Source organism: Stieleria neptunia (assembly GCF_007754155.1).
Lineage (GTDB): Bacteria > Planctomycetota > Planctomycetia > Pirellulales > Pirellulaceae > Stieleria > Stieleria neptunia.
The window spans coordinates 4,497,790-4,728,475 of sequence record NZ_CP037423.1 but is presented as its reverse complement, the minus strand read 5'-3'; the positions used below and the strand labels follow the sequence as shown (position 1 = coordinate 4,728,475).

Here is a 230,686-nt window from a genome sequence, read left to right as displayed (position 1 = left end):
TGTTCACAAGACGGAACGACTCTTGTCGCGATCGACTCAAACAGCAAAGCGTACGTCTGGGATCTCCAAACCAACGCCAAGCAGAAGGAGTTCCCACTCTCGTTGCGGCGTCCGATCGGTTCCCTGCATCTCAGTCACACGGGAGGGCATCTGATGATCGCGTCACCCTCCAGATTGTCAATTTATGATACGGCGACCGGCAAAAAAAAGCCGCTGCAAGTCAATGGCAGGGACATCCAGATGCGTTTTGCCGACAACAAGACCGACGTGGTCGGCAGTTGGATCCCCAACGGCGCCGAGAATGATGGGGCTGTGCGTGTCTTTGTCAATCAGAGCCTAGAATCGATTCTCGCCGACGGACTGCGAAAACCGACACGTGAAGAACCCGATGCGGAGTACATCCTTCCGGCCGGTGACAGGAACCTGGCCGTCAAGTCGCCCTTCCACTCGGCAAGAATCCTTGATGGCTTGTCGTCTCGCCTGGCGTTGCACCCGCGGTTTGATCGGAAAGGCTCGATGGTGCTCGCGCCCACCGACAAAGCCTGCTTGTTACGATGGGACCTTTCGACACCGCCAGCGGACGAGAACCATTTTCGGCTTCCGCCGCCCAATGTCGTTCCCCCGAAATAGGCGTCGTGATCGATTCCCAAGCCCATGAATGACAAACAGAACCACCCTGCAAAGGAAGCAACCGGCCAGCCGTCGTCCGCGGGCGACCGTCGCCTGGAAGAACTCGCCCCCCTTGTCGACGGCATCGATCGGGAGCAGTTCTTTCGCCAGTGGATGGACAGCGACCTTTCCCGTGCTCCCAACCACCCGGCGTCACTGCAAAATCAAGAGGATGTTGGGATCGAACCGGCTGAGACTGCAATTGAGGAAACGATCGATCCACTCGCCATCCCTCCACAAGAGTCGTCGACGGTGGTGCTTTCCGTCGCCATCGACGAAACCGTCCAGCACCGCGAACTGCTGGTCCCGGGACAATACGTGGTTGGCACCGACCAAAGTACGGACATCCAGTTGCCAAGTGATGCCCGGGCTGCGGGTCGTTGTGGCTGTTTGATCTTGGAGCGGGGGTTGGCATTGTTTGTTCGGTATCGCGAGTCGGTGACAAGTTTGCCCGATTCATTGGTCCTTTTGGGCGAAGGCAAGTCGCTGCGATTCGGCGATTGTGAGATGAAGATCCGCCTTGCCCGGGATACCGCCTTTGATGCAACCCTTGATCAGCCACCGCCACCCCGACCGAGTCTCGAATCACCAAACGCATCCGACGTGTTCGCGATTCGCGGTTATCAGATCGCGGAAAGAATCGGCGCAGGCGGCAATGGCACGGTTTACCGAGCCAAACAACTGGGCACCAACCGCACGGTTGCCGTCAAGACACTGTTGCCCGAACTCGTTTACCGGGAACGCTCGCGTCAGCTTTTTTATCGCGAAGCCTCGATAGCGTCGCAACTTGATCATCCACAAATTGTCAGCTGCCTCGGATTTGGGATCGAGAAAGACACTCCCTATATCGTAATGGAATATGTTTCATCCATTCCCATTCAACAGGTTCTCGATGAAACCGCCGATTCCCGTCGTGTGCGACTGTCGCTGGGGCTGGCAATCAAGATGCTTGCAGCATTGGAGTACGCGCATCACCGCGAGATCGTCCACCGAGACATCAAACCATCCAATCTGCTGGCATACAAATTGAAGGAGCGTTTGCACATCAAACTCGCCGATTTCGGGCTCGCAAAATGCTACTCCACCGCCGGCTACTCGGGGATCACGGGATCCAAAGACGTCTGTGGGACACTTCCTTACATGTCACCCGAGCAGCTTTGCGGATCACGCGATGTCGGACCAACGTCGGACCTCTATTCCGTGATCGTTTGTCTGTATGAGTTTCTCTGCGGACAGCTTCCACATCCGGCGACATCGGCCGCAGAGTTGATTCAGTTGAAGCTTGAAACGGTCCCCAGGTCGATCCAATCGTTGAATCCCTCCGTCGGTTTCGAACTGTCAAATCTGATAGAGAGAGGACTTTCGAGAGACCCCAAAAAACGGATTCAAACCGCGGGCGAACTCTCGCAAGCGCTCCATGCGATTCGCACGGGGACGTGAACAGTCGATGCACCGCCCGGGCGTCTACGGCGTCCCCGTCCCCGCATCGGACTCGTTGCCAAGTTCGGTGTACAACCAAGCGCGCGCGTGCCGCCAATCGTTTTGGACGGTGACCCGAGTGACGCCTAGCTCGGATGCCATCTCGTCGCCCGACAGGCCTCCGAAAAACTTGAGTTCCACCACCCTCGCAGCCCGCGGATTTTGTCGGCTCAATTTGTCGAGTGCATCATTGAGATCCAGGATGTCGATTTGGTCTTTCTGATCCGCCTGGTCGATCGACATCGAAACGCCACGCCCCTCCGCTCCACCCCGCTTTTTCGCCTTGCGGCGACGCGCGTAATCGACCAACAACCGCCTGATAATCGTTGCCCCCGCTGCGACCACTTGCGAGCGGTTTTCCGGATCCACGTTCTTCTGTTCCAGCAGTCGTAGATACGCGTCATTGACGAGAAGCGTCGGCTGCAACGAATGCCCCGGCGTCTCATTTCGTAACGCCTTTTCCGCAATTCTGTGCAATTGGTCGTAGATCGACCGACGCCATTCCGGCGCCTGTGCTCGAGAAGAATCCGTCATGAAGTTGGCTCATCGAGGAAACACTCTGGGGCCGCGTATTGGACCAAGTCATCGGAGTATATCGTGCTCCACCGTCTGTTGCGAACGCATCTCCGTTTCAGCCCCCAATGGTCGCTGGAGTGAAATGGTTTCCCCGTGGCGATCCGCCATTGCTAGAAGCCTTCGAATCTTCAAATCCAATCGCGGCCAATTCACCGCGGGCGCGCAAGATCGTCAGTTGACTCCGCGAGAACACCAGGGCATCACGCCCTTATCGAACCGACGTGATTGGAAAATTTCTCTCAATCACTTTTGACAATACGGCGAACATTCCCGCCAAGAATCATGAACGACCACTTCGACAAACACAGGCACGAATCCCAATGAGAACAAACACAATTTTTATCAACGCCACCATCTGGCTTCTGCCAACTTGCATTTCCGTGGCACAGACGCCCTCCGCAATCGAGTACCTTCCCATCGAGCGATTCGACTCAGACTCACCGAAGTTGAATCAGATTGAGCGGATCAGTTTTTCTTCGGATGGGAATTTCGTTCTCTTGTCCGACAAAGACTTTCCCCACTGGAACGGGGGCTACCTTTATCACCTCCCCAAAGACAAATACTGTGAAATTGATTCGGAGTCTGGAATTGCTCTACGGCAGCAACCTGGAAAGCGTTCGTTTCCTCAGCGCAATGGAAGTGGTCCAAACGATGCGTTTTTGACCCCCAAGAAGAAACACAGTGAATTCTTTGGATTCTTACCGCTTCCGCCGGCAAGGAGTGGTAGCTATCGGATGCTTGGTGTGAATCAAAGTGGATTGATTCTGTATTCATATCTCATCCAATCACAATCCAAAATCATGTACGCTCTGGGATTCGACGGAAAAATGGAGCAAATCGTTCGTCTTCAACTCGAGAGCAAGAAGAGGTTGTCTCATCTCAATCAACGGATTCAATTTCTGCAATTGAGTGGTCACCAGGCATCGTTTTCTGTAGAGCGAGTGGACCCGAAAGCAGATCGCTATTTCTGTGTCGTGAACTTGAAGAGTCAGCAGGTTCACGTCCTGAAAACGGTGAACGGACCGTTGAGCAGTGGCGGAAGCGGGGCAGACTTAGAAAGATCGATGGTCCCAGGGAGAACGACCCCGATCGCAGTCTTCGCCTATGCGGACGGTTGCCTCCTGGTCCGAAAAGACGCACCAGACGTCGTCGTTCCGTTTCCAGCAGAATGGGATGGAACGATAGCGGTACGCGACTGGTGCTTCGTCAACGAGGACCGCTGGCTGATGGTCGTTGCGGAATCACTTGAAGATCTCGCTGTGGAATTGAGGCTCTTTGACGCGAACACGGGGGCAGAAATTTGTAGTGAAACGATTGAATCACCGGATGGGGAACGGATTGGAATGTGTATACTCCAGAACGCCAGCAACGTGCCTCGACGTGTGTGCGTTCGCGCGACCGCATCAGGAAATGTGTTTGCGATCAATACGTCGATCGGCCCATATTTTTATGCGGTGACCGAAACAGGTCTTGCATGCACGGCCAATCCGATCACGAACTCCCAACTCGACGTCCTCCACCGAGCGAAACAATGGAACTTGTCGCCCAGTGGCGAAGCGATCGCCGCCGTGATCAGAGACAAAGAGAAGGAATTCCGTGCCGCGATGATCAAAACCTCGTATTTTTTGAAACGCTAGATTGAAACATCTCTGGGCTTTGGTTTCAAAGGCATTCTCTACCAACTCTCACCGCCGCAGTGACGCGCAATGACGTTACGGCCGAGACCTTCTTCGACCGTTGGTTGGTCATAGCAGCAGCGGCTTGGCAGATTCGCCTTGCCGCGTTTATCGATCGTGGGAACCGTCGCTGCGATGTAGCTGGAGAAATTGGTGTCTCGCGCAAGCCATTCAAACAAGCGACGAAGCTTTGTGACGCGTTCACGAACGATGCGGATCCCACTGGCTGCACCATTGATTAAATCAACCTCGTTTTGCAGGTGGCCAACATAATCAGCGGCGGTTGTGTCGCTAATTTGGTCGTTGGCTGTGATCGATTGCGTTTGACACCAGGTGACGAAGTAGTCGAGTTGCTGCTTGGTGATGTTGACGACGCGTTGTTTGTGGCCCGATCGTTGCAGGTATTCGATGTAGCTTTGGACCAGAGCTGGTAATGTCGAAGCCATCGGGGGTGACCATGTGTTGGTGCGTTGCGATCGCGCGGACGCTTGGGGGAAGATCCATGTCGGCGGGGTCGTGTGGGCTTGGCGATCCGACCGGCTCGGCGAAAGCCAAAAAACGTACGGGAGAGTGAGTGGTCGCTTCGGAGGCGTTGGTGTCTAGGCTTTAGCCGATTCTGTCCGGTCGTGCGAGCGCCGAAGGCGTCGTGGAGAGGCGCCTGAAGGCTGGACACCAACGGTTTGGATCCATAGCCGTGACTGCCGGGGAGCCTGTCGGAGATTCGCAGAGGGCTTTGGCCGAACAGACAAGCTGTCGGTTGACGGTTTACCGAGCGTCTCGTTCCCGGCTTACCTCGCTTGGGCAAGGACGCGGTCACTCTCGCCCCTCTTGATATAGAACTCGGCTTCCTGCCTCGTCTGCCTTTATCGGGCTCCGTCTTCGGCGTCGGCTCCGCTCGGTCGATCCCTCCCTCACTCCGGTCGCCGAACGATGGCCCGCTCCTTCACTCCACCACCATCATCACTCCATCACTCCTTGTCTCCCCCTCTCCTTGTCTCCCCCTCTGCCTTCCCGCTTCCATGCCATCGTTCTCCGACTAACGTTCTTTCCCATGCCCACGTCCAACGCCTGTCGCAGCGCGGTCAAGTCGTTCTGCATGGCCAAGCAGCCATTGGTTGCGGCGGAAGCGAGGTCGGTCCTGTGTTTGAGTCAATCAACCGCCACTGAAAAGAAAACGTCGATAATTCGCTTTGCTCAAGCATCAACGAGGTTTGACCCATTAGATTTCTCCGAAATGGCCAAGCCTCCTTCAGCAGCGACGGAAGTTGGCCCGGTCGTGTGGTCAAGTCAAACGTCCGCCGCTGAAGAAAACGCCGCCTCGCGGCGGCCTTGAATCGCGATCAATCGCTACGCTCACTCATCAAAAAGATCTGACCCATTTGTTTCGTTCGGCCAGGCGGTCCAGTTTACTGACTCAGTCATCTAAGAGGCTGCCCACTTTGGCTGCCCCTCCGATTGCTCCATTTTTCTCGTTAACATGATCATTTCCTCCTGTACCCATCGGCTCAGGCGTTGCACGAATTGTAATTTGGAGACTTGATGCTCCAAAAGAGTCGAACAGCTTTTCGAGTTGTCGCAACGGCAAACCCAATTTCTCGATGTCTTCTCGAGTAACAGGTTTCGGCCTAAATCCTTTGCGGTGAGCTGGTAAAACAAGAAACTGGATGCTTGATTTCAGATCGACGATCCGTGCAAGTGCCCCTGTCTGCTCGCAAAAAAACACCGTTCCGTTTTGCGGACGAGTCGCCCTCAATCGCTTAAACAATTCGTCGAACTCCGGGACAATGTCTGAATGCTCGGATGACAAAACCGCGTGCGTGAGTGAGTCCGGCTCACTTGGCTGCGCTTGCACCGAACTGCTCGCAACGAGCATGCTGATCATCGCCATAACGGCACAAGACAACCAGATACAACACGCATCACATCGGTATCGCATGGATCACCTACTCTTCCTTCGCTTTATTGAATCGGGGTCTTCGCAGATCGTTCGTGGGTCGATTATCAATGGGCAGGGAATGCCTGCGTCCCGGAGTTTCCGGCACGCCCGTGAAGTGCAATGATCACCGTCAATTGCAAAGACGTTGTACATCCACTCTTCTTCAAAGTCCTTTGCAATGCCATACAATACCTTCTCTATGGTTTCTGGACAAACTCTGTACATGTACGCTGCATCGCATCTCTTCTTCATTCGGTCAAACTGAAAAAATGGTTTTCCTGGGGCAGTGTCCACTGGGTTTTTGCTCGTCGGATGGAAACCAACACACTGCTGTGGCGGCGTCCTTGAAATCCTAAACTTCTTTCGTACTTCCTTCGGAACATCTTTACAGTTCCAGCACACTGCCGCGTGCCCGGTTGAGGGAAACTGAGGATTGCCTTCCAGAAACTCTCGCAGAAGATCACGCTCCCAATTTGGATTCCCGCATTCGACGCATACTGCAACAAAGCACTTGTGCTCGTCAGGGCACGAACGCCCTGCCGGATCTTTCGGACCAAGGTTTTTCTTCTCATTTTCCCCGTCTCTCTGTAAGCCATAGGGATCTCGCAACCGCAACGGTGTGGACCGCACATATTCGTACAACAGATACCCATCCTCGTTAAATCCAATCGGATCCCTGGAGCAGAACCTTCCCGCGATCGCGTTATACATGCGGGCGCGGTAGTGGTAGAGATCGAGGACGTCGTCGTACTCCCGTCCGGTGTAGGTGTAGCGGTTGTCCTCGGCGGTTGAGGTTCTCGCGGTGCCGCTGGAGTCGAAGATCGACAGTCCGCCATACGCATCATACGCGTACCGCGCCTTGATCGTGCCCGACGAATCGGTCAGTGCGTTGATGCTGTACGGTTGGGTGCCGTGAGAGTGCCGCACGGGGTTGGCGGATGGCGCGTCGCTTTTCTGGCGGGGCGAGCAGCGGCTTGCAAGGGGCAAGATGCAACTATGATCAAGTTTTAAAGTTGTAGCCACACTTTCCCAAGAGCCGCGCGGACGCGCGTGAGCGCCCCGTCCATCGCAGAGGGGCGGTGAGAGCATGGTCATGACACGCCGCCGATTCGCAGAATCGATGCGAAAGTGAACGCGTCAAACACCCCGATCACGAAGCTGGCGTTGCAGGTCCTTTTCCAGCGTTGCCAACTGATCTAGCGAGAGCTTTTCAACGGAAGTCTGCCCTTGGTCCAGAAGCTCGTAGAGGATTGCAATCCGGCCTCGGGCTTCGCCAACAGCTTCACCCTCTGCTTTGCCTTCTGCTTTGCCTTCTTGCCTTGCCTGTTCGACCGCGTACTGCATTCTGGCGCGTTCATCACGCTGTGCTTTCAGGCGTAGTTCGTACTGGCTTCGTTGTTGCGGCGTTCGTTGGATCATCTCGAGAACCTCGGCAGCTTCGCTAAAGGCGGGGGATTGGAATCGCCGTTCGATTTCCTGAGCCGACATCGTTTCGGCGCGACAGAAAAAATGGCACCACGCGTCCACGGGATCCGTGATCACTCGATTATCGCTCGGAACCGTGTACTTTGGCAACTCAAGAAGGTGAATTTGTAGACCGTCGGTCAGTTTCAGGCTGCCGTCGCGACTCCGTAGCCGGAAATCGCTGTGAATTAGTGAGGATTGGCGGAACAGGATCGCGTCGAGGACGCAGATGCTGATCGCCGGATGCAGCAGCGTGTAGTCGTCACCTTCGCTGATCTGGCCAACGTAAAGAGAGGCGGTGTAGTAGGCCAGTCGCTGAGATAGCCCCGCGGGGAGCGTGGTTTGCATTTCGATGTCGTACAACCGGCCGGACGAATCGCGTGCCGCTACGTCCAGAATCGACAATTTGTCGATATCGTCGTCTTTGCCAAGGATCGGATTGAGAATCTCGACCTCCGTAATCTGAATTTCATCGCCGAGGATCGCGTTGAGGAAGTGCAGTGTAATCGCCGGATGCTCAGGGCTGCCGAGTAGCAACTTAAAAACATAGTCGACGGTGGGGTCGATACCGATGGCCATAAGCTGATCATTGGATTGGCACGGGAAACAGAAGCTGACTCGCGATCAGTCTACCGCCGTGATGGTTTGGCTGTCGATGTGTGGGACTGAGTCGCCGAGGGCCCCGCCGATGCACTGCAACGACGGGGCGTGGTACGGATAGCCCAGGTGGGAGATTTATCGCTTCCCAGTTAGCCTTCGCTATCGGACCGGTTGTCGGGATCGCGATCTTTGACGCCCCGAGGGGTTTTGTCGTGGACTTCGCGGAGGCGTTTGATCGACACGTGCGTGTAGATCTGCGTCGTGTTGAGCTGCTCGTGGCCGAGCAGCGTTTGGATCGAGCGCAGGTCCGCGCCGCCTTCGAGCATCAACGTCGCTGTGGTGTGGCGGATCATGTGGCAACTGCCGGGCTTCGTGATGCCCGCCGCGGTGAAGTAGCTTCTGACGAGTTGGCTGAGTGTGACCTGATGGAACGCGTTGCCGCGGGACGTCAGGAAAATCACGTCGGTGTCTTCATCAAGTAATGCGGGGTGACCATCGCGAAGGTATTTCATCAGCTATTCAAGGGCTCGCTTGGCTTTGTAAAGGCCGGCGGCAACGAGCACGTCACGGACTTCACGGCCGCGCTTGATGCGGCGTTGTGGGATCTGCTTGCCAAGTGTTCGGTCGGCGAATCCGATTTGTTGCTCGGTTGCTTGTTCGTTGGTCAGGTGCAGTTCGTCGTTGACGTACGCCATGGCTCGCTCGCTTTCGTTCAAGCATGTCGCGTAGAACTTGGCGATGGCCTTGATCGGGTTATCGAGGATCGCGTTGAGGAAGTCATCGTTCATCGTGTTGGCTCCGTTGGATGCGCGCAGACCGGTGGCGTGGTCGTTGCTTGGTGGTTTGGAAAGATCGCGGGGAGAGGCATCGGCGGTTACCGAGCGGGTCCGCGGAAGCTGCGCACCTGTCGGCTGTCGTCGGCGGTCGAGAGCCTTGAAGGTGCAGGGGCGAAACGTGGATCAACGCCTCACGGATCGGCCGGCCCTCCATGACGCGACAGCTTCCGCTCACTGTCAAGCGACGGAATCAGCCAACCGCCGCGAAAGTAGAAAACCACTTCGGGATCAATCGTTAAAGTCAACGCACTTGGTGTTAACGATCGCACGTGAGTGTTTTTTGTCTCTCGCCTTCTCTCGGCCTGATCGCCGGAGGGTCACCGGTGACGGCGTCAGTCCGGCTCGGCGAAAGCCAAAAAACGTATTGGGAGAGTGTGGCGTCGGCTTGGTCGTTGAAGGCGGTGTTGACCGAGCCGGTGTGGCCCGTGACTGCCGGGGAGCCTGTCGGTGATTTGCAAAGGGCTTTGGCCGAACAGACAAGCTGTCGGATGACGGTTTACTGAGTGGCTCGTTCCCGGCTTACGTCGCTGTCGCTCGTCGCGGTCACTTCCGCCCTTCTTGATAAGGAACTCGGCCTCCTGCCTCGTCTGTCTTTATCGGGCTCCGCCCTCGGCGTCGGTGCTGCTCGCTCGCGCCCGGCGCTACCCTCATCCTTCGGTCGCTGTCACCACCTCCGCGGGCCGTCGGTTCCGCTCGGTCGATCCCTCCCTCACTCCGGTCGGCGAACGATGGCCCGCTCGGTCTTCCCAACTTCCAACTCTTCTCTTTCAACTTGGAACCTGGAACTTGAAACATGGAACCGCTCCCCCGCTTCCTGCCATCGTTCTCCGACTGACATCCTGTCCCCGACGGGTTTCAGTCGACGGGCATCCTACCCGCCGTGCCTTCGGCGTTCTTTGATGCTCGAGATCTGCGTGGTCGGCCAACCGTCAGGATTAGACGGCCATGCATTGCGGCGGAAGTTGGCTCGGTCCTGTGATCACATCAATCGTCCGCCGCTGCATTTGCGGGGTTCAACCCCCGCCCCCTTTGATGCGTCCGTAGTCGTTAGGTTGCCTATCCTGCCAATTCGGCTCCTGACCCTTTTTCTTAGTCCGGCATCGTGGTAACAGTTTAGTCCTCTTGGAACTGCTATTGGTCGATTTTGGGGCGGCGGGATAAATTGGTGGCAATCGAGGATTGCCGCGAAATGTCTATTCCAATCTATCCCAACCACGAGCACGCTTGCCCCAATGTAGGGAATTGCCCGCATCTTGGTGGCGCCTCGGTGATTTCTGTTGCGATGGTAGCTAATCAAAGCGAGGACACCCGAGAATCATCGCTTCGCCAGATTCGATTGCTCGAAAAGCGTAACAGCGAATTGCTCAGCGACGTCGTCAGCCTCCAAGAGCAACTGGAACGCGTCAAACTTGAATTGAAGATTGAGCGGCAGAACAAGTTTGCAACCAATGAGCAGTCTGACGACGATGCGAAACCGGAATTGCAAGAGGCCAACCAAGATGATTCGGGTCGCAAAGCTAAACGCGGCGCCCCGGTAGGTCATCCAGGATGGTTTCGAAAGACTCCCCAAGAGTACGATTGGGACATTGATGTCAAGGCTCCTCGAGTCTGCCCCTGCTGCGCGAGTCGCCAAGTCATTTTGTTGGATGCCGATCCATTGGAGCACCTGCAGGAAGATATTGTTGATGGACAGTTCCGCGTCGTGCTCTATCGTCATGTGGTCGCCAAATGCATCGCCTGTGATACGCTTGTGCAAAAAGCTGGTCCGGGAGAGGTTCTGGGAAGTCGCATAGGACCAGGGTTGCGCAGCAAGGCGATCTATCTCCGCAATGTCATTGGCATTACCTACCGCAAGGTCCCACGAGCGATTGAAGAGTTATTTGGAATCACGTTCACAGCGGCAGCACTGATCGGTTTCGAAAAGGCTCTTGCGAAGCTTGCCGAACCGGTTGTCGACGATATCGCCAAGAAGCTTGCCAGCACTGACGGGCCAGTCTATGCGGATGAAACCTACTGGACCTTAGACGGCGATCGCGCCTACTTTTGGGTACACGGCAACGAACAGTTCATCCATTTCACTTTTGAAACGACGCGTGCGGGGTTCGTTTCACGCGACGTTCTTGGCCCTGACTTTTGCGGCACTTTGGTAACGGACTGCTACGGTGGCTACAATGCTCAGGTCGCTGGCGCGAAGCAAAAATGTTTGGCACATCTTGCTCGAACCTCGCGTGATTGGCAAAAGCTCGTTGCTCCGGTATCAGCCGACTATCAGTTCTTCGAAGATGTCAAGCAATTCGTCCAACGCGGTACTCGCCTCCACCGCCGACGAAAAGCCGGTAAGCTAAAAGGAGCTGCACTTGAGTCTGAGATCTTGTGGCTGCGAAACGAATTGGAACGCCTTTCGTTGACTGATGTCGAAGACGAAAAAGCGATCCAACTTCAAGGGCGAATTCTTCGTCACCTCTCAGAGTGGTTGGTGTTCATCGACGATCCACGAGTTTCGCCGACGAACAACCTTGCAGAACGTGCTATTCGCCCACTAGTCGTGTTGCGCAAGATCTGCTTCGGCAGCCGAAGTCGGGAAGGTGGTGAGCGGATGGCAGATCTGATGAGCGTTGCAGAGACAGCGCGGCGTCATGGGCACCGTGCCAGCGACATCTACTACGGTCTTTTCACGCGACCTCCGGACGAAGTACTGCGTTCGCTTTATGCACCGGCGTAGCGGCTACGCCGGTGCAGGCGATCGTGTCGCCTCTTCATAGGAAGAGACAAGCTGCGACTCCGGAAGAAGCAGCGAGCGAAATTCTCAGCCGAGCGACTCACCTGTAGTCACGTTCGCTGGACGATTCCGGTGAAACGACGTTGAATGCTGCGCTGATGGTAAACCAATCGGCACGCCCCATGACAGACTGCGGGGAGAGCTGAATCCAATCCTTCGGCGATGCGCAGTTCGAGCGATGGTCCGACACCACCGTCCCCCAGGTCATTCAACTAAACTGTTACGCATCGTGCCGAAAGACGGCGGGCATCCTGCCCGCCGGGCAGGTTAATCGGAAAGGTAATGGCCCCCTTTGGCTTGGTCACTGACGGAAAATTGCTGAGCGCGTCAACTCAGACAGGTTTTATCTCTGCTCCTATCCACATTACCTTCACACACCTATCCTCTCGCACGATAACGGCAAAGATTGTGTAGTCCCTGCCCTCTCGAAAACGAAACAAGTGGAATTCACAGTCCACAAAAGCGGACGGAGAAGAATCGTCGAGTTCGGCTAACATTTTCGCCCAGCCGTTAAACACTTCTGGATTGGCTGGTGTCACGACCTTATCCACAAGAATCATATAATATGGATTCGCTCCAAGTAAGTCGCCGGTAGTGAGCGAGTCGACTAAATGCCTTTCCAGTGGGTCCTCAAGGCTTTCGCGTTCTTCCTCTTTCTCTTCGAACGCACGGATTTGCATTCGTAGTTTCGCTTGGAGCACGAAATGCGACATTGCTAAAGCAACCATAAGGATTGCAACCACCACGGTTTTGATAGAGAATCGCATGATTCAGTTGACTGCATGGGTCATAGGCTTCCATTTCCGTAACGAACGTCACAGTACTTTGCTTTGCATATGCTGCGAAGAACCCAATTCCTTAATCCGGGAAAAGCTCGATCGCACCTCGCGTAGCATGCTTCTAGATCCGATAGCCCAGGTGAAATGACTGGTGGCTTGTTTCCTCCGGAATCCGGGGCATAGAGGTCTTTGGGGTCCTGGGGTGAGTTGTTGCAGTAAAAGCTATTGCCTACGGGGTTGATGTTTTCTGGGTAGGTATAAACATCAGAACCGCCTCCCAAGCACTCGGCCAACCGTTCGCCGTAATCCCCTCGTCCCACCTGACAAGCAATGATTTCGACCTTGCAACCGGGCTTATAAGAAGGGTGCGACAAGATTTTTGCGCACATTTCATTTACCGGGATGGGAATAAATGCGGGTCCGCCTTTTCCGTCTGGCGTCCAATTTGGATTTGGTTTTTTGGGTGAAAACTCACTTACATCATCCAGGTGGCAGCCACCGTGGCATACGATCCTGAACCACCCAGGTTTGTCAGCTACGTGAAATCCCGGCAACTTACTCTTCTCATTTCGTGGATCTCCTTCCGGTGGAAAGAACCTGATTTGCAATCCACTGGGGTCAGCGGCGTTGGTTGGCATCCCACCAACATACATGTACAGGCTCCACTGGCCACCTTCGAACCCAATCGGATCACGACTCAAAAACCGTCCCGCAATCGAATCGTACATGCGGGCGCGGTAGTGGTAGAGGTCAAGAACATCGTCGTACTCGCGACCGGTGTAGGTGTACCGGTTGCCTTCGGCGGTTGTCGTACGTGCCGTGCCACTGGCGTCGAAGATCGACAGTCCACCATACGCATCATACGCGTACCGTTCCTTGATCGTCCCGCTCGAATCGGTCAGCGCGTTGACACTGTACTGTTGGGTGCCGTGATAGCGAGAGGCGAACTTGATAGACCACCTGTCGCTTTCAGTGCATGATTTGTCGGGCAAGCAGGTTGGTTGACGAAGCGTTTTGCAGCTACGGATTCGTTTTGAATCAACGCACGACTTAACGCCTCCCGCGCGGCGGCGCGCGAGACGGCGTTGAAGGGGGCGACGACGGGATGATGGCTTGCAGAGCATCCCGCCATTGTAACTGATGGACAGGCTATTCGGTGTCGCTTTGCGGCGGTCGGTCCTTGGCGCCCGGATGCGTTTTGTCGTGGACTTCACGCAGGCGTTTGATCGACACGTGCGTGTAGATCTGCGTCGTGTTGAGTTGCTCGTGACCCAAGAGCGTTTGGATCGAGCGCAGGTCCGCGCCGCCTTCGAGCATCAACGTCGCCGTCGTGTGGCGGAGCATGTGGCAACTGCCGGGTTTCGTGATGCCCGCCGCGGTCAAGTAGCTTCTGACGAGTTGGCTGAGTGTGACCGGATGGAACGCGTTGCCACGGGACGTCAGGAAGATCACGTCGGTGTCTTCGTCGAGTAATGCCGGGCGACCATCGTGAAGATATTTCATCAGCCATCCAAGGGCTCGCTTGCCGGTCGGCACCACGCGATCCTTGCGGCCTTTGCCTTGACGGATCATGGCAAGTCCGGATTCGTGGTTGATGTCGTCGAGTTTCAGCGCGATCAACTCGGCGCGTCGCATGCCGGTGGCATAAAAGAGTTCCAACATCGCGCGGTCGCGAAGACCCGTCGCGGTTGTGAGATCGACGGAGCTCAACAGCGTTTCGATTTCGTCGATCGTCAGGTGCGATGATGGGAGACGCTGTTCTTCCTTGGGCAGTTCGATGCCGGTTGATGGATCGCTGTTGATCCAACCCTGTTCGGTCAGCCATGCGAGCCAGTGACCAACCGTTGAGAGGTAGGAAGCTTGAGTACAGAACTTGAGCGACTTGCCGGTGCGTTCGTTGCGGTAGTGATAGAGCCAACGCCGATAGGCTGCGAGTGACTCGGGCGTGATCTCGGTGACGGACTCGATGCCGCGTTCGGAAGACCACGTGATGAACTTGTTCAAGACGTAGTCGCGGCGCGAGATGGTCGTTGCCGACCAGTTGTTCATCTTAAGGTTGTTGAAGTAACGAGTTAGCAGGACGGTGGGAGTAGGAAGGTTTGACATGGATTTGCATCCTGGGGTTGTGATCAGCGCGTACCGGTAGCCGGGCGTGCTCGATCAGGGTGAAGGCGGCCGGGTGAACGTCACTCGGCCGAAGAAGACGGCATCACCGATCACGGCGATGCAGCTATGGCAAGACTTTCAATGAGGGGGCCTTGCGAGGTTTGAAGGCGAAGTTTTCGCTTTCGTTTTGAATGTCGTTGGCTGGCAACGACTTGTGTGAATTACTGAGCATCACAAACGATGCTCATGACATGCTCACCCAATGCACATCCCATGCTCGGGCTTGCCGATCTGATGCTCGCAGTCAGCTATCGCATGCTCGCAGTTTTGGTCGTAATTGTTGTATACAGAGTGTTTGCATGAGGGGGGGCTTGCGACGTTTTCGGGTTCGGTTGGGGTGAATCGTGGCTAGCTGCTTGACTGGAAACGACTTGCGTCAATCGAATGCCACCAGAAGGTCCACGGAAGCACGCCGTCAGCTTTGCCGCAGGCCCCGGAAGCTTCGCGTCCTAGGCCGGAAGCTTTTGGTCGTAGCAGCAATGGCTTGGCAGATTCGCCTTCCCGCGTTTATCGATTGTGGGAACCGTCGCTGCGATGTCACTGGAGAAATTGGTGTCTCGCGCAAGCCATTCAAACAAGCGACGAAGCTTTGTGACGCGTTCACGAACGATGCGGATCCCAATCGCTGCACCATTGATTAAGTCAACTTCGTTTTGCAGGTGGCCAACATAGTCAGCGGCGGTTGTGTCGCTGATTTGGTCGTTGGTTGTGATCGATTGCGTTTGACACCAGGTGACGAAGTAGTCGAGTTGCTGCCTGGTGATGTTGACGATGCGTCGTTTGTGGCCCGATCGTTGCAGGTATGCGATGTAGCTTTGGACCAGGGCTGGTAACGTCGAAGCCATCGGGGGTGACCTTGTGTTGGTGCGTTGCGATTGCGCAGACGCCGTGGAGAAGATCCATGCCGGCGGGGTCGCGTGGGCTTGGCGATCCGGCCGGCTGCGCTGCGTGTCTCTCGGTTGTCACTGATGGCGGCGGCCTTGATCGGTGGCGATGGCGATCAAGTTCAATGAGCCCGAGAGCGTGGACCACCTCGATGACCCGACAGCTCCGCCTGGTTGTCAACAGAGCAATTCGCCAACCGCCGCAAAAGTAGAAAACCGCTTCGGTATCAATCGTTAAAGTCAACGCACTTGGTGTTAACGATCGCACGTGCGCGTTTTTCGCCTCTCGCCTTCTCTCGGACTGCCACCGAACGGTCACGGGTGACGGCGTCAGTCCGGCTCGGCGAAAGCCAAAAAACATTGGGGAAGAAAGAGGCGCCCGGCTTGATCTGGCTGTCGTTAGTCAGCCTTGGCGGTTCCGCGCCGAGGTGGGCCTGTCGGAAAGGCAAACGGCTTTGGCCGAACAGATAAGCTGTCGGATGATGGTTTACCGAGTGTCTCGTTCCCGGCTTACCTCGCTTGGGCTCGGACGCGGTCTCTTGCGCGATCCAATAGGCGAATTTACTCATTGGACTCGAGTTTCTTCAGTCGCGATCGAATAGCGTTTGGCTGACGCTGAAAGATCACCGCCAGTTCGTCGATCGTCTTACCATCACGATGTTTTTCGCTGAGGTGAAGATCTTCCTCCTTGGTCCAAGCTGTATAGGCATTCGGGTAACGCTCGCGTATCTGATTTACTCGATCTTCGTAACTCGATTGTTCGACTGCGTCGCTGAGCGCACGCACGTCATGGTAGATCGCGCCAGCTGCCCGAACGATCGTATCGAGGAATTGTGGAAGAGACGACTCGTAAACGACGATCGACTCCACTTTAGAGTTCATTGACGGGTTCCTCTGAATGCAAAGATATTTCTTTTCACCGACGCCCTCGCGAACTTCAACCAAGTACTCGTTCGCCCCGATGGTTATTGAATCAGAGAAGTATCTCGCCGGTTTCATTGCTGAATTTGGTCACGCGTGTTCGGCGACAATTGGTTCTCCGCTTTAGCGACAACTAGTATTCCCGATTACGAATCCGATTTTTATTGAGAGGCCTTTGCTGACCGTCCAGCTGACTTCGTTTTCTTGGCTGTTTCCACGCGATAGCTTGGCACGTTCAACTCGATGATCACGCTGTGGTGAACCAAGCGATCGATCGCCGCCGCCGTCGTCATCGCATCTTTGAAGATCTGGTCCCACTTGCTGAACGCCAAGTTGCTCGTCAACAGAACACTCCCTCTCTCGTAACGTTCCGCCAGCAGCGTGAACAGCACCTCCATCTCTTCTCGATTCTGCTGCACGTAACCCAGGTCGTCGATCATCAGGCCCTCGAAACGAGACAGTTGCTTGATGTACTTCTGCAGGCGAAGATCCCGCTTTGCGATCAGCAACTGTTGCACCAGCAAGCTGCACGTTGTCAGAAGCATGCTCCGGCCTTGCTGGACGAGTTGATTCGCCAAGGCACAAAGCGCGTGACTCTTCCCCGCACCGGGCTGACCGAAAATCAGTACGTTCTCCCGACGATCCAAGAACGATCCCTCCCGAAGACTCTCCAGTTGTCGTGTCACTGACAATGGCAAGCGATCGAAGTTGAACGTCTCCCATGTCTTGCCCAGCGGAAGACGTGAGTTGGTCATTAGACGCTTGATCCGACTCTCGTTGCGGGCCTGGCATTCCAGTTCCGCCAGTTCCGATAAGTATTGAACATGGCTGAGATCCTCCGCGGCTGCTCGGTCGGCCGTCGCTTGAAACTGGTCGCGAAACATCGGCAGACGCAAGCTGCGAAACTGCTCCTTCAGCCGCTCCTCGGTCCGTTCGTTGCTCGTCCTCGTGGGCGGGGTCTTGGGAGGCTGCCGTATCGACGATTCGGTCTTTTTCGATTGGGGCTTTCGTGTGGTTGATTGATTCATCGTTTGGACTCTCCTTGTCAAACGTGTCAAATAATTCGTCATAGTCTTTCAAGTTCGGTGCTTTGACATCGATGTCGGTCACCGGCTTGATCTCGATCGCTTCACTCACCATCAGCCGAACCTGATCGACATCGATGGATTGTCCCGATTGGATTTGATGACGCAGTGCATTCTGCACCGCATCTTGGCTTTCTCTAGCCGCTAATTGCAGGATCTCAAGATACTTCCTCACCGCCACCTTCTCGCTGTGAGCGTCGCATAGCATGTCATAGGCGATTCGGAAGTGACTCGTCGGGAACATGTCCTGACGGTATTTGTAGTTTTCGAATGCTCCCGGTTTGCGAACCAATGAATCGATCACGTGCCGGTAGTTGATGGCCGATCCGCCGACGCCAGTAAGTCGTGGCATCCGTTGCACGTGGATGCCGTGATGCGTCACATCGATCCACTCGGCACCGATCCGCACATCGACTTTTTGACCGATCAATCGGCTAGGAACCGAATAGATGTTTTTCTTGACATTAATCGTGCTGCTACTGCCGACGATGATGCCTTGTTGGTTGTCATCGGTATCAAGCTTACTATCGGGAAGTGGTCGCAAATGCGAGCGTTCAATTTCAAATCGATTTAAGCGCGCATCATTAGCGCGAACGATCAGGGATCGAACGAAATGCATGTAGTCTTCACGACTGGCGAAGTCGCGACTACCGCGAAGTAGCAATGCTTGGTCGACTCGATTCTTGAGATGACCGTTGGATGACTCAACGTCGCCGTTTTCGTTCGCACAGCGAACGTTGATTCGCTCTGACTTGGTGCCATAGTGATCCATCAACGCTCCATAGCGAGCAGTGAGTTCTTTCTTTGAAGAGTGATTGTTGATCGCAGCGCTAAGGCTATCAGTGCGGTGACGCTCGGGCACTCCGCCGAATTCCCAAAACGCATTTTGAATGTAAGCGCCCGAGGAAACCATTCTTGGCGCGTGGCGTAGGCTGGTGGGTTTTCACTCACGTAACCAGGAGGTTTCCATGGTTCGCTTGCCAGACCCCGCCGTTCGCCAACGTTGGTCGCGGCTGATCCAACTTCACGAACAGTCCGATCTTGCGGTCTCCGAATTTTGCGATTTGCACGGAGTCTCCACCGCATCGTTTTATCGATGGCGACAAAGGCTGCAGGGCGACGCCGATCAGAGCGACGCGTTTCTTGCCGTGCAGATCGAGCAGCCGCGTCCCCAAATCGGCGGCACCACTGTCCGCTTTCCCTGTGGCACGCAGATCGAGCTTGCTTCCTGCGATGCCAACAGCCTGATGATCATCGTCGACCGGTTGGCACCACAACCAAGCGAGTTGCAGCAATGATCGCGCTACCAACCACTGGCGGCATTTTTCTCTACGCCAAGCCGACCGACATGCGAAAGAGTTTCTCGGGCCTGGCTGGCATCGTGCGAAACGAGCTAGGCAAAACGCCAAATGACGGAAGCTTGTTCCTGTTTATCAATCGACGCCAGGACAAACTCAAAGCACTCTATTGGGACCGCGATGGAATGGCGGTGTGGTACAAAAGTCTGGAGCAAGGCACCTTTGAAAGAATCAGGCAAGATGGCGAGGCGAGCGTCAAGCTCGACGCAGCCGACTTGGCGATGCTGCTTGGTGGAATCTCAATCGAAAATGCCAAGAGACGTAAACGGCTCAAGGCAGCGTAAGCTGCCGCGGAAGCAGTGACGACGGACCACACTTGGGAGCAAGTTTTCTTCGGCGAAGAAAACTTGCTTTTTTTCTTGCCCAGACGGTGATTTGCTATTGCGCGATTTCGAGAAGCTTTTAGTCTTCTGTACATGGACAAGCTCAAGCAACTTCAACGCGAAATCGAAGCCCTGCGTGCGAAAAACAGCACGCTTGAGTCCGTCAATGAATCGCTTGCTGCCACCAATGCGTCACTCACCAACAAAGTCGATTCACTCGCTGTAAACAACCAATCGCTTGCTACCACCAACGAGTCTCTCGTCCAAGACGCCAAGTCACTCGCTGCGGCCAAAGAGGACCTTGAATCGAAGAACGAGGACTTACGAAAGCAACTCTCCAAAAAGCAAGACGAACTCGACGCTTTGATCCGTCGCATCTTTGGCCGCCAGAGCGAACGCTTTGAAGACGACGACCAGCTGAAGTTCGAATTCGCCAGTCAAGCAGAAATCGACGACGCTCGTGAAGGCATCAAGCAGGCGATCGAAGAAAATGATCGAGCCGGCAAACGCAACAAGCCGCCCAAGCGACGCAAGCGTGAAGAGCGTTTTCCCGACAGCCTGCCGCGCAAGGAAGTGATTGTCGACTTAAGCGACGAAGAAAAAGAAGGCTTGGTGCGGATCGGAGAAGACGTGGTCGAATCGGCACACTTCACCCGGGGTGCGGCCTATATCATTCGAAAGATCTTCCCCAAGTACGTTCACCCGGAGGATCCCCGCGCCGGTATTTTGCAGGCCCCACGCCCCGCGGCGCTGATTCAAGGCGATCGCTACGACACCTCATTCGCTGCCTCGGTCATTGCCAATCGACTTGGCTACCATCTGCCGATCTATCGTCAAGAGGACATGTTCGCCGAGTGCGGCCTTTACCTTTCACGCAGTACGCTACTAAACCTTCAAGAAGCTGCCGAACGCGTGCTCCGGCCGTTCGTGCAGTGGCTTGCTGACTTGGTTCGCACCGACAGCTGCATCGGAAGTGACGACACGTCGATCCGCTTACTGTTGCCGCAAGACATTCCCGAAGCACGCGAGGACGATCCGAAGGGTCGGCGTGCTGCGGAAGTTTTTGCAGCAGCCAAGTCGAAAGGGCTCAAAAGCATCACGGCAAAGATGTGGGCCTACCGAGGCGTTCATATTCCAATCAACGTGTTTGACTTTACGGTCAGTCGTCACCGTGATGGGCCGGACCAATTTTTAGTCGATAGCGAGTATACGGGAACTCTATTGGGAGACTGCTACGGAGCGAACACGGGGATTTACATACGATCAAACGGATTGATCGTTCATGCCGCTTGCGCGGCCCATGCGCGTCGGAAGGTGGAAGCTGCGCTAGACAATCACGCGGAGCATGCAAAGCATTTACTTGGATTGTTTCGATTGATTTATGATGTCGAAGACGAAGCTCGAGAGTTGTCGCCAGCAGAACGCTTGACACTTCGCCAAAAGCAATCGGCTCCCCTTTGGGGCCAGATGCGCGAGTACCTCCAGATGAAGATGATGGACGTGCTGAGTAGTGACAAGATCAGCGATGCGCGAAGTTACATCTTGAATCAATGGCAAGGACTGACGGCTCACCTTGAAGACGGGGAAATCCCGATCGACAACAACTCATGCGAGCAGCTGATGAAGCAAGTAGCACTGGGTCGCAAGAACTGGCTTTTTCTTGGCAGTCTTGCATCGGGTTATCGTACGGCGACATTGATGACGGTCGTCAGCAGCGCGATACGAAACGACCTGGATGTGGCGGCGTACTTGGAAGACGTACTCGACCAGCTTCTCGCAGGCAGTCGCGACTATGCCGCGCTGCGTCCTGACGCATGGGGGACAGCGCATCCGGAGTCGATCCGGGCCCACCGGCAAAAGGAGCGTGAAGCTGACAACATCCGTCGAGAGCGAGATCGGCTTCGCCGCCGCCTCGCCCGCCTGGATCAGTAGCTGGCACTGCAAGGCAGCATTCAGGACTGTCTTTCGATAAAAGAAAACTGACGTAGAACACACCTCGCGCGTCACGAGGGAGTCACGCGCCTGCTAAGCTCGCGTTGGGCCCTATGAGATCAAGACGCTTGTCCCGGCGGATCGCGGATCATCTACGGCCAGTGGATCCGAGAATCGGGCGATAGCTCTTTCCCTGAAACATGGCCACGGCGTCGCCCCGTTGGCCCACCTAACCCATGGTGCTCCTGGGCGCTTACTTTTGAATCCCCTCGCTGAGCGCTTCGAAAGATTCGGAGAAACACAGAGAGACCGACTCGACGTTGGAATACGTCAGGACACAATGAAAGAGCATGTGTTCAAACGAAACGCCCGCGATGGTCACGTTCAGTGTGTTCATGACGGTGAAGTCACTCGCAGCAACCCGAGCCGGATGATGGACCTGCGGGAAGATCACTGCTTTGTCTGGACCTTCTGTACTGCGCCACAATCGGACTCGACGTTCGAAGGTTCGTCGAGTGGAGTCTGGGTAGACGCCTGGATAGCGGTCTTGCAGCCACTGGAAAAGGGTCTTGGCCTGCAGTCGCGGTTCGGCCTCAAGCCTGATCTGCACCTCGTTCCAGACATCGGCGAATGGATCGATGCGAGTCCGGTAATCTCGCGGCTTCTTCCGCTGAGAGGGGAGCCGATTGTCGTTTCGATAATGTCTTGCCGTTTTCTCATCCATCTCAGTCATCCTTGACGATGCGGCCAGTGACTTGCCAGATGCTAGCAAACGCCGCAGTTCTTTAACCTTTCCGTCCGTGACCATCGCAATCTCCGTGAAAACAAGGAGCGCATTGCCTCAACAATTCGGATACCGAACGATGGTGGTTGCCTCAACAGAAAGATACCCAAATCGTAGGTGGCGCCATGGAAATGCAAGCAAAAGCTGCACTGATTGACTCGATTCGTTCGCGATACTACGGCGCACGGAAACGAGACAAGTCGCGGATACTCGATGAATTTGTTGCGATTACCGGACACCAACGTAAGTACGCGCTGCGAATTCTCGCTGAACGCCAAAACACCACCCCAGAGCGTTGTGAAGTCGTGGGCCGCAAAATATACGACTGCGCGGTCAAGGAGGTGCTTGTAACGCTCTGGGAATCTTCCGATCGCCTATGCGGCAAACGCCTCAAAGCGATTCTTCCCGAGTTGCTGAAGTCGATGGAGTCGCACGGTCACATGAATCTTGATGATTCTCTCAAGACGCGGGTGTTGTCGGCAAGTGCTTCAACCATAGACCGACTGCTTCGTCCTATACGTGAGGAAGCGACTGGAAAGAAACGCGTTCGCCCAAAGAAAAAGGTCCGCGCTGCAGTTGCCGTCAAGACCTTTTCCGAATGGGATGATGTCGCCCCTGGGAGTCTCGAAGTAGATTTTGTTGCTCACTGCGGAGGGAATCTATCCGGCCCATTCATACACAGTTTGGTTGCTACAGACGTTGCGTCTGGATGGACGGAATGCATCCCGATTCTGATTCGCGAGCAGTCTCTCGTCGTCGAATCTTTGGAATTGCTGCGGAACAGATTTCCGTTTCCAGTCCTGGGAATAAACACTGACAATGACAGTTCGTTCATCAACGAATCAGTCATCAAATTCTGCGATTCCCAAAGTATCACATTTACTCGATCACGGCCCTATCGAAAAAACGATCAGGCATGGATCGAGCAGAAGAACGGTTCTATCGTTCGCAAACACCTCGGCTATCAGCGATTCTCGGGACCGATCGCATGCCAAACCATCGCACATCTTTTCGATAGTGTTCGTTGGTACGTGAACATGTTTCAGCCATCCTTCAAGCTCTTAAGCAAGACTCGTGACGGCGCCAGGGTAAGCAAGAAGTTTCACTCACCTCAAACGCCATGTGAACGGCTACTTAGTGACTCGCGAGTATCATCCGAATCGAAAGAGTATTTGCGACGCAACCGTCTTGAACAGGACCCGCTAGAACTACTACACGCAATCCGACAATCGCAAGCTGCGCTGGATTCGCTGTCGACGGAGGATTCGCTCTCCCAGGAGCAGCAGATTGATCTCGAAGAATTTCTTTCACAGTTACCGGAGCTATGGAAGAAAGGCGAGGCCCGACCAACTCATCAGCCGAAGCCGATGCGAACGCGAGATTATCGAACGCGTCCAGACCCCTTTGAAGGAGACTGGACGACGATTCTTGGATGGCTTGAAAAATCCCCAGACGCAACTGCGTCGTCGTTACTCGAAAGGCTCATCGAACGATCGCCCGACAAATACAACGGCGGTCAACTACGAACGCTTCAACGTCGCGTGAGTCAGTGGCGGAATATCATGGCAAGGAAATTAGTGACGGGCACCACGGCGACCTAAGTGTCTTGCTCGCCTATGAAAAATGTAACCGCTGGCATAGGGCGGCTTCGCTACGCTCAGCAGCCCTATGCCAGCATTCTTTCTAGTCCTTCCATTTGGGTATCCTTCTCGGCTGAGGCAACACGGCCGGGAAAACCAATCGCCGCTAGACACACGCGTGAACTGAATGTCTGAATGTTCCATAGGAGACGATGCATCAGTTTACACCGCATCAGGTCTCCATTGTCTCGCCGTGATGATGAGACTCGGTTCGAGAGCGGCCGAGTGGCTTGGCGGATCAGTGCCGGGGGAGCCTGTCGGTGATCCGCAGAGGGCTTTGGCCGAACAGACAAGCTGTCGGATGATGGTTTACCGAGTGGCTCGTTCCCGGCTTACCTCGCTTAGGCTCGGACGCGGTCACTTTCGCCCTTCTTGATAAGGAGCTCGGCCTCCTGCCTCGCACTGTTCTGATCGGGCTCCGCCCTCGGCGTCGGTGCTGCTCGCTATCGCTCGGCGCTACCCTCATCCTTCGGTCGCTGTCACCACCTCCGCGGGCCGTCGGCTCCGCTCGGTCGATCCCTCCCTCACTCCGGTCGGCGAACGATGGCACGCTACCTCACTCCACAACCATCATCACTCTACCACTCCTTGTCTCCCCCTCTCCTTGTCTCCCTCTCTGCCTTCCCGCTTCCTGCCATCGTTGTCCGACTGACATCCTGTCCCCGACGGGTTTCAGTCGACGGGCATCCTACCCGCCGTGCCTTCGGCGTTCTTTGGGCGTCCGGATAAGCGGTCGGTCTTGCGGCAAGACTAAGCGGCCTCCCATTGCGGCGGAAGGAGACGCGGTTGTGTGTTCACGTCAATCGTCCGCCGCTGATTTGCGGGAATCCACCCCCGTCCGTTTTGATTGTTCTGACCTTTTGCTAAATCATGCCCTTCGGCTTACATTTGCGGCTGATCCACCAATCTCAGCTAGCAATTCTCCAACCTAAACGCTCGTCCGACGCATTTTGAAAGGACGGGTTTGGAACCGTCTGGCAATATCTAAAAAACTGGGGACACGATTCTAGCAGATTCCTTCATCTCCTCGAAGTTACCCATTAACGCAAATCTCCCAGATGGCAACTTCCTTAAGAATAGCAGGTACTCAAAATCTAGGATGGCGACCCAATCGACCCCGCGGAATTTCTGCTTGCCCACACGAAATTCGACCATGGCTGAATGACGTCTGCCCTTGGTTGCTCCCAGATCTTTCATCGCAAAGTTTTCGAGGATCAGAGGACCTTCTGGAACAACTCCTTTGAGAACCAGCGAGGGGCTGAATCTATAGGCGTCTACCGTAATATGCTCTTCTAAGTGGCTAGGTACAGCCAGCAAACTTCTCTTGTTTGTCTCGATCCGGCCATTGCATTTGGCAATAACAACGATGTCAGCTTGACGCATCAGAGCATCGAAGTCTCCAGCCCCGACGGGTGCATTCCCATTTAGTTGACGTTTTTGCTAGCAACCCGTCGGGGGCTTGGCTGCTGTTTCTGGATCCGGTGTTGACGGTATCTTGGGCGATTCAAGGATGATTTTCCACTCGCCTAGCAAGGATGCCGACGACAATGCAAGGACTAGACATGGGGCAAGAGAATGGTGAGCGGATTGAGTCGGCTGAAGAAATGCTCGCGCTCTTTTACGCTCAGTTGGTTCCCAAAGTTACGCTCTGGAAACAACGGATCTCAGATCATCCCGAGCAACTCGCAACGCTGGAAAGAACCATCCATGATGCCTTTGCCCGCGGTGCGGACATGGTCGTCGCCGGGCTGATCTCCGCGACCATGATCGAAAAAGGTTTTGAAAAAGCATGCCAATCGAGTCGGGTCAACTTCTCAAGACCGCTTCAGAAAGGGCGCGAGACTAGGGTCGCCGTTCGATTGCTCGGCGGCATGCTGTTCTGGGCCACAGCGCTCTACTGTGCCCCTAAGAAAAAGTTGCTTGGTCGAGACGATTCGCCCCGCGTCGGCTTGCATGTTTCGCTTGCTCAATTCGGGTTCGGCAAAGGCGTCTCGCCCGCGCTGGAGAGTCGCGTGGCACGCCAAGTGGCATTGTGTCCTTCGATCGAAGTGGCTCACCGAGAACTGGTTCGCGATGGTATCACACTTGATATCAAGGCGGTCAAACGGATCGCCTATCAATCTGGCGACGGCTTATTGCGCCTACGACGGCATCGGCTCAAACTGTTTCGGCAGGGCAAGTTGGCGAGCACCGGTGAATTGGCCGGGAAACGAGTGTCGGTGCAAATTGATGGCGGAAGAATGAAAATACGCGGCAAAATGCTACCTGCATCGACTTCCAATGCGTCAAGCGATGATGTCGCTCAGGGGCAAGCTGACTCGCCCGGACGCTCGGCAAAGAAACCTGCACGCTCGTTTGAAGCGGACTGGCGGGAGCCTAAACTGATGACGATTTTTGTTCACGACGAGCAGGGGCGGATGGTGAAGGAGCATGAAGCGACGATCGATGGCACCCTGACTGGGCCCGACGCGATCGCCGAATTGGTTGCGATGCATCTGCATCGGCTCGGAGCCGCGGAGGCACATAGCGTGACGTTCGTCGCCGATGGCGCCCCCTGGATTTGGGATCGTATTGATCGCATCATTCAATATGCGGGACTCACGAGCGTCGTCACGCATCAGGTCTTGGACTGCTGCCATGCGGTGCATCACGTTTCCAAAGCGCTTGCTTCGCTTGGGCTCGACGCAGACGTCCGCCAGGGGCTTTATCGTCAGTACCGAACGCTGCTGCGAAACGGTCAATGGCGGCGAGTGGTTGATGAGCTCGCCGGCCTAGAACGCGTCGGAAAATCGGCCACAGAACTGGAAACAGAAATCCATTACCTTTGCCGACATGGTGAAGCGGGTCGGTTGAGTTACCCTGCCTATCGTCGCAGCGGAATCCCTTGTGGTAGCGGGGCGATCGAAAGCAGCATTCGCCGCGTGATCAATTTGCGTCTAAAGAGCAATGCAATGTTTTGGAAAAGCGAAAACGCGGAGCAGATGCTTCAAGTTCGCGCTCATCTGATTCCTAATCGTTGGGATGAATCAATCGGCGAGCTGGCCGAATTCCGTCGCACCCAGGCAAGCGACAGTTGGCACTGGGAGCCTCGTCCAATGAGCTGCAAAGTTGAAGCCACTGACCAACAACTCCTTTCGGCCGACGATTAACGTGATTTTTGCGTCAACTAAATGGGAATGCACCCGCCCCGACTGCTTCTGGACGCAGGAGAATGAACATTAACAGAATCAAAGCGGAGCGTAACACAGGCACCTCCTTACAAGCTTTCTGGATCAATCTTTATTGTGTCAAAGCTGCCATCACCTTGGCCGAGAGTCATCATCACTGAGTTCTCGTCTCCGCAACAATCCCAATGCAGCCCAGCCGATGAGCTAACAGATCCAAGGCTGCTTTCCCAACCTGCAGGGGCATCTGCATATCCATTGTTTACCCGCATTTCTCCACTCGGAAGCTCTGGACAGATAGAAATTAATCCACTGGGCGACGGATTGCGCCACGCTCTCTCTAAGCTACCGTCGGGATCCCGGACTGCACGTGTTTCTCCACGGAAAAGTATAACGCCCTTGTCGCCACATCCGCCTGGCATCAATAACCCAGACTCCCACGAGTCGCCGAACGGATTGGGCCCCGCTATCCCTGGTGCGTTTTGAACGCGAGGAGCTCCCTCATTAGCCGCGGAAATCACCCCAAAGATTTCATACCACTCACAAGCGTGGACCTCGGCGACACCTGGCTTGCAGCACTTTTTGTCGGTGCCTTCGCACTTGCGTTGAATTATCGAAAACTGAATGTGTTGAACAATGAATATTTGGCGTCCACGCCCACTTTCAGCTTCATCGACATTGACTCCTATCTTATTCGTGCCGGAAAACGTTCCGCAACTACCGATTCCAGTGACATTGGCCGTCAACGATACACGCACACGACCGCCCGGGTCCGTAGTTGATAGCGTGTCTGAAAATTCATAAAGAGAGCTATGGTCAAAATACCCAATTGGATCACGACATAAGAACCGACCCGTTTCAGCACAATATATTCGAGCACGGTAGTGATACAGTCCGAGCTTGCCGTCCCGCTCGCGGCCCGTATATGTGTACCGATTGCCTTCCGTCGTCGCAGTACGACTACTTCCGCTGCCATCGAAGATCGACAAATTGCCGTACGCGTCATAAGCGTAGCGTTCTTTGATCGTCCCGCTCGAATCGGTCAGCGCGGTGATGGAGTACTGTTGGGTGCGATGGTAGTAATGCTTGGGATTCGTAGCAAACACGCCAAGTTTCGTGGGGATTTGTGGCGATTGCCGGTTGGGCGATGGGGCGATCTGCAGTTAATGGAACTGCAGGCAATTTGTCTGCAATCCCCTGCAGCTAGCGCGAACGTGGATGTCGATTTGCGGTGCGATCAGGGGTGTGCCTCTCCGTTTCACACTCCGTGATCGCGTCGGCGACGACTGAATCGCACGTTTACTCGAAATCGTAGACCGCGAAGATACTCACGCTGAATCGTAACCCATCGAGGGTTGCGGCAGTCACATCGGATTGCGAATCCTCCGTGGCGTCCGCATCTGTATCGCCATACGACGCGTAGTATTCCGATCCCATGTAGGCGGACCTTGAATAGGTGGTGGAACTTGTGCTTTCGTTGGGCCACAACGTCTTGAGTTTGCCCAACTTGACCTCCAGTGCTTCGGCCGTCACTTGGGCGGATGTCTTCGCCTTTGCGATCGCGGACTTCAATCCGTCCCGACGCTGATCAGGACTCAACTTGCCTACAAATTGAATGCGGGCTTCGCCGGAGTCACCCTCCTCCATATACATATACGTTTCGTCGCCCATCGCTTGACTCGCCTCCAGCTTCTCAAGTGATTCTTCGTCCAAATCCGGTGCGTTGTTGTCACCCTGGAAATCGCGCTTCGAAATTTGGTCTCGCAATCCTTGCGGCAACAAGGACAGGGCTTCCGGATCCGTGGTCGGCAATGGCCAATCGACTCGTAGTGATGCCGTCGCCGTATAGACGGTTGGGACTTCGCCCAAATCAGGTACAACTTGCCCCATTTGACGTTGCATCATTCGCATGTATTGCTGTTGTTCCGAATTGTTGCTGCCGCCTGTTGAAAGTTGAGTCGATGTGAATTGAACCGACTCGCTGTTCGCGTTCATTTCGCCCAATTCTTTTCGCACACGCTGCTTGTGTGCTGCCAGCGAGCGAACCGCCGATTTGGGGTCTTTTCCCTGAGCTTTGACGGACATCGTCAGCCGCAGCGCCGATGGCTCGACCGTCACCGTTGCGGTGCCTCGGGCAACGATGCCTTCGGGGACGGACCCCGACTGAGCCAGAGTCGGTGTCGGCGACATCAGCCAAAACGCCAGCAGGGTTCCCGCACAGAACGCGATGTCCAGCGATCGGTGGGCACTTGGATTGTTACGATTCATAAACTTCTCCCAATTTGTTGTAGTATGAAAACGAGGTCAAAAAGAAAAGATGCCGTCGGAATCTTGCAGGTGTACTTTGATGATTTTCTTGACGCGATCGTCCCGTAATGATGACAGTGCGAAATGAACAGCATCCCGGTCGCTCCATTCCAAATCTCGGGCACATCGATCATAGATTTCAATTGCATCATCATCCGTGCGGCCCGCTTTGGCCAAAACAAGCGTCATGAAAACGAGCGGCTTTTCGAGTGTACCGAGTCGGTCCAGCAGCGGGGCGGGCGCAGACTCATTTCCGAGCAAGATGAGAAGGGTCTCGGCGATGGCCGCAGACGTCGCGTTCTCACTTTTGCTCAGTCGCGTTAACGCTTCCTTTGGAAGCGGTCTGTTGATCAATTGAATCGGTTGCAGTCCGGACCAATGATAGACCGACGGGACAGCGATCGTTTGGGAAATCAATTCGTGATTGACATTTTGGGATGCCAGGCGATGCAGTGCGGTTTCGGCAACCCATTGGTTCGGATTGTCCAGCAAGACCAACGCACGATCGACCGACAAGGATGATGCGTCACTGAGCGCCAGAACCGTCGCCACACGCAAGAACGATTCGTTCTCGGGAGGTTGCCGGAGGACGGCCAAAGCCTCCGCAGTGGCATGCCTTCGGCTGACGTTTGCGAGCGCCGCAAGCAGGATGGCCTGATGCTGCGGCGACTTTGCCGACTTGTAACGCTCGATCAGCCATCGCACCGAATCTGCCTGGTGAGGATAAAGGCCGACGACCTTGCGTTTTGCCAGGCCTCCTGCAACGTCGATGGATAACCGTTCGTCGGTCAAGGATTCCGAATCCTGATCAGCGATGCCCCCGGTAAGTGCACGAACAAGGTACTGGACGAATCGAGACGACGCTTCCTTGGAAAGATCAGACGACTGGCGGAGTTCTGCATCAATCTCCTTCGCAATGTCCAACGATTCCGTGAGAGTGGCCGCATCCCAATCCTTGTCCAACGATTTACCCGCTTCATCAGATTTCAAGTCAGAGAGTTGACTCCGCACCCATTTCATCCGTGCTTCCGGCGACAGCCAGGACATCCATTGATGTTCGCTCAACTGGCCTGGGGCAACGCCGGAAGGTGTTTCCAGGACTCGATCTGCCGCCGAGTCATCTCCGGAAACCATCAACGCGACGGCCGCCAAGCGACGTTCGGTTGGATCATCAGAATCGAGCATCTCAGCCAGAATAGGCTCGCAATTTCGTACCCAAGTCGGTCGCGTCAGACTCGCATCACGATTCTGCCACCGATCGAGCCAGTACGATACGCTTCCGAGTCGGCTCGAATCGAGCTTGGCAAGGTCGTTCGAGTTATCCTCGGCTTCTCGCGGTTGTCGTTCCGGGGCAGGGGGCGCGTCACCAAAAAAGGAATCGGTGAAATCGAAAGAAGGTGCCTCTTCGGAACCCAAATCGGTTGCAGTGGGGTCACCGGCATTCTCGTCGGGTTGCTTTGATCCGAAGAAGCTGCCGATCTGGTCGAGCGGGTCGTCCTCGTTATCGTCGCGTTCGCGGGAATCGTCGTCACGTCCTGCCGCCCGATCGTTCTGGTCGACGGTTTTGGCATCCGTTTCCGGCGCTTCGGGGATGAAGACTTGCGGGATCGGCCGGATCAGCGCGATCGAATCAATCGCTCGCCCTTCGTTGGTCGAGAACGCCAGCCGCCACTGTTTGAGTTCATCCCCAACACTCTGTTCTCGAAACTCTTCCATACACGGAATAAAGGCCCGAATCGCCGCCAATCGGACGTCAATGCTGTCTGATTTCATCAGATCATCCAACCGATAACGGAGCGTCGTCGGTGAAACTTCGGTCATCAACAACGCGGCGTCGGCAAGTCGGCTTGGATCGTCTCCGTCAAGCCACTGCGTACTCAAATTGACCAACGGAGTCAGCAGCTGTCCGCGTTCGTAGCCTTCCACGGATTCAAGGATGTCTCGACCGCGTTCCAGATCAGAGAGCAAGAACTGTGCGACGGCATCCGCAGTCCGCTTGCTGACCACTTTCGGGACAAGATACTGTGCCTTGTTCGCCACAAAAGTATCGGGATCGTTGGTGTGTTCCAGTACCGCATCGGCAACGGGTTCACTGACCACAGAACCTCCGGCATCAAGGTCCATCAGATAACTGTTTTCACTGACGAATTCATCCACGGCATCCAAGGCAGCCGCCCGGACTCGCCAGCGTTCGTCATCGATCAACTGTGCGAGTGCGTCGCTCGCCTCGACACGGCTGGCCAACTTACCCAGGATCTTGGTCGCATAGATGAGCAGATCCTCATCGGACTCAGATTCCAAATACTCGACGAGCCGCTTGGTGATTTCATCGTCGGGGTCTTCGGCGAACTGCCGGAGCACGGCTGTCCGAACGCTGGGGCTCTCATCATCGAGCAATCTCTGCATTCGGTCGCCCGACATCAGCGCACCGATCCGGTGCAGAGCCGAGACGGCCAGTTCTCTGACCAACGGATCCCGGTCCTCGGACAATTCGTCGATCAGCGGCTGGTCCTGCGAAGTCACATCGGCGAGAAGTTTTTCGGCGGCCGAAAAGTGTGTGGGACGATCCAGTTTCGAAAGCGATTCGATCAATCCGGCATTGGCGAGCCGAGTCGACGGGCCGGCCAGGACGCTGTATCGAACCCGGCGCAAACGTTGTCGTTGGTCATCCGTCAACGACTCGGCCGTTGACTCGATGCGTTTGGCTTCGTCCGCCGCATGATCGCCGATCACGATCGCTCGCTGGATCAACTCGTGATGACGAACTTCCGGTGCGGAGAGAAGTTCACGCAGGATGTCGCCGATCTGTCGGCGGTCATTCGCGGTTTCGCTAGCGTCAGGCTTCAGCGCCGCGGACTCCGCGGGCAACCGACGCAGCCATTGGACCAAGGGCGGCAACGATTCCGAATTGATGGATTCCGGGATCCACGGATCCATCGCGCCGACCGGCGCGTGCCAGTTCGCCAGGATCTCCAATGCGGTCAATTGAGCGGCCAGTTTCCCCGCACGAAGTTGATCGACGACGGCGCCCGCGGTAAGACTTCTGTGATCGGATAGACGTTTGGCAGCGGCGGCTCGGACCGAAGCGGAACGCCAACCCAAAAGCTCGGTTAGCTCATCGATCTCGCTTGCATCGGGCGCACCCGACGCAAACAGCACCGATTGCAGAACGGGGTCAGCATTCTGATAGTGGTCTTCAAGCCAGGCTTCCAATTCGGCCAATGGCATGTATCCCGCACGCGACGCCACACTGGCGCCCGATCCGTCCAGGACCCGCAGCGAGGGCAGTGCGCCGACTTGAAAGTGTTGGGCGATCTCCGGGTTCAAATCAACATCGACGAAGGCCAACACCCAGCGGTTTAAGATGGGACTCGCTTCCGGCGTCGTCAGCTCATTTTCGAGCCGTTGACACCACCCGCACCACTCGGCACCAAAAACGACCAGCAAGGGTCGCTGTTCAAGCAGCGCCAATCGCTTGCCTTCTTCGAACGTGTTGACCGGTTCGATTCGATCTCCCGCATGTCGCGGATGATCGTTCTCTGATTGGCGGTCCACTGCCATGCCGGGCGATTCTGAAGCGACCGAACGCGACGGATCAGAGTCATCGGTTTGTGTCGGTGAATCATCTTCCGCGGGCGAATCGGGTTGAGATTGCTTTGGCGGATCGGGGTTCGACTGGTTTGAACCGAAAAAATTGTCCAACAGATCGACGGTATCTCGTTCGACGTCTGCCGGCGATTCGACTGGGGGATCATCCGCTCGCCCGGTACTTCCCGGCCCGAAGCCTGTCAGCAACCCGAACATCGCGACAAAAAGCAGAGGCATCGTTCGCTCGATCACAATTCGACCTCAGACAGATTAGAGTCGTTGCCAGGCAGGTCCGCGCCGACACCATGGACGATCTTGCTCCAATAGGAATCGTATTGAAACAACGGGCTATTCTCGCGATCGTGACAGCGCACGCACTGCTGTGCGGCAACCCAGGGAGTCTTGACTTTGGGGTTGTTGACATGTTCATGCGATGGACCGTGGCAGTTCTCGCAACCGACATGGACGTGATCCGGAGAGGAGGCGACGTTTTGAAAGCCCGCTTCGATTCCGTAGCCGGTGGTATGACATTGCTGGCAGGATGGATCAAACTGGGCCGACTTGGCCACGAGAACATCCCAAGCATGAGCATGACGAGACCGATGCCAAACCGAATCATCCGGCGGGTGGCAGGTGGCACAGCGATTTGACCCGGCAATGGCAAAACCCTCGCGATGGCTTGTTAGGCTGGATACCAAACCGGTTTCGTCCGCGGGAAAATCCAGAACCGACAACCTCTTGTAGTAGGCATTCAGATTGGCGACTTGCGCTGCACTTTCATCCATTTCGCTGGACACTTCGATCAATCGCGAATCACCGGTACGATAGGATTGTGCATCGCTAGAAGCGTCGATCACCAATTCGCCGACATACTTTCCCTTGTTCGTTGCCGACATGACGACCACCTCGCCGATCTCATTGGGACTCATCGATTGGCCCGTCGGTCCGCCGAGCACGGCGTGGACTTCGGGAAGTGCTGCAGCCAGCGATTGAAGCTGGCCCTGATCCATGTACGCCAACACAATTCGAACGTCTGTTTCAACTTGATCGAGAGCAGCGACGACTGCAGACACCGGGTCTTGAACCGACCAGGCATCGTTGTGGATCAGTTGAGGATCGATCACGCCGACGATCCCCACGCGACAACCGCCGACTTCTTCCACGAGGATACGAGTTGGGGTCCAGCTTCCATCCTTGGTTGACAGGTTCGTCGAGAGCCACGGTGTGCCCGTCGATTCGGCCAGCCGTTGCAGGACATCGGGCCCGAGATCTGTTTCGGTCTTGCCAAGGTTATGGGCACGCAGATCCATCAACATCATCCCCCGGAGGATCGATTCGAGTTTGACCTGATGGTATTCGGAGGTGCCACTTGCACTGCCCCCGACGTCGACATAGATCGTGGGACGCTGTTCGCGTTGGGTGTCGATCAGTGTTTGCCTGCGGGCGAGACCTCCGGATTGGTTCGACGCGCAACCGCAGGGAGTGATCCAGCCCGCCGTGTCGCCGCTGAAGATCAACCCGAACGATGTCGGTTGTTGCCGATGACAACCACCGAACATCAAGGTCAAGCAGAGGAAACTTCCTCCGGTGCCAATCAACGAATGAACGAGCTTTGAATGGGACGTCATACTTATTGCAGCAAGCTGTAAATGACAATGTTCACGTTCACTTGCTCGGCATTGGTGATTTCATTTCCTCCGCAACAGCAACATCCTTGAGCGTTCGACGTGTCGTTCAAGCCGTCTTGCGAGTACAGGACCCCCAGTCGGGAACCGAAATGGATCCCTTCAAGCGGCCGCGGCGTGCCGTGTTTGGCTTTCAGGTCAGCGATGTCATAGGCGGTGTGAAAGATCAAATGATCCATCGGCAGGACGGCCATCTCTTGCCCCGGAAAGACCTTGACCATTTCGCGTCGAAACGATCGATTCCACTCGGGGGACGAACAACCGGCAGACGCCAACAGAAAACCGCCGCGTTGAACGAAGCGGCTGAGGTGATCACGTTCTTCGGGCAACAGATCGAATTCGCCTTCGCCGGTCATAATCACCATCGGGAAATTGTAGATTTCATCCGAGGACAGCTTCACGGAGTGAAGTCGGCGAGTGGTACTGATCGAAGAATCGCTCTCCGCTTTGCGCAGAAAGTTATCCGCGAAACACTCGCTGGTCTTCGTGCCGGCATAGATCAGATTTGCGACTTGAACAATGCTTTCCGGCTCACCGCCTTTTGAGTCTGGATCGGCAACGACATTAGACGGCGGATTCGAGCCTTGCTTTGCATTCGTCTCCTCCGCGTGCGAAGTCGCAGCGAGTGCGACAACGACCAGACCGCAACCCAAACGTTGCATTTGTTCCAACCACCACTGATGGATACACATGATTCACTCTCCCAATTGCTCGGCGAGTTGTCGAAAGTATTCGGAAACCTTATCCCGGTATTTACCGGGGATCGCTTGATCGGCTTGTCCGCCACCGGCGTCATGGGGCGGCTGATCGATCTGATTGGATTGTCCGCCGCCGGGTGAACCGGACCTGATCGAGGCAATCCCACCGGAGGCGCGGTCGCCACGTCCTTGGCGAGGGCTGGTCGCGGAGGTTGGCATCGCCCCGTACATTCCAACGTTGTTGGGTCCGGGCTGACGCATGGAGTATCCGCCACCGGCACCCCAACCGAGTCCCATCCCCGGTGAACCACCCGGCCGCATACCACTTGCCCCCGGTTTCATGCCCATCATGGACAAGATCTGTTCGATCGAATTCCCCAAGCTTGCTCCGCCGGCCCCCGGATTGAACGCCATTTGACAGTTCTGACAGGCTTGATCGCCCATGCCTTTGCATTGGGACAAAAAACTCTCCAAGATATCGGCCGCTGATTTGGCATCGTCGTATGCGTCGGCAAACTGATTTTCCAATAGGCCTTGCTGCGCGGACAACATCTCCGATTCAGCCTGGCTTTCGCGGATCCCGTCGACAAACTCTTCCGCAGTCCGCCGCAGCTTTTCCAAGCTCGGTTCGTCGGGAAGGGCTTTGGCGTGTGCCTCGATATCGTCCAACAACTGGTCAAGCGCTCGACGAAGCTGCTGTTGTTGTGTTTCCAATTCGGCGACGCGACCTTGTTCCGGATCGGTCTCGGAATTCAGCGAATTCAATCGTCGAGCCAAGTCACGCTGTTGGCGGACGAGTTGCTCGAATCGTTGCTGGTCCACGATCAGCGGCATGATTTGCTGCAACTGTTGAAGCGGCTCGACCGCGTTTTGCTGAAGGTCTTGCCGTTGGGAAGCGACTTGTTCGCCCAGCCGCCGCAGCATTTCTTGTTGTTCGCTCGATAGATCTTGTTGGGATTGTGGATCAGCAGCGGTGGCGTTTTCCAGCTGCTTGGAAAGCTGCTGAATTTGTTTGGCTTGCGCGGCAAGCTTCTCGGTCAACTCGCGATCGACGTCAATCGGCATCGGATGTTGACTGAACTTTTCCATCGCTTCGGCGGCCTCGTCCGCGGCTTGTTTCGCGGCGGCCAATTTCTCGTGTAGCCTTTCCCTGGATTCGGCCGAACCGTCTTCTGCGGCGCGCTTTGCAGCTTCATCGACCGCGCGGAGGGCCTCGGCAAGGTGTTCCAATTGGCGTTGCGCCGCCGCGTACTTGGCCTGCAAGCTTTCGACGCCCTTCTGACGAATTCTCAATTCGTCCAGTTCTACCTGCGAAATGATCCGCACGACCGTTACCGGTGATTCAGCGCCTTTCGCACCGTTCGGGTCGTTGTCTTCGATCCTTGCGAACAACTGTATTTCGTCGCCGGAACTTAAGCCGTACTGATCCAGCGGAAGATCCCAGCGGACGCGTTGTTGGCGGGTGCCATCGGTTTCCAGTTCCATTTTGCTGGCCGGCGATCCGTTGAGCGACCGATAGAGCCACATTCGGGCGATCCCGTAGTCATCGGCGCCTTCGATCGTCACCGGCAGCTTGATGTTCGGGGTCGCAAGAGAGATGGGCCTGGGGGAGGTGATGCGAACGACGGGATGCCCATCTTTGAGAATGCCGATACTTCCGCTGATCGATTCCCGCGATGTGATTCCGTCGATGTCCGTCACGGACAGCGTGAATTGACCGGGTCGGGTCAACCGCATGGATCCGTAGACGGTTGACGACGCGGCTTCTGCTTGGCGGCTGACGAATCGACTCGCATCCTCTGTATCGGGCCAAAGCTGGATTGTCTCACGAGTCTCGTCACGATATTGCAAATCAATACGGCCTGACGCCAGGGGGCGATTGCTGGCGAGTCGCCACATGACTTCCGTATCCGGCAAACCCTCGATGCCATGATCGGGAATCGGCCCTTCATAGGTTCCGTACCGCGTGTATTCCGGCGGAGTGATGCGCACCGTCGGTGGCAATAATTGCGGCAACAAGATCACCTTCAATTCGTGCTGGGTCGACCGTGAACGTCCACTCATCGCAAACACGATCAGTGGTTCCGTCACGTTACTGAGCATCGCTTGCCAGTGCGTTTCTGATTGGGTGTCGGGGGAATTCGCGGTCGGCAACATGGGCAACACGCTTTCCTCACCTTTCAGCGTCCGAATCACCAACTGCATCCGTTCAACCCTGGCCCCGGTACTTGTCGCACGGATCAACGTACTGTCTCCGTAGGTGACAGAGTCGCGATCCAATTGCAATTCAATCATCACCCCCGTATACGGTGGTACGTCGGAGGTTGGGGACAGCAGACGCGTCACTTGAGTTTTGGCGATCGCGGGAACGATCATCGCAACCAACAAGACAACGCTCAGCATCGAAAACAAAATAACAGATGGGCGGCGTAGTGAATCGAAGCGAAAGACATCACCGGTCGAAAAGGACGCGGCGAGTTGGCGCGACCGGTCGACCGCGAGTGACGCCATCCCAAGCGTCAACGAATCTTTCGAAGGCCACGGTCGTGCCTCCAATTGCAGACCGACCAAGACCTCGCCCCCGGTGTCTTTTTCCGCATCGATACACCGCGCGATCGCATCGTCGTTGAAATGAATCAATCGGACCAGCAGTGCCGCGGCAGTGACCAGGATCGCGACCTGCGGCGCAATGCGGGACACCCACCAACGAATCCCGTCGGGCAAGGCCCAGACGAGATCAATCCACATCGCCGCGATCCAGATCACGACGATGGTTGCCAATGACCAGAGGACCATCCGCGTTGACGCCAGGAACAACCAACGCTTGCGGTACGGTCGCAGCACCGATGATACACTTGATCGGATCGAGTGATCGGAATTTGGAATCGACGACATAGTGTTGCTGTGTGGTTGAGGTGCCGTTTTCGTTAGGTCAGCCCGGAGCGCCGGCGGATCATCCAGGTCGTGATCCAGGTGCCGAGAATTCCGATCAATGCGAGCGGATGGTCCCATACCATCGTTCGCTGCACTCGACTCGTTTCATTGGTGCGAAGACGCTGTTCGTAGCGACTGACCAAGGTCGCAAGTTGATCCGGGGCCACGACTTCACCTCCGCTTTCCCGCGCAATCGCACGCATGAGATCGGGACGGGCGTCGACTTCCAGGCTTTCAAACCACGGATCACGGACTTCGATCGACGTTTCGGCGACCACTTGGTCATCCCCGCCACGAACCACGTGAGCGGAATGAATCCCAACGGGCAAATTGCCGAAATCGACTCGAAAAGAATCCTCCTGAAGCCCGGACACAGTAGGGTGAAAGCGTTTCGGTAGCTGATCCTCTGCGGATTCCAGCAAGACGCTGAACTCCTGGGCATCCCCCGATACCGCTCGTTCACCTGAACTGCGAATCAAGAGCGACGCAGTGACCCGATTGCCGGCCAGGAACGTCGCCCGATCGGGACGAATCGCAATCGCCTGGCCCGGCAAAAAGTCATGCGACGAAATGATCCAAGCGATCAATGACTGCCAGAGCGACCAATACACGGTGTCCTTGTCGGCGTGCTCGGGCGGCAAGAACGCCCATCGCCACATCCCAGCCCCTTCCACCACAATCGTATGGCCGCTGCCATAACGCTGATAGGTAACCACGGGGACCGTCTCACCACCGCCATCGGCCACACTTTGGATCAACACTTGCGGCAGACCTTGCCGCGAACGAGGAACCGCGGACGACGACAGCGACGGCAAGTTGGACAGAGGTTCGCGTCCTTCCGAAACCAAGGGGTCAAACATGGCCGTATCCAGCCCGTGCTGTGTCACACGCGTGCGAAACCGTGTCTCCCCTTGCCCCACCCAGCGGACCGGCAAGATTTCGGCAAGTCGCGAGGCGATTTCATTACTGGGCGCGCCGCGAGCGCAAACCAAACACCCTCCCACGCGGGAAATCCACTGCCTCAGATTCTCGATTCCTTGCGGCGTTAGAAATCGATCTGCGTCACGCCCCAACAGCACCATTCGGTAGTCTTCCAGGATCTCCATCTTCTCCAGCGGTGAAACCAGCTCCGTATGGATTTGCCAGGCGGGCGCCGTCGGATCACGCGTGGTCTGGTCGGCTCCGCCCTGTTGCTCGGCGCCATCACTCCGGTGGGTCATTCGTCGCTGCAAGAACCGCTCGTTGCCGAGTTTGACGATCGAAGTCAAACTGACCATCGGATCCCCGCTGAGGTTACGACATAAGAACTTGGTGTCCCAGTAGGGCTTGCCTTCGAGCAGCAAGATGTTGATCGGCAGATCCAACCGCTGCACGAGGACCGTTGTTTCGTTGTCCGATGTCGTGGCTTCGCCCGGTACGCCCTCGGCGACGAAACGAAATCGCTGTAACGACTTCTGCGGACCACCGGGGATGGTGAATCGGATTTGTTGATTCGATTGATCGCCAAGCTGGACCGTCTGTTCGTCGACAACTTTTGAATCAGTCAACAACTGAATTCGAGTCGAATGCCCTGACAATCCCACCTGCCCGAGTTGCACGTTCAAAATCAAGTCTTGGTCGGAGAACGCAATCATTCGCGGTGATCGCGACGCCAGCGATAGATTGGTCAGTCCCACTCGACTGCCCAGCGTGACGGTGTAGATCGGTGTGGCGAGCGCGTTCGCCTCCTTGGCCCGAGACATCACACTTTGAGCCGAACCCGCGTTATGTGCGCCGTCACTGAGCAACACGATCGCGTGACCGAGCGGTGAGCCTTTACGAATCACTGCCCCCAGCGCGGAACTCAAATCGGTCAGATGGCCATGTGAGATGCCGCCGCGGCCGGCCTGCCCGGCGTCGGGAATGGGCAACGGCCGCACTTCGTCGGTGTAGAACACCTGCTTGGTCACTTCGACATCTTCGTTTTCCGAAGTCACCAATTCGGCAAGTTCCAATCCTCGCTGCCACCGGGACTGCGAACTCTCACCGCTGACATCTTTGACCGTCATGCTGGCGGTTCCGTCCATTAACACCGTCAGCCTCGGCTTGCCCGATGGTCGCGGAACGGGTCGGACGTAGACGGGATTCAGCGTCACCAGCAACGGCAGCAACAAACCGACCATCATCAGTAGCACGATCGCCGAACGACGTGATCCTGTGACAGACCAATCGCGGCGCGATACATAGAAGACGATCGCGGCGGCAGACAGTGCGGCCAACGCCCACCACAGCCCCATCGGAATGCGCGGTTCAATCGTCCACACGATCAAGCACCTCAATGTTATCGATCATTCGCTTCGTCCCATAGGTTTCCTCGCGAGACCGGTCTTGGTCGGTCCAGTATTGATCGGTGATCGATTCGATGACGGTTGGCGGCGTGTTCATCAGACCCGGAATCCTCGTAACACGGTGACCTCGGCGATCAAACCCATCAGACAGGCCACGATCAGCCATGTCCACCATCGATCGTCTTCTGTTTCTTCGCTCGTTGGCGTGCTGTACGCAACCCGACGCCCCTGGCCGACGCGATCTTTCAAAACGGTTTCGTCAAGCGCTTGCAGGTCGGACTCCAAGGCCGGCGCTGCCATGGCCACCGCCATGATCGTTTGCATCCCCTGTTGGACTTCATAGACGCCGGGGCCGATCGGATCTTCCCAAGCCCAAACAAAACCGCCACTTTTAGACGATTCATCTTCGCTGGATCCGGTGGTCTGCAGCTTTCCATATTCGTCCGCTGCCGGTGTGGTTTCCGTCGCCGGCCTGATCACAAGCGATTCTACCTCTTGTACCGTCGGCGGTAGCAGGCGAACAAAGGGATCTCCGCAGTCGACCGAACCGGTGCCCATTCCGCCGCGCAGCAGCCCCCCGACGAGCTCGCCCAGGATCGGGACAAACGTTGCCTGGAACGGCCAATTTGATGTTCCCAAATCCGCGTTCAAGACGCCGATCTTGCCCGCGTCGGCCGATGTGACATACAGCAGTGCGGATGAATCGCTAAGCTCTGCGAGCACTTGATCGCTTAGCCCTTCGCCCAAATTCGTGGTCGGCAGCCCACCACTGAAACGAACCGGACGCAGTGCCGATTCGACGGCGCCGCCCAGCGTGCGGAACGGCTCACGTCGAGCGGAGACTCGGCTGATAAAGAGGTCTTTTCGTGAACGCGACGCGGATTCGGACATCAGCCGAACGGGTGGCTGAAACCCCGATCCCAACGATTCGCTCAACCGTTTCAAATTCATCGCGTCGGCGAGTTCACTGGTCACATACAACAGGCCCCGACCGCGCCGGACGTTCGCCGCCAGGAAGCTGATCCCATCGTCGTCGAGCGTCCCCGGATGGTCGATCACGAACAAGTCCGCGACGGGCCACCGATTCGAATGAATTCGCATCGGATCGATCCTGGTGACCGCCGTCCCACCATCCGCCCGCGCAAGCGTCACGTTCAATGCCTGCTGCAGATACCAACTGCTGGACGGAACCGCCAGTTCCGATTGTCTGGAAAGCAGCACAACACCTGGCGTGTCGCGAACTTCGACCGTCAACGGTCGTGAATCGTCGGCCGACAACACGTCCAGATTGGACACCAGCGACACGTCTCCATTGATCCACCCCGCCTCGTCCATCGTCAACGATTGTGAAAGCGTTCGCATCCCGCGCGCCGGTACGTTTGCAACCAATCGTTGCTGCCAACGGTCCAGATTGACGTGGCAGACAATCTCCTTGTCATGATCGCTGTAGTTGGCCACTTCGACTTCGAGTTGTGCCGGTTGCCCGATGATCGGCTGCTGGGCGAAACGCACGTCGGTGATCGCAAGATTGTCGGCAACCGTTGACGTGACCGCGTGGAACTGCACATCGGTTTCTTCCGGCAGTCCGTCCAAGGAGGCGGTTCCCCAGTTGCTCCGTTGGAAATCACTGATGATGACCAGTTCACGTTTTTCGGCTTTGGCATCCGATAGGATTCGCGCGGCAAGCTGCAGCCCTGCGTTGGCGTCGGCTTGTTCCGGTCGCACCACGGCCTCCTCAACCGCACCCCGCAGTGATAACAGGTTGGGTGAGATCTGGTCAAAGACGGTCCTTGGTTTTGCACCGGCAAACACCACGGCCGCTTGGAGCCCGCGGGTTCCGTCCAGGAATTCGATCGCGGCGGAACGCCCCTGGGCGAATCGCTGAGCCCCCGCGTTGCCCGCCGCCATACTTTGACTGACGTCCAACACGATCACCCGTGCCGTTTCCCCCTTTGCCGTCCTCGACACCGCCGGGCCGTCATCGAGTGTGGGCCGGGCAAATGTCGCGGCCAACAAACAAATCGCAGCGATTCGCATCAATAGAATCAACCAGTCACGCAGCCGATTCCGTGCGCGACGCTGTTGAATCACTTCGCTCAGCAATCGAATCGTCGACAACGGGTACTCGATCGGCACAGGCCGTGTCAAAAAATGAACGACAACCGGAGCACCAACCGCCAAGACGCCGATCGCGATCGCCCATGGATTCAAGAATCCCATCGTTGGAAGCTCCCCTTCTATGCTCCACGAACCACCAGGAACGATCGCAAGACTTCCAGGTAACTCTCGTTGGTCGAGACCCGATAGTAGTCGCTACCGGAACTGGACAATACATTGCGTATCATCACGGCAAGTGCCTCAAATCGCTGTTGATAGGCGTGACGCACTTCGGATAGTTGGCAACTCACGACGCCATCTCCCTCCAAACCCGCGAAACGGAACGCGTTTCCATCCGGAAGATTTTGTTCGTCGGGATGAATCAAGTGAATCGTGATCACTTCCCAGCCACGGGCACGAAACGTCCGGATTCTCGAAACGACTTCGTCGATCGAATCGACCAGAAAATCACTCAAAATCACCAGCACGCCTCCCCGCGGGGATCGTTTCAAAACATCCTCTAGCCCCTGCCCCAGTTGCGTTGTTCCCGCGGCTTCCAGTTGCTCGATCGTGTGATGCATCAACTGGCGAGATTGGGTCGACGAACTGGGCGCGATGTATTCGGTCAGCTGTTCTCCGATCACGGCCAGCCCGACCGCGTCGCGATTGAACACGATCAGATGTGAGAGTGCGGTCGCAAAGTATTGCATCCACTCCAGTTTTGCGCCGGCGGTCTGATTGCCGGCACCCTGGGCCATCGAACCACTCACATCCAGCACGAGCGTGCAATTGAGATCCGTTTCATCCTGAAAGATCTTCAAATAGGCGCGCCCCATCCGCCCCATCGCTTTCCAATCGATCCGGCGCACGTCGTCACCGGGCGCGTACTCGCGATAGTCCACAAACTCGCCCGCCCCGCCACGCCGACGAGAACGATGTCGCCCGCTAAAATTCCCTTCGACCGCCCTCCGCGGTGAGAAACGCATCCGCTCCAAACCGGCGAGCGACGAGGCTTCGAAGAAGCGACTGACATACGGTGTTGTTTGCGACGCAGATGAACTAAACAAGACGCATTCCAAGATGACGTGTGGCGGACGCTACCGATTCAAGATCGAATCGACGAGCGAATCGACACTGAAATTGTCACCGATCGCACGGTGGTTCATGATGATGCGATGCCGAAGGATCGGCAGCGCCACGGCCTCGATGTCCGCAGGAATCGGGCTCGTCCGGCCTTCCAAAAGCGCCCGCGCCTTCGCTGCCAACACCAAATTCTGACTGCCACGCGGCCCAGCCCCGAAGGCCACGTAGTTCGAAACCGTCTCGGGTGCCGTCTCCGAATCCGGACGCGAACGTATCGTCAGATCAACTGCCAGGTCCACGACGGCCTCGGGGACCGGGACCGCACGAACCGTTCGACGCAACTTCAAAAATGCATCGCCCGGCAAACGGCTTTCTGGTATCTCCACCGGTTCGGCCGTCGTTTTATAGACGATCTCTTTCTCTTGCTCTCGGGTCGGGTATCCGATGTGGATTTCCATCATGAACCGGTCAAGCTGGGCCTCGGGAAGCGGATAGGTCCCCTCTTGCTCGATCGGGTTCTGGGTCGCAAGCACCAGGAAAGGCTCTTCCAACGGATAGGTTTGACCGCCTACGGTGACATGCCGTTCGGCCATCGCTTCCAGCAGCGCCGATTGCGTTTTCGGGGCCGCCCGATTGATCTCGTCCGCCAGCACCAGATTGGCAAACACCGGACCGTGACGAAATTGCATTTCGGTGATCCCGCTGGACGCCTCCCGCGCAAGGAGCTCGTAGCCGGTGATGTCACTGGGCATCAGGTCGGGCGTGAATTGAATCCGTGAAAAACGCCAGTGAAACGCGTTGGCCAACGTTTTCACCATCAGCGTTTTTGCAAGACCGGGCGCGCCGACCAATAAGGCATGGGATCCCGTCAGTGCGCAAATTAGCAACTGATCGAGTACCGCATCTTGTCCGACAATGGTTTGTTTTAATTGTTGTCGAACGCTTTGTACTTGTTCCAGAAATATTTCTGTCACCTGTTGCGCGTCGGCAGTTTCGAGTGAACTATTCAACCGAGCCCCCGCCTAATTGAAAATGTAAGAAAGCTTGTAAAGAGACAATGATGAGAACTATGAATCGGTCCGCCATCGATACGAACCGGTTCACAACCGGGCTCACAATAAAGGATCCCAGGGCGCCAGTCCACCAAAACAATAAAAAATAGTTTTACCGTTTTGCTGACAGCGATTTGCTCTTTGCCAACAACGACAGAAGAAACGCGTCAGTCGCTGAAGACATCGTCCGGGCCGAGAGCAGTGCCATCGCGACTTCTTTACTGTTCACCACAGCAGACAACGGCCGCAAATGATTGAGCGTCGCAAAACTCTCGCGAGGCAAAAACCGTTGCTCTGGGAAAAGGATCTCGGCTCGCTCGTGCCGCGCCGTGATGCGTTTGAGTTGTCGCTGCTGCATGCGCAACGACTCCAGAGTCGCCCTTGTTTTAGAGTACTCAGGGAGTGGATTCGACACGAAGAAGATCGGCACCCCAATTTCATCAACGTAGTCAAGCAATTCGTCAAACGCCACTTCCTGGCTTTCGGGCATGGTCAAGTCGAGGTCCCTCGGCTGCTCGGTCTCGTCCTTGTTGACTTCCTGCAAAAAACCATCCTGATCCGAAACCTCTGCGACAAGTTCGTTGTGAGATCCGAATAAACCGCGAGGCAAACTGAGATTCCGCTGATGCCCCGAAACGAAAAATAGCCGACCCTGTGCTGCGTTGCGGAATCTCTGGCTCGGCAACAGTCGGAATTGCGGACTGTCTCGCAACTCTGCTGCGACCGCTTGCCCATCTGAAGCCGCAAGCCAGAGGAACATCGATCGGCGAAACTGCCACTCGGCTAGATCGGCAGCCGTGTAGCGAAGGTCATGTGGGGCATAGTGATAAACAATCACCCGGGGGCGACCGTGCGAACGGATGTACCTTTCGAGCATCGCTTTCTGTCCGTCCGCCCCAATCAGACTGATGGAGCACAAGTTGAAGACGCTCGTGCCGACGTGATCAGACATGACTCGCGGATCGAGCCCCATCAATCCGGAACTGTCGCCCAGCAAGAGCACGTCCGGTGCCGTACCGGTCGTATTCGCAGCTTGCAGCTTGATTTCCATGATCGTCTCCACGACAGTTGGAGGTCGATCGTCGGGCAAGAAGATCCCGTTGGCGTCAATCGGAGTGTCAACGAAAGAGAGCGTTGCCTCGATGACCGCAACCAACACGATGGCCAGTAGAAGTCCGTACGGAACCCGCTTTCCATTCGCAGCGTGAGTTTCAGGATCAGAACTGGAAATAGATGAACTCATGACGTTCCGGTGATCCGAGTAAGACGATGCCGTAAAAGAGCGCGACGTAAAATGCGACACGGGTTGTCAGCCGCCATCGAATCCACGGTTCATTATCGCCTCTCTTGAACTGGTAACACTGAAACAGAATCAGAGGAATGCCGAACAGAACCAATCGGAAGACCAGATTCGGGTCGATGCTCAACAGACTCCAATGCCAAACCTCTGAAATGCTTTTCAACAACTTCAAAATCGACGACAACGATTCTGCCCGAAAGATCAGCCACCCCAGACAGGTCAAGTGAAAGAACGCCAGAGCTGACAACCAAAATCCGACACCACTCGCATTCGGCTCCCGCAACTGAGGTCTGCGCGCCCTTTGCTGTTTCTCGCGAGCGTCATGAATGATGGCAAAAATCCCGAGCAAAACGCCGTGATAGAGACCCCAGATTACAAAATTCCAACTCGCCCCATGCCAGAGCCCGGCCAGGAACATGGTGATAACGAGATTCCGTATCACTCGGAATCGCCCCCCGCGGCTTCCTCCCAGCGGAATGTACAGATAATCCCGAATCCAAGTTGAGAGGCTGATATGCCATCGCCGCCAAAAGTCGCTGGGGTTGGTGGCGAAATAGGGCAGGTTGAAGTTCTCGCAAAGCTCAAAACCGATCATCCTCGCCACGCCGCGGGCGATGTCGGTGTAGCCAGAAAAATCGCAGTAAATTTGGATCGCAAATGCATAAGTTGCCAACACGACGGCGAGGCCGTTGCTTTCGCCGCCATTGCCGTAGACCGATTCGATGAACGGTGCCAGGTTGTCTGCGATCACCATCTTTTTAAAGAACCCGACCAAGGCGAGTTGGCAACCAGAACTGATCCGTTCCCAATTGAACGTCCTGGGCACTTGGATTTGAGGCAGCAGACTCGTCGCTCGCTCGATCGGTCCCGCCACCAGTTGTGGAAAGAAGCTCACGTACAAAAGGAAATCGAGAAACCGATCTGCAGAGGGCATCTTCCGACGATAAACGTCGATGGTGTAACTAAGCGTTTGGAATGTGTAGAACGAGATTCCGATCGGCAGCACAAGCCGAAGCAGCGGCGGCCGCATCTCAATCCCCAGCGTCGAAAGCACCTCGCTGAATGAATCAATGAAGAAGTCAAAATACTTGAAGACCGCAAGCGTCCCCAGATTCACAACCAAGCTGATGATCAGCACATCCGATCGTCTTTCTTCGGAAACCCGGCCATCAAGCAACCTTCCGCAAACAAAGTCAACGACAGAGGAAAAGACGAGAAGCCCAAGAAATCGCCAGTCCCACCAACCGTAAAAGACGTACGAGGCGAGCAGCAGACAAGGATTGACCCAACGAAACGGAAGACGCCAACACGCAAGCCAGACGCAAGCGAACAACAGGAGAAACGGATAGCTGATAAAGCTCATGTGAAGCTGTCGTGGCAAGAGCAGAAGGAACTCAAGACCGCGTGAAACCAGAGTCGCCGAAAGCCGCCATGACGTCGATGATTAAACCGATAACACAGGAAGGCGAAGTGATGAGGGGTAAAACAACGGAGACGTTGGTGTTTAGCCTTGAGGCGATTCCCGGTCGCTGCGATGCAGCGACAGCGGGCGGCTAAAGCCTGCACACCAACACTGATGCCCGTGCCATTCACTCCTCGCCCCTTTTTAAGTCCCCTGTCGCTTTCTCCCGATCGCCCTGCTCCATCATTCTGCCCCGAATCATTCTGCCATCTCTCCCCTGCCCTCTCCGAGATCGATCCACTCGCTCCGCTCAGTTTTTCCTTCGTCCGCTGCTGATCAAGGCATCTTCGAGGGTTTCGTCGTGGGAGAGGACTTCTTCGGTCGTTTGCGGATCGGCTTTGCGACAGGTTTCGGTCAAGATCTCCGCGAGATCGTCGAGCGGGTCTTCCCAGGTTTCGACCGTCGTGTTCTCCGGTGGCACGTTGGCCATCTCGTCCAGGAACAAAATCATTCTCAGGCAATGACGTAACAGGATGCCTTCTTCTTTCTGCAGCTTCTTCGTCGTGACGTATTTATTGAAGTCGCCGTCGTAATTGAGCAGTTCGCCGACGATCCAAACCGGTCGTACGCGGACGCCCTGCACCGTGGGGTAATCATTCTGGAACAGGCGATGAATCTTTTCGCCGATCGTCAGCGGCCAGACTCGCGGCTCTTCGAACATCACGCGGCCGAATCCGCGATCCTGGACATCCTCGTCTTCGTCTTCGCCCCGCGCACCAAGCTCTTCCGGAGTCGCCAAGCCGAGCTTGAGCAACTGGGGATCGAGCCGCGTGGTGGCCAATGTTCCCGGCGGCATGTCTTCGATCCGCGGCATGCGCGTGAACCTTGCGACGGTGCCGGGAACTTCCAACACACTCTCAAACGACGCGATCCGTTCTTCGGGATCCGCGGTTGCCAGCAAGTCGGCCAAGTAAACGCCGAACAACGGGTTGATGCTGCGCAGATGAACCAAACGATCCAGATGCTTCGTCGGCGTCGCAACCTGCGGACGATAAGCGTCCAGGTCGTATCGCTTCACCCGTGGCTCATCGTGCTCGGCACCCTCATCCGTCTCCACCGGTTGGGCCACCGACTCTGGCGCCTCGTCGCGCATTTGATCCAACAACTCGCCGAACAATCCGCCCGTGCTGGATTTCGGTTCCGCTGCCTTGGTCTTCTCGCCGGCAACCTTCTTCGCCACCGGCGGTTTGGATTGGAGATCACTGGCGGACGCGGGAACGGGCTTGGGGTCGAGCTGCAAATAGTCGGCCTGCCACATCGTGATCAGCATTCGGTTCAATTCCCGTTGCCCCTCTTCGATTTTCTTGGGCGTCAACAAACGTTTAGAGACCAGTTCGCGGAGCGGCGCCACACTGGAATCCTTTCCCAGCATGTAGGCCAGCAAACGCCATGGCAATTGTCCGCGGCTGGAAAGGTCTGCCGAATCGGCCTCTTGCAGTTGGATGAATTGTTGTTCGGTCCAGTAGGTCTCACCGGTTCGCCGCTTGGGCATTTTCTTCTTCAGCTGCTTTTTGGCTTTCAGCAGCCCCGGATCTTTGGTGTCCTCGGGAATCGAATCAAATTTTTCCCGCCACTTGTTCAGTTTGACGTCGTCCTCGTGGGCCAAGGCATAAACGAAACCTCGATCGTCGAATTGCGGTCGTCCGGCACGGCCAAAGATCTGTTGTGCCGAAGCCGTTTCGACCAGTTTGCGTTTATCCTTGGGCCCCTTCAACAAACTTGGCAACACCACACTGCGTGCGGGCAAATTAATTCCCGCGGCAAGCGTTTCGGTGCAAACACACATCGCCAACAATTTGCGTTGAAACAGCTCCTCGACCATTCGCCGGTAGCGTGGCATGACGCCGGCATGGTGCACTCCGACGCCGCGCATCAGAATCTGCTTCAGCTTCGGTCCCGCACCGTCCGCCATGTCGGCCGCGTTCAGGTAGTCGGCCAGTTCGGCTTGACGCTCTTTGTCGATCAGACTTTTTCCCTTGAGCATCTCGGCCACGGTCCAGCACTGCGAGCGAGAAAAGCAAAACACCAGCGATGGCGTGCGGCGGATTTCGTCATCCCCGGCGGCAATTTTTTCGGCAAAGTCATTCAAGATCTCATCGCCGATCCACTCATACTGCAGCGGCACCTTGCGTTCATCTCCGGTGACCAGCTGCAATCGGCGGTTGTGGGCGCGCGAAAGCCAGGACGTGAATTCCAGCGAGTTGCCGACTGTCGCACTCAACAACATGGTGCGAATGTGGGCGGGCAACAACGCCAACGTCAGCTCCCACACGATGCCGCGTTCGGGATCGTTGAACGAATGAAACTCATCCATCACCACCGACGTGACGTCCGAAAAATCAAAGGCCTCGGGATTGAGCAACCGGTTGAGCAGAATTTCGGCGACGACGACCAGCACCGGCGCATCCCCGTTGACGCGTCGATTGCCCGTGACCAGCCCCACGCTGTCGGCGGGAAACCCCCAGCGCACCGCACTCTCTCGCAATTCATCCAGTTTCTGATCGGTCAACGCGATCAGGGGCGTGGTGTAATACATCCGCCGACCGGTCCGCAGGGCCTCGTACACCGCCGCTTCGGCGATCATGGTCTTGCCCGTTCCGGTCGGAGCGCAGATCAACACGCCCTGGTCGCCGCGATCGGGATCGCCGGCAAAGTACGCCAGCATCGCTTCTTCCTGAACCGGGTAGGGCTCGTAAGGAAGTAGCGAAAAGTACTCGGTGGCAAGCGTATCCCGATCCAGATCGGGATCAACGGTGATCTGTTTTGCTGCCGCCGAAGGATCTACGGCGGCCGGTTCTTCGTGGTTCATGCCCATGTTGTAGCATGGCGGGGCACCGCATTGACACGGGGCGAACAGAGATTGCCCCGTCGCTCAATCGTTTTTCAACGTCATTGTGCCGACGTACAACCAGTCGGTGAACGATTCATGGACGTGTTGGTTGTAATAGGTGATCGGATGAGCCGTCGAGGACGCGAAAACCTGCTGCATCGCATCCCAAAGTGGCGTGTGTCGATCATAGGACCACAACGCAAAGGATCCTTGCTCTGTCAAATGCGCCGCAGCCCTTCTTAGACCGTCAACTTGATAAAACGAATCGTGCTTCTTCGCCAGTTGGTCTTCGGGCGAGTGATCGACATCAATCAAGATCACGTCGAACCGTCGCTGCGTCGGTTCGGCGAGCAAGAACTCGAAAATGTCACCCTGGGAGACGTTCAAACGATTCGAGTCGTTCAGCTCCTCGGCCAGCGGGGTCATTTCGTCACGCAACCAGCCGATGACTTGCGGCAGGTACTCGATCACTTCGACATGCTCCACGCGTTCGAAAGCCAACGCGGCATGGGCGGTGTACCCAAGCCCCAGCCCACCGACCAGCACGCGCAACCCGCTTCCCGTAGCCTGCTCCAACGGAATCGTCGCCAATGCCCGTTCGGAATCGGTGTGCAAGCTACTCATCAGAAACTCATGATTCAGCGTCACTTCGGTGACCCACTGCCGTGGCTCGGACAAGGTCTTGCGCCGCCTCAGGCAAAGTGGTCCGAGGGGAGTCTCTTCATAGGCCAGAATTTTGAGGTCGATCATCGTTTCCTGCGGTTGGATGGGGAGCATTGCGCCCACCCAGACCAACAATTTGCGCGGCGGCGTCCAACGAGTTTAACGCGCCGACCGGAACAGGAAGCCCGTCAATCGCTCAAACCCTTTCCGGTAGTGGATCTTGTCAAAGCTCCTACGCAGAGGGCTCTTTCACGGTCGAGCGGAAAAGGGGTCAGGTACCAAAAACCTGTCGATGCTGAAATGACAGGCTGGAAGCCTATCCCACTTCAAGAGATCCGACACTTCTATTCCGCTCGTTGCTAAGTTCAAAAGTTGACGAATCACTAGGGCAAGACGGGATCGAGTGCGGCACGTTGGGGTGCCGGCCACAGGAGGACTTTTCCGTCTCTGGCGGCGGTCATGACCAGATCTCCGTCGCCGGTGCAGTCGATCGCCGTGACACCCTGGGTGTGGCGACGCAGGGCCAGCACTTCGCGGCCGAAGATCAATTCGGAATCCGCCGACAAGTCGTCTTCGAGAACTTCTAAACGCGGATCCCACACCCGCGCGGACTTGTCGCGTGATGCCGTCAGCACTCGTACTTGGCCGGAACCGTCGTTTAAGACGGCAATCGATTCGATTCGATCGGCGTGGCCGCGCATCACCCGCGGCTTGACGTCCGTGTCTGCCATTGAATCAATCAACCAGGCGGTCTTGTCCGAAGCACCGACCGCCAAATATCGACCATCGCTCGAAAATGCCACACAGGTCGGCGCCAGCCCCTCGGGCAGTCGCCAGCGGAACGTCGCAGCGGAACCGTCGATTGGGTGTAGCTGGATCGAACCATCGGCGCCGGCGAGCATCAACCGCCCGCCATCGGGCGAAAACTGCAGCTGCTTGATTTCGGCTTCGTCGATCCCGAACTCGCGTTCCAAGCGGAAACCCGATTGGCGATCTTTCCAAATCCAAAGTCGCGCGGCAGCTTCTGCGCCACACGTTGCAATTCGATAACCGAGTTCGTCCATACGGCTTGAAACATCCAGCCCCGTTATCGCGCCGGCGTGCGGGTTTTCCAGCTTGTCGATCGCCTCGCCCGAATCGGTCTGCCACAGTCGCACGCTTCGGCTGGCCGTGGCGGCGATCTTTCCATCGGGAAAGAAACAGGCATCGACCACCGAGGCGTGGGGACGATAGCTTTTCACGTGTGCCATCGCGTCGATCGACCAACGAAAGGCGGCTTCGCCATTGAGCGTGATCAACTGGTCGCTGAGCGACAACAACCCCGTCTCGGGTGCTCCGATCGCGGCCGGCAAATCAAAGGCCTTGTTTTTTTGACTGGCCAGATCGATCAATATCACGCGGCCGCCGCGTCCGTCTTTGGTTTGACGACAGACCACGACCTGATTTCCCCGATTTCCGAAGCGTGCCGACGTCAGACGCGCGCTATCACCGGCGGCCTGGCCGTCGGCATCGAGTGGCGCTGCGACCCGATCGAGCCGACGGCTGTCTTGCGTTGCCAGATCCCACCACGTGGCCGTCGTGACGAAGCGGTTGTTTGCGGTTTGCGCGGTGATCGTGATCGCCTGGTCCCCGCGCGGTGACAACGAGAGGGCGGTCACAAAACCGTCATGATCCAACCGGCGCCGCGGTTGCCGCGACTGCAAATCAATTTCCGTCAATTGCCCGTTGTCGCTGGCCACCCACAGCGATTGGTCGTCCGGCGAAATCGCCAGATCGTTGATTCGGTACCCTCGCAACAGATCGATCGGCGGACCGATCGGTTGACCCGTCGTCGCGTCCCACTGCAAACAACGCCCCCCGCGATCTCCCGTTGCCGCGAATTCACCATCACTGGACAACGCAAACGCGGTCACCGCTTGATCGCCGGCGGTCAAACGATGCACGATTTTGGGTGCTCCGTTTCGCCGATCCACATCCCACAACAATGCCTTGGCATCCGGTCGACTGGAACCGGACAACAGCCGGCGACCGTCCTGGGAAAGTGCAAAAGCGTTGTTGAGCCCCGTCCCCTGCAACACACCGAGCTGAGTCCCCGAGTCGACATCCCAAATCCGGATCGTCGCATCCGCACTGCCGACGAACAAACGTTTTCCCGACGCATCCAGCCGCGCCGACATCGCCAAAAACTCGGTCCCTTCGTTCAATTCGCCCGCCGCAGCTTCGTTGGTGTTGATCCGCGCGAGCTCGCGGAACATCAATCCCGTTCGGTCCAGCCCCAGGATCCGAGCGGTGTGGTCGCGGCTGGCTGAAATCACGCGAGAGCCGGAACGATCGAGCCGCGCGGCCAGGATTTCGTCACCGTGTAGCCGCGTGCCGTTTAACTGCGCGCCGTGTAACTGCGTGCCGTGTTCTGGGGTCGTGCGAATCTGGGTCGCGGGCCCTTGCGTCTCATCGGTCGCGTCGTCCACGTCCTGCGAAACCGATTCGGGTGTCGAGCGATCCCAAACCCGAACGGTTCCGTCGGCCGATCCCGACACAATGGCTGCGTCCCCCAGTCCCACGGCGTTTGCTCGGATTGCCAACGCGCGGACCCATCCGCCATGGCCACGCAGGGTGTACCGCAGCGATTGATCGGCAACCATCCACGCGGCGATCGTGTAGTCATCCGATCCGGTCAACAGCGTTTGGTCGACATCATCGAACCGCATCACGGCGATCGCGTCCGGATGCGCTTTCCAGCTCGCGACGATCGCATCTCCGTCGGATCGCGCCGCTGTTTGTGTTGGCGTTTGTGTTGGCGTGGCTGGCTGTCCAGCGACCGACGGTTCGGGTGACTCGGGATTGTCGCTGATGGAATCGATCGCCCGTTGGAGCGCGGCGTCAAAATCGGTGGGCCGCAGTTGCCGGGGACGCCACAAAAACACGTTGCCGCGTGTGTCTCCGGATGCGGCCAGTTGCCCATCACTCGACAGCGCCAACGCAATGGCCGGGAAGGAATGACCGGAAAACTCTCCGATTCGTGCAAACCGGTCGGACTGGATCTGCCACGCGACGACGCGTCCCGCTTTCCCATCGCTGACCGCAGCAATGATGGTCGGCGGATCACCGCTGTCGGATTGACGCGATGCCAGCGAAACAACCGGCGCGATATGCCAGCCGCGCGAGACTCGTCGCTCGTTGCCGGGATCCCACAGTGCGACCGTGCGATCGGAGGACGCGGACAACAACCGTCCGTCGGCCAGAAATTCCAGATCGTTGACGGTCGCGGAATGTCCGTCCAGCACGTGCAGGGTCCGCCCCGTCATCGGGTCGACAATCAAGACAGTCCCCCGTTGCGTCCCGATCGCACACCATTGGCCATCGATGGCGATGTCCGCGCACGTCGCGAACAGATCATCACGCGTCCAAATCGGTCCCGATGCATCGCCGATCTTGGCGCGATGCACCGTGCCATCGTTGCAAACCACGACTCCGGACCGACCGTCCGCTGCCATGGCAAGATCGCTGACTCCGGAATCGAATCGGAACGACGATCGCGATTGGTTGGCCAAGTGCCACAAGTAACGCCATTCCCAGGCCGGTGACTGGTCGCGTCGGGCAGCCCGAATCGACGTCAAGATCAATCGTGCATCGTCAAATTCATTGCCGTCCACGCGGGCTTTGGCCAAACCGATTTGAGACAGGTACGATTCATACCGCGCCCTTTCCAGTGCCACCAACGCAGCTTTTTCGCTCCGCTCGGCCTTCAGCTTCTGTCGAAGCGCATCGTCGGCATTTTGCTTGGCGATCAGTTCTTGATCCTTGGCTTTCTGTTCATTCTCCTCGGCCAAAATCCGCGCGTCTTTTGCATCCCGTTCGTTGTCTTCCGCGATTTTCTTCTGAAGCTCGACCTTGGCCTTCTCCCGCTCCACTTCGACCAGCCGATTGGCCGCCAGCTGCTCGGATTCCTCCGCCCGATCCCGCTGCTCCGTCGCGAGCCGAGATTGTTGCTCGGCTACCTGCTGTTGGGTTTCGGCAAGTTCACGCTGCTCGTTCGCTTCATTGCGTTTCTGATTGATCACGTACAACGCGATGCTTCCGCCGACCAGAATGAACAGCAAACTGGCGGTGACAAGCCGGCGCATCAGTCGCAAACGAACCAAACGTTGTTCGCGTTGGTGCAACCCCGCGTTCAATTTTTCGATCAGCGGCAGGTGTTTCGACTCGTTGGGATTGAGCAATGACAATCCCAGGTCGTAGTCGCCGTTTTCGTAGGCGGCTGCGGCGTGATCGATCCGACATCGATCCAAGCCTTCCATGGCGGCTTGATTGCCATCCCAAAGCGCAAGGGCCTGTTCAAAACCGTGACCGGCGCGTGAAAAGGACTCGTAACGCAACGTTTCTTGGGCCCGTTGATATTCCTGCTGGGCCGCCGTCGAGATCGCGATGCTTTCAGAGTGGGATCGATACGACCGGATCGCTTGCTGGAACGCTTGCACGCTCTCGTAGCGCTGCTTGGGGTCGGTCGCCATCGCCCGCAACGCGATCTCCAACAACTCGCCGCCATGCTGCGTCGATGCGTCTTGGATCTCGTTCGCCGCGACTTTGCGGATGCACTGACTGACGTTATCGGCCCGATGCGGTGGAACGCCGGTGATGATGTAAAACAACGTCGCACCGAGCAGATAAATATCGCTGTGCGGGCCGATCGCCTCGACCGGACCGAGCGCCATCTCCGGCGCCATGAAAGCCGGTGTCCCGCCCAAGCCGGCGGTGAAGGTGATCGAGTCGCGTTTCTCGAATTCGGGTTTGGCGATCGCCAGCCCCCAGTCCATCACCAACACTTCGCCAAAATCCCCGAGCATGATGTTTTCGGGTTTGATGTCGCGGTGGATCACGCCGCGCGTGTGCGCGAACGCGATCGCGTCACAGACCTTCAACAAGATTTCCAGATTTTCGTCGCGTGATCGTTCTTCGATCGTCTTCAGCCAAGGCTGACCGACGACACGTTTCATGGCGTAGAACAACGTGTTGTCGGCCGCCACGGCGATGTCGTGAATGGGAACGATGTTGGGGTGATCCAGGTCACCCGTGACGACCGCCTCGGACAAGAATTGCTGACGCCGCTCGTGTTCGACGTCCTTCAAGCGACCGGATTGGCGGAGCGATTGACGTTTGGCCTTGGGCAGCGGCTTGATCACCTTGACCGCAATCATCCGATCCAGCGAGGCCTGTCGCGCCACGTAGACATTCCCCATGCCACCGCGACCGAGCAATCGAATCAAACGATAGTCCGACGGCGAATCGGGGTCGCGGGTCGGGATGGCAAGGTCACGCTCGCGAATCTGCAGTTTCGATTCGGTGATGGACCGTTCCACCGCGGGACGCAACTGGGACGGTTCGGCCTTGTTCTGCTTGCTGGCCCCGATCGCGGCGGATCCCCAGAATGCCGCATCCTCCTTGCTCAGTTCTCGCGGATTGATCGTCTGGGAAATGTCGCGGCTGTGCATCACCGACGGCGGGACTTCGTCAACGGTCTCTTCATTCAGATCGCTGGCGGTCTGATTGGCCGCAGAGCCGCCGGCGAAAACACGCGTGGCTTCGGTGTTTGATGATGGAACATCGGTCGTCGTCTGATCCGACGGCTCGGCCCACTGCAAGGTTTCGTCGATGGCGTCGCCCTTGGTCTCGTCGATGGACGCCCCCCTTTGGTCGACGTCATCCAGCGTATCCTCTTGGTCGTCGTTGCGGTCTTCGGCACTCATCGCTCGCTCGCCTCCAGAGCGTCAGCCGCGTTCATCGATTCCACACGCGCTCGAAATCGCCCCGCTACCGAGAACCGGCCGATTCGAGGGGTGTCCCACGTCTCCGGGCCACGAATGTCTTCGCTACGATCGAATCGCATCGGTGGTGGAGCCCAATGGGACGATTGATCGAGCCGCGGGTCCGCCTCGGTCGAATCGCCAGCTTCGGGATCGCCAGCGTCTTGATCGCCCAATCCCTCATCCGGTTGGACGGGAATCAGTCGCAGGGCGCCTCCGTCGGGCGCATCACCCGGCAGAACCGGCTTTCCGTTCCTCAGGTCCACGCTCAAGATCGAACGCACGTTGCCGTCGCCGAGCACGTACTGGATCTCGTAGCGTCCATCGGGCAAGGACTGGAACAGTTTTTTTAGTTGATCACCGCTGATGATGTCGTCCGGCAAGCGTGTCGGTGGCACCAAGTCGTCGCCTTCGGGGTCAGGCGACAGCACACGAATTTGAAAGTACTCTTCGCGGGCGGTCGTCGTCGACGCGACCACTTCGGTCGTTTCCAACGCCCCGCCCAAGACCACGACCGTGGATTCCGTGCTGACAAAGACGGGAGTCTGTTCGATCACCGGAATCACATCCCGGACGGGAAAGAACGCCACCGGAATCGACAACGATGGAATGATGAAACGGGCGGATCCGTTTTCCAAGATCGGCGTCACGGAATCATCCTCGGTTAGCGGATTGTCGGTCGACGAAATCAATTCTCCCTCGACCCGCTGGACCGCACTGTCTGCCTGTTGGATCGTTGCCCCCGTCACCACGATCGACTCGTGGTGGCGAACCGAAAACCGCACTTCCAAGGGATCGGTCGCGGATGTTCGACCGTTGAATCGGGCATCCAGGATGTCGGGTTCCAAGTACAAGTGTTCGACTTGCAACGGTGGTGCATCGCCGCTCAATGCATCAATTTGTTGAAAGCGCTGCGTCGCGGCGCCCCAATCGATGTTGATCGTTAATCCCCGTTCGCCGGGATTGCCGATGTCGACGGTCAACACGCCGGTCGCATCGTTGACCGCCGCCTGCTCCAGTCGATTTGTTGCGATCGTGGTGGCATCATAAAACGCGGTGTCGGTTACCCCGTCATCGGGTCGCGTGGCAAACCGACGCGCGACCCCCACACCGTCACCGGTTTCGATCTGAAAGTCTTGCCCCAACACAATCTGCGGGGCATCGATCATCACTGCCCCCGCGACACTTTGTTGGGCTTGGATCTGGACCGAATCGTCCAACCGAATCAACTCGCCGGCCTGCAGTCGAATGCGGCCGTTGGCACCGCCGGCGATGAGTTCGACATCGCCGCGCCGCGAGTTCAGGTCGTCTATCAGGAACGAATCGAACACGGTGATCGACTCCGCCGCGCGGACTCGGATTTCGCCGTTGACCGTCGCGACCGTTTCGCCGTCGTCCTGCCGGTCGGACGACGCCAATCGGATCGAATCGACTTCATCGATTTGCACGTCACCGCGGCCGATTCCCAAGACGCTCAATTCCAATTCATTGACGTTGGTGACCAACCGAACCGCCTCCGCGGCGTCATCGGTCGCGTTGCCGCTCTCGATGCGAAGATCGTCCGCGACCAACAACGAGTCCGCCCCGAAGGACAGCACGTCGTCGCCGGCCACCAATTCGACATCGGTCACCTGCCCGGCCGACTGAGCGGTGTCGGTCACGATGGATCGGACCAGGATGTCGCTGTCGGCCGCCGTGGCAACCAGACGCACATCCCGGTGCTGGTCCGCGTCCTGGCCGCTGGCATTCTGTGACCGGACTCGATCCGCCACGATCTTCCCGACGGCGACGATTTCGATGTTCCCATCGACCGTCAGCACGTCGACCAACTCGATCGCCGAGCCCTCGCTGATTTGCAACCCGCCGGACTGTCGGACGAAGGCAACCAGCGCTCCGATTTCCGTCTCGATCGCGTCTGCGTCACCGATTCCTCTGGCAACATCGATTCGCACCTGCCCCGACTCGGCGACCAGATCCACGGCCTGGTCACCCGCATCGATCAACGCTCCGAACGATGACTCGATCGAAATGGCTTGTCCGTTGTGGGCCGAGCGAATCGACGAGACGAAGACGTTGCCCGGCGTCTGAACCATCACGGGGCCGGCCCCGGCATCGATCAGCGAGCCGTCTTGCAAGGCAACCGTGCTGTCTGGCAAACCGATGGCATTGCCGCCGGACAGGTGAATGGTTCCGTCCAAGGAAGTCAAACTGCCGGTCGGCGCGACAACCAGGTTTCGCCGCGATGCGATCGTGACGTCACCCGACTCGCTGACCACGCCGCCACGGATCGTGATGTCCGACTGGCCGCCCAGGTTTTGCAGCACGATCTTGCCGGTGCCTCCGGCCGACAGGGCGGTCGGCGACACGTCGGACAAGACATCCATCGACGCGGTTTCCGTCCAGATGGTGACGTCACCGTTTGCATTGCCGACGTCGATGATCGACAAGCGATCGTCGCCTCGATGGCGGATCAGGATTTCTTCGCCGACACCGCCTCCGGTCCAGACGCGCGACAGATTGACGGTCCGATCCGCCAGAACGTCCATTCGGATTGTCCCCTGGTCCGTGATCGCCTGTAGATCGGAAACGCCGGTCACGGTGATTGTGTCACTGGCACCGATACCCGAGCGGGCCCCCAGACCGATCTCGCGTCCGATCAGGTCAACGGTTGAATCCAGATCGGCGTCGTCGATCGTGACCGCATCGATCTCAATCCGCCCGTCGCCGGCATCGACCAAGCCGATCGGCAAGGTCCCGGTGGACGCTGGAAATCCAGCGAGTTCAAAACTGTTCACAAAGATCGATCCGCCGGTCCCCGAGGTGCTGGCGGAAAACGATTGCAGCGCCGCAACGTGAATGGGAACGGCAGCCGAACCGATCGAGGCCATCGTTCCGGGCATGTTGGATTGTCCCGGATACGCGCCCCCCGCCGTGATCTCCACCAGATCGCCACCCGCGTTGACGCTCGCCCCTCCCGCGTCGGCGACGACATTTCCGGCGGCGATCAGCTTGACCAAACCATTCGTCGTCGCGGCCGATTCCAGCACCAAGTCCCCGGCCACCTGAACATCGATCGTGTCCGCGGCGGAGACGAACAACCGCAGATCATCCGCCGAATCGCGCACCGTCACGCCCTGATCGGCCGCAACATGCACGTCGTCGATCGTGTTATTCGTCGACCCCAAGTTCAACTGCCCGGTCGACGAAGCCGTGACCTGCATCGCATCAATCTGCGATCCGATCGCTTGCCCGACCGAGCCGATGCGGCCTAGTCCATCGTCGCTTCCCAGGACCAGGGTGCCGTTGGGCGTGGAGATGTCTCCCAATAAGTAATCGCCACCATGCAGCGACACCGCGACATCGGCGGCGGTGCTGCGGAGCGTCCCGAGCGACAAATCACTCTGCGACGCGGCCGAGTCCACGACGATTCGACCGGTGCCGGCATCGAGGGTCGAGCGCACCAGGAGCGCGTCGCCGGCATTGACCCGAATGTCGCCGCCGCCGATCAACGTCAAATCGCCATCGATCGTCACCGATTCGGCGTCCAGCAGAAACGTGTCGGCGACACCGAGCATCCCGACCTCGACGTCAGCATTCCAATTTAATTCATCGTCACCCTGTCCACCGACCACGGTCGGCACCGCTTCAAAGTCCTGTCCGAAACCGGCAAACGACAACCGATCGTTTCCATCGCGTCCATCGATGAAAAGACTGTCGGTCGGGTTCTCAAAACGCAATTCGCCGGTTCGGCCACCGCTGGCCAGTTGCCACTGCGTCATCGCCGGGTCTGGATCGGCGACCACGTCCAGTTGATCTGCCGCGCGAGTCAACTGTGCGGACAGCACCGCCGACGGCAACTGCAGATCGACCCGACCAACGCCGAGCATGTTGATGTCGTACGCCGGCGCAAGCGATGGATCGTGTTGGACGGTTAAACCAACTTCATCGGCGCTGTGATAGACGAAATCAAATTGATCGGGAGAATCGACCGTGCTGCGATCGCTGTCAAAGATCGTCACCGACGCGTCGCCGAAGACTTGCGTGGCGTCAAAAACGATGTCCACATCGAAGTGCAACGGATTCGCACCGGCATCGACGAAACCATCGACGTCGATCAACAATTCCGCCTGCTCGGCCGTCGCATCCAAAACAAGCATGCCGCCGTTGAGACCGGCGATCGGCCGAACGGTCGGATCAGCCATCTGGGCGTCGGCCAGTGAATCGCCGCTACGGATTTCCAAATCAACGCCCGCTCGTGAAACGATGGTGACCTTTCCGGCCGGCTGCAAACGATCCCCCGCGGTCACGATCGCGACGTCGTTTCCATCGCCACCGAAATACGTGATGAACGCCGGCACCGCAGCAGCACCGGGACCAAACCGAGTCAACACACGGGCGCCGTCGAACAATTCACGGGGTGTCGCCAGCGGTTGACCGTCCTCGTCGACGTTCGAAACGAACCGCCCGGTCACCGGACCGTCGGAGTCGTTTTGGAGGATCAATAACTCGGTATCGCCGGGCAAGGTGACGGCGATGTCCAACTGCAACAAGGCCCCGACCAGATCAATCGGTTGGCCGTCGATGGCGACCGAATCCAACGATTGGCCCACGGTCGATCCGTCCACATCCACCTGGTACGTCGCGTCGGCACTCAGGCTTAACGCACCGAATCGCAATTGACCGGTGGACGAGCCGCTGGTGAATTCGTTCGGCGCGAGCGCGCCTCCGTTGAGCGTCACGGCTCCGCGAATCTCGCCGCTGCCGGCAAGCACGGCACCGTCGCGGACTTCAACCGCCGCGGCCGCATCGATGCTCCCGTCCACCCGCAAGGTTCCTTCAACCACCATCAGATCCGTGCTGGATGCGTTCTCGGCCAGCAAGACAAGTTCGCCGTCACCATGTTTTTCGATTGCCGTCTGGCCTTGGGAGTCGATCATCACCGCGTCCAGTTCCACCACGCGGGTTGTCTGGACCGAAACCGCATCATCAAAACGAACGTTCATCGCCTGCAGTTCCGTGTCGGCTGCAAAGGTGACGTCGTTCTGGAAGGTCACCGAACCGGTTGCCGAGATTTGACGCGGGGTCGTTGCGGCACCAACGATTTGAATCCCATCGTCGGCGGCAAAACTGATTCCGTTCCAATCGGTCAGATCAGCGTCCACGGTGACGGCCCCCACGGCATCAACGGAAAGCTGATCTCCGCCTTGGAATTCACCACGGATCGTGACGGAATCGCCAGACGACAACATCACGCTGTCGTTGGGGCCGAGGGTGCGGTGATTTCCATCGAGCGTCAAATGCTGGGCCGCGTTCAATTCGGTCATCGTCTGTTCGAACACAACGTCGCCGGAACGAATGCCTACGGTTCCCGCGGTCACGTCGCCTTGCACGTTGACTTGATCGCGAACATCGATCGACAAGGTGTCCTGGATCGTGACGTCGCCGGCGAAAGAGGTCTCGGTGGCGCTGACCACGCGAACGTCTTCGATCCAATCGCCCGCGGACGCATCCATTTGCCCGATGCGAATCAACGAATCCGAATTGGGATCCAATTCAAAGAACAGATCCAAGTCGCTCGACGACGCGCTGACGGTCGCGTCTTGCCAGAGCACCTCAGCAGAATCGCCGATCAGACGAACGCTGCCGTCTAGCGTCACGGTTCCGTGCACTTCAAACGCCCCAGACCCCAGGTCGATCTGCGTCAAACCGGTGGGCAATGCCGCTCCCAGGACCACGCCTCCGGTCAGGGCGACCGTTCGGTCGGCGAACTGGATCGACGTACCGCTGGGCGTCAACTCGATCGCCTCGCCAACGATGTTGATTTCCGTCGGGGGTGATGGCGACGTAACGGGCTGGAACCCGAGCACGGTTCGGTCTTCCCCATCGGCGTCGATCACATCCAAATTGATTCCGTCGGGCAATTCGATCTGCAACAGATCGTCCCCGCCGCCCAAATCGATCGTCACCTGACCGTTGGTGATCTGAGAAACCGCCAACGGATCGGTCTCATTACCGGTCGCGCCGCCGTGATGGCCTGCGATCGGAATCACCGCGCCGAAGGCATCGGTCAGTTGAATGGAATCGCCGCCCCCAACGGTTTCGAAGTGAACTTCATCGTCGGCCAAATCGCCAAAGATCAACAGTCCGCTGGCGGCCGAGAGTTCTGCCGTCGCGTTGAGAACGATTCGTGGTTCCAAGAGGGTGAGGCGAGGCGTCACCCACCGAGGCTGCCCAGCCGACGCCAGCGGACGTACGCGGGCAACGGAGCGCCTGTCGATGAAGGCGCGCAGCCAGCCCCCGATCCGACGACCGGCCCCATCGTCATTTTTCGCCCCACGGCCAAGCATGATAAATCCCCTCTTAGGGCTTGAATCGAAGTCGCCCCAATGAGGCTTGATGAGAACCACGACGTCACACTGCACAAACCAGTCAAGGCCGACAGACCAGGAAAACCCCAAGCATCATGACGCCGGATGGGGGCGCCAAATCAAATCTGTTAAATGGGCGAAAATCTTCCGGCCGTAACGATTTTACTGGGAATCCTCGCTCATGGCAGTCGAAAACTCAGTGGGAGTGGCTTGTTCTCCATCGCCGACCCACCGCAATCTGTCCATGAACGCACCGACTCTCTCCGTGATCGCCGCGCTGACGATCGGCTCCAGCCTATTGGGACAAGCTCCCGCGGATCCGCTGCGACTTTCTCCGGTCCAGCTCGACGACGTCAGCCGCCCCGCTTCGCCAGGCGATTCGCCCGCGGTGCCGCGTCCCACCCCCGAAGCATTCGGACAGCCCAAAAACGAGTCCGAACCGGTCCCACCCCCCGACGAACGCAAACGCGACGTCGCGGCAATGCAACTTGCTCGATTGGACAAACCGCTTTCGCAAATTCAGCTATCCGGATTGGCATCACCACCTCAGGTTTCACAACCGGGTTTCACGCCGCCGCAGGTCGTGTGGATGACCGCCGGCGGCGATGGTCCGGACTACCCGCTCGATTCCGTGACGACCTACACACGACGACGCCTGTATTTCGAAGACGCGCCGCTGGAACGTTGCGGCCAAACCGAATGGATTTTTTCCGACGGGATCATGACCAATTTGCATTCGGGAGCAAAGTTTCTGATCGATACCGCTCTGCTGCCGTACCGCTTGATCCGACAGCGGCCCGACGAATTAGTCGGCGCGGTGGCCGAATGAACCATGGAAGTGGTCTTGGCGAGCCGGCCTTGACTTTGATAAGTCCCAATGCCCGACGGTCTTGCCGTCACGAAACATTCCCGTTGAAGTCTTGGTTTTGGAAACGGAATGCCGCACCAACCAATCATCGAACCTGACATGACACACCTTCGTCGCCTGCGCCCCTTCTCCTGCGGCGCCATCGCCGCAGTCCTCTGCGTGCTGGCGTGTGGGTGTCACGACGGGCCGCTCTACGGTCTGAAACGGGTCAATCCGTACTTCACGATGCGCGAATGGAAACGGGACCGAGAACTCGGCGTCACCGACCACCAGCGGCGGCAAGAGTTGCAAACGCTCGCCAGTCAGATCGGCGACATGAACACGCGAGAACAAGCGAAATGGGCAACCCACCTGGATCGCATCATCGAAAACGATCCCAGCCCCGAAATGCGGCGGCTTTCGATTCTCGCCGCCAGCAATTTGAAGACGCCCGGGGCGATCGAACTGATTGAACGCGGACTCGACGACGAAAGTCTGAAGGTTCAAATGGAAGCCTGCCGCTCATTGGGAAAACGGCGTGAACCCGAAGCCGCCCAGTTGCTCGCGTCCACACTCGGTACGACTCCCGAGGCCGACGTGAAGAATTCGGCGATCGCCGCACTCGGCAAGCACAAGGGCAACATCCCTGTCGAGTCGCTTCGCTTGGCATTGGAAGACCGCGACCCGGCAACGATTCACCTGGCGATGCAAAGTCTGAAAGGCGTCATCGGGAAAGACTACGGCAGTGATCCCCAACAATGGATCGCCGCGATCGATGCACAACGCGCGCCCGCAGGGCCCACCGCGGATGCGGACGACGTCCGCGTGGCCGACGGTGAAGGCGACGAGAAGACGATCCGATAGAGTCCGACGTGTTGGGATGCGGGCAAGACGTTGCATCTCGGAGGACGGTAACGGCAATTTCACGCAAGCGACCGATATCCCGTGGGATGTCGATTCATTTGCTGCAGGATTTGCCCCCCCTTTAGATTCTCTCCCTTTGGGAGAGACGGCGTTTGCGCAGCAAGCAAACGCCAGAGAGGGCCGGAGCTGCGAAAGTTTTAGCGTTTTCCGCTACGATCAAATCCGTCACTTTTACAATCGACGTCCCGTAGGGATGAAAGCGAGTAGCCGGAGGTGAGCGTAGCGACACCTCCGGAATCCGATGCCGGGAAGCTTGGTCGCCCCCGACAGAAAACGCAGTGAAGCATTTTCCCCCTGTGTTTCTAGAAGTTTTAGCGGCAGGGCGCGAGCCCTCCGGTTCTTCATCTTTGCCAAAACACCGGAGGGCTCGCGGGCCGTCGATTTAATGAGATTTGTCGAAGCAATGGTGAGCCGCCGGCCGTAAGGCCTCGGGCGACGCATGGATGCCCGGCCGCTTACGCGTCGCGGCTCACTCAATCGACAGCCCGCTCGCGCCCTGCCGCTAAACAAATGCTTCACAGCGGCGAGCGCCCCGCCGTCAATCCACGAACACAAAGTCGTTGGACAGCAGCAACGTCTGGGCGAGTTGTGCCAGACGCCCCAGCGGTGCTTCATTGCCCCGCTCAATCGGCCCAGCGAAGTCGCGTTTCGAATCGCCTTCGAAGTAGTCGCCGCCGTCGGATTTTAACGAGACCTGACACCGCAAGAAGAACGAATCGAAGCTATCCGAGGCGCGTGGGGACACGACAAAATCGACCGTCTCTCCTTCGGCGACATCGGCGTTCAAATTGCGAAACGGCCGATTGTTGCTCTTCTGGTTTTCGCGCCAGATTCGCCGATCTCCGACCCAGATCGCCAATTCGACGCCGTCACCTTGATCGTTTCGATGCCCCACCATGCCGCTGATCGTCACGCGACCGCTGGCCGGTGCCACCCATCGTCGCACGACGGCATGCTGTCGCCCGGGATGTCCATTCTCCGCACCGATCGACGCATAGCCGAGTTCGGAGGATGCGGGCAATTTCTCTTGGTCCTGCCACGTCGATCCGCTGAACACCGCCAGCGGGCGAAACTCGGTCACGCGGCTCTCCGCGTTCGCCGGCGAGGTTCCATAGCGCCAAGCGAGCTGGGGATCGAATCGCTGCTCGCGTCGGCCGGCCGGTTGCCGCAAAAACACGACACACGCCTCGCGCTCGCGTGCACTCGGTTGGCGAGACAGAATCCGCTCGAACAGACGATCCACCTGCGCCGCACTGTCCTGGCTGTCTGCCCGGACCTGCTCGGCGGCCGAACGCGCGAACACGCCGATCTGTGGATGGTTCATCAAGAACAACGCTTGCTGCGGCACGGTGGTAAAGAACCGTTTGGGCGTATGCGCGTCGGGGCTGGCCATGTCGAACGTCCGGAACAGCGACGGCAAGTTTTGGCGATCGATCATGGCGTAGAGCGTTCGTCGCGGGCTGGGCGAGGCCAAATGGATCTCGACCGGCGGGCCGCCGATGGTACGATCGAGTCGACCGCAGACCGCCAGCACCGAATCACGCAAGGATTCGAAATCGCGGCGTCGACGGTTCCCGCGCGACGCCAGACGATTTTCGGGATCAAGACGCAGCGCTGCGTCGTCGGCGGGTTCGGCCGATTGGGCGTACACGCGCGAAGAGACGATCCGCCGAATCAGTCGCTTGACGCTCCAGTGTTCGGCAAACTCCGCGGACAACTCATCCAGTACTCCGACCAACGGCGGTGCTTCGGTGCGGACACCAAAGTCACTGGTCGAATCGACGATCGGTCGACCAATCAGATGCATCCAGATTCGATTGACGAACACACGCGCGACCAACGGGTTCTCTTGCGATGCCAGCCGCTCGGCCAATTCACGCCGGCCACTGCCATCGCTGAACCGCGGCTCGTCGGGTTTTCGCAGCGCCGTCAGATACTGACGTGGCGCCGTTTCACCTCGATTGCCGGGCTGGCCACGCACGAACACATGGCTGTCGGCGGGCTTGGCTCGATCGACCAAGGCCAGCGGGCTGGCGGCGTCTTCGGGGGTCTCGCTGCTTTGCAAGATGCCCAGCAACGAGTAGTAATCGGTCGTCGGGATCGGATCAAACTTGTGATCGTGACAGCGTGCACAGGCGACGGTCATTCCCATCAACCCACGCGTGATGACATCGATCCGGTCGTCGATCGTGTCGTAGCGATTGAGGAATCGACGGCCGACGGTCAGAAAACCCATCGCATCCAAATCACCGTTTTGGTTGTCCGGATCAAAGCGATCCGCGGCCAATTGCAGCCGGATCATCTGGTCAAACGGCATGTCGGTTGCGAAGGCCCGGATCAGCCAATCGCGATAACGATCACTGCCCTCGAGTCGACGCTCCTTGCCCGCCAACGCGTACCCGATCGTGTCGGCGTACCGCGCGACGTCCATCCAGTGCCTGGCAAATCGCTCGGCAAACTGCGGAGAGGCGAGCAGGCGATCGACCAAACGGAGATGCTTGTCGGTTTCGGTGGAGGCGACGAAGGCGTTGATCTGGGCGATCGTCGGCGGCAGCCCGGTCAAGTCGTGGTAGAGTCGCCGAATCAATGTCCGGTCGTCGCAGAGCGGGGAAAGGGAAACGCCCGCGTCGTCTGCCAAGCCCCTGGCGATCGCGTCAATCACATCGCAATCGTCGTCGCCGACCGCGACGTCGCCGCGGAACCGCTGGGGCGCGTTGAACGCCCAGTGGGACCGGGGATCGATGTCCATCGGCGAAGTTTTCTTTGGCGGCTCGGCGATCCACTGGCGGGGGTCGGGCGCCCCCATTCGCACCCAGTCCTCCAACAATTTGATTTCGCGTTCATCGAGCTTGCCGGTCGGCGGCATTTCATACTCGGCATCGTCATAGCGGACGGCCTGGATCATCAAACTCGCGTCCGGGTCCCCGGGCACCAGGGCCGGGCCGGAAATGCCGCCGGTCCGCAGCGAAGCGGCAGCATCCACGAATAATTCACCGGACGATTCCCCCGACTGGCGTGAATGGCATTCGTAGCAGTGCTGGATCAGCAGCGGTCGAATCTTCGACTCAAAGAACGCTTCTTCTTCAGGTGCGATCTTCGCCGCTTGTTTCGCATCCGATGGTGCGGCGGGCTGTGCGGCGGGCGAAGGTTCCGCGGCGGAGGACGAAGCGGCGGTGCACAACGTGGTGATGCATAGTGCGGTGATGCACCATGCGGTGATGCACAGTGCGGCCGCGTAGGAGGCGGCAAGAACAGAGACGTATTTCATTGCGGGCGGTGGGCGGGGTGGTGGTGGGGACAACAGGATAACCTCATCGAGAGGAAAACGCCAAACCAAACGGCGACTCCCCGACAGCCTTTCCACATGTCAAAGTTTGCCCAGACGGCGTGTGTGAATCGGAAAATCGTCGACTCGCGCGTTCTGTAGCCGCCAACCGTTTTTCAGCCACTGCTTCTTTCGTTAGCGTGTGCAACCGCTGTGACTGGGTCACGAAATTATCTCCACACGACATTTTTACCACTCGGACGCTGATGCCTCAGGACGAACTCTCTTCCGCCAACGAAACGGAATCTCAAGTAACCGACACGATCGCGGAGCCCTCGGCAGGGTCGACGGACCCCGCCGTCCCGGCTGCCGAACCGCCCGCCGACTCTCCCGCGACCGTGGAGGAAGTCATCAAGGACGCCGATCTGGATGCCGCCAAGGCCGCCTGGGAGGAACAGGCCGACCCCACCGCGGCGACGGTCAGCGAAGCGGACTTGCAGCGGGCGAGCGAATTGGCCGAGCCGTTTGTCGGTCAATGGAATCAATTGATCAGCACGACCAACTGGGAAAAAGGCCGGATCATCAGCCTGTGGCGAAACGAGTTGATCGAATCGGGTGTCGACGCGACCCAGTACTCCGATGACGCCTGGTCGCGACGCGTCGGCGGCGTGACCGCGCCGCACGTCGGGCGACTCCGCCGGGTCTATGAGCGATTCAACGATTCGTACCAGAGCTACCAGGGGTTGTACTGGAGCCACTTTTTGGCGGCCCTGGATTGGGAAGACGCTCCGCTGTGGTTGGAAGGCGCCGCGAACGAAAAGTGGAGCATTTCGGTGATGCGTGAAAAACGCTGGCAGGCCGAAGGTGCGGTCGATAGCAACCGCCCGACGGACAGCCAGATCGTCGAGGTCGACACCGACGAAGACGTCACGCTGCCCGCGCAAGGGGACGGCAAAAACCGGGAATACGATAACGACAGCGGCGGCGTGGAATCCGGCCCCACGTTCGAAGGCCCCGACTTCGGCGACGAAGAAGAATTGCAATCCCTGGCGGGCCAAAACAAAGAAGGCGAAGCTGGCATTCAAGCCGAGGGATCCGAAACCGAAGCGCCTGCCGCACCGGTCCAGCCCTTCATCGGACTGCCCCAGTTGCCGAACGACTTGAACGAAGCCATCGAGTCGCTCAAGCTGGCCATCCTGCGACACAAAGCGGCCGAGTGGCGCGACGTCGAAGTCGATGTGGTCGAACGCTACCTGCAAGCCGTCGGCGTGATGCTCCGCAGTTAGACACGTCGTCAGGGGCGAAAGTTAAATGCAGACCCGACGGTGCAAGCCCGGTGCCACGTACTTTGACACCCAACGGGGTGTTGTTGGTTAGCGGCAGGGCGCGAGCCCTCCGGTCTTTCACGGTGTGATTGAAACGCAACCGGACGACTCGCGCCGTTCCGCGAACACCGTCGCTGCTAAATTGAATCGACGCTGCGCGTCGCGTCTCGCAGGTGCTCCTTTTGGCTGACCAAGCGCGCGACCTGCTGCCATCCCGCATCCACTTCACGGACGGATTCGCAGACCAGGTGCGCTTCGTCCCAGTCGTGCTCGTCTTCGATGACAAACCGCAGACCACAACGATCGAGTTCGTCGGGAACGGGCACAAAGTTCAGTTCATAGTCGCCGGGTGCATCCTCCATGCAGCCGGCCAGGGTTTGGCCGGGAGACAAACGGTCGGCGTTCCGTCTCAGCCGGCGGATCGCATCGGCGTGACACACCTCGCCGGCCAACCCCAGACGCTCCATCGGGGTTCGCCCTTGAGCACTGGACGTGTAACCGAAGTAGTCCCCGCGACCGCTTTTGCACGCTTTGGACAGCAACCCGTCGACCAAGGCGGCGTCGACAAACGGCCGGTTGGCCGGAACATAAAACACCCACGTGGGCATCGTCCGATCCACGATCGCGCCGACTCGTTCCACCAAATGGCACGTCGGCAGACTCAGCGGATGGATCACGGGGCTCTTGAGTTGCGTCATCGAATCCGGCAAGTGACAGCCCACCGCGTAGATCTCATCCACCCACTGGCATTCGCTCAACCGCGCCGCCATCCGCAACAACAAAGGTTGCCCGGCCAGTCGTCGATTGGCGAACCGCTGGATCGCATGTGGCGGATCGACCCGCTGACCTTCACCGACCGCCGCCCCACCACCGAACGATCTGTCATCACCGACTCGGTGGTCTCCCAGATCGATGACCGCGACGATCCGCTGGCCACACCGCGTTCCTTTGGTTTCTGACATCGCCTACCCCTCCACAAAAATTTTTGATGATTCGATCCGGCTGGCGATCGAATCGTCATCGCCACACCCCATTGTGGTGTCGCCCGGAATGCCGCGTCTACGGAAATCGAATGGAACTTTTTGGCGAATCTTGGAATTTTCCCTCAAGTCCTATCTTCCGTTGCGGTGCCCCATCCTGCGACCCTGAGCGGCGTTGCAAAATTCTTTTCTGTCTGCTTATCAATCACCCTGCTGGACGAGGGATCGTCATGCTCGAACTGAGCCAATTTTTCGCCGTGGTCAATGCGTTGGCGTTACCTGTGCTGGGGCTGTGGGCACTGCTTTCGACCAAGTTGTCCGTCGGCGACGCGTTGCGACGTGCCGAACGCCGTTTCTTGATCGCGTTGGTGATCATCAGTTTGGTGACGCTGCGGACCGTGATGCGTCTGGATGAAGTCTGGTTGATCCACACCCTGACGTTGGCCTTCATGGTCTTGGGTGTGTTCACCGTCCCCAGCCGCGAAGGCGCCCTCGCAATCAGACCCGTGGCGTAAGCTTCCAGCTTGCGTCCCCCACGCCACCCGTGGCGTAAGCTTCCAGCTTGCGAATTTTCGCCAGCAAGCGATACTGGGCCGCTGACCCATTTCGCGCGCCCCCAAAAAGCAATGCCCGACCCACCGACGAGCACCACCACCCCCGAACTGACCGGCGTCTCTGTCCAACCGGGCGGCGCCGTCCGCGGGGAAATCCGACCGCCGGGCAGCAAAAGTTTGACCAACCGGGCGCTGATCTGCGCCGCGATGGCCTGCGGCCAGTCGACGCTTTCGGGAGCGTTGCGCAGCGAAGACACGGCGGTGATGATCGACAGTCTCCGCACCTGCGGCGTTTCGATCAATGTTTCCGAGGCCGGGCGAACGATCCAAGTCGACGCGTCGACCCGCAGCACCAGCGCGGACGCGGCCCATGAGTTGTACATCGCCAACAGCGGCACCTCGATTCGTTTTTTGACCGCCGCCCTGTCCGCGGCCGGAGGCAACTACGACTTGTCGGGCGTTGAGCGGATGCATCAACGGCCGATCGCTGACTTGGTCGCTGCACTGGCCGAAGTCCAACTCGGTTCGATCGCGACACAGTCCCCGGGCGGTTGCCCACCGGTCGCGATTCGCTCGCGCGGATGGAGCGACAAACCGATACGTGTCGGCGGCAGTGTCAGCAGCCAATACTTGAGCGGATTGATGATGGCCGCCCCGGTGGCCTTGCAAGCGCGGCGGTCACACGCCGATCCCGGTCACCCCGTCGGCGACATCCAAATCAACGTCATCGGCGAACTGGTCTCCCGGCCCTACATCGAAATGACGGCTTCGGTGATGCGATCGTTTGGGGCGAGCGTCGACATCCAGGAAATCGATTTAAACGCTGTCGATTCCGTCTCGTTGCGCGTCAACGTCTCGGGAGCGGGCTACCAAGGCATCGAGTACGCGATCGAACCAGACGCCTCGGCCGCCAGCTATTTCTGGGCCGCCGCGGCGATCACGGGGGGCGCGGTCACTGTGTTGGGGCTGACCCCCGACGCGATGCAAGGCGACGTCGGATTCTGCCGTGTGCTTGAGCAGATGGGATGCCGCTGCGTTCACGATGCCGACAGCATGACCATCTCCGGTCGTGCCTCGCGCGGCGTCGACGTGGACATGAACCAAATCAGCGATACCGTCCAAACGCTTGCCGTGGTGGCACTGTTTGCCGACGGCCCGACACGCGTTCGCGGCGTCGCCCACAATCGATTCAAAGAGACCGATCGCATCGGCGATCTGGCCTGCGAGCTCCGCAAACTCGGCGCGACGATTGACGAACACGACGACGGTCTGACGATCCATCCGCCCGGCGACGGGATCACGCCGGCCACGTTGGAAACCTACCATGACCACCGGATGGCGATGAGTCTTTCGCTGGCGGGCCTGGCCGCCGAAGGCGTCCGGGTACTGAACCCGTCCTGCACCGGAAAAACCTATCCCGAGTTCTTTGCCGACTTGGAAACGCTGACCGGTCGTCCCCACCGCTGGTGCTGAAGACGCGCCACGGGCTTGCGCCGCGTGTTGGGATGCATTCCAGCGGGACGCGTGACGGCCTGTCGATTTGGTGAGCCGCGACGCGTAAGCGGCCGGGCATTTCAGCGCCCGCCCGAGGCCTTACGGCCAGCGGCTCACCATTGACCCCGCAATCCCGATTAAATCGACAAGCTGGTCAGCGACCGGCGGGTGGCGAAATCTGGGAAACGTAGCGATCCCGCGAGCGAATGATCGTATAATACGGCCGTCGATTTCTATCCACACTCTTCGGACTTTCGCTCCATGTCTCGACTCGCGTTTCTGATCCTTGTCGCAACGGTCTCGAGTTCTAGCTGCCCGCCGGGTGCCGGCGCGGCAGAGCCTCCCAATATCGTGTTCATCTTTTCCGACGACCAGTGCTTCGACACCGTCGCAGCGTTCGGCCACCCGGAAGTCGAAACACCCAATCTGGATCGCATCGCCAAGCGCGCGACCACCTTCACCCGCGCCTACAACATGGGGTCTTGGTCGGGTGCGGTGTGTGTCGCCAGCCGCATGATGCTCAATTCCGGGCGATTCCTCTGGGACGCCGAAACGGTTTATCAAACCGCCGAACAGGAACGGCAAGCGGGTCGGTGGTGGAGCGAGTCGATGAAAGCCGCCGGATATCGAACCTACATGACCGGAAAATGGCATTGCCGGGCCGACGCGCAAAAATCCTTTGACGTCGCCCGCGATGTCCGCGGCGGCATGCCCAGCCAAACGCCGGCCGGGTACAACCGACCGCTCATCGATCCGGAAACCGGCGCAGTGACCGATCCCTGGTCCCCGAGTGATCCCAAGTTCGGCGGGTTCTGGGAAGGCGGAACGCACTGGAGTGAAGTGGTTGCCAATCACTCGGTCGATTTTCTCAGCGAGGCCAGCGCGATCGACCAGCCGTTCTTCATGTACCTGGCCTTCAACGCGCCACACGATCCACGCCAATCGCCTGCCGAGTACGTTGCCAAGTACCCGGTCGACCAAGTCAAACTGCCGAAAAATTTCCTGCCCGAATACCCCTACGCCGAAGCGATGGCTGCCGGACGAAGGCTGCGCGACGAAAAACTGGCTCCGTTCCCCCGCACGCCCCTGGCCGTCAAGACAAACCGCCAAGAGTATTACGCGATCATCACGCACATGGACGCGATGATCGGCAGGATTCTGGACGCCGTCAAAGCGACCGGCAAACAGGACAACACGTGGATCTTCTTTACCGCCGACCACGGGCTCGCCTGCGGTCAACACGGCTTGATGGGCAAACAAAACTTGTACGACCACAGCGTCCGTGTGCCGCTGATGGTGATCGGGCCGGACGCCAAAGCGGGGCAAACCATCGATCACCCGGTGTACCTGCAAGACATCATGCCGACGACCTTGGAATTGGCCGGGATCAAGCAACCCGAGCACGTCCAATTCAACAGCCTGTTGCCGATGCTCGGCGGTGCCGACAGCCCCTACGATGTCGTCTACGGCGCCTACTTGGATAAACAACGCAGCATCCGCACGGAAAACTACAAGCTGATCGTCTATCCCATTGCCAACAAGATGCGTTTGTACGACATGAAACAGGATCCGCTGGAAATGAACGACCTGGCCGGTTCGGCAAGCCATGCCAAAACGGTCAAGCGGTTGTTCTCGCGTCTGGAAACACTGCAAGCCGAAATGAACGACGGCCTGAACCTGGGCGAGTTGTCACGCTACACGGGGTCGTGAGAAGGGAAAGGTGGCGGCTAAAAAAATACACTGGCTCATCTCTCCCCAAAAAACGCCGGAGTCGCGAAGCGTCGAGCGTTTTTTGGGGAGAGGGGCTGGGGGTGAGGGGCTCAGGATTGAGACGCTTCACATCGATTGACGTACTAAATCGCGGATCATTTTGAGACGTGATTGTTGCCGGGTTTCACCCCACCACTTCCAACTTGGCGAAGGCGAGTCGGAAATTGTGTTCTCCGTCGGCGAATTGAACGCGTGCCATGCGTTTGGGGCCGAGACCGCTGACGGCCAGGATCGTTCCTTCGCCGTAATCGTAGTGCCGCACCGTGGTGCCTTCGCGATACGCCGTCAGCGGCGGACGATTCCCCGACATCAAATCCGCCGCCGTCTTGAGCGCACCGATCTCGGGGATCGATTTTGTTTTGGCCTCCGGAGGAGCCGATTCGGCGGTGACCGAATCAAACGCCGGCGAAGACTCTCGGGCTTGGTCGTCGGACGAGAACACGTCCTCGTCTTGATTGGCTCCGAAATCGAACGACACGTCTGCCTGGGCTTCTCCCTGGGCTTCCGCGTTGATTTGGATTTCCGGCAGATCCCAATCCCCTCCACCGCTCTGGTCGATCTCCTGATCAAAATAATTTCGTTGCACCGTCGACTCGATGCGTTTCATCTCCTCCAACGGCAGCTCGTTCAAAAACGGGCTGGCGATCACCGGTCGCGTGTCGCCGCGAATCATGCGACGTTTACAACAACTCAGCTGCAACCATTGTTTGGCGCGGGTGATACCGACGAACAATAAACGCCGCTCCTCTTCGAATTGGGCATCGTCTTCTTTGGATCGTTTGTGGGGCAGCAAATCATCTTCGACGCCGACGATGAAGACGCGTGGGAATTCCAGCCCCTTGGAGGCATGCAGGGTCATCAGTGTGACGCGTTGGTCGTTTTCTTCGAAGGCGTCGGTGTCGCTGACCAGTGCGACTTGCTCCAAAAACGCTTCCAGCGATCCGTCGTCGGGATGCCGCCGGTCAAAGTCCACCGCGGCACTGATCAATTCGTCGACGTTCCCCAGCGGACTGGAATCGTCCGCCTCGTCTGAATTCTTTTCCAGAAACTTGTCGTACCCCGATTCTTGAACCACGCACCGCATCAAGTCCTCCAGCGGCGCGGTCGCGCGGGCGGCGATCCGGTCGTAGATCGCGACAAATTTCTTGACCATCGTGACGCTGCGTTTGGCCAGCGATTCGATCTGCTCGGCCCGCCGGGCCGCTTCCAACATCGGGATGTTGTGGCTGTCGGCAAACGCCTGTAACCGCTGCACCGTCTTGGCGCCGATGCCGCGGGTCGGGGTGTTGATCACACGCGTCAGCGCAACGTCGTGTCCGGGATTGTTGACCAGATGCAGATACGCCAACACGTCCTTGATTTCTTTCCGCTGATAGAACTCGACGCCGTTGACGATTTGATAGGGAACGCCACGGCCACGCAGTGCGTGTTCGAGTGACCGAGTGAGCGAATTCATGCGACAAAAGATTGCGAAATCGCTCGGCCGGGCCAGGCCGGAAGAAATCGCCGCGACGATCTCATCGGCGATCGAATCGGCCTCCTCATAGCCGTTTTCAAACCACCGCAAAATCACCGGTTCACCTTCGTCGTTGTCGGTGAACAGGTTCTTTTGCTTGCGACGTCGGTTGTGACGGATCAATTGATCGGCGACCCGCAACACGTTGGGCGTGCTGCGATAGTTTTGTTCCAGCCGAACCGTTCGGACCGAAGGGTAATCTTTTTCAAAATCCAGGATGTTGTTCAGGTCCGCGCCGCGCCAGCCATAGATCGATTGATCCGGGTCTCCGGTGACCGACAGGTTGGGGTGATCGATCGAAAGCGCCCGCACGATCGCATACTGAGCCAAATTGGTGTCTTGGTACTCGTCGACCAGGATGTAGCGAAATCGTTGATCCAGTTCGCCACGCAATTCAGGACTGTGCCGCAGCAGGTTGGCGACGTGCAACAGCAGGTCATCAAAGTCGACCGCGTTGGCCGTCAACAATTGACGTTGATAAACCGGGTACACCTTGGCGGCGACCGTTTCTTTGGGCGAAAGCATCTGGCCTTCCATCACATCCGGCGTGATCAGCTTGTTTTTCGCCTTGCTGATCACGTTGGCGATCTGGTCCGGAGACGCATGCGTGGTGGAAACCCCGGCGGCTTCGATCGCACGCTTCATCGCCTGCTTGGAATCCGAGGTGTCGTAAATCGAATAATTCTCTTGCAGGCCCACCATCGACGCGTACCGCCGCAACAGCTGGGCGCAGAAACGGTGAAAGGTGCCCATCCAGACCTTTTGCCCGGGCGCCAGCTTGTCCAACCGCAATCGCATCTCGTCGGCGGCTTTGTTGGTAAAGGTCAACGCCGCGATTTGCCAGTCCGGAATGTCTTGCGCCAACAAATACGCGATCCGGTGCGTGACCACTCGCGTCTTTCCGCTGCCCGGGCCGGCCAGGATCAACATCGGGCCGTCGACGTGCTGAACCGCTTCGCATTGCGGGGCTGTCAATTCGCGGAGCAAAGCGTCGCTGTGGGGAACATCCATGGCAGGTCGACTGGCGGAAACAGAATTCGGAAGAAACGCCATCATCATATAACGAACAGCCACCTCAAGGCCATGACGCCAAAACCATGGCCCCGCGGCGACCCACCGGCCGACCGTTGCCCAAGGCGGTTCTGACCGCAGCGAGGTCGCGCAGTTTTTTAAGTCACCCTCCTGTGTGGAGGTCGAGCGGTTTTAAAGTCACCCTCCTGGCAGGAGGGTCGTGCGAAGCGAGGGGAGTTTCATAGTCAAGTAATGATTCTAGCTCCCCTCTCCCCCAACACTCTGGCGAACCTAAGCGAGCCAGAGTGTTGGGGGAGAGGGGCTGGGGGTGAGGGGGAATCCAATCCATCGCGACGCATACGAGCAGAGAAGCCCCTAAGGCGAGATTTGATACGCAAGCGATGAAACCCGACAATAAGCACACGTCAAAGTGTTCGGCGATTTAGCACCTCAATCGAGGTGAAGCGTCTCAATGCTGAGCCCCTCACCCCCAACCCCGTTTCGTTAATCCACTCAAAAACGGCATGATAGTTTGCCCGAAGACCGTTTGACCGAAAGCCGATCTCCGTTTCGACTTTGAAGATCGGTCCCGCGCTTCAGAAACGATGCACGCCGGCGCCGCCGCGTTCGGCTTCCCACCCCCCACGGCGCGGCGGCCGACTCGCTACAATCAGGTACCATTGTGATGCGCGACAGCTGGCCCGATCCCTTGAACCTGACCCCATGGCAAAAAACGTTATTGGAACCGACCTCGAGACCTGCAGCACGGACCCGATGACCGGCTTTTATCGTGACGGGTGCTGCAACACCGGCGCTTCGGACGCGGGGCTGCACGTGATCTGTGCCGTGATGACGGCTGAATTCTTGGATTTCAGCAAGTCGCGCGGCAATGATCTCAGCACCCCCAATCCGCTGTACCGGTTCGCCGGACTGCAACCGGGCGACCGCTGGTGTTTGTGCGCCGCACGCTGGAAAGAGGCCTACGATGCCGGCCAAGCCCCTCAGGTGGTCCTCCGCGCCACCCATGTCTCGGCCCTGGAGTTTGCTTCGCTGGAAGAACTCCGGGAGCACGCGGTGGACGAATCCGAGCGGTAGCCTCGGTTAGCTGGGCAACCTGCAGCAAATGGCAGAGCGGTTGTCGGGTGTGCGGCGCCTTCTATTGACGATAACTTTTTGTCGCTCCTATACTTCGCGATCGACACTTGTGCGACATTGACGCTCGCCCAGCCCAACGCTTCCAACTCGTTCACTCACCGCAATCGGCTCGTCTCGCTTAGACAACGCGGACAAGACCACTCATGAAAGATCGCCAGGCAGAACTGGAACAGAACATCGTCGCCGAGAATTTGGCCGGCTTTTACAAGAAGATTGAGCCTTATTCCAAGCTCATCCTGACGGCGGTGGTGATCGTCATTGTGGCGTTGATCGCCGTCGGACTCTACTCCAGCGGCGAAGTCGCCAAACGCAGCGACGCGACCTTGCAGTTGCTGATGGAGAACCCCGAAGTCGCGTCCCAGTACCCCGACACCGTCGCGGCGGCTTGGTCGCTGCTGTTCCAGGGCAATGAAAGCTTGGCCCAAGGCATCAACTCGCTGTACCAAGACCGCGACGAAGCCGAGACCTTGCTCTCCCAAGCCAAAGATCAATTCAGCGACGCCCGGGCGGCGTCGAAAGAAACGCTGTTGCTGTCCCGGGCAAATTTGGGTCTGGGCATGGCCGCCGAATCGCTGGGCGAAATCGATGAGGCGATCGACGCCTACAAGCGAACCGTGGACGCCAACGAGTCCGAAGCAATGGTCGCCGTGGCACAGGAACGTATCGACCGACTGTCCAACCCGGACACCGTCGAATTCTTGGCCTGGTTCTCCGATCAAGATTTCTCGCCCGCCGACCCCTCGCTGCCGCCCGAGCTTCCCGGCGCCTCCTCGCTTCCCGATCTGCCCGATTTGGACCTCCCCGATCTGAACATGGGCGACGATCTGAAGTCGTCCGACGAGCCCGGCGCCCCGATCGAAGGCGGATTAGAACTGCCGGAAACGACCGAGCCGGAAACGACTGAACCGGAAACGACTGAACCGGAAACGACTGAACCGGAAACGACTGAACCGGAAACGACTGAACCGGAAACGATTGAACCGGAAGCTGCCACCGAGCCGGAAGCTGCCGAACCGGCAGCGGAAAAGACGGAAGAAACCGCCGAGTAGCGGCTTGCCGCGACGTCGCGAACGGCTGCGGGTGTTTTGCCCAGTCGACAAGACATTCAGTCGAATCGAAGGTCCAATGATGCAACTCGGGTGAAGTCAGAATCACTTTCTAACGAAGACGCTGCCATCAGCGACGAGTCCCCCAGCGACGAGCCTCTGAACGACGAATCGAGCGATCCGGTGCGCCGGGATTTCGTCGTTCCCGAGTCGGCGGCCAACCAACGCATCGATCTGTTTCTGACCAGCGCCTGCGACGGCTACAGCCGCACGCAAATCCGCCAGGCGGTTCAGGAGGATCAAGCGGCGGTGGATGGACGAACGGTCCGCCCGAGTTTCCGGATCAAACCCGGACAAACGATCCGTTTTCAACTGCCCGAAGCATTCTCCGATGAAGTGGTCCCGGAGAACATCCCGTTGGACCTGCTGTACGAAGACGACGGATTTGTCGTCGTCAACAAACCGCCGGGGATGGTCGTGCACCCGGCCCGCGGCAACTGGCAGGGAACCTTGACCAGCGCGCTGGCACACCGTTTTCAGTGCCTGTCCGACGTCGGCGGCCCGACGCGACCGGGGATTGTCCACCGGTTGGACCGCGACACCAGCGGCGTCATCGTGGTCGCCAAGACCAACGCCGTTCACATGGCGTTGGCCCAGCAATGGCATGATCGCGAAGTCGAAAAAGAATACTTTGCCATCACCGTCGGCCGACTCGACCGCGATCGCGATGTCATCGACGCACCGATCGGGCGGCATCCCTACCAACGTGACAAGATGGCGATTCGAGAAAACCATTCGACCACGAAACCGGCCAATACGTTCTACGAAGTCATGGAGCGGATCGGTCGCTTCACGCTCGTCCGGGTCCGTCCTAAAACCGGACGGACCCACCAAATTCGCGTCCACCTGGCCCACCTGGGATGCCCGATCCTGTGTGACCGACTCTACGCGGGGCACGCCGTCGCGACGGAATCCTGGTTGCAGGGACAAGGCACCCTCGCGGGCAGCCCACCCGTGCTCGATCGCCAGGCCTTGCACGCGCGCCGTTTGACACTCTGCCATCCCCAAAGTGGCGAATCGATGACCTTCGAAGCCCCCCTACCGGATGACATCCGGCGGACGATCCAGGTGATCCGCCAGACAGAGCACCGATGACTCCAGGGGTGACGACCGGCTACAATAGACACTCTTGATCGACAAGACGATTGACTCCTGTTGATCAAACCAACCGTTCACTGATTTCTACGCTCTTGAAATAGCCAGCCCATGTCGTCCGCCGCTAGTGATTCGAAAACTGAAGTCGGCAGCTACTTCATTTCGAACTATCCGCCCTACAGCCAATGGAAAAAGGACGCGCTGGAGGCAGTCGTCTCGGCGCTCCATAGCCCCGCGATCGAAACCACGCCGCTGGGGCTGTACCTGCACATCCCGTTTTGCCGAAAACGCTGCAAGTTCTGTTACTTCAAAGTCTTCACGGATGTGACCGCGCCGGAAGTCCAACGTTACGTCGACGCCTTGTGCAACGAAATTTCGATGGTCAGCGAAACGGAGGTGATGAAGGACCGCCCGTTCCGCTTCGTTTACTTCGGCGGCGGCACCCCCAGTTTCCTCTCCCCGAAACAGCTGACAGAACTGGCCGAACGACTCCGCCAGCACATCACCTGGGACGGCGCCGAAGAGGTGACGTTTGAATGTGAACCGGGGACGCTGAGCGAAACAAAGGTCAAAACGCTCCGCGAAGAACTCGGGGTCACGCGACTCAGCTTGGGTGTCGAAAACTTCTCCGACAAGCTGCTCGAAGAAAACGGCCGCGCCCACCTGTCCAAACAAGTGTTCCGCGCCTGGGAATGGATCGCCGAAGCCGAATTCCCCAACGTCAACATTGACCTAATCTCCGGGATGGTCGGTGAAACCTGGGACAACTGGAAAGACAACATTCGTCAAGCCATCGACATGTCACCCGAAAGCGTGACGATCTATCAGATGGAATTGCCTTTCAACACCGTGATCAGCAAGGACATGCTGGAGAACCACACGACCAGCCCGGTCGCCGATTGGACCACCAAGCGTGCCTGGGTGGATTACGCATTCAATGAATTCATCGATGCCGGCTACAGCATCAGCAGCGCCTACACGGTGGTGAAAGATCCTTCCAAGGTAAATTTCTCGTACCGAGACAATCTCTTCAAAGGAGCCGACTTGCTGGCCACCGGAATCGCCAGCTTCGGCCACGTCAGCGGCGTGCATTACCAGAACGTCGCCGAGTTAGAACAATACCTCTCGACGGTCGAGTCGGGTTCGCTGCCGCTGGGCCGTGGCTACGTTCCGACCGACCACCAACGACTGATCCGCGAGATGGTCTTGATGCTCAAACTCGGTTATTTGGAATTGGGCTACTTCCAAAACAAGTTCGGCGTCAACATTCTCGAGCGTTGGAAGTCGGAGTGGGAAAAGTATGTCGAAGACGGTTGGGCGACGGTCAACGGGGAACGCATCGAATTGACCCGATACGGTTTGCTGCGAGTCGACGCCATGTTGCCCGTGTTCTTTGAGCCGGAACATCAGAATGTCCGATACACGTAGCACCGAATCGTTCACCTTTGCGATGGGTGAATTCGAAGCCACGTTTCCGCTGGACCGCCAATACGCCAAGAACCACATGTGGGCTCAATGCATCGAGCCTGAATCAGGTTTAGGGGGCGGCACGTGGCGGTTCGGGTTGTCGGCCTACGCCGTTCGCTTGTTGCAAGACGTCTACTTTCTGGACTGGGAAGTCGAAGCACCGTCGGCGGTCGAGCACCGTCAGATGATTGGCGCGATCGAAAGCAAGAAGGCGGAAAGTGACTTGTATGCGCCCGTCGCCGGGACACTGTCGGCGATCAATGAACACGTTCTTTCCGACCCCAGTTTGATCAACGCCGATCCCTACGGCGCCGGATGGATGATCGAACTGGCCGTCGCCCAAGAGGGCTCGGGCGTCTTGCTGTCGCCCGAGCAATATGCCGATCACCTGACCGAAGCCTGGAAAGTCGCCCAGCGCACGATCAAGGGTCAAGCGAACGTCTAGGCACGCACTTTAACGTGTTCTCAAGCTGACACCGGACGACTCGCGGGCTGTCGATTTAGTCGGGATCTGCTGAGTCAATGGTGAGCCGCTGGCCGTAAGGCCTCGGGCAGCGTCGCAGTGCCCGGCCGCTTACGCGGCGCGCGGCTCACAAAATCGACAGCCCGCTCGCGCCGTTCCACCAACACCTTTAGCTCCCAGCACTTTGCATGACCCCGACGGGGACAGAGCCGGTAGCCGGAGGTGAGCGAAGCGACACCTCCGGTCGTCCGGCGGCACGCACGAGGCGACCCCAGAGGGTGTCGAAGCAAATGACGCCCGAACGCTGCGGCAGGAATCAGCTGCTGGGGAAGTCGACCGCTCGCCGCCTGATGGCGCGGACTCTCTGGGCTTTCGGGGGGGTGGGGGCACTCCAAACGCAACATCGGCGCCGCGTATTAGCTAAACTCGCTCCATCCCCACTTTTCATTGATTCCTCTTCATTCCCCACCGTGATCCCGCAACGATGCCTTTGTTCTCGAAATCTGCCGACCGGGGTGCCGGTCCGCCTGCCGCTGCGCGAAGACTAGCTCGCCCCCGAAACGTCGCGTCGCGACATCGGATGCGCCGGAAACTGCAGGCGGAAACGCTCGAAAAACGGCAACTGCTGGCGGCCGAAATCGAGCCGAATGATGTGCCGGTCTCCGCGACTGCCCTGCCCCGCGGCGACGTCTTGGAAGGCGCGATCAGTTCCACGCGTGACGTCGATTTCTTTCGTGTCGATTTGAATCGGGGCGACCGCTTTGCGATCAACACCTTCAACGTCAATGCGCCCCGGTTCAGCCCGACGTTGCCTCCCGGACTTCAGATCCAGGATTCCAGCGGACGAACATTGGTCACATCCGATGACGGCGACACCGCGCGGTTGGTCGCACCGGCGACGGGACAGTATTTCATCCGCGTCGGTTCGGAAAACGTCTTCGGCACGTTCGTCGGACCGTACGGAATGCAGAGCAGTTACACCGCGGCGCCGGGGAACATCGAATCGGAACCCAACGACACGCTTGCCGCAGCCGACGGCTTGAATGGGCTGCTCGGCCAAAAAGTCATCGGCCGACTCGCCGATGTTTCCGAGCAAGACGTTTATTCGCTCGATGCCTCGGCCGGTCAAACACTGGTGGTTTCCTTTGCCGGATTGCAAACAACCAGTCCGGCGGTGGAGGTCCTCGATTCGTTCGGCAACGTGATCGGTGAAAATCAGTCGGGCACCGGAATCGTTTTGCAGATTCAAGACGACCAACAGCTCTTCGTCGCCCTCTCGGGCGCCAACTCATCCGGCGACGTCTCCGGTGACTATGCAATGGTCGTCGATTTGGTCGACAACGCTCAGGCGTTCCCGGACCTTGGCGATTCGTTCGAGACGGCCGGTCAGCTCGATACCACGACGTACCGAGGGAACTTGGTCGGCATCCTAGATGACCAATCCGATCGCGACTTGTTTCAATTCGAAATCGACGACATCGAATTTCTGAGGTTCGATCTGCAATTCAGCGGAAGCGAACAGATTGTCGAAAGCGGCAAAGAGATGCGGATCTACAACGCCTTCGGTCAACAGTTGATCCATTCGCCCAACGGCCGGATCTCGACGGAGGTCGACGACGCCCTGGTGCCGGGCAGCTACTTTTTGGAAGTCCTGGCCGACAGCCCGATCGGCACGGGAGCCTATGCGATCGAGTACGTGACGATCACGGATTTTTCGTTGCAGCGCGACAACGCCGTTCACTTCATGGATTTCGACAGCACCGATCCGTATCTGGGTTTTAATCGCGTCGCCCCCTATGCCGTTCCCGAAGCGATCGACTACTACCTGGGAACCTTTGATTCTCGCTACGGCGTCTACGATGCCGAAGCGACACGAGACAAACCTGCGCCGGGGAAAGAACGCGTGGCCTCGGGGATCGGTGATTTCGGCGACATCGGAGCGGGCGGCTTCGGCGGCGGCTACCGCGGTGTCCGCAGCAGCAATGGCAATACCGTCAACAGCGCGCGGGAAACCTCGGCAACGGTCTTGCGGCGGTTGACCACCACGACGGTGAACCATGAATTCGGTCACGCGACCGGGCTGCCCCACGCCCGTGACGTCCAGGCATTCATGTCCTACGTCGGGACGAGTGAGTATTTGCCGGTCGGTGGAACCTACGCGTTTCAAGGAACCGATTCCCGGCGTCCCGGCAATCAAGTCTATGACGTCCGCGATTACCTGGATTTCATTCTCCAGCCGGGCGCCCAAGTCTACGTGCCCGAACAAACTGAAACTGCCGGGCCGGTTCCCTTGGATAGCTACTTGCGTGAAATGTCGATCGATTACACGCCGACCGCCGTCCACGATGTCGGCGATCGGCCGACCGATGTGGTCAGCGGTGACTTCAACAATGACGGTCGAGACGACATCGCCATGTCCAGTGACACCGATGACAGCTTGCAAATCTTCATCGCCGCCGCCGACGGCACCCTCGGGACTCCCTTGACCATCGCCGCCGGCGGAAACCTGGGCTGGTGGACCGACGTGTTGGAAGTCGGTGACTTCGACAACGACGGCGACGACGACATTGCGATGATCGTCAACGGCGCCCAACAAGTCTCCGTCCTGATCAGCAACGGGGACGGAACGTTCGCCCCCGCGTTCAACTATCCCCTGTTCGGCAATCCCAACGGCCTGCACGTTTCGGATCTGAACGACGACGGCATCCTCGATTTTGCCACCACGGTCCGCAACGACAACTCGATCCGCGTTTACACCGGTGACGGAGACGGACGGTTCAGTTTTCTGCAACAATTGTCCGCGGGAACGGCCCCCCACGGTGTTTCCTCCGGCGACTTTGACGGCGATGGCAACCAAGACTTGGTCACCACCAACTTCACCAGCGATGATCTGACGCTGTGGTACGGAGACGGAGCCAACGGATTCAACCGTCCCGTCGTGTTCGCAACCGGTGATGGCCCCGAAAGCGTGACGTCGGATGACTTCAACAACGACGGTCGCGACGACTTGGCCGTGGTCTATCGACAGGACCGAGCCGTCCGTGTATTCCTCTCCGATGCGTCGGGGTTACCTGTCCAAGACGCGTTTCACGACACGCGGATCACAACGCACTTCATCTCTTCCGAGGACGTCGACCAGGACGGATTCGAAGACCTGATCGTCGGCGGGTTTGGCAACACGCTGAAAATCCAGTTGGGCAGCCCCGACGGAACGTTCACGCGTCCGATCTCCATTGAAACCGGAAACGGCGAAGCGGTCGGAGCGGTCGCGGATCTCGACGGCGACGGCGACAACGAACTGGCGATCACGAACTACTGGGGAGGGACCTTGTCGGTGGTCGATGAACCCGACGAAGCGACCAAGAACGATCGCGTGGTCGTGTTTGGGATGATCGACACCGACCGCGATGTGGACCAATACACCGTCGATGTCGCCGCCGGCCAACGATTCACGTTCGATGTCGATTCCGCAGAATTCCAATACCCGCTCGACAGTGTGCTTTCGATTCATGCTTCCGATGGCTCCCTGATTGCGACCAGCGATGATGCGACCGATGGGAACAGCGGAATCAAGAGCGTCGATCCGTTTCTGGATTGGACCTTTGCCAGCGAGGACACGATCACCGTTCGCATCGAAGGCAAGCTGAGTTCGGCGGGCAACTATCGATTGAAAGTCACGCCGGGTCGTGCCATCGATTCGGTCGGACCAACGGTGATCGCGATGCATCCCGACAACGGCGACGTCGTCAACAGCACCGGCCAAATCACGTTCTATTTTGACGGCGTCCTCGACGAATCGACTCTGACACCGGAAAACATCGTGGTCACCGATTCATCGGGCGGCGTGATCGCGGGGACGGCCGTCGCCAATCCGCTCGATTCGACCGTCGTCTGGACGGCGGACTCACCATTGACGCCGGGCGACTACACGATCCGTTTGGTCAGCGGCAGCGGCGGCATCACCGACCTGGCCGGCAACCCACTCAACGGATTCGTGCAAGCCGACTATTCATTCCCCGATCGTAGCGGCAGCGCGACGACGCCGGCCGAAGATTTTGTCACGCGGTTGACGATCAGCGGAACCGACACCACGCCGGCGCGGGTGCAAAGCGTCTCGTACATTCGCGATCCCTACAACGCCAGTCGCTTCGTCGTGCGGATGAATGATCAATTGAGCATGCCCAGCGTTCATTCGGCGACCTACACGCTGCGCGGTACCGGTCCCGACGGATTATTCGACAGCGACGATGACACGTTGACTGAACTGGACGCGACCTACGAGGCGATCAACACGACGTTTAATTCGACGTTGAACCTTTACTCGCGTGGCGTGGTCGACTCGGGACGCTATCGCATCGAAGCCGACTTGGTGGACGTCGCCGGACACGACGTGCGTTTGTTCGAATCGGTCACGGTCTCCGGTAGTGTTGCCGAATCGAACTTGTTCACCGACGCGGCACTCAGCAACCCCGGATTGACCGGCAGCTACATCAACACCAGCCTCCGCACCGTCGACGAGCTCGATTGGAGAGTGACGCAGACGATATCGGGAACCCGCGTCGATCCCAAGGTCTCGTTTACGCGTTCCGAATTTGGCGTTCGCTCCACGGTCGGAATCACCGGCGGTGTCGACGACGACAATTGGGACAATTTCTCCGTCCAATGGGACGGCTATGTCGTCGTGCCCGAAGACGGGGTGCAACTGTTGACACGGAGCGACGACAGCAGCCGCTTTTGGATCGATTTGGATCGCAGCGGATCATTTGATACCGACGAGTTGTTCGACAACGGCTGGGGCAGCAACCAACCGCTCTTGTCCGGCGAATTGACTCCCGGATTGATTGCCGGAACGTACCCGATTCGGATCCAATACCAGGAGACCGCGGGCGGAAACGAAATGCATTTCGATTGGATCCGCCCCGATCGCCGCGTCGACGTCGGCGGATTCATTCACGGGCCTTCAGTCACCGACGTCTCGATCACTCCGGGGACTCACGTCTTTGACGATTCCATCGAGTCGCTCGACGTCACCTTTTCTGGGAATCTCGACCTCGGCACGTTGACCGCCGATAACTTTACGTTGCTGCAAAGCGATGATGCGACGTTCTTCGACGGCAATGATGTGGTGGTACCGGACGCCGATGGGTTGATCGGTTGGGATCCGTCACGGAACGTGGCAACCTTGGAATTCGGCCAGCCGTTGCGCGCCGGGTTTTACTTGTTGGAGGTCAACGGCGAGGCCGGTGGGATCACCAATTCCACCGGCGATCTGCTCGATGGCGAGTTTCTCAGCAATGTGATCGCGGGAAATGACAGTCTGTTTCTGTGGGACAGCAAGCCATCGGGGAACGGCATCGCGGGCGGAGACTATCGGGCCGCGTTCTCGGTCTCGCGTCAAGTGTTGGACATCGAAATCGATCCGGGATCGATCAGCGAAAACGGAGGCCAGGCGATCGCCACGATCATCCGTCGCAACGCCGATTTATCGACGCCGATCGTCGTTTCACTGTCCGTGTCGGATGCGACCGAATTGCGACTCGGCTCGTCCTTTGTGACCATCCCGGCGGGCTTCGACACGGTCACGGTTCCCGTGTTCGGCGTCGACGACGCCCTGCTCGACGGCAGTCAATTCGTTGGCGTGACGGCCACGGCCAGCAACTTTCAAAGTGACGTCGCGTTTGTCGAAGTCACCGATTATGAGACCTTTGGCCTGCGATTGAGTTCCCGCACGGTGTTTGAGAATTCCGATACGGTCACGCTGACGCTGACACGTCTGGATGCCAGCCAAGATGCGGTGGTGGACCTGACGCTCTCACGCTCTGACCAACTGTTGCTTTCCTCCAACCGCATCACGATTCCCGCCGGGCAAACGCAAGCGACGGTGACGCTGACCGGTCGCGACAACCAGATTCTTGATGGGACGCAAAACGTCACGATCACCACGTTCAGCGTCGGGATGCTTGACGCGACGACCACCCTCGACGTGCTCGACTACGAGCCGCTGACGTTGATCATTGACGAAGACTCCATTGGCGAAAACGGCGGCACGACGACGGCGCGGCTGACACGTACCGATACCAGCCAACCGCTGACGGCAACGATGGGGAGCACCCCGGCCGGATTGTTGAGTGTTCCGGCGACAATCACGTTTGCCGACGGTGCGGCAACGTCGGATCCCTTTTTGATCACCGCCAACGACAATTCCTCGCTCGATGCCGTTCGTGTCGGAACCGTCACCGCATCCGGTCCCGGTTACATCTCGGCAACGGATACCGTCAATGTGACCGATTTCGAAGAGTTGACCTTGGTGACCGCATCAAACACCATTGCGGAAAATGGCGGCACCATCCAGATGCAAGTGCGTCGGTCTGACCCGCGTGGCAACATGGTGGCAACCCTGACGTCGACCGACCCCGGCAGACTGGCCGTGCCAGGTGCCGTGCAATTCGATGACGGAAGCCATCTTTCGCGACCGTTCTTTGCCGCCGCAATCGATAACGATCAATTGGAAGGCGACCAAGTCGTCTCGGTGGTTGCATCGGCAACGGGTTACCAGCTCAGCCAAACGGAGTTGACGATTACCGATCACGAGCAATTGACGCTCACCCGTCTCGGGGATCCGTTGACCGAATCGAGTGGCACGGCCACGTATCGGATCACGCGTCCCGCCGCGGAAGGCGAAGCGGTGGTGGAAATCACCGGCGGTGCATTTGACAGCCTCAGGCTGCCGGCAAGTGTACGCTTCGGCGCCACGCAAACGGAAGTCACCTTTACCGCGGAAGTCGTCGACAATCCGACGGTCGCCGGTGATCAACAGGTTGGCATCACCGTGGCATCGACGGGCTACATTGCGGACACGCTGACCGAGACGATCCAAGACAATGACACGCCGGAGTTGCGACTGTTGATCGATTCGACCGATGTCGTCGAGGGTAGCCGCCGGCGCATCGCCAGATTGACCCGCAACACACTCCCAGGCGTGACCGTTTCGATCACACCTTCGGTCGCCGACTCGCTCCAACTGCCTCCCTCGGTCACCTTCCTTCCCGGCCGCCCCACAGTCTCCTTTGAAATCGCCGCGACGGACAACCAAGTCGTCGATGGCACGCGAGAGATCGATGTGACGTTTGCCGGTGCCGGGCATCCCGATGAAGTGGTGACGATTTCGGTACTCGATGACGAGGTCGCCGGTTTCGATTTTCTGACCTCGAATTTGCGAGTCGTTGAAGGCGCCGCACCGGGCGTGTCCTCGCTAGCGCTGTCGGTCCGGCCGATCAGCGACGTCACCGTTTCGATCGCGTCGAGCGACCCGTCACAGTTGGTCGTCTCACCGACAGAGTTGACCTTTACGCCCGACAACTGGTCGATTCCACAAGATGTTGAAGCCACCGCCATCGACGACCTGACGTCCGAAGCGGTCTCACAGCTGACGCTGACCGCGACGGTGGCATCCGGAGTCGCGTTTGATCAACTCGAACCGCGAACGCTAGACGTTGAGGTCATCGACGACGATGTGGCTTCGATTTGGCTGGAGCAGACCGATGATTCGACGATCGTCAACGAATTCGGATTGGATGACCCGTTCTCGCTGGCGCTCGCAACACGCCCACTTTCCCCGGTGCAACTTTCGATCGACGGAGAGGAAGTTCCCGAGGTCGTTTTCACCCCATCGGTGTTGACCTTCACGCCTGACAATTGGGATCAGCCCCAGGTCGTGGTGGTCAGCACGCCGCTGGATTTTGACGTCGACCGGAATCAGATCGGTTCGGTTTACGTGAACGTCGATCCAGCACAAAGTGACCCGATCTATGCCGCGGCGAGTCGCCGAATCATCGGTGTCGTCCATATCGACTCAATCCTTAGCGACCTTCGGATCCGCCAGGAAGGCGATCGAATCGTTCTGATCGACGAGATCAGTGGAGAAACGCTGCGCAGCACCGCCGTCGGCGATCCCCAGGGGGCCACGTTGGAGACCGGCGACCGCGGCGAATCGATTATCGTCGAACCATTGCCGGACCAGACGCTGGTCTCGATCCGGTCCTCCGGCGGCGATGATCAAATCGCATTGTCGGCAACGACGGGCGGTCAAGTCGATGGCGGAGACGGCTATGACACGATCGCGCTGACTGCCGGAGGTTTGCTTCCACCGGAGATTTCAGGCGGCGTGGTGTTGCGGAATATCGAAAGACTCGATTTGACCGATCCGGCCAGCCAAGCACTCGACTTGGATGCGCCGGCGGTGATCGCGATGACTGATGCCAACAACTCGCTACACATCGACGTCGGCCCCGAGGACCAGTTGACGTTGGCAAAGGGGTGGCAATTCGAGACGCCCATCACGATTGCCGGATACGCGACGCACCGATTAGTCAAAGATAACGCCACCGTCCACGTGTCCAGCGAATCCATTTGGCAGAACCCCTTCAACCGTTTCGATGTCAACCGGAACGGCGAGGTGAGTCTGATCGATGCGCTGATCACGATCAATCGGCTGGCCGTCGACGACCTGAATGAGTTGCCGTTGCTGCCGACAATGAATGCGTACCAGTTTTACGATGTCAATGGCGACGGCTTGGTGACCAGCCGTGATGCGCTTGCGATCATCAACTCAGTCGCCGTTCAAGGCGAAGGCGAAGGCGAATCGCCGCGGCTGACATCCATGCAGCCAGAATCCAGCGCGGCTCCGTTGACCGAACCGATTGGCGGCGAGCCCCCAGCGGCGCTGTCGATGGTGATGGCCGAGCACGCCAGTGCGTCCGAGTTATCACCGACCGATACTGCCCCCTGGGCAAACTGGGCTCCCGGTCATGTCGACCAAGCGATCAGCGCCCTGACCGACTCGATTCGAGCGGATGACGACGATGACGACGACGAAACGGACCCAGCCGAGCTGAAATGGCTCGACCTCTGGTTGACGCCGCTCGGGTAGCCGATCTCGCGCGCTGCGATTGGCAAAGGCCGTCCCCCCGACAGCCCATACCTCACCCAAATGGTGCCACCCACCATTTTGACTCTCACCTAAATGGTGCCACCCACCATTTTGACTCGCCACCATCTTGTTTCTGACGTGCTCTGCCAGAGCGTTTCTGATTACACGAGTAAAAGCCAGCTCCCTTTCCGGCGTTTTTCACAAGGAATGTTTCCACATACCCCGTTTTTAACGGTGCAGAATACTTCACAGCGCGGCCCAAAAAGGTTGGCGGCTTGAAGGTGGCCGTATCTTGGGGACACTAACACGTTCGCAAGCATTGAGGCGACACGCCGCAATGCGGTTCCCGCTCAACGAGTTTCCAACCAAGCCGAATGGCGTGCGATGCAGCAACAATCCTTTTCACGCCGTGGGCAGTCGCGTCGCCGATTCATCGGCGGAAGAGCCACTGAACGGACTTGCGCTATGCCGCGAAACACTCGGCAACTTTCCGGTGGCCCCTAACCCAGTTGCGGCCGCTCGACTCGGCGAACTGCGACATGCCGCTCGGTGAGCCCGCACAGCAACTGTTGCCAAAGTAACGCTGGAAGTTCCAGACCAAATCGCGCCACATCGACAAGTCGATTCCGAGACGCGAAACCAGACCTTGCAAACTTGGCGGTATCTCTCGTCCCGCGCCTTCTTCACTCTGTTTGGCAGTCCAACGGAGAAGCTCAACATAGTCCTTCAGGCTGATCCCCAGAAACCCCTTGTCGCTCGCCCGCACTCCGGCCTGGTTCGGTTGAGCGTCGCTGGAAAGCGTCGACTCATCCAGCGTCAACGGTGCCAGCCATCCGTCGCGGCGGATGCGTTTACCGGTCGGATTCTTTCCTTTTGCCCGCTTCTTTTCACGCAGTTCATCTACCGGCGTGGTGCGGCGTTCTTCGCCAGCCTGTTCCGTCGTAACCGGAACCAGATCAAAAGCGGCCGAATCGATTTCCTGACCTTGTTCTCCTTTGATCCGATCATAGCCGGACGTGTGGACAGACTGATCGGGCGATTCCGCCATCGCTGCACGGACCGGGTTGAGGTCCACGTACATCGCACATGCCAGCAAGCCGGCCTCGTCGGTGATCCGTTGCAGCTTGAATCGGCCTTCCCAAAATCGGCCGGTGCACTCGTCTTGCCGGTTGGCCATCCGCGCAATCGGTTCGCTCAAAGAACGCATGAACCAAGAGATATCCGACAGGCGACGACGCACTTCGGCAAGCCTCTCTCGATCGGACACCAACATTTGAACCTCGTTTTCGGTGGGTTCACCCAAATGTTCTTCCATTCGACGGCCGGGAAAGACTTTCAGCCACCGAATGGCGACCTCCTGGTCCGTCCACGCGCCGACAACGTCGGGGCGATTGCGGAGGATCAGATGCATGTGATTGGACATCACGGCGTAGGAGAGCACATCGATGCCGAACACAGACGCCAGAGCTTCCATTCGACGCCGGATCCACTCACGCCTGAATCCGTAGTCCTTGCCGGTCGCCTGGTCGACCCCAGCTAAAAAAGCACGCCGAACACACCGTTGGACGGCGTGCACAATCGATACCTCATCACGATCAACTTGTTCCGAACGCAGCGGACGTCCCATCACAAATCCCTCCCCGGAATCAACTGGTGGTGCGAGCCTACCCCGGTCGTCAGATCGAGTCAACTTAAAGGTGGGTGGCACCAATCGGGAAGTGAGAGCCCTCGGCGAGCCATCACTCGCCATTGACAGGAACTAAGACGGCCGATGGCACCATTTAGGGAAGGGGGCGGGCGGTTCGAGGTTCATGGGCGTGGGGCGCTTCGGTATACTCGGCGGTCGATGACGGAGAATTCGACCGAAACGACTCTCGGGACGCCGGCGCAGTTCTTGCCCGGGATCGGCTCGTTGCGCGCCGAAAAGCTTGCCAAAATCGGTCTGCGAACGGCCGGTGATCTGCTGTTCTGTTTCCCGCGCGGCTACGAATTCCCCGCGCCGCCCGCCCGGGTCGACCAACTGCGTGAGGGCCAATCCGCTTCGCTGGTCGGCACGATCGTGGACGCCGAAATCGTCTCTCGGACACCCGGAAAGTCAATCTTTGGCGCCGTCGTGCAAAATGATTCGGGTGCGGTACGCATCGTCTTTTTTAACCAGCCGTTTCGCGCCGAACAAATCACCTTCGACCGCCGCGTGATGATCAGCGGCGAACCGAAGCTGAACGGATTGCGGTGGGAATTTGTGCACCCCAAGGTGACGCTGCTGGAAGACGACGAGGAAATCAAAAAGCCGCGAATCCTGCCGATCTATCCGCTGACCGAAGGCGTCAAACAAAACGAGATGCGGCACTATGTCAGTGCGGCAATCAACGCTCTGTGCGAAACCCTCACCGAAGTCTTACCGGTCGACCTTCGCGACCAGGCGACCACGGCGCTGCGCGAGGCCGCAATCGACCTTCGGCTGCCGCTGCCGGAGATTCGCACCGCCATCCGCAGCATCCATTGGCCCGCCGATCAAAGTGATCTGACGGCCGCACGAACCCGTTTGGTCTTTCAAGAATTGCTGGTCATGCAACTCGCGTTGGCGATGCGGCGCCGCAAACTGACCACGGATCTGAAGTCCACGCCACTGCCCGCCTCGGCCATCCTGGACGCCCGGATCACGAATCGATTTCCGTTTGAATTGACGGGCGACCAAAAAGCCGCGATCAAAGACGTCGGTCGCGACATGGGACGCCAGTTTCCGATGAATCGATTGCTGCAAGGCGACGTGGGCAGCGGTAAAACCGTCGTCGCGATCTACGCCATGATGCTGGCTGTCGGCCATTCGCATCAAGCGGTCTTGATGGCGCCCACCGAAGTCTTGGCCCGACAACATTTCCAAACCCTGACTCGGATGCTGGCCGACAGTCGTGTCCGCATCGGGCTACTGTGCGGTTCGCTGACCGCGGCGGAGCGGCGGGAAACGCTTCAGCAAACCGCATCCGGAGAACTCGATCTACTCGTCGGCACCCAAGCCCTGTTGTACGGCATCGAATTCAAGAATCTGGGCCTGTGCGTGATCGACGAACAACACAAGTTCGGCGTCCGCCAGCGCGTGCAACTTCGCAGCGGCGGGGTCGATCCGCATTACCTGGTGATGAGTGCGACGCCGATTCCGCGCTCGGTCGCCATGACGATCTTCGGCGATGTGGACTTGACGACACTGCACGACAAACCGCCCGGACGAGGCAGCGTCAACACTTACTTGGGTCGCGACCAGTGGCGTGACCGCTGGTGGGCCTTCGTCAAAAAACAACTCGATGAAGGTCGCCAAGCCTTCATCGTCGCCCCCCGCGTCAGCGCCCAGGCCACAACGACGCAAGACGATGCCGATCCGCTGGCCGAGGAATCGGCTGCCGACGAAGATGTGTCGTCGGTCGAAACCGTCTACGAAGACCTTCGCACGGGTACCCTGGCGAAGTATCAACTCGGTCTGCTACACGGTCGACTCTCCAGTGACCAGAAGCGCGCGGTGATGGAGGCCTTTGCCGACGGCGAGACGGATGTGTTAGTCAGCACAACGGTGATCGAAGTCGGAATCGATGTGCCCAACGCAACCGTGATGACCATCCTGGGAGCCCAGCGATTCGGATTAGCTCAACTTCACCAACTCCGCGGGCGGGTCTCGCGCGGTTCACACGCCGGTCACGTCTGCCTGTTCACCGACGGCGAACAACCGCCCGAAGAATTCGAGCGACTGAAGGTGCTGGAAAGCACCAGCGACGGTTTTGAACTTGCCGAAGCCGATTTCAAACTGCGCGGCCCCGGCGACGTGTTTGGGGCCCGTCAAAGCGGCATGCCCCCGCTGCGGATTGCCGATCTCATGAACGACATCGACATCCTGCATGTCGCCCGCGAAATCGCGCAGCAGACGATCGACGAAGATCCCGAATTGTCGGATCCCAAATGGGACGCGCTCAAGAAACAATTGATGCGCCGCTACGGCAAACGATTGGACCTGGGCGACGTGGCGTAGCCGACACCGTAGGTCACGCTGTGCGTGACGGGAGGCATGCACTGCAGGCCCTACTTGTTCCACCACCAAGTGCTGGTCCGAGAGGAGGCGATCTGGTTAGTCAGCGAGGTGTCGACTTGCTGGTCATGAACAATCTGGAAGGCATTGATGCTGACGCCACCCGAAGCCGTAACGACCCAGCCGCTGCGTCCCTTGATGAAGCTGCACTCCGGAGCGATGGTTTGAGGAGCATCCAACATCGGCATCTCCAGCATTTCCTGATCGCGGAACACGACCAGCTCCAGTCCCGCGCGATTTTCAAGTTGTTCCTGCACGATCAGCGTCGAAGCAACCGTCAGATCCATCAAGTTTTGCAGGTCTCCGAAGACCGGCATTTCTTTGGCCAGCTGCTCAAAGCGTTCGGTCATCGATGTGGCCCATTTCTCCGCCAGCTTGTCGGACTTTCCGGCACCGGTTGCCGTGCCGTCGGCGGCGATCGCATCTTGTTCAGTCATCGTCCGGATTCCTTGACCGGTCAATTTCCAGACCGTGCCTTCTTCGTTGCGCGTCAAGCTGTCGTACTCGCATTCCATCCACCAGCGAGGGTTCATGCTGCCGGCATGAGACGTGTTACGGGCGAGTTGCAGATAGCTGGGAAGACCTTTGACGGGTGAATCTTCGATCGCCATCGCCAGCCGTTTCATTTGATAATCCGCGGCGACAAGGATGGCGGCGTAGCGGCTGGTCGCGGGAATGCCGTTCAACTTGATCATCTGCGGACCGAATGCCTGCTTCATCCCTGCTTCCAGGACGGAGGGATTTTGTCCGGGCCGGAGTTTCATGCGACCGAGAAACGCGTTCAAACGTTGCCGGCCTTCGGCCGTCGGTTCGATCGAACAGCTGATGCCTTGGGCTCGTGAGTTTTCGACATTGCGAAGTGCGACGACCAGGTCTTCCAGCTGAAGAATCGCGGCGCCGGTTTCCGTGCCGACGACGCTGCCGGTTTCGGACAGGGTCCAGGGTTCGGCCGGTCCCGCCAGGATCAAGTCGTTGTTTTCCTTGTCGACCAGCACATAATCGACGCCGGTCAAGCCGGCCAAATAGCGGATCTCTGAGGGAAGTCTCGCGCCCGTTTTACGAACCTCGATGATCGCGTCTTGCAAACCCGACAGCGACACGAGTCGCAGATCGGTCGCAGCCGCCAACTCACCCGCCGGGGCCGTGACGACGTTGCGAAGCAGGTTGAGCAGTTGTTGGTTTTCCTCGACCGTCGCCGAACGAACCACGCCGGCTGGATCGATCGCAACGCCACCCACGTTATTGCCGCCACCGCCGAAGTTTCCTGCTTTGGTCAGCGAGGCGACTGCAACGAGACAGCTCATCGCAATCGCGATCATGAATCGAGCTTGGCTCAGTTTCATCGAAAAGTTACTCCGAATGGAATTGGATTTTAGACGCCTGCAAGTCGCAACGAAGCGTGATCTTACGGCGGAAAAGTCGGTTGGGAGGCGGCCTAGACTGCATAAGAGAATAGTTGCCGCCCATTCCAGTGGCAAGTTCGACCCGACGATCTGATAAACTATTCGGCATCCAATCTCATCCGGCCACTTCGAGCGAATTCCAGCACTTTGAGCGACAGCAGCCTCACCTTGCCGCCCCACGACGACGATTCCGGCCCCAACCGCCTGCCGCTGAAGGGGGTTTCCACCTCAAACGGCCAATGGAGCACCCCCGTGGGTGGCATCGATGGCGGTTACCTGGTGATCCAGTCGGCGGGGCGATGGAGCGATGTTTTCCGACTCTCCGCCCCCGGACAAGTCATCCTCGGACGCTCCAGTGCCAACGACATCGCGATCCGCAGCGAAAAGGCGAGCCGCCAGCACGCCCGGGTCTGGTCAACTGCGGAAGGCTGGATGATCGAGGATCTGGGCAGCCGCAACGGCACGTTTCTCTCCGGCCGACGGATCCAGGCTCCGACGGCCCTGTCCGACGGCGACAAAATTGAAATCGCCGGCTTCTCGCTGCAGTTCGTTCACCAGATTCAGTCCGCCGAGGGCCCCGTCGCCTCGCCCCGACCCGCCGGGGCGACCGAAGATCACCTGACCCTGGCGATGGAGGCTGCGTCGATCACCGATCGTCGCGCCAAAAGCGAATACTTGCACCGTGATCCACTGACCACCGACTCGCCCGGAACGCTGGTGCAGACGGAACAGGCCCGCGCAACACTGCTGCAACTGGCGTTCGATCTGGCCGGTGCGGAAACCGCTGCCCAGGCGATCGACATGGTCCTGGACCGTCTGGCCGCATCGATCCCGTTTCGAAGCGCCGGTGCATTCGTCGTCGAATCCGCATCGCGCCGCCGGGCCCCAAACCGTCCGCCGCAAGACCAGCAAACCACCGACCTGCAAGCCAACCCTCGATCGGGCCCAGACCCATCGATGCTGACCTTGGTCGCCACACGTCATTCCAATGATGCGGCGCCGGGATCGAGCAGCTATCGGCGTCCGGCCGACACCGCGATCGCCAGCGTGATCGGTCCAGACGGTCAAGCGATCTTGGCCAGAAACGTTTCCGGCGACCGAACGTTGGCGACCGAAAACAGCCAAGGCGAGATCGACGCGGTCAGCATGATCCTGGCCCCCGTCCGAGATCGCGAAGACAAACTGTTGGGCATGCTGCACTTGCTGACGACGGACAAAGACGCGGTGTTGTCGGCGCCTGATCTGGAATTTGTGCTGGCCGTGGCCGAGATTCTGGCCGAATCGCTGCGCAACCTACGCGTCCGAGGAAAACTCGATCGCTCGCTCCGCCGGTCCCAACGCCAAATCAAAACACTGCAAAAGCAGATCGGCGGAAAAGTGCAAATCGTGGGGCAGAGCGACGCGGTCCGCGACATCATCGAAAAGATCACCATGGTCGCCCCCACTCACGCGACGGTCTTGGTCCGCGGCGAATCCGGTGTCGGCAAAGAACTGGTCGCCTCGGCGATCCACCACGCCAGCGGACGCGCCTCGGCGCCGCTGGTCTGCATGAATTGCGCCGCCCTGTCGCCGTCACTGCTGGAAAGCGAGTTGTTCGGACACGAGAAAGGTGCCTTCACCGGCGCGACCGATCGCAAGCTGGGCAAGTTCGAAGCGGCCGACGGAGGCACGCTGATGCTGGACGAAATCGGCGAGATGGATGCGGAGATTCAAGCCAAGTTTCTACGCGTGCTCGAAGGCCATCCGTTTGAACGCGTCGGCGGGCAAAGTCCGATCAAAGTCGACGTGCGTGTGGTCGCGGCAACCAATCGCGATCTTCAATCGATGGTCGCCGAAGGTAAATTTCGCCAAGACCTGTTCTACCGATTGCACGTCGTCGAGATGGTCGTGCCGCCGCTACGCAAGCGTGGCAGCGACATCCTGTTGCTGGCCGAACATTTTTTGGCACAGTTCAACCAGCAGATGGGCCGGCGGATCACGACGATCAGCGACGCGGCCAAACGGATGCTGTTGGATTATCGCTGGCCCGGAAACATCCGCGAACTCCGCAACGTGATTGAACGCGCGGTGGTTCTCAACTCCGGAGTGACGATCGATGCCGAACACCTGTTGCTGACGCCGGCCATGTCGGCCGGCACGGGCGACGCCGAGTCGATCGCTGCGTCCAGTCCGGTCGAGATTTCGCTGGCCGAGTTAGAACGATCGCACATCGAACGCGTGCTCCGTCATACCGATGGCAACAAAAGTCGCGCGGCGTCAATCTTGGGCATCGAACGCAGCACCCTGGACAGAAAGCTAAAGAAGTTCGATCGTGAATCGTAGCTACCCAGTGGGATAGGCTTCCAGCCTGTCTTTGCAGATTGACAAGCTGTATCTAGGTGCCGCATCGATTGGTGCCATCGATTGGTGCCACCCACCATTCTGAGCCGCTAGCAAAACCAGATATCGAATTGTGCCACCCACGAAATCATCGATTGGTGCCACCCACCAAAAACAGGCGTGCAGGCGGGATCGTGCTCGCTAGCAAAACAGTAGCCGCATTGCCGCATCGATTGGTGCCGCATCGATTGGTGCCACCCACGAAATCATCGATTGGTGCCACCCACCAAAAACAGGCGTGCAGGCGGGATCGTGCTCGCTAGCAAAACAGTAGCCGCATTGCCGCATCGATTGGTGCCGCATCGATTGGTGCCACCCACCACCCATCGATTGGAAAGCATCGATTGGAAAGCATCGATTGGAAAGCATCGATTGGAAAGCATCGATTGGAAAGCATCGATTGGAAAGCATCGATTGGAAAGCATCGATTGGAAAGCATCGATTGGAAAGCATCGATTGGAAAGCATCGATTGGAAAGCATCGATTGGAAAGCATCGATTGGTGCCACCCGCCAAACTCAGCCGTGCAGGCGGGACCGGGCTCGCTAGCAAAACAATAGAGCGGTGGCACTAAAGATGGTGAAGCATTGCCGCATCGATTGGTGCCACCCACGCATCGATTGGCACGCATCGATTGGTGCCACCCACCAAACTCATCCGTGCAGGCGGGACCGGGCTCGCTAGTGCCGCATCGATTGGTGCCATCGGCTGTCTTAGTTCCTGTCAATGGCGAGTGATGGCTCGCCGAGAATTTTTCTTGGTTTTACATCTTTGGCTCTGGTTGATGAGATTCAGCTCAGGGTGTTGGTGATGGGCGCGAGACGCTCGTTCGGGACTCAACGAAATGGGCCGCCCCATTCCGCATCGCCGTCACCTCGGCCTCATCTGCTGGCGCAGGCCAAGGTGACGGCGACGCGAAAGGGGCTCATCAAACATCGTGTTCTAGGAAGGGGGGTGAGTGCCGTCCGATGCGACGCGTATGCATGTGGGACTTTGCCAGGTCGGATCGATGTCAATGGTGCCCCGAGGGCTAGGCCGCAGGATCGAGAGTGGGTTCACGCCAAGGCGTTCCTTCGCGTACCATGACGTTCAGCGTTACCAAGAGCTTTCGCATCACCGCTACGATCGCCACCTTCGGCGGCTTGCCTTTGGCCAGCAGGCGTTGGTAGAACGCTTTCATGATCGAGTTGTGTCGCGTGGCAACCAACGCGGCCATGTAAAGCACTTTGCGGACCAGGGAGCGACCTGCAAACGTGCTACGCTTGCCCTCCTTTTGGCCGCTATCACGGACGATCGGTGCGACGCCAACGAGCTTGGCGATTTGGCCGCGGTTAAGCGAGCCGAGTTCGGGGAGCTCGGCCAGAAACATCGCGACCGTTGCGGTGCCGACACCGGGGCACGAAGAGAGCAGCGCTGATCGCTCTGACATGGGGCCGCTGGCATCGATCACCGAGGCAATTTTTTTCTCAATCCCTACGATTTGTCGCTTATAGAAGTCCAACGCTTCCTGGATCACTTCACGTACTTCCTCGTCACGGGCTTGGGCAAGGCGGTTCCGTTCGGCCGACTGTTGCGAGAGTACTTGATCTCGTCGATGCACGAGTGCTTTGAGCTTGCGTTCTTCGGGAGAAGGTTTTTCACGCAACTTTGGCGTGACGACTTCACCAAAACGGGCGATCATTCTGGCGTCGATCGGATCGTTCTTTTCAATCAGTCCAATTCCTTTGGCGAACGATCGCACCTGCGCGGGGTTGCACACGCTACAGTCGATGTCAGCTTCGTGCAAAGCGTCCACCAGATTACTTTCGTAGCCTCCGGTGGCTTCCATCACCACGATCGTCTTGACACGCTTGCGACGAAGGTGTTTCATCCACGCGTTGATTGCTTCGGGTGTGTTGTCGATCATTTGATGTTCGGTTGATACCGAATCGAAGAGATCGAGTTTGCGGCTTGCAACATCAACTCCAATAAATCTTTTGTAAACTGTGGTCATCGCTTGATCCCTGGATAGTAGTGCGAGCTCACGCTTGTCGGTGGCTCCTTCGGCTGTTCGGGTTTTGAACGAAACGGACCGGCGATCTAGATGGCACACGACATCGAGTGTCTACCCACAACGATCTACCGAGTCCGCGTGCCTGCCGGCAGCAAACCGGCAGGCACTTTTCGAATCATGGCTCACTCGTAAACCCAGCTTGAAAACGAATTCAATCGTGAACCACGAGGTCGAGCCGCCGTTTCCAAGACACTACCCACCAAACTCAGCCGAGCCGATTGGTGCCACCCACCAAACACGGGCGTGCAGGCGGGATCGTGCTCGCTAGCAAAACAGTAGCCGCATTGCCGCATCGATTGGTGCCACCCACGCATCGATTGGCACGCATCGATTGGTGCCACCCACCAAACTCATCCGTGCAGGCGGGACCGGGCTCGCTAGTGCCGCATCGATTGGTGCCACCCACCAAACTCAGCCGAGCCGATTGGTGCCACCCACCAAACACGGGCGTGCAGGCGGGATCGTGCTCGCTAGCAAAACAGTAGCCGCATTGCCGCATCGATTGGTGCCACCCACTATTCTTGGTGCCATCGGCTGTCTTAGTTCCTGTCAATGGCGAGTGATGGCTCGCCGAGAATTTTTCTTGGTTTTACATCTTTGGCTCTGGTTGATGAGATTCAGCTCAGGGTGTTGGTGATGGGCGCGAGACGCTCGTTCGGGACTCAACGAAATGGGCCGCCCCATTCCGCATCGCCGTCACCTCGGCCTCATCTGCTGGCGCAGGCCAAGGTGACGGCGACGCGAAAGGGGCTCATCAAACATCGTGTTCTAGGAAGGGGGGTGAGTGCCGTCCGATGCGACGCGTATGCATGTGGGACTTTGCCAGGTCGGATCGATGTCAATGGTGCCCCGAGGGCTAGGCCGCAGGATCGAGAGTGGGTTCACGCCAAGGCGTTCCTTCGCGTACCATGACGTTCAGCGTTACCAAGAGCTTTCGCATCACCGCTACGATCGCCACCTTCGGCGGCTTGCCTTTGGCCAGCAGGCGTTGGTAGAACGCTTTCATGATCGAGTTGTGTCGCGTGGCAACCAACGCGGCCATGTAAAGCACTTTGCGGACCAGGGAGCGACCTGCAAACGTGCTACGCTTGCCCTCCTTTTGGCCGCTATCACGGACGATCGGTGCGACGCCAACGAGCTTGGCGATTTGGCCGCGGTTAAGCGAGCCGAGTTCGGGGAGCTCGGCCAGAAACATCGCGACCGTTGCGGTGCCGACACCGGGGCACGAAGAGAGCAGCGCTGATCGCTCTGACATGGGGCCGCTGGCATCGATCACCGAGGCAATTTTTTTCTCAATCCCTACGATTTGTCGCTTATAGAAGTCCAACGCTTCCTGGATCACTTCACGTACTTCCTCGTCACGGGCTTGGGCAAGGCGGTTCCGTTCGGCCGACTGTTGCGAGAGTACTTGATCTCGTCGATGCACGAGTGCTTTGAGCTTGCGTTCTTCGGGAGAAGGTTTTTCACGCAACTTTGGCGTGACGACTTCACCAAAACGGGCGATCATTCTGGCGTCGATCGGATCGTTCTTTTCAATCAGTCCAATTCCTTTGGCGAACGATCGCACCTGCGCGGGGTTGCACACGCTACAGTCGATGTCAGCTTCGTGCAAAGCGTCCACCAGATTACTTTCGTAGCCTCCGGTGGCTTCCATCACCACGATCGTCTTGACACGCTTGCGACGAAGGTGTTTCATCCACGCGTTGATTGCTTCGGGTGTGTTGTCGATCATTTGATGTTCGGTTGATACCGAATCGAAGAGATCGAGTTTGCGGCTTGCAACATCAACTCCAATAAATCTTTTGTAAACTGTGGTCATCGCTTGATCCCTGGATAGTAGTGCGAGCTCACGCTTGTCGGTGGCTCCTTCGGCTGTTCGGGTTTTGAACGAAACGGACCGGCGATCTAGATGGCACACGACATCGAGTGTCTACCCACAACGATCTACCGAGTCCGCGTGCCTGCCGGCAGCAAACCGGCAGGCACTTTTCGAATCATGGCTCACTCGTAAACCCAGCTTGAAAACGAATTCAATCGTGAACCACGAGGTCGAGCCGCCGTTTCCAAGACACTACCCACTATTCTCAGCCCATTGGTGCCACCCACCAAACTCAGCCGTGCAGGCGGGACCGCATCGATTGGTGCCACCCACTATTCTCAGCATCGATTGGTGCCACCCACCTTATTGATTCACCCACCTTATTGATTCAAGCCGGGCACATTCTTGTCCGAGAAATCCTGCTGGCCGGTGAAGAATCGCCTTGCGACGCCGCCGAGTCATTGGCGATACAGTCTGCCGGGGCTGAGGAGAGTTGCGCGCCATCACCGACATTTGTGACGACGGGGTTCCCACAGGTCCACCGCCAACGGAGCGAATTGCCGGGGTGTGCGTCGCTGCGACGCGAACATGCCGTCGATCATTTGTTTCGGAAGATCCAATGATTTGTCAGCACAACCCATACAAACAAGGGGAACAAGGGGGGTTGGAGAATCGGATGCATCATCCAAGACACCTTGCGGAATTTGCCGCCCTAAAATTTTTGTCCAATCTGGTCAACGTGCTGCCCCAAAGCGCGGCTCTGAAGTTGGGCAGTGTCGTTGCGCCTGTCGGTTTTCAAATCGGTCGGAATCGACGATTGGCGGCCGAGCAGAGGATCCGCCAGGTCTTCCGCGACCTCTCCGAAGTCGACGCTACACGGATCGCGCGACAATCCTATCGCGATTTGGTATGGCATCTGATCGAGATCTTGCGCACCCCCAAAGTCACGCGAAAATGGGTGGAACAAAACACACTGATCGATCAAGACGATCGTCGACGACTCGACGGTGCGGTGGCGCTCGATCGCGGTTGTATCCTGGCGGTTCCACACTTGGCCAATTGGGATTTGGCCGGCATCGCCCTGGAGCAGCTCGGTTATCCGATGACGTTCATCTACCGCAATCAAAAAAATCCGCTGTTCAATCGTCACCTGAACGCGATGCGCAGACACATCGGCAGCGAAACCATCGAGCGCGACGATCCGATGCTGTTTCGCAAAACGATTCGGTCGCTGCGAAAGGGCAACATCATCGCGATCCTCGTTGACCTGCGTTCCCGTCAAAACGACTTGAAGGTTCCGTTCCTCGGCCATACCGCCGACCTGGCCCGCGGATTAGGGCTGATGGCACATGTCGCCGGATGCCCGGTCCTTCCCGCCTATACAACTCGACCAGCCGGCGGCCGTCTGCAACTGCATTTCAAAGCGTCGATCATGCCGAATCGAAAAATGGACCGCAATGCCGACGCGGAACGCATCATGCGAGCAACGATTCCGCCGTTGGAGGCGGCGATCCGCGCCAATCCGGAACAATACTTTTGGTTCAACAAAAGATGGGTGCTCGAACCAATCGACAATCAATCAGCAGACGGAATCACGGCAGGAAGGGCTTATTGATTCATTGCTGATTTCGAAATTCGGTTGCGGTCGATCCGTCAAGAACACAAGGGGCTCGTGGTTCACCGCAGCACGTGACAGGCCGGAAGCGTTGCCCACCAGGGATCACTCCACCGAATCGACGGCGGATTTGAGTGTTCCGCCGCTGGTCAGCGCGATGGTTTTTTCGCCGATTTTGATCTTCACGCTGTCTGCATCGATCGATTCGACGACTCCACGCACGCTGCCGATTTCAAATTCGTCGCCGACACGCAGCTTCAGCGTCTTGCCGCGCGTTCGGACGTTCATCCAGGCCGTCCAATCTTCGGCACCCTGCACCAATCCGGTCAGATACGTCTGCTTGGCATCATCAAACTCCAACGGCGGCTTTTCAGGCGGCGGCGGTGGAGGCGGATCGACGACCTTGACCAGCAACGTTTCTTCGACGACCCGTTTCGGGTAACCTTGATCGGTGACACGAACCGTCACGTCGAACTCCGTCAGTTCGTCGCTGCTGACACGCAACGTGCCGCTGCGATCGTCAATCGAAACGTTCTCAGGCGGATCGACCAATTCATAGGACAGCCGGTGTTGCTCGGCGTCCTTGAACACCAGCGAAACGGCTTCGCTGCGTCCCTTGGTCACTTCAATTGTGTCGCTGCCGCCGTAGGAAGGCGCCCGGTTGGGCGGCTCGAACAGGTTGCGATTCAAGATCGGATCGCTGTAGGCCAGCGAATCCGGATCCACGCGCCAGGCGTTGGTGTCCGGCGCGTTGGCGTCGACGGGAGCGTTTCTCAGCGAAGCCACTTCGATGGTCATGCTGATCGTGAACCCCGATTCGGTCTTGGACGGTTTGAGATCAAACTCGCGGATCCGATGCAAATAGTCTTTGGATTGGATCTCGTGCATGAACTCAAAAATGTTTTCCACTTCGGCACGCCCCGTCAGCAGAAACGTCATTTGTTGATACAGATCGCCGACGGGACTCGTCCGCCCGCTGTCGATCTTGGCGTCTTGGATGTTGTGGTTTTCCACGACATCAAACAGCCAACTTTGGTAGTCGCTGCGGGCACGCTCGACGTCGCTGGAAACCGACCGCACCAGGTATTCGCCCATCTGGCGGTCGGCCAGTGCACCTTGATTGCGTTGTTCGGAAAGTTGAATCTGTCGTTCTTGAAGCGACTCGTATTGGGTACGCCGCTGTTTGATGGCGGTTTTGTATTTTGTGAATCCCCATTGGCCGAGCCCGAGGACAAACAGTCCGCCGACCAAGATCGCTAATACTCGTTCTCGCTGGTTCATGCTTCGACCTCCGTCACATCGGTCGCGTCATCAGTAGGTGCTTGTTCGGCAGACTCTTCGGCCGGCGTCGATTCGGCCGGCGGTTGTTCATCGGCGGCCTCAGTTTCCGCTTCGGCATCTGTATCCGCTTCCGACTCCGATTCGGCCTCGGCCATCCGCTCGGCCATCCGCTGGTAGCGGGTGTTGCGAACCGTTTCACCGGAGACCATCACCGATTCGGTGAACGTCCAGGCATAGGTGTCTTGGCCTTTTTGTTCTTGCGATCCCTTACCGACGACGCCATGGGTCTCGTCACGCAGTGATTCTTCCAACTCGTCGATCACACTCGGCTCGGTGACGGCACCGACGACGCGAAGCGTGCCTCCGCCGCCGCGAATGCTGGCAGTACCGGAGATATTGCGGACGATCAGCTTGTCGCTCGGCGGTGCTTTTTCGGCCAGTCGTCTGATTTCGTCCAACCAATTGACATCGCTGTCGAGGAACTGGTCGATGGTTTCGGTCCGAGCGATGCTCTGTTGGGCAGCGTCGGCCGACGGCAACAACAGGTTGACTTCGTTGGTCGCGTTGGCGATCTTTCGATCCCACTGGGCGAATTGCCGGTAGATGAAGAAGCCGGCCAGGAACACCGCGGCAATCGGTCCGGCGATCATCAAGATGCGGCGGACGCGATCGGGTTCCTCTTCCGGCTTCTTACGCGGGTTGAGAAAATCGATCAACGTTTCCGGAGCCGTTTCGTCGCTGGCGAGCAGGCCGACCAGTGGGGCGAGCCGGCCGACGTGTTCGGGCAAAGCATCGCGATCCATCTGCAAGTTGACCAGATCGAATGGGTTGACCGCCTGGACGTCCTCGCAGTTGACGGTGCTCTTGATGGCCGCGATGTCACCGGTGTGAACGGCACCGGTCCCCCACACCACGATTCGATCCGGCGTGGACATCTCGCCACAGGCCACCATCGTCCGATGCAACTCGCTGGCGATCGCACCGCTGCGATGCCGGGCCTCGGACGGCAATCGAACGGTACGCACAAAGATCACTTTGCCGTCCCGGGCGATCACGATTTCCGCGTCGTCGGTCAGCAAGTCGATCATGACGCAGATCGGCGGCGTCTTTTGACCTCGCAAGTACAGCGATGCGGCGGTCAACGGACGCAGCACGATGCGTTTGGGCAGCAATTCCGACGTCGAACAGAGTTCGCGGACACGATCCATGTCCCCCGGAGAAACGGCCGCCGCAATCAGCGTGTGGTTTTCATTCGTACGACGGGTCACCAAAAAGTCGACAATGGCGCGCTCGCTGGCCGACGCAAAGCTGCGGATGGCTTGAAATCGCACCATGTCCGGAAGCTCATCATCGGGCACCGGCGGCAATTGCAACTCTCGCAACTCCGCTTTACCGCGACCGATCGTGACGAGCGTTTCCGTCTTCTGCAGGCCTTCGCTGGTGATGTAGGCCCGTAGCTTTTCCGAGACCGATCCGTTTTCAGGAATCGGGATGACCTGTGCATCGGTCACCTGCACCTTGGAACCGTTGCAGTTGGCGACGACGATCCGCAATTCGCGGTCGTCATAGTCGAGGGCTATTCGTTTAGGCATGGTGGTAGTCTAGTTCGATAAGGTCAAAACGCACGGTCAGTCTCGGGGGGCTGGCTGGGAAACGTTACTGGGAGGCGGTTACTGGGAGGCAGCGGGCTCGTCACCGGACACCGCGGCCGTGTTGCGGATTCCGAGCACGGAAACGTCAAACGCCCGACCGAGATGGCTGAGGTCTCGATAGGACACGATTTTGGGGTTCACGGTGGTCGCGTCGATGATCACTTCTTGGCGATGGGCCAAACCGGTCGATTCAAAGTAGCCGACGATCTGGGCCCGATAGACGTCGCCGCCGCCGGTCAACAGCGGCACCAAATTTCTCATTTCCGCCAGCGTCACGATGCCTTCGACCATCAACCAGGTCTCGTAGAACCGGTTCTCGTCGTCGGTTTCCGTCCCGCGGGCCTCCAGAATCATGCCGACTTGTTCCTCGGTCAAAAACGGGATGCCGTACAGCAGTTCCGCGGGGCATTCATTGACATTGATCCGACCGGGCATCGCCGGCGTGTCACCGGTCACCAGTTTGTCCATGATCAACGGCAGGTAGATGCCCGCGGTCAACAGATCAAAGGGGCTGCGGTAGGTCACCGCGTCGTCTCCTCCGCCGACGGTGACCGTGGCGTCGATCAGATCGAGCACCTGGGTGAATTCGACGGAACCGCCGGCCGACAGATCGAAGTTTTCCAGCAGGTCCGCCGTCCAAACGCCGCCGTCGTTGGCCGGTTGGTCATCCGGTGCGGCGTTGGCTGCATCCGGCAGAGCCGCTCCGGCGAGCGACGTCGACGGTGCCCCCGACATGCGGTACGCACAAATGAAACTGGCGTAGACGTCATCGCCGAGCACTTCGGTCAAGTCTTCGTACAGGATTTCCAGATCGTCCGCGTTGATGTTCACCCGAAACGTGCCGTCGCGCTGCTTGTTGGCCTCTTGGCCGTGGATCGTGAAATAGGCCGCCAAGCCGAGTGCGCCGGGCGTGTCGACGGTGACGTTGAAGCGTTGTTGTTCGTCCGGATCGAGGACGCCGTTGCGATTGGTGTCGGCACCGAACAGCAGCGTCGGGGTCATCCCGCTGACCAGCAACAATTCTTCGACGCTGTTGATCGGGCCGTTGGTCGGTTCATAGGGCGTCGGCAAACCGCTGTAATACTCCAGCTCCGCACCATAGGGACGCACTTCGTCGTCGGCGTCCAGCCAGTCCATGATCGAATCGGCGATCTCTTCGGTCATCCCCGGCAAGGCCAACAACAACGCGGTAGCGATACTTTCAGGCAACACATCGGCACTGTCCGGATCCGAGAGCAGACTGAGCGCGGCCATCAAGCCTTCGGAGTTTTCATCCAAGACCGTCAACGTGTTGAGATTCAAGCGAGCCGATTCGTCCTGCAACCCGAAGCGAATGCCGCTGAGCATGCCGTTTTCGTTCAGATCCGGCGCGGGAACGGAAAAGTCGCAGACGTTGGCCGGGTCTTGATCGGAAACCGCGATCGCCTGGAACAGGTTGGGATTGTTGTAGACGCCTCCCATGTCGTCCCGCATCATTCGGGGTTGAGACAAGATCAAACGAATCGCCTCGGCACCGGAATCGGCGGCCACGCGGGCACGGACCAAGTCGCCGGACAGGTACGCGGCGTCGTCGTAGGCGACCATCACTCCGGTGAACGAGTACACCGACAACGTGGCGACGACGACGACCAGCAACACCAGCACCAGGAAAAAACCTCGCCGTCTGCCCGGACGTTGCGTCTTGGTTGTGGTGGGTGAAAACATCACAGGCCGACCCCCGAAAGATCTTCTTCCTCTTCCTCTTCGATGATCTTGGCCATCGACAGTTTGACGACGTGCTGAAACAGCCGTGGTTCCTGCTCGCTCTCGGCGACCAGCGGATCGACCATGACCAATTGGATTTTCACGGCCAGGGGAAGTTCCCCCAGTTCGTCGCTGTTCCATTCGATTTGCCAGGTCACGCCGTCCCAGTAGGAAAACTCGATCCCCGTGACCTCGGGCGCGAGCAATTCACCGGTCTGGCCGAGTGCCGCGAGGTTGCCCGAGGTCGATGCGAAGGTGGTTGCGGAGCGATCCAAGACGCGGCGAACCAACCCGCCGGCGGTCGTCGAGGTCGTCGCGTCCAACTTGGCCAGCGGATCCTCGATCCCGATCGAGTCGGCCGCCTGAACGTAGTAGGTCACGGTTTTCAAATCGCTGGGCAAATCGGCCAGGTTCCCGGGATCGACGTCCATCAACATGGCATACTCTTCTAACCGCGGCAGGCGACTGGTATCGATTTGCAATTGATACTGGTCCCCGATCAAGCCGGGCGTCTGCAACACGGCAACCCCGCTGACCGATGTCACCGGTTCCTCTTCCAGTGCGGGGTCGTCCATGCCGGCAGCCTCGGCGTCGCCGGGATCTCCGGAATCCCCCGAGTTGCCACCGCCGGTGGCCGAAGCGGCGGTGCTGGCGAGCAAGGTTTCCAGCGCGCTGGTGTCCAACGGTTCCGGGTGCAGCGATGCCCGCAAGTCGTCTTCGATCATCTGCATCACGGCCGAGGCCAGCATGGTCCGCCGCATGTCCATGTCATTGGAATCCATGTCGACGGCGTAGAATCGGAACGCCGCGTTGACCAGGGTCATCAGGACGACGGCCATCGACAGCGTCAAGAACAGTTCCAGCAAAGTAAAACCGCGTCGCCGCGGACGGCCCAACCGAGCCGCATTCGTCACGTTCGTCAAGCCCGTTTGAATCATGTGAGAGGCTCCTCACCGCCGTTGGCGATTTCTTCGCGCGCCGCCTCTTCTTCCAACTCGGCTTCTTCCAGCCCCAGCGCCGGGTCGATCACCCAGCGATCGAGTGCAAAGGCGGCGAGTTGTTCGGTGCCGTCGCCGGCGCGGGCCGTGACGGTCACGCGAAGGGAAAGCAATCCATCGAGTTGACCGGGCATGACTTCGACCGTGTAGACGAACGTTTCGGTCGACGCGCTGTCGAACGATTCGGCCGGTGCTTCGACGATCGTCGTCGGTGTTTGGCCCGCCTGGATGTTCAACAACTGTTCGTTCAGTTTGGATTGGCAGATCATCCTGGCGGTCACCAGCGCGCGGGCTTCGCGAGCGGCGCTGACGCCGGTCCCGGCGATTTGCGCCAAAACCGCCAGACTGCTGCCGAGGATGGCCAACGCCAGGATCATTTCCAACAGCGAAAAACCGCCCCGACGGCTTCGCGAGGGTGATTTCGATGAATCCTGTTTCGGTGCTTGCGTGACGGTCATTGATTGGCCCCCACCTCGCTGATCGTGACGTCGCCGGTGATGCCGCGCAGCTTGATCGTGATTTGCCCGTGTTCGGGATGCATCAGCACCACCGCGGCCGTGCTGGTGGTCCCGTCGGGGTAAAACAAGATCGGTTGACTGTATCCTTCGGCTTGGTTGCTCATCGTCGCCTGCTGGATTTCCATCGCCCGGGCCGCCGAAACGACCGACACGCTTTTGACCACCACGTCGTCGGGCAGATCCAATTGGCGGATTTTCGATTCGTCCTGGATCACCGGGACAAATTGAGCCTGCTCGGCACCGGACAACAGAGCCGATTGGGTGCCGGTCTGGTCGATCGCGTTGACCGAGTCGGCCGTGGAGAAATACGGTTGGACGCGGAACTGGCCGGATTCAAGCATGGCGTCGACCATCAAAATCCGACCCTGCCGCATCGAGTCGATGCGGGCCAACATCAATTCTTCGCGGATCTGTTTGGCCCCTCGGACGATCCTTCGATCACCGAGCAACCAGGCGACTTGTGGGATCGCGATCGATGCGAGGACGGAAAGGATCGCCAAGACCAACAGCAACTCCAGCAGCGTGAATCCGCTTTGTCGTTCTGGCGTGCGATGAATCTCAAGTGCGACCATGTCAGGTAACGCGGTGAAGCGTTTATTAGCGGCAGGGCGCGAGCCCTCCGGTGTTTCGGGAACGATGAGCAACCGGAGGGCTTGCGCCCTGCCGCTAACACTTGGTAAAACGCAGGGAATCAATGCTTACGGCGTCACGACGATGTCGTCCTCGGTGTTTTTCTGGCCGTCGATGCCTCCGCTGCGGAGTTCGTAACTGTTGCCGTTGACGCTGTAGTCGATGTCATTGCCCCAGGCGTCTTTGGGGATTTCGGTGATGATCGGCGCGACCCATTTCGCTTTTTTGGCCGCATCGGACGGTCCGTCACGGAGTTCTTCCAAGGTTTGCGGCAAGCTGTTCATGCGGATCTGGAACATGTCAATGTTCGACTTGAGCATTTTCAGCTGAGCCGTCGTCGCGTCGGCGTTAGCGGCTTGGCCGGTCCCCACGACGTTCACCGCGACGATGCCACCGAGGACGACGAGGATGGCAAGAACCAGCAACAGCTCGAGCAACGTGAAAGCGTGTCGAGCCGCACGTCGGTGACGGCGACGGCGACGGGGGGAAGCAGCAAATGGGGACGATGGACGTGACATGGATTGGATTTGCATGAGTCTGGGAAGGGTTCCGAAAGGGGAAAGGGCCTCCGCCCGTTTGATCACCAACGGAGCGTGCGAGGGGTCGACCAACCCACACCACTGGTGAGGCCTTGCCTGCGGGAGGTCTTGCCTGGACGAGCAGCAACCAAGTACCGGCCCTGGGGGGGCGATACTCGAGGCGCTCTTTTTATTCTAACCACTCGCCCAGCAAAAGGTTCCGCGATTTAAACAACAAGCCGCCAGCGGGCGGGTGAATGGAATCGGATTGAGACGCGACCCGACGCGGAAGTTGAGGCAGTCGACGCGAGCGACAAGGGTGCAGGTACCGTTGGTGTCTAGCCTTCAGAGACCGTCCAGCTTAGGGCTAGCGCGAAACGCGACAAATCTGATTGAGCTGACCGAATGGGTGAGAGGTGGTCGGCGGAGGGGTCTACGACGTCCTTTCGAGGTCGTCGCGCAGAGCCCCACGGGCGACGGCCCGGAAGGGTCATCGTACATCAGAAATGCGATCGTCTTAAGCTGGACGGTCTCTCAAGCCTGCACACCAACACGGATGCCCGTGTCATTCGGGCCTGCCGCCGTTTTTTGCGGCCGAGATTTTCCGACCAAGATTTTCCGACCAAGATTTGCCGCCGAAGTTTGTTCGCTCCGCCCCCCGGATGTCGCCAATGAAAGCGGGAATCAGCTGTCTTCATCGTCCGGGCGCGCCAAAACCCGCCCAGACGGAACGGGAAGCTCGGTTATTCTCGGACAGAAATGCTAGAATGGCGCAGACTTGTGAATATTCTGTGGATGGATTTCCTGCCGCGCGCCGCGGTCGATCGATGGCGCCGCTCGGTGTGCGAGTCGTCCAACCAGTCGGTTTCTCCTTTCCTCTCCACTTATCGCTCGGAAGTTTCCCATGGCGGCACGCGACGATTCAGTCATTCGCGGCAGCTTAATCACCTGTTTGATTCTGCTGGTCCTCTCCCTTGCCCTGAACTTTATCCTCTGGAGTTGGGGAAGCGGGCAAGCGGAGGAACGGGCGACCATTGCCAATCGCCTGAACGACGTCTCAAACGGTCTGAAAAACGCCGAGGAAAAGAACATCACGATGCAGAAGATGCTCGGTGCCGAGCAGATGACGCAGGACGAATTCGATTCCTTTGCCAACAGCAGCAGCGGGGACGCAGAATTTGACGCCCTGGCCACCCAGTTCCACAGCGACATGCAGGTGTTCGGCCAAGACGTCGGCATCCAGGACCGCCACTACGGCGCGCTGGTCGATTACTTCATGAACGCGATCCGCGACCGAAACGAGCAATACGGGGTCGCTCGCGACGACGCCAACAAGATCCGGGCCCAAGCCGCCGCCGATGTCGCAACCGCCCGTGCCGCACAGCAGAAGGCCGAAACCGAACGAGAAAACCTGGCGAAACAACTCGAAGACGAGCGGACCCAGTTCGCCGCCTATCGCAACGACATGCTGACCAAAATGGAGCAAGCCAAGGACAGTAAGACGAAGAGCGAACGCGATCTGCAAGCCCTCCAACGCAAAGCCGGCACCCAGGTCAACGATCTGGTCAAGCAGACCCAAATGTTGGAAAACACGATCGAAACGCAGAAGCTGGAACTGAACAAGCTTCGCGGCGGCAGGTTCGAGACCGTCCAGGGCGAAATCCGCTACGTCCTCCGCGGCGGCAAGATCGTCTCGATCAACCTGGGCTCCGCCGACGCGTTGCGACCCGGGATCACGTTCGGTGTGGTCGATCGCGATGACACCGCACGGCTTCAAGACGCGGACATCAAAGCGTCCATCCAGATCACCAAGATCCTCGGCCCGCACTTGGCCGAAGCTCGCGTCGTGGCGATGCCCCAAATCGGCAACCCGATCATCGAAGGCGACGCCGTCTACTCGCCGTTCTGGGCACCCGGCCGGACCGTTCGCATCGCCCTGGCCGGTGGCATCGACATCGATGACGATGGCCGCCCCGACAACGAAATCCTGGAAGGCATGATCAAGGCGGCCGGCGCCGAAATCGCCGACAACGGCGAACGCAGCGGCCGAATCGATCCGGGCGTGCGGTTCCTGGTCGTCGGTGAATCGCCCAAAATCGAAGGTCGCGACGAAGACGTCGCCGCAGCCGAATTGGCGGCGCTCGGCGAGGCCAAACAACGGGCGACCGAAGCCGGTGTGACCGTGATCCCCGCCTGGAAATTGCAGGCGTACCTGAAGACGCTTGATGATTCCTTGACCACGCCGTTCGGTTCCGCCGTCCGCGGCGATGACTGGCAACCGGAGCCGGTCCCAGGCCCCTCGCGGCGCCGCCCCGTGGATCTACCCGACATGTTCAAGCAACAAAAAGAGCGGGTGCAACGGACCAACGAAATCGTCAGTCCGTAAGCGACCAGCGGAGAAGGAGTGGGATAGGCTTCCAGCCTGTCAACGCCGGGAAAGCTTGGCGCCCGCCCCTTACTCTTCGCTTGGCGGCGACGTTAGACTGATGGCATCCCCTTGTTCCCTTTGAGGTGCCATCATGACCCACCACGTCTTTCGACTCTCGCTCGCCATCCTGGCTCTGGGTTTGATCGTTTCCGGTCCCGCGGTTGCCGACGAAGCAACCACGCGGGAAACCCGGTTGGCGAAGTACTTGAGCGGAACCCAGTTCATCGGCAAGTTCACCGTCGATGGAAAGGACGGGTCGCCGAAGACCGAAGCGTACACGATCAAGTCGTGCGAAAAACTTCCCGCGGCGGATCTGTATCGGTTCACCGCGCGAATCAAATACGGCAACGTCGACCAGGAACTGCCGATGGATCTGAAAATCCTGTGGTCCGGCAACACGCCGGTGATCACGCTCGATTCGTTGTGGATCCCCGGCATGGGCACCTTCGACGCCCGCGTGTTGATTCAACCCGGTCCCCAAGCCGGTCGCTATGCCGGAACCTGGCAACACGGGGACCACGGCGGGCACCTGTTCGGGAAGATCGTTGCACTGCCCGAGCACTCCGCCGACAACTCCGCGGAAACCTCTCCTGAACCGGCATCGGACGGCAGCAACGGAGCGAATTGACTTTGCGCCGCTGGCGTCGAATTCCGTAACACCACTAGAGCATCACCTTGGCAAACTGGTACGACTACCCCCAATACTTCGACATGCTGTTTCGGGAAGAAACGCCGGTCGAAGTCGCTTTTTTTGAAGAAGCCTTCCAGCGGTTTGCCGGGCGCAAAGTGCGGCGTGTGTTTGAACCCGGATGCGGCAGCGGACGGCTGGTCGTGGCGATGGCCGCCAAGGGCTACGACGCGACGGGCCTGGATCTCAGCGACGCGATGTTGAACTACATGCGTCGCAAGTTGAAACGACGAAAGCTGCAGGCGACGTGCGTCAAGGGCGACATGACGCACCTGGAGTTTGAGAAACCGTTCGACGCGGCGTTTTGCACCTACAACACGTTCCGCCACCTGCTGACCGAAAAGGACGCCGTCGCCCACCTGCGCAGCATGGCCGACTCGATTGCCACCGGCGGGATCTATATTTTGGGCATGCACCTGGTGCCTGAAGAAGACTATGAAGCGGTCGTCGAACGATTCAAAATGAGTCAAGCCGGAACGACGCTCACGACGACCATCAGTGTTCCCCACACCGATGAAAAGAAACGCCTGGAAACCCTGCGCGTGAAACTGAAGGCCGTTAAATCGAGCGGGGAAATCGTCCGCATTCAAAGCGAGTTTCCGCTGCGGCTGTACACGCCAACGCAATTGAAACGACTGTTCAAAAAGGTCAGCGATCAATTTGAATTGGTCGCATCCTTCGACTTCGCCTACGACATCGACGATCCGTTGCCGTTTGACAAAGAACTGCTGGAAGGCCTGTTCGTGCTGCGAAAGTTGGGTGCGGAGACGTAGGTCACGCGGTGCGTGACGGAGGGCATGCACGGGACGAGCGATGCTGCTGCAACGCAAGCCGGAAGCTTACACTGCGGCAACGCAAGCTGGAAGCTTACGCCACTAGCGCAGTTTCTCGTTGTTGCGATGTCGATCCTTGTCGCGCTTGGTTTTCTTTTCCAAGTTCGCCCGCAGCGCTGCGGTCAGGTCGATACCGGTCTGATTGGCCAGACAGATCGTCACGAACAACACGTCGGCTAGTTCGTCAGCCAAGTCGCCGGGTTGATCGGTCGACTTGTACGATTGCTCGCCACAGGTGCGTGAGAGGACCCGCGCCACCTCGCCGACCTCTTCGACCAGCTGAGCCAAATTGGTCAGCTCGTCAAAGTAACGAACGCCGATCGTTTGGATCCAATGGTCCACCTGGTCCTGCGCCTGACGAAGCGTAAGCGGCGCGCGGTCTTCGGTCGCACTCATTGGGCGAGCAACAGATACGTACCGCTTTTTCCGGCAACAGCGATGTCCACTTTGGAGTCGCCGTTGAGGTCTTCGGCCACGATCTGCAATCCACAGCCGACGTGACCTTCATCGATGGTGTGGCGTTGGAATGATTTGGATGCTTGATCCCACGTGTAGTAGTACAGACAAGGCGGCTCGTTGCCGCCGGGATCACGACTGTTGTGGGCGTAGTAGCGTTTGCCGGTGATCAGATCTTTGTTGCCGTCACCGTCCAGATCAACCCAAGCCAGCGAGTGGGGCTGGCTGAAGCTGGAATCGATCTCGTGAATCTCGAAGGAGAGCTTGCCAGTCTCCTTGTCCGGTTCGGTTTGTTCCCACCATGACAATCCGTAATCATGCCCTTTGCCGATGATCAGGTCGCTGTCGCCATCTTGATCCAAATCGGTCACGATCATCGGCAGGGAACTGTGCAAATCCCAGTCGGCGTGGAAGATCCAGGGTTGGCCCCAGGGGTCCGATTGCGGCTGTTCATACCAACCTTGGCCGACCAAGACGTCGGTCTTTCCGTCGCCGTTCAAATCACCGACGGCGACACCGTGCCCATTGGCGGATTCGCCCAGGGTATGCCCGACGAGAGAATACTTGGCCGAGTTCTCCGGTTTGGCAGCCGCTTTCTTCGCGCCGCCCGGCTTGCCGGTTGCTTGAGTGGTCTCGCTGGCGGGCTCCGAATTGCCGGTTCGATCGAGCAACCGATAGACCATCATGGGGCAATCCTTTTTCCAACTATTGACGATCCACTCGGGGCGTCCGTCCCCGTCCAAGTCTTCGAACAGTTGACCTTCGTTCTGAGACTTCTTGGTGTCTTTCAGCAAGTGGGCCGGCCATTGTTTCCCCAACCGCAACGCTTCCTCGCCGGGGTTTTCGTACCAATAAACCTCGGTCGGCAAGAACGATCCGGCGATGACATCCAGCCGGCCGTCGCCATTGACGTCGAACAAGTAGTCACCGTTGCTTTGCACATAACCGTTCCAGTCATCGATGTTGCGCAGCGGTCGTGCCGCCCAATCGCCGCCCTTGAACCACTGGCGACCGGCCACCAAATCAGTCACGCCATCGCCATCGACGTCGCCCGCCGCAATCCCCTCGTTGGCATCAAGCGCGAGCATCCGTACGGTAAATTCAACCGGTTTGCCGGCATGGACATCGCCGCCGGCCGCCAGCAGAGCGCTGAACAGCAACGTGCAGAGAATCGGGGCCAACATGGCGAGACGAAGCGGGATCCGTGTGATCATGGCGGGAGATGCGGGTGGGGAGTGGGAAGACGGTGAATTGGAACACGTTGAATTGGAACACGTTGAAAACAGCAAACCGGCCTGTTCATGCATTGGATGTCCTTGCTCAACGCGATCATGTCAGCCGCGATCAAGGGCACGAAGGGCGACGTGCGGCCCCTTGCAGACGCAGACGGGCTTCGATCATCAGGCCGAAACGGCACCGATGCACAGCGCCTCGCGCCCCGGCATTCTATCTTAAGCGGAGGGCCGATGACGCGTCACCGACCGACAGTTTACAAAGTCTGCCGTTGTCCCCCAGTCAGACAGACCGTTTCGGTCGCCGCAATCCAAAAAGATCCCAAAATGCGGGAAAAAACTAAAGAATGTTGCCGCTGAATGCTAGGAAGTTTTAAGCGAATGCGGCATGATGGTGGCCGTCGCATGACGACACGCCCCCCTGTCTCCTGAGATCGCCGTAGTCCCAATGCCCGAATCAACTGCCAACCCAAGGGACGCCCAACCTGCGAGCTTTCGGATCGATTCGGAACCGACCAAATCGGTCAGTGCGGAAACCCCGGAGACGGTGCATCTGGTCTCACCCCCCCCGGCGATTGAATCACTTCCCTCAGCGATTGAATCCCCCCCCCCAGCGATTGAGTCACTGCCCGCCGCGATTAAATCACTGCCCGCGGCGATTGAATCACTGCCTCCGGCCGATCCGACACTCTACGCGGAAGACTTGGCCGTCGGAGATGTTTGGCAGACTGAGATGCGTCAGATCACCGACAGCGATGTGCAGGCGTTCGCGGACCTGACAGGCGATCACACGCCGTTACACGGTGATCAGGGATCGGGATCTCCTTACGGAAAACCGATCGCCCATGGCTTGCTGGGTCTGAGCGTGTTGGCGGGCCTGGGTACGAATCATCCCAAAGCATCCACGCTGGCCTTTGTCGCGGTCGAAGATTGGCGGTTTGTCGCCCCGGTTTTCTTTGGTGATCGGGTTCAAGCTCGTAACGAAATCGTCGAGATTGAGCCCCATGGTCGCCGTGCCGTGAAAGTCCGCTGGCTGAGACAATTGCTTGACGAAACCGGTCGCGTTACCCAAGAGGGATACTTTGTGACCCTGGTCGGTTCGAAAGCTCGCGGTCGCAAAAAGCCGCGATGAATCGACGACTGGTCGATTTGGTGGGATTTGTTGAGTCAATGGTGAGCCGCAGGCCGTGAGGCCTCGGGCGACACCGGCATGCCCGGCCGCTTCCGCGTCGCGGCTCACGACTTTGACAGGCCGCTCGCGCTGTTCCGCCCACCCTGTCTGCTTGTTGTTAGCGGCTGGCCGCGAGCCGTCCAGTCTTTGACGGTGTTTCGCGAACCCCTCGCCGGGCGAATGCGTCTGATGGGCGTGGCAGGGATCCTGGGCTGCTCGGTCCGCGGGCAAATTCGGGTTCGAATCGCGGCCGATTGCATCTCAAGGTCGCTGGCAATGCCGGAATCTAGCCGAAAATCCGTTGGGATTTACCTGCCGAAGCCGTACAATCCGGCCGCGAAGGGGCTGATTTCCGCCCGGTTGGCATGCGAGGTGCTTAGTTGGACTGCACAGGCCGACGTTGCCAGACTTGCTTGGCTATACTAAAGGGGTCCGAGCGACCCGAAGATTTCAGGAGGACTTTTCCCTAAGTGCGTGAACAACATCTAGTCAGTGATGACACTCCGGAACGAAGCGTCTTGGCACGATTGATCTTGCCCGACACGCCGGCACCGGAAGATCCGCTGGAGGAACTGCATGGATTGGCGACGACATCTGGCACCCAGGTTGTCGGAGAATTGATCCAGCGGCGTGCGTCTGCTGAGCATGGCACCTACCTCGGAAAAGGAAAAGTCGAGGAATTGCGTTTGCTGGTCGAAAAGACCAAAGCCGACGTGGTGATTTTTGATAACGAATTGACTCCCGGGCAAATCCGGAATCTGGAGAAAGCGACGGGCGCCAAAGTCCTCGACCGGACCGAGTTGATTCTGGACATCTTTGCCGCGGGGGCGCGAACGTACGAGTCTCGCCTGGCCGTCGAGCTGGCCCAGTTGGAATACACGCTGCCGCGGTTGAAGCGGATGTGGACCCACCTGTCGCGCCAAGCGATGGGCGTGGGGATGCGTGGCCCCGGTGAAAAGCAGCTGGAAGTCGACCGCCGATTGGCCCAAAAACGCATCCACGATCTCAAACAAGAATTGGGCAAGGTGGAATCGCGCCGCGAGCGCCAGGTCGCCTCGCGTAAGGAAGCACCGACGGTTTCACTGGTCGGTTACACCAACGCCGGCAAGAGCACCTTGATGAACGCCTTGACCGAAGCGGGAGTCCAAGCCGCGGACAAGTTATTTGCCACGCTGGACACCCGCACCCGTCGCTGGTACCTGCCCCACTGGGGCACCGTCCTGCTCAGCGATACCGTTGGGTTCATTCGCGATCTGCCCCACTCCTTGGTTGCCAGCTTCAAATCGACGTTGGAAGAAACCCGGCAGGCCGATCTGTTGCTGCACGTCGCCGACGCCAGCAACGCCAACGTGTTCGACCAGATCAGCGCCGTGTACAAAGTGCTCAGCGAACTGGAGATCGAAGAGAAGGACACGCTGCTGGTGCTCAACAAGATCGATGCGATCAAATCACCGGCGATGCTGAACCGGGTGCTGGATCGTTACCCGAACGCGATTCCCGTCAGCGCTAAGAGCGTCAAGGGACTCGAGATGTTAACCGAGGCGGTCGGCGAAGCGCTCGGTCGCGAGTTCCTGGATTTGGACATCGATGTCGATCCCGGCGACGGAAAATTGCTGGCTTACCTGGCGGCCAAGGGAGAAATCGTTTCACAGCACTTCGGTGCCGATGTCGTCAACGTGCGTGTGAAAATGCCCGTCGCCGCGATGGGGCCGGCGCGCAAGTCGGCCATCTCCATCCGTCCGGCGGGCACCGGCACCTTCGCACCCGTGGAACCACCAGTTGACGTTCCCGCAGAACCGCCCGTCGACACCCCCGCCACCGACGTGGCCTAAGCATCCAGCTTGCGTTGCCGTGGCCTAAGCTTCCAGCTTGCGTTGCCGTGGCGTAAGCTTCCAGCTTGCGTTGCTGCTGCCGAAGGCAAGCAGGATGCTTTCCCTACGTGTCGGCAAGCAGGATGCTTGCATCACATGAATCAAAGGAGCCACGACTTGGCCCACTGGAATCCGAGCGGAAAACTGGCGGTCGTCACCGGTGCCAGCAGCGGCATCGGCCGATGTCTGTCCAAGCGGCTCACCGCGGCCGGTTGCCGAGTCATCGCGGTTGCGCGACGTGCGGATCGTTTGCAGTCTCTCTCGGACGAGATCCACCGCGACGGCGTCGACGACCTGCTGCTGCCGATCTGCGGAGATGTGACGGAGTCCGCCACACACGATCAAATGGAATCGCTGATTCAATCCCGCGGTGGCTCACTGGATCTGCTGGTCAACAACGCGGGCATCGGCGCGATCGGTAGCTTCGAAGAGGCGACGGAGTCGCGGCTGCGAAAGATCATGGAGGTCAACTTCTTTGCCCCGGCCCAACTGACCCGTCGCTTGCTGCCGTACCTGAAATCCAGCAACGACGCGGTGATTTGCAATCTCGGCAGTGTGCTGGGCCATCGCGCGGTGCCGGACAAATCGGAGTACTGTGCCAGCAAGTTTGCGATGCATGGCTGGAGCGATGCGCTGCGTGCCGAGTTGGCGGGAACGTCGGTACGAGTGACCTTGGTCAGCCCGAGCACGACCGAGAGTGAGTTTTTCGACGTGCTGGTGGAATCCGACGCCGACGCCAAATCCAAAAGCGTTGGCAGTTGGCCGGCCGACCGAGTCGCCGCGTCAACCCTGGCGGCGATCGGCAAACGCCGCTCCGAAGTGATCCTCAGCCTGGCAGGAAAACTGCTGGTCTACGCCGACCGGTTATGCCCACCGCTGATGAATTGGGTGTTGCGCAAGTAGGTCACGCTGTGCGTGACGAACAGCGCGTAGGTCACGCTGTGCGTGACGCATGGCATGCACAGCATGCCCTACTAAGCGAAGTGGTCGACGGTGCTGACGACCTGGACCATCGGGTTGGCGCCGCTGGTTCGGAAATAATCCGGTGCCCAGCGTCGCAGTTCGATCCACATGGCAATCACGGCGATCAACAAGAACACCATGCTCAACACGAGCATGACGGTGTAGACGCTCGGCGGCTGTTTGCCACCCTCAGTCGATGGAAGTGTCGACACGGTCACCCTCCAGAATAAAACCTTCGCTGTAGTCTTTCATGATCTCGCCGACGGCTCGGTTGGGGGTCGCTTTGAGAACCTTCAAACGGCCGATGTAACGCGATTTCCGGGTGACTTCGAGTTCGTGGCCGGGGCGAATCCCGTCGTCCATGCCGATCGAAACTTCGGCCAAACCCTTGGTTCGATTGATGACCAAGACATTCCCGTTGCGTTCCGGCGGTGCCCCGTCCAGCGGCGCCTTGGGATCGATCCCCATGTGGTCGGCGATCTCACGGAACCGAGTCAGCTCTTTTTGCAGATTCTGATTCCGCGTTTCGAATTGCAGACGGACGCCACGTGCTTGGTTGAGTTTGTCTTGCAGCACCAGCGTTTGGGCGAACAAGGCATCGCGATCTTGCTGTTCTTTCCGCACCTGATCGCGAAGGTTCGCGGTCGTGTCGGTCAGCGTTTGCAGCTCCTCGGCGCGAATCTTGTCGACCTGAGCCAGGTTGGACAATTCGCCTTCGAGCTTTTGCACCGAGCTGATTCGCAATTGCAATTCTTCTTGCAGTTGGTCCAACTGGGTTTGCAACGAAGCCAGCGCGGTTCGACGGGCGACTTGCTCGCGACTGAGCGCCGCTTGAGCCCGCTGTTTGGCGTCCTCCAGCTGCTCATTCTCGCGAGAGATGGCCTCGATCTTTTCCTTGTACCCGCTCGGCCCCAACACGACATCGCGCCAGTTGCGATGCGAAGCATTGACCGCCAGGGCCAAGACCATGAAGGACAGGCTGAGCAGGAAAATGATGACGGTAAACGACTTCCCAAGTAAGGTCATTTTAGGAGCTTTCCTTTGACAGGAGCGGTCCGAACACGTTGTCGAATTTGGTAGGGTTCAGGCGACAAAATGCCGGGTTGGTGAGCGACGATAAGCCGGGTGCCCACGGTGGATTTTCCTTGCAGAAACGCGGGATGCCCTCGCATCAACCGCCATTCCGCACTCCCGGAAGTATAGTTACCGCAAAAATCAACTGTCAACGAAATCGGCATTAAAAGCATCAAACGCCCAGTTTGCCCCGATTCAACGTGGTGAAATTTTGTCCCTCGTCGAATTTGCACCGGGTTTGACGGTCATAGGGCCCCCCTATTTCACCGCCAACATGCGCTCCAACGCGACCAAACTCCACTTGGTCACCTCTTCAGATACCTCAATCGTATTGACCGGAGTCCCCTCGCGGAGATTCTCCAGCGCCCAGCACAAATGGGGCAGATCGATGCGATACATCGTCGCGCACATGCACAGGACGGGGCTGAGGAAGTGGATTTCTTGCTCGGGATGCTCGGCCTTGAGGCGATTGACCAGATGCAACTCGGTCCCGATCGCCCACTTCGTGCCCGGCGGACTTTCCTGAACCGTGCGGATGATCAAGCCGGTGCTACCGGAGACGTCCGCCAGATCGTTGACTTCGCGCGGACATTCCGGGTGCACCAGAATTTTGATCCCCGGATGCTGCTGGCGGAATTGTGCGACGTGCTCGGGACGGAACATTTGGTGGACACTGCAGTGCCCTTTCCACAAGATCACCCGACTATCGACGATCGCCTGCTCTTCGTTGCCGCCGAGTTCTAATTCGTAGGGATCCCAAACCGGCATCTGGTCTTCCGTGATGCCCATTTTCAGTGCCGTGTTGCGTCCCAGATGCTGGTCGGGGAAGAAAAACACACGATCGCCGCGTTCGAAGGCCCATTCCAGGACCGCCCGGGCGTTGCTGCTGGTGCAGACGATGCCGCCATGTTTTCCGCAGAACGCCTTCAAGCTCGCGGCGCTGTTGATGTAGGTGACCGGGATCACCCGCTCGGTGTCGATGACTTCGGACATGTCGTCCCAGGCCGCTTCGACCTGGGCAATCGCCGCCATATCGGCCATCGAACAGCCCGCGGCCATGTCCGGCAAAATCACGCGGACCCGTTCTCCATTACGGCTGGCAAGTTTTTCAGGGCGGTTGGCCAAAATGTCGGCCGTTTCGGCCATGAAGTGGACACCGCAAAACACGATCGAGCGACACGTTTCACTCTGGGCTGCCATTTCGGACAACTGATAGCTGTCGCCGCGCAGATCGGTGTGCTCGACCACTTCGTCCTGCTGGTAGTGGTGTCCCAGAATCAGCAACGAGTCCCCCAACTCCTGGCGAACGGCCGTGATTCGCTCGATCAGCTCCTCGCTGGAGAGCGTCTTGTAGGCCGCCAGCGGGTGCGCCGCGTTGCGGTTCGGATCGGAATGGACGGTGGGGAGCGTTGGCGTGGTCAATGGACTCACTTTCAAAAAAAGTGGAAAACGAGCGACAAGCAATCGGGCTGTCACCGGTTCTATTGTAGGGCAGGTTGCCCATTCGGTCGATTCACCCGAGATCTTGCCGACGATCATTCGCCACCTAATTTGGCGCTGAATCAATTAGCGGAACGGCGCGAGCGGGCTGTCGATTTAGTCGGGATCTGCTGAGTCAATGGTGAGCCGCTGGCCGTTAGGCCTCGGGCAGCGTCGCAGTGCCCGGCCGCTTACGCGGCGCGCGACTCACAAAATCGACAGCCCGCGAGCCGTCTGGTTTCGGCTCGAAAACAGGTTCAAACTAGATAGCATTATCGCGAGCACTAGTATTCCGTGTCACCTTGGTTTTCAAGTAGGTCATGCTGTGCATGACGTTCTTAGTGTCACGCCCAGCGTGACCTACGCCAGTTTGCGCTACCGGAACCTTGAGCTGACACGGAATACTAGTAGACCACGGCCGATTCGACGCGGTACGGCTCCAGCTTGGTTTCGCCCTTCAGCCCGGCCAGGTGAATCAGGAACGAACAGCCCAGGATTTCCGCCTGGCAGAGTTCCAGCAGCTTGCAGCAAGCCTGCATGGTCCCGCCGGTCGCCAGCAGGTCGTCGACGATGATCACCCGCTGGCCGGGGAGCACGCCGTCGATGTGGACGTGCAATTCGTCGCTGCCGTATTCCAGGTCATACGAATGGGAATGCGTTTCAAAAGGCAGCTTGCCGGGCTTGCGAATCGGCACGAATCCGGCGTTCAAGTGCAGCGCCAACGGGGCGGCAAAGATGAACCCCCGCGCTTCAGCGGCGGCGACCACGTCGACCGTTTCGCCGTCAAAGGGAGCCGCCATGGCCTCGGTCGCCGCCTTGAACGCCTGGGGATCGAGCAGCAACGGGGCGATGTCGCGATAGATGATTCCCGGCTTGGGAAAATTGGGAATGTCGCGAATGAAACTTTTTAGATCAATCGTCATCGGATCGTCTTGAGCGTGGCGAGATGTCAAACGCCAAGAGATTAGCCGGATCAGAGCCCCAGGGGTAGCCAACGCAATCACAGCGGTCAGGCGGACCACTAGTCGTTGTTGGACATCCCGCTGGCAGCCATCCGGCTCGACGCGATCAGATCACGGTGGTGGTACCACAAGCGATGCAGCGAGATGAACAGGAACGCATTGGCCACAAGTGAGCAGAGCAAAAAGACGTTGACGTAGGGATTCGATCTGCCGATCGCGCCCGCGGCACCCGCGATCCCTGCCTGGTCGGTCGGCGGCACGCGGTTGCCTGGCCCGGGGCCTCCCTGGCCGATGCCGCCTCCGGCCCCCGCAAGGTTCGGCCGATTGGCCGCCGTGCTCACGTCACCGGCGGGCGGTCGAGACGATCCTGCCGCCGGGACTCCGTCGCCAGCAAGCAATCGATCACTCGCACTGGCCAAACCCGACAATGAATCGGTCGACAGCGTGGTGCGGCCACGCTCGGCCTCCAGTTTGGCAAGACGCTCTTCCTCCATTCGACGCTTTCGGCCGATCGTCAGCTCCCACTGCGTTTCTTCATCCACGCGCTCGCCGAATCGATCCAGGACGTAACGTTCTTTGTCGATCGGGTTGCCATACTTGTCGTAGGACCACGCCCCCGGCGGCAATCCGTCGATGTCTTTTTGGGACAGACGCGGATCCACGTCCGGCCTGCGCGAGCCAGCGGCCTCCGACCCCCAGGCGCCGGTTGCCGCCGCGTTGGTGGCACCGTCCAGACTGGCGAAACGCGGATCCGTCACCGGCAATCCGCCTAAGGTATTCGGCTGAGACGGGCCGGCCGGTGGCTGAACCCCTGGCAAATTCCATCCCGCCTGTCCGCCTGTTCCGACCTCTCCGGCCGACCATCGTCCTGGAGTCGCCGCGTTGGCCATCGTCTCGGTCGTCGCCTGAGCCGCTTGCTGTTTTGCCAAATACTCTCGATAGCTGACATACAAGTCGTTGACGAAATTCTTGTCACCCATGCGTGGATCGGTGGGCTGAATCCCAAACAATTGCCCGAGTTGAGCAATCTGTTCGTAGGTCCAACTGGAGGGCACACTGGGCGCCGCAGCCCGGGGATCAGCAGTTCGAGGATCGGCAGCGCGAGGATCGGCAGCGCGAGGATCTGTAGCGCGGGGATCGGCCGCTGGAAAACCCAATGCCGAACCACCGGTAGCGGCTTGCCGCGACGCCGCCCCACCGGACAGGCTGCCCGGAAACAACAGGTCTTGCTGCGCCGTCGTCCTGGCCGGATTTTGCCCCACGTTTTGGGAATTGAAGTTTTGAGAATTGGCGACCTGGGAAGCGGAAGCGTTCGAACGGGCGTTGTTGTTTCGATTGAAAACCGACAGATCGTAATTGGCTTCTTGTGCGGTCGGGGGCCCGTAGACGGGGCGGTCCGGCGTATTGGGCGACGCAGCGGCCGTGTTCCTCGCGAACTCGCTGCCGAATGTGGCGCTGGAGCCCGCCGCATTGCCCTGGTCGGGCAACCTCACTCCCGACGGCAGACCGCCAAAGCCTCGCGATGCCCCGCTGCCGGCGCTGGTCGGCGATGCCGTCGCCTCGCGTGCATTGGCCATCAATTGGGCTTCCCGGCTCTGTGGATCTTGGGTCGCACCGACCGTTGCGATCGCGTTTGGGTTTTGGCTGCTGCGGAGGTCGCTGCTGCGGAGGTCATTGCGAAGGGTTGCAGACGGCCGGGTTGCCGACGAAGGGCTGCCCAGTGCGTTGCCCCCCACCGGGTCCGTCGTCGGCCGGTTGCCACCGGAATTCGCCATCCCAGCAAGCCAATTACGGTCGCGCGACGCCATCGGATCGGTCGTCGGGCCACCGGCTCGAGGTCCCACACGCTGGGTGTCCACACCGCCGGTGAAATTCGGCAAGCCCATCGACGCGGACCCGCCGCCGCGGGACGGTTGCGCACTCGATTCCGACGATCCGAAAGCCCCCGAAAGGGACGGCGGAATTTCAAATCCGCCGCTCGGCGCTTGCGCAACAAGCCGCGCAGGTGCGATCTGGAGGATCGAGATCAGTGCGGCAATGGCGACCATCAAATAACGAATGGTTTCGCCCATGACATTCTTCCCTGAACAAACGATTGGACTTCAAATCCGTTTCACGGCCAAACCCAATGAGCTGAGCTCCAAATAAGACCACCAAAACAGAACGCTAAACAGCTCAGACGCATTTCCGGCGCGTGTTTCATGACAAGGTAACGACACCGGCCGCCAAACGTAAAGAGAGGTTTCACGCCAGGCCCCCACCGGAGTGCAGGCCGGCACGCACGCCGCGGATCTCCGCAGGTCGAATCGGTGGATTCGCACCCGCCACGGGGATTGATACATTGCAATCATTCTGCAAACGCCACTCCAACGGGCCGCCCTGAGCCAAATCCGATGAAGTCCCTGCAACTCCCCTACCTGGCCGTCTTTTTCATCTTGGTCGGATGCAACTCGACGCCGCCGCCGTCACCTGACGGTGGCACTGCGATCCAAGTCCAATTGAACTGGTATCCCGAAACCGAACACGGCGGACTGTTCCAGGCTCTGGCCGACGGATCCTATCAGGCCGAGGGGCTCGAGGTGACGATCCAGCCGGGGGGCCGGGCCACGCCGATCGGCCCCGAACTGGCACTGGGGCGAGCCCAATTCGCGATCGCCAACGCGGACGACGTGATCATCTATCGCCAGCAAGGAATCGACGTCGTGGCGGTGATGGCGGCGATGCAAAATCATCCGCGTTGCATTCTGGCCCGCCGAGACAGCGGCGTGGAATCGTTTGCCGATTTGAAGGGCAAAACGCTGCAACGCCAAGCCGGACGCGCGTTCGTCGAATTCATGCGTTCCAAGGGGATCTTGGACGGGGTCAAAGAAGTGCCCTACCACGGCAGCATCGCGTCTCTGGTCGGCGATCCGAACATCGTGATCCAGGGCTACAGCTGTGCCGAACCCCTGCTCGCCGAACAACAGGGAGTGCCGGTCAACACCTTGATGGTCAGCGACCTGGGGTTCAATCCCTACTCAAGCGTTCTGGTGACCACGGGAAAATTGATCCGCGAACAACCCGATCTGGTTCGGCGTTTCGTCGACATCACGCGTCAGGGTTGGCGAAGCTACCTGAACGACGGCAGCCAGGGCAACGCAGCGATCTTGAGCGTCAACGAAGAAGGCATGACGCCTGAAGCACTCCAGTTCGGCGCGAAGGTGATGCGTGACTTGGCGATGCCTGACGCGTCGAGCGCCGATACCGTGGGCACGATGACGGCGCAGCGATGGAGTGAATTGTTCGACCAACTCACCGCGCTCGATCTGGTCGACCCGGAAAAGGTCCGCGCCGAAGACTGCTACACACTCGAGTTTTTGGAGTAGTGCTTTGTCAGCTTACTTTTGTGCTGAAGGTGTTAGCGGAACGGCGTGAGCGGGCCGTCGTTTTTGTGAGCCGCGCGCCGCGTAAGCGGCCGGGCACTGCGGGCGCTGCCCGGGGCCTTACGGCCAGCGGCTCACCATTGACTCAGCAGATCCCGACAAAATCGACTGCCCGCGAGCCGTCCGGTCGCGCTTCAAAAACGGCGTGAAAGACCGGAAGGCTCGCGCCCTACCGCTAACAAATGCTTCACATCGTTGCCCGCTACCGCGACGACGGACTCTGGGACATCAATCCCACGTCCCACTCCACTTTCCATGACCGGTCTTTGTAGACCATCTCCTGCAACGAATCCAAGTCTTCGGGATTGGTGACATAACCGTGAACCGATAACCGTTCATCGGTCTGCAGCGGCGGCGCGTGATAGGAGATCGTGACCAACTCGTATTGCGATTTGGATTTCACCTGCGAACGCAATCGATTCGCCTCGCGGACTCGGACACGTGTTTCGTGAAGCCCGTCTCGATAGGAATCCACACCGATCAAGACGCCAGTCAGCGTGGCAACCGCAATCACCGCGGTCATGATACGGCGTTCCTTGGTTCTCGTTTTTCCGCGTCGAAAACTCCAGATCACCGCTTCGAAAATCGCGATCCCAAACGTCGCCCCAAAGCCGAGCGCCGCAACCGGGCCGAACAGGTAATATCCCAAAGCGACGAGCAGCAAGTTCAACGCTGTCGCGCCGACGCAGATCATCAATTTGAAACGTGGTGTTTGCATGGAAAAGGAGTCCCTCTGGCCCTGCGCACAAGCGCAGGACACCCAATCGACTTCAGTGACACCACCCTGCAGATGAGATGACAGGCGAAAAACACTTTCGCGCAGAATGGATGCTCATGCGGGTGAACGCGATAACCCTGTGCTACAGCCGCAACAAATGTTTAGGATCGCGAGAGAAAACGACGAAAAACCGGTTCCCGACAAAGATGATTGCCCATTTAAACGCAACAAACCGGCCGCCGACGGCAACGGACGTGCCTCTTGAGGGTTTCCCCTGAACGTCGGAAGATGCCCGGCGGCTGGCACGAGCCCCATGCCATCGCAGGGGTCAGGGGAACGGCCCGCGCGGGCCGCCGACATGATCGGGATCCGCTAAGTCAATGGTGAGCCGCCGGCCGTAAGGCCTCGGGCGGGCGCCCGAATGCCCGGCCGCTTACGCGTCGCCGGAAGAATAAGTGGGATAGGCTTCCAGCCTGTCATGGCGAAAACGACAGGCTGGAAGCCTATCCCACAATCAATCTCCGCCACTTATTCTTCCGACGGTCCTTGCGCGCCCGCGAGCCGTCCGGTCGCGTTTCGAAAACACCCCGCTTGGCGTCAAAAAAATGGCATGGGGCACTCGCCGGCCGGGGCCGACCTACCTGCCCAGATAGGCGTCGATTTGCTCTGCCTTGCGCAACAGATACGGAATGTGTTGCTCGGTCGTCTTGACCAATCGCGACAGCTGACGCAGTTGTTCGCTGAACTCACCGGCAAATTTGCGTTGCTGTTCATCACGCCACGTTTGCTCCAGTTGATTCATCTGCGTGCCCAGCGCCGTCGAACGCTCTTTCAACTCCTCGACGAAACGATGCAGATGGGAAGCGAATTGACGCAACTGTTCGGGATCAACGACGGCTTGATTCATGATCGGGCTCTCAGGACTTCGATGGCGTGGAGGTTGCTTGAAGACGTTTCAGGTGCGCCTCGTATTGTTGCCCGGTCGCCTGCAGTGACAACTTGTCTGCCAGCTCACAGAGCAGTTTTAGGCTGGCATGGCGCAAGGATTCCGGCGCGACAACGGACCGTCGCAGCGCCACCGCGCGGAGCTCTTTCATCGCCGGCAAGTCGTTTCCCAGAGCGAGCAAACAGCGGGCGCGAAGAAAATGAGCTTGGGGCGAAAACTCGTCCAGCTCCAACAAGTGCCCCGCGTCGGCAAAGGACTCTTCAAACATCTCGGCGTCAAACTTCGCATCGGCCATCGCCAATCGCAATTGGATCTGCGAGGGGTCTCGCGCCAACCGGGCGCGACAGACTTCGATCCGTCGCATCGCCCAATCGCCACGACTCCGTTCCAACTCTCGATCCGCTTCGGGCGTTTTCAGCCGCGACGCGAGATCACTGACTTCGCGGTATTGTTGCAGCGAGCGGGCAAGGATCGCTTCTTCCAATTGAAACAGGATGCCTTCGTCGTCGGGAAAGATCTGCGTGGCCTGCTGCAGCAATCGCTTGGCTTCCAACGGCCGATGCTCGCTGCGATAGATCGCGGCGAGTTCCAAGAATCCGTCCAAATCCGTCGGGTTGGCTTTTAACTTGTGCTCCAACTCCTGACGTCGTTCCAATTGAACGGTGCGACGATGTTCCCGTTGGTCTTCATCCAATTCCTCGTTCGAATCCGCCACGGGTTTTCGCAGCAATTCGCCGGGGCTGACCGGACGCCATCGGCCGCCGTCGAGCGGACTGAGATCCGGGTTGCCGGAGTCGACCGATGACTCATTGGATGAAGCTTGATCCCTGGCCGAGGAAGCGGTGTTTGCATCAAGATCAGGCATCGGCTCACTGCGCGGCAAAAGAAAAGCGTGTCGCCGCGGACCGCCGCGGACACTTCAGTGTGAACGCAATCGCGGCGCGATGCAAATCCAAATGGTGTTCCGCCGCAATTCCGTTTGACCGAAAGCCTTTGACGGCTTTCGCGACGACGCCAACCACCGATTCCCCAGCGTCCTACCAGGGTGCTCGGATGTAGTAGTAACCGAATTGGTCGGTGTGGCTGGGCCACGGCGGCGTTGGCCGGAACGCCCCCCGCGGGCCGGCGCCGTGGCCGGGCGCGTTGCGTCCGTACTGGGAATTGATCGGATACATCAAGTTCTGGCCGACACCCCACGAGTACGATTGGCGCACGTTGGCGGTGGGCGGAACAACGACGGCCAAGGGCTGGCCCCAGCTTTGATGATAGTAACCGCCATGCCACGGATGGCTGACCGGAGGGCTCTTGTGAAACAGCCCCGGCCCCGCGGCGGTCGCGTCGGATGGCGAGGCGATCGGGATGGTCGCCAGGCACGCGACGAGGACGAACAGCGTACGCATGAGTTTGATCTCGGTGGGTGGAAGTGAAAAGGTTGGTTCAAAATCGGCGTCAACATCGGCGTCAACATCAACGCGGCAAACGCAGCTTGTTCCAGTACAGATTGCTCACGGCCTGCTTGATCGGCGGATACGAATAACGCACCTTGGTCCGATTGATGCCACGCCCATCGTCGTAATTGTTGTGGTAGCGGTCTTTGTGCTTGTACAGGAATTCGTGGGGGTACAGCGGCTGGTACGTGTTAAACGTGTGCCCGACGAAGTGCGGCACGGGGACCGGCGAGACGTACATCTGGGCGTTGGCCGTGTTGCAATTGCCACCGGAGTAAAAGTTGTAAAACAGATCCGAGTGGTCGTACTGGCGGTTTCGACAGACGCTGCAATTCGCATCGCCGCATCGGTTGGCGAGTTTCCCCAGCACACCGCCGCCGCAGTCTCCGCTGGAGCAGGTGCCACAGCTGCCGCTCTGACAGGTCGCACACTCACCGCTTTGGCAGCTGCTGCAGCCGCTATCGCTGATCGAGGCCGAAGCGAGATCGCCGATGTAACCGCCCTCGGCCGGCAGGGCGGTGTCGCTGACGACCTGGCTGGCGACGATAAAGGATTCGCCTTGTGCCAAGGCGTTGCCGGCCGAAGCGACGAGTGCCAGCACCGCGACGGCGCCATAAAGTTGGTTTGTCAATCGAAGTTTCATCCGGTGGTTCCTCCGAACCCGTGTTTCAGCCATTGATTCCGTTCGCGCCCGACCGCCGGATGCGATCCACTGCCGACAATCCCTGTCGGCGGTTGCAGACCACCCCAGACGGGCGCCCCGAAGGCGGCCGGCCGGATGCGGGCATTTTCTTATTCACACGGTTTGTTGTTTCGGCGCGATTGCCTGCTCGGCGATAGCTGGCAGCGTTCTGCTGGCGATTTCGGATCATTTCGGAGCATCGCTAGCACCGGTGTCGATTGCATTTGCCATTCGACCCGGCCAACCGTTAAAGTCTGCCGCCACTGCCTGTCTAGAATTTTCACCGTCTCTACCCTAACTTGAGCAAATCGGCGCGCCTCTGCGACCGATGGAGAAGGTGAAGAACGCACCGAGTCATTTGTGTAAAAGGACCCTTATCGCGTGGCAAAACGACGTCCCCGCAAGCAATCGGAAAAGAACGGCAAATCGTTGTTTGACGCCGTCGAGGATTCGCTCCTGACGGCGGTCCCGCTGCGCCAGGCGGCTCAGGAACGCTACCTCAATTATTCCCTGTCGGTGATCACCAGCCGGGCGCTGCCGGACGTCCGCGATGGGCTCAAACCCGTCCAGCGACGCATCCTCTACACGATGCACCAGCAGGGGCTCTCCAGCACCGCCAAGCACCGCAAATGCGCCAAAGTCGTCGGCGACGTGATGGGGAACTATCACCCCCACGGCGACAGCTCGATCTACGAGGCGCTGGTCCGCATGGCCCAGCCCTTCGCGATGCGGATGCCGCTGGTCGACGGCAGCGGCAACTTCGGCAGCGTCGACGGCGACAACGCCGCGGCGATGCGCTACACCGAGTGCCGCATGACCCCGGTCGCCGGCGAAGTGCTGACCGACCTGGCGACCCGCACCGTCGCCTACAAGGCCAACTATGACGGCAGCCGCGAGGAACCCGTCGTCCTGCCCAGCCGCTTGCCCAACCTGCTGCTCAACGGCGCCACCGGGATCGCCGTCGGAATGGCCACCAACATTCCCCCACACAACTTGCGCGAGATCTGCAACGCGCTGCTGAAACTGTTGCGGGATCCGGAAATCAAAGACTATCAACTGGTCGCCAATGATGCCGTCCAGGCCCCGGACTTTCCCACCGGCGGCCAAATCACCAACACCAAGGACGAGCTCCGCGAGATCTATCAAACCGGCCAAGGCACCATCAAGCTTCGCGGCACGATCAAACAGGGCACCAAGGATCGTAGCGGAAAAGTCATTCAAATCGACTCGATCCCCTACAGCGTCAACAAAGCGCTGTTGGTCGAACGGATCAGCGAATTGGTCTTCGACGGCAAACTGCCCCTGGTCACCGAAGTCCGGGATCTGTCGACCGACGAAATCCGCATCGACCTGCTGCTCAAGAAAGACGCCGACGAAAAAAAGGTGCTGGCATTCCTCTACAAACACACCGATTTTCAAAAGAACTTTAACGTCAACCTGACCTGCCTGGTTCCCACCGAAAACCCGGAACTGGGAACGCCCGAGCGACTCTCACTCAAAGAAATGCTCTGGCACTTCCTGCATTTCCGCTTGGAAGTCGTCACCCGTCGTTTGGAAAACGAACTGGCGTCACTGGAGCGGCGGATCCACATCCTGGAAGGCTTCGCGCTGATCTTCGACGCGCTCGATCAGATCATCAAAATCATTCGCCAATCGGACGGCAAAGCCGATGCGGCCGAAAAAATCATGAAGCGGTTTCCGGCCAGCAAAGGCGGCCTGGACGCCGAGCAGACCGACGCAATCCTCGAATTGAAACTGTATCGATTGGCGCGTCTGGAAATCAATCTGATCCTGGATGAACTGAAAGACAAGAAGAAACGCGCCGCGCAGATCCGTAAACTGCTCAACGAAGACACCAAGGACACCAACGCCTCGGGCCGCTGGAAAATCGTCCGCGAAGAAATCGAGGGGCTGATCACGACCTATGGAAGCGACACCGCGAGCCGTCGGCGGACCGCGATCAACGCCGTCGAAGAGGAGGTCGAGTACTCGGTCGAAGATTTTATCGTCGCCGAAAACTGCCACGTCCTGGTCACCACCGACGGCTGGGTGAAACGGCAAAAACAAATCGTCGATCCCGCCAAGAGCCGGCTCCGGCAAGGCGATTCGGTGCTCGCCTGCATCGCCGGCAGCACCCGCGCCACCCTCGCCCTGTTCTCGTCGCTCGGTGTCTGTTACACGACCCGATTCATCGACATCCCCGCCTCGACGGGTTTCGGAGAACCGATTCAAAAGCTGTTCAAGATGAAAGACGGCGAACGGATCATCGCCGCAATCTCCTTCGACCCGCGTTGCATCGGCCAGATCCACGAAGACCCCAAACACCCCGATTACTGCCCCGAAATCCACGCCTTCGCCGCGTCGAGCAACGGGTTTGCCCTGCGTTTCGGACTGGCACCGTTTTCCGAACCGTCGACCCGCAGCGGACGCCGTTTCGCCCGCGTCACCGGCGATGCCGCGATCATCGACGTGGTCCCGATCACCGGCAGCGAAATCATTCTGGCCGTCTCGGAAAACTGTCGCGCGATCGTTTGTGAATCCGAAGAAGTCAACTATCTGTCCGGGGCGGGAAAAGGCGTCACCCTGATCCGATTGGCCGACGGAGATCGCTTGCTCGGATTCAAAGCCAGCAGCGGCGATCGAGATCTGCTAACCATCGAAACCAACCGCGGCGCACGGAAAACCGTCTCCACCGCCAAGTACCGGGTCACCAGCCGCGGCGGCAAGGGCGTCGAGCTGCAAAAGAACGGCAAGATCGCCAAGATCATCTCGCCGCCGGTCGCCGCCCCCGCACCCTTCGACGATGAATAGTTTCAAGTTTCAAGTTTCAACTTTTAAATTCCAAGTTATTGCACTCTAGCGTTTTCGATGTAGCGAGATTCGATTCGATGTAACCCTCCCAGCGGGAGGGTGATAAAGCAGCTCGCGATAGAAGACGGCGGCAAACAGAGATTCCGTTAGAGATAGCACGTTTCTAATTTCAAATATCAAGTTGATGGCGTTTGATTATCCATGACAGCAATCGCGACTAAATCCAACTACAACGCCGACGCCATCGTCGCACTCGAAGGTCTGGACCCGGTCCGGAAGCGTCCGGGCATGTACATCGGGGGTGTCGGCACCGCGGGACTGCACCATCTGATCTGGGAAATCGTCGACAACTCCGTCGACGAAGCGATGAACGGCCACGCCAGTGAGATCGTGGTCACGCTGCACAAAGATGGGCAAACCATTTCGGTTTCCGACAACGGACGCGGCATCCCTGTCGACAAGCACCCCAAGACGAAGAAACCCGCACTGGAGATGGTGCTGACCATCCTGCACGCCGGCGGCAAGTTCGAAGGCCAGAACTACAAGACCGCCGGAGGTCTTCACGGCGTCGGGGCATCGGTGGTCAACGCGCTCAGCAAAGAACTGACGGCGGTGGTCCGTCGCGACGGCGCGCAGTACAAGATGGAATTCGAACGCGGCAAGCCGACCACGAAACTCAAAAAACTCAAGGGCGCCGTCCGCGGCAGCGGAACGACGATCACCTTCACCCCCGATCCGCAGATCTTTCCCAAGACGACCTTCGACACGACACTGATTCGCGCCCGTCTGGAAACGGCCAGCTTCTTGCACCGCGGTGTTAAAGTCACCTACGTCGATGAAGTCGCCAAGACCAAAGAATCGTTCGTTCACGAACAAGGCATCGTCGACTTCCTCAACAAAGTCCTGAAGGAACGCAAAGCGCGCCCGATCCACGCGACTCCGTTCAGCCATTCGGTTGACGACGACATGCGGATCGAAGTCGTCTTGCAGTGGACCGAATCGACCGATGAACACGTCCGCAGCTATGTCAACGGAATCCCGACCGGCAGCGGCGGAACCCATGAGAACGGTTTTCGCGGCGGACTGAACAAGGCGGTGCGAAACTACATCGACACCCACAATCTGACGCCCCGCGGCGTCAAGATCACCCACGAAGACATCCGCGAAGGAATGGTGGGGATCATTTCGGTCTTCGTCAGCGAGCCGCAGTTCCAGGGGCAAACCAAAGACCGTTTGAACAACCCCGAAGTTCAAACGTCCGTCGAAGCCGCGGTGCGTGGCGAGATCGAACAGTGGATGAACAGCAACCGATCCATCGCCGATTCGATCGTCGCCCGGATCATCGCCGCCGCCCGCGCCCGTGCCGCCTCCCGAGCCGCCTCCGAAGCCGTCTCACGCAAGGGCGGTGCGAAACGAACGATGCTGCCGGGCAAACTGAGCGATTGCTTGTCCAGCGGAAAGATGCAGTCCGAGCTGTTCATCGTCGAAGGTGATTCCGCCGGCGGCAGCGCGAAACAAGGCCGCGATCGAAACTACCAGGCCATCCTTCCGCTCCGCGGAAAAGTTCTGAATACCGAAAGCGCGACGCTGAAGAAAATCCTGGACAACAAAGAAATCCAGGATATGGTCGCGTCGCTCGGTTGCGGGATCGGTCCCAAGATGGACATCGCCGGACTGCGCTACGGACGCATCATCCTGTTGGCCGATGCCGATTCCGATGGGCACCACATCACGACGTTGTTGCTGACGTTCTTCTATCGTCACATGCCCCAATTGATCTCCGACGGACGACTGTTCATCGCCGTTCCGCCGCTGTATCGAATCGATCTGGGCAAAGAAACCTACTGGGCCAAAGACGACGCCCACCGTGAAGAGATCCTGCAGAAACACGGCGGACGGGCCAAACCCGAAATCACGCGTTTCAAAGGACTCGGCGAAATGATGCCCAAAGTCCTCTGGCAAACCACCCTCGATCCCGCCCAGCGACAACTGCTGCGGGTGGAAGTCGATGACCAGTTGGAAACCGATCGCGTGATCAGCGACCTGATGGGACGCGACGCGTCGGCACGGTTCCGGTTTATCATGGACCGGGCAGCGGACGCCGAAGTGGACGTTTAGGAAGAGACAGAAGATGGCAGATTGATAAGGGGGCAGAATGATACGAGACAGATCTCCACACCATCATTCTGCCACAACAACATTCTGCCACCACATCCGACGGCCGAATTCAACAGAGCCACTTGAAGCCTTAAGCCTTCAGCTTACCGGCCAGTCGCAGTAATTCGACCACCGCCTCGGCGGCTTCGTTGCCTTTGTTGCCGACCGTTCCGCCGCTGCGTTGAAGCGCTTGTTCGAGCGTGTTGCAGGTCAACAGTCCGAAACCGATGGGTTTGCGTGTCTGGACTCCCAATTGCATCAGCGCATCGCTGACGCTGCGATTGATGTGTTCATCGTGTGTGGTTTCGCCCTTGATCACGCAGCCGAGCGTGACGACGGCGAGCACCTCGTCGCGGTCCAGTGCGTTGGCGGCCAACAGGACCAATTCCCAAGCGCCGGGGACGCGAATGATTTCCAGGTCGGCTTCGGAGTAACCGGCAGCGGTCAGCGTTTCGACGCTTCCGCGGACCAGCGAATCACAAATGCCTTCGTTATAGCGACTGGCGATGATGACAATTTTTCCGGCGGGCAGCTGGCCATCGACACCCGTAATCTCAGTCAACATCCTTCACGCTCAGCAAAAACTCGGCATTGTTCTGTGTCTTTTTCAATCGCTTGATCAGGTCATCCATGGCATCGACCGGCGAGACCTCGGACAAGGCGCGTCGCAGCGCCGAAATCCGTTTGAACTCTTCTTGATCCAGCAGCATTTCTTCGCGCCGCGTGCCACTTCGGCTGATGTCGATTGCCGGCCAGATCCGTCGATCGACCAACGACCGGTCCAGGACGATTTCCAAGTTACCGGTCCCTTTGAACTCCTCAAAGATCACGTCATCCATCTTGCTGCCGGTATCGACCAACGCGGTGGCGATGATCGTCAGCGACCCGCCCTCTTCGGTTTTCCGGGCGGAGCCAAAGATCGACTTGGGTTTCTGCATCGCGCCGGCATCCAGCCCGCCGCTGAGCAATTTGCCGGTGGATTCGCCGTCGCTGTTGTGGGCTCGAGCCAGACGCGTGATCGAATCGAGAAAGACGACCACGTCGACGCCGGCTTCGACCATCCGTTTGGCTTTTTCGATCACCATCTGGGCGACTTGGATGTGTCGCTGGGCGGGTTCGTCAAACGTACTGCTGATGACTTCGCACTGCGGCCCGCGGACTTCGCGTTCCATGTCCGTGACTTCTTCGGGACGTTCATCGATCAGCAGAATAAAGACATAGGCCTCGGGATAGTTCGACAGCACCGCGCGAGCCATGTTCTGCATCAGCACGGTTTTGCCCGCGCGAGGCGGGCTGACGATCAAACCGCGTTGCCCAAACCCGATCGGCGTCAACATGTCGACCACGCGTGTGGACATCTCACCGCCTTCGTGTTCCATCATGATCCGGCGATCCGGATGCAGCGGCGTCAGGTCCTCGAACGGGATCGCGGCGTTGCGTTGCGACGGATCGCGGCGATTGATGGCCTCGATTCGCAGCAGGGCAAAATAGCGTTCGTTTTCTTTGGGTGGACGGATCTGGCCGGCGACATGGCTACCCGTCTGCAGTCCGAATCGACGGATTTGGCTGGGCGAAACGTAAATGTCGTCGGGACAGGACACGTAATGATGCTTGCTGCTCCGCAGAAACCCGAACCCGTCGGGCAGGATTTCCAGCGTGCCTTCGCCGTACATCAGTCCACCGACTTTCATGCGGTGTTTCAAGACGGCAAAGATCAGCTCCTGCTTGGACATCACCTCAAAGTCGGGAATGCCGTCTTCGCGAGCCATTTCCAACAGCTTCGCGTCCCCCAACTCTTGCAATTGGGCCAGGTTCAGCTGGGGCCCGTCGCCGCCGGAGGGAATCCCGACGCGTTGTCCGACCTTGGTCGCTTCACTGACGATCTCTTCGGGCAGCGACAGCGGATCCCGCTCCGCATCGAGTTCTCGGATGCGTCGATCGACGACCTTGTCCGGATGTCGTTGTTGGCGTTGCCGGCGGTGACTGGAATAATCACGTGATCCGCCATGACGTTTTGGTCCGCGATCATCAGCGCGGTGTTCGTCGCCCGAAGGCCGATTGGATTGCATAGTCGTGGCGTCCGGGGAGGACGCGTGGGAAGAAGAGGAGTGGAGAGTCTGGCAGCAAACTGCAACGAGAAGGGAGGCAGGAGGAGGTGTCTGGAGGGACCGGTGAGGGAGACACGAAGACTGAGGGTAACGGAAATATGACCGTCGCTGAAAGGGAACCGACGCTTTGCGGGGCTTGAATTAGGAAATCGTTCCGCGGTCGGAGGAACAGTGACGCTCCGGCGGCCGCGATGGGGCGTCCGCCGGCGCACCGGCTGCTGGGTTCATTCTAACGAGATCCCGCCACCGTAGACGAAGATTTTGGTGCAAAGCATCTAAGGTCGCGTCATTGCGCATAACGAGATTACTGAGTCGGCATTTCGTCTCTATCGGCATCTGATTGGCCTCCCGACGATCCAGTTCGGCGGCATCCCAGCCCCGTGTTTTGCAGCGATCCAGCCGATTTTCGCGTGTCGCGTCGACACACCAAATCTGGTCACAACTCCGGTCCCAGCCGGATTCAAACAGCAGCGGCACGTCCAGCAACGCGACCGCTCGCCCGCGGTCGGCGGCTTGGACAATCCGCCGCTGAATTTCTTGACGGGTCAGCGGGTGCAACACCGATTCGAGAAACGCCAGGTTGTCCCGCTTTGCCTGATCGTTACCAAAGACCAAATCGGCCATGGCAGCGCGATCGATCGTTCCGTCGGAATTGAGAATGCCGTCGCCGAACCGGGCGGTCAGCGCCGAGACGACGTCGGGGCGACCGAGACAGTCGCGTGCGATCAGATCGGCATTGATCCATTCCGCCCCCAGTGACGCCAGAAACTCAGCGGCCGAAGATTTTCCGCCGGCCGGTGATCCGACCAACCCCAAAATCAGCATCGCATCGCTCAACTCGATTACGGAAGATAAAGCCAGGAGGAACAGGCCGGACAGTGTGTCAAGAATCCCAGTCGGACGCGATCGACCATCTGCGTGGTCAACGTCTGATTGCATCCGCCACAGGAATCGTCTTCGATCGGTGCCAGGGCTTCGTCGCCGCGGCCTTCGGTTAAACGTTTGTACTCCGAACGGGCCGCCGCCGGGACCTCGGCTTCCGCCTTGGCGAGTTCATTGCGGACGTGGTCCAAATCGGCTTGGACGACGACCATTCGGTTCTCCACCGCCTCGACGCGTTTCTTGTGCTCGGCCGTCTTTTCGGCCAATTCACGCTCGGCCACCGCGACGGCTTCTTGCAGCTCGTCGATGCGTTCGAGCCCTTCAAAAATCTCGTCACTTTGAACGCTGTTGGCCTGTTCGTCGGCCGCGATCTGCTCCTTCAGAAGGTCGAACTCCTTGTTGCTCGACGCCGTGTTCAGCTTCGCTTTCAAGCCCTCGATCCGATCCTCTCGCGATTTCAATTGAAGCTGTTTTTCGTCGCATGCCAGCGTCGCAGCTTTGACCGCCTGCTTGGCCTGATCGAGCGTCTCCTGGCTGGCCTGGACCACACCCTCGCCGGCCTTGATCTGTCTCGGTCCCCGTGCAAGCTGCCCCTCCAAGTCGCCGATTTGCAAAAGCAGTGAGTGCAAGCGACGCAACAACGCGCTTTCGAATTGTGTCTTGTTGTCGACGGCCATGAAGATCTAGTTCCCGAGGAGAAGTGAACGCAGCGGGCACCATGATACCGCCGTATCCCGCTCAGCAGGAACCCGTCGACCGATCGAGGTAACGCAACATCTCGGAACGCCGAATCGCCCCTTTTCGATTCAACAGCCGCTCCCTGGCGTTTTCCGGAACCACCAACCGCCGGATCCGACGGGGCTGTTCCCAGCGTGGCAAGGTGCGGACGATCGCGTCGATTTCGCGAATCGGAAGTTCCGACTCGGTCGTCTCCACCCAAAACTCAACGGATCGTCGTTCCGCTCCCGCCGAAACGACCGCGGTCCGCACACCATGAATCGCCGCAAGCCGCTGTTCCAGTCCCAGCGGGTCAATCTTGTGCCCGTTGGACAAAACGATCCGGTCGTCACAGCGTCCCAAGATTTGCAACTGTCGCGTGGCCGGGCCGATCCGCACGCGATCGCCCGTGTCCAGCCAACCCGCCGCGTCGATTCGCCGCGCGGTTGATTCGCTGTCCTGCCAATAACCACGCATCAGATGCGGCCCACGTACAAACAGCCGCCCTTCCTCCGGCCCGTCCTTCTGCACAGGCTCACCTTCAAGGCGATATTCCCAGCCGTCGACGAAACGACCGGCGTGCCCCGCAATCGAATCGCCGGGCGTTTGACTGGCGATCACCGGCCCCGCTTCGGTCAACCCATAACCCTGGATCACCGTCACGCCCTGCTCGCCCCACCGCCAAAACTGATCTTCTGTCATCGCCGCTCCCCCACAACCGACCAACCGCAGCGACGGCGGGACGGGGCCGCTTTCCAGCACGCGACCGGCCAAGCTGGGGACCAGATTGCACAGCGTCGGCGCACATCGTTCGCACACCCGTTGCCAACCTTCGTAGCCGCGTGCGATCGCCAACGTGCACCCCGACAGCAACCACGTGCCCAGATCGCATGTCCTGGCGTAACCATGAGCGATCGAAAGCACCGTCAAACGCAGATCCGTTCTGGACTGTGGAACCGACCGCAGTTTGGCGGCGGCATTGAGCAACTGACTCGCGTGCGACAAAACAACTCCCTTGGGCTGGCCCGATGTCCCGCTGGTCCACAACACCAACGCGTCGTCCGTTGCGGAAACCTCCGGCAACTCCGCGACGACGGATCGACCGGAATCGGAACGTATCGCATCGTAGCCGCGACGAACGAGTTCTCCCTTGGCAGCGTCTTCCAGCCAATCACAATCGACCTTGCGGCGACAGCCCGACAAATAGTCGGCTCCGCCATCAACGTCCACCGGGATCTCCGTGATCCCCGCCGCTTGGCAAGCCAGTGCGATCACGACATCGACCGGCGTGTTGCTGACCACGTGCATGACGGGTGCATGATGCGGATTTTGTAACCGCAGCCGCACGGCAACGGCCTTCACCCAGCGCGCCAGTTCCGCCCACGTCACCGAGTCCTGTGGCTGGAACGAACCCGAATCATCCGAAAGCAGCAGCGCCCGCCCCGTGGCAAATTGCTCCGCGTTTCGGTTCAGTGCATCGACAAGGGTACCGATGGAATGTGTCACGGCGCATTCACCGATCGAAGGTCGATTTGTTGCGGAGAATGTGGTGGTAGTGCTGGGCGAAACGGTGTGATTCATCGCGGACGTATTGCAGCAATCGCAGCGCGAACGAGTTCTTGCTCAACCGCAGCGGCTCACTTTCGCCCGGCCGAAAGATCTCCTCGTCGCGTTTGGCCAACGAGATGACGGTCGGCGGAGTGATGTCCTGATCACGAAACGCCGCCATCGCCGCGCTCAATTGGCCCTTGCCGCCATCGATCAACAGGATGTCGGGGAACGCATCGCTGTCGTCGCTGAGCCGGCGAAAGCGGCGTGAGACCACTTCATAAATACTACGAAAGTCATCGATGCCGTCGACGTCGTTGATTTTGAAGCGCCGGTAGCCGGGTTTAAAAGGCAGCCCGTCGATGAATTGGACCAGGCTGGCGACCGTTTCGCCGCCGCCCAAATGCGCGATGTCGACGCCTTCGATGACCCGGGGTGTTTCCTCCAGCGACAACACTTTGCGGAGACCCGCCAAGCCTTTCTTCGGATCGATGTAAAACACCTCCGGCTGGGCGTGCGTGTCCAATTCGCCGCGTTCTTCCAGTCGTTCCAACATTTGAATTTCATCGCGGACGATGGCCGCACGTTCGAAATCCAGCGCTTTGCTGGCCGCCGTCATCTCGTCCCGCATCTCCTTGATCAATTTGCGTTTCCCGCCTTCGAGAAACGTTTGCAGCCGCTTGATGTCGCGTCGATACTCTTCTTTGCCGATGCGAAAATTGCAAGGCGCGGTGCACTGATTGATGCTGGCCAACAGACAGGGGCGAAACCATTTCCAGCGTTCGTCGGATTCCGAGATGTCCAACGAACAGGTGCGAAATTTAAAGATCCGCTGCAGCACTTGGATCGCACCGCGGAGTGCGCCGGCGCTGGCAAACGGCCCGTACAGCTTGACACCCTTTGCTTTCGGTTCCCGCGTGACTTCGATTCGTGGGAACTCTTCACGCGTCGTGATCATCAGGTAGGGAAAACTCTTGTCGTCCTTGAGATCCTTGTTGTGCTTCGGCTGGATGTCCTTGATCAAACGCGACTCCACCAACAAGGCATCGACCTCGCTGTCGCAATCCATGTAGTCGATGTCGGCGATCTCCCCGATCCAGCCGGCCGTCCGGGCATCCTCCGCGGCCGCTTTCAGAAAGTAGCTTCCCGCGCGGCTGCGCAGGTTTTTGGCTTTGCCGACATAGATCACCCGCCCGGCATCGTCCTTCATCAAGTAGACGCCGGGTGACTGGGGAAACGTTTTGACCTTGGCGGCTGCCTGATCAAATCCGGTCGGTGATTCAGCAGAAGAGTCGGTCATCCGCGGAGGAAAGGGGTTGAAGAAAATTAAGATCGCCGAGGCGTTCGATCCCAGGATTGGGCCTTGTCGACCCCTCGTTCCAAGGCCCTGCCTTTTGGGCCTCGTTCCAAGGCTCCTGCCTTTTGGGCCTCGTTCCAAGGCTCCGCCTTTTGGGCCTCGTTCCAAGGCTCCGCCTTTTGGGCCTCGTTCCAAGGCTCCGGCCTTTGGGGCCTCGTTCCAAGGCTCCTGCCTTGGAACGCAATTTCGGTGCGGCTCCGCCGCCCGCCGCAGGCCGTCCGGAGGCGGAGCCTCCAAGACAGTGTGTTCCAAGGCAGGAGCCTTGGAACAAGGGGGATGTGAACGCCGCGATTCACCGTTCGACCTCCCCTCGCTTCGCTCGACCCTCCTACCAGGAGGGTGACTTTAAAAACTGCACGACCTCCACACGGGAGGTTGCTTGAGCCGGTGCGGCCCGCGGGGTTCACTTCTTCGCCAACGACCAATCCTTGCGTTGGCGGCTGCTGGGAATGCCCATGCGTTTTCGGTACTTGGTCACCGTCCGCCGCGCGACCGTCATGCCTTCTTCGGCGAGTTTTTTGACCAGGCTTTCGTCGCTGAGCGGATCTCGTTTGTCCTCGCTGTCGATCAACTCTTGCAGCTTCAATCGAATCGTATCCCACGCGACGTCTTCGCCATCATCGGTTTGCGTCCCGCCGACGAACAGGCGATGCAGTGGAATGATTCCGCGTGGCGTCTGCATCCATTTGTCGTTGACTGCGCGGCTGACCGTGGTCACGTGCACGCCGACTTTCTCGGCGATCTGTTGCATTTTCAGCGGCTCGATCGCTTCGGGGCCTTCGTCGAAGAATTTCTTTTGATGCGCGACGATCGCTTCGGCGACTTTCGTCAACGTGCTTCGACGCTGCTCGATCGATTCGATCAACCACTGGGCGCTGTTGATTTTGCGTTTGATGTACTCGCGTTCTTCTTCGGTACACGACTGGTCTTGAAGCCGTCGGCGGTAGTATTCGCTGATGTACAGCGAGGGAACGCGGTCGTCGTCCAAGGTGATCTTGTATTCGCCGTTCTCGTCTTGCTCCAAAATGATGTCGGGCGTCACGTTGGGAACGTAGGTTTCCATGAACGCGGCGCCCGGTTTGGGATTCAAGATCTGCAGCTCGGCCCGAACGGTCTGAATCAGCTCGATCGAATAGCCGGTGGCTTTTTGAATCTGGGGCAATCGGTTGGCGGCCAAATCCTCCAGGTGCGAGCTGATCAGTTTTTCCATTTCCTCGAAGTGCTCGAACTCCGGACGCAATTGCATCAACAAGCATTCGCTCAAGGAACGCGCGGCGATCCCGGTCGGTTCGAGGGACTGGACGACCTGCAATGCCCGCTCGGCGACTTCGTAGTTCTCGGCGGTATGATCGCTGGGCAGCAGATCCGCCAAGGGCGTGCGCAGGTATCCGCCGTCGCGGGCATCCAAGGTGCTGATGATCCGCTCGGCGATCCGTTCGACATCGTCATCGATGTCCAATTCGGCGAGCTGGTGCAGCAGAAAATCGTTCAGCGATTCGGGCCGCGACTGGGCGTTGGCCATCAGATCGTGTCGCCGATCGGCCTCCTCTTGCATCCGACCGGAGGAGCGTCGGAAGGAATCGTCAAACGTGTTGGGCAGCTCCGAGACCATGTTCTGCAGACGCTCGAAATCGTCCGAGTTGTCGCCGCTGTCTTCAACGACCAACTCCTTCTCATCCTCGCTGCGATTGTCGGCCGACGGCGGCAGGTCTCCCTCTTCAGGCGCCGGTTCGGTCTCCTGCTGTTCCAGCAGGGGATTCTCGTTCATCTCCTGTTCGATGCGTTCCTGCAACGCCAGCATCGGCAATTGCAGAATCTCCATCGACTGGATCATCCGTGGGGCCAGTTTTTGGGTCTGAACCATTCGGGCCTGCAGGCCCATCGACATTCGCATTCCGCTCATGAGATCCGCTTTACACGTTTGGACGCTCTTTCACCACCGCAATGACATTTCTGCGCGGGTGCTCCGGCGACCTTCGGCTCTGCCACATCATACCCTTTTTGGCCGGCCGGCGAGCATATCTTGTGCCAAAGAGCGCCGATTTTGCCCCCTATAATTTTTGCCGGCCCACCAAGGCATCGGCAATCATTTCCCGATTGGCATATTCCAACACGCTTCCGGCCGTAATGCCCCGCGCCAGCCTTGTGATTTGCACCGGAAACTCGGCCAGCACATTGCTGATGTACAACGAGGTGCCATCGCCCTCGACATTTGGGTTGGTGGCCATGATGATCTCCGTAAAATTCCCGTCGCGGACCCGATCAACCAGCGCATCGATGGTCAATTGGTCCGGGCCGATCCCGTCCAGCGGGGCAATTCGGCCGAGCAACACGTGGTACAAGCCGTTGAAGGCTTGCGACTGCTCCAAACTCATCAAATCGCGGGGCTGCTCGACGACACACAACCGGGTGGTGTCACGACCGTCAGAGCGACAAATCGCGCAGAGTTCCTGTTCGCATAGATTAAAACAGGCCTGGCAATAACGGATGTCGCTGCGAATCCGCCGAATCGCATCGGCCAGCGCGATCGCCTCCGCCTCCGGGACCCGCAACAGATGGAACGCCAGCCGCTCGGCGCTTTTTCGCCCCACGCCCGGCAACCGGCCCAGCTGGTCGACCAGTTCAGAAACAGCCCCTGCATGCTTGTCCACTTCGCAGACTCCGTCGCGCTCAGCGGCCGATCAGGGACGTCAACAGCCCATCGACGCCGGGGATATCTAGATTCATGTCCGCGACCATCGCTTGAATCGCTTCGGCGTAGGTTTGCTTGGCCGCGGCGCCGGCGGCGTTGGTCGCTTCCAACACCCCCTGTTCGATCTCCGCGTTGCTCATGCCATCCTGGGCGATGTTCACCGATTGGACCTGCCCGACGCAGTTGACGACGACGAACACCCTGCCGCATGCCGAATCGCCGCGGACATGCTCGTTCTGCATGCGGGCGTTCAATTCCTGCATCTTGTGCGGCAAATCCTTGAATGCGGCCATCATGGACGCGATGTTGCCGAGATTGCCAAGTCCTTTAAACATGTGATTGCAGAAAACGAGTTGGGAAACGTCTGGAATGGATTGGATTTCAAACCGAAACACGGCCGTCTGGCGCACCGGAAGGCCGTGCCGGGAACGCCTTGGATTGTAGCGAATCAGGAAAGTCTTCGAAACGACGGCACGCGGGCAGGGTTGCTGTTAAAATACGATTCCCGCCGTATTGCCCTCGCTTCGCGATTCAAATCACCTATGCCGCGTCTCCGCTTCTTCTGTGTGGTCTGCTTGATCACCAGCCTCTGTTGTTCCGAATCCGTCCCAGCGCAGCAGTGGAACCGATTTCGCGGCCCAGGGGGCCGTGGTGTCGCCGAAGCGGATCTGCCGGCGACGTGGAGCGAGACGGAAAATCTGGCTTGGAAAACGGACCTGCCGGGCAAAGGCAGCAGCAGCCCCGTCGTGTGGGATGATCGCATCTATCTGACCGCCTACACCGGCTATGGGATGGAGTTGGAAAACCCGGGCGATCCGGCAGCGCTGATGCTGCACGTGATTTGCCTGGATCTTCGCCACGGAAACATCCTCTGGGATTGCCCGATCAAGCCGTCGCCGGACGAACAAGCGCTCAGCAAGCGAGTCGGCGAGCACGGCTATGCATCCCCGACGCCCTGCGTGGACGACAGCGGGGTCTATGCCTTTTTCGGACCCTCCGGATGCGTCGCGGTCTCACACCAGGGTGAACTCCGCTGGCAAAGAAATCTGGGAACCAAGACGGTCGGCTTTGGTGCCGCGGCCAGCCCGATCTTGTTCGGCGATCTGTTGATCCAAAACGCATCGATCGAATCCGGCACCCTCTATGGTCTGGAGAAGCAGTCCGGGGAAATCCGCTGGAAAACCGACGGCATTCAAAGCGCATGGACCACCCCGACGCTCGTCACGCTGCCGGACGGGTCGGTCGAATTGGTCGTCAACCAGAAACTGGCGACATTGGGCTTTGATCCCCACACCGGCAAGCAACATTGGTCCTGCGATGCGATCCAGGACTACGTGGTGCCCTGCGTGATCGAGCACGACGGTCTGCTATATTGCAGCGGCGGTCGTTCGAACAAGACCTTCGTCATCCGTCCCGGCGGACGCGGCGATGTGTCTCAATCGCACCTGGTCTGGGAACAATCCCGTGGCGCCAACGTGACCAGCCCGATTCTCGTCGATGGTCATCTGTATTGGTCGCACGACAAATCGATCGCGCTGTGCCTGAGAGCGAGCGATGGGGAAGAGATGTTTCGAGAACGGATGCCCACGCGGAGTCGGGTTTATGGCTCGATCGTCAGCGATGGCAGCAAGCTGTACCTGACCACACGCGATGCCGGCGTGTTGGTGCTGGCCGCCCAGCCGGAGTACAAAGAGCTTGCCGTGAACAAGCTGGGGACGGACTCCGAACGCTTCAACGCCACCCCCGCGATCGCGTCGGATCGATTATTGTTACGTAGCGATCAACGACTGTATTGCATTTCAAAATAAACGTTTCCATTCCTTTTTCTGCCGATCGAACCACCGTGATTCACCCCAACCCATCCCTTCGCACGCTCGGTTCCCCCGTCGCGTGGTTGTTGCTTCTTAGCCCCGGCTTGCTCATCAGTTCAGCGTCGGGCGAGGCGCCGGCCAAAGTCGAACCGCTGCCGGTGGCCGACGCCGTCGCAACCACCCCGACGGAAATGAAGCCTTACGCCGAGCCGATCGAGCACACGCAACTGAAGATCGATATGGTCCCGATCCCGGGCGGCGAATTTTTGATGGGCAGCCCCGACGACGAAGACGATCGTGGCGACGACGAAGGCCCCCAACGCACCGTCAAAGTCTCTCCGTTTTGGATGGGCAAGTTCGAAATCACCTGGGAACAGTACGACGTCTGGAATGAAGAAGTGGACCAGCGGATGCGCAAGATGCTGGCGATCGCTCCGACCCCGCGTGACCTGGCCGTCGACGGTGTTTCCAAACCCACCGAGCCCTACACCGACATGAGCTTCGGCATGGGCCGCGAAGACTATCCGGCGATCTGCATGACCCAACACGCCGCACGCACCTATTGCAAATGGCTGTCCGCGAAAACGGGACGCTACTACCGGTTGCCGACCGAAGCCGAATGGGAATACGCCTGTCGCGCCGGGACCCAAACGCCCTATTCGTTCGGCAGCGACGTCGACGAACTGGAAGACCACGCCTGGTTCTTTGACAACAGCGACGACACCTACCAACGCGTCGGCCAGAAAAAGCCCAACCCCTGGGGGCTGTACGACATGCACGGCAACGTTTCCGAGTGGGTGCTCGACCAGTACACGCCCTACGATTCGATCAAAGAATCGGTCGACCCGTTGGTCGTCCCCAAGACCCTGTATCCCCGCGTCGTTCGGGGCGGGGGCTGGGATGACGATCCCGAAGTCTTACGCAGCGCCGCGCGAAAAGCGTCGGCCGAAGAATGGAAGGACCAGGATCCCCAGGAACCCCGCAGCATTTGGTACCACACCGATGCCCTGTCGGTCGGTTTTCGCATCGTCCGCCCCTTGGAAGAACCGACGCCCGAAGCCAAAGCCGCCAAATGGGACAAGACCGAACCGGAACAAAAAGACCCGGAGGAGTGATCGAGCCAACTCACTAGCCGACTCGTGACGAGGCTCCGCCTCGTCACGCAAGGAACGCGAGGCTCCCGCCTCGCGCGACACGACCGCGAGGCAGGAGCCTCACAGAAACCCCCGTTCCCAGGCGGAGCCTGGGAACGAGATGAGATCGAGCAATCTCACTAGCCGACTCGTGACGAGGCTCCGCCTCGACACGCAAGGTTCGCGAGGCTCCCGCCTCGCGCGCAACACGACCGCGAGGCAGGAGCCTCATAGAAACCACCGTTCCCAGGCGGAGCCCGGGAACGAGATGAACCCAACCACCAACTCTTCCGACTCCCCCAACCGAGATTTTTTTCGATGACGAACCCGACCCGACGACAGTTTCTGGCAACCACGACGAAAGCCGCCGCGGCTGCCACCACCCTTGCCGCCGCCCGACCACAAACGGTCCACGCAGCCGAAGACAACATGATCCGCGTCGGGCTGCTCGGTTGCGGCGGACGCGGAACCGGTGCGGCGATCAACGCATTGACCGTCGACAACGGGCCGATGACCCTGGTCGCAATGGGCGATGTGTCCGAAAACAAGATGAAGAGTTCCTACACGTCGCTGTCAAACAAGAAAAAGATCGGCGCCAAGGTCGACGTGCCCGAGGAGCGACGTTACATCGGCTTCGACGCCTACAAAAAGGTCATGGACACGCTGGAACCAGGCGACGTCGTGATCTTGGCCACCCCGGCGGCGTTCCGCTGGGTGCACTACAGCTACGCCATCGAGCGTGGGTTGAACGTGTTCATGGAAAAACCCGTCACCATCGACGCCCCGACCTCCGTGCGGATGTTGGAAATCAACAAAGCCGCGATGGCAAAAAACCTGAAGGTCGCGGTCGGATTGATGTGCCGACACTGTGTCGCCCGCCAAGAATTGTTCGACCGCATTCAAAACGGCGAGATCGGTGACCTGATGATGCTGAGGGCCTACCGCATGGCCGGACCGACCGGGTCGGCTGCGGCGCCGCCCAACACCGGCGACCTGAGCGAACTGATGTACCAGATCAAACACTTCCACGGTTTCCTGTGGCTTAGCGGCGGGGCGGTCAGCGATTTCTTGATCCACAACATCGACGAATCCTGCTGGATGAAGAACGCCTGGCCGGTCAAAGCGATCGCCTGCGGCGGACGCCACTATCGCGGCGAAGACGTCGACCAAAACTTCGACGTCTACTCGATCGAATACACCTTCGACGATGGAGCCAAATTGCTGGTCGACGGACGCACCATGCCCGGTTGCAAACGCGAATTCGCCAGCTTCGCCCATGGCACCAAAGGCTCCGCGGTGATCTCCACGGCGTCACACACCCCCGCCAAGGCGCGGATCTATTCCGGACAGGCGTTCGAGAAAGACAACCTGACCTGGGAATTCCCCCAACCCGAACCGAATCCCTATCAAGTGGAATGGGACGATCTGGTCGCCGCGATTCGCAACGACACCGCGTACAACGAAGTCGAACGCGGCGTGATGGCCAGTGCCGTGACCAGCATGGGACGGATGGCGGCACACACCGGCCAGGAAATCACGTTGGATGAATTCATGAAACACGATCATGAATTCGCCCCCAACGTCGACCAACTGACGCTCGATTCCGACTCGCCGCTACAGCTGAACGCTCAAGGCAAGTACAACGTTCCGATGCCGGGATTGGTCAAAAACCGCGAATACCTTTAATCCGCGGCCGGCGGCTGGAAGGCCCGTTCGATCTCTTGATCGTCGACGTCTTCCACCTCCGGTAAGTTCCCAGGGCCTGGCATTTCACTCGCCGGAAGCGAGGAAACCACCACCGCTTGATCGAGCGGATCCAGGCCCAGTGCAATCTGCAACGCCCCCAACGCGGTGAACCAATCGCGTTGGGCTTCGACCAACTTGATCTCGGTTTCGTTGGCCTTGGTTTCCAACAGGTTCAAGTAGATCAGGTCGATGTAGCCCTTCTCGAAACCTTTCTGGTAGCGGGCCAACGTGTCCAGGGCGGCGTGCAATGACAATTCACTTTGCTCGACGATCTGCTGAGCGAGCATCAATTGGTTTTGCGCGATCTGCAAATCGGTCGCGATCTTGTCCCGTACCAACCGCAGCTTTTCATTGATTTGAATGATCTTGGCGGACGTCGATTGAATCTTGCCCCGCGCCTTGCGACGTTGAATGGGCACCTCGCTTTGGAACCCGATCATCAGCTCGAATTCGCCCTTGTCATCGGACTTCGTCGCCGGCTCGCCCATGTCCTGTGACGCTTCGGTCACAAAGTCGAAGCGGGGCAACATCTCGTTGCACGCCAGACGACGGTCCCATTGAACCTGACGAAGTTCGTACTGCAGGATCTGCGGTTCGGGACGACGACCGAGAGCGGCGGCCAAGTCCGCATTAAAATCAAACTCGCGTTGTGGTTCGATCACCGGGAACCGCGTCGGCAACCAACTCTCGGCCGGAACCAGCGGTTGCCCTGATTCGTTTCTCAGATACAGCGATAACTTGAACGCGGTGGCTTGGAACTTTTGCTGGGCCTTGAGCCGCAAGGCGCTCCGCTCGGCGATCAGTTGTTGATTCAAGACCAGATTGACCGTCGCGAACTTCCCCGCCTCGACGCCGACTTCGAATTGCTTGCCGCGTTTGACGGCCAAGTCCAGCAATTCCTGCTGCGCCTGCAAGACGGCCCCGGCGGCGACCCATTCCCAATAGACCTCGATCGCGTCGCTGGAAATCGACAAGATGGCTTGTTGGAATTGCGGCTCGGCGGCTTGTTGCTGCAAACTGGCCTGGAACACGGCGACACGTTGGGGGTCGATCGCCCGACCTTGCAACAACGGTTGGGCGGCACTGATCTTGAACTCGCCGGCATCATCGGTCTGACGTTCTTTGTACCACGGTTGATAGAACCCACGCCCGATTCGGTAACCCGCCGACAGATAGCCGCCCCACCAGGTCTGCCTGGCCACGCCCAAGCCGCTGCGATAGTTCTCGTAGAACCCCGTCGGCTCCGACAGCGAATGGGCATTGAATTTGGTGTCGTACGCTCCGTAGGCGGACAACAATTCCCCACCGGCGAGCGGCCGCAGTTGCCGGGCGCGATGGATGTCCGGATAGGCACGATACAAACTGGCGACGACATCGGCCAGTTTCAACGGCTCCTCGGCAACGGGCATCGCTTCGGCCGCTTGCCTGCCGTCGGACGTGTTGGATTCGACCACGTCGGCCGGCGGGGGTTGAACCTCGTCTTCCACCATCGCCAAAAACGCGGCAAAGGAACGTTGATCCGTCTCGTCCTGCGGAATTCGGCTTCGCTCCTGGGCACCGACATCAATCGTGCATCCGCCCCACAGCATCGCCGCGAGTGCCAGACGGACGGCGCCGCGACGCCCGGACCGGGCGATCGCAATTACGGCTTGGGCAGTTTGACCTTCGCGGTTTTTTCCTTTTTGGGCTCGCCGTCGGCCACGACGGGAGGAAATCCGTTCAATTGACGCCATATCTCATAACCGAGAGGAACTCGTTTCAGCAAAACCCATCCGTTTGCGCGCACACCCTGACGAAGGTATCGGTCATCCGGCCAACCGTCCTCCCGCTGAAAATGATTGTCCGGCGTGACGATCACGCGAAAATACCCCATCCCGTCGTCAGTTGGGAAAACCCGGTTGACTTTGCCGCCGAACGTTCCGACCGCGACCGAGGGCCAGCCGACAAACTGCACCGCCGGCCATCCCTCGAACTGCAGACGCACCTGACCCCCCTCTTGAATCAAGGGCATGTCGTTGCCGCTGACCTTCATTTCGACGGCCAATTCATCCGCATCGGGCACGATGACGAACAGTTGATCGCCTTCCTTGATGGTGTCGCTGCCGGTGACACCGTTCCACTGTTGGATGTACCCGGAACGGGGCGCCCGAATCTCCAATCGATCCAGTTCCGACCGCTTGTTCCTCAGATCGGAGATCTCTTTTTGAACCGTGTTGACCTTTCCGGTGGCCGCGTTGATCTTGTCATTGGCCTCTTGGTTCTTGATTCGGATGTCCCGTTTTTTGGCTTCGATTTCTTCTTCTTTGGATGCCAGGGCGGCATAAACTTCCTGCTCGGCGTTCTCGGCCTTGAGCACCTTGGCTTCCTGGGCGTCGACCGCTCGACGCTTGGAAAACAACTCTTCGCGTGAAATCAGTCCCTGCGGAAAGACGTCTTCGGCGACTTGCAATTGATTCAGTTTGTCACGCAATTCGGCTTGCAGCGCGGTGACCTCGTTCTTCGCCTGCTCCCACTTTTGCTTGGCCGCGTTGTAATCTTGTTGCAGCGACTTTTCCAAGGACTCGCCGGATTGGAACTGCAGTTCGGCGTTGGTCTTGGCGACCTCCAGACTGGCCTTTTCGGCCTGCAACTTGGATTCCAACGCGATGATCTGGGTATCGATCTGAGCCACGCCGTCGGCCGCGAACGGCGTCATCTGCAACAGCAACTCGCCCTCTTCGACATAGCTCCCTTCACGCAGCCCCGGTTTGACGTAGCTGACCACGCCCTTGGATTGACTAAGCATCGGTTGGGGCCGTTGCTGTGGATCGAGCGCCAAAACGGTTCCGGTGCCCCGCGCGGTCTGCCGCCAAGGCACGAACACCATCGCAGTGATCGACAGAATCAAGGCGACAAACGTGATCCGACCGACGATGCGTACGATGCGCCCGGTGCGGACCATTTGCAGTGCCGGAAAGTCATCGGCGGTAGGTTCGAATGCGATCATGTCAGTGACGAACGGGTGCGTGTCGTTAGGAGAGGTGCAACGAAATCTGGCTGTCGCAAAGGGCGGCGACTTCATCCCGATTGGTAAAGACGATCAACGTCCAGTTCGCATCGGGGCCGGTCAGATTTTCCCACAGCTGTTCACGATGCTCGCGGCTCAAATGATCCATCAGTCCGTTGATGACCAGCAACCGGGGATGCGGTCCGATCGCACGGGCAATCATCAAACGCGATTGCTGATCGATCGTCAGCGGATAGCCGCCGGTTTGGACCGGGGTGTTCAATCCGTCGGGCAACGCGAGCACGGCTTCGATCAAATCGGTTGCGGCGAGCGCCTGACGCACCCGATTGGGCGAAACGTTTGGGCGTCCCAGGCTGACATTTTCGACAATCGAACCATAAAACAGCTCGGGCATTCCGGCGTAGCCGACCAGTTCACCGGGGTCGGCGATCGCCGCTTCAAAGGCGTCAAACCCGGCGACCTGGATCACCCCGGAATCGGGATCGACGAGACCGGCCAGCGATTTGGCCAGGCAGTCCATTCCCGCCTGATCATCGCCGACGATCGCCACACGAGAACCGGCGGCAACCTCGGCCCTGGGAACCTTGCAATCGTGCATCAACGAATGGAACGCCAACTCGCTCCAACCGACCTCCGCGGGACCTTGTGGAATCGTACCGATCTCCGTCCTGGGGTCCGGCGGAATGTCCAGCAAATAACCGACTTTATCGATCCCGGCCATCATGTCGTAAAACTTCTCCAACGACTTCCCGGCCTTGGCGAACGCACCGACCACGACGGTGACCACCAGCTCGCTGGCGACCAGTTGTCCGAGCGTCAATTGCCCGTCGATGACCAGCCAGCCCCCCAGTCCGAGCAGCGCGGTGGAGGCGGCGACTTGCAATCCGACGGCGAAAATGACCTGCCGGATCACGACGCCGAACTGCTTCTTTCTCGCTTTGATGTATTCCGATGTCAGCTGATTCGCACGCAGAATCGCCAGTCGCTCACCGCCGCCCGTCTTGAACGCCGTCGGCATCGAGATCACGTCCTGCAACCAATGGGCGACTTCATACTTGGTCTTCGATTCCTTGATCGCCGTCAGAATCCCCCCCCGACCGAGAATCCACGTAAAAAAGACCATGGTGAAGATCAGGACGAGATCAAAGCCGAGCAAGAACGGGTGGTAGAACGCCAGCAGAATCAGCCCCAGGGCGGTCGTCAGCACCACCGTCACACCGTCCAGCAACAACACCGCCGTCGCCTTTTGGATCGTCATAATATCGAACACGCGGTTGGCCAATTCCCGCGGATACTCGCCGCGCAGCGAGGCCTGGTTGGCACGCGGAAACCGATGCGACAGATCGCTGACGATTCGCACAAATTGACGTCGCTGGATCATCTCGACCACCCAGGTCTGCAAGACCTTGAGCACACCCGCGATCCCCAAACACGTCAACAACATCCCCGCCAACACCACCAGCGGCTGGAAATACGTCCCCCAACTGACGACATTGACCAACCCTTCGATGACCAGCGGAGTCGCCAATCCCAACACCCCGGCAACGCCCGCAAACAAAACCACCAGCCACAAATCGCGCCGATCCAAATCCAACAGTGCGATCAAACGCCGGATCGGTGTCGGATAGTCGCCGACACCGTCGTGTGCGTGGGCGCCCGAAAGTGTTTCGCACTCCAGCTCCTTTTTCGCGACCAACATTCGCACCGAATCACGCTTCCCTAACAGACCGGTCAGATCCGATTTGCTCAAACTCAGATGCTCGGTGGTCTTCCCGATCAGAGACGCTTCCAGCCGACTGCCCTCGGCCCGTTCCAGCACCAAAATCTTTCCGCCCTCCAGCGCGAACACCACCGCATACCCCTGGCGAATCGTCGCAAACGTCTCCCCCACGCTGCGGAACGGCGACTCCCGCAACACGATGTCGGATTTCTCCGCCGCGTCCATCAACTGCCGAAACGGATCCCCCGGATCGGGCGTCTGCACGTGCAACGCGATCGGCTGCTTGTTGACCTGGACATCGAGCGCGATCACCAACACCGCGATCGTCTTTTCCACCGCACTGACGCTCGGCACTCGGTCCAAGTCGCGTTCATCGCCCTCGCGATCGATCTCTGCGGCATTGCCCTCACCCGGTCGTAACATGTCAATGATTTAGAGAATTAGGAGACGAAAACCCGGTCCACATCCTGACGCGGTCACGACTGACCCCATCACAGGTCCGGCCAAACTGTAGGGTCAACGCTCGATTTTTGACAAGCCGATAACTCGGTCAATCACCCAAAAACTCGCTGTCGACAAACCGGATCCCCGAGTACCACCACATCACCGGCAGCCCCGCCAACATCGCCAGCCCCGCGGCAATCGAACAGAACGTCCAAGAAAACCCCACCAGCACCCCGGCGATCGCCGCCGATCCGACGGCAAACAGCATGATCGGCGTCATGGACAGCCCCAGGATCATCATGAAAATCAACGCCCGCGCCCCCTGAAAGACGTCGGGGGTTCCGCTGGGCATCGGCCGCAGCCCCGTCACCGCGGAAATAAAATTGGTCATCGACGCAAATGCCAGACTGAACGCCCCCCCGGCGAACACCACCGACAGGGACTGCACCAGCGTCAGGGAACTGACCACCAGGGCCGGCAAACAAAACGCACACTCGATCGCGATCAACACCGTCGCGGTTCCGCTGACCATCCCCATCGCAATCGCCATCGGCCGAATCGGCAACGTCTGGTACCACGTCAGCAGACGTCGATTCGCCGAAAACCCGCTCTGCGCGGTGATCGACACCAAAAATCCGACATAGGCCGACGCAGCCAGGGCGATCGGCACGGCATAGGTTCGGACCGGATCGGGAATCGCGTCCGGTGAAAAACGCAGCAGCACCGCCGCGGCGATCGCCGCCACCATCCCGATCAGAATCAGCCCAGGCACCAATCGCCCGGTGCGCCGAATGGCCGACGTGACCTGCGACCACGCCACCGGCCCCACACCGCCCAGCCATCCGAACGTGGGCAACATCTGCGGCCGTTCCACGTTGCTCGTCGACACACCATAAACGTTGCCGCCGCGAATCCGCTCGAGTTTCTTTTGCCGCCGTGCGACACCTTCGACCGCAAGCTCGGAGAACCCGCCGTTGGTCCGATAACAGCTGACGGTGATTCCGGCAACCAAGGCAGCACTCGTCAGCAGACTCCACAGCCATTCGATCCCGACGGGACGTTCCATCAGCAACGCAAAAGGGCGAAACGGAAACGTCAAACCGCGTGCCGCCCAACCGCCGTTGATCGCCCGGGAAATCATCGCCACCGAATAGGCTTCCGAAGACCACAGCAATTGCTGGGCGACTTCCAGCGCGATCAGCGCCAGACTGGCCACAGCGCACCAGCGAATCGCGCGCAAACCCGTTGGCGAAATCCTGGATCGGACCAGCGTGTATTGAAAGGCGATCATCGTGATGAACGCGCCACCCAATGCGATCCCCAAAAAACCGCCCAACAGGCTGCCGAAATGCGGCAACAGGAACACGGAAAAGAAAAAACTAAGCGGCAACCATCCGATCCCAAACGTCAACAGTCGGTACGACAGGATCTGGGAATTGGTGAACGGTCCGGCAAGCACAAATTGAAGCTCCGGTGGCTTCAGTTCCAACAGCGCTTTGCCCGAATCAGTCGAAACCATTGCCGCCGCTGCGGCGTACATCAAGACCGGGATCGAACTGCCCAGCAGTTCGGCGATGATCGACGACGGCTGTTTCTGATCGCCCAGCGCCATCACCACGGTCGGCATCAGCCCGAACGAAACCATCGCCAGCATGAACAGGGTGAAGAACGCACCGGCCGGTTTCTTGACCAATCGCCAGCCCTGCCGAACCGCGGCCCGCATCAGCATCCGCATCAATTGCGTCAAGGCGGGATCAATCATCGCTCACCGCAAGATCTTGATCGCCGAGTTCTTCCGCTTGACCGGTCAACCGAAAGAACACTTCTTCCAACGAACCACTGGCGCCGCCGAACCGCTCGCGCGCCTCGCCGAGCGGACCGCTAAACAACACCTTGCCTTGTCGAATCAAGACCAAGAAATCGCACAGGTCATCGACCAGGGACAGCAGATGTGAACTGACCAAAACCGTCGCCCCCCGCTGCGACTGTTCTCGAATCGTTTCCTTCAACGTGCGAATGCTGGGCGGATCCAGCCCCGTCATCGGTTCGTCCAACAGCAAGACGTCCGGCCGGCGTAGATACGCGCACGCAATCGCCACCTTTTGCCGCATCCCCCGCGACAACTCCGACGCCAACGTGTTCTTCTTTTCGTCCAAGGTGAACCGACCGAGCAGTTCATCGGCGTCGTCTTGCCAGTCGGTCAATCGGTACGCCGACGCGATGAATTGCAAGTGTTCTTGGACCGTCAACGTGTCAAACAGCGGCGGGTCGTCGGGAACATAGGCCGTGCGTTGTTTGACCAAAATCGGATCGACCGCCAGATCGGCACCGGCCACCCGCATTCGCCCTGCGGTCGGCCGAAGAATCCCACACAAGGTTCGAATCGTGGTCGTTTTGCCGGCGCCGTTGGGACCGACCAGCGCCGCGACCGAACCCGCCGGGATCGCGAACGATGCACCGGCCACGGCGACGAACTCACCATAACGTTTGACGAACGCTTCGACTTCGATCATGGTCGGCCGCCGGGTGCATGGTCCAATACAACGCTACCGAATCACCGACTGGGGGATTCAATTTCGAACAACATGATCACGGTCACATCGCCGCCGGAAAACGTGTTCATCGGACCTCCCCCGGTATCCATCGACGCCGAATGATTACCCGAGATCGACAACACCCGCACGTTATTCTTTCGGATGAACCGGTTGATTTGTTTTTCCAAGTCATCCAGTTCGGTATCGACGGACTTGAAAATCTTGACCTGCTGCACGGGATTACTCCGCAGTCTTGTTCTTGGCATGAAGCAAACAGGGCCGATCCCGGGGTTCGCACGATCGACCCGACATCCGCCAAGGTAGCACGCCGGTTCCAGCCCCGCGAGCGGTCGCCCCCAACCCGAGCGGATAACGCTGTGAAGCATTGCTTCGCAGCGTTGCCTAGCGGGGCAACCGAGGCATCGAGACGACGCGATCGATCGCGTGGGCCCCGGCCAGCACCGCGACGCTGCGGTCCAACCCGGCCTCGCTGAACAAGCGACGCATGCCGATCATCAACGCATGCCAGCAGTGAATCGTTTCCGGGACCGATAGCTTCTTGGCGTCGTCGCGGTCAAATCCTTGCTCGCTGACCGAAATCTCGGTGGGAAGGTGCAGCAACGCCTCCAACATCAAATGCTGACAACACTCCAATTCGCTCAGACCGGGATCATCGTAAATCCACAAATGCGGCCCCAGAATGCGATCGATCATCGCCAAAGCCGCCGAATCCGCCGCGTCGCTGTTGAGTACCAGTTCCGTCTGACCACATTGAACGTAAAACTTTGCCACCGGATCGCTCCTCCGTGAAGAAATGTGAGATACTGCAGACCGCGGAGCCGTGTTCGCCTCCGTGACCACCAACAGGATCGCGACTCCGTTGACACAACCGGTCACATCACCCCAACGCCCGTTTTCGACAGCTCATCATGCCCACCCGATTGACCTCTTGTCCCCACGTCCTGGCCACCACACTCTGGCTCGTCGCCCTGCTGTTGACGGTCGGCTGCACCGCTGAAACGTCGGATTCCGGCACCGACGCTGCCCCCGAATCGGAGACCGCAACGGATGCGCTGTACAGCCCCGAAGCGTTCCGGTTGGCCGCCCACGACGGCAAACTTCGCGTCGTCGAACTGTGCCTGGAAAGCGGCATGGATGTCAACGAAGCGGATTCCAACGGGCAGACGCCACTCTCCATGGCCGCTTACAACGGACACGACGCCGTCGTCAAATTGCTGCTCAAGCACAACGCGACGGTCGACTCACGCGATCGCAACGGAATGACCCCGCTGATTCACGCCGCCAGCGGCCCCGCACCGACCACCGTCGAAATCCTGCTGGACGCCGGCGCGGACATCAACGCCGTCGACAACGGCGAACACTGGACCGCGCTAATGATGGCCGCCGCCGAAGGACAAGCCGAAGTCGTGGAGGTGTTGCTCAAGCGAGGCGCGAAGAAAGAGATGGTCGACATCGACGGTGAATCCGCCGCCTACTTCGCCAGACAACACGGACACACCAAACTGGCCGAACGGTTGGAAGCGTTTTAGGTAAGAAGTTGGCAGTTGGCAGTTGGCAGTTTTTAGAATGGGCGCCCCCTACTTTCTTGTCACCCATTTTCTTTCTGCTTCTCGTTTTCCACCGTCCCTTTTTCTGCCCGCCATTTTTCTGTCAACCGCCGACACACCTGGAACTATTTCTCCGGGACACAGAGTTCGATCCAGTGTCCGTCGGGGTCTTGGACAAAGGTCTGCTGGGCACCATCGGGGCGGATGCGGCGGGGAAGCCGGGTCGCCTGATGGGCATCGAGGTGTTTTTCCCATTCATCCAGATCATCGACGATGAGCGCCAAGTGTGTGCCCCGATGGCTAGAATGCACCGGCTGATCGCGGTCGCCGATCAAATGCAGTTCTTGATCGACACCCAAGCGAAACCAGGCACCGGGAAAATCGAACGCCGGGCGTTCCATCGCCGGCAAACACAACACATCGCGATAAAACGCCACGCTGACCGGGACATCGGCGACATGCAGTGCCACGTGATTGAGTTGATGAACGTTCAACTTGATACTTGGAATCTGGATCCTGGAACTTGGAACTTGGAACTTGGAACTTCATTTCGCCCTACGCCGACCTGGCCGCGTATTGCTCGGCATATTCGATCGTCCACGCATCGATCACGTCCTCGAACTCCTCCACATCGACTTCCTCAATGTTGCGGAACAGGGACCGATTGAAGATCTCACGGTTTTCAGCGGTCGCCTTGCCCTTCAGATCCAACACCCGGAGATCGCTGTAGGGGCGGATGACCATTTCGAATCGACTGTAGGCGTTGGATCGACGTCCACTCTTGATTCGCAAGTCATCGCGATAACAAGCCGTTCCCCAACCGACTTCGCCGAACAGCGCTTCCTGGCGAAACCCCGGAAAGGCGTCGATGATGCTCCGCACCTTGGCTTCGATTCGCTCGGACAGCGAGAGCCGATAGGAGGTGTGCAGCCGCTTCAGCTCCTCCTCGGACAACTCCTTGCGTTTCGCTTCGCTGACCGAATGATCGCGTCGCCGCTGGCCCCGCTGAATCGCCGATTCCAGACGGGATTGAAAATCATCCTTCATTCCGACGCCTCCGTTGGCTTGTCGGACCCCGCATCGCTGGGGCCGGCACTTTGGCCCGCGGAGTCGCCCTGGGCGGCTTCACCGCCGACGGCCGCTTGAACTGGCGCCGCTTGAGCTGGCGCCGCAGCCGGCTCGGCCGCCGCCACCGGCTCGGCGGGTTTGGCGGGTTCTGTTGCGGCCGGTTCCGCCTGGGCAGCCCCAGTTTTCGTGCTGTCTGATTTGCTGCTGTCGGACTTGGGCTTGGGCTTGGACTCCTTTGCCGCGGGCGCGTCTTCCTGTTTGGAATAAAACTGCAACAGATCACCGAACGAACGCAGCGGTTCGTCTCCCTTTTGCATGGCATCGGTGAGCGGTTTTTCTTCGGGCTTGGCGACCACACGATAGGATTCGGGCTGGCGAGGTTTTCGCGAATCACGACCACCGCGGCCACCTTGACCGCCACGTCCTCCGCGTCCCTGTCCGCCGCGTCCTTGGCCTCCACGGCCCTGTCCGCCGCGACCCTGTCCGCCGCGACCCTGGCCGCCACGTCCCTGACCTCCGCCACGAGCTTGTCCGCCGCGTCCGCCTGCGGCTTGATCGCCGCGTGCCGCGCCGGCACCCTGACCGGCCGGTTGGGGTTGGCCGCTGCGTTGACCTTGACCGCCGCCGGAGCGCCCGGCACCTTGCCGTCCCTGACCGCCGCCCGATCGGGAATCACGTCGGTAACCGCCACGACCTCCGCTCGCCTCGCGATTGTGCCGCTCCTTCTCCAGCCGCTCTTCCTGCTGGGGCGAAAGTGCACTCAAACCGACGCGGCGTCGTTTTTCGTCGATGCCGGTGACCCACGCGGTGACCACATCGCCGACCTGAATCGCCTCGTTGAGATCTTCTACGTATCCGTCGCTCAAGCGACTGACGTGAATCAGTCCGCTGCAATCGGGAGCCAATTCGACAAACACGCCAAAACTCATCACCCCGACGACGACGCCGACGACCTGGTCTCCGGGAGTGAGCGTCTTCAGCGTGGGCATCGTGTCGAGCACGCCGGGCGGGTCGTTGCTGACCGCGGTCTCGCCGAACGGATCACACAACCATCCGACCAATTGATTCACACGATGGCGACCGACCTGCCATTCCTTGATGCACTTGTCGACCTTGGCACGCTCGGGGAGGGGATGCTTGATCGGCTCAGGGCTGGGACTGGCCGACTCGGTCGTGCCCGCGCCCTCGCTGCCGGGTGTCTCGGACTCAGCGGCCTGACTCTCGGGGGACTCGCCAGCCTCCGCTGACGGCGAATCGGAGGCCGCGGCGGCATCGGCGCTGGGCTCGGCGCTCGGCTCGGCATCGGCGGCCGGTTCCGCGGGCGCGATTTCGCTGACATTCTCCGCGGGCGTTTCCGCGGCGGAGGACTCGGCCGACTCCGCGGCGACCGCGGGATCGGATGAATCGGCCGTGTCGGTCTCATCACCGATCTTGAATTCGCCAGCCTTTTCGCCGGCGTGATCAAAATCTTCGACCGGCGCCGGTTGCTTGGGCTCGGTCGCATCGACCAATTTGGGTTCGGCCAGTTTTTCGTAGCTGGGGGCTTCGTATCCCGGGGGAGCCGACGGAGGCAATTCGATCTCGAGCGCCGTCGCCAATTTTTTGGCCAGCCCGTAGTCGTCCGGATGGATCAGCGTCCCGTCGAGCACCTCGTCGCTTTCAAACACCCGCAGGAAGGGAATCGCCTGACGGGTCTGGACGACCGATTCCCATCCTTCCAGTTCCAGCAGTTCCTGGCGCGAACGCAGCAGGGCTTGTTCGCGTCGTGTGATCAACGAGCGTGCCACGTCGGGGTTCATGCCGGGCAGTTGCTGCAACCAACCCAACGGAGCGGCGTTGCTATCGACACCGCCGCGTGACGCTCCGCTGGACATGATATGTCCCAACGAAATCGACAACGCGTCTTCGGACAATTCACTTTGGAACGACGCCAGTCGCAGCCGCAAGGGATCAACTTTTGCGTACGCCTGGGGCGGATGCAACACGGAAAATGCGATCCAGGCTGCGGCGCGGAACCGCCGCGGCGTCGACCGCATCTCGGAATTGGCCACGTCGCTGCTGGCATAGGTGTCCGCACCGGAGCGATCGGCGACCGTCCAGCGAACCGAATGATCCGGGCTTTGCGCGATCAAATCACCGAGGGCGATCAAGCACGCGCGGCGGGCCGGCCCATTGCTGACGACGACCAGATCGACGTTGTAGTGATGGATCAGTTCGCCCATTTTGGCGACGGTTTGTCCACGCACACTGCCGGACAACTGACAGGGCAGATCTTCGCCGTGCAGCACGCGTCCGTCGGACGAGACGATGGCCGTTGCGGCGGTCTTCGGCCCGACGGCATCGATCGACATCACGACCTGAGCTTCGACGGGACCGCGGTTGACCTGACGTCGCAAATGGTCCGCCACGACGCTGACCAACCGTGCCGACGCCCGCTCATGAAGCTCATCCCACCAAGCCGCCTCGGCGGCCTCGCGGATGTCCGCTTCGTGTTGCATCACCACGTCGCCCAAGACCGATTCGAGCCCCGGGTTCAGGGAGATCACCGCGCGTTTGATTTCACCGACCAACTTCGCCGCGTCGTACTCAAACGCACACACCGCGACTTGGCTCCGCAGCGCCCGGCCGAGCATGACGACTTGAAACGCGCTCAACTTGGTCGCCGGCATCCGTTTCCCTTCCAAGGGTTTCAGGACACTGACCAACCATCGTCGGCGACGTTGGCGGGGCGAGATTTTTTTCTGTTTTTTCGGCGTCGAAGCCTTCGCCTTCGACTTCTTGCCGGCCGGCTTCTCTTCCGGGTCCGGCTTGAACCCCGGCAGATCCGATTCCGCAGGCGTACTGCTCTCGGCAGGCGCCGACGGTTCGCCTTCGGCTTGGACCGGTTCGCCCTGGCTGGTTGGTGCTTCGGTGCCATCGGCCTGCGTTTCGCCGTCGGCTGGTGCTTCGCCGCTGGCTGGTGCTTCGCCGCTGGCTGGTGCATCGCCGTCGGTCGTTGCGGGCGGCGGGGTCGTTTCGGTCACCGATTCTGCAGCCGGTGTCGCAGCAACCGGTGTCGCATCGGGCTCGGCGGCCGGCGCCGACTCAGCCGACGGCGTTTCCGCATCGGCCGAGGGTGCGGTCGAACCGGAGTCCCCGGCGGTGTCAGCGTCCCCGGCGGTATCAGCGTCCCCGGCGGTATCAGCGTCCCCGGCGGTATCAGCGTCCCCGGCGGTATCGGCGGCCGCGGCAGCTTCGGCGGGACTGGCCGCTCCGGGTTGCGGAGCCGTCGCGTCGGCGGCAGGCATCTCCGCGGTCTTGGCCTCCGCTGCCGCTGGCTCGGAACCGGCTGGCTCGGCGGGCTTCGCCTCTGCGGCGGCAGCCTCGGTTGCGGGCGCCGCAGCCTCGGGCGCAGCCTCAGACGCTTTCACGGTTTTGGCATCGGCCTTGGCTTTGGCGTCCGACTTGGACGCTTTGGCTTGCTCCTTTTCCGCCGCCGCGATGTGGGGATCGTGCACATCGGAGATATGCAATTTGGCGTTCCGGCTCAGCCAGCGCACCGCGGCGCTGATCACGCGTGGGTCCCCGGCCAGTCGGCCGGGGATGGCTTTGGCCAGCCCCTCGACGGCCGCGGCGGCATCGGAGATCGATTCCAGTGTTTCGGCGACCGCGGCAGGATCGGACGGATCGCCTTTCTGGGGATTGAGCATCCGCACGGCCAAGCGATTGGAATCGCTGTCGATGCCGGCGGCGGTTTCTTGGCGTAGCCGTTTCCCGAGACGTTGCAGCGTTCGATTGGAGCCGCTTTTTCGAATCGCGTCACCGATCGCCGGATCGGCCAGCGGGGTGGACTGCCAGAGTTCGTGCAGCTCGTCGCGATAATCGGTGAGCGACTTCTCCGCGTCGACGGCCGCTTTCAGATTCCAAAGCGTCCCCTCGTCCAGCCCGCCGAGTTCGTCGCGACGGTAACGTGCCAAGAAAGGTGCTTCGTAACCCTGCTCAATCAGCGGCAAGGCAAGTTTCAGACTCGATGCGTCGCATCGCCCGCGTCGGGCGATTGCTTCTAGATCGACAGCCATGATCAGTCGGTCTCGGTGTTGGTCCGGACGCCACGCACGACGACGGTGCCAACAAAGCACCAACACGGGCGGCGATCCAGGAATCGTTGGTGTGCCGCGTTGCCGGACGCCGAAATCGGCATTTGACATCCGCAGCGGAAAAATCCCCACGTGGGGCGAGCCGGGTGAAATCTCAAATCACAACGAGTTCCCCCCCAGTGTTCGCCGCGCGAGAATAGCGCCACACGCCCGACCTGTCAACTGAGGGGCCGACGAATCGGACACGCCTCCCCCGACCGTGAAACTGGGATAACCGGCAAAATCATTCAATTCGCCTTTACTTTCCCAGCCGTCAAAGTCGATACCGGTTACGCATACCCGTCGGTTTGCCGACGCCACTAACCTTTGGATTTCGATCGACCATAGAAATTGATGAGCAACTTTGATCAGCGATTGCAGGCGGGATGGAGAGTCTGGTCCGAAGACGAACCATCCGAGTACGACCGACCACCCCGATCGGATCCCCGATGGCTACGTGAACTGGATCAAATTGCGGGCACCGGCCCCCAAAAAACCAGCTCCGTCCCGATCAAATTGCTCGCCCGGCTGCTGCTCAGCGCCCAACGCTGCAACAGCGCCTGGCTGGACGATTTTGCGGACGACGTGGCCGTGATCGATGCCGATTTGCACGAAGTTCTGCTGGCCTTTGAGAAGCTTCAACAGGAACCCAAGGGCCAAGCCGAACAGAACCTGAACCGCCGAGTCGCGGCCTGATCGATCGCGGTCAGCCTGCCCGGCCCTGGCGTTAACACCTCCCCCAAAACGTCGCTCGAATCGACGTGATTTTTTTCCAAGGAAATGAAACCATGCGTTCCATCGCTGTGATCAACCAGAAAGGCGGGGTTGGAAAAACCACCAGTTCGGTGAACCTTTCGGCGGCCCTGGCCCAATCCGGTCGCCGGGTCTGCGTGATGGATCTGGACCCCCAGGCCCACGCGTCGCTGCACCTCGGCATCACCGCGGTCGACGACCAACCCAGCATGTATGAAATCCTCTGCGGGAACGCGTCCATCGCGGAAGCCAAACGTCGCGTCAACGACAACTTGTGCGTCGTCCCCTCGAATCTGGATCTGGCAGCCGCGGAACTGGAATTGGCCGGCGAAGTCGGTCGAGAAATGATCCTCCGCGACCGACTCGATGACGATCCCGACGAATACGACTACCTGATCCTGGACTGCCCGCCCAGCCTGGGTGTGCTGACGGTCAACGCCCTGGTCGCGGTCAACGAAGTCTTCCTACCGCTGCAACCCCACTTTCTCGCCCTGCACGGCCTCAGCAAACTGCTGCGCACGATCGAAGTCGTCTCCCGCCGTCTCAACGACCAACTTCGCCTCTCCGGCGTCATGCTCTGCATGTACGATTCCAACACCCGATTGGCGGCCGAAGTCAGCACGGACATCGACGAGTTCTTCCAAGCCACCAAAGGCGGTCGCGAATTCTTCCGCGGCGCCCGGTTCTTCGACACACGCATCCGCCGCAACGTGCGGTTGGCCGAAGCCCCCAGCTTCGGACAGTCGATCTTCCAGTACGCACCCCAATCCAACGGCTCGATCGACTACCAAGCCCTGGCCGAAGAAGTCATCGCGCAAGAACAAAACGCAGTGATGCCCGAACGCATGGCTGCCTAGCGCTTTGGCCAGATTTGAATGAAGTGTGACGGTTGCCGAGCGGGGTATTTTTTTAGCGGCAGGGCGCGAGCCCTCCGGTCTTTCACGGTGCAACCGCACGGCTCGCGGGCTGTCGATTTTGTGAGCCGCGCGCCGCGTACGCGGCCGGGCATTCCGGCGGCCGCCCGAGGCCTTACGGCCAGCGGCTCACCATTGACTCAGCAGTTCCCGACTATATCGACAGACCGCCCGCGGCTTACTGCCCCCGCATCTGTTTCATTGCCTGGTATCCCTCCCAAGCGATCCGCTGCAGATCAGCCCGATCCTGATCGGAAAAGACTTTCGTGATCGGCAGATTGTCGCGGTCCTTGGTGCGATCTTTGTTCTGCCAATAGCGGATGTCGGTGATCGAGTCGACTTTCAGCCCGCGTGGATCGGCGTCAAGGATCCCCGCGTACAACGTGCACGCAGTCAGGTACGCCATCGATTGGTTCAGGTGGGCGTCGTTGACAAAACGCAGGGTCAGATCAGGACGTTGGCTCTGACACTTCAGCGCCACCAGTGACATCGGTGCCACCTCGGCATCAATCTTGTCCGCCAGCGCGGCGATCGCCTGGGCCTTTTCCAAGACCGATTTCGCATCGGGCTGTTCCGTCAACGGTTTGTCGTTTTGCGTGGTCGGTGTGGTTTCGTACAACACCACCTTGGCGCCATCGGCATGCGCCAACTCCGCAAACTTCGGCGCGTAGCGGGCATACAACGACTCGTCGCCCTCCAAATCGTCGCGATACGATTGCAGCACCACCACGTCCCAACGCGTTCGCGTAGAGTCGTATTCGGCCAACAGTTTTCGCTGACGTTCGACCGCGTACTTGGCGTACTTGTCACCCGGATCCTTCTTCCGTTGAACCTCCAAGGCTTTGATCGTCGCCTTGATGTCGTCCCGGTTGTCCCCGAAAGGGATGAAATTCTGGCTGCCCAAACGCCAGTGGTCGGCCAGCCGACGGCCGCCATAGATGACGGACTTGGCGTCCACCTGCAGCCCCGGCCGGCCCTCCTGGATCATCGCTTTGACGACGTCGGCCAGATGGTGTCGGGCGGTGTAACTGTTCCCGATGAACAGCACCTTCAACGTTTTGGCCGCCCCGTCCGGCGACGGATCCGCACCGTGACAATGCCGAGGGGACACGACGGCGAGCAAACTCAGCAGCACACTGACAAGAAGAAATCGCATGTTGATTCGAAAAATGAAGTGAAGACAAGGAAAGAGCGATCGGAGTGCATCGATCAGCCAACATCCTACGCGAATCGTCTCGGCTGCGGGACGTGCGCCGATTCGAATATACTTTGCCCTCCAGAATACACTTTGCCCTCCAACTGCCCCCCCGCAAAAACCCCGCCAACTTGTGACAGGATTGAAAATGAGAGTCGGATTATTGCTTGTGATGATGGTCGCTGGCTGCCTTGGCCATGCCGAAGATTGGCCGCAGTGGCGTGGCCCGCGTGGCGATGGAACCAGCCAGGAAACGAGCGTTCCGACCGAGTGGGATGCCGCCACAGGCAAAAACATTGTTTGGAAAACTCCGATCACCGGATCGGGCTATTCTTCCCCCATCCTGATCGGAGATTCCATTTTCTTGACCTCGTGCGACGAAACCACCCGCGCCCGACTGTTGCATTGTCTCGATCGCTCCGGTGGTCAAATCAAATGGACCCGCGAGGTGATCGCAGCCCCGCTGGAGGGAATGCACAAGCTGAACAGTCACGCCTCGGGCACCCCCGCGGCCGACGATCAACACGTTTATGTCACATTCTTTCAAACCGAGGACACCAGCGGAGAACGCGGCCGGCCCGGCGAGATGGTCGTTGCCAGTTACGACCATCGGGGCAATCAGAAATGGTTGGTCACCGTCGGCTCGTTCTCCAGCGTTCACGGCTACTGCACCAGTCCGGTGTTGTTTGAAAACCTCGTGCTCGTCAACGGCGACCACGACGGCGAATCGTACCTGGCGGCACTCGACAAAACGACCGGCGACCTGGTCTGGAAAACCCCGCGGGTGCACCAAACCCGCAGCTACGTCACTCCGCTGCTGTGCGAAATCGACGGCACGGTGCAAGCCGTCATGACGGGTAGCAAACGTGTCGCAGGCTTCGATCCCCGCACCGGAAAACGACTCTGGTGGATCGAAGGCCCGACCGAACAGTTTGTCGCCTCGATGGTCTATGACAACAAGAACTTGTATTTGACCGCCGGTTTTCCGACCTACCACGTGATGTCGATTCGCCCCGACGGCAGCGGCGACGTCACCGAGTCCCACGTCAACTGGCACGTCAACGAAGCGCAAAGCTACGTGCCCTCGCCGGTCGTCACCAACGATTTGCTGTTCATCGCCGACGACCGCGGCATCGCCCACTGCTTTGACAGCCAAACCGGAGAACGTGTTTGGCGAGAACGCTTGGGCCGACACTTCAGCGCTTCGTTGGTGACGGCAAACGGATTGGTTTACTTCACCACCGACGACGGCGAAACGATCGTGATGAAGGCCGCTCGGGAGCCACAGATTGTCGCCGAAAACTCCCTGGGCGAAATGGTGTTCGCCTCCCCGGCGATTTCCGACGGCAAGCTATATGTTCGCACCCGTGAGCATCTCGTTTGCATCGGCACCCCGTAACGTCGACGCTGCAGAGCTTCGATCCCCTTTCGCTTGGCGAGATTTTCGCGACAGGGCGCAAGTTGCCTGTCGATTTTGTGAGCCGCGCGCGCCGCGTAAGCGGCCGGGCATTCCGGCGCCCGCCCGAGGCCTTACGGCCAGCGGCTCACCATTGACTCAGCAGATCCCGAATAAAACGACAGCCCGCAAGCCGTCCGGTCTTGCGAGCGGCACTCACCCTCAGCAACCCAACTTCGTCCGAATCTCTTGATGGATCGCATCGGGTGCGGCCGTCCCGTCGATGTCCAGCACCAACTCTTTCCGCTCAAACAGACTCAACACCGGTTTGGTTTTCGTGTGGTAATCCTTCAACCGCCCCGCCAGCGCCTCTTCGGTGTCATCGGGACGCGCCCGCAACGGGCTGCCGCACACGTCGCAAATATCTTCGACCTCCGGCCGGTGTGAGATCAGGTTGTAATCGAGCCCGCAACCGCTGCACAATCGACGCGACAAGACACGTTGACGGACCACGTCATCGGGGACTTCGATATGAATCACCGCGTCGATGTCGTACGTCTCCAAAAAGAACAACGCCTGCGACTCGCTGCGGGGAAATCCGTCGAGGATGAAACCGTAGTTCCAGTCGTGTTCGTCCAACCGCCGGTGAACGATGGTCTCCACCACATCGTCGCCCACCAAGTTTCCCGCTGAGACGATGCGTTTGACCTGCGCCCCCAGCTTGGTGTGATTCTTGATGTGCCAGCGAAAGATGTCGCCGACACTGATGTGTACCAAGTCGAACGCGTTGACCAACTTGGCCGCCTGCGTTCCCTTGCCACAACCCTGAACACCCATGATCACGTACTTGTGCATTTCACCAAAGCTCTGGAATAAACGTCTGATCTTCCAACGGCGGACGAATGTAGGCACCTGCGGCGGGGCGAGGTGGCAAAGCTTCTGGCGTTGGCGTCAGGTCTTTATAAGGGATCATGCTCAGGAAGTGGGAAATGCAATTGAGCCGTGCACACTTTTTGACGTCGGCTTTGACAACGTACCACGGTGCCTGCTTGATATCCGTGTGGGCAAACATCGTATCCTTCGCCTTGGAGTACTCGATCCACCGTGATCGCGACTCGACATCCATCGGGCTCAATTTCCAACTTCGTGTCGGATCCTTCATCCGCTTTTGAAATCGCTTTTCCTGTTCGTCGTCACTGACGGAGAACCAATACTTGATCAGTTGGATGCCGGACCGAACCAGCAGCCTTTCAAATTCGGGACAAGATCTTAAGAATTCATGGTACTGGGTTTGAGTGCAGAACCCCATCACGTGTTCGACCCCCGCTCGGTTGTACCAACTTCGATCCATCAACACGATTTCGCCGGCGGCGGGAAGATGGGCGACGTAACGCTGGAAATACCAAGACGATTTTTCACGTTCGGTGGGTGTGCCCAATGCAACGACACGACAAATCCGCGGATTCAGACTCTCCGTGATTCGTTTGATCACGCCTCCCTTGCCTGCCGCATCGCGGCCCTCGAAAATGACGACGACCCGCAATCGTTCGTGCTTGACCCATTCCTGTAGCTTGACAAGTTCGACTTGCAGTCGAGCCAGTTCTTTTTCGTAGACGGCTTGATCGATTTTGTGCTTCTTGACCTTCACATCACCCGTCGTGCGCAATAACGGGTCGGGCAGTTCACGGACTTTGTTGTTTTTTTGCTTTTGCGTCATCAATGGGCTCGGAAACAGTTCGTTCATCGAGATAGCGTGGGGCGAGCGATTATCACAGCAATTACAGTGCCGTTGCCGAGAACGCTGTATAAAACGTTGTACGAACGGCAGCCACTTACCTGTCCACTGCTCGCGAAGGGGCCGGAACGAGCCCTCGAGTGCCCGATCATTTGGCAGATGTGCCAATTCTTTTGGCGTTCCTCACCGGCTGTTTCCTTCCGTTATCCTGCGATTCTTCCCTCCCTGGGTCTCCATCATGTTTCCTTTCCACTCCACCGAAACGGTCCGCTTGCGGCAGTGGCTGCTGAGATCGGTCGTCGCAGCTGGTTGTTTGACGCTCATCAGTTCGCGAATCTGCGGTGCGCAAGATGCTGCGGTCCCCCCTCCATCATCCCTGTTCCCCGACGCAGCGCCGCTTGAACTCCAAGGCGACATCGCCTCGGACATGATCGATGGCATTGATCGGTTCTTGCTCGGCAAGCTGAGTGAATCCGCCGCCGCCCGCCAGCGACATTGGAATCGCGATTTCACTTTCCAGCAATTCTACGTCCGCTCGATCCAGCCCAATCGAGACCGGTTGGCCCGCATGCTCGGCGCCCATGAAGACCGAGTTGCTCCGGTGGTCATTGAACGAAACTTCGTCGTCGGCTCCTCGGTCGACGACTCGCTCTCGGGCTACCGGGTCTATTCGGTTCGCTGGCCGGTTCTGCAAGACCCCGACCCCGGTCGGTCGATCGTCTCGGTGTACGCTGAAGGCCTGTTGTTGGAACCGATCGAACCGATCGCGGTCGCGGCAAACGTCGTCGCGATTCCCGATTGCGACCAAACGCCCGGGCAAATCAGTGGGATAGCCGAAGGCATCGAACCCGATTTGCAATTCGCCAGACGGCTGGCCGAGCGTGATTGTCGCGTGTTGGTTCCGATGCTGATCAGCCGCGAGATCAATCCCCGCGGGCGAGCCAAGCTGACCAACCGGGAATACATCTATCGATCGGCGTTCGAGTTGGGGCGGCATCCGATCGGTTACGAAGTCCAAATGGTGCGTGCGGCGATCGACAGCTTTGATTCGTCGCGTCCGATCGGGGTGATCGGCGCCGGCGAAGGCGGTCGAATCGCCCTGGCAACGGCCGCGCTCGACCAACGAGTCGACGCACTCTGCGTCGGCGGCAGCTTTGGGGCCAGCGATTCGATCTGGACCGAGCCGATCGATCGAAATGTCTTCGGCTGGTTAGATGAATTCGGGAACGCGGAAACCCTGACGCTGGTCGCGCCGCGCAAGGCCTTGATCAATCACGCCCAAACGCCCCAACGTACCTTGGACGGCAGCGGTGGCGGCGCCCCTGGCACGGTTCGTTCGATTCACCTCAGCGAAGGAAAACAAGAAGTCGAACGGGCGCGGCAGTTGGTCCGCCCCTTGATCGAACACGAACATTGGCAGATCGACGAAACGGCGTTCCGTGACGCGCCTTGCGACCAAGCCACCACGGACCGTTTCGTCGAACTCTTGATCAACCGCCCGCGTGCGGATCGACAGCAACGCGGCGTCGATGTCGTGCGGCAGGTCGACGAGTCGGCAATGCAAACGCGGCTGGTGGAACATCTCGATCGCCACAACCAATTGCTGCTGCGTGAGTCCCCATTCGTCCGCCGCACCTTCACGAAGGATCTCAACACGAGTTCAATCGATGACTATGTCCGATCGTCAAAGCGTTATCGGCAGATTTTCCGCGACGAAGTGATCGGACACTTCGACGATCCGTTGCTGCCGCCGAACGCCCGCGTACGAAAAACGTGGCAGGAACCGGGATGGACGGGCTACGAAGTGGTCTTGGACGTCTTTGAGGATGTGATCGCCTACGGGGTGCTGATCGTTCCCGATGATCTGAAGCCGGGTGAAAAACGCCCGGTCGTCGTCTGCCAACACGGCTTGGAAGGGCGTCCCACCGATACGTTTCTGGGCGATCACCGGGCCTACCACGACTTTGCCGCCCAGCTGGCTCGGCGCGGGTTCATCACCTTCGCGCCGCAGAACCCCTACCTGTTTAAAGATCGTTTTCGCACGTTGCAACGCAAGGCGAATCCGCTGGGCAAGACGCTGTTCTCGGTGATCGTGCCCCAGCATCAACAGATCGTCAATTGGCTCAAGTCGCTGCCCCAAGTCGACGGCGATCGGATCGCATTTTATGGTCTCAGCTACGGCGGAAAATCGGCGATGCGGATTCCCGCCCTCGTGACCGACTACTGTCTGTCGATCTGCTCGGCCGACTTCAACGAATGGGTGCTCAAGAACGCTTCGACGCGGCACCCGTTCAGCTACGTCGGGACCGGCGAATACGAGATCTTTGAATGGAACCTGGGCGAAACCTTTAACTATTCGGAAATGGCGTCTTTGATTTGTCCGCGTCCCTTCATGGTCGAACGCGGGCATTTTGACGGCGTCGCCACCGACCAGTGGGTGGCGCATGAATACGCCAAGGTGCGAAATCTCTACGCCGCCCGCCTCAAGATCCCAGACCGTACCGAAATCGAATGGTTCGACGGCCCCCACACCATCAACGGCCAAGGCACATTCGACTTTCTACACAAGCATCTAAACTGGCCCAATCCATCAAAGTAGGGCATGCTGTGCATGCCATCCCGCTAGGATCAACGCGGGCGGGGAGAGGGCAAAACGTCTTCATTCACCACATTCCGCAACGGCTGGCCCAACAATGCACGCAACACTTCTTGCGCCCCCTTGGTGCGGAACTCGTCGCTTCCCTCGTCGCAGTAATAGGCCGTGTGGGGATTGAGCAGCAATCGATCGTGGGCGGGGTGATTCGGATCACGCCATGCCGCCAACACGGGGCTGTCTTGCTGCGGCGGTTCGTGTTCCAACACATCGATCCCGGCTCCGGCCAGCTGACCGCTCGCCAGCGCCTCCACCACCGCCCGCGTGTCCACGATGCCGCCCCGCGCCGTGTTGACCAAATACGAACCGCGCGGCATCCGAGCGATTTCCGGACCGGCGATCATTCCCCGCGTTTCCTCGGTCAGCGGGCAATGCACACTGACGATGTGCGAGGACGCCAACAGGTCCTCGAGCCGTTCGATGCGTCGAATCCCCAATGCCTTGTCCAGGCCATCGGGGCGATACGGATCGTAAAACGCGACGTCCAGCCCGAATGCTTTGGCACGCAGCGCCGCCGCCGTTCCGATGCGTCCGCATCCCACGATTCCAAATCGCCGACCGCGCAGCCGAGCGATCGGCGTCGCCTGGTCGACATTCCACTGACCGACGCCGCGCCGCAATCGGCTGTTGAGAAAATGCGCGCCGCGGGCGAGCGAGATTGCCATCGCCACTGCCGAATCGGCGACTTCTTCCGTCCCATAGTCCGGTACGTTGCAAACCGGAATCCCCCGCCGTCGCGCCGCCGCCAAATCAATCGCATCGTAGCCGACACCCGGCCGCACGATCGCGCGGCATTGCGTCAACCGATCGATACTGGATTCGGAAAACGTCAAATAGTGATAAACCATCACCGCATCGGCGTCTTCGATTTTGCCGATCAAGTCCGTTTCACTCTTCGCGTCCAACGCGATCACCTCGGCGACATCGTCCAGTACGCGACGCTCGGCGTCCAGCGGCTCGGTCATCAGATCGGTGATCACCACCTTGAATCGTTGTTTCATGGATTGTTTCAGTTTGAAAACACTTCGAAAGACCGGAGGGCTCGCGCCCTGCCGCTAACAATCAACGCACCGTTTCGCTTGAGCCGCGTAGGGCATGCTGTGCATGCCAATGGGCCGTCAGGCACAGCCTGACCTACACCGCCGCACCGCAACTACTTGACAACCTGCTTCTCAAACCAATCGCGCATTTGCCCCACAAGCTCTTCCCTGATCGAAACGTACTCGCCGCGCGCCGATAAATCGTTTCGCTCGTCGGGATCGTTTTCCAAATCAAACAGCTGCACCTTGTCAATCAACGGATAACGAATCAGCTTCCACCGCTTCGTGCGAATCATCCGTTGAGCATCATGGTAATAACCAAACACCGCCGGATGGATTTCGTCTGCCGTCCCACGCAGGATCGGTGCAAAGCTCTTCGCCTGGACGGACGCCGGAATCGGGATGCCGGCCAGCTCACACGTCGTCGGATACATGTCTCGCAAGTAAATCTGTGCATCGGTGCGTTGCCCATTTGGAATCCCCGGCCCGGCAATGATGAACGGAACTCCGATGGTGTGTTCGTACATGTTCTGCTTGCCCATCAACCCGTGACTGCCCAAGGCCAAGCCGTGGTCGCTGGTGAACAGGATCACGGTGTTGTCGTATTGGCCCGACTGTCGCAGAGACTGCAAGATCCGTCCGATGTGATGATCCATGTCGTCGATGACGGCATAATACGCCGCGATTTCTCGGCGAACATCACGCTCGGTTCGTGGCCACGGCAACAGCTGTTCGTCACGGCCTTTCAAATTTCCATGGTCGAACGGATGCTCAGGCAGCAAGTTGTCCGGCAATGGAACGGCGGCGGGATCGTATTTGCCTTCGTACCCCGGCGGGATGATCAGAGGATCATGCGGCGCGGTGAAATTGACGTGCAGGAAAAACGGCCGGTCCGAATCACGTTGCAACAGAGCGATCGCACCATCGGCAATGTGTTGACTTGTTTCGCCGACCAAACCGATTCCCTTCTGCAGTTCCGGCTTGCCGTCATCGGTCTTGAAGGTCCAGCCGCGATAGCCGGTGATCAGCCGACCCTCTCGCCCGTATCGTGGCTCCTTTCCCAGTGCCCCTGCCCCGCCGCTGCTGAACAAGCCACTTGTTTCATCGTAGCCACGGGTCTTCGGCGAACCGTCATTCATCCATTTGCCCGAATACCAAGTCTGGTAGCCGGCACCGCGAAGCGCGTCCGCCCAAAACGTCTGTCCCGGTTTGAATCGACCACCGCCATACGGGACGCCATTGCGGAACCCGCTCGCACCGGTCAGGATTTCGGCGCGGCTGGGCACACAGAGCGGGAACGCACACGTCGCGCGGGTGAATGTCATTCCATCACGCACCAGTCGATCCAAATTCGGCGTCTCGATCACCGGGTTGCCCAACGCGGCGATCGTATCGGGTCGCTGATCATCGCTGACGATCACCAGAAAATTCGGCCGCGGATCCGCGGCCATCGCACTTTCTGTCCAGTAACCTGGCAAGATCACGATGGCCGCGACGAACACTGAAGCAATTGCTCGAATTCCAGTCATGATTCTCTGCACTGAGCCATCCACGTTATTCCGCCCACGGATGGCAAGGCGTACCCACGGATACCATTCGCACGTGACATCCATGGGGACGCCTTGCCATCCGTGGTGTATCATAGTGGATACAAAGATGCCCCGTTGTTTCCGAGAACCCCGATCATGCTCGAAGACGAAAAGAACCTGGACACCGCCAAGCTGGTGACGGTCGCCGAGCGGACCGATGAATTGTCGGCTTCGATCGTCGTGTCGGTGCTTCAGGACGCCGGGATACGCGCCGTCGCGACCGGCGGATTTACGTCCGGTTTTCGCGCCGAAGCACCCGGCATGGTCAAGATCAAAACGTTCGAAGAGGATGCCGAACGGGCCCGCCAAGTGATCGATGAAATCAAAATGGATCCACCGGTGTTCGACGATTAGTGCATCGTCACCCGAACAATTCGTCTAGATCGAGCACGGCTTCGGGTGCCGCCAGCGGAGAAATCCGATCACCGCGGCGAGCGACGGTGTGGTCGGTGTAGGCTTTTCCTTGAGAGCTGCGAAAGACGTGGACACAGTCACCGCCGGCGTCGACCAGCCAGTACTCCGTGATGCTGGCTTCGGCGTACAACTCCGCCTTCTCTCGAAGATCGTAGTTCAAGCTACTGTGCGAAACTTCAATCGCGAGCTTGACATCTTCGGCCGACGGATGCCTTTGTTGATAGCGTCCCGCGCGGACCCAAAGCAAGTCAGGCTCCGGTCGACTATCGAGTTCCGCCAGATCTAATCCCGTCTGCGCTGTCACGGAAATCTGGTCGGCCGACGTGGAGCGCACAGACCAGCCGGTGAGAAACATGATCAAATCGTCGTGTAGCGGACCGGCTGGATTCATTTCACGAAGCCCCCCCCGAATCAATTCAACTTTGCGATTGAGGTGGTCAAACGCACCGCACGTCACCATGCGATCGAATTCGGCCGCGGTTAAATGCAAACGGGTGCTCATTGGTAATGACTCGGACAAGTTGAGGCAACGGTCCCTCACGGGAACACCATCATGATAATCCGCCGTCATCTGCCTCGTCAAAGCATGCCGCTGGCGCGCAGCACCGCCTCGTGCGTGGCGATGTCGTGCGCGGCGTCCCAACGCAGCTTTTTCTCACCGCGGATCACGCTTGCCAGATCCAAAAACTCCTCATCGTAGCGCCCTGATGGACTTTCGAACGTCACGTCCTGGTATCCCTTTCTAAAATCGCCGCGGGGACGATCCAGCCCCAATCTGCCTTTCGGTGTCGGTTCCAACGGCCGAATCTCAAACGTGCCTTCGGTACCGGTGACGGAAAACTGGCGACGGGCACCGCCCATCGGATCGATGTGGTTGCAACGAATCGTCGCGATCGCTTGGGGATAGTCAAACACCGCCAACTGGTTGTCCGCAAACGTATCTTTCTCGGGAAACGTCCGCCGCAGATGTGAAGTGACGTTCTCCGGCGGCCCGAGCAACGAGACGACTTGATCGATCAAATGGCAGGCCAGCTCGAACATGCCGCCACCGGAAATCTTGGCCAGTTCCAGTCGGCCGCCGTCGTTCATGTACTTGCCCATCATGCCGCTGATCTCGGTGATTTCCCCCAGCCAGCCGGCGCGGACGATCCGATCGGCGAACTGAAACGCGGGGTTGTAACGCAGCATGTAGCCCATCTGGATGGTCAGCTCACGCTCGGTGGCGATCTCGTGCATCGCACGACAGGCATCCAACGATTCGCCGGCCGGCTTGTCCAAGTGAATGTGTTTGCCGGCCTTCAAACAACGCACCGCCGTCGGCACCAAGTTGGGGATGTCGGTTTCCACCGCCACCGCTTGCAGACCAGGCGTCGAAAGCAATTCCGACTCGGTCAACCACGTGACACCCCGATACGGATCGCGATCAACCATCGCCGCACGACGTTCCGCATCGGGCTCCACGACTCCGACGAGTTCAAAGGTCTCGGGAAACTTCAACATCGCTTGCAGCTTGCCGCTGGCGTGGGCGTGTTTGGTTCCGATCTGGCCGACGCGAATGCGAGGTTGTTCGGCGGCCTGACAGAATTGCCCGGTCGCAGTGGCAACGGCCGGCAAGGCGGCCAGCCAATGACGTCGTGAAAGTGAACGTGGGTTGATCATTAATTGCAGAACTCTTGGATGTGGAGGGGCTTCGTGACACTCCCTCTGGGATCTTGAATCGACCCAAGTGTATCAAAGGCGATGCCTGTGCGCGAGACGGATCAAACGTCGCCCCCGCTCGGGCTTTGTCGCGACGGACGGAAACGAAAGGTGGTCATTACGCAACAGCAAACGTGCGTTCGTTGCGCAAGTGTTCTAGCTGGCGGAATGGAAAAAAGAAATCGAGTGGCAGAATGATACGGGGCAGAATGATGTTCTGACCGCTCAGATCGCGTAGCCAGAATCCGACGCCTCCATCATTCTGCACCCCGTCTCGCCACGGTCGCCGCGCTAACGACGGCAGCGAAGCAACCGGAGCCGCTCATTGCTAAACTACGGTCTCACCGCCCGTCTTTCAAACCATCCAGCCGCGTTGTTCTACGACTTCGATTCCAATGAAATACCACTTGTTCCCCGATACCGATCTTTCCGTTTCCCAATTGTGCTTTGGGTGCTGGGGCATCACCAGCGACTTCCATTGGGGCGATCGCGCCGAAGAGGAATCGGTCGGTGCGATGTTGGCAGCGGTCGATGCCGGCGTGAATTTCTTTGACACCGCGCCGGTGTACGGCGACGGCGCCAGCGAAACCCTGCTCGGAAAAGTGGTCGCGGAGAACAACTTGCGTGACAAGCTGGTCATCGCCAGCAAAGTCCGCCCGGACATGATGCGTCCTGAGGACGTCAAAACGGACTGCGACGCATCACTGGCGCGTCTGCAAACCGATTACTTGGATCTCTATCAAACCCATTGGACCAGTCCCGACGTTCCGATCGCCGAAACCTGGGGAGCCCTGCGAGATCTTCAACAGCAAGGCAAAGTACGTCACATCGGGGTTTGCAACGCAGGCGTCAAGGACTTGGACGCCATTGTTCCCTTACAAAAGCCAATGACGAATCAACTGCCGTACAACTTGATCGCCAGAATGATCGAGTTTGAAATTCAACCGCGTTGTGTCGAAACAGGCATCGGGATGCTGGTTTACAGCCCGCTGATGCACGGCATGCTGGCTGACAAATACAAGACTGCCGCGGAGGTTCCCGACGGCCGAGCCCGGTCACGTCACTTCACGACCGAGCGGCCACTGGCACGTCATGGAGAACCCGGTTGTGAAACCGAGACCTTTGCGGCGCTCGATCGGATCCGCGAAATCGCCGCGTCGGTCGGATACAGCATGGCGGAGCTGGCGTTGGCCTGGACGATTGCCAAACCCGGCGTGGTCAGCGTCATCGCGGGGGCGCGCAACACGGATCAATTGCGACAGAACGTCGACTTTCTCGATCGCTCGCTGACCGCTGAAACGGTCACCGCCGTGGACCTGGCAACCGATGAACTGAAATCCGCCCTGGGCAGCAACCCCGACCTCTGGGACGGCGGCGACAACTCAAGATACCACTAGGGCACGAACCGTGGCGTAAGCTTCCAGCTTGCGATCCGTGGCGTAAGCTTCCAGCTTGCGATATCCTGAGAGAGCCGCCCGAACGCAAGCTGGAAGCTTACGCCACTTGAGTGATCGAATGAGCATCCCAACAAACCCTTATCAGTCACCGCCGGAAACCGTTTCGCCGGATACCGCCGAGCGTCAAATGGGTGGGTTTGGCAAGGTCTGCTTTTGGGCCGGTCTCGCGTTCGCATCACTCGGGTTCCTGGCGATGTTCATGCGAAACCGGCCGCCGCTCGGATTCGTGCTGATCGCGTTCGCGTTTTTTGTTGTCACATGGTTCGGCGGTCAGGCCTACCGCAAACGCGCCGTCGTCGGCATCACCCTGTGCCTGGTCCTGGCCGGCGGCACTCTGTTTCAAATGCGGCTGATGCACGCTAGACTTGCTGCCGAACGTGCGCGGCAACAAGCGCAGCAACAAGCGACGGCAGCCGAACAAGCGGCCAGGGCGATGGCGGAATCGAGACGCACCGGCAGGTAACGCTGTGAAGCATTTTTCCCATGTGTTTCTTGAGGTTTTAGCGGCAGGGCGCGAGCCCTCCGGTCCTTCCTCTCTGCCACAATACCGGAGGGCTCGCGCCCTACCGCTAAAAAATGCTTCACAGCGTTGCCCGGCACGGTGGACTCGAACACGGCTGAGTGACATCGCGTCCCCGCCCGGATTGATCACAGGGAGCCATCCATTCATGAGCACCACAGTTCTTCGCATTTCCATCATTTGCAGCTTGTTGGCTTGTCTGTTCGCGGGGAATGTTTCTGCCGCGAATGCCGTTGCGCTGCAACAGCTGACCTTTCGCGGAACGGCCGGACAAGTGATCTCGGTGGACGGTTCGGCGTTCAACGTGGTTTGTTTCCTGGGAACCGAATGCCCGCTGGCACGGCTCTATGGACCGCGACTACAGCGATTGGCCGACGAGTATGCCGACCGTGGCGTCGTGTTTCTCGGCGTCAACAGCAATGTGCAAGATTCACCGGCGGAGATCGATGAGTACGCAAAGAAGTACGCGATCGAGTTTCCGATGGTCAAAGATGCCGATCAGTCGATCGCCGACGCCTTCGGTGCGACGCGGACCCCCGAAGTGTTTGTGATCGACGCGGACGGCGCGATGGTTTATCAAGGACGCATCGATGATCAGTACGAACCTGGCGTCTCGCGTGCCGAGCCGACTCAAAACGATCTGCAAGATGCCATCGAAGCCCTGTTGTCGGGAAACGCGGTCCCAGAGCCGAGAACCACCAGCGTCGGATGCCTGATCACGCGCACGGAAAAACTCAAAACGAACGAGTCGGTTTCAACACCGGTCACCTTTAACGCCGACATCGCATCGATCCTGAACGAACACTGCGTGGAATGTCATCGCAGCGGCGAGATCGCGCCGATGGCGCTGACGGACTACGACGAAGTGGTTGGTTGGGGACAGATGATCCTGGAAGTCATCGACCAGAAACGGATGCCGCCCTGGCACGCCGATCCCGACATCGGGCATTTCGTCGGCGAGCGGAAAATGCCGCAGGAGGCGCGCGACAAGATTGCCACCTGGCTGGACAACGGAATGCCGCAAGGCAACGCCGAGGATCTCCCGACACTTCCGAGTTGGTCCGGCGGCTGGCAGTTTTCCAGCGAGCCGGACGTCGAAATCGCGATGCGTGACCGGCCTTTCACCGTCCCCGCCGAAGGCGTCGTCGAATACCAGTATTTCGTCGTCGATCCGCAATGGACCGAAGACCGCTGGATCCGCGCGGCGCAGGTGATTCCGGGTAACGCGAGTGTGGTGCATCACGCGATCGTCTTCGTCCGACCTCCCGACGGCAGTCGATTCCATGGCATCGGCTGGATGGCGGCCTATGTGCCCGGTCAACGCGCCGTCGGTTTGCCCGACGGTCATGCCCGACTGGTCCCCGCCGGATCGAAGCTGGTGTTTCAAATGCACTACACCCCCAACGGACAACAGGCAGACGACATCACGCGGGTCGGGGTCTGGGACATTGCCGCCGACGACGTCAGCCACGAAGTGTTCACGCAACTGGCGATCGATCATGAATTCGAGATTCCCCCGGGAGTGCGCGATCACGTCGTCGAAATGTCGGTCGATTCCTTTCCGCCGAACAGCCGCATGCTGGGCATCACACCGCACATGCACCTGCGCGGTAAATCGTTTTGGTTGCAAGCCAATCGCCCCGGCGGGCAGGTCAAACCGCTGCTCAGCGTGCCGCATTACGATTTCAACTGGCAACACTGGTACGAATTCAAGACCCCGATCGACTTAAGCGACGTCGAATCGTTGCAGATGTCCGTCAGCTTTGACAACTCAGCCCGCAATCCCTTCAATCCAAATCCGAACGACTTCGTTTCTTGGGGTGATCAAACCTGGGAAGAAATGGCGATTGCGTTCTTCGACGTTGCCATCCCCCGCGGCGGTCCGCACTACCGGGTCCAAAAGCCAAAGGCACTCTCGCAACGTCAACGCACCGAACGTGAAAAACGGATCGAGGAACACGTCACCCAGTTCATGGCGTCCATGGATACGAACCGAGACGGCATCGTCGAACGTGACGAGACGCCGGTCACGTTCCAACGATTCGGGTTCCGTCACGTCGACCGAAATCGCGACGGAAAAATCGAATGCGATGAAATCAGAACCGCCGCGGCGGAGCGACTGTGACTGGGACGAAGCAAACAACGGGCTTCGGCGCACGGCTGTTCTTTTGGTGGGCCGATCACCCAGGGGCGCAAATTGCGGTGTTTGTCGTCATGTCGACGCTGGCGACGATCGGGTTTACCAACCCGGCCCTGATTACCGATCTAATTCCTGAAACCGTGGAACAAGCCGACGATTCGGGGACATCCAATCGCTCCGATCGGCGCAACATGGACTACCCGGGTGGCGGCCGCGTCCCCGACAACGTCCAGCCCTTTCAAGTCGGCGGCGGACAATGCGTCTTGGTGGCACGCGTCGATCCGTCGGGCGAGGCGGACCTGTTCACCGGATCGCATCTGCGCGCCATGCGACAGGTCGCCGAGGGGTTGCAGTCGATGCCCCAGATTGACAACGTGATGTGGCTCGATAGCGTTCCCGGTTTCAACCTGTTCGGACTTTCGGGAACGCTGCTACCGAGTGACAACGCGTCGAAGCGACAATTGAACGAGGCTCGCGACCGAGTCCTTGAGAATCCGCTGGCGGTCGGCCAACTGATCTCCCAAGACGGTCGGACGGTGTTGATGCACTTGGGGATCGATTGGTTCTTTGTCACCAGCGACGCAGCGGTGACCAGCGAGATCCGGGAGCGCGCCCAATCGATTGCGGCGAAAATCCCCGGTGTCGCGTTGGAATTTCAACTGACCGGCCCGGTGCCGTTGCACTTGATGATGGCGAACAATCATGTGACCGATTCGACCAAGTACCAACTGATCGGGTACTCGATCATGTTGCTCTCGGCGGTGATCCTGTTTCGCGGTTTCTCGGCCGTGATGATCGTCGCCGTGGCGCCGGCCGTCGGTGTCTTGTGGACGACCGGGATGTTGCATTTCCTGGATCTGCAAGACAACCCGTTCAACGACATCATCGTGCCCGTGTTGGTCAGCCTGGTCGGGCTGACCGACTCGGTGCATTTGATGGTCGAGATCCGCCAACAACGTGCCAGCGGCCTGGCGGTCAACGAGGCGGCGCGGCGTGGAATCTCGCGCGTCGGCATGGCGTGTTTACTGACCAGCACCACGACGGCGATCGGATTTTTGTCACTGTTGTGGGCTCATCACGAGATCGTCCGCGACTTCGGTCTCTGCTGCGTCGTCGGTGTTGCGATGACGTTCGTCAGCGTGTTGACGGTGATCCCGCTGGGATGTCGTTCGCCACTGGGACGACGACTGCACGTCGGGCTGGGCAAAAGTCTGGTCGACGGCCAGTTGCGCCGGATCGGGCCGCTGGTCGATTGGGTGCTGCGGCGCGACCGCGCGGTCGCCCGCATCGCGATCGCCGTCACGTTCGCACTCGCGATCATTTCCTTGCAGTTGCAACCCGACGAAAAACGTTACAGCGGATTGAGCGAATCGGGCGAAGCGGCCCAGGCGCTTCGGCACCTGGACCGGTCACTCGGCGGGCTGGAATTCAGCACCGTTGACGTCCACTGGTTCCATGATTCAGACGAAAGCGAACTGCTGGACGTGCTCGGCGAAATCGACGCCTTGTTGGCCAGCGAACCGCTGATCGGCAACCCGCTGGGGGTCGGACAATTGCTGGCGGCGCTTCCGGGCGACGGCGACGCCAAGGAACGGATGACGCTGCTCGAATTGCTTCCGCCTTCACTCAAACGCGCCTTTTACGTCCCCGAACGTCGCTTCGCGTCAGTCCAGTTTCGTGTTCAGGACCTGGGCATCGCCGCCTACAGCGAGCCGTTCCAGCGGATCGAACGCGGGTTGAATTCGATCGCCGATCGGCATCCCGATTTCGGTCTGGCGCTTGAGGGAAATGCGGTCTGGCGTTGGCGCAACATCTATCAAATCGTCACCGACCTGGCGACCAGCTTGGGGACGGCCAGTGTCGTGATCTGGCTGGTGCTGACGATCGTTTACCGCTCGATCCGCATCGGTTTGATCTCCATCATTCCCAATCTGTTTCCACTTGCCGCGACGGCAACCATGCTGGTTTTCAGCGGCCAGCATTTGGAGATGGTAACGGTGTGCGTGTTCACGATCTGTGTCGGGATCGCGGTCGACGACACGATTCACTTTCTGACGCGTTACCAGGAAGAGATGAAGCTGGGTGGCCAGCACCAGGAGGTCATTCGCCGCGCGTTCACCGGAGTCGGGTCGGCGCTGTTGATGACGACGATCGTGCTGGTCGCGGGTTTGGGATCCGCGATCGTCGGTGATTCCCGCGACGCCCGGTTGTTCGGCATCATGGGCTGCCTGACGCTGGCCACCGCACTGTTCGCCGACGTCCTGCTGCTGCCCGCCATGCTCAGCCGATTCGCCAGGTCCAAGGACAAGGTGGGGTAAGCATCCTGCTTGCCGTTGTGGGAGAGGTTTCCTGCTAGAACGCAAGCTGGAAGCTTACGCCACGTCCGCAAGCTGGAAGCTTACGCCACTTGTTGCTATGCGAGGACTCCCGGCAGAATGCCCGTGCTGTCGGCGAATCGCTCGTGGCCGGTTCCGAATGCGTTCAACATCGCGGCATACAGGTTCGACAAGGGCGTGTCTCGGCCGAACGAGAGGTGTTGACCGGTGGCGATCCGCCCGCCGCCGCTGCCACCCAGCAGAATCGGCAGGTTGTGCGGGTTGTGGCTGTTCCCGTCACGCAGCCCTGATCCGTACAGAATCATCGAGTTGTCCAGCACCGTCCCCTCGCGTTCCTTCATTGAGCGAAGTTTGCCGAGCAAGTAGGCGTACTGTTCGACATGCCAACGGTTGATCAACTGATACTGGCGCAGTTTGTCTTCGTTGTTCTGGTGGTGCGAGGTGTCGTGGTGACCACCGGAAACACCGTCCAAGAATGAAAAATTGCGTCCGCTGACGGCGTTGCCGAACATGAACGTGCAGACGCGCGTGGTGTCGGTTTGGAATGCCAACGCAATCATGTCCAACATCAACCGAACCTGTTCGACGTACGCGTCGGGGCGTTGTTCCGGAGGCCGGTTCTGGCGATCCAGCTTGACCAGCGGTTGCCACTGTTTGGCCCCTCCAGCGTCCTGGTTCTGTAGCCGTTTCTCGACCGAGCGGACCGATTGCAAGTACTCTTCCATCCGTTGCCGGTCCGCCGCACCGAGTCGATGCTTCAACTGATCGGCATCTTCCAAAACGCGATCCAATAGCAGCCGATCGCGTTGGGCGGCTCCCTTGTTGGGGTTGCCGGCACGAAACAGCCGATCAAATACCAAGTGTGGATTCAATTCCCGCGCCAGGGGACTGGTCGGACCGCTCCAGGCGATGTGCGATCCATAGACACGGGTGTAACCGACGTTGGTGTCGACCCCGGTCGTGACCGGATCGATGCCGAGTTCCAACGACGGCAGCGGCGTAAGTTTTCCCGAGTAATCGGCGGCGACCTGGTCCATCGAACGACCGTTGCAGTTCAGATCGATCCCCAGGGATTTGTTGATCGTCGTGCAGGTCAAGAATCCCGAACACTTGACGTAGTGTCCGTCGCCAAAGTTACTGGCTTGGTTCCACAAGTTCGTCAGCACCAGCAGTTGGTCCTTGACGTCGGCCAACGGCTCCAGCGTCGGCGTCAACTCGAAATCGCGGCCGGTTGCTTCCGGCGTCCACATGTCCTGCCGAACACCGTTGGGAACGAACAACGCCGCCATCCGCAGCGGCGAGTCCTCGGGGGCCTTGCCCTCCGACTCGGCCGCCGAAGCCTTGCCGGGCATCATCGCTTCGAGCCAAGGCAACGCCAAAGCAGCCCCGGCACCGCGCAACAACGTGCGACGTGAGAGCGGCATGTGACGGTTCGTGTCGTCGTCCAAATAGACGTTCATCTGTTTCATCCTTTTTTGAATGTTCGCTTTCATTGTAGCTTGTTGAAGACAAGCGAAGCTACGAACCCTGCTTGTATCGAAACGGAATGCTCTTGACGATTTCCAGAATCAACGTTTGCGCTTTGTAGTCGTCTTCGGCCAGTTTTCGCGTGATCGACTCGACCACACAGGCGTCTTCATTCGTCAGCCCACGAGCCAATGCGTAGCCGAGCATCTTGGACGTCAAATTGCGCATGAATTGCTCTTTGCGATCCATCAACAGCCCTTTCAATTCGTCGGGCCCGTTGAACGTCTCCCCGCTGGGAAGCTGACCGCTCGCATCGATGGCGACGCCGTCTGCATCGGTCCGCCATCGGCCCAGCACGTCATAGTTTTCCAGCCCAAAACCGAGTGGATCCATCGCCTGGTGACAGGAGGCGCAAACCGGATCCGATCGATGCAATTCGAGTCGCTCCCGCAACGAAGTCGGTTGGGCGGCATCGCCGGCTTCTTCCAAGGCAGGCACGTTGGGCGGTGCCGGCGGTGGCGGGGTGCCGAGCAGCGTTTCCAACACCCATTTCCCGCGCAACACGGGACTGGTTCGGTGCGGGAATGAGGAAACCGCCAGCACCGCACTCATCCCCAGCAACCCGCCGCGACGGTCTTTTTCACTGAGTTCGACTTTCTTGGGCTGCTCACGAAACTCACCCTTGACCTTGTAATGCCGGGCCAGCGTTCGATTGACGTAGGTAAAATCCGAATCGATCAAATTCAACAGCGAGCGGTTGTCGGCCAGCAAGTCTTCGAAGAAAAAGATCGGCTCGTACTTCATGCCGCCTTCGAGTTCGGAGTCGTAGCGTCCTGCGATCGATTTGTCGGGTTTGAATTCGCGTCCGAGCGCCCGCGTGCCCAACCATTGCTCGACAAAACTGGTCGCGAATTCACGGACTTTCGCCCCACGACGCAGACCGCGGCGGTCGACGTCACTGCGTAGCATCCGGGCGACCTGCTGTTCCAGCACGTCGTCGTCGTGCAACTTGCCTTGTGCCGCCAATCGCATCAATTCGTCGTCCGGCATCGACGCCCACAGAAAGTACGACAGACGCGATGCCATCTCGTAATGCGAAACGAGCGTCGGTTCGTCGGTTTCGCCGGCCTGTTCGAACAAGAACAAGAACTTAGGCGACACCATCGCGGCGACCAAGGTGAACTCGATCGCGCTGGTGTACGACTGGTCTTCTTCATAGACCCGGTTGAACAGTTGGGTGTATTCGTCGATCTCCTCGGCGCCGGCGGGACGGCGAAACGCGCGGGGCAGAAATCCGGCGAGCACTTCGCGAGCGGCTTGTTCCGGCGACCGTTTGTCGTTCGGCGTGGCCGTGATGATCCGTTTTCGATCGTCTGGATCTTTTAACGCGTGACCGATCGCCGAGCGCGCCGCATCCAAGTACTTTTCCGCATAGATCGGCGAGATGAACAACGTCTCGGCCGCGTTGTCAAACCCTTCCCCGCCCGCTCCATCGTCGGGCAACGCGTGGCCCGCATTGATGGGAATGCCCAGCAGGTCGCGAACGGTGTTGGCGTATTCGGTCCGATTGAGCCGTCGCAACATCGGGCCGCCAGGCGATACTCCGTCGTCGCAGACCGCTTGATAGATTGTATCGCGAATCCAATCGACAAATGCCGCCCGCGTCGCTTGCGATGGCGTGTCGGACTCGGGCGGAGGCATTTGGCCTTCATGAACCCGCGTCGCAATCCGATTCCAAGCCTCGATCGAACCGGCGACGTCTTCGACCGATGCGAATCCTTCCAAGTCCAATCCCGACTCTGCGTCTTCGCCGACATGGCAATCGATGCAATACGATTGCACGAACGCAACGGCACCCTCAGCGGTCAACCCTTTCGGCGCAGCGTTGTTGTCACTCGCATCGGCTGCACGTGCGTCGTCCGCATCGGCGACGGGCCGTTCCAAACCGCACAGCCCCAGAACGAAAATTGCCAGCGAAAACACAACCGCGGGCGCGCAAACCGGTCGGGCAAGTCGTGATGCCATAAAAAACTGTTGAGGTGGGCAGAAGCACCCCGCGTAGGCAATCTGGGTTGCCACACGGGATTCTCTCTTCATTGTAGGATGGGCTGGTCATTATAGACGACGATGCCCTCGACGAATACTCGAATCGAATCGGTTCGTCCCTCAATTCGACGCCTCCGCGATTGCCCACCCCATTCCCCACGAGTTGCCCTCCATGAACGATTCTCGATTCCGACCCGATCAACCGCCGCGTTTCTCTTTTTCACGTCGCCACGCGCTCAAGACCGTCGCTGGGCATTCCCTTGCGCTGCCGATGATCGGGTCGTTGTGTCACACGACGGCGTTTGCAGCGGAGGAGGTCGCCCCCCGGAATCGATTCCCGCGAATGATTCAGGAATTCTTTGTTCACCAGTTGCGACAGTTTGAAAACGAACACCGCCGCACGCTCAACGGATTGAAGACCGAACAAGATGCGCGGCGTTATGTCGAATCGGTTCAAGCGAAGTGTCGCCAATCCTTCGGTCCCAATCCGGAAAAAACACCGCTCAATGCCCGCGTTACCGGAACCGTCGAACGCGAGACCTATCGCATCGAAAACGTGATCTTTGAAAGCCGTCCAGGATTTCCGGTCACGGCCAATCTGTACATCCCCAACAACTCGGCCGAACGAATGCCCGCGGTGGTCGGTACCTGCGGCCATTCCTCCAACGGCAAGGCGGCCGAGCCCTATCAAGCGTTCGCACAAGGGTTGGCGCGTCTCGGTTATGTCTGCTTGATCTACGATCCGATCGGACAAGGCGAGCGTTTGCAGTACCCCGATGAAAACTTGAAATCCGAAATCGGCGTCGGCGTTCGCGAACATCTGCACGCCGGCAACCAACAGTTTCTGGTCGGCGAGTTTTTTGGCAATTGGCGCGCCTGGGACGGAATCCGTGCGCTCGATTATCTGACCACCCGCCCCGAAGTCGATCCACAGCGGATCGGCGTGACCGGCAATTCCGGCGGCGGGACGATGACCACCTGGTTGTGTGGGCTGGATGACCGCTGGTCGATGGGCGCCCCGGCGTGCTTTGTCAGCACGTTCCGACGCAACTTGGAAAACGAATTGCCGCAAGACACCGAGCAGTGCCCGCCGGATGTGTTTCCGCTGGGGCTGGACCACAGCGATTTCCTGGCCGCGATGGCACCCAAGCCCATCATTATCCTGGCCAAAGAACAGGACTTCTTTGACGTGCGTGGAGCGGAAGAGTCGTACGAGCGACTTCGCCGGCTGTACAAATTGCTCGGCGCCGAAGACAACGTGGCGTTGTTTGTCGGACCGACCGGTCACGGATACTCGCAAGAAAACCGCGAGGCCATGTACGCCTGGTTCAACCGTGCGGTCGGATGGAACGATCGACAAACCGACGGCCTGTTTGACGGCGTCATGACCACGACGGCGGAAGTTCCCTTCACCGCCGAGCCGGACATCCAGATCGAGAAAGACGAAACGCTTTGGTGTACCCCCGACGGACAAGTCGCACGACTGGAGGGCACGCGCACCGTCTTTGATTTCACACGCGACAAATCAGAGCAGCTCGCGGAGAAACGGAGCCGTCCGCGTGGTCAAGCACTGCGATCGACCCTGGTTGATGTTTTAAAGCTAAACCTTGATGGGTTAAAGGTCCCCGACTATCGAAACTTCAGTTACCTGAACGCAAAGGGATACCCTTCGAAGTACGCGATGGGTTACACCGTGGCAACCGAACCGGGAATTCATGCGATCGTCTATCGCTTGACCGATCAGCGCTGGCATTCACGTCCGCCGCGCGCCGGCAAACGCGCCGTTTTGTACGTTTCACACTTGTCCAGCGATGCGGAACTGCGTGACGAACCGCTGATCGGCGAACTGATCGAGTCCGAACCGGAAACGCCGTTTTTCACCGTCGACGTCCGCGGCATCGGCGAATCACTTCCCGGCACCAGCCAACCCGGCACGTTCCACAGTCCTTATGGCAGCGACTACCTGTACGCGATCCACAGTGTGATGCTTGGGCGACCCTACGTGGGCCAGAAAACGTTTGATGTGCTGCGTGTGCTCGACTGGCTCGCATCCATCGGTCACACCGAGATCCATTTGGCGGGACTCGGCTGGGGAGCCTTGCCGGCAACGTTCGCCGCCGTCCTTTCCGACCGCGTCAAGCAGGTGACGCTGAAGCAGGCGCTGCCATCGTATTCCGCGATCGCCGAAAGCGAGCACTACGACTGGCCGCTGGCGACCTTGTTACCCGACGTGCTCACCCACTTCGACCTGCCAGACTGTTACGCCGAACTCGAATCCAAACAGCTCCAGCAAATCGACCCCAAAGTGGCGTAAGCTTCCAGCTTGCGATTCTCCAGTGGCGTAAGCTTCCAGCTTGCGACCCCAGTGGCGTAAGCCACCGCACCAATCCTAAAGCAAGATCGCAAGCCGCGCCGGTCTCACCGCACCGGACGGCTTGCGGCCTGTCGATTTTACCGGGATCTGCTGAGTCTAAGGTGAGCCGCTGGCCGTAAGGCCTCGGGCGGGCGCCAAGATGCCCGGCCGCTTACGCGTCACGGCTCACTCAATCAACAGCCCGCTCGCGCCGTGCCGCTAAAATAACGCGTTACGGCAATTGCGGAACCACCACTTCCCCCGCATCATCGACCGGATAAACCGCGTCGTGCTGCTGAAGCGCCTCGATCAAGCCTTGCATCATCCGCTTGAGCACCTCGGGCCGGGACTTGGCCAGGTTGGTCGATTCAAACGGATCGTCGGCCAAATTAAACAGTTCGTAATTCCCGTCGGCGAACTGAATGTGGCCTCCGGTGGTCTTCGTGTGCGGCAACGCGTGGTAGATGACTTTCCAGTCCCCGTTGCGCCAGACGGTGAAGTAGTTGCTGCGGTGCGGCCCGTGCGGGTAGTGCATCAAAAACTGCTCGGGACGATCGGCGTCTGGTTGTCCGGTCAGCAGCGTTTGCAACGGTGCCCCGTCGACGGCGTGACCGTCCGGGACTTCGGCCGCGGTGAGCTGGGTCAACGTGGGGAACAAGTCCTCGACCGACGCGACTTGGTGCTGAATCGCACCGGCGGGGATCGGAAGGGATTGCTGCAACGCGTTGTCCGGATTCGGCTTTGCCCACGCGGCGATCAACGGCACACGCATGCCGCCGTCGTAGTGCGCGCCTTTCTTTCCACGCAGCGGTGCCGCGCACGCGACCTCGTGCTGGTGTCCCAGCGGCGCGTCGCTGCCGTTGTCACCCAAGAAAAAGATCAGCGTGTTTTCGGCGACACCGAGTTCGTTGAGGTGGTCCAGCATGTCGCCGAGCGATTTGTCCATGCCTTCGATCAACGTCGCAAAAGCCTGTGCGTTGGCGGGTTTGCCGGAGTCCTTGTAGTGGTCGGCAAAACGCGGATCCGACTCGAACGGCCCGTGGACCGCGTAGTGCGAGAAATACAGGTAAAACGGCTTGTCCTGCTCCACCGTTTCGCTCACCCGCTGCTTGGCTTCGATCGTCAGCGCTTCGGTCAAGAACGTGTCGCTGCCATGATACTTTTCCAATCCGGGGACCGCGTGGTGGGCACGTTTCGTTCCTGCACCATAATTCTTTTCCGCGTAATAGCTGCCCGGGGCTCCGAATGCGGCTCCGGCCACGTTGACGTCAAACCCCAAATTCAGCGGTTCGGCGCCTTCGCGACCTTCCGGTCCGAAGTGTCCCTTGCCGACGTGAATCGTCGTGTAGCCGCGTCCGCGCAAGACATCCGGCAGCGTCACGTCGCCTTCTTTCAGCCCCGCCCAATTCCAATTCGGCGCGCCGTTCTTGCCCGCATTGTCCTGGCGGGGATTGATCCAGTTGGTCGTCCGGTGCCGAGCCGCATTCTGCCCGGTCATGATGCTCACCCGCGTCGGCGAACAAACACTCATCGCGTAAAACTGGTTGAACCGAATGCCTTGCGCGGCCAACCGTTCCATCGCCGGGGTGCGATAATGATCATTTAGAGGGTAGCGTTTGGGATTTCCCGCTTCATCGGTCAGAAAAGGAACGGACGTGTCCATCATTCCCATGTCGTCGACCAGAAAGACCATGATGTTGGGCTGTTCCGCGGCAACGGAGACCTTCGGCGCGGCAAGCAGTGCGGCGACCAACGCGGCGGCGGCCGCCAAAAACGTGCAAACAGACTTCATGACAGGGGATGTCTTGCGGGAGGGGAGAATCAAATTGAATCGTTGAGCGTCAATTGTAACTGGTTTGTGTCACTCGAGCGCCAGGTGAATCCCACTTGCCGGCTGTCGATTTGTCGGGATCTGCTGAGTCAATGGTGAGCCGCTGGCCGCCAGACCTCGGGCAGGCGTCGCCGTGCCCGGCCGCTTACGCGTCACGCGGCTCACAAAGACGACAGCCCGCTTGCGGGGATCGTCGATGCGTACCAGACAGGCTGGAAGCCTATCCCACTTCAAGATCCGACATTTTTATTTCGCTCGTTGCGAAAGCGGCCCTTCGACTTGCAACCAATTCAGGCAGGTATTGGACCCCTTGGCGCCGGAACCGATGTCAACCGTCAGCCGTCCATCCTGGATCGAAACCTCGCCTGTGACTTCAATGAACTCGCCCTCGGGCGTGCTGACCCGATCAATCCATCGATGGCCTTCGACGGACACCGATTGCAAGGACTGATCGTGCCCCGAATCACCGATACAGACGCTGATGCGGTAGCGTCCGTTGGCAACACGGCACTCCCACGTGGCCGTTTCGCGAGTGAACACAAACGAGTCGCCCGGTCCATCGATTCGGTTTCGTTTGCGATGGTGTTGGCGAAGGTCATCCGTCCATCCATATCCGCGTTCGTGGTCATAACGCTGCCCATGGTCGGCAACGAAGCCGTCGTCCACGGCGACACCAGGACCGCAAAAATCAAACGACTGGCACGGCACGCTGGGGATTTCCGGCACACCATCTCGATCGGCAGACAGCACGCGACGCTCGATTTCAAACCGGATCGGTTCGTTCGGAGTGAACAGCAGCGCATCGTCCCGATCGACAATCCCATCGCCGTCGGCGTCCTCCAAGCTCAGACGTTGGAATGCCCACCCGTCCGATCCCTGCTGTTGAATCACCGTCCACCAAAGCTGACAAAACTCACCGCGTGTCCCCGATGTCCACTCCGGCGGCAGCGACGCCCCTTCGACCTTGGCCACGACCTCGGCAATCCAGTCTGAACTCGCCGGATCATCGGGCCGAAAGTCGACGTCGCGAATGCCCAGGGGTAGAAGCCGGAGTGCCGCCAAACGGTTGATCGCGACAAACGCCGGATGCCCCGAATCCAAGTCGCGAAACGGCCACAGCAGAATCGGAGTCGCGGCGTCGACTTGACCGCACAGCGCGTGTCGAACGGATTCCAGTAGCGCTCGATCGTACGGGATCTGTCGTGGCGAAACCGCAGCATCGAGTGCGACCGCCGCCGTCGCCCCGGCCGCCTGACCGACGTGAATCCGTTGATCATGCAATCGGATCGCGGCGCTGACGATGCTGCTGAAGCCGAGATTCCCTTGCGCCCCGAGCAGTCCGTTGAATCGTTCGGGAACCAGACTGCGCAGCGGGAACACACTCCGATCGCTCAAGAAATTGGTGTGGCGCAGCGGTTTGTGAAAATCAATCCAAGGCCCCTGATTCCCTTCGCCGGAGGCGTTTTCGCTGATCAAATACGTCCGCCCGGTGCGGTGAAAATCGTAGTGAAACTGCCAGGCGAACAAACCATCGGGATACATCACCGCGGCAAACCGCGGCGTCGCCTTGGTTTTCGTATCGCCGTCACGATTGCGACCGTCTTGCTCACGCATCATGTACATCGCTTTCAAACGCAGTGATTCGCGGATGTAAGGCTTGGGCGGCAACCGGTCCGGTGTTCCAAATTCGTCGCTCAGATGGAACCGACGAAATGAATTGGTTTGGTCGGGCGCGCGATCATGAACAAAATTTTGCAGGTGATACAACACCCCGAGCGAGTGTTGTTTGGCATCGCGAAAGATGATCTCACGCTGTGGTCGTGACAGGACCACGATGTTTTTCTGTGACGCGCCGGGCTCGGTGGCTTCGAGTGCGTCGGCGACGTGGGCCGGCAATCGTTCCAGTGGATAATCTTGGCCGTTCATGTAGTTCAGCAGAATCGCAGTCTTGCCGTCGCGACTGGTTCGGCCTTCGACGATTCGTCGAACCGAGTAGACGCTCAACTGCCGTTTCGATGTCTCGTCGGCATCGGGCCAGTGCCGGATCGCGCCCAGCCGCACCTTTTTGACATCCCAATCCAAGTCACGAAACTCGTTCAAGCTGAAATGCGTGGCGCGGGGATAGTTTCGATCGTCAAATCGGGATGGCTTGGCGATCGGGGTTTCCTGATCGGATTCCGCAACGATCATCGCCCACGTGATCGGGTTCATTTCATTGGTCGGCGCGTTCTCCGGAGCGCTCGGTTCGCCGTAACGTGAGGGCGGATCCGGGCCGTATTCAAAAGCGGCTCCCGACGCCTGAATTGCATCGCCCCAATCCGAAGCATCGATGGTGAGTTCCGCACGGACGTGCAAATCCGGGTCGGAACCATCCAGGGGCGCAAACCACAATCCCGTCAAGGCGGGGATTTTCTCAGACCGATCGACGTCGGCTTTGACCGGATAGCGATCGGTCACCAGCACGACTTGGCCGGTCTGCAAACAAGGACGCAACATCTCACGAAAGATGGCTTCCGCTTCCGCAGGGCGAAACGTCGACGGCCCGTGATGGGGCAGCCCCGGCATCGGCGAGCCATACTTTGCCGTATTGAACGCCTCGATCCGATCCATCAGCTCTTTGAACAGGCCGAAGCGGTGGAAGGAACGTTTCATCGGATGCCAGTCCACGCCCCAGCCGACTTTGCCGACGCCCTTGTTTTCATCGACACAGGCGAGTGCTTGTTCGGTGAACTGACCGCCCAGCCAGCGTCCGTCGTGCACGATGACGATCTTTTCGACCCCCAGTCGTGCGGCCTGGATCGCCGCCGCCCAACCCGATTCGGTACCGCCGACGATCAACAAGTCGGCATCCATCTCGTCCGCTGTCTTGGCACTGGGAATGGAAACGAACAAGCCAATCAGCAGAACAAAGACAAAACGCATCTTGCAAAAACCTGGGGCGATAATACAGTCAGAAAGACAGAAGTTGTATCGTAGCAGTGGGATGGGCTTCCAGGCTCGTCAAGCGTCGACGAGCCTGCAAGCCTATCGCACTCAAATCTACATCAACTCGCCGATCACTTCGCCGTGATCCATCAAGACGTGGGGACGACCGGATCGATCGTGGATCATGCGTCCGGGATCGATGCCCAACTGGTGATACAGCGTTGCGACGACGTCGGTGTAGTCGACCGGTCGATCGGTCGCTTCCCCGGCGACCTTATCGGTTTGTCCCAGAACGACGCCGCCGGGCATGCCGCCTCCAGCCATCATCCCCATCGACAGTCGCGGCCAGTGATCGCGTCCGCCCTTGGCATTGACCTTCGGCGTGCGACCGAACTCGCCCCAAGCCAGCACGGTGACGTCGTCCAGCATGCCGCGCGACTGCAGATCCGTGACCAAGGCGTGAAACCCGAAGTCGAACAGTGGACCGAGTTGTTTCATCCGATCGTTGTTGTTCGAGTGGGTGTCGAAATCGCTGAGCGAAATGCTGACCACACGCACGCCGGCTTCGACCAAACGACGCGCCAGCAGAAACTTCAATGCCGCCTCGGGGCCTTCGCTGGTGTAGGACTGTGTTCCGCCGGCGGGCAATTTCGGCGTGTAGTGTGCGATCACGCGAGGATCTTCCTGGTCCAAATCCATCGCCCCGGCGAATGCCCCCGACGTCAGGATCGTGTACGCCTGCCTGGTGAAATGATCCATCGCTTCCATTTCACCCGAATCGTCGAGCGCACGATTGAACTGATCCAGACGCTTCAGGAGTGCGAGACGATCATCGATTCGATCGACCGGCAACTCCTTGATCAACTTGAGTTCTGTTTTGTGGCCGTCGCCCAACCGAGCCAATTCGCCCTTCATGCCCTCTTCCAGCTCGCGTTGGAATCGATCCGAAATGTCCGGACGGAACGGTTTGACACTTGGGCCCAAGAATCCGGGCCGCGCGCTGTTGCGAACCAGTGGCCGGCCCTGCATCAGGTCAACGAAATTGGGCACCTGGTCTTCGGGCGAACCGAGCAGGTGATTGACCACACAGCCGAGTGCCGGCCGGCCGCCGATCGATTGCAACACCGTTTCCTTGTAACCGCTCTGGCATTGAAACGCGTGGTGTTTGCCATCCGCTCCGACCAACGACCGCAGAAAAACCAACTGGTCCGCGATCCCCGCGCAGCGTGGCATCAACTCCGTCAGACCGACTCCGGGAACCTTCGTCCCGATCGGCGCGAACGGGCTACGCAACTCCGACGGGGCGTCCGGTTTGGGATCGATCAGATCCATCTGCGGCGGCCCACCATCCAAGTGAATGATGATGACCGATTTCCGCGATGGTCCGCCTGACGACTGCGCTTCGGCGGCGAGTACTTCGGGTAGGGTCAGCCCCGCGATCCCACTGGCACCGGCGCAAAGAAAACTTCGTCGTCGAAAACCGCTGCAGTTGGCAAACGCTTGGCCGGACGTGAATCGAAACATAACGGGTGTTCCCCCAACGGTGGCACAGGTTCTGGCTCCCATATCGTATCATGAACCCACGGCCATGAGGTCTCGCCATCGGTCTGTGACCCCCACTTGGCGCAGGCAGCTGCATCACCCGCTGCAAACAACGTCTTGCTTGGGACAGGGCAGTCAGTCCCAATTGATTGCAATTCAGGCAGGAAACTGGATAATTCGGCGACAACTTCTCGCTAGCTGACGCAAATGCATTCGTGAATCCCTACGAGCCCTCGACGCAATCGACATTAAAACGTCGGGTCACGACACCGTACTTTGTGCTGGCTTCACACGCACGGCGCAATTCCTGGCATTTGGTGTCGCGCCGTGCATGATGGCTTTTTCTGTGTATATATTTTTTCGCGGCGTGAAGAATCGACGACTCAACAATGACAATGATTCCCGATGATCTAAGACATTTCCTGGAGTCTAAAAGGCAATTGGCTTACGACACACAGTCATCGATTGTGGGGGAGATCACACTGAAGGCTTTTGGTGATCTGTCACGCTCCATCATTCGCGTGTACCCCGGATGTCAATCGATTCCCGACGATCCTTACGAGTCGCTGGATGGAACGTACCAAGTCGATGTGTTTGATCTGATCGCATCGTCAGACAAGTACTCCCCCGAGGGAATGTTTTGCTGGATTCCATCTCTCGAACTATTCGCGTCAATTGATTCCGAGCATGGAGATGTACTGGCATTCCCGAAAGTATCTTGGTCAATGGTAGCAAGGAATCCGCTGAAATACCTTGAGGCGCAATGGGATGCGACGGGCTACGGAAAGCGGCTGTATCCGTGGCTGCATTTCCCTTTCGTTTCGGAGGATCTTGGCATTCGGCTATCCCCCTATCCGAAAACTTGCGAACTCCATCAGTCGTCTATTCGAACGTGGCGCGATAACCGTCATCCGTTGTTTGAGGTCATTCGTGACGCTGATCCAGAGGAATGGTTTGCTGCCTCTCGTGATCGCTTCCCCTACTCTGGTGTTCCTGCGAGCGAGACCAAGACGTTTGGGTGCAAAAACTGTTCGAAGTTAGAATCCATCTGGGTCGAAAAGAAGTTTGATGAAATCCCCGTTGCCACCGTGAAAGCAAACGCAGCAGGGTTTGTGAAATGCCCGAATTGCCACATTCACTTCTCGGCCAAAGACCAAACAGTTTTTCTAGATGGTGTGCATCATTGCGGGCAGAAGATCAATGTTCTCCCTTTTGATTCCGGAACAAAGTAACAATGCGGTGCGCGCGGAGTCGGCGAGTCGTGGTTATTGAAGTGGACGATCACTCGCGGCGACCCTCGTGATCGCCAGTCATCGATTCGTCGCGTGAAAAGGGGTCAGGACTCTTTTTCGTCGTTATCCGAGGTTTCCAATCGGCGGGAGACGTCGCTGGACGGGATGCTGGGATTCGCTGCGACCCCGTCCGGGGTCGAGGGGAGGATTGTGGGCGTGGCCCGGAGGTGGCGCTGCGCTGACCTCCGGCTACTCGCTGAAATCCCTCCGGGATAAAGTGGACGCTCGAGCGTAGAAGGCGTCAGGACTCTTTTTCGTCGGAGTCGGTCGGTTTCCGGGGCGCCAGTCAGCAGGAGACGTCGCTGGGCGGGGTGCTGGGATTCGCTGCGCCCCCGTCCGGCAACGCTGTGAAGCATTTTTTAGCGGCAGGGCGCGAGCCCTCCGGTGTTGTGGCAAAGATGAAAAACCGGAGGGCTCGCGCCCTGCCGCTAAAACCGCAAGAAACAAGGGCGTGGCCCGGAGGTGGCGCTGCGCTGACCTCCGGCTACTCGCTGAAATCCCTCGGGACGTCAATTTTATGACTGCAAGATTCATGGCTCCCTTCTCCCCCACAAATCGTAACAAGCTTGCTTGTCGATTTGTGGGGGAGAAGGGCTGGGGATGAGCGACGGTCTTAAATTGTGGCAAGAGGTCAGATCGAAAATCTTGGATTTTTCGATTCCGAGATCCAGTGTGGTCAGGGGCCAGCCCCCGAACCCCCGAGATTTTCTTAGGCATTGCGCCGGTGTTCAATGATTTTTGGAAATTTGGGTGACGCGATTGTTGCGCAGCAGTAAACTTGAGCCGCTGGGTGAAACGCAACAGGGCTCTGCAGAGATGCAACCGTGCCAGGGATAACTCAGTCGCCGGTGTGTCAATGACGCATCGAGCACGTATGGCGACTACGGTCCTAGTTTAGCGACGGTGCCGTAGTCGCCTTTTGCTCCTTCTTCGCATTGACCTGAGGGTTCTTCCATGATTCGCCGCAGTGAATCATGTTGTTGAGAATCGTCAGGAATTTGCGCATGCTCGCTACCAAAGCTAACTTTTTGATTTTACCTTTGGCGATAAGCCGATCGTAGAAACGTTTGATGACTGGGTTGTGTTTCGTTGCAACCAGTGTCGCCATGTAGAGCACGCTTCGGACTTGTGAACGTCCACCTCGGACCTTTCGTTTCTTGTCGCTCTTGCCTGTTTGGTTGGCCAACGGAGCAACACCGACAAGTTTGGCAATTTGACCTCGGTTGAGTTGTCCCAGTTCTGGCAGCTCGGCCAGGAGTGTCGCAGCGGTGACTGGACCAACTCCACTGACGCTGAACAAGATTTCTACTTTGGGATCGACTTTACTGAGGTCCTTGAGCATCTTTTCGATGCGTTTGTCGAGGCTTTTTAGCTGCTTTTTCAGGTGCGAAATCGTTTCCTTGATTTGTTGAGCGGCAAACTTGTCACGGGTTTGACTGAGTCGGTTTTGCTCCTGGGAGAGCAAATCTTTCACTTGGGTTCGACGCCGCACTGTTGAAAGAAATTCTTTCTCTTGCGCCGTGCGAGGAGGTGTCAGATGGATTTCCACATCTTCGCCAAAACGGCGGATCATGAATGCATCGATCACATCGGTCTTCTCCAAATAGCCATGCCCTTTGGCAAAGTCACGGACCTGCCTCGGGTTGGCCACGCAAATCGGTACACCAGCGTCGTGAGCAGCCTCCACAATCAGATATTCGTAGCCGCCAGTTGCTTCACAGACAACCAATGTATTTTCAGTGTCTTGGATTCTCTTGAACAGCTTTTTGCTGATCGCTGAAATCGTGTTGGGCAATTGTTTGGCAATCTTTCCTGCGGAGTCATTGACATCAATTTTGTCTGACGCGACGTCAATACCAATGACACGGTTGTACTTCTGTTTCATAGTTAAGTCCCATCCTAGTGAATACGATCTGACCACATGCGATAACGCGATTGGGTCGATCAAGCGACGGTTCGGGTTCAAAACGAACTGCTGTGCGACTCAAGCTCATCCACGGCGTTGAATACCACCTAGGGGAAATTACGATCTACACAGCAGTGTTGGGAAACCGCTGCAGGCAGCCACCCAACATCGACAGCCCAAACGATGATCAAATCGCCTGGAATTGCCAGTCAGGCGAGATACTAGGGGGCTGGTGATCGGTTTCGCAGCCCACATCGATTGTCGCGGAAGTCGCTAAGCCTTTCTGGGCGCCGGCCCTCTCTGGCGTTTGCTTGCTGCGCAAACGCCGTCTCTCCCAGAGGGAGAGAATCTAAATCGGTTGCCAAATCCTGCAGTAAAAGAATTGACGACCTCCGGGATAAAGTGGACGCTCGACGCGTTATCGTTGTATCGTGGTGAACGCGGCACTTGGACGTTGATGGTGTCTGTCGCCGGAGTGACCCTATCGCCCCCAGTGACCTTACCGAAAAGAGATTCGTCATGATTGAGTCGTTTGCCAAAAGGATGTCACTCGCTTGTTGGACGCTCGCGGCAGCTGTTGCGTTCTGCCATTGTCCGGCGTCGGTGAAGGCTGAATCAGCGCCCCAGCCGAACATCGTCGTGATCTACGCCGACGACCTCGGTTATGGCGATGTGCAGTGCTACAACCCCGAGCGTGGCAAGATTCCGACGCCAAACATCGATCGGCTGGCCAACCAGGGCATGAAATTCACCGACGCGCACTCGTCGTCCGGCGTCTGTTCCCCCTCGCGATACACGATTCTGACTGGGCGTTATCACTGGCGTTCTCGCTTGCAAGCCGGCATCGTCGGACTCTGGGGCGGACCACTGATCGCGGCGGACCGCATGACCATCGGATCGCTGGCCAAGCAGCACGGTTATCAAACCGCTTGCATCGGAAAATGGCACTTGGGATGGGATTGGCCGATTCCCGACGCCGGGGCAAAGTTATTCAAAGCACGCCCCAAAGGCGAAGCCGTCGCGAGCGACGCGCATCGAGCGGTCTGGCGCGAGGTGTTCGAACAACCGATCGGTGGCGGTCCCAGCACGCGTGGCTTCGACGTCTACTTCGGCACCGACGTCCCCAACTGGCCGCCGTACTGCTTCATCGAAAACGATCGAACGGTCGGGATTCCGACCGAGTTTCTGCCGGTGGAGTTGCTGCGTAAGAACCAGGCCAGCAATCAAGGTCCCGCGTTGGCCGGTTGGACGCTCGAGCCGATCTTGCCCGCGCTGGCGGAACGAGCCGCCCAGTACATTGCCGCCGCAGCCAAGTCGCCCGATCCGTTCCTGGTCTACATGCCGCTGACTTCACCCCACACGCCGTTGTCGGTCAACGACGCTTGGAAAGGCAAAAGTGGCCTGGGACTGTATGCCGATTTCGTGATGGAAACCGATGCCGTGGTCGGTCAAGTGCTCGACGCGATCGAGCACAGCGGCAAAGCGAACGAGACCCTCGTGGTCTTTACCAGCGACAACGGCTGCGCCCCGTACATCGGCGTCGAATCGTTGGAACGGCAGGGCCATTTCCCCAGCGGTCCGCTGCGGGGCTACAAGGCGGATGCGTGGGAAGGCGGACATCGCATTCCGTTCATCGTCCGCTGGCCCGGTGTGGTCGAGCCGGCAAGCGTTTGTTCGCAGCTGGTCCATCAAGCCGATTTGCTGGCCACGTTTGCCGACATCTGGAACATTGAGTTGCCCGAAGACGCCGGCGAAGACAGTTTCAGCCTGGTCTCGCTGCTGAAGGGTGAATCCCAACCCATTCGCGAAACGTCGGTCAGCTGTTCGATTCGCGGGGTGCCCAGTTTGCGCCGTGGAAACTGGAAATACATCGCCGCGCCGGGATCGGGTGGCTGGGGCAAAGGCGGCGATCAAAGCCAACCCGTCCAGCTCTACGACTTGGCGACAGACCTTGCCGAGACGCGCAATCTGGCGGCCGAACAACCCCAGCGGCTGAAAGCGATGCAAGCGTTATTGGAAACGACGATCACCACCGGCCGTAGCTCGCCCGGACCACCCCAGCGGAACGACGTCAAGGTGCGTCGTCACCCGGCGTCGTTGTGATGAACGGAGACGTAGGTCACGCTGTGCGTGACGCATGCCTGCGTAGGTCACGCTGTGCGTGACGGATGCCTGCGTAGGTCACGCTGTGCGTGACGGATGCCTGCGTAGGTCACGCTGTGCGTGACAAATGGCATGCACAGCATGCCCTACTTTCATCGCTGCGCTGCGACCGGTGGCATGCACAGCATGCTCTACGCTTCGGGATCCGGCGTCGGGGCGGGAATTGACTCCGCGTTCGGAGCGGAACCGTCGGTCGACGGCAAACTCATCGGGGGATCGAGTCGACTTTCAATGGCGCCCTCGTCCAAGATTTCGTCGTAGTAAATGCCATGGTCGACCGGTGCACTCTCGAGCACCATCGAATCGGGCACGGCCGACCCGATCGGAACGGCTGTCGACGGCGAACATTGCGAGCAGGACGGGCTGTGATGTACCACCGGCGTTCTTCGAAACCAACTCAACGGGCCTGAAGCACTACAACCGGAAAGCAGTAGAACGAAAACGGGAAGCATGTAACGCACGGATGGATCTCCCAAATTGGCTCAGCATCCGTTCACGGCAATGATTCCCGACCTTGGTTTGATCCATTTCGGCAGGATTGCGGGCGCGTTTGAAGAGAATCCGAAAAGGTAACGAACAGTCAACGTTTGCCGATTAAGCCGATGAGGAACATCTGCAACGATTGACACGCGCCGGTCGCTCACGCAACGCACGGAAAATACGTGGGATAGGCTTCCAGCCTGTCGATGCCGAAATGACAGGCTGGAAGCCTATCCCACTTCAGGAGACCCGACACTTCTATTCCGCTCACGCGTCACACTGAAATGCATCCCAGCACGTGGCGTCAGCCAGTGGCGCGTGAACGCAACCATCAATAATCCACTTCCTGCAAACTGTTCAGTACCGACGTTTGCCACTGGCGTAGTTCGCTGAGCAAGCGTTTGGTGACCGCCGGTTCGCTGCCGGCGAGATTTTCCTGCTCCGCTCGATCGGCGTGCAAATCAAACAGTTCGACGTTTGCTTCGCTGCCTGATTGGCCATCGACGACCAGTTTGTAGCGATTGTCCAAGATCACCCGCGGCCCCGCGTAATCGGCTTCTGCAATTTCGGGTTGATGGAAGTTGTTGAAACTGCGAGTCAGTTTGCCGGCCATTTCTTTGACCAGTGGTGTCGTCCCTTCCTGCAACGCCAGATCGATGTACGGCCTCGGCTTGGGGCTGGCACCGGTCACGCGTTTGCTCGGATAGCTCCAAAAACAAATCGGTTTGGGCCGTTGTTTCATCGTCCCCTCGATCACCGGCACGACGCTGATTCCATCCAGGGGACGGTCCGGCGTTTCGACCCCGGCCAAGTCACAAAGCGTCGGCAGCATGTCGCTGGTGACCGAATTGACGTCGCTGGCCCGCCCTTGGCTGATCTGCGCAGGCCACTCAATCAGCCCCGGAACTCGGATGCCGCCCTCATACATCAATGCTTTTTCGCCGCGAAACGGAGTCGTCGCGCGGCCGCTGCTACGGGGGCTTCCGTTGTCGCCGCAGTACCAGAGCAAGGTGTTGTCGCGTAAACCGGCGTCGCGGAGGTGATCCCGCAAGGTTCCGATCGAACGATCCATCGCGGTGATTTCGGCATAACGTTCGCGCAATACGTCCCGCAAGGGACGCGTCGTCGGGCGGCCGGTCTCCATCGATGTCAACCGAACCGACCGCTGGGACAACGACTCGGGCAGGTCATCGTAGAGCGCGAGGTCTTTGTCTAGCCCGCTGTACGGTTCATGGGGCGACCCGAACCAGACCACGGCCAAGAACGGTTTTCCGTCTTGGCGGGCTCGATCGATAAACTTGATCGTTTCGTCGATGGTGACTTCCGATCCCTCGCCCTTAAATGTTTCTGGGGGACCGCCATTGCGGGAGAATTGGGGATTCATCTCGTAAAAGTTGTCGTGCGAGACGTATTCGTCAAATCCCATGGCACGCGGATTGGTCGGAGACTGTTTTTTGACTGGGCCCAGGTGCCACTTGCCGAAATGCCCGCATCGATAACCGGCATCGGACAACAAATGCGCGATCGTGATTTCCTGGGGACGGATCGACCATCCCGGAGAAAACGTGCCGTAGCGGTTGGGATGCCGCCCCGTCAGCACGCTGCCCCGCGTCGGCGAACACGAGGGGTGCCCCGAATAGAAATGGTCCAATCTCAACCCGCTTTCCGCCATCTGGTCCAGCACGGGAGTCTGCAAATAGGGATGCCCGTTGTATCCCGTTTCACTCCATCCGTGATCATCCCCCATCAACAGGACGAAACTGGGGCGATCATCGGCGCGGACGAACGAACCGACAATAAGGGTGAGTAGAGACGCCGCAAGGCGGGGAAGCAGAAGGTTCGTTTTCATACTGGAGATCCGTTGTGGTCGTTCTGTCGATGATTCCATGGTCCGTAGGTCACGCTGTGCGTGACGACAGCTGGTAGGTCACGCTGTGCGTGACATTTGGCATGCACAGCATGCCCTACGAGGCAACGCGTCATTTCACATAATCTTTCCCGGACCAGCTGTCCAAAACCGATCGTTGCCAGGCTTCGAGGTCCGCTTTCAATTCCGCGACGCGACCTTGCTGCGATTCGCTTAAATCCGTTTGCTCCATCGGGTCGTCCACCAGGTTGTACAACTCGAATTTCACTCGTTCACCGTTCTGGATGCGATGCAGTTTCCACGGCCAGGCATTCCAAGCCGCGTGGCCTCGCATGCCGTCTTCGCCGAACGTCGGAAACGCTTCCACGTTCTTCAAAATCCGTTCGGGATGCGGATTCGGCTGACCGGCTTGTTTGGCTTCCAGGAGCGCGCGGATGATTCGATCGCTGTACGTGCTTTGGCCTTGCGTGTGCCCGTGCCAAAACCCCATCGGGGGACGAACCGTTTGTTTGCCGGACAGAACGTCGGCAAGGTCAATGCCGTCTAGCTTGGGTTGATGTGCGACGCTGGCCCCGGCGATCGCCACCAGCGTCGGATACAGATCGGCGGTAAACGCCGGTGTCTGGATCGATCGCGGACGGTATCGCGCCGGCCACTCCAAGATCGCGGGGACACGCAACCCGCCTTCGTAGATGCTGCCCTTCTTGTTTCGCCCACCGGACGATTCGACGATCAGACCGCCGTTGTCGCTGCAATAAAAAAGCAGCGTGTTGTCGGCGATGCCCAGATCGCGCAATGTCTTTCGAAGCCGTCCGACTTGCTGATCCAATAGCGTGATCTCGCGAAAGTAGCCGGGTTTCTTGGTCGGCTGATCGTTGTACAGCGTCGCCGCGTCGGGGATCCCCTGCGGCAATTCCTGTTGCGGGTCGTGGGGCGAGGGAAACCAAGTGACCGAAAACATCGGCCGATCGCCGCCGTGATGCTTGGTCAAAAACTCGATCGTCGCATCCATGCTGATCACGCTACCGGGCCCCTGAAGATGCTCGTAGTTTCCGTTACGACTGAGGTAAGGATCGTTGTCAAAGAAATTCAATCCAGAGAGCCACTCATCGAAGCCGGCCCCGCCCGGGCTGGTCGGACTGTCCGGTTGGACCGACCCGATGTGCCACTTGCCGAAATGTCCCGTGACGTAACCGGCATCGCCGAGCGCTTCAGCGATCGTCGTTTCATCGGGCCGCATGTAGTGGCCGTGATTGGGAACGTTGGTGCGAAACGGATGACGCCCGGTCATCACGCTGGCCCGAGTCGGCGAACAAACCGGCGCGCTGGCGTAAAACCGATCGAAGACGACTCCCGCTTTGGACATCGCGTCCAAGTGCGGCGTCTGGACGAACGGATGGCCGGTGAATCCGGTGTCGCCATAACCGTGGTCATCGGCCATCACCAACACGATGTGCGGACGTCCGGATGACTGGGCTTGGAGAGACAGACAGCAGACAAGCTGTAAACAAAGTGCTGCGACAACTGTACAGGGAAGCGATTGTTTTTGGGCGGTCATAGGGGGCGGCGGGAGAGTGATGTGAAAGGGGCGGGGCGGGTTGGTGTGGCAAGACAATGGGGGCAAAACGATAGAGAAGACAGAATGATAGAAAAGGCAGAACGATACGGGGCAGAATGATGGGTGGGCAGAATGATGGGTGGGCGGACTGATGGGTGGGCACTGTGTTGATCGATGGGACAGACGAAAACCAAGCGAGCAATCGGCATCCACGCGGCCAAAGCCTTTCTAACGACTCACGGGCCCCATTGTCTTGCCCCCATCGTCTTGCCCCGATTCCCCTGCTTCATCATTCTGCCCCGAATCATTCTGCCACCATTCTCCTGCTCCCGACCGCACCGCGCCACTCGCGATCATCCAGCGCCGGGTCGATAGCCCTTTTCAAGCTTCTGCTTCGGCGGCGGAGGTGGCGTGATACCCTCGGCGATCATCAATGCGCGGATGGCGTCGGCGGTTTCGTAGGAGGGTTTAAAATTTCCGCCCCCGCGATAACCCATGGCGATCCACAGCGGCATCCGGCCCTGCTTGGTCACCTTGCTCCAGATATTGACGTCGGCGCCGTTGGCGGCCAGACAGTTGACGACCGACGGCATCATTTTGTAGGCAGCGCCGTGCATCGCCGTTTCGCCGTTGTTGTCCACCGCGTTGACGTCGGCCCCCAATTCGATCAGGTAGGAAACCGCTGCCAGACATTCCGGTTCCGAGCCCGCCGAATCGCCTTCGGAACCACTGCCGATGCCGGCGGCCATCATCAATGGCGTCCAACCGTTGTCGGCCGCCAGCGTGGGATCGGCCCCCAATTCCAGTAGCGTCTGCATCAGTGCAACGTCGGCCGTCCCGGCGGCGGCAAAAAACGCGGTCGCGCCCTTCTTGCCGAACTTGCCGCGACCGCCATTACGTTCCTTGGGCGCATTGACATCGGCGCCGTGCTCGACCAGTGCTCGCACAAACTGCAAACTGGTCATCGATCCCGATCCGATCGGCGGCGGGTCGCCATACGCGTTGTCTCCCAGCGGCGGCTTGCGAACCCAAGACATGGTGAACAGCGGCGAAAACCCGGTCCGTTGGTCATTGGGGTCGGCTCCGGCCTTGAGCAATTCGACGGCGAGTTCGAAATGCCCGTTTTCGATCGCCAGTATCAACGGTGACGTCCGGTTGGCGACGTTTTTCCCCGCGCTGCTGGCCGGTTTCATCGCCAAATTGACATCCACGCCCGCATCCAAGAATCGTTTTACCACCGGCCAGTGTCCTTGCCGCACGGCAAACATCATCGGCGTGTAACCCGACTTCAGCGGCGTTTCAAAATCCGCTCCGGCATCGAGCAACCGATCGACGACCTCGGCGTGCCCTTCGTGCGATGCCCACATCAACGCCGTCTGGTCGTTGCGTTCGGTCGCATTCACGTCCGCACCGTGTTTCAGCAGTGCGCGGACGGGTTCGACGCGACCGATTCTGGCCGCCGTCATCAACACCGTCTCGCCGCCGTTGAGCGTCGCGTTGGCATCGGCACCATGCTCCAGCAACAGCTTGACGAGCTGCCCGTTTCCGTTGCTGCAGGCCAGCGACAACGGCGTCACCCCGTAACGGTTTTTGCAATCCACCGCCGCGCCCGCTTTGACGATCGCATTGCACGTTTCCACGTCGTCCAGGTACGCGGCCCAGTGCAATGCCGTCATCCCGTCGACTTGCGTCGCATCGATGTCGACCGCATCGTCCCCGGCATCGGTCGAAACACGATCCAGCAAGTCGGCGATCCGCAGACGATCCTGTCTTTCAACCGCGTCGGCCAATACCGGTTCGACGGTCGATTTCGGTTCGGCCGCCAATTTCGGTTCGGCAGCCGGTGCGACCACACCGCTGAGCAGAACGCCCAGGCAAAGGCCGCAAATCGCGATGGTGAAGACGCGCCTGTTTGTCCGCAGCGTCGTCATCTCGTCCGCGTGTTTCTCGACAAATCGATTCATGACTGGTTCCATTGCGATCACACCGAAAGCGGTTCAAACAGTTCGTCGACCGGTCCTTCGCTGTCGGCAAACTTGTCCAGTTTGACGCCGGCCTTGTCCAACAACGTCAGGTGCAGGTTGGCCAGGGGCGTGGGGCGATCGTATTGGATGTGCCGTCCACCCTGCATGCCGCCGGCTGCACCGCCGGCAACGATGATCGGCAAATCGGAGTGGTCGTGAACGTTCGGGTTTCCCATGCCGCTGCCGTAGAGCAACAGCGCATGATCCAGCAACGTGCCGTTGCCGTCCGTCGTCGCTCGCAGCTTTTCCAGAAAGCCCGCGAACAGCGACACGTGGAACTGATTGATCTTTGCCATCTTCGCGATCTTTTCTTCGTCGTTGCCGTGATGCGACAGCGGGTGATGCGATTCCGGGACTCCCAATTCGGGATAACTTCGGTTGCTCGTCTCGCGAGCCAACTGGAACGTAATCACGCGTGTGATATCGGCCTGCATCGCCAGGACTTGCAGATCGAACATCAATCGGGCGTGATCGGCATACGAGGCGGGGACGCCCATCGGCCGATCCAAATCCGGCAGCTCGTTGTCTTTGGCGTCCGCTTCGGCTTTCTGGATCCGGCGTTCGACTTCGCGCACCGAATCCAAATATTGGTTGATCCGGATTCGATCCGACGCGCCGACTTCGCGATTCAAGCGGGCAATGTCTTCGGACATCCAATCCAACAGACTCGCCTTTTCGTTCAATTCCGCCCGACGCTGGGCTGCAGTGCCGCCCGCTCCGAACATGCTCTCGAACACGATCCGCGGATGCGCTTCGGAGGGCAGCGGGGTGGTCGGTGAAGACCACGACAAATTGTTCTGGTACACGCAGGCATAACCGTTGTCGCATTGCCCGACGGTTTGCATCAGGTCCATCGACAATTCCATCGATGGCAGTTGCGTGGACTGGCCGATCTGTTTGGCCGCCAATTGATCGGCGGTTGTTCCCAGATAGTAGTCCGTCCCCTCGGTATGCTTCGCCTTGGCCGCACTCAAGAACGCCGAGTTGGATGTCGCGTGCGAACCCGGGTAAGCGTTGGCCAATTCCAAATTACTGATCACCGTGACCTGGTCTCGGACCGGCTCGAGTGAGCTGAGGATCGGCGGCAACGCGCCGAGGGTGGGTTCGCCGGGCGGTTTCCAGCGTGACAGGTCGCATCCCATCGGCATGAAGACATAACCGAGACGTCGAACGGGTGCCGCCGGGGTTGCATCGAGCGCCGTGGCGGCCGGTACCATCGCGTCGAGCAACGGCAGGGCGATGGCACCGCCGACGCCGCGTAACACCGTGCGACGCGAGATTGCTTTCTTTCGAATAAAGTTCACCGGTAGGTCCTCATTTGAAATGCCGGGCTGTTGATGATTTCCCAGATCAACGTAGAAAAACGGTACTGATCTTGTCCGGCGCGACGAACGATCTCGCGAATCGCCGGGCCATCGGATTCGCCGATCCCTCGCCCCAAGGCGTAGGTGGTCAGTTTTTCGGTCATCGCGGTGGCGAACAACTCGGGCCGCTGCATGATCGCCGCCTCCAGTCCCGTCACGCTTTGGAAGCTGTCGCCGCTGGGAAGGGCGCCTTCTGAATCGACGGGCACGCCGAATTCGGTGTCCCGCCAGCGTCCGACCGCGTCATAGTTTTCCAGCGAAAACCCGATCGGATCGATGATCACGTGACAACTGGCACACGCCGGATTGGAACGGTGTTTGGCAAGACGTTCGCGGATCGGAAGCTCCGCGCCGATCACTTCTTCCTCCAACGACGGAACGTTCGGCGGTGGAGGCGGCGTCGGGGTGGCGAGCAGATTGACCAACACCCAATTGCCCCGAATCACCGGAGACGTGCGGGTGGCGTAGGAGGTCACCGTCAAGATGCTGCCGTGCCGCAGCAACCCGCCCCGATGTTCATCGCCGGAAAGGCTGACGCGACGAAAGCGGCTGCCGTAAACATGTGGGATCCCATAGTGCTTGGCCAACCGCTCATTCAGATACGTGTAGTCGGAACGCAGCAGGTCCAAGACGCTGCGGTCTTCACGGATGATGCTTTGGAAAAACAGTTCCGTTTCCCGCCGCATCGCTTGCCGCAGATTGTCATCAAAATCGGGATACAACCGCGCGTCGGGAGTCTTGGATTCCAGGTTTCGCAGATGCAGCCACTGGTTGGCGAAATTGGTCACCAACGCTTCGGCACGCGGATCGTTCAGCATCCGCTGCATCTGTTCGCGGAGCACACTCGGGTCTCGCAGGTTCCCGCCTTCGGCGACGGTCAGCAGTTCATCGTCCGGAAGACTGCTCCACAAGAAGAACGACAGGCGTGACGCCAGCTCGTCGTCGCTGATCGCGTAGGCGTCGCCGACATCCAGTCCGTCGGGATCGCGTTCGATGCGAAACAGAAAACGTGGACTGACCAGAATCGATGCGAGTGCGCGTTCGATCCCCGCCTCAAAACCGGCTGCGGCTGCACCGTCTCGGTAGAACTCCATCAATCGGTCGACATCCGCGTCATCGACCGCTCGTCGATACGCGAGACGGGCCAGCCGCGAAATGATCTGCCTGGCACAGGCCTCGTTCTGTTCCGGCGAGGCAGGGTAACAGCTGAAGACGCGTTGACGGCTGGGGGTGTCGGGCGGCGATTCAGCGGCGGCTGATGCATCGTCGTCGGCGTAGGGTCCGGTGATCGAAACTTGATAGACCGCGGGCGTCAAACGCGGATGCCGGTGCGAATTGAAATGCACGTTCAACGGCTGCCGTTTCGTCTCAATCAACGACGACTTGTTCTTGATAAACGTCACGCCCAAATCATGTGGCCCCGCTTCCACCGTCACGCGGGCCTTCAATCGGCTGTCGTCAAAGAAGTATCGATTTCGAGCCTTGGGCGGGACCAGTTCAAACTCGGCCACACGCTCGCGGTCCAACAGGAACTCCATCTGGTATTTTCCGTTGAGCCCTTCGACGTGTTCGTTGCGGTCGCGGGCCAAGTTGACTTGCACTTCATACACGCCCGATCGCGGAAAGGTATGGTGCAGCAACATGCCGCCCCGCGTTCCCAGCGGCAGCCCGACCACGTGTTTTTCTTGCGTCACGTCGGCGGGCATTCGGTACGTGTGGCCTTCCAATTGATCCGACGGTCTGGCGATCGCCAATTGGCTGATCTTGCGAGCCGCATTGATGTAGCGTGAGACCAACGTCGGCGGCAGATCCCCGACGGTCACGTTGTCGAAACCGTGACTCGATTCATCCGCCGGCAACAGGGCCTCGGCGTCGATGTCCAGCGCCAACAGATCGCGGATCGCGTTCTGGTATTCGAATCGGTTCAGCCGGCGAAAGGTGTCGGTTCTGCCGGGCCGGGGATGCTTGGCAGCCACGTGTGCCAAGGCCTCGACCAACCGTTCGCTCGTGTTTTGATAAATCTGTTCGGAGGGCCGGTATGAATCGGGCGGAGGCATGCGGCGGGAAGTGAGTTCGCGTAGCACGCGTTCCCAAAGTTCCGCGCTCGCTTGGATGCTCTGTTCGCCGACCACGGAAAGATCCAGGTCCGCCTCCGGTTCATCTTCGCTGTGGCAATCCAAGCAGTATTCGGTGACGAGCGTCTCCAGACCCGAGTACTCCGATTCGGTCAGCACTTTGGCGATTTCGTCCGCCGGCGAACCCGTCGGTTCTGCGGCGTTTACGAGGCACACCGACAGCGATCCGAACCACAGCGACACGCCGAAGACACAAGCGGGAAAACCACAAAAAGAGAATCGGTTTCGCGTGCATCGATTCATGTTTTCGTTTCGCATTCGTCGCGTTTTACGTGGCCTGCCGACGTGATCGGCGCGAGAAAGGGCCGGCCGCACGATCAAAACGCGTTCCGCCGGCGAATTTGGTGGGACATCCAGTTTAACAGATGTCCGTCCGCGGAAGATCCATTTCAGGTGGTTTTCTATCCCAAGATGGCGGATTTGGGGGGAGTATCAGGCGTCTGGCCGGTGGATGACGCTGTACAAATTTCAGCGGGACGCGCCAGCGACCGGCACGAGGCCAGGTTCATCCCGAAGGGATTTCAGCGAGTAGCCGGAGGTCAGCGCAGCGCCACCTCCGGGAAGCACGACTGGCTTTGCCCCCGTCCAACGGTCATGCCGCGTGGTAAACTGCCGCCAAGTTTTTGCCCACCGACGAAACGCTGAGGTCGCCGAACGAATGCCTACCAGTCCGATGTATTTTCTTCATGCAACGGTGATTGCCAGCACACTTACGCTCACACTGCCGGGACTTCATTCGGCGACGAAGGTCTGCGGCCAAGACCCGGCACCGATCGATTGGGTGCTCCGCAATGGCATCTTGCACCTCGGTGATGGCGGCCCCGCGACCACAGGTGACGTCGCGATTTCGGGTGAGAAAATTGTGGCCGTCGGCGAGATTGATCCGAAGCGTACGCCGATTCGCGAAATCGACTGCACCGGTTTGATCATCTGCCCGGGGTTCATTGATCTGCACAATCACAGTGACGGCGAGATCCAAAAGAAGGAAACCGCTTCGGGGATGAACTATCTGACGCAAGGTTGCACGACCCTGGTCACCGGCAATTGCGGCAGTGGTCCGGTCGACGTCGGCCAGTACTACGATGAAATCGACGAGCGGGGCGTTGGTCCAAACATCATGCACTTATTGCCCCAGGGCAGCCTGCGTCGCAAGGTCATCGGCAGCGAACAACGCAAGGCGACCGACGAAGAGTTGGCGGAAATGCGCCGGTTGGCCGAACAGGCGATGACCGACGGAGCGTGGGGCATGTCGACCGGGCTGATCTATGTCCCCAGTTCCTACGCCGATACCGACGAGTTGGTCGCGATCGCTGAAATCGTCGCCGAGCACCATGGAATCTATGCCAGCCATATCCGCAACGAGGGCACGCGGCTGCTCGATTCGGTGACCGAAGCGTTGGAGATCGGCAACAGGGCGAAACTTCCCGTTCACATCTCGCACTTCAAATCCTCCGGCCAAGACTCCTGGGGACTGGTCCGCAGGGCCGTCGAACAAATCAACCAACGTCGAAACGAAGGGCAGGTCATCACCGCCGATCAGTACCCCTACACCGCATCGAGCACGTCACTCGGTGCGACCTGCATTCCCGCTTGGGCACGCGCCGGAGGACGCAAAGCGATGATCGCGCGGATCGACAAGGCAGACGAACAATCCAAGCGGATCCTCAACGCCATCGACAAGAAACTTGAAGTCACCGACAACGGCCATCGCATTCAAATCGCCTCCTATTCCGTTCACCCCGAATGGGCAGGACGTCGCCTGGACGAAATCGCCGACGAGCAAGGTGTCGACACCCTGGATCTGGTCCTGCAAATCGAGCGCAGCGGCGGCGCGTCGGTCGTCAACCACAGCATCGATGAGAGCGACGTGCGGTTCGTGATGCAGCAACCGTGGGTCGCGACGGCTTCAGACGGTTCGGCGAAGCTGCCCTCGGGTTCGGTCCCCCATCCTCGCAACTACGGCACCTTCCCACGAAGAATCGGCTACTACGCCCATCGTGAAAAGGTCATTCCCCTGGAACAGGCGATCTATAGTGCGACCGGTTTGCCGGCGGAGATTTTGGACGTCGGTGATCGAGGATTTCTTCGCGTCGGGTACGCCGCAGACATCGCCGTCATCGATCCGGACTCGTTCATCGACCGGTCCACGTTCGTCGATCCGCATCAGTACAGCGATGGGTTGGTGCACTTGTGGGTCAACGGCATCCCGGCGATCGCCGATGGCAGGGCGACAGGCAGCTTGGCCGGCCGTGCGATCCGCAAGGGCATCAATGACCAATAAACCTCAATCACCATCAATCATGAATTCCCCGACTTCAGTTTTCCAATCTGCCGTTGATCCGTCAGCCCGGCAGTGCCTCTGGCGTTTTTTCGTGCCGGCCGTTCTCGCCGTCATGCCTTGTACGAAAACGCCGCCTCCGCCGAATCCACGCGGCTGAAACTGGGGCCCACGGTGACCTGGTCAAGTCGCTGCGACGCACCCTGAACGCGCGAATGCCCCCCCTCGCCCAGGCTGTCGATCGATGGCGCCTTTGGACCGATGACCGAAGCGGCCGTGATGTGTTTTCAGGAATCGAAACAACTGCGGTCGACCGGCCTCGTCGATGAAGAAACATTTGATGCACTCGGGGCGGCCTCTTCGGATGCCCGCTACAGCGAGACGCGCAACCTGTTTCGTTGGGTCTGGAATCGCTATCTTGCGGGCCAGGCGGACACGCACCGCCCGTAGCAGACATCAGCAAGTGGCTCGAAATCCGGCCAGCCGCGCGACGCGTAAGTGCGTGCTGCGACCCGAGCGCTGCGGTCGACCGATTCCCTCTTCACCTGAATCAATCCTTTGAACGATCACCCCTACGGCTGGTTCAGCTTACTGCCTCCGCTGGTCGCCATCGTGCTGGCGATGGTGACCAAGCGGGCCGCGTTGTCGCTGTTGATGGGCATTTTTTGCGGCGCGTTGATCACCAACGGCGGTGACCCGATCGGGGCGTTGGTCGATTTTTGCGAAGTCCATTTGTGGCCGACTCTGGCCGACCCCGGAAAGCTGCGAATCTTTTCCTTCACCCTGCTGATGGGGGCGATGATCGGCGTGATCAGTCGCAGCGGCGGGATGCTGGGGCTGATCAAATTAATTTCCCCGATCGCCAAAACACGGCGCGGCGGCCAACTGACAACGTGGATGCTGGGATTGGTCGTGTTTTTTGACGACTACTCCAACACTGTCTTGTTGGGCGGAACCCTGCGACCGCTTTGTGATCGGTTGAAAATCTCACGGCAAAAACTCGCCTACATCGTCGATTCCACGGCGGCACCGATGGCCAGTCTGGCGCTGCTGTCGACCTGGATCGCCGTCGAGATCGATTACATCGCCGAAGGACTCGGTGACATCGAAGGGGCAAACGTATCGCGCGCGATGGAACTGTTCATCGCCAGCGTGCCCTATCGCTTTTACGCCATCCTGGCGCTCGGCATGGTGCCGATTCTGGCGCTGATGGGACGAGATTTTGGTCCGATGCTGCGGGCCGAAAAAGCAGTGGTTGCCGGATCCGAGCAGCGGCAAGATGATCCCGGTTCGATCGCCGACCCGTTGACCGAACCGACCGCGGCGGCCTCGTGGCGCGTCGCGGTCGTTCCGATCGCGGTGACGTTGGCCGCCGTGATCGCGTTGTTGTACGCCACGGGAACCGCTTCGCTGCGGTCGGGGTCATCGGAGCCCACCGGTGACACGCCGCCACTGCGAGACATCCTCGGTGCGGCCGACTCGAGTCTGGCCCTGCAATACGGTGCGCTGCTGGGGCTGGCAACGATCGCAGTGATCTGTCTGACGCGAAAGTTGTTGACGTTGCAGCAGATCCGCGAAGCCAGCTGGGGAGGGATGAAAATCGTCCTGCCGGCGATCATCATCCTTTGGACCGCTTCGGCGCTGTCACGGTTGACCAGTGGCAAGTCCGTCGACGGGCAATCCGGCACGGCGTTCGAATACCAAGACCATCGGCTGTACACGGGGCAGTTCGTCGCCGAAACGATTTTGTCCGGGGCGCGAGTCTCTCCGGAACAAGACGCGGAGTCCCCATCATCAAACTCGGTACCGATCGTGGTTCGCCTGCTGCCCACGATCGTGTTCCTGTTGGCCGCGGTGCTGTCGTTTTCCACCGGCACCAGTTTTGGCACCATGGGGTTGCTGATGCCGATGACGCTAACACTGACCGCTCCGCTGATCGGATTGCTGCCGGCCGACGTTTCGACAACCGATGCGTTGACCCATCCGTTGATGTTGGCGACGATCGCCAGCGTGCTCTCCGGTGCCGTCTTCGGCGATCACTGTTCACCGATCTCGGACACCACCATCCTGTCCTCCCAGGCCTGTGGCTGCGATCACATGGAACACGTGTTGACGCAAATGCCTTACGCGGTCACCGCGGGTACGATCGCGATCATCGCCGGGACGATTCCGATCGGTTGGGGCGTCAGCTGGGGGTGGCTGATCATGATCCAAGCGATGCTGCTGGTCGGCGTGGTGGCGATCGTGGGAAAGCGGACGCCAAGTGAGACGAGTGATTGAGTGCTGATTGCCATCGCGGTGACGAACACCACCGCCGCGGATGTTGAACGTCGCCACCTTCGCCAGCGGGTGGATTTCCCCTGATCACCGTCTGCGTTCTGGCGACCGCAGCGACAGCGAAGCGGCCCGTGATTTCGAATTCCCCTCCGAGCAAAGCCTGGCGTGGCAGATTGTTGATCGTCCTGGCGGCGGTGATGTGGAGCATGAGTGGCTTCTTTGCCAAGGCGCCTTGGTTCGACGGCTGGGCGCCGGAGTCTCGGGGCGTGCTGCTGGCGTTTTTCCGCAGCCTGTTCGCATTGATCATTCTGGTCCCGATGGTTCGTCGCCCGGAGTTTCGCCCCGCGATGATCCCGATGACGGTCTGCTTTGCGTTGATGGTCTGGTCATTCATGACGGCCATGGTGTCCATCCCGGCGGCCAGTGTGATCTGGCTGCAATACCTCTCCCCCGCTTGGGTCATGCTGGGTGCGGTGACGATCCTCAAAGATCGCGTCCGCGGCGCCGACGTGCGGATGTTTTTGTTCTGCATTGCCGGCGTCGCGTTGATTCTCGCCATGGAACTCCGCGCCGGAGGAAACTTGCCGGCAACGGCCCTGGCGGTCTTGTCGGGAATCACGTTCGCCGGCGTGGTCCTGACGATCCGATCGATGAGCGACGTGGATTCGGCATGGTTGATCACGCTCAACCACGCCGCGACCGTGCTGCTGTTGCTTCCCTGGGCCTGGTCCAGCCACCAAACGATTCAAGTCTCTGCCTACGTCGCACTGGGCGCGTTCGGGGTGATTCAGATGTCGATCCCGTACATCGTGTTTGCCCGAGGACTGCGCCGGGTCAACAGCGCCGAAGCCTCGATGTTAATCCTGATCGAACCGATCCTGGTACCGATCTGGGTCTACCTTGCTTGGCGGCACCACCCGTCCTATGACGCGCCCCAGTGGTGGACGCTTGCCGGTGGCGGATTGATTTTTGTCGGATTGGTCCAGCGTTACCTGCCCGCGGTGATACGCAACACCAGGCGTCGGTTTTTATAAGCCGACGCCGTGACGTGGCGGGACAGACGACCGCGGGGCGTCACCGGTTCGGCCCGACCGTTTGTTTGTCACTGCGATGCGACCGGGTGTTGTGCCGGACCGAGTTCGCTTCGCGAGCCGCGGCCGGGTCAACAACCCCGCTGCCCGCCAGGTCAAAGATGTGTTGCGTTTCTTTGGCACGAGCCATCGCGTCCTCGTGGCTGCGACCGGCCTCGCGTTGTATTCCGTAAACCCCAGCGCCGATGGTGTTCTTGCTCATCCATTCGATCTCCGCAAGCATCTTTCGCCGCCGTTCTCGTTGCAGCCGCTCGGTTTCTTGCTGGTACCGCCACTGATGCGAACTCCGGTTCGCGCTGTCGATGTCCTTTTTGTAGCGTTTAAACACCTCCTCTTCGTGTCGCAATTTGTCCGCCGGATCTCGGTAACACGGCATGAACAACAGCGCATCGGCGACATGGCCGGGAATGGTCAGATTTCGTTCCTTGAGAATACGCTCCATGATGGCGTAACGTTTCTTCAGACGGGAGATCTCAAGTTCGGTTTGCCGCAGCTCCTTTTTCGCGGCGGCGCGTCCCGCGGGGGCCTTTTGCTGGGCCTGGCGTTTGAGCTGCTTGGCATCGTTTTCGCTCGCCGGTTTGGGCGGCGGGGGCGTCTTGGCTTTTTTGCGCAACGGCGGCGGAATGTAGCCCGGTGGAAACGGACCGTTGGGTCGGCGAACGGGCTCTCCGTTGATCTGCTTGATCGTCCGTGTCAGAGCGCGATGGACGCTTTGCGGGGTTCGACCATACTCATTCCACCATGCGTTAAACGTGACATCCACTTGTGCTTGCGTCAAAAACGTTGACATCGGATTTCCCCACTTGATTCGTCGGCCTGAAAACTTCCCCCTTGTTCATGCGTCCCTCGCATCCTGGTTCAGGCCGCAGGCTCTGCCCGCCAAGGCGCCCCATTTGGCAGAAATCACGACTCAATCTTCTCGCATCGAGGCTCCCAACGCAAATTTGTTGGTCGCGATTGGCGAAATCGGCTGTCACGTCTTGATGACCGACGGTGCCGTCGTCTGGCTGACGAGCACAAAAGGACGCGAATTGATGCAATCGTTCGCCGTGTGCTAGACTGACCCGGGTTCGCATGACGGCCAGCGATGGACTGGACTTCGCTCCGCCCACCCCATCTGTTCCCGAAACACACGCACCGAAACATGAAATACTTCGCCTACGGCTCCAACTGCAACCAGGCGATCATGGAAAAGAAGGGGGTCGCGTTCACCAGCGCGGAGCCTGCGGTGCTCGGCGGCTTTCGATTGCGGTTCAACAAAATGGCGTTGCGAGACGCACTGCCATCCGGGATCGGATTCGCCAACATCAACGAAGACCCGGCCGGCGAAGTCGAAGGTATTCTCTACGAGATTGTCGATGATCATCTGGGCCGGTTGGATGAATCCGAACGCTATCCCGATCACTACGGACGGATCGAAGTCACCGTTTCGTCCAAGAACCAATCGGTGACGTGCATCACGTACCAAGCCCAGCCCGACAAGCTCGCCGACGGGCTGCGGCCCTCCCGCAATTACTTGAACCACATCCTGGCCGCCAAGGATTTCCTGTCCTGGCAGTACTTCGACGCGCTGGATAAATCCCAAACCTTCACCGACGATTGCGCCTGCTGCCAAAAACTCGGTGAAGTGGTGTTTATCAAGGAAGACGACCAACTCCACATGCTGTGCCAACCCTGTCGTGAGGCGCGACTGATCTGGGGCGACACCCGAGGGCGTCGCCTGACGGTGGCCGAGACTCGTGCGATGATGACGCAGTTGGTCGAAGGCGGCCCAGGTTTCAGCTCTGTCAGCGAACTGGTCCAAGAAGCCATCGCGACCAAAGTCATCGATCCCTAAGTCGATCAGGTTTGGATTTCAAAACCCTTGCGGCTTTCGCGCGACAGGAACGAGTTGGCTTGTTCGTCGCCGATGATTTCTCGCTTGTCCGGATCCCAGTTGAGTTCGCGTCCCAGCCGCATCGCGATGTTGGACAGGTGGCAGATCTCCAGCATCCGGTTGTGGGTCCAGACGTCGGAAATCGGTTGCTTGCGTGATTTCATGCCTTCGATGAAGTTGGCGGTATGGTTTTCGCTGACCGGTCCACCGTACACCGCTTCGACCGCTCCTTCGGGCAGAGGATGCTGTACCAGGTCCTCGACGGGCCGACCGACGATCTTTCCACGATTGACAAAGAAACGGCCCTTGGTTCCTTCGAACAAGATGCCGTTGTCGCCTTCGCTGGTGATGATCATCTCGACATCGTTGGGCATGTCGACTCGAATGTTGAACTTCGTCGCCGCGTTGTACTGATCGGCGACGGTGGGATGACCGTCCTTGTATGCGACCGGCAACGAGTAATCGAGCGGAGCGATTTTACTGGGACCGGTGTCGCTGGCGCCGAGCGCCCAGCAAGCGATGTCGACGTGGTGGGCTCCCCAGTCGGTCAACTTGCCGCCGGAGTATTCGTGCCAGTTCCTGAAGGAATAGTGGCAATTGCTGTACAGCGGCACGCCGCCACCGTAGCCTTCCCGCAGTTCGGGTAACGCTCGATAGTCAACTTTTGGTGCCGGCCCGAGCCATAGATCCCAGTCCAGCCCGTCGGGCACGGGTGCCACGGGAATCTTGGGGGAGGCGACCATGCCGTTGATTCCGCAGGTGACTTTTTTGACCGTGCCGACGCGGCCGTTGTTGACCAATGCGACCGCCTGCAGGAATCGCTGCTCCGATTCGCTTCGCTGCATCGTGCCGACCTGGAACACGCGTCCGGTTTCCTTGACGACCTTTTCGATCTGTTTGCCTTCGTCGATGGTCAGCGTGAGCGGTTTTTCGCAGTAGACATCTTTGCCCGCATACATGGCCTCGATCGCGATCTTGGTGTGCCAGTGGTCCGGCGTGGCGATCATCACCGCGTCGATGTCTTTGCGGTCCAAGATCTTGCGATAGTCTTTGTAGGCATCGGGCGCCTTGCCCTGAGCCATCTTCACTTTCTCGACGTTGTCCCCCAGCACGTTCGCATCCACATCGGCCAACGCGGCGAAGTCGGCAAAACGGAACGATTTCTGAGTGATCGTCCAGCCTTGATTACGAAGTCCGATGGTGGCAAAGACGGGACGCCCGTTGGCGGATTCGAATCCGGCGGCACGGTTGGACGCGGACGGCAGAATGCTTGCCGCCCCGACGGCAGCCATGCCCTGAAGAATCTGACGGCGTGTGGTTTTGCGAGAAGTTGACATCGGAGGAATTCCTTGAGTCGGAAGCGAATGCAGAGACATGGGATTGCGGGAAAGACGACGCGAAACGCGTGATGCAGCAAAGAGGCGAATCGGGTTGGGTGACGGACGCGAATCATCTATCACGACAGCCAATTATACTAGAAATCGGCGGCCCATTCGCCGGGTGCCAAGCGAGTTCGCGCGCATCGACCGCGGCTGTTCCGTCGTCTCCATCGCCGTGCCGGGCATCGGTGTCCACGCATCTGAAGTCCCCCTCCCTGGCGGGCGACACTGTGAAGCATTCGTTGGCGGTAAGCCGCGAGCGGGCTGTCGATTTAATCGGGATCTGCTGAGTCAATGGTGAGCCGCTGGCCGTCAGGCCTCGGGCAGCGTCGCAGTGCCCGGCCGCTTACGCGGGGCGCGCGCGGCTCACAAAATCGACAGCCCGCGACGCCGCCCCCCTGCGGAACCGAGAAAACCAAAGCCCTTTTCGCAATTCAGACTAATCTAAGCGTCTTCTCCTGGGCCCGATCAACGCTCCCCCGCTATCGCAATGAACCCGCTGAAACGTTTCCGCCGCCCCAACCGTGCCGCCAAACCGCCCCAGGCGCACATGACCTGGGCGTCGCAGAGCGTCTCCAGCACGATCACCCGAACGGGATTGTTCCTCAAGAAACAGCTTTGGGTCTGGCCGATTGTGGCGGTGGTGCTGCTGTCGATCGTCGGCTTTTTTGTTCGCCATGCCATCGAAACGACGATCAAGGGCAACGTCAGCTCGGGGCTGCAGACGTTGGTGGAACTGGAGTCGGAAATGCTGGTCAAATGGTTCGCGGTCCAAGAATCGACCGCCGAATCCTTGGCCAACGACAGCCAGGTCCGACAGACCGTTTACAAGCTGCTGGAAACCCCGGAGGCCGGAACGCCGGCTGCGATCGGAGCCGAATCGGAACTGCACCGTCAGCTGGCCACGGAACTTGCCCCCGCACTTGCGGCACACGATTTCGTCGGCTTCCTGCTGGCGGACAATCGCAAACGAATTCTCTCGTCCTCTCACGCGTCGCTGATCGGTCAGTCGGGGATCGACGAGTACGACCATTTTCTGGACCGCGCACTCGAAGGCGAGACGTTCGTTTCGACGCCCTTTCCCAGCGTCGTGATGCTCAAAAACAGCAGCGGTCAGACGCGGATCGGGGTGCCCACGATGTATGTCTGCGCCCCCGTGCGTGACGCGTCGTTTCAAGTCGTCGGCGTGTTGGCGTTGCAGATCCCTCCGGAACGCGAGTTCACCGAAATCCTGCAACTGGGGCGGGTCGGATCTTCGGGCGAGTCCTACGCCTTTGATTCCGCGGGCGTGATGATTTCCAACAGCCGTTTCGACGAGGAACTGATCCTGCTCGGCCTGTTGCCCGACCAAGCGGGCTCGCGATCCATGTTGCAATTGCTGGTCCGCGACCCCGGCGATGACATGACACGAGGGTTTCGCCCGAACGTCCGTCGTAGCCAACTGCCACTGACCAAGCTGGCTGCGACGGCGATCGAAGGGCAATCCGGTGTGGATGTCGATGGGTACCGCGACTACCGTGGCGTCACCGTGATCGGTGCCTGGACCTGGTTGCCGAAGTACGAAATCGGTGTCGCGATGGAAGTGGATTCCGCCCAGGCGTTTCGGCCGCTCGTGATTCTGCAACGCGCCTTCCTTGCCATCTATACGTTGTTGATCGCCAGCGCGATTGCGATCTTTGTGTTTACCATCATCGTCGCGCGATTGCAGCGTCAAGCCCGCGAGGCCGTGATCGAAGCCCAGCAACTGGGACAATACACGTTGGAACAAAAACTCGGCGAAGGTGGCATGGGCGTGGTCTACAAAGGCCGACACTCCATGCTCCGGCGCCCCACCGCGATCAAATTGCTGCACGCCGACAAGGTCAACGAAGGCTCGATCGCCCGGTTTGAACGCGAAGTCCAAATCACCTGCCAGCTGAACCACCCCAACACGATCGCGATCTACGACTACGGCCGAACACCCGAGGGCGTCTTCTACTACGCGATGGAGTACCTAGACGGAATCGATCTGCAACAGCTTGTCAATCAATATGGACCTCAGCCAGAAGCCAGAATCATTCATATCCTGACGCAAATCTGTGGTTCGTTGTTCGAGGCGCATTCCAACGGGCTGGTCCACCGTGACGTCAAACCCGCCAACGTGATGCTCAATCGACGCGGCTGCCAACCGGATCTGATCAAGGTGCTGGATTTCGGTTTGGTCAAGGCGATCGATCAAGAGGATCGTCAGAAACAATCGGACGATGGGATGTTGACCGGAACCCCGCTCTACATGTCACCCGAAGCGATCCAAGCACCGATGACCGTCGATTCCAGCACCGACATCTACGCCGTCGGCGCGATCGGGTACTTTTTGCTGACCGGCAAACCGGTGTTCGAAGCCGAGGGGATTGCCCAACTGTTGCAAAAACATCTGGAAGAATCACCGGTGCTGCCGTCCAAACGGTCCAAGATCAATGTCTCCGCCCAGTTGGAAGACGCGATCATGGGCTGCCTGGAAAAGACACGGGCCAAGCGACCGCAGACGGCACGCGACCTGGAACTGCAGCTTTCCCGCTGCCAAGCCGCCGGGCAATGGACGATCGAAGACGGCGACCGCTGGTGGGGACGACACGAACGAGGTTTGCAACGCGCACCGATCAGCACTCCCAACAACACACCGATCACCGGTCCGCTCAACGCCTCCTTGAGCGGCGTCGGGCCGATGACGCCCCTGGACCAAACCATCGACGTCACCACCAACGACGAGACCGGGGACGACGAAGACGCACGGTCTTGAGATTTCGCTGCGGATGCCTTTCACACCCCACCGCGTCGTGGCAACCCATTTAGTCTCTCTCCCTCTGGGAGAGACGGCGTTTGCGCAGCAAGCAAACGCCAGAGAGGGTCGGCGCTGCAAAAGTCTTGACGACTTCCGCTACGGTCAACTTTGCCACTGATGCAATTGACGTCCCAACGGGGTTGAACAAAGCGGTTCCCCCGATTCGCGCCGCAGCTGATCACCAGCCATCTCGCGATCACTCGTTGCGCCGACAACCTGCTCGAAGTGTGGATCGATGACCACCTCATGTACAGATAGTCTCGCTCAAATGCTTGTGTTCGCCTCCCACCTTAGCTACATTCGGACAGCAGCCCCGCAGAGGGGCGACTGAACACCCCTCCCAATGGCTTCCTGGCCGCTCCCAAAGGAGCGGCGTGTCGAACAGAAGGCTCACCGGTCGCCGTGACGAGACTCATCGTGCTTTGGCCCTCCCTGCCAGAGCAAGATCCTTGTCATTCCGATGGCGCACGCGGCCGACTGTCGGCAGGTGACTGTCCCAACCGCCACCCAAGAATCCACGGTGCTTGAACCTGCCTTTCCACCCCTCCCCACTTTTGCATCGGAGTTTCCCTGATGAAAGTTACGTTACTCTCGCTTTCGATCACGATCGTCTCGGTGTTGATTTCCGCCAACGCCCATGCCGGTGTTGTCACCTTTGATTCGTTCACCCCCAACACAAGTGTCAACGGACAGGGAGGGTGGACGGTCGAAGACTCTTTCGGCAACTCAACATTTCCCTACGATGAAGCGGTTGTCGATGATGGAACCGGCAATCAGGTCTTGCGGATGTCCAACGCCGTCACGTCGACCTCATTCAGCGACCAGACCTTTTCCCATCGACCCGCGGTCGCCGCTGGGGAAACCGGCGCCGGTCTCTACAACGACTATGGAACCGACCACACAACGCCGAACAACCCACCGCTCTCCTCGGCCACCGCAGGAAGCAAGTACTTCCATGCTGCTTGGGATTTTAAGTCGGCCACCGGCGGGGCGCAACCCGATCTGTTTCTGTCGCTTTCGCCCGCGGCGTCGCAAAGCCCGCACCGAATGTCGTATGTCGGAATCGACGGCGGGAATGCGGGCGGATTCGATTTGAACTTTTTTGACACGACAGGTGTCGCGTTCAACGGAACGCCGTTGGTGACGGGGCTCAGCTATTCGGACTGGCACACCGTTGAAATGTATATCGAATTCGTTGACGGATTGGGGCCCGGAGCGCCCGGCAGCGAAATGGGCAATGACATCGTCAATATCCTGGTCGATGGGACACTGGTTCATACCGGCACGACATGGGAATCGTATTTCGCCAACGCCGCGAGCCAGGTTTCTGGTCCGCACGCCGTGGACTCGCTCGCGTTTGTAGCCAGGGGTAGCGCAGCCCCCGGAACTTCTGGGAACGGGATTTACTTCGACAACGTGACGATCAGCAACGCTCAATTCAACGCGGTGCCCGAACCATCATCGCTGCTGATTTTTGGCGCCGTTGCGGGCTGCTGCATGGTGCCTCGACGACGTCGGCGTTGAAACGCGAGTTAGGAAAACAAGACGATCGCGGCCGAAGCGGCCGCGCGCCGCATGACCGCTCGCGCCATACAACCCGCTTCGCCGCGATCTCGCAATCTTGCTCGATGCGTTCAGAGACGACCGCACCGCATCTCTGACCCATCGCTGCTCACATTTGGGAATTAGGCATGTCATTTCTCGAACTTATTCTGGTTTTCGCGATCATTGCGGTCGTCTCAACTTCGCTCTTGATCATCACAAGCCTGGCTACTTCAAACCGCTTGAAAAAGAATGAGTGTCACGGATTGGCTCTCGACCTCGGTTCGAAGGAAAAAGTAATCGCAGATTTGCGGCAAGAGATTGATCGTCATCGCGAAACTTCGTCTGAGGTAAAGACGCAACTGGCTGTATGCCAAAGCCACTCGGAACGTACAACAGCCGAACTTGCCGGGGCACACGAACAAATTCAGTCGCTAAAAGAAAGGCTCAAACGGTACGTCACGATTGACGATGCGGAAGCCCACGCAGAGCAGATCAAGAAGGATGCCGAGAAACGCGTTGCCGAACTTTCCGCCAAGTCTGAAAGCATCAAGTCGGAGGCAGTAATCTACCGTGATCAAGCAGTCAAGTTGAAAACAAAGCGAGACTCACTCAACTCGCAACTGAAGAGCCTGCAGATGTACAAGGATGGCTGCGATTCAATTGAAAAACTCAACGCGAAAATTGAGGATCGCCAAGCTGCGTTAGACACTGCTATTCAAGAAATGGAGCGTGAACAGAACGAGCGTGCGAACAAACTAAATCAGCAGATAGATTCCTTAGAGAGCGAACTGGAAAATCGAAGAAAAGAGCTGGATCTCGTTGACGACGCCGCAGAGATGCAGTCTTTTGGCGTCTATCACCCAAAATTCAACTTCGATCATAGTGAGAGATATCGCGACGCAATAAAAGACTGTACTACGCAACAGAAAGAGATGATTCGTGAGAAGACTGCTTGCGTATGCGAAACAGCTTGGTCGGTAGGTGGGAGCGAGGCAAAGGGGCGAACCATGACCAACCAAAACATCAAGCTTATGCTAAGGGCGGTCAACGGAGAATGCGATGGAATTATCGCCAAGGTCACCTTTCGTAATGTAGAGGCGAGTGAAAAGCGAATCAAGAAGTGCTTTGAGATGATTAACAAACTGGGCAAGTCCAATGACATCTCATTTTCTCCACGATACGAACAACTGAAATTGCAGGAATTATATTTAAATTATGAATACGAGGCGCAGAAGCAGGAGGAGAAAGAACGAGAGCGTGAGCAGCGAGAACTGATCCGAGAAGAAGAGAAAGCCGAAAAGGAAATCAAAAAAGGCCAGGAAGCTGCTGAAAAGGACGAGGCAACCAAAACGACTGCGCTTGAGAAAGCACGGCAAGAACTTGCGGATCAGCACGGAAAGCACAACGATAAACTCGAAAAACTCGTTCAAAAATTAGAAGAGGAATTGAAGGAAGCACTCGATCGGAAAGCAAAGGCGATCGCGCGAGCCCAGCTCACAAAATCGGGTCATGTCTACGTCCTCTCAAATGTAGGAACGATGGGTAAAGATGTGTACAAAATTGGCATGACCAGACGACTTGAGCCTCTTGATCGTGTGAAGGAGCTCGGGGACGCGTCTGTACCGTTTCCGTTTGATGTTCATGCAATGATCTATTCAGAAGATGCTCCAAAACTGGAGAACTCCCTTCACAAGTACTTTGAAGATCGTCGAGTGAATCTTGTGAATCTCCGACGAGAGTTCTTCTACGTGACGCTCGATGAAATACGCGACGCCGTCTCAGATCTACATGGGCTATTTACCTTTAGGCTTGAACCCGAAGCCGAGCAGTTCAGGACATCGGAAGGGCTTCGAGAAGAAGCCAAATCAGCAGTTGCAGGATAAGCCCATATTAAGTCAATTCACTTGGAATCGCATTTCCAGTCGTCCCATCCTCCAGGATCACTGGGATTGGACCGAATTGGATTGCCCCCTTCAATCTTAGACATCTGTCCACGCTATTCTGCCGATCTCTCTGATCAGTATCTCAGTGTCTCTCTTATGTAGCCCCCGCCACGTGAACCATCCCGTCAACAGACGAAAAAAACACGCTTTCGATATGCCCATCGTTTGACCAACAAATCTCAACCCAGCCGCCGATAGGCCTCGCGCACGGGGGCTTCCCCGTGGGTGCGTTCGAGCCGTCGGATCGTGAAGTGTGCCCGGGCCAGATCCTGGTAATGATCGATGAAGTAGCTGTTGATCAACGCCCCGCCGACGGCCCCGATCACGGGAATGGCCTGCGCGGCGATTTTTTCGCTGACGACGATCCCGAATCGTTTGCCGATCTGGGCGATCAACCTAACCAGCGGCGGTGCGGCTGAATCGGCCAATCCATTCTTGACGATGTACTGCGATGCGTCCTTGATTTGCTTTGCCATCGCTGCCCGGACCGCAAAGTAACCGATCTCGGTATCGTCATTGACGTCCGACGGTTTACCGGGATCCAGGGCAAAGACTTCCAGACACGCGAGACGTGTCTCGATCTCAGCCAGGTCTTCGCCTTCGCTGCGCGCGATGTCCGCGACACTTCGTAAGATCAACACCGTCGAGACCGGTAGTTCCGCCGCGATCGTGGCACCACCGAGCGCCCCGCCGGCGGCACCACTCAGCCCTGCCAACAACTTGTGCGTCAGCAATTTGGGTTTTCGACCCTTCTCGGCTCCCTCACCGAGCGTCTTGACTGCGGCATCGAGCGCCACCCGCAGCGACTTTTCGATCGCGCTGTGGATCATGCCTTCGGCCGCATCGGGCAGCATCTTCAACGACGCCGTGATCGGCGCCCCGACCAACTCGGTCAAACGATCCGCGATCCCGTGGTGCTCCAGCACCCGCTTGGCCTCACGCAATTCGCTCAACGCTTCTTCCGAAAGCCCGACGCGGATCAAGTCGTTCGTCATCTCAGTCTCAGTCATTCAATCGGTTGGTGATGAATCTCGCCCGGCATCGTCGACCGGGCCCGCCATCTATAACGTACCCGCAACCGGCAGCGATCGGATGGAATCACGGCGAAAATCCCGGTGCGCTACCGCGAGAGAAAACGGGGATGGCAGAAAAATCGCGGGCAGAAAAATGGAAAAGCCGGGAGACGAAGCCGACGTCTGCTTCCCCGGTGTAAATTGGGGAAACGGGTGCCATCCACCCGGCTCGTCAAAACAACTCTCTGGAACCGAAAATCAAACCCATGAAATCTGACGGAAAACCACCGAACGCATTGCCTCCCAGAGACGCGCACAAGCGAGGATTACACCGGACCATGACCCTTGGCGGGGCCTATGCAACCCGCAACCACACGATCAAGCACCTTCAAGACCTGAAAGGCAAAACGGTTCTCACCGAGACCATGCCGTTTGCAACCAGCGAGGCGGCGGCGGCGGAAGAGGCCGGAATCGATACGCTGAAAGTCAAGTTTGATCCGGGGAATCCCGCCGATGCGATTGCGATCCGAAGCGCGGCGCCGCATACCTTCATGACCTTCTGTATCGGGTTGACCAAGATTGCGACCGCGGCGGAAGCGGTCCGCGCGGGCTACGACGCCATGGAACTGGGCGCCGACGGAATCATGTGCCAATGGGGACCCGAGTTCATTCGAGCGGTTGCGGATGCCGGAATTCCTGTCGAAGCTCACGCCGGCCTCGTGCCCCGCTTGAGCACCTGGACGGGAGGGCTTAGGGCGGTCGGCAAGACCATCGAAGAGGCCCTCTGGGTATTCGAGCAGATTCAATCGTTTGACGAAGCAGGCGCCTGGGCGGTTGAAGTGGAAGTCGTCCCGGCCGAGTTACTCGCACAAATCTCCAGCCGCACCCGACTGGTGACCTCGTCGATCGGCGCCGGCAGTGGCGGTGACATTCAATTCATGTTCGCCGAAGACATTTTGGGCAACCACGCTCCTCCCTATCCGCGACACACCAAACAGTACCGCAACCTCTTCAAGATGGAGCAGGCGATGCAAGTGGAGCGAGTTGAAGGGTTCCGGGACTACATCGAGGACGTCAAAAGCGGCCGGTTCCCGGGCCCCGGACACATCGTCAAGGCCCCCGAAGGTTTGATCGACCAGTTCCTCGCCACAGTCGACGACGACCGGGTCGAGTAACCTTTAGAGTACCGATCACCGAACCCGTGTTCGAATGGATGAAAGGTGCCACCGAAATCGCAAGTGCGACTGGTTGGGATGGCAGAAAAATGGCGGGCAGAAAAATGAAATAGCCGGCAGGCGGAACGGCAAGAAAATGGTTCGCCCGTAGCAGTTTCCAATCGGCCGACTCAGCCCCACGCGGACGCGTCCCGACGTCCCGATCTCTCCATGCCCGATTTTCTTGTCACCCATTTTCTTGTCTTCCTTCCTACAGCCCAGCCATTTTTCTGCCCCCCATTTTTCTGCCATCTCGGTAGCGAACCGGGTGCTAATGAAAGGATGAGTGGTTCACCGCCGCTTTAGATCGCGTCGACACAAACCAGGCCGAATAGGGCAACGCAAACGCGGCGTAAATGAACGACAGGATGGTGATCGGACGATCCCCTTGCGGAGGTCCCCACGAGTTGTAATTGATCAGGAACACGATGAGCGATGCGAATGCGATTGCGGAACCGCCAAATATCATTGAGGCGTGATCGCGATTTCGAAAAGCAAGCATGGCGATGATCAGCCCAACGAGCGAGAAGATCGGGCCGGAACCGACAATCGATTCGTGCTCGTACGCCTCGACGGCGAGTGATGCAACAATCACGATTGCTTGCACGGCAATGAATCGACGCAGCCAAGGGGCTTGAATCGGAGCCGCGTCGATCAGGGGCGTGTCAGAAACCGTCGAAGGTGGAGCGTACGGATTCAGATCAGGCGGTTCGGCGGCCAATGTAATCTCCGTGACTCGAAGGGGTGTACAGTTCGCGTTTGTCCGTGAGTCTTCCAATGATGAAACGTGCCACCGAAATCGCAAGTGCGACTGGTTGGGATGGCAGAAAAATGG

At 58.8% G+C, this 230,686-nt stretch carries 160 protein-coding genes and 1 pseudogene (1 of these 161 cut by a window edge); 59 read left to right on the top strand and 102 right to left on the bottom strand.

The window, feature by feature from the left end:
• Both Enr13x_RS16415 and Enr13x_RS16410 read left to right on the top strand, forming a co-directional pair.
• Positions 1-630: the 3' portion of a WD40 repeat domain-containing protein gene (locus Enr13x_RS16415; protein ID WP_145387837.1), read on the top strand. 360 nt of this gene lie to the left of the window's left edge; 630 of the gene's 990 nt are visible here — the last part of the coding sequence; its start codon lies beyond the left edge, outside the window; the stop codon is at positions 628-630.
• A gap of 24 nt (positions 631-654) precedes the next feature.
• A complete protein-coding gene (locus tag Enr13x_RS16410) occupies positions 655-2,109 on the top strand; it encodes a serine/threonine-protein kinase (protein WP_145387836.1) in 1,455 nt (484 codons plus the stop codon).
• 24 nt (positions 2,110-2,133) lie between these two features.
• Here the strand turns inward: Enr13x_RS16410 and Enr13x_RS16405 are convergent, their stop codons facing one another.
• Positions 2,134-2,682, bottom strand: a complete 549-nt coding sequence (locus Enr13x_RS16405; protein ID WP_145387834.1) for an ECF-type sigma factor — start codon at positions 2,680-2,682, stop codon at positions 2,134-2,136.
• 362 nt (positions 2,683-3,044) lie between these two features.
• On the opposite strand from Enr13x_RS16405, the gene Enr13x_RS16400 reads away from it, so the two are divergent.
• Positions 3,045-4,361, top strand: a complete 1,317-nt coding sequence (locus Enr13x_RS16400; RefSeq protein ID WP_145387832.1) for a hypothetical protein — start codon at positions 3,045-3,047, stop codon at positions 4,359-4,361.
• Between the two features lie 38 nt (positions 4,362-4,399).
• Here the strand turns inward: Enr13x_RS16400 and Enr13x_RS16395 are convergent, their stop codons facing one another.
• The 6 genes from Enr13x_RS16395 to Enr13x_RS16370 all read right to left on the bottom strand — a co-directional run bounded on the left by Enr13x_RS16395 (position 4,400) and on the right by Enr13x_RS16370 (position 9,188).
• Positions 4,400-4,846, bottom strand: coding sequence for a site-specific integrase (locus Enr13x_RS16395; RefSeq protein ID WP_145387830.1), 447 nt, complete (start codon positions 4,844-4,846; stop codon positions 4,400-4,402).
• A gap of 968 nt (positions 4,847-5,814) precedes the next feature.
• Positions 5,815-6,282 (bottom strand): hypothetical protein, encoded by a 468-nt coding sequence (locus Enr13x_RS16390; RefSeq protein WP_145387828.1) that lies wholly within the window; start codon positions 6,280-6,282, stop codon positions 5,815-5,817.
• A 57-nt stretch (positions 6,283-6,339) separates the two neighbouring features.
• On the bottom strand, positions 6,340-7,263 hold the full coding sequence (locus Enr13x_RS16385; RefSeq protein ID WP_197456071.1) for an RHS repeat domain-containing protein: 924 nt from the start codon (positions 7,261-7,263) through the stop codon (positions 6,340-6,342).
• Positions 7,264-7,473: 210 nt separating this feature from the next.
• The gene (locus Enr13x_RS16380; RefSeq protein ID WP_145387824.1) at positions 7,474-8,379 is read right to left on the bottom strand and encodes an Rpn family recombination-promoting nuclease/putative transposase; all 906 of its coding nucleotides are present in this window, start codon (positions 8,377-8,379) and stop codon (positions 7,474-7,476) included.
• Between the two features lie 170 nt (positions 8,380-8,549).
• Entirely contained in the window at positions 8,550-8,912 is a 363-nt protein-coding gene (locus Enr13x_RS16375; protein ID WP_145387822.1) for a tyrosine-type recombinase/integrase, read from the bottom strand.
• 3 nt (positions 8,913-8,915) lie between these two features.
• On the bottom strand, positions 8,916-9,188 hold the full coding sequence (locus tag Enr13x_RS16370; protein ID WP_145387820.1) for a hypothetical protein: 273 nt from the start codon (positions 9,186-9,188) through the stop codon (positions 8,916-8,918).
• Between the two features lie 1,213 nt (positions 9,189-10,401).
• On the opposite strand from Enr13x_RS16370, the gene tnpC (Enr13x_RS16365) reads away from it, so the two are divergent.
• Positions 10,402-11,958, top strand: a complete 1,557-nt coding sequence (tnpC, locus tag Enr13x_RS16365) for an IS66 family transposase (RefSeq protein ID WP_145385599.1) — start codon at positions 10,402-10,404, stop codon at positions 11,956-11,958.
• A gap of 389 nt (positions 11,959-12,347) precedes the next feature.
• Here the strand turns inward: tnpC (Enr13x_RS16365) and Enr13x_RS16360 are convergent, their stop codons facing one another.
• The 8 genes and pseudogenes from Enr13x_RS16360 to Enr13x_RS39780 form a co-directional block, all read right to left on the bottom strand.
• Entirely contained in the window at positions 12,348-12,782 is a 435-nt protein-coding gene (locus tag Enr13x_RS16360) for a hypothetical protein (protein WP_145387818.1), read from the bottom strand.
• Between the two features lie 20 nt (positions 12,783-12,802).
• Entirely contained in the window at positions 12,803-13,786 is a 984-nt protein-coding gene (locus Enr13x_RS16355) for an RHS repeat domain-containing protein (protein WP_197456070.1), read from the bottom strand.
• 157 nt (positions 13,787-13,943) lie between these two features.
• Positions 13,944-14,900, bottom strand: a complete 957-nt coding sequence (locus Enr13x_RS16350; protein ID WP_145387814.1) for a tyrosine-type recombinase/integrase — start codon at positions 14,898-14,900, stop codon at positions 13,944-13,946.
• A 509-nt stretch (positions 14,901-15,409) separates the two neighbouring features.
• On the bottom strand, positions 15,410-15,805 hold the full coding sequence (locus tag Enr13x_RS16345) for a site-specific integrase (RefSeq protein ID WP_145387812.1): 396 nt from the start codon (positions 15,803-15,805) through the stop codon (positions 15,410-15,412).
• 266 nt (positions 15,806-16,071) lie between these two features.
• The gene (locus Enr13x_RS16340; protein WP_145387810.1) at positions 16,072-16,413 is read right to left on the bottom strand and encodes a hypothetical protein; all 342 of its coding nucleotides are present in this window, start codon (positions 16,411-16,413) and stop codon (positions 16,072-16,074) included.
• Entirely contained in the window at positions 16,406-16,726 is a 321-nt protein-coding gene (locus Enr13x_RS16335; protein ID WP_145387808.1) for a hypothetical protein, read from the bottom strand. The genes Enr13x_RS16340 and Enr13x_RS16335 overlap by 8 nt, the downstream gene beginning before the upstream one ends.
• Before the next feature lie 200 nt (positions 16,727-16,926).
• A complete protein-coding gene (istB, locus tag Enr13x_RS39785) occupies positions 16,927-17,649 on the bottom strand; it encodes an IS21-like element helper ATPase IstB (protein WP_390621092.1) in 723 nt (240 codons plus the stop codon).
• Positions 17,650-18,190: 541 nt separating this feature from the next.
• Positions 18,191-18,469, bottom strand: a pseudogene (locus Enr13x_RS39780) (Mu transposase domain-containing protein); the annotation flags it as partial.
• A 349-nt stretch (positions 18,470-18,818) separates the two neighbouring features.
• Between Enr13x_RS39780 and tnpA the strand changes: the two are divergent.
• The 3 genes from tnpA (at position 18,819) to tnpC (Enr13x_RS16315) (ending at position 21,463) form a co-directional block, all read left to right on the top strand.
• A complete protein-coding gene (gene tnpA, locus Enr13x_RS16325) occupies positions 18,819-19,148 on the top strand; it encodes an IS66 family insertion sequence element accessory protein TnpA (protein ID WP_145384496.1) in 330 nt (109 codons plus the stop codon).
• The gene (gene tnpB, locus Enr13x_RS38005) at positions 19,145-19,492 is read left to right on the top strand and encodes an IS66 family insertion sequence element accessory protein TnpB (RefSeq protein ID WP_145389223.1); all 348 of its coding nucleotides are present in this window, start codon (positions 19,145-19,147) and stop codon (positions 19,490-19,492) included. The genes tnpA and tnpB overlap by 4 nt, the downstream gene beginning before the upstream one ends.
• Before the next feature lie 132 nt (positions 19,493-19,624).
• A complete protein-coding gene (tnpC, locus tag Enr13x_RS16315) occupies positions 19,625-21,463 on the top strand; it encodes an IS66 family transposase (RefSeq protein WP_145384494.1) in 1,839 nt (612 codons plus the stop codon).
• Positions 21,464-21,716: 253 nt separating this feature from the next.
• Here the strand turns inward: tnpC (Enr13x_RS16315) and Enr13x_RS16310 are convergent, their stop codons facing one another.
• Positions 21,717-22,187, bottom strand: a complete 471-nt coding sequence (locus Enr13x_RS16310) for a hypothetical protein (RefSeq protein WP_145387804.1) — start codon at positions 22,185-22,187, stop codon at positions 21,717-21,719.
• Between the two features lie 146 nt (positions 22,188-22,333).
• Here Enr13x_RS16310 and Enr13x_RS16305 point away from each other — a divergent pair, with 146 nt between their 5' ends.
• Entirely contained in the window at positions 22,334-23,848 is a 1,515-nt protein-coding gene (locus Enr13x_RS16305) for an integrase catalytic domain-containing protein (protein ID WP_197455208.1), read from the top strand.
• A gap of 1,023 nt (positions 23,849-24,871) precedes the next feature.
• Here Enr13x_RS16305 and Enr13x_RS16300 read toward each other — a convergent pair.
• A complete protein-coding gene (locus tag Enr13x_RS16300) occupies positions 24,872-25,270 on the bottom strand; it encodes a hypothetical protein (protein ID WP_145387802.1) in 399 nt (132 codons plus the stop codon).
• Between the two features lie 179 nt (positions 25,271-25,449).
• On the opposite strand from Enr13x_RS16300, the gene Enr13x_RS16295 reads away from it, so the two are divergent.
• A complete protein-coding gene (locus tag Enr13x_RS16295) occupies positions 25,450-27,036 on the top strand; it encodes a hypothetical protein (RefSeq protein WP_145385934.1) in 1,587 nt (528 codons plus the stop codon).
• Positions 27,037-27,143: 107 nt separating this feature from the next.
• On the opposite strand, the gene Enr13x_RS16290 is transcribed toward Enr13x_RS16295, so the two are convergent.
• The 17 genes from Enr13x_RS16290 to Enr13x_RS16215 form a co-directional block, all read right to left on the bottom strand.
• Positions 27,144-28,157, bottom strand: coding sequence for an RHS repeat domain-containing protein (locus Enr13x_RS16290; RefSeq protein ID WP_197456069.1), 1,014 nt, complete (start codon positions 28,155-28,157; stop codon positions 27,144-27,146).
• Positions 28,158-28,350: 193 nt separating this feature from the next.
• Positions 28,351-29,319, bottom strand: a complete 969-nt coding sequence (locus Enr13x_RS16285; RefSeq protein WP_145387798.1) for an SIMPL domain-containing protein — start codon at positions 29,317-29,319, stop codon at positions 28,351-28,353.
• 36 nt (positions 29,320-29,355) lie between these two features.
• Entirely contained in the window at positions 29,356-33,183 is a 3,828-nt protein-coding gene (locus Enr13x_RS16280; RefSeq protein WP_145387796.1) for a thioredoxin domain-containing protein, read from the bottom strand.
• Positions 33,184-33,194: 11 nt separating this feature from the next.
• Positions 33,195-34,574 (bottom strand): multiheme c-type cytochrome, encoded by a 1,380-nt coding sequence (locus Enr13x_RS16275; RefSeq protein WP_145387794.1) that lies wholly within the window; start codon positions 34,572-34,574, stop codon positions 33,195-33,197.
• 2 nt (positions 34,575-34,576) lie between these two features.
• Entirely contained in the window at positions 34,577-35,323 is a 747-nt protein-coding gene (locus Enr13x_RS16270) for a DUF4159 domain-containing protein (RefSeq protein WP_145387792.1), read from the bottom strand.
• A gap of 3 nt (positions 35,324-35,326) precedes the next feature.
• Positions 35,327-38,224 (bottom strand): coiled-coil domain-containing protein, encoded by a 2,898-nt coding sequence (locus Enr13x_RS16265; protein ID WP_145387790.1) that lies wholly within the window; start codon positions 38,222-38,224, stop codon positions 35,327-35,329.
• A 32-nt stretch (positions 38,225-38,256) separates the two neighbouring features.
• On the bottom strand, positions 38,257-40,566 hold the full coding sequence (locus tag Enr13x_RS16260; protein WP_145387788.1) for a vWA domain-containing protein: 2,310 nt from the start codon (positions 40,564-40,566) through the stop codon (positions 38,257-38,259).
• The gene (locus Enr13x_RS39405) at positions 40,553-40,687 is read right to left on the bottom strand and encodes a hypothetical protein (RefSeq protein WP_261344185.1); all 135 of its coding nucleotides are present in this window, start codon (positions 40,685-40,687) and stop codon (positions 40,553-40,555) included. The genes Enr13x_RS16260 and Enr13x_RS39405 overlap by 14 nt, the downstream gene beginning before the upstream one ends.
• Positions 40,687-42,810 carry a vWA domain-containing protein gene (locus Enr13x_RS16255; protein WP_145387786.1) on the bottom strand — a complete coding sequence of 708 codons (2,124 nt, stop codon included), beginning with the start codon at positions 42,808-42,810 and terminating at the stop codon, positions 40,687-40,689. The genes Enr13x_RS39405 and Enr13x_RS16255 overlap by 1 nt, the downstream gene beginning before the upstream one ends.
• Before the next feature lie 17 nt (positions 42,811-42,827).
• On the bottom strand, positions 42,828-43,754 hold the full coding sequence (locus Enr13x_RS16250; protein WP_145387784.1) for a DUF58 domain-containing protein: 927 nt from the start codon (positions 43,752-43,754) through the stop codon (positions 42,828-42,830).
• A gap of 30 nt (positions 43,755-43,784) precedes the next feature.
• Positions 43,785-44,744 carry an AAA family ATPase gene (locus Enr13x_RS16245; protein WP_231744334.1) on the bottom strand — a complete coding sequence of 320 codons (960 nt, stop codon included), beginning with the start codon at positions 44,742-44,744 and terminating at the stop codon, positions 43,785-43,787.
• A 190-nt stretch (positions 44,745-44,934) separates the two neighbouring features.
• Complete coding sequence (locus Enr13x_RS16240; protein WP_145387780.1) at positions 44,935-45,660, bottom strand: hypothetical protein; 726 nt, start codon at positions 45,658-45,660, stop codon at positions 44,935-44,937.
• A gap of 379 nt (positions 45,661-46,039) precedes the next feature.
• Positions 46,040-47,485 (bottom strand): MBOAT family O-acyltransferase, encoded by a 1,446-nt coding sequence (locus Enr13x_RS16235; protein WP_145387778.1) that lies wholly within the window; start codon positions 47,483-47,485, stop codon positions 46,040-46,042.
• Positions 47,486-47,834: 349 nt separating this feature from the next.
• Positions 47,835-50,393 carry a DEAD/DEAH box helicase gene (locus Enr13x_RS16230; protein WP_145387776.1) on the bottom strand — a complete coding sequence of 853 codons (2,559 nt, stop codon included), beginning with the start codon at positions 50,391-50,393 and terminating at the stop codon, positions 47,835-47,837.
• A 63-nt stretch (positions 50,394-50,456) separates the two neighbouring features.
• The gene (locus tag Enr13x_RS16225; protein WP_197456068.1) at positions 50,457-51,191 is read right to left on the bottom strand and encodes a spermine/spermidine synthase domain-containing protein; all 735 of its coding nucleotides are present in this window, start codon (positions 51,189-51,191) and stop codon (positions 50,457-50,459) included.
• Positions 51,192-51,460: 269 nt separating this feature from the next.
• Positions 51,461-56,821 carry a protein kinase domain-containing protein gene (locus tag Enr13x_RS16220; RefSeq protein WP_145387772.1) on the bottom strand — a complete coding sequence of 1,787 codons (5,361 nt, stop codon included), beginning with the start codon at positions 56,819-56,821 and terminating at the stop codon, positions 51,461-51,463.
• The gene (locus Enr13x_RS16215; protein ID WP_145387770.1) at positions 56,818-63,075 is read right to left on the bottom strand and encodes a hypothetical protein; all 6,258 of its coding nucleotides are present in this window, start codon (positions 63,073-63,075) and stop codon (positions 56,818-56,820) included. The genes Enr13x_RS16220 and Enr13x_RS16215 overlap by 4 nt, the downstream gene beginning before the upstream one ends.
• A gap of 415 nt (positions 63,076-63,490) precedes the next feature.
• Here Enr13x_RS16215 and Enr13x_RS16210 point away from each other — a divergent pair, with 415 nt between their 5' ends.
• Positions 63,491-64,075 (top strand): hypothetical protein, encoded by a 585-nt coding sequence (locus tag Enr13x_RS16210; protein WP_145387768.1) that lies wholly within the window; start codon positions 63,491-63,493, stop codon positions 64,073-64,075.
• A gap of 138 nt (positions 64,076-64,213) precedes the next feature.
• Complete coding sequence (locus tag Enr13x_RS16205; RefSeq protein WP_145387766.1) at positions 64,214-64,957, top strand: HEAT repeat domain-containing protein; 744 nt, start codon at positions 64,214-64,216, stop codon at positions 64,955-64,957.
• Between the two features lie 598 nt (positions 64,958-65,555).
• On the opposite strand, the gene Enr13x_RS16200 is transcribed toward Enr13x_RS16205, so the two are convergent.
• Complete coding sequence (locus tag Enr13x_RS16200) at positions 65,556-68,285, bottom strand: PSD1 and planctomycete cytochrome C domain-containing protein (protein ID WP_145387764.1); 2,730 nt, start codon at positions 68,283-68,285, stop codon at positions 65,556-65,558.
• A 263-nt stretch (positions 68,286-68,548) separates the two neighbouring features.
• On the opposite strand from Enr13x_RS16200, the gene Enr13x_RS16195 reads away from it, so the two are divergent.
• Positions 68,549-69,568, top strand: coding sequence for a hypothetical protein (locus tag Enr13x_RS16195; protein WP_145387762.1), 1,020 nt, complete (start codon positions 68,549-68,551; stop codon positions 69,566-69,568).
• A 176-nt stretch (positions 69,569-69,744) separates the two neighbouring features.
• Here Enr13x_RS16195 and Enr13x_RS16190 read toward each other — a convergent pair whose 3' ends face one another.
• On the bottom strand, positions 69,745-70,569 hold the full coding sequence (locus Enr13x_RS16190) for an NTP transferase domain-containing protein (RefSeq protein WP_145387760.1): 825 nt from the start codon (positions 70,567-70,569) through the stop codon (positions 69,745-69,747).
• Positions 70,570-70,817: 248 nt separating this feature from the next.
• On the opposite strand from Enr13x_RS16190, the gene Enr13x_RS16185 reads away from it, so the two are divergent.
• The 3 genes from Enr13x_RS16185 (at position 70,818) to Enr13x_RS16175 (ending at position 74,345) form a co-directional block, all read left to right on the top strand.
• Positions 70,818-71,102, top strand: coding sequence for a hypothetical protein (locus Enr13x_RS16185; RefSeq protein WP_145387758.1), 285 nt, complete (start codon positions 70,818-70,820; stop codon positions 71,100-71,102).
• Between the two features lie 111 nt (positions 71,103-71,213).
• Entirely contained in the window at positions 71,214-72,614 is a 1,401-nt protein-coding gene (gene aroA / locus Enr13x_RS16180; RefSeq protein WP_145387756.1) for a 3-phosphoshikimate 1-carboxyvinyltransferase, read from the top strand.
• Positions 72,615-72,896: 282 nt separating this feature from the next.
• Entirely contained in the window at positions 72,897-74,345 is a 1,449-nt protein-coding gene (locus Enr13x_RS16175) for a sulfatase-like hydrolase/transferase (RefSeq protein ID WP_145387754.1), read from the top strand.
• A gap of 184 nt (positions 74,346-74,529) precedes the next feature.
• Here the strand turns inward: Enr13x_RS16175 and Enr13x_RS16170 are convergent, their stop codons facing one another.
• On the bottom strand, positions 74,530-76,932 hold the full coding sequence (locus tag Enr13x_RS16170) for an ATP-dependent helicase (protein ID WP_145387752.1): 2,403 nt from the start codon (positions 76,930-76,932) through the stop codon (positions 74,530-74,532).
• A 723-nt stretch (positions 76,933-77,655) separates the two neighbouring features.
• Here Enr13x_RS16170 and Enr13x_RS16165 point away from each other — a divergent pair.
• The 6 genes from Enr13x_RS16165 to Enr13x_RS16140 all read left to right on the top strand — a co-directional run bounded on the left by Enr13x_RS16165 (position 77,656) and on the right by Enr13x_RS16140 (position 91,147).
• Complete coding sequence (locus tag Enr13x_RS16165) at positions 77,656-78,027, top strand: DUF2237 family protein (RefSeq protein ID WP_145387750.1); 372 nt, start codon at positions 77,656-77,658, stop codon at positions 78,025-78,027.
• 203 nt (positions 78,028-78,230) lie between these two features.
• The gene (locus tag Enr13x_RS38000; protein ID WP_197456067.1) at positions 78,231-79,136 is read left to right on the top strand and encodes a YfgM family protein; all 906 of its coding nucleotides are present in this window, start codon (positions 78,231-78,233) and stop codon (positions 79,134-79,136) included.
• 180 nt (positions 79,137-79,316) lie between these two features.
• Entirely contained in the window at positions 79,317-80,288 is a 972-nt protein-coding gene (locus Enr13x_RS16155) for an RluA family pseudouridine synthase (protein WP_145392399.1), read from the top strand.
• Positions 80,289-80,399: 111 nt separating this feature from the next.
• Entirely contained in the window at positions 80,400-81,716 is a 1,317-nt protein-coding gene (locus Enr13x_RS16150) for a coproporphyrinogen-III oxidase family protein (protein WP_145387748.1), read from the top strand.
• Positions 81,700-82,200 (top strand): glycine cleavage system protein H, encoded by a 501-nt coding sequence (locus tag Enr13x_RS16145; protein ID WP_145387746.1) that lies wholly within the window; start codon positions 81,700-81,702, stop codon positions 82,198-82,200. The genes Enr13x_RS16150 and Enr13x_RS16145 overlap by 17 nt, the downstream gene beginning before the upstream one ends.
• A gap of 598 nt (positions 82,201-82,798) precedes the next feature.
• Positions 82,799-91,147 (top strand): FG-GAP-like repeat-containing protein, encoded by an 8,349-nt coding sequence (locus Enr13x_RS16140; protein ID WP_197456066.1) that lies wholly within the window; start codon positions 82,799-82,801, stop codon positions 91,145-91,147.
• A 463-nt stretch (positions 91,148-91,610) separates the two neighbouring features.
• On the opposite strand, the gene Enr13x_RS16135 is transcribed toward Enr13x_RS16140, so the two are convergent.
• Positions 91,611-92,774 carry a transposase gene (locus Enr13x_RS16135; protein WP_145387742.1) on the bottom strand — a complete coding sequence of 388 codons (1,164 nt, stop codon included), beginning with the start codon at positions 92,772-92,774 and terminating at the stop codon, positions 91,611-91,613.
• Between the two features lie 219 nt (positions 92,775-92,993).
• Here Enr13x_RS16135 and recG point away from each other — a divergent pair, with 219 nt between their 5' ends.
• Positions 92,994-95,165 carry an ATP-dependent DNA helicase RecG gene (recG, locus tag Enr13x_RS16130; protein ID WP_145387740.1) on the top strand — a complete coding sequence of 724 codons (2,172 nt, stop codon included), beginning with the start codon at positions 92,994-92,996 and terminating at the stop codon, positions 95,163-95,165.
• 50 nt (positions 95,166-95,215) lie between these two features.
• Here the strand turns inward: recG and Enr13x_RS16125 are convergent, their stop codons facing one another.
• Positions 95,216-96,565 (bottom strand): DUF1598 domain-containing protein, encoded by a 1,350-nt coding sequence (locus tag Enr13x_RS16125; RefSeq protein WP_145387739.1) that lies wholly within the window; start codon positions 96,563-96,565, stop codon positions 95,216-95,218.
• Positions 96,566-96,772: 207 nt separating this feature from the next.
• On the opposite strand from Enr13x_RS16125, the gene Enr13x_RS16120 reads away from it, so the two are divergent.
• On the top strand, positions 96,773-98,947 hold the full coding sequence (locus Enr13x_RS16120) for a sigma 54-interacting transcriptional regulator (RefSeq protein ID WP_231744332.1): 2,175 nt from the start codon (positions 96,773-96,775) through the stop codon (positions 98,945-98,947).
• A 336-nt stretch (positions 98,948-99,283) separates the two neighbouring features.
• Positions 99,284-99,577: a hypothetical protein gene (locus tag Enr13x_RS16115; RefSeq protein WP_231744331.1), complete on the top strand. Its 294-nt coding sequence runs from the start codon at positions 99,284-99,286 to the stop codon at positions 99,575-99,577.
• Positions 99,578-100,033: 456 nt separating this feature from the next.
• Here the strand turns inward: Enr13x_RS16115 and Enr13x_RS16110 are convergent, their stop codons facing one another.
• Positions 100,034-100,996, bottom strand: a complete 963-nt coding sequence (locus Enr13x_RS16110; RefSeq protein WP_145387735.1) for an IS110 family RNA-guided transposase — start codon at positions 100,994-100,996, stop codon at positions 100,034-100,036.
• Positions 100,997-101,912: 916 nt separating this feature from the next.
• Positions 101,913-102,875, bottom strand: coding sequence for an IS110 family RNA-guided transposase (locus Enr13x_RS16105; RefSeq protein ID WP_145387735.1), 963 nt, complete (start codon positions 102,873-102,875; stop codon positions 101,913-101,915).
• Positions 102,876-103,551: 676 nt separating this feature from the next.
• Here Enr13x_RS16105 and Enr13x_RS16100 point away from each other — a divergent pair.
• Positions 103,552-104,490, top strand: coding sequence for a lysophospholipid acyltransferase family protein (locus Enr13x_RS16100; protein WP_197456064.1), 939 nt, complete (start codon positions 103,552-103,554; stop codon positions 104,488-104,490).
• 105 nt (positions 104,491-104,595) lie between these two features.
• Here Enr13x_RS16100 and Enr13x_RS16095 read toward each other — a convergent pair whose 3' ends face one another.
• From Enr13x_RS16095 to Enr13x_RS16065, 7 genes are all read right to left on the bottom strand, one after another.
• Positions 104,596-105,771, bottom strand: coding sequence for a cadherin repeat domain-containing protein (locus Enr13x_RS16095; RefSeq protein WP_145387731.1), 1,176 nt, complete (start codon positions 105,769-105,771; stop codon positions 104,596-104,598).
• Positions 105,768-107,363, bottom strand: a complete 1,596-nt coding sequence (gene pilM, locus Enr13x_RS16090; RefSeq protein WP_145387729.1) for a type IV pilus biogenesis protein PilM — start codon at positions 107,361-107,363, stop codon at positions 105,768-105,770. Before pilM ends, Enr13x_RS16095 begins: the two co-directional genes overlap by 4 nt.
• A gap of 78 nt (positions 107,364-107,441) precedes the next feature.
• Complete coding sequence (locus tag Enr13x_RS16085) at positions 107,442-109,127, bottom strand: type II secretion system minor pseudopilin (protein ID WP_197456063.1); 1,686 nt, start codon at positions 109,125-109,127, stop codon at positions 107,442-107,444.
• A complete protein-coding gene (locus Enr13x_RS16080; protein WP_145387727.1) occupies positions 109,127-110,104 on the bottom strand; it encodes a prepilin-type cleavage/methylation domain-containing protein in 978 nt (325 codons plus the stop codon). The genes Enr13x_RS16085 and Enr13x_RS16080 overlap by 1 nt, the downstream gene beginning before the upstream one ends.
• Positions 110,101-110,622 (bottom strand): type II secretion system protein, encoded by a 522-nt coding sequence (locus tag Enr13x_RS16075; protein WP_145387725.1) that lies wholly within the window; start codon positions 110,620-110,622, stop codon positions 110,101-110,103. Before Enr13x_RS16075 ends, Enr13x_RS16080 begins: the two co-directional genes overlap by 4 nt.
• Positions 110,619-111,254 (bottom strand): prepilin-type N-terminal cleavage/methylation domain-containing protein, encoded by a 636-nt coding sequence (locus Enr13x_RS16070; protein WP_145387723.1) that lies wholly within the window; start codon positions 111,252-111,254, stop codon positions 110,619-110,621. Before Enr13x_RS16070 ends, Enr13x_RS16075 begins: the two co-directional genes overlap by 4 nt.
• Before the next feature lie 126 nt (positions 111,255-111,380).
• The gene (locus Enr13x_RS16065) at positions 111,381-111,830 is read right to left on the bottom strand and encodes a type II secretion system protein GspG (protein ID WP_145387721.1); all 450 of its coding nucleotides are present in this window, start codon (positions 111,828-111,830) and stop codon (positions 111,381-111,383) included.
• Between the two features lie 904 nt (positions 111,831-112,734).
• Here Enr13x_RS16065 and Enr13x_RS16060 point away from each other — a divergent pair.
• From Enr13x_RS16060 to Enr13x_RS16050, 3 genes are all read left to right on the top strand, one after another.
• Entirely contained in the window at positions 112,735-114,216 is a 1,482-nt protein-coding gene (locus tag Enr13x_RS16060) for a hypothetical protein (protein ID WP_145387719.1), read from the top strand.
• A 133-nt stretch (positions 114,217-114,349) separates the two neighbouring features.
• Positions 114,350-114,886, top strand: a complete 537-nt coding sequence (locus Enr13x_RS16055) for a hypothetical protein (RefSeq protein WP_231744330.1) — start codon at positions 114,350-114,352, stop codon at positions 114,884-114,886.
• A gap of 47 nt (positions 114,887-114,933) precedes the next feature.
• The gene (locus Enr13x_RS16050) at positions 114,934-115,719 is read left to right on the top strand and encodes a class I SAM-dependent methyltransferase (RefSeq protein ID WP_145387717.1); all 786 of its coding nucleotides are present in this window, start codon (positions 114,934-114,936) and stop codon (positions 115,717-115,719) included.
• A 102-nt stretch (positions 115,720-115,821) separates the two neighbouring features.
• Here Enr13x_RS16050 and Enr13x_RS16045 read toward each other — a convergent pair whose 3' ends face one another.
• Together Enr13x_RS16045 and Enr13x_RS16040 are read right to left on the bottom strand one after the other, a co-directional pair.
• Complete coding sequence (locus Enr13x_RS16045; protein ID WP_145387715.1) at positions 115,822-116,175, bottom strand: nucleotide pyrophosphohydrolase; 354 nt, start codon at positions 116,173-116,175, stop codon at positions 115,822-115,824.
• A complete protein-coding gene (locus Enr13x_RS16040) occupies positions 116,172-117,449 on the bottom strand; it encodes an FG-GAP repeat domain-containing protein (RefSeq protein WP_390621086.1) in 1,278 nt (425 codons plus the stop codon). The genes Enr13x_RS16045 and Enr13x_RS16040 overlap by 4 nt, the downstream gene beginning before the upstream one ends.
• Positions 117,450-117,915: 466 nt before the next feature.
• Between Enr13x_RS16040 and Enr13x_RS37995 the strand changes: the two genes are divergently transcribed.
• From Enr13x_RS37995 to Enr13x_RS16025, 3 genes are all read left to right on the top strand, one after another.
• Positions 117,916-118,599: a MaoC family dehydratase gene (locus Enr13x_RS37995; RefSeq protein ID WP_197456062.1), complete on the top strand. Its 684-nt coding sequence runs from the start codon at positions 117,916-117,918 to the stop codon at positions 118,597-118,599.
• A 509-nt stretch (positions 118,600-119,108) separates the two neighbouring features.
• Complete coding sequence (hflX, locus tag Enr13x_RS16030) at positions 119,109-120,470, top strand: GTPase HflX (protein ID WP_145387713.1); 1,362 nt, start codon at positions 119,109-119,111, stop codon at positions 120,468-120,470.
• Positions 120,471-120,605: 135 nt separating this feature from the next.
• Positions 120,606-121,412: an SDR family NAD(P)-dependent oxidoreductase gene (locus Enr13x_RS16025; protein WP_145387711.1), complete on the top strand. Its 807-nt coding sequence runs from the start codon at positions 120,606-120,608 to the stop codon at positions 121,410-121,412.
• 71 nt (positions 121,413-121,483) lie between these two features.
• Here Enr13x_RS16025 and Enr13x_RS16020 read toward each other — a convergent pair whose 3' ends face one another.
• The 5 genes from Enr13x_RS16020 to Enr13x_RS16000 all read right to left on the bottom strand — a co-directional run bounded on the left by Enr13x_RS16020 (position 121,484) and on the right by Enr13x_RS16000 (position 127,059).
• Entirely contained in the window at positions 121,484-121,684 is a 201-nt protein-coding gene (locus Enr13x_RS16020; protein ID WP_145387709.1) for a hypothetical protein, read from the bottom strand.
• Positions 121,662-122,498, bottom strand: coding sequence for a hypothetical protein (locus Enr13x_RS16015; protein ID WP_145387707.1), 837 nt, complete (start codon positions 122,496-122,498; stop codon positions 121,662-121,664). Before Enr13x_RS16015 ends, Enr13x_RS16020 begins: the two co-directional genes overlap by 23 nt.
• Positions 122,499-122,804: 306 nt before the next feature.
• Entirely contained in the window at positions 122,805-123,968 is a 1,164-nt protein-coding gene (gene nadA / locus Enr13x_RS16010) for a quinolinate synthase NadA (RefSeq protein ID WP_315857108.1), read from the bottom strand.
• A 461-nt stretch (positions 123,969-124,429) separates the two neighbouring features.
• Entirely contained in the window at positions 124,430-124,948 is a 519-nt protein-coding gene (locus Enr13x_RS16005; RefSeq protein WP_145387704.1) for an adenine phosphoribosyltransferase, read from the bottom strand.
• 98 nt (positions 124,949-125,046) lie between these two features.
• A complete protein-coding gene (locus tag Enr13x_RS16000; RefSeq protein WP_145387702.1) occupies positions 125,047-127,059 on the bottom strand; it encodes a hypothetical protein in 2,013 nt (670 codons plus the stop codon).
• Between the two features lie 321 nt (positions 127,060-127,380).
• Between Enr13x_RS16000 and Enr13x_RS15995 the strand changes: the two genes are divergently transcribed.
• A complete protein-coding gene (locus tag Enr13x_RS15995) occupies positions 127,381-128,352 on the top strand; it encodes an ABC transporter substrate-binding protein (protein WP_145387700.1) in 972 nt (323 codons plus the stop codon).
• A 259-nt stretch (positions 128,353-128,611) separates the two neighbouring features.
• On the opposite strand, the gene Enr13x_RS15990 is transcribed toward Enr13x_RS15995, so the two are convergent.
• The 5 genes from Enr13x_RS15990 to Enr13x_RS37990 all read right to left on the bottom strand — a co-directional run bounded on the left by Enr13x_RS15990 (position 128,612) and on the right by Enr13x_RS37990 (position 132,164).
• On the bottom strand, positions 128,612-129,127 hold the full coding sequence (locus tag Enr13x_RS15990; protein ID WP_145387699.1) for a hypothetical protein: 516 nt from the start codon (positions 129,125-129,127) through the stop codon (positions 128,612-128,614).
• A 637-nt stretch (positions 129,128-129,764) separates the two neighbouring features.
• A complete protein-coding gene (locus Enr13x_RS15985; RefSeq protein ID WP_145387697.1) occupies positions 129,765-130,034 on the bottom strand; it encodes a WXG100 family type VII secretion target in 270 nt (89 codons plus the stop codon).
• A 10-nt stretch (positions 130,035-130,044) separates the two neighbouring features.
• Entirely contained in the window at positions 130,045-130,938 is an 894-nt protein-coding gene (locus Enr13x_RS15980) for a tetratricopeptide repeat protein (protein WP_231744328.1), read from the bottom strand.
• Positions 130,939-131,110: 172 nt separating this feature from the next.
• Entirely contained in the window at positions 131,111-131,473 is a 363-nt protein-coding gene (locus Enr13x_RS15975) for a hypothetical protein (protein WP_231744327.1), read from the bottom strand.
• 67 nt (positions 131,474-131,540) lie between these two features.
• A complete protein-coding gene (locus Enr13x_RS37990; RefSeq protein WP_197456061.1) occupies positions 131,541-132,164 on the bottom strand; it encodes a hypothetical protein in 624 nt (207 codons plus the stop codon).
• A gap of 420 nt (positions 132,165-132,584) precedes the next feature.
• On the opposite strand from Enr13x_RS37990, the gene Enr13x_RS15965 reads away from it, so the two are divergent.
• Both Enr13x_RS15965 and Enr13x_RS15960 read left to right on the top strand, forming a co-directional pair.
• Positions 132,585-135,014, top strand: a complete 2,430-nt coding sequence (locus Enr13x_RS15965; RefSeq protein WP_145387695.1) for a DNA gyrase/topoisomerase IV subunit A — start codon at positions 132,585-132,587, stop codon at positions 135,012-135,014.
• A gap of 201 nt (positions 135,015-135,215) precedes the next feature.
• Positions 135,216-137,132, top strand: a complete 1,917-nt coding sequence (locus tag Enr13x_RS15960) for a DNA gyrase/topoisomerase IV subunit B (RefSeq protein WP_145387693.1) — start codon at positions 135,216-135,218, stop codon at positions 137,130-137,132.
• Positions 137,133-137,262: 130 nt separating this feature from the next.
• Here the strand turns inward: Enr13x_RS15960 and ribH are convergent, their stop codons facing one another.
• The 9 genes from ribH to Enr13x_RS15915 form a co-directional block, all read right to left on the bottom strand.
• Entirely contained in the window at positions 137,263-137,733 is a 471-nt protein-coding gene (ribH, locus tag Enr13x_RS15955) for a 6,7-dimethyl-8-ribityllumazine synthase (RefSeq protein ID WP_390621108.1), read from the bottom strand.
• On the bottom strand, positions 137,726-139,240 hold the full coding sequence (gene rho, locus Enr13x_RS15950) for a transcription termination factor Rho (RefSeq protein WP_145387689.1): 1,515 nt from the start codon (positions 139,238-139,240) through the stop codon (positions 137,726-137,728). Before rho ends, ribH begins: the two co-directional genes overlap by 8 nt.
• Positions 139,241-139,420: 180 nt before the next feature.
• Entirely contained in the window at positions 139,421-140,104 is a 684-nt protein-coding gene (gene coaE / locus Enr13x_RS15945; protein ID WP_231744326.1) for a dephospho-CoA kinase, read from the bottom strand.
• A gap of 17 nt (positions 140,105-140,121) precedes the next feature.
• Positions 140,122-140,838: a zinc ribbon domain-containing protein gene (locus tag Enr13x_RS15940; protein WP_145387685.1), complete on the bottom strand. Its 717-nt coding sequence runs from the start codon at positions 140,836-140,838 to the stop codon at positions 140,122-140,124.
• A gap of 61 nt (positions 140,839-140,899) precedes the next feature.
• Positions 140,900-142,384: a class I adenylate-forming enzyme family protein gene (locus Enr13x_RS15935; RefSeq protein WP_197456059.1), complete on the bottom strand. Its 1,485-nt coding sequence runs from the start codon at positions 142,382-142,384 to the stop codon at positions 140,900-140,902.
• Positions 142,385-142,391: 7 nt separating this feature from the next.
• Entirely contained in the window at positions 142,392-143,726 is a 1,335-nt protein-coding gene (locus Enr13x_RS15930) for an excinuclease ABC subunit UvrC (RefSeq protein ID WP_145387681.1), read from the bottom strand.
• 460 nt (positions 143,727-144,186) lie between these two features.
• Positions 144,187-145,647 carry an RNA polymerase factor sigma-54 gene (rpoN, locus tag Enr13x_RS15925; protein ID WP_261344184.1) on the bottom strand — a complete coding sequence of 487 codons (1,461 nt, stop codon included), beginning with the start codon at positions 145,645-145,647 and terminating at the stop codon, positions 144,187-144,189.
• A 187-nt stretch (positions 145,648-145,834) separates the two neighbouring features.
• Positions 145,835-146,434 carry a recombination mediator RecR gene (gene recR / locus Enr13x_RS15920; RefSeq protein ID WP_145387679.1) on the bottom strand — a complete coding sequence of 200 codons (600 nt, stop codon included), beginning with the start codon at positions 146,432-146,434 and terminating at the stop codon, positions 145,835-145,837.
• 19 nt (positions 146,435-146,453) lie between these two features.
• Complete coding sequence (locus Enr13x_RS15915; protein ID WP_145387677.1) at positions 146,454-146,810, bottom strand: YbaB/EbfC family nucleoid-associated protein; 357 nt, start codon at positions 146,808-146,810, stop codon at positions 146,454-146,456.
• A 207-nt stretch (positions 146,811-147,017) separates the two neighbouring features.
• Here Enr13x_RS15915 and Enr13x_RS15910 point away from each other — a divergent pair, with 207 nt between their 5' ends.
• From Enr13x_RS15910 to Enr13x_RS15900, 3 genes are all read left to right on the top strand, one after another.
• The gene (locus Enr13x_RS15910) at positions 147,018-148,283 is read left to right on the top strand and encodes an outer membrane protein assembly factor BamB family protein (protein WP_197456058.1); all 1,266 of its coding nucleotides are present in this window, start codon (positions 147,018-147,020) and stop codon (positions 148,281-148,283) included.
• Positions 148,284-148,318: 35 nt separating this feature from the next.
• Entirely contained in the window at positions 148,319-149,401 is a 1,083-nt protein-coding gene (locus tag Enr13x_RS15905; protein ID WP_231744325.1) for a formylglycine-generating enzyme family protein, read from the top strand.
• A gap of 336 nt (positions 149,402-149,737) precedes the next feature.
• Positions 149,738-151,105: a Gfo/Idh/MocA family protein gene (locus Enr13x_RS15900; RefSeq protein ID WP_145387673.1), complete on the top strand. Its 1,368-nt coding sequence runs from the start codon at positions 149,738-149,740 to the stop codon at positions 151,103-151,105.
• Here the strand turns inward: Enr13x_RS15900 and Enr13x_RS15895 are convergent.
• The 7 genes from Enr13x_RS15895 to Enr13x_RS15865 form a co-directional block, all read right to left on the bottom strand.
• The gene (locus Enr13x_RS15895; protein ID WP_231744324.1) at positions 151,102-152,898 is read right to left on the bottom strand and encodes a TolC family protein; all 1,797 of its coding nucleotides are present in this window, start codon (positions 152,896-152,898) and stop codon (positions 151,102-151,104) included. The two genes, Enr13x_RS15900 and Enr13x_RS15895, sit on opposite strands and share 4 nt — an antisense overlap.
• Positions 152,808-154,151, bottom strand: coding sequence for an HlyD family secretion protein (locus Enr13x_RS15890; RefSeq protein ID WP_145387671.1), 1,344 nt, complete (start codon positions 154,149-154,151; stop codon positions 152,808-152,810). The genes Enr13x_RS15895 and Enr13x_RS15890 overlap by 91 nt, the downstream gene beginning before the upstream one ends.
• Before the next feature lie 25 nt (positions 154,152-154,176).
• Positions 154,177-156,315 carry an ABC transporter transmembrane domain-containing protein gene (locus Enr13x_RS15885; RefSeq protein WP_145387669.1) on the bottom strand — a complete coding sequence of 713 codons (2,139 nt, stop codon included), beginning with the start codon at positions 156,313-156,315 and terminating at the stop codon, positions 154,177-154,179.
• 127 nt (positions 156,316-156,442) lie between these two features.
• Positions 156,443-158,098, bottom strand: a complete 1,656-nt coding sequence (locus Enr13x_RS15880; protein WP_145387667.1) for a putative ABC exporter domain-containing protein — start codon at positions 158,096-158,098, stop codon at positions 156,443-156,445.
• A complete protein-coding gene (locus Enr13x_RS15875; RefSeq protein WP_145387665.1) occupies positions 158,091-158,849 on the bottom strand; it encodes an ABC transporter ATP-binding protein in 759 nt (252 codons plus the stop codon). The genes Enr13x_RS15880 and Enr13x_RS15875 overlap by 8 nt, the downstream gene beginning before the upstream one ends.
• A 41-nt stretch (positions 158,850-158,890) precedes the next feature.
• A complete protein-coding gene (locus tag Enr13x_RS15870) occupies positions 158,891-159,136 on the bottom strand; it encodes a hypothetical protein (protein ID WP_231744323.1) in 246 nt (81 codons plus the stop codon).
• A gap of 136 nt (positions 159,137-159,272) precedes the next feature.
• The gene (locus Enr13x_RS15865; protein WP_145387663.1) at positions 159,273-159,662 is read right to left on the bottom strand and encodes a hypothetical protein; all 390 of its coding nucleotides are present in this window, start codon (positions 159,660-159,662) and stop codon (positions 159,273-159,275) included.
• A 137-nt stretch (positions 159,663-159,799) separates the two neighbouring features.
• Between Enr13x_RS15865 and Enr13x_RS15860 the strand changes: the two genes are divergently transcribed.
• Complete coding sequence (locus Enr13x_RS15860; RefSeq protein ID WP_145387661.1) at positions 159,800-160,420, top strand: ankyrin repeat domain-containing protein; 621 nt, start codon at positions 159,800-159,802, stop codon at positions 160,418-160,420.
• Positions 160,421-160,563: 143 nt separating this feature from the next.
• Here Enr13x_RS15860 and Enr13x_RS15855 read toward each other — a convergent pair whose 3' ends face one another.
• From Enr13x_RS15855 to Enr13x_RS15845, 3 genes are all read right to left on the bottom strand, one after another.
• Complete coding sequence (locus tag Enr13x_RS15855) at positions 160,564-160,932, bottom strand: VOC family protein (protein ID WP_145387659.1); 369 nt, start codon at positions 160,930-160,932, stop codon at positions 160,564-160,566.
• A gap of 61 nt (positions 160,933-160,993) precedes the next feature.
• Positions 160,994-161,485: a hypothetical protein gene (locus Enr13x_RS15850; protein ID WP_145387657.1), complete on the bottom strand. Its 492-nt coding sequence runs from the start codon at positions 161,483-161,485 to the stop codon at positions 160,994-160,996.
• On the bottom strand, positions 161,482-165,564 hold the full coding sequence (locus Enr13x_RS15845) for a S1 RNA-binding domain-containing protein (protein WP_197456057.1): 4,083 nt from the start codon (positions 165,562-165,564) through the stop codon (positions 161,482-161,484). The genes Enr13x_RS15850 and Enr13x_RS15845 overlap by 4 nt, the downstream gene beginning before the upstream one ends.
• Positions 165,565-165,975: 411 nt before the next feature.
• Here Enr13x_RS15845 and Enr13x_RS15840 point away from each other — a divergent pair, with 411 nt between their 5' ends.
• Both Enr13x_RS15840 and Enr13x_RS15835 read left to right on the top strand, forming a co-directional pair.
• On the top strand, positions 165,976-166,317 hold the full coding sequence (locus tag Enr13x_RS15840) for a hypothetical protein (protein WP_231744322.1): 342 nt from the start codon (positions 165,976-165,978) through the stop codon (positions 166,315-166,317).
• A gap of 92 nt (positions 166,318-166,409) precedes the next feature.
• Positions 166,410-167,231 carry a ParA family protein gene (locus tag Enr13x_RS15835; RefSeq protein WP_145387653.1) on the top strand — a complete coding sequence of 274 codons (822 nt, stop codon included), beginning with the start codon at positions 166,410-166,412 and terminating at the stop codon, positions 167,229-167,231.
• Positions 167,232-167,466: 235 nt separating this feature from the next.
• On the opposite strand, the gene Enr13x_RS15830 is transcribed toward Enr13x_RS15835, so the two are convergent.
• The gene (locus tag Enr13x_RS15830; RefSeq protein WP_145387651.1) at positions 167,467-168,444 is read right to left on the bottom strand and encodes a hypothetical protein; all 978 of its coding nucleotides are present in this window, start codon (positions 168,442-168,444) and stop codon (positions 167,467-167,469) included.
• Between the two features lie 187 nt (positions 168,445-168,631).
• Between Enr13x_RS15830 and Enr13x_RS15825 the strand changes: the two genes are divergently transcribed.
• A complete protein-coding gene (locus Enr13x_RS15825) occupies positions 168,632-169,882 on the top strand; it encodes an outer membrane protein assembly factor BamB family protein (protein WP_145387649.1) in 1,251 nt (416 codons plus the stop codon).
• Positions 169,883-170,101: 219 nt separating this feature from the next.
• On the opposite strand, the gene Enr13x_RS15820 is transcribed toward Enr13x_RS15825, so the two are convergent.
• Together Enr13x_RS15820 and ppk2 are read right to left on the bottom strand one after the other, a co-directional pair.
• Positions 170,102-170,734: an adenylate kinase family protein gene (locus Enr13x_RS15820; protein WP_145387647.1), complete on the bottom strand. Its 633-nt coding sequence runs from the start codon at positions 170,732-170,734 to the stop codon at positions 170,102-170,104.
• Between the two features lies 1 nt (position 170,735).
• Positions 170,736-171,596: a polyphosphate kinase 2 gene (ppk2, locus tag Enr13x_RS15815; protein ID WP_145387645.1), complete on the bottom strand. Its 861-nt coding sequence runs from the start codon at positions 171,594-171,596 to the stop codon at positions 170,736-170,738.
• A 256-nt stretch (positions 171,597-171,852) separates the two neighbouring features.
• On the opposite strand from ppk2, the gene Enr13x_RS15810 reads away from it, so the two are divergent.
• Positions 171,853-174,213 (top strand): alpha/beta hydrolase family protein, encoded by a 2,361-nt coding sequence (locus tag Enr13x_RS15810; protein ID WP_145387643.1) that lies wholly within the window; start codon positions 171,853-171,855, stop codon positions 174,211-174,213.
• A 29-nt stretch (positions 174,214-174,242) separates the two neighbouring features.
• On the opposite strand, the gene Enr13x_RS15805 is transcribed toward Enr13x_RS15810, so the two are convergent.
• Together Enr13x_RS15805 and Enr13x_RS15800 are read right to left on the bottom strand one after the other, a co-directional pair.
• Positions 174,243-175,268, bottom strand: coding sequence for a C-terminal binding protein (locus Enr13x_RS15805; protein ID WP_145387641.1), 1,026 nt, complete (start codon positions 175,266-175,268; stop codon positions 174,243-174,245).
• Between the two features lie 152 nt (positions 175,269-175,420).
• Positions 175,421-176,836: a sulfatase-like hydrolase/transferase gene (locus tag Enr13x_RS15800; protein ID WP_197456056.1), complete on the bottom strand. Its 1,416-nt coding sequence runs from the start codon at positions 176,834-176,836 to the stop codon at positions 175,421-175,423.
• Between the two features lie 156 nt (positions 176,837-176,992).
• Here Enr13x_RS15800 and Enr13x_RS15795 point away from each other — a divergent pair, with 156 nt between their 5' ends.
• Positions 176,993-177,250, top strand: coding sequence for a putative signal transducing protein (locus tag Enr13x_RS15795; protein WP_145387637.1), 258 nt, complete (start codon positions 176,993-176,995; stop codon positions 177,248-177,250).
• A 7-nt stretch (positions 177,251-177,257) separates the two neighbouring features.
• Here the strand turns inward: Enr13x_RS15795 and Enr13x_RS15790 are convergent, their stop codons facing one another.
• Positions 177,258-177,812 (bottom strand): Uma2 family endonuclease, encoded by a 555-nt coding sequence (locus Enr13x_RS15790; RefSeq protein ID WP_145387635.1) that lies wholly within the window; start codon positions 177,810-177,812, stop codon positions 177,258-177,260.
• Positions 177,813-177,889: 77 nt separating this feature from the next.
• Entirely contained in the window at positions 177,890-178,969 is a 1,080-nt protein-coding gene (locus Enr13x_RS15785) for a Gfo/Idh/MocA family protein (RefSeq protein ID WP_197456055.1), read from the bottom strand.
• A 434-nt stretch (positions 178,970-179,403) separates the two neighbouring features.
• Between Enr13x_RS15785 and Enr13x_RS15780 the strand changes: the two genes are divergently transcribed.
• From Enr13x_RS15780 to Enr13x_RS15765, 4 genes are all read left to right on the top strand, one after another.
• On the top strand, positions 179,404-180,405 hold the full coding sequence (locus Enr13x_RS15780; RefSeq protein WP_145387633.1) for an aldo/keto reductase: 1,002 nt from the start codon (positions 179,404-179,406) through the stop codon (positions 180,403-180,405).
• 118 nt (positions 180,406-180,523) lie between these two features.
• Positions 180,524-180,928, top strand: a complete 405-nt coding sequence (locus Enr13x_RS15775) for a hypothetical protein (RefSeq protein ID WP_145387632.1) — start codon at positions 180,524-180,526, stop codon at positions 180,926-180,928.
• 205 nt (positions 180,929-181,133) lie between these two features.
• Positions 181,134-183,110, top strand: coding sequence for a redoxin domain-containing protein (locus Enr13x_RS15770; protein WP_145387630.1), 1,977 nt, complete (start codon positions 181,134-181,136; stop codon positions 183,108-183,110).
• A 77-nt stretch (positions 183,111-183,187) separates the two neighbouring features.
• Positions 183,188-185,443 (top strand): efflux RND transporter permease subunit, encoded by a 2,256-nt coding sequence (locus tag Enr13x_RS15765; RefSeq protein ID WP_145387628.1) that lies wholly within the window; start codon positions 183,188-183,190, stop codon positions 185,441-185,443.
• Positions 185,444-185,538: 95 nt separating this feature from the next.
• On the opposite strand, the gene Enr13x_RS15760 is transcribed toward Enr13x_RS15765, so the two are convergent.
• Both Enr13x_RS15760 and Enr13x_RS15755 read right to left on the bottom strand, forming a co-directional pair.
• Positions 185,539-186,921 carry a DUF1552 domain-containing protein gene (locus Enr13x_RS15760; protein WP_145387626.1) on the bottom strand — a complete coding sequence of 461 codons (1,383 nt, stop codon included), beginning with the start codon at positions 186,919-186,921 and terminating at the stop codon, positions 185,539-185,541.
• Between the two features lie 58 nt (positions 186,922-186,979).
• On the bottom strand, positions 186,980-188,953 hold the full coding sequence (locus Enr13x_RS15755; protein ID WP_197456054.1) for a DUF1592 domain-containing protein: 1,974 nt from the start codon (positions 188,951-188,953) through the stop codon (positions 186,980-186,982).
• Positions 188,954-189,146: 193 nt separating this feature from the next.
• On the opposite strand from Enr13x_RS15755, the gene Enr13x_RS15750 reads away from it, so the two are divergent.
• Entirely contained in the window at positions 189,147-191,288 is a 2,142-nt protein-coding gene (locus Enr13x_RS15750; protein WP_197456053.1) for an alpha/beta hydrolase family protein, read from the top strand.
• A gap of 271 nt (positions 191,289-191,559) precedes the next feature.
• Here Enr13x_RS15750 and Enr13x_RS15745 read toward each other — a convergent pair whose 3' ends face one another.
• The 3 genes from Enr13x_RS15745 to Enr13x_RS15735 all read right to left on the bottom strand — a co-directional run bounded on the left by Enr13x_RS15745 (position 191,560) and on the right by Enr13x_RS15735 (position 197,607).
• On the bottom strand, positions 191,560-193,119 hold the full coding sequence (locus tag Enr13x_RS15745) for a sulfatase-like hydrolase/transferase (protein WP_145387623.1): 1,560 nt from the start codon (positions 193,117-193,119) through the stop codon (positions 191,560-191,562).
• A gap of 285 nt (positions 193,120-193,404) precedes the next feature.
• Positions 193,405-196,080, bottom strand: a complete 2,676-nt coding sequence (locus Enr13x_RS15740) for an FAD-dependent oxidoreductase (protein WP_145387621.1) — start codon at positions 196,078-196,080, stop codon at positions 193,405-193,407.
• A gap of 117 nt (positions 196,081-196,197) precedes the next feature.
• Positions 196,198-197,607, bottom strand: a complete 1,410-nt coding sequence (locus tag Enr13x_RS15735) for a DUF1501 domain-containing protein (protein ID WP_145387619.1) — start codon at positions 197,605-197,607, stop codon at positions 196,198-196,200.
• A 407-nt stretch (positions 197,608-198,014) separates the two neighbouring features.
• Between Enr13x_RS15735 and Enr13x_RS15730 the strand changes: the two genes are divergently transcribed.
• A complete protein-coding gene (locus tag Enr13x_RS15730) occupies positions 198,015-198,857 on the top strand; it encodes a hypothetical protein (RefSeq protein ID WP_145387617.1) in 843 nt (280 codons plus the stop codon).
• 949 nt (positions 198,858-199,806) lie between these two features.
• On the opposite strand, the gene Enr13x_RS15725 is transcribed toward Enr13x_RS15730, so the two are convergent.
• Entirely contained in the window at positions 199,807-200,802 is a 996-nt protein-coding gene (locus tag Enr13x_RS15725) for an IS110 family RNA-guided transposase (protein WP_145387615.1), read from the bottom strand.
• Positions 200,803-201,342: 540 nt separating this feature from the next.
• On the opposite strand from Enr13x_RS15725, the gene Enr13x_RS15720 reads away from it, so the two are divergent.
• Entirely contained in the window at positions 201,343-202,926 is a 1,584-nt protein-coding gene (locus tag Enr13x_RS15720; RefSeq protein WP_197456052.1) for a sulfatase family protein, read from the top strand.
• A 191-nt stretch (positions 202,927-203,117) separates the two neighbouring features.
• Here the strand turns inward: Enr13x_RS15720 and Enr13x_RS15715 are convergent, their stop codons facing one another.
• From Enr13x_RS15715 to Enr13x_RS15690, 6 genes are all read right to left on the bottom strand, one after another.
• Positions 203,118-203,297, bottom strand: a complete 180-nt coding sequence (locus tag Enr13x_RS15715) for a hypothetical protein (protein ID WP_145387613.1) — start codon at positions 203,295-203,297, stop codon at positions 203,118-203,120.
• 500 nt (positions 203,298-203,797) lie between these two features.
• Positions 203,798-205,315: a sulfatase family protein gene (locus tag Enr13x_RS15710; RefSeq protein ID WP_145387612.1), complete on the bottom strand. Its 1,518-nt coding sequence runs from the start codon at positions 205,313-205,315 to the stop codon at positions 203,798-203,800.
• A 130-nt stretch (positions 205,316-205,445) separates the two neighbouring features.
• Entirely contained in the window at positions 205,446-206,891 is a 1,446-nt protein-coding gene (locus tag Enr13x_RS15705) for a sulfatase family protein (protein ID WP_145387610.1), read from the bottom strand.
• A 353-nt stretch (positions 206,892-207,244) separates the two neighbouring features.
• Complete coding sequence (locus Enr13x_RS15700; RefSeq protein WP_231744321.1) at positions 207,245-208,855, bottom strand: ankyrin repeat domain-containing protein; 1,611 nt, start codon at positions 208,853-208,855, stop codon at positions 207,245-207,247.
• Between the two features lie 17 nt (positions 208,856-208,872).
• Positions 208,873-210,219 (bottom strand): DUF1552 domain-containing protein, encoded by a 1,347-nt coding sequence (locus Enr13x_RS15695; RefSeq protein WP_231744320.1) that lies wholly within the window; start codon positions 210,217-210,219, stop codon positions 208,873-208,875.
• Positions 210,216-212,657 (bottom strand): DUF1592 domain-containing protein, encoded by a 2,442-nt coding sequence (locus tag Enr13x_RS15690; RefSeq protein WP_145387608.1) that lies wholly within the window; start codon positions 212,655-212,657, stop codon positions 210,216-210,218. Before Enr13x_RS15690 ends, Enr13x_RS15695 begins: the two co-directional genes overlap by 4 nt.
• Positions 212,658-213,087: 430 nt before the next feature.
• Here Enr13x_RS15690 and Enr13x_RS15685 point away from each other — a divergent pair, with 430 nt between their 5' ends.
• From Enr13x_RS15685 to Enr13x_RS15670, 4 genes are all read left to right on the top strand, one after another.
• On the top strand, positions 213,088-214,695 hold the full coding sequence (locus Enr13x_RS15685) for an N-acyl-D-amino-acid deacylase family protein (protein WP_145387606.1): 1,608 nt from the start codon (positions 213,088-213,090) through the stop codon (positions 214,693-214,695).
• 231 nt (positions 214,696-214,926) lie between these two features.
• Entirely contained in the window at positions 214,927-215,142 is a 216-nt protein-coding gene (locus tag Enr13x_RS15680; RefSeq protein WP_315857107.1) for a peptidoglycan-binding domain-containing protein, read from the top strand.
• Positions 215,143-215,250: 108 nt separating this feature from the next.
• Positions 215,251-216,972, top strand: coding sequence for a Na+/H+ antiporter NhaC family protein (locus Enr13x_RS15675; RefSeq protein ID WP_145387602.1), 1,722 nt, complete (start codon positions 215,251-215,253; stop codon positions 216,970-216,972).
• A 128-nt stretch (positions 216,973-217,100) separates the two neighbouring features.
• Complete coding sequence (locus Enr13x_RS15670; protein ID WP_145387600.1) at positions 217,101-218,003, top strand: DMT family transporter; 903 nt, start codon at positions 217,101-217,103, stop codon at positions 218,001-218,003.
• 40 nt (positions 218,004-218,043) lie between these two features.
• Here the strand turns inward: Enr13x_RS15670 and Enr13x_RS15665 are convergent, their stop codons facing one another.
• A complete protein-coding gene (locus tag Enr13x_RS15665) occupies positions 218,044-218,850 on the bottom strand; it encodes a hypothetical protein (protein ID WP_145387599.1) in 807 nt (268 codons plus the stop codon).
• A gap of 354 nt (positions 218,851-219,204) precedes the next feature.
• Between Enr13x_RS15665 and Enr13x_RS15660 the strand changes: the two genes are divergently transcribed.
• Positions 219,205-219,897 carry a gamma-glutamylcyclotransferase family protein gene (locus tag Enr13x_RS15660; protein WP_197456051.1) on the top strand — a complete coding sequence of 231 codons (693 nt, stop codon included), beginning with the start codon at positions 219,205-219,207 and terminating at the stop codon, positions 219,895-219,897.
• 5 nt (positions 219,898-219,902) lie between these two features.
• Here the strand turns inward: Enr13x_RS15660 and Enr13x_RS15655 are convergent, their stop codons facing one another.
• Positions 219,903-221,228 (bottom strand): Gfo/Idh/MocA family protein, encoded by a 1,326-nt coding sequence (locus tag Enr13x_RS15655; RefSeq protein ID WP_390621107.1) that lies wholly within the window; start codon positions 221,226-221,228, stop codon positions 219,903-219,905.
• 577 nt (positions 221,229-221,805) lie between these two features.
• On the opposite strand from Enr13x_RS15655, the gene Enr13x_RS15650 reads away from it, so the two are divergent.
• From Enr13x_RS15650 to Enr13x_RS15640, 3 genes are all read left to right on the top strand, one after another.
• Positions 221,806-224,094, top strand: a complete 2,289-nt coding sequence (locus Enr13x_RS15650; protein ID WP_145387593.1) for a serine/threonine protein kinase — start codon at positions 221,806-221,808, stop codon at positions 224,092-224,094.
• A gap of 615 nt (positions 224,095-224,709) precedes the next feature.
• Positions 224,710-225,660: a PEP-CTERM sorting domain-containing protein gene (locus Enr13x_RS15645; RefSeq protein ID WP_145387591.1), complete on the top strand. Its 951-nt coding sequence runs from the start codon at positions 224,710-224,712 to the stop codon at positions 225,658-225,660.
• A gap of 167 nt (positions 225,661-225,827) precedes the next feature.
• Positions 225,828-227,564, top strand: coding sequence for a DUF4041 domain-containing protein (locus Enr13x_RS15640; RefSeq protein WP_145387590.1), 1,737 nt, complete (start codon positions 225,828-225,830; stop codon positions 227,562-227,564).
• A 239-nt stretch (positions 227,565-227,803) separates the two neighbouring features.
• On the opposite strand, the gene Enr13x_RS15635 is transcribed toward Enr13x_RS15640, so the two are convergent.
• Positions 227,804-228,634 carry an EcsC family protein gene (locus Enr13x_RS15635; protein WP_231744319.1) on the bottom strand — a complete coding sequence of 277 codons (831 nt, stop codon included), beginning with the start codon at positions 228,632-228,634 and terminating at the stop codon, positions 227,804-227,806.
• A gap of 341 nt (positions 228,635-228,975) precedes the next feature.
• Here Enr13x_RS15635 and Enr13x_RS15630 point away from each other — a divergent pair, with 341 nt between their 5' ends.
• Complete coding sequence (locus tag Enr13x_RS15630; RefSeq protein ID WP_197456050.1) at positions 228,976-229,812, top strand: 3-methyl-2-oxobutanoate hydroxymethyltransferase; 837 nt, start codon at positions 228,976-228,978, stop codon at positions 229,810-229,812.
• Positions 229,813-230,122: 310 nt separating this feature from the next.
• Here Enr13x_RS15630 and Enr13x_RS15625 read toward each other — a convergent pair whose 3' ends face one another.
• Positions 230,123-230,572 (bottom strand): hypothetical protein, encoded by a 450-nt coding sequence (locus tag Enr13x_RS15625; protein ID WP_145387584.1) that lies wholly within the window; start codon positions 230,570-230,572, stop codon positions 230,123-230,125.
• Between the last annotated feature and the right edge of the window lie 114 nt (positions 230,573-230,686).

Excerpts from the sequence above, each read along its gene's own strand:
- Enr13x_RS15940 (WP_145387685.1), bottom strand. The coding sequence starts at position 140,838 with ATGGCCGTCGACAACAAGACACAATTCGAAAGCGCGTTGTTGCGTCGC.
- Enr13x_RS15685 (WP_145387606.1), top strand. The coding sequence starts at position 213,088 with ATGTATTTTCTTCATGCAACGGTGATTGCCAGCACACTTACGCTCACA.
- Enr13x_RS16310 (WP_145387804.1), bottom strand. The coding sequence starts at position 22,187 with ATGGATGAGAAAACGGCAAGACATTATCGAAACGACAATCGGCTCCCC.
- Enr13x_RS16270 (WP_145387792.1), bottom strand. The coding sequence starts at position 35,323 with ATGTGTATCCATCAGTGGTGGTTGGAACAAATGCAACGTTTGGGTTGC.
- Enr13x_RS15750 (WP_197456053.1), top strand. The coding sequence starts at position 189,147 with ATGAACGATTCTCGATTCCGACCCGATCAACCGCCGCGTTTCTCTTTT.
- Enr13x_RS16135 (WP_145387742.1), bottom strand. The coding sequence starts at position 92,774 with ATGGGACGTCCGCTGCGTTCGGAACAAGTTGATCGTGATGAGGTATCG.
- Enr13x_RS15835 (WP_145387653.1), top strand. The coding sequence starts at position 166,410 with ATGCGTTCCATCGCTGTGATCAACCAGAAAGGCGGGGTTGGAAAAACC.
- Enr13x_RS15975 (WP_231744327.1), bottom strand. The coding sequence starts at position 131,473 with ATGCGTACGCTGTTCGTCCTCGTCGCGTGCCTGGCGACCATCCCGATC.
- Enr13x_RS15875 (WP_145387665.1), bottom strand. The coding sequence starts at position 158,849 with ATGATCGAAGTCGAAGCGTTCGTCAAACGTTATGGTGAGTTCGTCGCC.
- Enr13x_RS16345 (WP_145387812.1), bottom strand. The coding sequence starts at position 15,805 with ATGGCTTCGACGTTACCAGCCCTGGTCCAAAGCTACATCGCATACCTG.
- Enr13x_RS16045 (WP_145387715.1), bottom strand. The coding sequence starts at position 116,175 with ATGAGTGCGACCGAAGACCGCGCGCCGCTTACGCTTCGTCAGGCGCAG.
- Enr13x_RS15720 (WP_197456052.1), top strand. The coding sequence starts at position 201,343 with ATGATTGAGTCGTTTGCCAAAAGGATGTCACTCGCTTGTTGGACGCTC.
- Enr13x_RS16275 (WP_145387794.1), bottom strand. The coding sequence starts at position 34,574 with ATGACGTCCCATTCAAAGCTCGTTCATTCGTTGATTGGCACCGGAGGA.
- Enr13x_RS16140 (WP_197456066.1), top strand. The coding sequence starts at position 82,799 with ATGCGCCGGAAACTGCAGGCGGAAACGCTCGAAAAACGGCAACTGCTG.
- Enr13x_RS15730 (WP_145387617.1), top strand. The coding sequence starts at position 198,015 with ATGACAATGATTCCCGATGATCTAAGACATTTCCTGGAGTCTAAAAGG.
- rho (WP_145387689.1), bottom strand. The coding sequence starts at position 139,240 with ATGCAATCCAATCGGCCTTCGGGCGACGAACACCGCGCTGATGATCGC.
- Enr13x_RS16205 (WP_145387766.1), top strand. The coding sequence starts at position 64,214 with ATGACACACCTTCGTCGCCTGCGCCCCTTCTCCTGCGGCGCCATCGCC.
- Enr13x_RS16220 (WP_145387772.1), bottom strand. The coding sequence starts at position 56,821 with ATGAGTGCCGAAGACCGCAACGACGACCAAGAGGATACGCTGGATGAC.
- Enr13x_RS15800 (WP_197456056.1), bottom strand. The coding sequence starts at position 176,836 with ATGACTGGAATTCGAGCAATTGCTTCAGTGTTCGTCGCGGCCATCGTG.
- Enr13x_RS16230 (WP_145387776.1), bottom strand. The coding sequence starts at position 50,393 with ATGAACCACGAAGAACCGGCCGCCGTAGATCCTTCGGCGGCAGCAAAA.
- Enr13x_RS16055 (WP_231744330.1), top strand. The coding sequence starts at position 114,350 with ATGACCCACCACGTCTTTCGACTCTCGCTCGCCATCCTGGCTCTGGGT.
- Enr13x_RS38000 (WP_197456067.1), top strand. The coding sequence starts at position 78,231 with ATGAAAGATCGCCAGGCAGAACTGGAACAGAACATCGTCGCCGAGAAT.
- Enr13x_RS15895 (WP_231744324.1), bottom strand. The coding sequence starts at position 152,898 with ATGGCGTCAATTGAACGGATTTCCTCCCGTCGTGGCCGACGGCGAGCC.
- Enr13x_RS15810 (WP_145387643.1), top strand. The coding sequence starts at position 171,853 with ATGTTTCCTTTCCACTCCACCGAAACGGTCCGCTTGCGGCAGTGGCTG.
- Enr13x_RS16255 (WP_145387786.1), bottom strand. The coding sequence starts at position 42,810 with ATGGGATTCTTGAATCCATGGGCGATCGCGATCGGCGTCTTGGCGGTT.
- Enr13x_RS16095 (WP_145387731.1), bottom strand. The coding sequence starts at position 105,771 with ATGAACCAGCGAGAACGAGTATTAGCGATCTTGGTCGGCGGACTGTTT.
- Enr13x_RS15820 (WP_145387647.1), bottom strand. The coding sequence starts at position 170,734 with ATGCACAAGTACGTGATCATGGGTGTTCAGGGTTGTGGCAAGGGAACG.
- Enr13x_RS15825 (WP_145387649.1), top strand. The coding sequence starts at position 168,632 with ATGAGAGTCGGATTATTGCTTGTGATGATGGTCGCTGGCTGCCTTGGC.
- Enr13x_RS16395 (WP_145387830.1), bottom strand. The coding sequence starts at position 4,846 with ATGGCTTCGACATTACCAGCTCTGGTCCAAAGCTACATCGAATACCTG.
- Enr13x_RS16145 (WP_145387746.1), top strand. The coding sequence starts at position 81,700 with ATGTCCGATACACGTAGCACCGAATCGTTCACCTTTGCGATGGGTGAA.
- Enr13x_RS15995 (WP_145387700.1), top strand. The coding sequence starts at position 127,381 with ATGAAGTCCCTGCAACTCCCCTACCTGGCCGTCTTTTTCATCTTGGTC.
- Enr13x_RS16000 (WP_145387702.1), bottom strand. The coding sequence starts at position 127,059 with ATGGGCGAAACCATTCGTTATTTGATGGTCGCCATTGCCGCACTGATC.
- Enr13x_RS16040 (WP_390621086.1), bottom strand. The coding sequence starts at position 117,449 with ATGATCACACGGATCCCGCTTCGTCTCGCCATGTTGGCCCCGATTCTC.
- Enr13x_RS15790 (WP_145387635.1), bottom strand. The coding sequence starts at position 177,812 with ATGAGCACCCGTTTGCATTTAACCGCGGCCGAATTCGATCGCATGGTG.
- Enr13x_RS16280 (WP_145387796.1), bottom strand. The coding sequence starts at position 33,183 with ATGCCTCTGCTTTTTGTCGCGATGTTCGGGTTGCTGACAGGCTTCGGG.
- Enr13x_RS16025 (WP_145387711.1), top strand. The coding sequence starts at position 120,606 with ATGAATCAAAGGAGCCACGACTTGGCCCACTGGAATCCGAGCGGAAAA.
- recG (WP_145387740.1), top strand. The coding sequence starts at position 92,994 with ATGACGGAGAATTCGACCGAAACGACTCTCGGGACGCCGGCGCAGTTC.
- Enr13x_RS15745 (WP_145387623.1), bottom strand. The coding sequence starts at position 193,119 with ATGAAGTCTGTTTGCACGTTTTTGGCGGCCGCCGCCGCGTTGGTCGCC.
- Enr13x_RS15700 (WP_231744321.1), bottom strand. The coding sequence starts at position 208,855 with ATGAATCGATTTGTCGAGAAACACGCGGACGAGATGACGACGCTGCGG.
- Enr13x_RS16170 (WP_145387752.1), bottom strand. The coding sequence starts at position 76,932 with ATGGATGTTCCCCACAGCGACGCTTTGCTCCGCGAATTGACAGCCCCG.
- Enr13x_RS15885 (WP_145387669.1), bottom strand. The coding sequence starts at position 156,315 with ATGTTACGACCGGGTGAGGGCAATGCCGCAGAGATCGATCGCGAGGGC.
- Enr13x_RS15635 (WP_231744319.1), bottom strand. The coding sequence starts at position 228,634 with ATGACTGAGACTGAGATGACGAACGACTTGATCCGCGTCGGGCTTTCG.
- Enr13x_RS15915 (WP_145387677.1), bottom strand. The coding sequence starts at position 146,810 with ATGTTTAAAGGACTTGGCAATCTCGGCAACATCGCGTCCATGATGGCC.
- Enr13x_RS37995 (WP_197456062.1), top strand. The coding sequence starts at position 117,916 with ATGCCCGAATCAACTGCCAACCCAAGGGACGCCCAACCTGCGAGCTTT.
- Enr13x_RS16390 (WP_145387828.1), bottom strand. The coding sequence starts at position 6,282 with ATGATCAGCATGCTCGTTGCGAGCAGTTCGGTGCAAGCGCAGCCAAGT.
- Enr13x_RS16190 (WP_145387760.1), bottom strand. The coding sequence starts at position 70,569 with ATGTCAGAAACCAAAGGAACGCGGTGTGGCCAGCGGATCGTCGCGGTC.
- Enr13x_RS15845 (WP_197456057.1), bottom strand. The coding sequence starts at position 165,564 with ATGGCTGTCGATCTAGAAGCAATCGCCCGACGCGGGCGATGCGACGCA.
- tnpC (WP_145384494.1), top strand. The coding sequence starts at position 19,625 with ATGGACAAGCTCAAGCAACTTCAACGCGAAATCGAAGCCCTGCGTGCG.
- Enr13x_RS15840 (WP_231744322.1), top strand. The coding sequence starts at position 165,976 with ATGAGCAACTTTGATCAGCGATTGCAGGCGGGATGGAGAGTCTGGTCC.
- Enr13x_RS15830 (WP_145387651.1), bottom strand. The coding sequence starts at position 168,444 with ATGCGATTTCTTCTTGTCAGTGTGCTGCTGAGTTTGCTCGCCGTCGTG.
- Enr13x_RS15980 (WP_231744328.1), bottom strand. The coding sequence starts at position 130,938 with ATGCCTGATCTTGATGCAAACACCGCTTCCTCGGCCAGGGATCAAGCT.
- Enr13x_RS15990 (WP_145387699.1), bottom strand. The coding sequence starts at position 129,127 with ATGCAAACACCACGTTTCAAATTGATGATCTGCGTCGGCGCGACAGCG.
- Enr13x_RS16285 (WP_145387798.1), bottom strand. The coding sequence starts at position 29,319 with ATGAATCGTAACAATCCAAGTGCCCACCGATCGCTGGACATCGCGTTC.
- Enr13x_RS15690 (WP_145387608.1), bottom strand. The coding sequence starts at position 212,657 with ATGAATCGATGCACGCGAAACCGATTCTCTTTTTGTGGTTTTCCCGCT.
- Enr13x_RS16370 (WP_145387820.1), bottom strand. The coding sequence starts at position 9,188 with ATGAACGATGACTTCCTCAACGCGATCCTCGATAACCCGATCAAGGCC.
- Enr13x_RS16265 (WP_145387790.1), bottom strand. The coding sequence starts at position 38,224 with ATGTCGTCGATTCCAAATTCCGATCACTCGATCCGATCAAGTGTATCA.
- Enr13x_RS15630 (WP_197456050.1), top strand. The coding sequence starts at position 228,976 with ATGACCCTTGGCGGGGCCTATGCAACCCGCAACCACACGATCAAGCAC.
- Enr13x_RS16295 (WP_145385934.1), top strand. The coding sequence starts at position 25,450 with ATGGGGCAAGAGAATGGTGAGCGGATTGAGTCGGCTGAAGAAATGCTC.
- Enr13x_RS16075 (WP_145387725.1), bottom strand. The coding sequence starts at position 110,622 with ATGACCGTCACGCAAGCACCGAAACAGGATTCATCGAAATCACCCTCG.
- Enr13x_RS15860 (WP_145387661.1), top strand. The coding sequence starts at position 159,800 with ATGCCCACCCGATTGACCTCTTGTCCCCACGTCCTGGCCACCACACTC.
- Enr13x_RS16165 (WP_145387750.1), top strand. The coding sequence starts at position 77,656 with ATGGCAAAAAACGTTATTGGAACCGACCTCGAGACCTGCAGCACGGAC.
- Enr13x_RS15870 (WP_231744323.1), bottom strand. The coding sequence starts at position 159,136 with ATGCCAAGAACAAGACTGCGGAGTAATCCCGTGCAGCAGGTCAAGATT.
- Enr13x_RS15735 (WP_145387619.1), bottom strand. The coding sequence starts at position 197,607 with ATGTTTCGATTCACGTCCGGCCAAGCGTTTGCCAACTGCAGCGGTTTT.
- Enr13x_RS15755 (WP_197456054.1), bottom strand. The coding sequence starts at position 188,953 with ATGGCATCACGACTTGCCCGACCGGTTTGCGCGCCCGCGGTTGTGTTT.
- Enr13x_RS16350 (WP_145387814.1), bottom strand. The coding sequence starts at position 14,900 with ATGTCAAACCTTCCTACTCCCACCGTCCTGCTAACTCGTTACTTCAAC.
- Enr13x_RS16200 (WP_145387764.1), bottom strand. The coding sequence starts at position 68,285 with ATGAAATACGTCTCTGTTCTTGCCGCCTCCTACGCGGCCGCACTGTGC.
- istB (WP_390621092.1), bottom strand. The coding sequence starts at position 17,649 with ATGTTTCGCGACCAGTTTCAAGCGACGGCCGACCGAGCAGCCGCGGAG.
- Enr13x_RS16085 (WP_197456063.1), bottom strand. The coding sequence starts at position 109,127 with ATGTTTTCACCCACCACAACCAAGACGCAACGTCCGGGCAGACGGCGA.
- tnpB (WP_145389223.1), top strand. The coding sequence starts at position 19,145 with ATGATCGCGCTACCAACCACTGGCGGCATTTTTCTCTACGCCAAGCCG.
- Enr13x_RS16340 (WP_145387810.1), bottom strand. The coding sequence starts at position 16,413 with ATGAGTAAATTCGCCTATTGGATCGCGCAAGAGACCGCGTCCGAGCCC.
- Enr13x_RS16410 (WP_145387836.1), top strand. The coding sequence starts at position 655 with ATGAATGACAAACAGAACCACCCTGCAAAGGAAGCAACCGGCCAGCCG.
- Enr13x_RS15665 (WP_145387599.1), bottom strand. The coding sequence starts at position 218,850 with ATGTCAACGTTTTTGACGCAAGCACAAGTGGATGTCACGTTTAACGCA.
- Enr13x_RS15985 (WP_145387697.1), bottom strand. The coding sequence starts at position 130,034 with ATGAATCAAGCCGTCGTTGATCCCGAACAGTTGCGTCAATTCGCTTCC.
- Enr13x_RS16400 (WP_145387832.1), top strand. The coding sequence starts at position 3,045 with ATGAGAACAAACACAATTTTTATCAACGCCACCATCTGGCTTCTGCCA.
- Enr13x_RS16005 (WP_145387704.1), bottom strand. The coding sequence starts at position 124,948 with ATGACGATTGATCTAAAAAGTTTCATTCGCGACATTCCCAATTTTCCC.
- Enr13x_RS15795 (WP_145387637.1), top strand. The coding sequence starts at position 176,993 with ATGCTCGAAGACGAAAAGAACCTGGACACCGCCAAGCTGGTGACGGTC.
- Enr13x_RS16195 (WP_145387762.1), top strand. The coding sequence starts at position 68,549 with ATGCCTCAGGACGAACTCTCTTCCGCCAACGAAACGGAATCTCAAGTA.
- Enr13x_RS39405 (WP_261344185.1), bottom strand. The coding sequence starts at position 40,687 with ATGAACACGCCGCCAACCGTCATCGAATCGATCACCGATCAATACTGG.
- coaE (WP_231744326.1), bottom strand. The coding sequence starts at position 140,104 with ATGCTGATTTTGGGGTTGGTCGGATCACCGGCCGGCGGAAAATCTTCG.
- Enr13x_RS16185 (WP_145387758.1), top strand. The coding sequence starts at position 70,818 with ATGCTCGAACTGAGCCAATTTTTCGCCGTGGTCAATGCGTTGGCGTTA.
- Enr13x_RS16235 (WP_145387778.1), bottom strand. The coding sequence starts at position 47,485 with ATGAGCTTTATCAGCTATCCGTTTCTCCTGTTGTTCGCTTGCGTCTGG.
- Enr13x_RS15645 (WP_145387591.1), top strand. The coding sequence starts at position 224,710 with ATGAAAGTTACGTTACTCTCGCTTTCGATCACGATCGTCTCGGTGTTG.
- Enr13x_RS15880 (WP_145387667.1), bottom strand. The coding sequence starts at position 158,098 with ATGATTGATCCCGCCTTGACGCAATTGATGCGGATGCTGATGCGGGCC.
- Enr13x_RS16405 (WP_145387834.1), bottom strand. The coding sequence starts at position 2,682 with ATGACGGATTCTTCTCGAGCACAGGCGCCGGAATGGCGTCGGTCGATC.
- ppk2 (WP_145387645.1), bottom strand. The coding sequence starts at position 171,596 with ATGACGCAAAAGCAAAAAAACAACAAAGTCCGTGAACTGCCCGACCCG.
- Enr13x_RS16225 (WP_197456068.1), bottom strand. The coding sequence starts at position 51,191 with ATGCTCCCCATCCAACCGCAGGAAACGATGATCGACCTCAAAATTCTG.
- Enr13x_RS15785 (WP_197456055.1), bottom strand. The coding sequence starts at position 178,969 with ATGATCAACCCACGTTCACTTTCACGACGTCATTGGCTGGCCGCCTTG.
- Enr13x_RS37990 (WP_197456061.1), bottom strand. The coding sequence starts at position 132,164 with ATGAAACTTCGATTGACAAACCAACTTTATGGCGCCGTCGCGGTGCTG.
- Enr13x_RS16175 (WP_145387754.1), top strand. The coding sequence starts at position 72,897 with ATGTCTCGACTCGCGTTTCTGATCCTTGTCGCAACGGTCTCGAGTTCT.
- Enr13x_RS15780 (WP_145387633.1), top strand. The coding sequence starts at position 179,404 with ATGAAATACCACTTGTTCCCCGATACCGATCTTTCCGTTTCCCAATTG.
- Enr13x_RS16015 (WP_145387707.1), bottom strand. The coding sequence starts at position 122,498 with ATGACCTTACTTGGGAAGTCGTTTACCGTCATCATTTTCCTGCTCAGC.
- Enr13x_RS16300 (WP_145387802.1), bottom strand. The coding sequence starts at position 25,270 with ATGCGTCAAGCTGACATCGTTGTTATTGCCAAATGCAATGGCCGGATC.
- Enr13x_RS16380 (WP_145387824.1), bottom strand. The coding sequence starts at position 8,379 with ATGGCCATCGGTATCGACCCCACCGTCGACTATGTTTTTAAGTTGCTA.
- Enr13x_RS15660 (WP_197456051.1), top strand. The coding sequence starts at position 219,205 with ATGAAATACTTCGCCTACGGCTCCAACTGCAACCAGGCGATCATGGAA.
- Enr13x_RS15960 (WP_145387693.1), top strand. The coding sequence starts at position 135,216 with ATGACAGCAATCGCGACTAAATCCAACTACAACGCCGACGCCATCGTC.
- aroA (WP_145387756.1), top strand. The coding sequence starts at position 71,214 with ATGCCCGACCCACCGACGAGCACCACCACCCCCGAACTGACCGGCGTC.
- Enr13x_RS15900 (WP_145387673.1), top strand. The coding sequence starts at position 149,738 with ATGACGAACCCGACCCGACGACAGTTTCTGGCAACCACGACGAAAGCC.
- Enr13x_RS15760 (WP_145387626.1), bottom strand. The coding sequence starts at position 186,921 with ATGAACGTCTATTTGGACGACGACACGAACCGTCACATGCCGCTCTCA.
- Enr13x_RS16060 (WP_145387719.1), top strand. The coding sequence starts at position 112,735 with ATGGCGGCACGCGACGATTCAGTCATTCGCGGCAGCTTAATCACCTGT.
- Enr13x_RS15890 (WP_145387671.1), bottom strand. The coding sequence starts at position 154,151 with ATGATCGCATTCGAACCTACCGCCGATGACTTTCCGGCACTGCAAATG.
- Enr13x_RS15640 (WP_145387590.1), top strand. The coding sequence starts at position 225,828 with ATGTCATTTCTCGAACTTATTCTGGTTTTCGCGATCATTGCGGTCGTC.
- Enr13x_RS16210 (WP_145387768.1), top strand. The coding sequence starts at position 63,491 with ATGAACGCACCGACTCTCTCCGTGATCGCCGCGCTGACGATCGGCTCC.
- Enr13x_RS16105 (WP_145387735.1), bottom strand. The coding sequence starts at position 102,875 with ATGACCACAGTTTACAAAAGATTTATTGGAGTTGATGTTGCAAGCCGC.
- Enr13x_RS16375 (WP_145387822.1), bottom strand. The coding sequence starts at position 8,912 with ATGAAATACCTTCGCGATGGTCACCCCGCATTACTTGATGAAGACACC.
- Enr13x_RS15650 (WP_145387593.1), top strand. The coding sequence starts at position 221,806 with ATGAACCCGCTGAAACGTTTCCGCCGCCCCAACCGTGCCGCCAAACCG.
- Enr13x_RS16100 (WP_197456064.1), top strand. The coding sequence starts at position 103,552 with ATGCATCATCCAAGACACCTTGCGGAATTTGCCGCCCTAAAATTTTTG.
- Enr13x_RS16360 (WP_145387818.1), bottom strand. The coding sequence starts at position 12,782 with ATGCGATTCTCTATCAAAACCGTGGTGGTTGCAATCCTTATGGTTGCT.
- Enr13x_RS15770 (WP_145387630.1), top strand. The coding sequence starts at position 181,134 with ATGAGCACCACAGTTCTTCGCATTTCCATCATTTGCAGCTTGTTGGCT.
- Enr13x_RS15705 (WP_145387610.1), bottom strand. The coding sequence starts at position 206,891 with ATGACCGCCCAAAAACAATCGCTTCCCTGTACAGTTGTCGCAGCACTT.
- tnpA (WP_145384496.1), top strand. The coding sequence starts at position 18,819 with ATGGTTCGCTTGCCAGACCCCGCCGTTCGCCAACGTTGGTCGCGGCTG.
- Enr13x_RS15805 (WP_145387641.1), bottom strand. The coding sequence starts at position 175,268 with ATGAAACAACGATTCAAGGTGGTGATCACCGATCTGATGACCGAGCCG.
- rpoN (WP_261344184.1), bottom strand. The coding sequence starts at position 145,647 with ATGGTTCAGACCCAAAAACTGGCCCCACGGATGATCCAGTCGATGGAG.
- Enr13x_RS16335 (WP_145387808.1), bottom strand. The coding sequence starts at position 16,726 with ATGAACTCTAAAGTGGAGTCGATCGTCGTTTACGAGTCGTCTCTTCCA.
- pilM (WP_145387729.1), bottom strand. The coding sequence starts at position 107,363 with ATGCCTAAACGAATAGCCCTCGACTATGACGACCGCGAATTGCGGATC.
- Enr13x_RS16110 (WP_145387735.1), bottom strand. The coding sequence starts at position 100,996 with ATGACCACAGTTTACAAAAGATTTATTGGAGTTGATGTTGCAAGCCGC.
- Enr13x_RS15655 (WP_390621107.1), bottom strand. The coding sequence starts at position 221,228 with ATGGCTGCCGTCGGGGCGGCAAGCATTCTGCCGTCCGCGTCCAACCGT.
- Enr13x_RS15930 (WP_145387681.1), bottom strand. The coding sequence starts at position 143,726 with ATGACCGACTCTTCTGCTGAATCACCGACCGGATTTGATCAGGCAGCC.
- Enr13x_RS15710 (WP_145387612.1), bottom strand. The coding sequence starts at position 205,315 with ATGAAAACGAACCTTCTGCTTCCCCGCCTTGCGGCGTCTCTACTCACC.
- Enr13x_RS16070 (WP_145387723.1), bottom strand. The coding sequence starts at position 111,254 with ATGGTCGCACTTGAGATTCATCGCACGCCAGAACGACAAAGCGGATTC.
- Enr13x_RS15910 (WP_197456058.1), top strand. The coding sequence starts at position 147,018 with ATGCCGCGTCTCCGCTTCTTCTGTGTGGTCTGCTTGATCACCAGCCTC.
- Enr13x_RS15725 (WP_145387615.1), bottom strand. The coding sequence starts at position 200,802 with ATGAAACAGAAGTACAACCGTGTCATTGGTATTGACGTCGCGTCAGAC.
- Enr13x_RS15740 (WP_145387621.1), bottom strand. The coding sequence starts at position 196,080 with ATGCGTTTTGTCTTTGTTCTGCTGATTGGCTTGTTCGTTTCCATTCCC.
- Enr13x_RS15775 (WP_145387632.1), top strand. The coding sequence starts at position 180,524 with ATGAGCATCCCAACAAACCCTTATCAGTCACCGCCGGAAACCGTTTCG.
- Enr13x_RS16125 (WP_145387739.1), bottom strand. The coding sequence starts at position 96,565 with ATGAAACTGAGCCAAGCTCGATTCATGATCGCGATTGCGATGAGCTGT.
- Enr13x_RS16150 (WP_145387748.1), top strand. The coding sequence starts at position 80,400 with ATGTCGTCCGCCGCTAGTGATTCGAAAACTGAAGTCGGCAGCTACTTC.
- Enr13x_RS16065 (WP_145387721.1), bottom strand. The coding sequence starts at position 111,830 with ATGTCACGTCCATCGTCCCCATTTGCTGCTTCCCCCCGTCGCCGTCGC.
- Enr13x_RS15850 (WP_145387657.1), bottom strand. The coding sequence starts at position 161,485 with ATGAAGGATGATTTTCAATCCCGTCTGGAATCGGCGATTCAGCGGGGC.
- Enr13x_RS16080 (WP_145387727.1), bottom strand. The coding sequence starts at position 110,104 with ATGATTCAAACGGGCTTGACGAACGTGACGAATGCGGCTCGGTTGGGC.